Genomic DNA, 228,146 nt, shown 5'->3' with positions numbered 1-228,146 from the left:
TTGCTCGCCATCGACCAGCAGTAGGCACCGGTCGCGGCGACCGCGAGCAGGTCGCCGGGCTGCACGTCGGCGGGCAGCCACAGGTCGCGGACCAGCACGTCGCCGCTCTCGCAGTGCTTGCCGACGACCCGGCACAGCGCGGGCGGGGCGTCGGAGGTCCGGTTGGCCAGCACGCAGGTGTAGGAGGCGTCGTAGAGCGCGGTGCGGATGTTGTCACTCATCCCACCGTCGACCGAGACGTAGTTGCGCACCTGCGGGGCGCCGTGCCCGCCGCTGCCGAGGCGCACCGGCTTGATGGTGCCGATCTCGTACAGCGTCACGGTGCCGGGGCCGGCGATGGCCCGCCCGGGCTCGACGGCCAGCCGGGGCACCGGCAGGTCCAGCGCCGCGCACTCGGCGGCCACGACGGCCCCCAGCCGCCGGGCGACGTCGTCGGGGCCGACCGGGTCGTCGTCGGGCAGGTAGGCGATGCCGAAGCCGCCGCCGAGGTTTAGCTCCCCCAGCACCTCGCCGGTGGCCTGCCGCACCTGCCCGAGCAGGCCGACCACCCGGTGCGCAGCCGCCTCGAACCCGGCGGTGTCGAAGATCTGCGAGCCGATGTGGCTGTGCAGGCCGGTCAGCCGCAGCGCCGGCTCCCGGATGACCCGGACCGCGGCGGTCAGCGCGTCGCCGGTGGCCAGCGAGAAGCCGAACTTCTGGTCCTCGTGGGCGGTGGCGATGAACTCGTGGGTGTGCGCCTCGATGCCGACCGTGGTCCGGACCAGCACCGGCACCGGCGCGCCGCCTGCGGCCACCCGGGCGGCAGCCATCGGCACCAGCCGGTCGATCTCGTCGAAGGAGTCGAGGACGACGTGGCCGATGCCGGAGTCGACGGCCAGCTGCAGCTCGACGAGGGACTTGTTGTTGCCGTGCAGCGCGATCCGGTCGGCCGGGAAGCCGGCGGCCAGGGCCAGGGCCAGCTCGTTGCCCGAGCAGGCATCCAGGTGCAGACCGTCGTCGGCGATCCAGCGGGCGACCTGCCCGCAGAGGAACGCCTTGGACGCGTAGTGCACGTCGGCGTCCGCGAAAGCGGCCGCGAAGTCGGCGGCCCGGCCGCGGAAGTCCGCCTCGTCGAGCACGAACAGCGGGGTACCGTGCGCCCGCGCCAGCTCGGTGACCGGTCGGCCGCCCAGGTGCAGCTCGCCGTCGACGCGCCGCGCCGAGCGCGGCCAGACCTGCGGGTCGAGGACGCCGAGGTCGGCCGGCGGAAGGCCGACCGACGGCGGCGGGGTCATGCCCCCGTGCAGCGGGCCGGCGGGGTGCGCTCTCACTGTCGCTCCCGGGTGTCGGGTCGGGGGTGGCCGGGTCGCGGCGATCCCGCGGAGTGCGTGCTCACATCCGCTCCGGGGCGCTGACGCCGAGCACGCCGAGGCCGTTGCGCAGCACCACGGCGGTCGCCGCGCACAGCCACAGCCGGGCGGTGGTCAGCGGGGTCGCCGACTCGTCGCCCCGCGGCAGCACGCGGCAGGAGTCGTAGAAGCGGTGGTAGGTGCCGGCCAGCTCCTCGAGGTAGCGGGCCACCCGGTGCGGGGCGCGCAGCTCGGCGGCCGAGGTGAGCACCCGCGGGAACTCGCCGATCGCGCGGAGCAGGTCGTTCTCCCGCTCGTGGGTCAGCTCGGCGACGTCGACGTCCCCCGGCTCGCCGAGCGCGACCCCGAGGTCGGCGGCGTTGCGCAGCACGGAGGAGATCCGGGCGTGCGCGTACTGCACGTAGAAGACCGGGTTGTCGTTGGTCTGCCGGCTCCACAGGTCGAGGTCGAGGTCGATCTGCTGGTCGACCGAGGCACGCGCCAGGGCGTAGCGGGCGGCGTCGGCCCCGACGGCCTCCATGAGGTCCTCGAGCAGGACGACGGTGCCGGCCCGCTTGCTCATCCGCACCGGCGCGCCGTCGCGGACCAGGTTGACCAGCTGGCCGAGCAGGATCTCCAGGTTCGCCTCGGGGTCGTCGCCGACCGCCGCGACGAGCGCCTTGTACCGGCCGACGTACCCGGCGTGGTCCGCGCCGAGCATGATCACGACCTTGTCGAAGCCGCGGGAGCGCTTGTCCAGGTAGTAGGCGCAGTCGGCGGCGAAGTAGGTCGGGTCGCCGTCGCTCTTGACCAGCGGGCGGTCCTTGTCGTCGCCGAAGTCGGTGGTCCGCAGCCAGGTGGCGCCGTCGGCCTCGTAGACGTGGCCGTTCTCCCGCAGCCGCGCGATCGCCTTCTCCAGGGCACCGGTCTCGTGCAGCGTGCGCTCGCTGAAGTAGACGTCGAACCGGACGCCGAACGCGGCGAGCGTCCGCTTGATCTCGGCGAACATCAGCTCGACGCCGCGCTCGCGGAAGCGCTCCTGCTGCTGCTCGTCGGGCAGCTCGAGCACGCCGGGCTCGGCGGCAACGACCTGGGCGGCGATCTCGTGGATGTAGTCGCCCGCGTAGCCGTCCTCGGGCACCGGCCGGCCGGCTGCCGCGGCCATCAGGCTGCGGGCGAACCGGTCGATCTGCGCGCCGGCGTCGTTGAAGTAGTACTCCCGCGTCACCGTGGCACCGCTGGCCTCCAGCAGCCGGCCGAGCGCGTCGCCGACCGCGGCCCACCGGGTGCCGCCGATGTGCACCGGCCCGGTCGGGTTGGCCGAGACGAACTCCAGGTTCAGCCGCTGCCCGGCCAGGGCGTCGGTGTGCCCGTAGGCGGGGCCCGCGGTGACCGCGTCGACCGCGATCCTCCCCAGCGCGCCCTGCGCCAGGGTGATGTTGAGGAAGCCGGGGCCCGCGACGTCGACGGAGGCGGTGCCCGGGTGCGCCCGCAGCTCCGCGGCGAGCAGCTCGGCCACCTCGCGCGGCGGCCGGCCGGCCGGCTTGGCCAGCCGCAGCGCCACGTTCGTGGCGTAGTCGCCGTGCTCGGGGTTCTTCGGCCGCTCGACCACGACCTCGGCGGGCACCTCGACGGACAGCGCGCCACGCTCGACGACCGCGCCCACGGCGGTGCGGACGACGGCCTGCAGCTGCTCGGGTGTCACCGCACGAGCGTACTGACCGGCCTCCTGCGTCCCGTGCGGGCTTCCTCACCTCAGGAACCCCGCGCGCCGAGGGGCCGTTCACCTTCCGGACCTAGACTCGGTCGCCGGACAGCCGCGCCGGAGTCGCCGCGCTGCCCGGCCGGACCCACGCGGGCACGCGGCCGGAGACCACTGTTCCCCACCGAGCACCCAGGAGAGGCCTTGGCCAAGGACCGCAAGCCCGAGCCCGGCCGCACGCGCGGCGGAGCCAGCAGGGCCGGCGCGGCAGGCGGGAAGGGCGGGCGCACGCGCCCGCCGGTGACCAACGTCGTCGCGCCGCAGCGGCCGTGGGGGCTGATCGCCGCCGCGGTCGCCGTCCTGGTGTTCGCCGCCGCCGTCCTGACGTACGCGGTGCTGCAGGTCAACGAGTCCGAGGCCAACCGGGTCGACGCCGTCGACGAGATCGAGGGCGTGCAGACCTTCGACTACGCCGCCGGCCAGGAGCACGTGACCACCCCGGTCACCTACGAGCAGTCCCCGCCGGTGGGCGGGCCGCACGACGGCGAGTGGGCCGACTGCACCGGCACCGTCTACGACGTGCAGATTCGGCTGGAGAACGCCGTCCACAGCATGGAGCACGGCGCCGTGTGGATCACCTACGACCCCGAGGTCGTCACCGGGGACCCGCTGCAGACGCTCACCGACGTGACCAGCGAGTCCGGCCGGATGCTCTCCCCCAACCCCGGGCAGGACTCCCCGGTCAGCCTGCAGTCCTGGAACCACCAGCTGAAGGTCGACTCGGCCGACGACCCGCGGATCGAGCAGTTCGCCGACTTCCTGACCTACAACCAGGAGTTCTTCCCCGAGCCGGGCGCCAGCTGCGAGAACCCGCAGTTCACCAGCGACCCGCTGGTCGTGGGCGACGGCAGCCGCGGCGCCGCGTCGATGACGACCGACGCCCCGACCTCGACCGGGGCCGAGACCGGCGCCCCGTGACCGCCGCGCGCAGCCCGCTCCGGGTCCTGCTGCTGGCGGTCGTCGCCGTCGGGCTGGTCCTGATCGGCGGGGGCGCCGCGGTGGCCCTGGGCATCGGCCGCGCGGACCCGGCGCCGGCCGCGGACTCGGTGGCGGCCGGCTTCGCCCGCGACATGTCCCGGCACCACCTGCAGGGCGTGGAGATGGCGAACCTGGTGCCGGAGCGCAGCACCGACCCGGAGGTCCGCCGGCTGGCGTTCGACATCGCCGAGACCCAGCAGAACCAGGTCGGGCGGATGCAGGGCTGGCTGGCGCTGTGGGGCCTGCCGCCGACCGGCGGGGACACGATGGCGTGGATGGCCTCGGACGGCGGTCACGGCGGGCACGACCCCTCGGCCGCGCACGGCGGCCTGATGCCGGGGATGGCCACCGAGTCCGAGCTGACGCGGCTGCGCTCCCTGTCGGGCACGGAGTTCGACGTCGAGTTCCTGCGGCTGATGATCCGGCACCACCAGGGCGGCTTCGAGATGGCGCGGTACGCCGCCGAGCACGCCGCCGTCCCCGCCGTCGCCGGCCTGGCCGGCACGATCGCCGAGACCCAGACGGCGGAGGTCACGACGATGGAGCGGATGCTCGCCGCGCGCGGGAGCACCCCGCTGCCCGCGCCCTGACGCACCGCTCTCAGGACGCCGCGGTGGGGCTGGTAGGTTCTACGACGCCCCACCGCAGAGCCCCCGTAGCTCAGGGGATAGAGCACCGCCCTCCGGAGGCGGGTGCGCAGGTTCGAATCCTGCCGGGGGCACCCAGCACCGAGAGGCCCCGCCGTCCCCGGCGGGGCCTCTCGCGTATCCGGGCTGGCGGCGACACCGATCCAGCCGTGATCATCGGCGGGTGGCTGCTCCCACCGGCGAGTCGGGCAGCCGAACGCCGATGATCGCGAGCACCGCGGGCCGTGGAGCTCAGCTCGTCAGCAGGCCACCCTCGACCGGCAGCGTCGTCCCCGTGACGTAACCGCCGGCGTCGCTGACCAGGAAGACCAGCGCCGCCGCCAGCTCCATCGGGTCGCCCTTGCGGCCGGCCAGCACCCGGGACAGCTGGCCCTCGATGTAGCCCTCCGGGTACATGTCGGTCATCTCCGACTCGAAGAAGCCGGGCGCCAGCGCATTGACCCGGATGCCCTTGCGGCCGGTCCACTGCTGCGCCAGGTCGCGGGTGAGCCCGATCAGCCCGGCCTTGCTCGCGGCGTAGGCGGCCTGGGGCAGCCCCGCGGTGGTCAGCCCGAGGATGCTGGAGATGTTCACGATCGAGCTGCCCGGCTGCATCACCCGCGCGCAGGCCTGCGCCATCCAGTAGCAGCCGTTGAGGTTCACGTCGATCACCGAGCGGAACTGCTCCGGGGTCTCCCGGGTGGCCGGCACGGCGGTTCCGACGCCGGCGTTGTTGACCAGGACGTCGACCTTCCCGAACTCGGCCATGGTGGCGTCCACGAGCCCCTGGCAGTCCTCGGGCCGGGCGACGTCGGTGCGCACCGTGATCGCCCGCCGGCCGGCCGCCTCGACCGCCGCCCGGGTCTCGCCCAGCCGGTCCTCGCGGCGGGCGCCGAGCGCGACGTCGGCGCCGGCCTGGGCCAGGGCGCGGGCGAAGACCGCGCCGAGGCCGGAGGACGCCCCCGTCACGATCGCCACCCGACCGTCGAGCCGGAACATGTCCAGGACCGAGCTGTCCGTCACGTGCGCTCCCGTCGTCGTCGGTGGGCCCTGAGCCTGTCGCCCCGGCGGCCGACCCGCCACCGCGGCCCCGACGGACGTGTGGGGTAGACCACAGCTGCGACGGGTAGGGGCCGGACCCGTTCCCGATCCCGTGCGGAGGACCCGTGGCCAACCTGGCACAGCACCTGCTCGACACGGCGGCGCAGCACGGCGACCGTCCGGCGCTCCGCATGGACGACGCCGTCCTGACGTACGACGGCTTCCGGGAGACCGCCGCCGGCGTGGCCGCGGGCCTGCGGTCGCGCGGGGTGCGGCCCGGCGACCGGGTGGGGATGGTCCTGCCGAACGTGCTGAGCTTCCCGGTGGTCTTCTACGGCGCGCTGATGGCCGGCGCCGCCGTCGTCCCGATGAACCCGCTGCTCAAGGCGCGCGAGGTCGAGTACTACCTGCGCGACTCCGGCGCCCGCCTGGTGGTGGCGCTGGACGCCATCGCTGACGCGGCCACCGAGGCCGCAGCGGCCGTGGGCGTCGACTCGGCGACCGTCGACCCGGTCGACGCCGGCGCGACGCTGGGCGGGTCCGGCAACGGGGACCTCGAGCCGCGGGACGACCAGGACGCGGCCGTCATCCTCTACACCTCGGGGACCACCGGCCCGCCCAAGGGCGCCGAGCTGACCCACGCCAACCTGAGCGGCAACGCCCGCACCACGCAGGAGACCCTGCTGGAGGGCACGCCGGACGACGTGATCATGGGGTGCCTGCCGCTGTTCCACGTCTTCGGGCTGACCTGCGCGCTCAACGCCGGCGTCCTGGCCGGGGCCTGCCTGACCCTGCTCCCCCGCTTCGACGGTGCGAAGGCGCTGTCGATCATCGCGCGCGACCGGGTGACCGTCTTCGAGGGCGTGCCGACGATGTTCTCGGCGATGCTGCACCAGGCCGACCGGGACCGCTACGACGTCTCCAGCCTGCGGCTGTGCGTCTCCGGCGGCTCGGCCATGCCGGTCGAGGTCATGCGGGGCTTCGAGGAGGCCTTCGGCTGCATCGTGCTGGAGGGCTACGGCCTCTCCGAGACCTCTCCGGTCGCCTCGTTCAACCACCCGCACGCCGAGCGCAAGCCGGGCACGATCGGCACCCCGATCCGCGGCGTGGAGATGCGGCTGGTGGACGACGAGGGCCGCGACGTCCGGCCCGGCGACGTCGGAGAGATCGCCATTCGCGGCGAGAACGTCATGAAGGGCTACTGGGGCAAGCCGGAGGAGACGGCCAAGGCCATCCCGGACGGCTGGTTCCGCACCGGTGACCTGGCCCGGCAGGACGAGGACGGCTACTTCGCCATCGTCGACCGCAAGAAGGAGATGATCATCCGCGGCGGCTACAACGTGTACCCGCGGGAGATCGAGGAGGCGCTCTACGAGCACCCCGCGGTCGCCGAGGCCGCCTGCATCGGCGTCCCGCACCCGGAGCTCGGCGAGGAGGTCGCCGCCGCGGTGGCCCTCAAGCCCGGGCAGCAGGCCGACCCCGACGAGCTGCGCGCCTGGGTCAGGGAGCGGGTGGCCGCCTACAAGTACCCGCGGCACGTCTGGCTGGTCGAGTCCCTGCCCAAGGGCCCGACGGGGAAGATCCTGCGCCGCGCCGTCGAGCTCCCCGCGGAGGTGCGGACGTGAGCGGGCCCGCGAGCTCACGGGCGGGCACGGCAGCCGCGGTCGGGCGACCGACGAGCGCCGGCGAGGAGGGCGCATGACCGAGCCGCCGCTGTGGCGACAGGCCTTCGACGCCGTCGAGCGCCGGGTGACGCCGCGGGCCGAGGAGCTGGTCCGCACCGAGGCCTTCACCGTCGGCGCCGCCTTGACCCGCCGGGCGGTCACCCTGGCCCGCAGCACGACACGAGGGGCCACGACCCGCTTCTGGCACCTGCTGGACCTGCCGGCCGGGACCGACGTCAGCCGGCTGCGCGCCCAGGTCGGCGCCCTCGACCGCGAGGTCCGCCGGCTCACCCTGCAGCTCGAGGCCGCGCAACGAGGGACGGAGCGCCGCCACACCCCCGAGGAGACCGATGCCGACAGTGCCCAGTCCCCAGACGGTCCTCGACCGCGTCCGGCGCGACGTCGAGCGCAACGCCCTGCGCGCCCGTAACGGTCTCCGGCTGGTCAGCGGCGTCGCCCGGCCCGACGTCGGGCGGACGCCCAAGGACGTCGTCTGGCAGCGCGGCCGGACCCAGTTGTGGCACTACCGCAACGACCCCGAGACCCACGGCGGCGTGACGTACTCCCCACCGCTGCTCGTCGTGTTCAGCCTGGTCAGCCGCAGCTACATCCTCGACCTGGCGCCCGGCAACAGCTTCGTCGAGCAGCTGCTGAAGGCCGGCTTCGACGTCTACCTGCTCGACTGGGGGGAGCCCGACGAGCGGGACGCGGCCAACACCCTCGAGGACTACGTCGACGACTACATCCCGGCCGGCGTCGAGCGGGTGCTGGAGGTCTCCGGGGCCGACGAGGTCACCCTGGTCGGCTACTGCTTCGGCGGCGACCTCGCCCTCCTCTACGCGGCCCACCACCCCGACGCGCCCGTCCGCAGCCTCACCGTGTTGGCCACGCCGGTGGACTTCCGGCACATGGGCCCGCTGGCCGACCTCTTCCGGGTCGGCGGCCTGGAGGTCTCCGACGTGCTGGACGCCGACGGCAACGTGCCGCCGCGGGTGGTCCTGCAGGGCTTCAAGACGCTGACCCCCACCGCGGAGGTGACCCGCTACGTGACGCTGTGGGAGCGCCTCTGGAACGACGAGTACGTCGCCGGCTACCAGGCCATGACCGGCTGGTCGGACGACCACGTGCCGTTCCCCGGCGCCGCCGCGGAGGAGACGGTGCGGATGCTCGTGCGGGACAACGGGATGGTCACCGACCGGCTGACGGTGGGCGGCGACCGCGTGCACCTCTCCGACATCCGGTGGCCGTTCCTGACCGTCCGGGCCGACCGCGACCACATCGTCCCGCCCGAGGCGAGTGCGCCCCTGATCGACCTGGTCGGCTCCTCCGACAAGCACGAGCTGCGGCTCCCGGCCGGGCACATGGGCCTGGTGGTGGGCCGGACGGCGGCCCGGACGACGGTGCCGACGATCATCGACTTCCTCCGGCGGCGCAGCGAGCCGCTGGCGGCCGAGGAGGTCACCCGGTGACCGCCGTGGTCCCGCTGACCGAGGCGCACTGCGAGGCCCTGGTGCGCTTCTTCGCCGACCTGCCCGAGGGCGACCGGACCTTCATCCGCGAGGACGTCACCGACCCCGACGTCGTGCGCGGCTGGGCGGCCGGCTCGCCCGGGGTGGACCGCTGGGTGGCGGTGGACGGCGGCGACCGGGTGCTCGGCTACGTCGCCGTCCTCCGGCTGCCCGGCTGGTCCGACCACGTGGGCGAGGTGCGGCTGGTGGTCGCGCCCGCCGGCCGTGGCGCCGGGCTGGGCCGGGAACTGGCCCGGCACGCCGTGGTGCAGGCCCTCGAGGCGGGCCTGACCAAGCTCGTCGTCGAGGTCGTCGCCGACCAGGGCCCGGCCCTGGCGCTGTTCACCGGTCTCGGGTTCACCGGGGAGGCGCTGCTCGCGGACCACATCCGCGACCGCGACGGGCAGCTGCGCGACCTCATGGTGCTGGCCCACCACGTCGGCGAGACCTGGGCCGGAATGGCCGCGGTCGGCCTCCCGGAGGCGCTCGACACGCCTTCCTGACACCCGGCACGCGATCGTCCCGCGACCGTCCCGTCGGGGTCCCCCGGACGTTCCCGGCGCGACACCTCCGCCCGCGACGCTCGTGGTGCGAGCGGGCCCGCACCGGGTCCGCCAGGCGTCCCGGGAGGCACCGTGACCGCTGCGACCTCGTCCCACTGGCTGCGCGTCGGCGCCACCGTCGCCGCCGGCCGGCTCCGTCCGCCCGTGGGCAGCAGCCGGCGCCGCAGCGTCTGCGGCGCCGCCCGCGTGCTGACCGGCCTGGGCGTGCGCGTCGAGGTCCACGTGCCGGCCACGGCCTGGCCGCGCACCGGCACCGGGCCGCTGCTGGTCTCGAACACGGCGACCGCCCTGGACCCGCTGGCACTGCTCACCGTCGTCCCCGGCGCCGCGCTCGCCGGGGTCCCCGACCGGCTCGCGGGCGTGCCGGTGCCGACGGTCCCCGCGATCTCCGCGCGGGTCGCCACCCAGCTGCGCATGGGGACGCCGGTCAGCATTCGCCCCGAGGAGGGCGTGTGGAGTGGCCAAGGTCTGGGCCGCTTCTCCCCCGCTCTGCTGGCCGCCGCGGTGGACACCGGCGCCGCGGTGTGCCCGGTCGCCGTCCGCTGGCGCGGCGCGGCGTCCCCGCCTCCCGGCGGACGCTCGACCATGGCGGCGATGCGCTGGCTGGCTGCCTCCCCGGGCACCGTCGTGGAGGTGCACCTGCTGCCCGCGCTGTCCTCCGCCGGGGCGACGCCGCAGGAGCTGGCGACGACGGCCGAGTACGCGGTGGCCGCGGCTCTGGAGGCCGGCCTCGCTGCAGCAGAAGGACCCCGTCCTCCCCGCCCTTCGCCAGCTCAGGGCGGTGCCGTGAACGGGGCCCAGGGCGAGGGGCAGCGAGGTCCGCTCACTCGATGACCCGGCCGTCCTCGACGGTGACCCGGCGGGTGGTGTCGACGGCGGCGAGCATCCGGCGGTCGTGGGTGACCAGCAGCAGCGTGCCGCGGTAGCCCGCCAGCGCCTGCTCCAGCTGCTCGATGGCCGGCAGGTCGAGATGGTTGGTCGGCTCGTCGAGGACCAGCACGTTGACCCCGCGGGCCTGCAGCAGCGCCAGCCCGGCCCGGGTCCGCTCGCCCGGCGAGAGCGTGTCGGCCGCGCGCAGCACGTGCTCGGCGGTGAGCCCGAACTTGGCCAGGAGAGTGCGCACGTCGGCCGTGGACCGGTCGGGCACCTCCGCGACGAAGGCCTCCAGCAGCGGCTCGGCGCCGAGGAACGCGCCGCGGGCCTGGTCGATCTCGCCGATCCGCACCGACGGACCCAGCCCGCCGCGGCCCTCGTCCAACGGCACCCGACCCAGCAGCGCCGCGAGCAGCGTGGACTTCCCGCTGCCGTTGGGGCCGGTGATGACCACGCGGTCGCCCCAGTCCAGCTGCAGGTCGACCGGGCCGAGGGTGAAGTCACCGCGGCGCACGACCGCGCCGGCGAGCGTGGCGACGACCGCGCCGGCGCGCGGCGCGGCGGCGATCTCCATCCGCAGCTCCCACTCCTTGCGCGGCTCCTCGACCACCTCCAGCCGCTCGATCATCCGCTCGGTCTGCTTGGCCTTGGCACCTTGCTTCTCCGCCGTCGCCCGGTTGTGGGCCTTGATGAACTTGTCCGGGTCCTTCTGCTTCTTCACCGCGTCCCGCACGCCCTTGGCCAGCCAGTTGCGCTGCATGCGGGCCCGCGCCTCCAACCCGGCCCTCGTCTCCGCGTACTCCTCGTACTCCTCGCGGGCGTGCCGCCGGGCCACCTCGCGCTCGACGAGGTAGGCCTCGTAGCCGCCGTCGTGCACCCGCACCAGCTGCTGGGCCAGGTCCAGCTCGACCACGCGGGTGACCGTGCGGGCGAGGAACTCCCGGTCGTGGCTGACGACGACGATGCCGCTGCGCGCCCCGGTGACGAAGCGCTCCAGCTGTTCGAGACCGGCCAGGTCCAGGTCGTTGGTCGGCTCGTCGAGCAGCAGGACGTCGTAGCGCGAGAGCAGCAGCCCGGCCAGCCCGAGCCGCGCGGCCTGCCCCCCGGAGAGGCCGGTGGTCGGCGCGTCGAGGGCCACCCCGGGCGCCACCTCGCCGACGACCTGAGCCGCGCGCTCGTCGAGGTCGGCCCCGCCGAGGGCCAGCCAGCGCTCCAGCGCCTCGGTGTAGGCGTCGTCCGCGCCGTCGGCGCCCTCGGTCAGCGCCGTCGTGGCGGTGTCGAGCGCGGCCTGCGCGGCGGCGACCCCGGTCCGGCGGGCCAGTGCCTGGCGCACCGTCTCCCCCGGCCGGCGCTCGTGCTCCTGCGGCAGGTACCCGAGGGTCGCCGTCGGCGGGCTGACGGTCACGCTGCCCGACTCGGCCGGCAGCTCACCGGCCAGGGTGCGCAGCAGGGTGGACTTGCCCGCGCCGTTGACCCCGACCAGCCCGACGACGTCGCCGGGGGCGACGACGAGGTCGAGGTCGGAGAAGAGGACGCGGGCACCGTGACCGGCGGCCAGGCCGCGGGCGACGAGCGTGGCACTCACGGGACACCAGGGTGCCAAGCCGAACGGCGGCAGCGCGAACCGGTAGGAGGACCCGCTCCGGCCGGCCCCGTCCAGAGGCTCGCCGCGAGGCCCCGTCCCGGGTCCCGCCCCGAGCTCGCGGAGGGTGGGGAGGACTGGGTCCTCCGGAAGGCCGAGGAGCCGGGCCCCTCACTCCCCGGGGTCGTCCTCGTCGAGGACCTCGTCGGCCATCTCGTCGAGCATGATCTCCAGCGCCAGGTCGGCCTGGCCCGGCGGACGGCGCTCCACCCGCCAGGGCTGCAGGTCGTCGTAGCCGCGCACCGACACCCGGCGCAGCGGCCGCACCCGGTAGCGGGGCAGACCGCGCAGCCGGCGGGCGAGGTCGCGGTCGACCAGCAGCGTGCCGGGCCGGGCGATCGAGGTGAGCCGGCTGGCCAGGTTCACCACCGGCGAGTACACGTCGCCGAGGTGGGTGAGCACCGTGCCGTACGCGGCGCCGACCCGCAGCGGCGGGCGGTCCTCGGCCTCCCAGGCCTCGGGCAGCTCCAGCCCGATCTCCACGGCGTCGATCGCCGAGGCGGCGGTGTAGAGGACGCCGTCGCCCACCGTCTTGACCACCCGGCCGTGGTGACGCGCGATGACCTCGCTGGCGGTGCTCTCGAAGTCCTCGACCATGGCGCCGAGCTCCCGCCCGCCCATGCCACGGCTGCGGGTGGTGTAGCCGACCAGGTCGGCGAAGCCGACGGCGAGCTCCCGGCGGTCCCCGCCGCCGCTGTCCAGCAGTCGCCCCGCGTTGGCGGCCAGGTGGCGCCGCCACACGTAGTCCTGCAGCGCCCGCAGCAGCGGCAACAGCCGGCGGGTGCCCTCGACCGCCCGCTCCGGGTCGCTGGGGGCCGCCCCCGTCTCGTCCCCCCGGCTGAGCACGTCGGCGAGCATGTCGGTCTGCCAGTCGGCCAGCCGGGAGAGCGACTGCGCCATCGCCCGGACGATCGAGGCCTCGGAGTCCTCGTCGACGAAGCCGGTGTCGATGAGCACCGAGAGCAGGGCCAGCGCCTGGATGTCGGCGTCGGTGAAGACCGGGTCGTCGTCGGCGGCGTCGGGGAAGCCGAGCGCCCGCCACAGCCGCCGGGTGCGCTCGGACGGCATGTTGGCCATGCTGCCGACCTGCAGCCGCGTGTACCGCCGCGGTCCGCCGAGCAGGAGGCGCTCCAGGACCTCCCGGGCGTCCTGTGCGTCCGGGAGGTCGTCGGGTCCGGTGGGCGGCAGGGCCGTCAGCCCGTCGTGTGGACGACCAGGACGTCGACCGACGAGCGGCGGGTAACGTCGGCCGGCACCGACCCGATCAGCCGGCCCTTGAGGCTGCTGAGCCCGCGGTTGCCGACGACGAGCAGGTCCGCCTGCGCGCGGGTGACGACGTCGAGCAGGGTCTCCACCGGTGAGCCGACGACGGCCATCTCCTCGACCTCCCCTGCGCCGGCCGCGACGGCCTCCTCCGCGGCCTGCCGCACGGTGTCGTCCGCCGGCGCGGACCCGACCACCTGGTACCCGTCCTCGCCGGGCTGGTCCTGGGCACGGCGCGCCTCGCGCTCGTCCGCCCGCGACGGCAGGTAGGCGCACACGATCACCAGCCGCGCGCCGCACGCCCCGGCGAGGGCCCCGGCACGGCGCACCGCCCGCAGCGAGGACTCCGACCCGTCGGTCCCGACGACCACCGTGCGGTAGGCGCTCACGGACCCTCCTCGATGGCCTTCCCGGGCCGCCTCGAGCGGCGCTGCTCCGGCCGGCCGGGAGGCGGCTCACCCGCCCGACCGGGCAACCTACCGAACGCGCCGATCAGGAGGTGTGCGCGGGGTCACGCCGGGACACGCGCGGGACCGGACCGGAGGGTGCCGGCGGAGACGCCCGGTGCGCTTGGATGGAGGACGTCGCCCGGCCGATGCGAGGAGAGCGCCATCCACCCCGGCAACAGCCGCCACCGCGATCCCGTGCGGGTCGAGGTCCGCGGCCTCAGCAAGAGCTTCGGCGCCGTCCGCGCCGTCGACGACCTCAGCTTCACCGTCGAGCCGGGGTCCATCACCGGCTTCCTCGGCCCCAACGGCGCGGGCAAGACCACCACGCTGCGCATGGCCTTGGGCCTGGAGCAGCCCGACGCGGGGACGGCGACCTTCGACGGCGTCGCCTACGCCGACCTCCTCTCGCCCGTGCGCACGGTCGGCGCGGTGCTGGAGACCGCGTTCCACCCCGCCCGGTCCGGGCGCAACCACCTGCGGGTCTACTGCCGGGCAGCCGGGTTGCCGGTCTCGCGCGCCGACGAGGTGCTCGCCCAGGTCGGTCTGGCCGACGCCGGCCGGCGCCGCGCGGGCGGCTACTCGCTGGGGATGCGGCAGCGGCTGGCGCTGGCCACCGCACTGCTGGGCGACCCGGCGGTGCTGGTGCTCGACGAGCCGGCCAACGGGCTGGACCCCGAGGGCATCCAGTGGCTGCGTGGCTTCCTGCGCCACCTCGCGCACACCGAGGGGCGCACGGTGCTGGTCTCCAGCCACCTGCTGGCCGAGATGGAGCAGACCGCCGACCGTGTGGTGATCGTGGGCGCCGGGCGGCTGGTCCGCGAGGGCTCGATCGCCGAGCTGCGCTCCGGCACGCAGGGCAGCGGGGCGGTGCTGGTGCGCAGTCCCGAGGCCGGCCGGCTCGCCGAGGTCCTCCGCGTCGCCGGGCTGAGCGTCGGTCCCGCTGAGGACGGCCGAGTCACGGTAACCGGGACGACGCCGGCCACGGTGGGGGCGCACGCCTTCCGGGCCGGTGTCGAGCTGCACGAGCTGCGCGCGGAGACCAGCGGCCTGGAGGAGCTGTACTTCCGGCTCACCGCCGGCCAGGAGCAGTTCGCCGCATCCCAGGGGGCCGCCCGATGACCGCGCTTGTCCGTGCCGAGTGGACCAAGCTGTTCACGACCCGGGTGTGGATCGGCCTGCTGGCCGGCGCCTGTGTCCTGGTGGCCGGCTTCGTGGTGCTGTTCACCTCGTTCGCCGGAGACACCCCGGGCAGCGCCCAGGGCGGCCCCCCGGGCGGGCTCCCGCCCGTCGGCACCGAACAGTTCGAGCAGCTCGTGCTGGCCATCGGCGCCAACGTCACCGTGCTGTTCCTGATCCTCGGCATCATCGGGATGACCCAGGAGTACCGGCACCGCACGGCCACGCCGACGTTCCTCACCACGCCCCGGCGCGGCCGGGTCGTCGTCGCCAAGCTCACCGCCTACGCGCTGGTCGCGGTGCCCTTCGCGCTCGTCGTGGTGGCCGTCAACTACGGCGTGGTGGCGGTGGCCGCCGGCGCCCGGGGTGCGGTGCCGGAACTGACCGGCGACAACCTGAGGGTGCTCGCCAGCAGCGGACTCGCCCTGGTCATCTACACCGTCATCGGCGTCGGCCTCGGCGCTCTGGTGCGCAACCAGGTGGGCGCAATCGTGGGCGGGCTCGTATACCTGTTCGTCGTCGAGGCGATCGTCCGACAGATCAGCGCGATCGCCGGGGCCTACAAGTGGTTGCCCGGCGGTGCACTGGAGGCGCTGACGGCGACCCTCGACGGCCCGGACCTCCTCGAACCGTGGCAGGGCGGTCTGTTGCTGCTCGGCTACGGTCTGGTGGCAGCACTGCTCGGCACTCTGCTCGCCGTCCGCCGCGACGTCGTCTGAAAGAGGACCCCGTCCTCTCCACCCTCCGCAGGCTCAGGGCGGGACCCGGGACGGGGCCACGGCAGGGCCTGCAGGGGACCGAGGGCCTGACCGCACCGAGCACCGCACCCGATCGGAACGGGGATCCCCCGCATGACCACGTCCACCACCACGCGCATGACCGCCCCGCGGCTCGGCCGGCTGATCGCCGACGGCGACCTCGAGGCCGTCCGCGCCGCCGTCCAGGACTCCCCCCGCCTGCTCGGCAGCACCGTGGAGCGCGACGGCCAGGGCGGCTGGACGCCGCTGCACGTGGCCGTCGCGGAGGGGCAGGGCGAGGTGGTGCGGCTGCTCGTCGAAGCGGGGGCCTACCTCTCCGCCCGCACCGAGCACGGCCGGGACCCGCTGCACACCGCACTGGAGTCGGCACCCGCCCTCGTCCCCCTGCTGCGCGAGCTGGGCGCACCGGTGGACGCGGCCAGCGCCGCCTACCTCGACGACGCGGAGCGACTGCGGACCGAGCTGGACGACGGCGCGCCGCTGGCCGACCCGGTGACCGGCGTGGACCTGCTGACCCTCGCCACGGCCGGTGGCGCCGCGGCCAGCGCCCGGACGCTGCTGGACCGGGGCGCGGACGCCGATCGCGGCGCGCTGCACGCCGCCGCGGGCCGCACGCGGCTGGAGCTGGTCCGCCTGCTGCTGGCCGCCGGTGCCGACGTCAACCGGCGCGAGCCCGACACCGGCCGCTCCCCGCTGCACGCCGCCGTGGCCGCCGGTCCCGGGCACGACGCGCCCGAGGTGGTCCGCGAACTGCTGGACGCGGGAGCCGACGTCAACGCCACCACCGCCGACGGCGCCAGCGCCCTCGACATCAGCCGGGTCGCCGCGGCCCGCAACCGCCGGGACGACGCAGCTCAGGCGACCGTGCACGACGCCCTGGCCGACCTGCTCGTGGCCCGCGGCGCCATGGACTGACGCCATCGTGCCCCGGAGCCCCGCGTCGAGCCGCCCCGGGTCCACCGGCCGCCGAACGGCTGGTCCGGGGCCACCGCGGGCGTAGACTCCAGCCCCGGTCCCGAGACGTGCACCGACGACGAAGAAGGCACTCGACCCCGTGTCAAGCGTGAGCTCATCCAGGCCGTCCTCCACCCCCAACTCCTCGGCGGTGGCGGGATTCGGTACCAACGAGTGGCTGGTCGAGGAGATGTACCAGCAGTACCTCGCCGATCCCTCCAGCGTGGACCAGGCGTGGCACGAGTTCTTCGCCGACTACCGGCCGGGCAGCCCGGTGTCCGCGAGCGACGACCGGGAGGCACCGGCCGCCCCGGCCGCCGAGCCCGCGTCGTCCGCCCCGGCCGCCGACTCGGCCCCGGCGGCCGCGCCCACCACCCGGCAGCCGGCCCCCGTCCCCCAGCAGCAGCCGACCCCCGACGAGCAGCCCCCCACTGGTGACGGCGGCCCCTCCCGGGCCACCCGCGTCCAGGCGCAGACCGAGGACACCGTGGTGAACCGGGCCGCCGACCGGACGGCGCAGCAGCAGCCGGCCGCCAAGGCCGCGCCACCGGCCAAGCCGGCACCGACAGCCAAGCCCGCCGCCAAGACCGACCAGCCCGCCGGCGAGGGTCCGAAGCGCGTCCCGCTGCGCGGGGCGGCGGCCAGCGTGGTCAAGAACATGAACGCCTCGCTGACCGTGCCGACGGCGACCAGCGTGCGTGCGGTGCCGGCCAAGCTGCTGGCCGACAACCGGATCGTCATCAACAACCACCTGGCGCGCTCGCGCGGCGGGAAGGTCTCGTTCACCCACCTGATCGGCTACGCGCTGGTCCGGGCGCTCGACGACTTCCCGAACATGAACAGCGCCTTCGCCGAGGTCGACGGCAAGCCGACCCTGGTGCAGCCGGAGCACGTCAACTTCGGCCTGGCCATCGACCTGCCCAAGGCCGACGGCTCCCGCTCCCTCGTCGTGGCCTCCATCAAGGCCGCCGAGGAGATGGACTTCGCCCGGTTCTGGGGCGCCTACGAGGACGTCATCCGCCGCGCCCGCGCCGGCAAGCTGACGCTCGAGGACTTCTCCGGCACCACGATCAGCCTGACCAACCCGGGCACGATCGGCACCGTCCACTCGGTGCCGCGGCTGACCGCCGGCCAGGGCGCGATCGTCGGCGTCGGCGCCATGGAGTACCCGGCGGAGTTCCAGGGGATGAGCTCGGAGGCGCTGACCGACCTCGGCATCTCCAAGATCATCACGCTGACCTCGACGTACGACCACCGGATCATCCAGGGTGCCGAGTCGGGCGACTTCCTCCGCCGCCTGCACCAGCTGCTGCTGGGTGCGGACGGCTTCTACGACGACGTCTTCCGCTCACTGCGGATCCCGTACGCCCCGGTGCGCTGGATGCCCGACGTGCGGGTCAGCCACGAGGGCGAGATCGACAAGGAAGCCCGGGTCATCGAGGTCATCGAGGCCTACCGGCGCAACGGCCACCTCATGGCCGACACCGACCCGCTGGAGTACCGGGTCCGCAGCCACCCCGACCTCGACATCCTCGAGCACAGCCTGACGCTGTGGGATCTCGACCGCCAGTTCCCGGTCGGCGGCTTCGCCGGCGAGCGGATGATGGCGCTGCGCGACATCCTGGGCGTGCTGCGCAACTCCTACTGCCGCACCGTCGGCGTGGAGTACATGCACATCACCGACCCCGAGGAGCGCGAGTGGCTCCAGAAGCGGGTCGAGGTCAAGGCCGATCAGCCCGACCGGGAGAAGCAGAAGCACATCCTCGGCCGACTCAACGCCGCTGAGGCCTTCGAGACCTTCCTGCAGACGAAGTACGTCGGCCAGAAGCGGTTCAGCCTCGAGGGCGGGGAGTCGGTCATCCCGATCCTCGACGAGGTGCTCATCGCCGGCACCGAGCACGGCCTCGACGAGGTCGCCATCGGCATGGCCCACCGCGGCCGGCTCAACGTGCTGGCCAACGTGCTCGGCAAGAGTTACAGCAAGATCTTCGGCGAGTTCGAGGGCAACATCGACCCGGGCACCGTCCAAGGCTCCGGCGACGTGAAGTACCACCTGGGCGCCGAGGGCACCTTCACGAACCCGTTCAAGGACGGCGCCGAGATCGCCGTCACGCTGGCCAGCAACCCCTCGCACCTGGAGACGGTCAACCCCGTCCTCGAGGGCGTCGTCCGCGCCAAGCAGGACATGATCGACAAGGGCGAGCAGGGCTTCACCGTCCTGTCGGTGCTGCTCCACGGCGACGCGGCCTTCGCCGGCCAGGGCGTCGTCGCGGAGACGCTGAACCTCTCGCAGCTGCGCGGCTACCGCACCGGCGGCACGGTGCACGTGGTGATCAACAACCAGGTCGGATTCACCACGAGCCCGGCGCAGTCCCGCTCGAGCCTGTACTCGACGGACGTCGCGCGGATGGTCAACGCGCCGATCTTCCACGTGAACGGTGACGACCCCGAGGCCTGCGTCCGGGTCGCCCGGCTGGCGGTCGAGTACCGGCAGGCGTTCAAGAAGGACGTCGTCATCGACATGATCTGCTACCGCCGGCGCGGCCACAACGAGGGCGACGACCCGTCGATGACCCAGCCGCTGATGTACGACATCATCGACCGCAAGCGCTCGGTCCGGAAGCTGTACACCGAGGCGCTCATCGGCCGCGGCGACATCACCCTGGCCGAGGCCGAGGAGGCGCTCAAGGACTACCGCGACCAGCTGGAGCGGGCCTTCGCCGAGACGCACGACGCGCAGGAGACCTCGAAGCCGCGGCCGGTCATGGACCAGCCCGCGCAGGAGCAGCCGGTCGCCACGGCGATCACCACCGAGGTGCTCAAGGCGATCGGCGACGCGCACGTGTCCTTCCCCGAGCACTTCACCCCGCACCCGAAGCTCCAGCGGATGCTGGAGCGGCGCGCGGCGATGGTCAGCGAGGGCGGCATCGACTGGGCGATGGGCGAGCTGCTGGCCTTCGGGTCCCTGCTCATGCAGGGCGTCCCGGTGCGGCTGGCCGGTCAGGACTCCCGCCGCGGCACCTTCGTCCAGCGTCACTCGGTGCTCATCGACCGGGAGTCCGCCGTGGAGTACACGCCGCTGGCGAACCTGTCGCCGGACCAGGCGAAGTTCTTCGTCTACGACTCGCTGCTCTCGGAGTACGCGGCACTGGGCTTCGAGTACGGCTACTCGGTGGCCAACCCCAAGGCCCTGGTGTTGTGGGAGGCGCAGTTCGGCGACTTCGTCAACGGCGCCCAGATGGTCATCGACGAGTTCATCAGCTCCGGCGAGGCGAAGTGGGGCCAGCGCTCCGGCGTCACCCTGCTGCTGCCGCACGGCCTCGAGGGGCAGGGGCCGGACCACTCCAGCGGCCGCATCGAGCGGTTCCTGCAGCTGTCGGCGGAGAACAACATGACCGTCGCCAACTGCTCGACGCCGGGCAACTACTTCCACCTGCTCCGTCGCCAGGCGCTCTCGGACCTGCACCGGCCGCTGGTCGTCTTCACGCCCAAGTCGCTGCTGCGGGCCAAGGCCGCCGTCAGCCCGGTCCCGGACTTCACCGACGAGACCTTCCGGCCGGTGCTGCCCGACCCGGGTGTGGGGGGCGAGCCGCTGGACGGCGGCGCCGTGCGGAGGGTGCTCCTGTGCAGCGGCAAGGTCGCCTACGACCTGTTGGCCCAGCGGGAGGCCACCGGCACCGCAGACACCGCGGTGCTGCGCGTCGAGCAGCTCTACCCGCTGCCGGCCGAGCAGATCCGGCAGGCGCTGGAGCGCTACCCGAACGCGCAGGACGTCGTCTGGGTGCAGGAGGAGCCGGCGAACATGGGTGCCTGGCAGTTCATGGCCGTGAATTTGCCCGAGCACCTGTCGGACGGCCGCCGGCTGCGCCGCGTCAGCCGCCCCGCCGCGGCCAGCCCGGCCGTCGGCTCGGCGAAGGTCCACGAGGTGGAGCAGAAGCGGCTCGCGGCCGAGGCCTTCGCCGACTAGCGCACCGCCGACCGTGTACTTCACCGACCGTGGTCTGGAGGAGCTGGCCGACCGGCGGGGCGAGGAGCAGGTGACCCTCGCCTGGCTGGCCGACCAGCTGCAGGCGTTCGTCGACCAGCACCCCGACTTCGAGGTGCCCGTCGAGCGGCTGGCCACCTGGCTGGCCCGCGGCGGCACCGAGGACGACGACGTGGATGGCTGACACGGCCGCGGACGCCTCCGTCGAGCAGGCGAGGGAGGCGTCCGGCAACCGTGATCGGATGGGTCGCGCCCTGCTGTGGCTGCTCGGGGCGGTGGCGTCCACTGTCTCCGCCCTCTCGTCCGTCGTGGCCGCGGACGACCCGACCAGGGTCGTCGAGCTCTGGCGGATGTAGGGCCTGGCCGTGTTCGCCGGCCTGTTCACGCTGCTGGCACTCCGTCCACGGCAGTACGCGGCGTGTGGGAACTGGTCATCGCCAACAAGCTCGCGTTGACCGTGACCGGGGTGGCCCTGGTCGCAGGGGACGGTGCGAGGGATGCGAGCTCACTCGTCGTGTGGGACGGCACCCTCAGCCTCGTGCTGATCGCCGCGTACGTCACTTGTCGAGCCTGGGACGCGTCCCCTCCCCTGCACCGCCACCGTCCCTCCGGCGGCTGAGGGCTCCCGGGGGACACGCCGGGATGTCGCAGCCTCGACCCGAGGTGTGCCACACAACGGCAGGCTGTGTCGGTGCTCGGTCACTCGCACGCGCTCTCCGGCCTCGCCGCCGGCGCCGCGACGCTGCCGTGGGCCCCGGTCGGGGGCACCATCGGTCAGGTCGCCTGGATCGCCGCCGTCGGCGGGATGGCGATGCTGCCCGACCTCGACCACAGCGGCTCGACGGTCTCGGACATGTGGGGACCGGCCACCGACGTCCCCTCGGGCGCCATCGGGCGGCTGGCGCAGGGCCACCGCTGGGGCACCCACGACGCCGTCCTCGCGCCGCTGGCCTTCGGCGGCCTGGCGCTGGCCGCGGCCCACGCGTTCTGGTCCAGCCTGCTGCTCATGGCCCTGGCCATCGGGCTGGCGCTCCGGGCCCTGCACTTCGTCATCCCCGGGCGGGCCGAGAACACCGTCGTCGGCAACCTGGTGCTGTCCTGGAGCGGCGCCTGGCTGCTCCTCGAGCACTCCCCCAGCCCGGCCTGGCTGCCCTGGGCGGTCGCGCTGGGCGTGCTGACCCACATCGCCGGGGACGCGCTCACCACGCAGGGTGTGCCCGTCCCCGTGCTGTGGCTGCTGCGCCGGTCCCGGCTCGCGCTCACCCCGCTGCGCACCGGGACGGCGCTCGAGAAGGTCGTCCTGGTGCCGGCGTTCGTGCTCGCGACGCTGTACTGCGTGTACCTCAACACCGACGTCCGCGCCGCCGTCGACCCGCTGCTGCAGGACCTGCCCGGCCTCGGCTGAGGGTAGCCCTCCCGCAGGCCGGAGGCCCCCGTCCTCCTCACCCCTCGCACGCTCGGGGCGGGACCCGGGACGGGGCCCGGCACGAGGATGCGAGTGGCGGGGCAGGGGGTCCTCTCAGCGGGTGACGCCCTGCTCCTGGGCGCAGGCGGCGACCGCGGCCGCGACGGCGTCGGCCACCCGGCGGTCCAGCGGGCTGGGCACCACGTAGTCGGCCCGCACCTCGTCCCCGACGACGTCGGCGATCGCCATGGCCGCGGCCAGCTTCATCTGCTCGGTGATGCCGGTGGCGCCGGCGTCGATCGCACCGCGGAAGACACCGGGGAACGCCAGCACGTTGTTGATCTGGTTGGGCTCCCCGCTGCGTCCGGTGGCGACCACCGCGGCGTGGCGGGCCGCCATCTCCGGGTCCACCTCGGGGATCGGGTTGGCCAGCGAGAACACGATGCAGTCCGGCGCCATCGACGCGATCACCGACTCGGGCACCGAGCCGCCGGAGAGGCCCAGGTAGACGTCGGCACCCTCGAGTGCGCCGGCCATCGTGCCCGCGTAGCCGGCCCGGTTGGTGTGCTCCGCGATCCAGCGCTTGATCGGCGTGAGGTCGTCGCGGCCGGTGTGCAGCACGCCGCGGGAGTCGGCCACGGCGATGTCGCCGACCCCGGCCTCGAGCAGGATCTTGGTGCAGGCGACCCCGGCCGCGCCGGCGCCGGAGACGACCGCCCGCAGCGAGCCCAGCTCCCGGCCGACCACCCGCGCGGCGTTGCGCAGCGCGGCCAGGACGACGATCGCCGTCCCGTGCTGGTCGTCGTGCATGACCGGGATGTCCAGCCGCGCGCGCAGCCGCTCCTCGATCTCGAAGCAGCGCGGCGCGCTGATGTCCTCGAGGTTGATGCCGCCGAAGGACGGCGCGATCGCCACCACCGTCTCCACGATCGCGTCCACGTCGGTCGTCGAGAGGACGACCGGCACCGACGACAGGCCGGCGAACTCGCTGAACAGGCAGGCCTTGCCCTCCATGACCGGCAGGGCCGCGGCCGGGCCGATGTCCCCGAGCCCCAGGACAGCGGTGCCGTCGGAGACGACCGCGACCACGCGCGGCGCCCAGGTGTACCGGTCGGCCAGGGCCGGCTCGGCGGCGATCGCGCTGGAGACCCGGGCGACGCCGGGCGTGTAGGTGAGCGCGAGGTCCGCGGTCGTCTCGATCGGGCGGGTCGGGCGTACGACGAGCTTGCCGCCCTCGTGCACCGCGAACGCCGGGTCGGCGGCGAAGCGATCGGCAGTCCTGTCCTGCTGCTGCGCGCTCATGGACCCGGGAGCGTAATCCCCCTCCCCGTGCGCCGTCCCGCCGTACGGGGGACACGGGCCGCGCCGCGGACTCCGCTGTCCGGCCTCCCGCACCGGGCTGGCTACCGTCCAGGAGTGCAGATCCGCCAGCTCGCCGTCGGCGACGCCTACGTCCTCGACCTCGTGCCGCACGGCGACGCCCGCGGCCGGTTCACCGAGTGGTACCGCGCCGACGTGCTCGCCGACGCCGTCGGCCACGGCCTGCCGCTGGCCCAGGCCAACCACAGCGTCTCCGCACGCGGCGTGCTGCGCGGCGTCCACTTCGCGCTCGTCCCGCCCGGTCAGGCCAAGTACGTCTACTGCCCGGCCGGCCGGGTGCTCGACGTCGTGGTCGACGTCCGGGTGGACTCCCCCACCTTCGGCGGGCACGACGCCGTCGTCCTCGACAGTGCGCAGCCGCGCGCGGTGTACCTGGCCGAGGGGCTCGGGCACGCCTTCCTGTCGCTGGCCGACGGCAGCTCGGTCACCTACCTGGTCTCCAGCGGCTACGACCCGACCCGGGAGTTCGGCGTCTCGCCGATGGACCCCGAGCTGGACCTGCCGTGGCCCGACGACGTGGCGTTCGAGCTCTCGGCCAAGGACCAGCAGGCGCCCACGCTGGCCGAGGCGCGCGAGCAGGGCCTGCTCCCGACGATCGACGAGTGCCGGTCCCGCTACGCGCAGCTGCGCACGGCCGGCTAGGTACAGTTAGGCAGGGCGGCAAGGCAGCCGGCCGGGCCGCGGCCAGAGCCGGCCCACGACCCGGCCGACGACCACCGCCGGACCGAACGCGCGGCTGTCGTCGGTGACGAAGGGGTTGTCCCCCTCCACCCAGTGCCCGCCCGGGACTGCACCGCGCACCCGCTTGACCACCAGCAGCCCCGGCCGGGCCGGGAAGCGGGCGAGGACGACGGCGCCGTCCCGGACCGCCGTGCCCGCGGCGACCCGGCGCGCCAGCAGCCGGTCACCGGAGCGCACCGTGGGCGTCATCGACGGGCCCGCCACGCGGGCCACCACCCAGGGCGTGACCAGCGCCTCGACCCCCGCCGTCCGCCCCGTTCCGGACGTGTCCCCGCTGCTCACCGGGAGTAGGGTCGCAGACGAACCGACCCCACAGAACCGGAGGCTACGTCCATGCGTTTCCGCATGTTCTCCGCCGTGGAGGCCACCGCTCACTGCGACCTCCCCTGCGGCGTGTACGACCCGGCCCAGGCCCGCATCGAGGCGGAGTCCGTCAAGGCCATCCAGGAGAAGTACCAGGCCAACGAGGACCCGGCGTTCCGCACCCGCGCGATCCTGATCAAGGAGCAGCGGTCGGACCTGGTCAAGCACCACCTGTGGGTGCTCTGGACCGACTACTTCAAGCCGCCGCACTTCGAGAAGTACCCGCAGCTGCACGAGCTGTTCAACAAGGCGACCAAGCAGGCCGGTGCCGCCGGCGGCAAGGGCAGCATGGACCCGGCCGAGGGCCAGAAGCTGCTCGACTACATCGCCGAGATCGACAAGATCTTCTGGGAGACGAAGGCCGCCGCCTGAGAGAGGACCTCCCTGCCCCCCACCACTCGTGAGTGGACCCCGTCCTCCCCGCCCCTCGCAGGCTCGTGGCGGGACTCGGGACGGGGTCTGCGGGTCCCTGCAGGGAGGCCGCCCACGCAGCACCGGCACCGGCCGGCGAGCACTCCGCTCGCCGGCCGGTGCCGTTCGCTGGTGTCCCCGCCGGCCGATGAGTTCCGCGGCTGACCGGGGTCCTTTCCCCGCCCCCCACCCGGACGCCGTCCGGACGACCTCAGGAGCCCCGATGGCCGCCCGTCTGAACCCGTACCTCCACTTCGCCGGCAACGCCCGCGAGGCGATGGACTTCTACCGCTCCGTCCTCGGCGGCCGGCTGGACGTCATGACCTTCGGTGACGTCGGCGGCGGCGGCGAGGAGTACCCCGACGACGGCGTCATGCACGCCTTCCTGCGCACCGACGACGGACTCGAGCTGATGGCCTCCGACGGCCACGACCCGGACGCCGCCGGTCCCGACCGGGTCTCGCTGTCCCTGTCCGGGGACGACGCGGCGACCCTGAGCCGCTGGTTCGAGGCGCTGGCCGAGGGCGGCGAGGTCGACGTGCCGCTGGAGAAGCAGGTCTGGGGCGACACCTTCGGTCAGGTGACCGACCGCTACGGCCTGCGCTGGCTGGTGAACATCGGGTCCGCGCCGGCCTGAGCAGGAGCGTCCGGTCGCCGTCCGTGGGGGCGGCGACCGGTCGTAGCGGGTGACTGCTCCCCGGTACCGTCTGACCTCGATGCGTATCGACCCGGCCGGGTGGCCGTTCATCACCGGGCCCCTGGCACCCGCCGCCGTCCTCACCGCGGCCGGGAGGGCCGGGGACCGTCGCGGCCTCCGGCTCGCCGCCTGGCCGTTCGCCCTGCTGTCGGCCTACATGGCGCTCTTCTTCCGCGACCCCGACCGGCACTGCGACGCCGAGCCGCCGGCCCCCGACGACGTCCTGTCCCCCGCCGACGGCGTGGTGATGGTCGCGGGCGAGCCGCAGGAGGGGGTGGCCCCCGAGGGCGACTGGCAGCAGGTCAGCGTGTTCCTGTCCGTCGTCGACGTGCACGTCAACCGCTCGCCGTACCACGGTGAGGTCGTGGAGAGCTCCTACCGCAGGGGCAGTTTCCTGGCCGCCTACCGCAGGGAGTCGGCGCACCGCAACGAGCGCAGCGAGCTGTGGCTGCGCGACGGCGACCGCACGGTGGTGTTCCGGCAGATCGTCGGCGTGCTCGCCCGCCGCATCGTCACCCGCACCGGCGTCGGCCGGCGGCTGGCGACCGGTGAGCGGATGGGCCTGATGAAGTTCGGGTCCCGCATGGACGTCTTCGTCCCCCGGGACTGCGCGGTGCTCGTCCGGGTGGGACAGCGGGTGCGCGGCGGCGAGACCGTCATCGCCCGCTGGTCCGGCGCTCGCTGAGGGAGGCCCCGGTGCCCAGCTCCGCGTCCGGTGCCCGCCTCCCGCAGACCCGGCGGACGGCGACCGTCGAGTTCGTCCGCGGGTCGGTGCGCGGCACCCGGCGACGGGCCCTGGCGACGCTGCCCAGCCTGTTCACGCTGGCCAACATGATGTGCGGCTTCGTCGCGATCCTGGTCTCCATCCGGGGCCAGTACACGCTGGCCGCCGTCCTGGTCGGGCTGTCCGTGGTGTTCGACATCGCCGACGGCGCCGTGGCGCGGCTGGTCGGCGCGGTGACGCCCTTCGGCCTGCAGTTCGACTCGCTGGCCGACCTGGTGTCCTTCGGGCTGGCCCCGGCGCTGGTGGCCTTCACGCTGTTCTCCGAGGGCCGCGACGCCTGGGACCCCCTGGGCTGGGTCGTCTGCGGGCTGTGGGTGGCGTGCGCGGCCATCCGGCTGGCGCGGTTCAACACCACCATCGACCCCACCGCCGACAAGCGGTACTTCACCGGCATGCCGAGCCCCGGTGCGGCCAGCGTCGTGCTCGCCTCGGTCTTCGCCTTCGGCGACCAGATGCAGGGCCGAGAGCGGCTGTGGGTACTGCTCATCGTCGCGGTCCCGGCGCTGCTGATGGTCAGCACGATCCGCTTCCGCTCGTTCCGCTCGCTGGTCAGCCCGAAGAGCGGCCGCCCCTACGGGCTGGTCGCCGCGGCGCTGGCCGTCGTCGTCGGCTTCACGTTCGTGCCAGTGGTGACCGGGTGCGCGCTGGCCTACGGCTACCTGCTGGCACCGGTCCTCGTGCCGGTCGTCTCCCCCCTCGGCCGGCTGGTGCCGGCCCGTCTCAAGGAGCTGCTGACGTGAGCGGGCGTGCGAGCTCACGCAGGGAGGAGGAACCGTGACCGTGCGGCCCATCCGGCCCGACGACGTCCCCGCCGTGGTGGGTCTGGTTCGCGAGCTGGCCGAGTACGAGGAGGCGCCGCAGGAGGCCCGGATGACGGAGGCGCAGCTGTCCACCGCGCTCTTCGGCGACTCGCCCCGACTCTTCGGCCACGTCGCGGTGGCCGACGGCGACGTCGTCGGGATGGCGCTGTGGTTCCTCAACTTCTCCACCTGGCGCGGCACCCACGGCGTCTACCTCGAGGACCTCTACGTCCGGCCCGGGCACCGCGGCAACGGGCTGGGCCGGGAGCTGCTGCGCACGCTGGCCGACCTGTGCGTTCAGCGCGGGTACGGCCGGCTCGAGTGGTCGGTGCTGGACTGGAACACCCCGTCGATCGAGTTCTACCGGGCGGCGGGGGCCGTGCCGATGGACGAGTGGACGGTCTTCCGGCTCACCCACGACGCCCTGACCGCCTTCGCGGGCGACCGCCGGGGCTGATCCGGCGACGGACGTCGTCCTGGGCCCGGGCACTGCGGCGTCGGCGGCCCTCGCGCGGAGCCGGCCGTCGCGGCTGCACGGCCACCCGGCAGCCGACGCCGGCGAGCCGCCATGATGGGCACACCGCTGCCGGCCGCCGGCCGCCACCGTCCCCGAGCCCCAGGGAGACCCCTCGTGACGACCGAGCGCAAGCAGCCCGAGTGCTGGCTGACCGACATGGACGGCGTCCTGGTGCACGAGGGCCAGGCGCTGCCCGGCGCCGCGGACTTCCTCGACCGGCTGGTCTCCGCCGGCCGGCGCTTCCTGGTCCTCACCAACAACTCGATCTTCACGCCGCGGGACCTCTCCGCCCGCCTGGCGCGGTCGGGCCTGCAGGTACCCGAGGCGTCGATCTGGACCTCGGCGCTGGCGACCGCGGACTTCCTGTCCACCCAGCTGCCGGGCGGCTCGGCCTACGTCATCGGCGAGGCGGGCCTGACCACCGCGCTGTACGAGGCCGGCTACACGCTCACCGACACCGACCCGGACTACGTCGTCCTCGGGGAGACCCGCACGTACTCCTTCGAGGCCATCACCCGGGCCATCCGGCTGATCGGCGCCGGGGCCCGCTTCATCGCGACCAACCCCGACGTCACGGGGCCCTCCCCGGAGGGCCCGCTGCCGGCCACCGGCTCGGTCGCGGCGCTGATCACCCGCGCGACCGACTCGGAGCCGTACTTCGTGGGCAAGCCCAACCCGATGATGTTCCGCAGCGCCATGAACCGGATCGAGGCGCACTCGGAGTCCACGGTCATGATCGGCGACCGGATGGACACCGACGTCGTCGCGGGCATCGAGGCCGGCCTGGGCACCATCCTGGTGCTCACCGGGTCGACGCAGGCCGCCGACGTGGCGCGCTTCCCGTTCCGGCCAGGCCGGGTGCTGGACTCGATCGCCGACGTTGTCGACCTGGTCTGAAGAAGGACCACCCTTCCCCCCACGCCTCGCGAGCTCGGCGCGGGCCCCTGCAGGGTGGCCGTTTCATCACCTCACCGCGTCAACGGTCCTCGAACGCGAGCCGGGCCTCGGGCGTCGCCAGCAGGTAGAGCTCGGTCGCCACCAGCGCCAGGAGCGGGACGCCGACCCAGGCGCCACCCCACTCGAAGGCGGAGAACCAGCCGAAGAGCCCGAGCAGCAGCTGCAGGAAGACGACCAGCCCGCGCGACCACGGCGAGACCCGCCACAGCCCCACGGTCGCGGCACCCAGCGCGACGGCGAAGATGCCGACGTAGACGACCTCGGCCACGGCCCGCCCGACGCTGTCGGCGGTCGAGGTGAACGTGAGGATCAGCAGCCAGAGGGCGACCGCGGCCAGGGCCGCCGCCTCCACGCCGGCGACCAGGGCCGCTCGGCGCACCGCGGGCGGAGCCACCGGCCGCTCCCGCTCCGGCCGCCGCGCCGACGGCTCGGCCGTACCGCCGAGCAGCCGCTCCGCCCGCCGGCGGTCCCGCGGCGGCCTGGCTCCGGACTGCTCGGTCACGACCGGAGGATACGCGCCGGCACACCCCCGGCCGGTCCGCCCGCCGGACCCCGTCCCACGCCAGCACCGGGGCGGACCGGGTCGCTGGCTAGCCTGGCTGGCATGCGCGCACTCGTGGTGGCCAACCCCGCGGCCACGACGACCAGCCGCGGCGTGCGCGACCGGGTGCTCACCACCCTCACCGACGAGCTGCAGGTGGAGCTGGCCGAGACCACCCATCGCGGCCACGGCAGCGAGCTGGCCCGCAAGGCCTGCGCGGACGGCGTCGACGTCGTCCTCGCCCTCGGTGGCGACGGCACGGTCAACGAGGTGGTCAACGGCCTGCTGCACGACGGCCCCGGCGGGCACGTGCCGCCGCTCGCCGTGGTGCCCGGCGGCTCCACGAACGTCTTCTCCCGCGCGCTGGGCCGGTCACGGGACCCGCTGGCCGCGACGCGGGAGGTCCTCGACTCGCTGCGCGCCGGACGCACCCGGCGCATCTCACTGGGGACGGCCAGCGTCCGCGGCGCCAGCACGGCACCGGCCCGGCTGTCCGACCCGGTGCTGGCGCAGGCCGCCGCCGACGCCGGGGCCGCCGCCCACCCGGGGTGGAGTGAGCCGCGCTGGTTCGCCTTCTCGGCCGGGCTGGGCTTCGACGCCGACGTCATCGGCCGGGTGGAGGCCCACCGCGCGCGCGGCTTCCGCTCCACCGGGCTGCTCTACGTGGTCGAGGCGACCAGCGCCTTCGTGCTCGGCCGGGAGCGCCGGGACCCGGCGATCTCCGCACACCTGCCCGGGAGCCCGCCCCTCGACGGGCTGTTCCTGTGCCTGGTCTCGAACGTCTCGCCGTGGACCTACCTGGGGGCCCACGCGGTGAACCCCACGCCCGACGCCACCTTCGACAGCGGCCTGGACGTCTTCGCCCTCGGCCGCACCGGCGTCCTGCGGATGCTGCACCACGTGCGCGAGGTGTTCGCCGCGCGGCCCGACGTCCGCGGCGACGGCGTGCACCGCTGGCACGACCTCGACGAGCTGACCCTGACCGCGCGCCGGCCGCAGGGCTGGCAGCTCGACGGCGACCACCTCGGCACGGCGACCGGCCTGCGGGTGCGCAACGTCCCCTCGGCCCTGACCGTCGTCGCCTGAAGGAGGCGCGCACCGCTGCCGGGCGCCCGGAGCGCCCCAGCGGCGCGGGGTGGCGGTCGCGCCCGGCGGGCCGGGCCTCGGAGACCGCCGGGTTCCGCTGTCGCGCCCGCGACCTGCGGTTTCACCCACGGGCAGGAGCACGTGTCAACGCAGCGCGCGGGGGGTTCGACTGGTCGAGTGGCGGGTCCTACCATGCCCGTGGTGAGCTTGCTCACGAGGGGTCGACCGATGCCCTCGTTCTGCTTGACAGGCGTCCTCTGCGTGAAAACATCGCGGGAGGAAAGCAACCTGTCGGTAACACCTGCATGAAGTCGCTGTGCCATGGCGCTGGCCACCCCGGCGCCGGCCTGCGGATCGGTCCGAGGCCGGCGACCACTGCACCACACCGTAGACGACATCGAGGAGAACACGGCCATGGACTGGCGCCACCGCGCGCTCTGCCGCGACGAGGACCCGGAGCTGTTCTTCCCCATCGGGACGACCGGCCCCGCCCTCGTGCAGATCGAGCAGGCCAAGGGTGTGTGCCGCCGCTGCCCCGTCACCGAGTCGTGCCTGGACTGGGCACTGCGCTCGGGGCAGGACTCCGGCGTCTGGGGCGGGCTCTCGGAGGACGAGCGGCGCGCCCTCAAGCGGCGTCAGGCCCGCACCCGCGTCCGCACCGCCTGAGCACACCCGCACCACCGGCACCGGGCCTCGCGCCCGGCGCCACACACGGCACCACTCCAGAGGCCGGTCCGGGATCCCCGGACCGGCCTCTGTGTCGTCTGTCGCCCTACCGGGCGCCCACCGCGGCCAGGTGCCGTACCCGGCCGTCGTCGAGCCCCTGCCCGTGTCCCGATCGGGAGACCCTCCGGGCCCCCGCGGATCGGTCCACCCCGGCCAGGTGCCGTACCCGGCCGTCGTCGAGCCCCTGCCCCGATCGCCGCTGGAGTCGGCAGCACCGCTCCCTACCTCCGGGGCCTCCCAGCCCCAGGGAGGGTGAGCACCACCTCGGTGCCGGTGCGGCCGTACCCGGGGTGCGAGGGCGGGCTGGTCATGGCCAGGCTGCCGCCCAGCTCGCTGGCGACGAGGGTGCGCACGATCTGCAGCCCCAGGCCGTCGCTGGCTGCCGGGTCGAAGCCCTCGGGCAGCCCCCGCCCGTCGTCCACCACCCGGACGACGAGGTCGTCGCCGTCCCGCTCCGCCACCAGCTCGATGCTGCCCGGGCTGCCGTCCGGGAACGCGTGCTCGGCGGCGTTGTGCAGCAGCTCGGTGACCACCAGCACCAGCGGGGTCGCGGCGACCGCGGGCAGCTCCCCGAACTGGCCGACCCGCCGCGTCCGCGCGGCCGGGCCCACCGAGGTCAGGTCGCCCAGCATCGGTAGCACCCGGTCGAGCACCTCGTCGACGTCCACGACGTCCTCGCGGCTGCCGGCCAGGGTCTCGTGCACCACGGCGATGGACGACACCCGGCGCACCGACTCCTCCAGCGCCTCACGGGCCGCCGGCTCGGTCATCCGCCGGGCCTGCAGCCGCAGGAGGGCGGCGACCGTCTGCAGGTTGTTCTTCACCCGGTGGTGGATCTCCCGGATGGTGGCGTCCTTGGTCAGCAGCGCGCGGTCCCGCCGGCGGACGTCGGTCACGTCGCGCACCAGCACCAGCGCGCCCTCCTCCGCGCCGGGCGCCTGCAGCGGCAGTGCGCGGACCAGCAGCGTCGCCGACACGCTCTCGACGTCCATCGGGTCGGGGAACCGCCCGGTCACCGCGGCCCGGATGCCGGCCGCGACGGACTCCCCGGCCACCCGGTCGACCGCGGCGTCCCCGGTGAGGCGGGCGAGGTCCGAGCCGACGACGTCCCCCGTGACCCCCAGCCGGCGGTAGGCCGACAGCGCGTTCGGGCTGGCGTAGGCCGCCCGGCCACCGGCGTCCAGCCGCAGCAGCCCGTCCCCCACGCGCGGGCTCAGCTCGGCGTCCAGCGGCTTCTGCGGCGGGAAGGTGCCGGCCGAGACCATGAGGCAGAGGTCGGCGGCGATGTCGAGGTAGGTCAGCTCGAGGGTGGACGGCGACCGGGTCACCGCCAGGTTGGTGTCGCGCGCCAGGACGGCGACCACCACGCCGTCGTGGCGCACCGGCACGACCTCACGCCGGCGCGGCGTGCTGCCCGACCAGTCGGGCTCCCCCTCGGTCACCGGGCGGCCCTCCCGGTGCGCCACCACGAACGGCTCGGCGGCCGGGCCCTCGACCTCCGACCCCACGAGGTCATCGGGCTGGCTGGTGGGAGCGGTCAGCGGCCGCACCTGCGCCACGCACCACCACGCGCCGGTGTGCAGCGGCACCCACAGCGTCAGGTCGGCGAACGACAGGTCGGCCAGCAGCTGCCAGTCGGCGACCAGCCGGCGGGCGTGGTCGACCTGCGCCGGCGCGGAGGCCGACCCGCGGGTGAGGCGATCGGAGAGGCTGGTCATGGTGGCTCCGAGGGTATGAGGAAGGACCCTCCTGCCCTCCACCACTCGGAGCAGGACCCCGTTCCTCCCACCCCTCGCCCGCTCGGGCCGAGCCTCCGGACGGGGCCTGCGGGCCCCTGCAGGAGGGCCCCTCGGACGAGCGGGCGGGAGGAGGGGTCCTCTTAAGCTCGTCGTCGTGTCCTCGTCCCCCGACGCACCGGCCCTGACCGTCGACTCCGCCCGCCCTGACGACTTCGCGCGGATCGGGGAGCTCACGCACGAGGTGTACGTGGGCGGCGGGCTGGCCTCCCCGGAGTACGGCGTGCAGCTGCGCGACGTCGCCGGGCGGTCCGGCCGGGCCGAGCTGCTCGTCGTCCGGGACGACGGGGGCCGCGTGGCCGGCAGCGTCGCGCTGGTGCTCTCGGGGGACTTCGGCGAGATCACCGAGTCCGACGACGAGGCGGCGTTCCGGATGCTCGTCGTCGACCCGGCCGTGCAGGGCCGCGGGATCGGCGAGCTGCTGGTGAACGCCTGCCTCGACCGGGCGCGTGCGGCCGGCAAGCGGCGCGTGGTGCTGTCGACGGACCGGCGTATGACGGCGGCGCAGCGCCTCTACGAGCGGCTGGGCTTCACCCGGCTGCCGGAGCGTGACTGGCACCCGGTGCCCGGCGTGGAGCTGTTGGTCTACGCCCTCGACCTCTGAGCCGGCCCCCTGCAGGGTCCCACCGTGAGCCCGCGAGCGGTGGGGGCAGGGGGTCCTCCCTCAACCGACGACGGTGGCGATTAGGTCGCCCTCCTGCAGCACCTCGCCCTCGACGACGTGCAGCTCGCGGACCGTGCCGGCCCGCTCGGTGAGGACGGGGATCTCCATCTTCATCGACTCGAGGATCACCAGGGTGTCACCGGCCGCCACCTCGGTGCCGGGCTGCACGAGCACCTTCCACACGCTCGACACCATCTCGGCGTGGACTTCCTCGACCGCCACCGGCACCTCCCTGAGCTCGCCGTCGGCCCATCCTGGCACGCGCCCGGCGCGGCTCACCCGATGCGGCCGGACGCCAGCCGCTCGAGCACCGCGCACACCTCGGGCCCGTCGTGGGGCACGCCGACCTCCGGCACCGCGTCGAGCACGTCGCTCACCGCGCGTGCGGCGGTCGCGGTGTCCCGGGCGCCGGCGCTGACGGTCGCCAGCAGCGCGTCGTACCAGCGGTCCAGCCGGTCGTCGGGGTCGTAGCCGCTCACCGCCACCACCTCGGCGCCGCGCGCGGCCGCAGTGTCCCGGCCCGTGCGGGGCAGCCGGCCGGTGACCCGCCCGCCCTGGCCCGGCGGCAGGGTGGACCGCAGCTGGACGGTGACTGCCCGCCGCGGCGGCACACCCGCACCCGACTCGGCGGCCGGATCCCCCGCGGCGCTGCGCAGCGCCAGGTCGACGGCGTCCACGCCGTGCGCCCGCTCCAGCACCGTCGTGTCCAGGGAGAAGCCGGCCGCCACCTCCGCCAGCTCGCCGTCCGGGGCGATCCCGACGGTGACCAGGCCGCGCCAGCCCACCTCGGGCAGCCGTTTGGCCGCCGGCGGCAGCTCGGAGGGCTCGTCGGGCGTCCAGGAGACGCGTGCGATGCCCGCGGCGCGGTCGCGCGACACCGGCGTCGTGCAGCGCAGCCCGCCGTCGGTGACCAGCGCCAGGAAGCCGCGCTCGCTGGCCGGCTCGACGCCGTCCCCACCGAGCCGCTCGAGCACCGCGGCGGAGGGGCCCACCCAGGTGAGCCCGGCGGCCACCACGGCACCGGCGAGCCGGGCGTTGCCGGCCAGGGCCGGGGGCACCGGGAGCACCGCCCGGGCACCGCTGCGGCGGGCGGCCTCCACGATCCGGTCCACGGCGAGGTAGGACTCCGCGGCCGGCGCGGGACCCAGCAGGATCGCGTCGTCGGCCAGCCGGACGTGCCTGGCGTTGCGGTCGGCCTCCGAGTGGACGGCGATCGTCTTCACGTCCAGGCGGGAGCAGGCCGCCACCACCGCGCACGCCGCCGGCCCACGACCGGCCACCAGCACGCTCTCGATCCCGACGTGTGCCACGTCCCGAACCGCCTTCCACCGACCCCTGGCGTCGTCCTGCCTCCCAGCCTCGCGCCCCGGCCCGCCGGACCGCCACAGGGGGGCGGTGCCGCGGACGCTCGTGAGAGGCTGGGGGTCCAGCCTGACGGGTACCCCCGGTGTCGCGCCGTACCACGCGGCCCGGGTCACCCAGAGGTGCCCAGGGGCCCGGCACCGGGCCCGCACCAGCGACGAGGGAAGGAGGGCAGCGATGTCCAAGCGTGGACGCAAGCGGCGCTCCCGCAAGGGGAACAAGGCCAACCACGGCAAGCGCCCCAACGCCTGAAGGAGGACCCGTCCTCCTCACCGCTCGCGAGCTCGCGGCGAGCCTCTGGACGGGGCCGCCGGAACGCGACGGGGACGAACGCGAGAGGCCCAGGACCCGGCGGGGTTCTGGGCCTCTGGCGGTCAGGCCGCCCGTCAGGCGGTGGGGCGCTCCTGGGTGTGCTCCACGCTGATCCGCTCGACGCTGACCTGCGTGCCGTCCTCCTCGAAGGAGACGGTGGTCAGCTGGAGCTTGATCCGGTCCCGCAGACCGGGCGGCGGGGCGTCGCCTCCGCACCGGCGGCGAACCAGGGCCTTGAACTCCTGCTCGATGCCGAACTCGCGCAGGCACGAGGAGCAGTCCTCGAGGTGCTCGGCGATGAGGGCGCGCCGCTCGTCGCCGGTCTCGTGGTCGAGGAACTCGAACACGTGGGAGAGGACGTCGTCGCAGGAGTGGATCTCGATCGGCTCGCCTGCGCCACGGTCGTCGGTCATGACTGGCTCGCCTCCTCCCCGGCACCGGCGCGGACGAAGCCGCGCTCGCGGGCGTAGTCGGCCAGCAGCTTCTGCAGCCCGCGTCGGCCGCGGTGCAGCCGGGACATCACCGTGCCGATGGGCGTGCCCATGATCTCGGCGATCTCCTTGTAGGCGAACCCCTCGACGTCGGCGAGGTAGACCGCCAGCCGGAAGTCCTCCGGCAGCTGCTGGAGGGCCTCCTTGATGTCGGAGTCCGGCAGGTGGTCCAGCGCCTCGATCTCCGCCGACCGCAGGCCGCTGGAGCTGTGCTCCTCGGCGGCGTACAGCTGCCAGTCCTGCACCTGGTCGGTGGGGTACTGCTGCGGCTGCCGCTGCTTCTTGCGGTAGCTGTTGATGTAGGTGTTGGTCAGGATCCGGTACAGCCAGGCCTTGAGGTTGGTGCCCTCGGCGAACTGGTGGAAAGCCGAGTAGGCCTTCACGAACGTCTCCTGGACCAGGTCCTCGGCGTCGGCCGGGTTGCGGGTCATCCGCAGCGCCGCCGGGTACAGCTGGTCGAGGTAGGGCAGCGCGTCCCGCTCGAAACGGGCGTCACGCTCGGCACGGGTCTCGTCGACCTCCGTGCGGCTGCCGCCCTCGCGCGCCTCCGGCACCTCGACGGGCGCGGTCGCCTCGACGGGATCGGCGGGCGTGGTCTCGGGCGTGCGGTCCGCGGACTCCTCAGGCACCGACCGTCCTCTCTGCGGCGCCCGGACGCGGGTCACCACCTCCGACGATCCTAGCCGCGCGGCACCGGGCCGGCCCGGGGGCCGCCGGAGCGCAGGGCGCTGGCGTGCGCTGGTGGAGAGGGTGCTGCTCACGGTGCGTCCAACCGCGGCGGCCGGGCTCCCCATTCCCCGCGACCGCGGGTGCGACCGTCCCCACTAGGCTGCGGCGCCGTGGCGGCGACCCCCGCGGTGCGGGCTCTCGAGCGGGCCCGGGCGGCCCACACCCTGCACGCCTACGACCCGGAGCACGCCGAGGGCCACGGGTACGGGGAGGCCGCGGTGGCCGCACTCGGCCAGGACCCGCGGCAGGTGTTCAAGACGCTGGTCGCCCGGGTGGACGGCGCGCTGACCGTCGCCGTCGTCCCGGTGGCCGGGAGCCTGGACCTCAAGGCACTCGCGGCGGCGGCCGGCGGGCGCAGGGCGGTGATGGCGGACCCCGCCGACGCCGAGCGCACGACCGGGTACGTGCTCGGCGGCATCAGCCCGCTGGGGCAGCGCAAGGCGCTGCCGACGGTGGTCGACGAGTCTGCACTGGACTTCCCGACGGTCATGGTCAGCGCCGGACGGCGGGGCCTGCAGGTGGAGCTGGCGCCGGCGGACCTGGTGCGGCTGGCCCGCGCGCGCACCGCACCGATCACCCGTTGAGGAAGGACCCCTCGCTCCCCACCGCTCGCAGGCTCGCGGCGGGCCCCTGCGAGGGGCCGATCCCCGCAGGCTCAGTGCGGGGCCGGACTCAGGAGGCCGGGACGGCGTAGGGGGTGAGCAGCTGGTCGACCGGCGCGTGGTCGTCGGTGAGCACCTCGGCGTCCCCGACGAACGCCGCGAGCTCCGCACGCGAGGCCACCCGCCAGTCGAGGTCCCGGTCGCGCAACGCGGTGCCGACCGCGTCGAGCGGCAGCGGCCGCTGCGAGGCCAGGACGACGACGTTCCCGCCCTCCTCCCCCGCGAGGACGGCGTCGGGGGCGAGCAGCGCGACGTGCGGGAAGACCGCGCGGAGCGTGGCGAGCTCGGCGCGGACGAAGCCCAGCGGCGGGTGGTCGATGAGGTTGGCGACGTAGACGCCGTCGTCGGTCAGCGCGCGGTCGACCAGGCCCATCGCCTCGACGGTGGTCAGCTGCCAGGGCACCGACAGCCCGCCGAAGGCGTCGCCAACCACGAGGTCGCGCTGCCCCGCCGGCTCCTGCTCGAGCCCGACGCGGGCGTCGGCCACGTGAACGCGCAGCCCGTCGGCCTCGGTCAGCCCGAGCTGCTCGCGGTCCATCTCGACCACCCCGGGGTCGACCTCGATCACCAGGCTCTCGGTGCCCGGCCGGACCGCGGCGAGGTAGCGCGGCACCGTCGCCCCGCCACCGCCGAGGTGCAGCGCCGAGAGCGGCTCCCCCGCGGGTGCCGTGGCGTCGGTGACCGCGGCGATCGCCCGGACGTAGGCGAACTCCAGGTACGTCGGGTCGGCGAGGTCGACGTAGGAGTGCCGCAGCGTGTCGAGGACCAGCACCCGGCCGCTGTCGCGCTCGGGGTCGGCGACCACCCGCGCGCAGTGGTAGGCGGTCTCGGCCTGGCAGCGGCTCGGGGCCACCGCGGCGAGCAGCGAGCCGACCACGGCCAGCAGGAGCAGCGCCGCCGGAACCCTCCCGGCCGCACCGCCGGTCCGCCGCCGCAGCAGCACCCCGACCGCGATCCCCGTCAGCACGGTGACCAGCCCGGTGCCGACGAGGATGCCGCTGGTGGGGAAGACCGCGACCAGCAGGAAGCCGGTGAGGAAGGTGGCGGCGATCCCGCCGAGGGTGCCGATGCCCGACAGCCGGCCCACCACCGAGCCGGTCTCGGCGAGGCTGGCCAGCTGCAGCTTCACCACCATCGGCGGCACCGCCGACAGCAGCGCCGCCGGGACGACGACGGCGACCGCGGCCAGCAGCAGCACGCTGCCGGCGTCCGCCCCTGTGAGCAGCGACCCGGCGAAGCGCACCAACGGCAGGACGGCGACCACGAGCGCGCCGCCGGCGACCAGCAGCGGCGAGATCAGCCGGCGGGGGTCGGTGCGGTCGGCGAGCGCGCCGCCCATCCACGCCCCGACCGCGATGGCGGCCAGCGCGAAGCCGATCACGGCGGTGTTGGTCTGCAGCGTGATCCCGACGTAGGGCGCGATCAGCCGCAGCCCGGCGATCTCGAGCACCAGCACGGCGCCGGAGGAGAGGAAGGTGACGACGGCGGCCACCCAGTCGGGCAGCGCGTCGGGGCGGGCGAGGTCCGCGGTCTCGGGCAGGGCCTGCTCGGTGCCGGCCACCTCAGAAGAGCGCGGGCTGGTCGGCCGGGGCGGCGACCGACTCGACGCGCGCGGTCAGCACGGCGCCGTTGTTCTTCACGCTGTTGACCGCGGGGCTCACCGGCCGCAGCTCCAGGCCCTCCACCAGCTCCGGCGGGGTCGGCGCGGCCAGCTCCGCGACGTCCTCGCGCGCCGGGTCCAGCCAGTCGGCCCACCGATCCCGCGGCAGCACCAGGGGCATCCGGTCGTGGATCTCGGTGAGCGCGCCGACGGCGGGCTCGGTGATCACCGTGCAGGTGTAGAGCCGGTCCTCGCCCTCGCCCCAGACCTCCCAGAGTCCGCCGAAGGCCAGCACCGAGCCGTCGCGCGGGGTCATGTAGTACGGCTGCTTGCCGGGGCCGTCGAGCTTCTTCGCCCACTCGTACCAGCCGTCGGCGGGCACCAGGCAGCGGCGCGAGCGGGCGGCCCGGCGGAAGGCCGGCTTCTCGGTGAGCGACTCGACCCGGGCATTGAGCATCCGGTTGCCGACCGAGGCGTCCTTGGCCCACGAGGGCACCAGGCCCCAGCGCACGGTGCGCAGCTCACGGTGCGTGGCACCGGTGGGCGCCCCCTCCGGGTCGCGCTCCCGCTTGGTGCGCACGACGTAGACGTCCTTGGTCGGGGCGACGTTGTAGTCGGCCGGCAGCGGGGACTGCCCCTCGGCCGGGACCGCCTCGAACTCCAGGACGAGGTCCTCGGGACGGCGGCTGGCGGCGTAGCGGCCACACACGGTGGTACCTCCCGGTCGGGCCGGCGGATGCGGTCACCTGCGACTGTAGGCCCGGAGGCGGACGGTTCCCGGCGACCGGCGACGGGCCGGGTGGGGATCGACGTCCCGGCCCCCGGGAGACGAGGATCACCCTCGTGACCACGACGCAGAGCCCGAACCCGGAGCAGCCGAAGACCGCCAGCGACGCCGGGGCCCGCCCTTACGCGACGGTGAACCCCTACACCGGGGAGGCCGAGGAGGAGTTCCCCTTCCTCCCGACCGAGGAGGTCGACGGCGTCGTCGACAAGGCGCACGCGGCCTTCCTCGAATGGCGCCGCCGCAGCCCCGAGGAGCGCGCCGCCGTCGTCCGCCGGGCGGCCGAGCTGATGCGTGAGCGCGGCGACGAGCTGGCCGCGCTGGTCACCCGGGAGATGGGCAAGCGGATCAAGGAGGCCGCCGGCGAGGTCGAGCTGGCCGCCAGCATCCTCGACTACTACGCCGAGAAGGGGCCCGGCTTCATCAGGCCCCGGCCGATCGACGTCATGCAGGGCGAGGCCGTCGTCCTCAACGAACCCGTCGGCGTGCTGCTGGCCATCGAGCCGTGGAACTACCCGCTGTACCAGGTGGTGCGGGTGGCCGGCCCGAACCTGGTGCTCGGCAACACCATCGTGCTCAAGCACGCCGAGCTCAACCCGCAGTGCGCGCTCGCGCTCGAGCAGCTGTTCCGGGACGCCGGCGCGCCCGAGGGCGTCTACACCAACGTGTTCCTGCGGATCGCCGACGTCGAGCGGGTCATCGCCCACCGGCACGTGCAGGGCGTCACCCTCACCGGCAGCGAGCGGGCCGGCAGCAGCGTGGCCGCCCTCGCCGGCAAGCACCTCAAGAAGTCGGTCCTGGAGCTCGGCGGCAGCGACCCGTTCATCGTGCTCGACGCCCCCGACCTGGGCCGGACCGTCAAGGCCGCGACCATGGGCCGGATGGCCAACACCGGCCAGGCCTGCATCGCGGCCAAGCGGATCATCGTGCTCGACGAGGTCTACGACGACTTCGTCGCCGGCCTGCAGCAGTCGTTCTCGACCTTCACCCCCGGCGACCCGGCCGACCCGGCGACGACGATGGGGCCGCTGTCCTCCGAACGCGCCGCCGCCGACCTCGCCGAGCAGATCCAGGACGCCGTCGACAAGGGCGCCACCGTGCTCGCCGGTGGTGGCCGCCCCGAGCGCCCGGGCGCCTTCGTCGAGGCCACCCTGCTCGCCGACGTCACCCCGGAGATGCGCGCCTACCGGGAGGAGCTGTTCGGTCCGGCCGCGGTCGTGTACCGGGTCCGGGACGAGGAGGAGGCCATCGCGCTGGCCAACGACAGCGACTTCGGGCTGTCCGCCGTCGTCTACTCCGGCGACCTGAACCGGGCGCGCTCGGTCGGTGAGCGGCTGGAGTCCGGGATGGTGTGGGTCAACCAGCCCTCGGGCACCTCCGCCGAGCTGCCCTTCGGCGGCGTGAAGCGCTCCGGCTACGGGCGCGAGCTGTCCGAGCTCGGCATGTTCGAGTTCGCCAACCGTCGACTGGTCCGCGTGATGCCCGCGAAGAAGGCCACCAAGCCGGCGGGCGGCTGACAAAGGACCCCACCCTCCTCACCGCTCGCACGCTCGCGGCGAGCCTCTGGGTGGGGCCGTTCCAGCACGTCACCAGTCCGGACCGGGCAGGATGGGCGCATGAGCTCGGTCTGGACGACGCCGCACCACGCCGCGCCGGTGGACGCCGTCGTGGCGCTGCCCGGGTCGAAGTCCCTGACCGCCCGGGCGCTGGTCCTGGCCGCGCTCGCCGACGGTCCGGGGCGGCTGGTCCGGCCGCTGCGCGCCCGGGACACCGACCTGATGGCGGCCGGGCTGCGGGCCCTCGGCGTGCGGGTCGACGAGGACGGCGAGGACTGGGTCGTCGTTCCGGGTGCCCTGCGCGGCCCGGCCGAGGTGGATGCCGGTCTGGCCGGCACCGTGCTGCGCTTCCTGCCGCCGGTGGCGGCGCTGGCCGACGGCCCGGTGCGGCTGGACGGCGACCCGCGGCTGCACGAGCGCCCCAACGCCGGGCTGATCGCGGCGCTGCGCGACCTCGGCGTCCGGGTGGACGACGGCGGCCGCGGCCGGGCGCCGTTCACCGTGCACGGCACCGGACGGGTGCGCGGCGGCGCGGTGACCGTGGACGCGAGCGAGTCCTCGCAGATCGTCTCCGGGCTGCTGCTGGCCGCGGCCCGCTTCGACGAGGGCGTCCACCTCGCGCTCGCCGGCGGGGTGCCGTCGATGCCGCACGTGGAGATGACCGTGGAGTCGCTCCGCGAGCGCGGCGTCGACGTCGTCCGCACCGAGCGGGGCTGGCGGGTGACCCCCGGTCCCGTCGCCGCCCGCGACGAGGTGCTCGAGCCCGACCTGTCCAACGCGGCTCCGTTCCTCGCGGCCGCCCTGGTGACCGGCGGGCGGGTGACGGTGCGTGACTGGCCCGCGGCGACGACCCAGCCCGGCGGCCGGCTCGACGCGCTGCTCGGCGCGATGGGCGCCGACGTGGAGCGGACCGACGAGGGCCTCCGGGTGACCGGCACCGGGACGGTCCGGCCGCTGGTCGCCGACCTCGGCGAGGTGGGCGAGCTGACGCCCGTGCTGGCCGCCGTCTGCGCGCTGGCCGACGGGACCTCCCGGCTGACCGGCGTCGCGCACCTGCGCGGCCACGAGACCGACCGGCTGCAGGCCCTTGACGAGGTGCTCACGGCCGTCGGCGGCCGCGTCGAGCAGCTGCCCGACGGCCTGGTGATCGAGCCGGGGCCGCACCGGGCGGCGCGCCTGGACAGCTACGCCGACCACCGGATGGTGCACGCCGCGGCCGTCCTCGGGCTCGCCGTCGAGGGCGTCGAGGTGCGCGACCCGGACGCGGTGAGCAAGACGCTGCCGGACTTCGTCGCGCGGTGGGACGGGATGCTGGCGACGCCCGCGGGAGCCCTGCTCTGAGTCCCCGCCGGCACGACGCCCGGTCCGACGAGGACGACGTCCGGGTCCGGCCCAGCCGGCGCGGCTCGCGGCCGCGCACCCGCACCCGGCCGAGCCACGCCGACGCCGTCCCGGGCCTGGTGGTCGCCGTCGACCGGGGCCGGATGACCGTGCGGGTCGAGGGTCCCGACGGGAGGCCGGTCGAGGTCACCGCGATGCGCGCCCGCGAGCTGGGCCGGCACGGCGTCGTCGTCGGCGACCGGGTGCGGCTGGTCGGCGACGCCACCGGGCGGCCGGACACCCTCGCCCGCATCGTCGTCATCGAGGAGCGGACGACGTCGTTGCGCCGCACCGCCGACGACACCGACCCCACCGAGCGGGTCGTGGTAGCCAACGCCGACCAGCTCGTCATCGTCACCGCGGTCGCCGACCCCGACCCCGCGCTGGGCTTCCTCGACCGCTGCGTGGTGGCCGCCTACGCCGGTGGCCTGGAACCGCTGCTCTGTCTCACCAAGACCGACCTGGCCAGCCCGCAGCCGTTGCTCGACCGCTACGCCGGCCTGGACGTCGACGCCGTCCCGATGTCTCGGGAGGCCCCGCTGGACCCGCTGCTGGACCGGCTGGACGGGCGGATGAGCGTGCTGGTCGGGCAGTCCGGCGTCGGCAAGTCCACGCTGGTCAACCGGCTGGTGCCCGACGCCGACCGGGCCACCGGCGAGGTCACCAAGGTGGGCAAGGGCCGGCACACGTCGTCCTCGGCGGTGCTGCTCGACCTGCCCGGTGGCGGCTCGGTCATCGACACCCCCGGCATCCGCTCGTTCGGCCTGGCGCACGTGACCGCCGAGGACGTCGTCGCCGCGTTCGACGACGTCGCCGAGGCCGCGGTCGACTGCCCACCCGGCTGCGGGCACACCGCCGAGGACCCCGACTGCGTGCTGGACGCCTGGGCCGACGCCGGCCCGACCGCCCGCCGGGAGCGGCTGGAGAGCCTGCGCCGCCTGCTCGACGCCGTCGGCCAGCTCGGCCCCGGCTACTAGTAGTGCTTCGTTAGGTCGGTGCTCGAGCGTGGCCGGTGATGCGTTGTCCGCAGACGGTGCAGGTGCCGGTCCAGGTCGCCAGCAGGGCCTGCAGGTCGCGCAGGACCGCGTAGAGACTCAGGCCGGCGCAGCCGCTTTTGGGTCGCTGCGCAGTCCGGTGAGGAACAGCTGGGCGGCGGTGACCAGGGTGACGTGGCGGTGCCAGCCCGACCAGGTGCGGCCCTCAAAGTGGTCCAGGCCCAGGGCAGTCTTCAGGTCGCGGTAGTCGTGCTCGATCCGCCAGCGGATCTTGGCCAGCCGGACCAGCTCGGCCAACTCGGTGCCCTCCGGCAGAGTCGAGAGCCAGTAGTCGGTGGGCTCGGCGGCCTCGGTCGGCCACTCGGCCAGCAGCCACACCGCCGTCAGCCACACCGCCGGCAGGGAGCCGTCGGCGGCCAGCCGCCCGGTCGGGCGGCGCCCGGCGGGGCGGACCCGCAACGCCACGAAAGTCGAGGTCATCGGGCCGCGGGAGCCCTCCCGCCAGGTGACCTCGACGGCGGCGCCGTGGCCGGCGGCCAGGACGTGGTTGCGCAGGCCGACCGGGCGGCTGCGGTAGCCCGGCTTGGGGTGCGGGCCCAGCCCGGAGAACCCGACCAGCTCGGGCACCGCGTCGAGCGGGTGGGCCGTCAGGTCGCCGGTGACCTGGCAGACGTAGGGCCAGCCGTGGGCGGTGAGCTGCTCGCGGAAGGCGGCGTTGGTGCCGTAACCGGCGTCGGCCACCACCACCGGCGGGATGAGCCCCCAGTCGGCCAGCTCGGCGAGCATGGCCAGCGCCAGCCGCCACTTGGGCCGGTGCCGCTGATCATCGGGAATGCCGGCGCGGGCCCGCCGCGCCCGGATCACGGCGGCCGCTTCCTCATCGGCCGCCTCGGTGTCGTCCCAGCCCGGCGGCAGGAACAACCGCCAGGACAGCGGGCAGGAGGCGGTGTCGGTCACCGCGCAGACGCTGACCGCGACCTGGCAGTTGCCGACCTTGCCCAGCGTGCCGGAGTACTGCCGGGCCACTCCCGGGGAGGCGGTGCCGTCCTTGGGAAAGCCGGTGTCGTCGAGGACCCACGCATCCGGGTCGATCACCGTCACCGCCCGGCGGGCCAGCCGCTGGCGCACCGGCTCGACCGCCCAGGTCGAGGAGGAGACGAACTGCTGCAGGCCCTGATGATCCACGCCGAGCCGGTCGGCCATCGGCTGCATCGACTTGCGCCGCCCGTCCAGCAGCAGCCCGCGCACGTAGGCCACGCCCTTGTCCCGCTGATCACGGCGGGCCAGCGGCGCGAACACCTCAGCCGCGAACTCCTCCAACCGCCCGCGAACGGCGGCCAGCTCCCCCGGAGTCATGCCCCCATGGCAGCGCGCGGACGCAGGTCAGACAAGACCTAACGAAGTACTACTAGGGCGTGTCCTGCGGATCTTGCGCGCCCCGTCCCTGAAGGCGACTCTTGGGACAGTCTGTTCTGCACCTAGCCGGCGCAACTTCGTTGTTGAGTCACAGGGACCGGCTGGACCTGACTGGCCCCGCCAGCTTGCCAGGGTGGGTCGTAAAGTGAGGCACTTGGCGGGCCGCAGCGCCCTTGATCGCTGCGGGTCTCTCCGCGTCCAATGTGCTGCGAGAATGACGCCTGTGCGCCGGTACCAGGGGACTGTCTACGACAGCAACCGTTGGGACGGCTTCCAGCTCCGCCCCGGCGACATCATCATCGCTTCTTCGCCAAAGTGTGGGACCACGTGGACGCAGATGATCTGCGCGCTGCTCATCCTGCAGGAACCGGAACTCCCGCTCCCGTTGGACAGGCTCTCGCCGTGGATCGACATGGAGACCCGCGCTCGGACGGAGGTGTTCGCAGACCTCCAAGCCCAAACGCACCGGCGGTTCATCAAGACCCACACGCCGCTCGACGGGTTACCCCACGATCCGAGGGTCACCTACATCTGCGTCGGGCGTGACCCCCGTGACGTTGCCTTGTCGATCGACCGCCACATCGACAACATGAACATCGGCGCGTGGCTCAAGGCCCGCGAGCACGCGGCCGCGATCGACGGTGTCGAGCTCGGACCGTTGCGAGTACAGACGCCGCGACCCGACGGTGAGCGGGACCGCTTCTGGCAGTGGGTCGACGACGAAACACCGTCCACGCAGATCGGGTCGTCGCTACGGCGCACCATGGAGCACCTGCAGACGTTCCGCGACGCCCCCAACGAGCTCGACGTCGTATCCCTGCACTACGACGACCTGAAGGCGGACCTGAAGGGACAGATGCGGCAGCTGGCCGTCCGCCTCGGCATCCACGTCGACGAACACCTGTGGCCACGTCTGGTCCAAGCGGCGACGTTCGGGGCGATGCGCCGCAGGGCCGACACGATCGTTCCCGGCGGTGGCCCGGAACATTGGATCGACCCCGCCGCGTTCTTCAGTCGCGGCACGAGCGGCCAGTGGTGCAACCTCCTCGACGACTCCGACCTCGCCCGATACGCCGCCCGCGTACGAGCCCTCGCCGCCGCCGATCTCGTCGACTGGGTGCACAGCACACCGATCGACATAAGTGGGCCGATCGGGGACACCAGCAGCATCTACGGGGCACATGATCCGCAGGACAGGCCCTAGAAGGACCCTCCTGCCCCCCACCACTCGCGAGCTCGCGGCGGGGCCCTGCAGGAGGGCCACCCACGGAGGTCACCACGCTCGTCGCGGGACCCTGAAGGGTGGCCGTTCCAGTACGTCACCACGCTCGCGGCGGGATGCGGGACGGGGCCACCCACGGAGGTCACCATGGAACAGCAGGTCCACGTCATCACCCTGGCCACCGCCGACCTCGACGCGGCGCGGCGCTTCTACGTCGACGGGCTGGGCTGGGGCCCGCTGCTGGACGTCCCCGGCGAGATCGTCTTCTTCCAGATCGCCCCGGGCACGGTGCTGGCCTTCTTCGAGACGGGCAAGTTCGCGCAGGACCTCGGCCGCGGTCCCGACCGGCCGACGGTCTCCGGCGTGACGCTGGCGCACAACGTCGCCGACCGGGCCGCCGTCCACATGGTCGTCGACGCCATGACCGCGGCCGGGGGGACGGTGCTCACCGCGCCGGAGGAGGGCGCCTTCGGCGGCGTGTTCCACGCGCTGGTGGCCGACCCGAACGGCGTCGTGTGGAGGTCGCGCACAACCCGGGCTGGTCGGTCGACCCCGACGGCACCGTCCGCCTCGGCTGACCCCGCCCACCGGGTGGTCCGAGCCTCGGGCGTCGAGATGCGGACGGTCGGCTGTCTCCGGCGGGGTCGGGACGACCGTCGTCCGCATCTCAACGCGGTCGCACCTGCCTCGGCCGACCCGCTCACCGAGTGGTGGGTCGCCGTCGTCTCAGCGGCCGGGAGACCACGACGACCCGCCACTCGGCGCAGGGCCGCGGGGGACGCTAGACGTCGACCCACCCGCCGCTGCGCCAGTAGAGACCGGCCTCGCGGGTGAGCAGGCCCTCGTCGACCAGGTAGCGGCGCAGCGCGGCGGTGTCGGGGTGCCACACCGCCAGCAGCGCGTTCACCTCGCGCTCGGGGTAGCGGATACCGACGTCGAACACGCGGACCAGGTGCTCGAGCACGATCCGCCGCTTGGTCTGCTGCGCGGGGATGGACACCAGCCGGCCGTCGCGGACGAACGCGGACAGGACGGCGTCCTCGGCGGGGTCGTCGGACAGCGGCTCGGGTGGCGGGGCGGCCTCGGCAGCGGCGCGTGCCGCGGCGCCGAAGCGGTCGGTCAGCAGCTCGAGCTCGTGCCGGTCGCGCCGGACGAGGCCGGCCCGGCCCAGCCGGCGCGCGGCCAGGGCGACGTCCCGCAGCGGCAGCCCGGTGGCCTCGGCGACCTCCTCGAGCGTGCCGGCACCCAGCGCCAGGGCGGCGACGACCTTGAGCCGGGTCGGGTCGGCCAGCAGGCCGGCGATGGTCGCGGCACGCACTCCCCGACCGTATCCGCGCATCGGCCGTGGTGGACGGGGGTAGCCGGGGGTCATGGTGAGCCCCATCGACATCCAGAAGGCCCTCAAGGGCATGGACTACCCGGCCACGAAGGAGCAGATCCTCGAGCACGCCAAGGGCGGCGACAAGGACGTGCTGGACGCGCTGCAGAAGATCGACGACCGGGAGTACGAGGGACCCAGCGGGGTCAGTGCCGCGGTCTTCGACTGACCGCCCGCTAGGTTCGGTGCCCATGACACCGGGCCGGGACTACACGGGGGACATGCACCTGGCGCACGTGCTGGCCGACCAGGCGGACTCAATCAGCCTGGACCGCTTCCGCGCGCTGGACCTGCAGGTAGACACGAAGCCGGACCTCACGCCGGTCACCGACGCCGACCGGGCCGTGGAGGAGCAGCTGCGCATCATGCTCGCCCGCGCGCGGACCCGCGACGCTGTGCTCGGCGAGGAGATGGGCGCGACCGGCCACGGTCCGCGGCGGTGGGTGCTCGACCCGATCGACGGGACGAAGAACTTCGTGCGCGGCGTGCCCGTGTGGGCCACGCTGATCGCGCTGTTCGACGGAGACGAGCCAGTCGTCGGCCTGGTCTCCGCGCCAGCGCTCAACCGCCGCTGGTGGGCGGCGAAGGGCGTGGGCGCCTGGACCGGCCGCCGGCTGGAGTCGGCGGCCCGCTGCACGGTGTCTGGCGTCGGGCGGCTGGCCGACGCGAGCCTGTCCTACTCGAGCCTCGCCGGCTGGGAGGAGCGCGGGCAGCTCGGCGGCTTCCTCGACCTGACCCGGGCGGTGTGGCGGACCCGCGCGTACGGCGACTTCTGGAGCTACGTGCTGCTGGCCGAGGGCGCGGTGGACGTCGCCTGCGAGCCGGAGGTGTCGGTGTGGGACCTCGCCGCCCTCGACGTGATCGTGCGCGAGGCCGGCGGCGCGTTCACCGACCTCCGCGGCGTCCCCGGCCCGGCCGGCGGCAGCGCACTGGCCACCAACGGCCGGCTGCACGACGCCGCGTTGGGCGTGCTGCACCAGCCGGACTCGGCCGCCTGAGACGAGGACCGGCCCCACCCCGCGATCGGGGTGGGGCCGGTCCTCGTCTGCTCAGCGCCCGGTGCCGCGGCCGCCCTGGAAGCGGCGGCGGGCGTCGTCGATCTTCGCCCGCGTCTTCGGGTCCTTGGCCAGCTGCTGGGCCTTCTCGGTGGCCTGCGCGATGACCTGGCGGCCCTTCGGCGTGTTCGCGAACTGGGTCAGCTTGCTGAACAGCGACGCCATCCCTGGTCCTCCTCCGCGTCCTCCGGGCGGCCGTTCCGCCCTCCTGTGCCGGTCAACGCGGCAGCCCCGGCCTCCGTTCCGCACGCCACCGGTCGAGCGCCGCCACCAGCCCCGGATCGCGCCGGGGCTCGACGGGGTGTCCCGGCGGCCGGCCCGCCACGAGCTCGGTGCCGGTGCCACGGGCGGCCAGCAGCGCCGCGCCGACCGCCGAGGCGCTGCGGATCGGCAGGTACCGCACGGGGACGCCGAGGACGTCGGCGAGCAGCTGCTGGACGACGTCCGGGCGCCCGCCGCCCCCGGTGAGGACGACCGGCCCCGTCCCCCCGAGCAGGCCCGCGGCCGCCGCCACCGCGAACACGACGCCCTCCACCGCGGCGCGGGCCAGCTCGGGGCGGGTCGTGCCGGCGGACAGCCCCGTCCACCCGCCGCGGTCGTCCGGGCCCGCCACGCCCCCGCGCTCGCCGGTCAGGAACGGTCGGAACACCACGCCCCCGGCACCGGGCGGCACCGACGCCGCGGTGCCGAACAGCTCGGCGGGCGTCATCCCGAGCACCCCGCACACCCAGGTCCACGCCAGGCCGCCGTTCTGCAGCGCGGCCATCGCGTACCAGCCGCCCTCGACGTCGGCGTAGCCGTGCACCGGCGGGTCGTCGGCGGGCACCGGCGCCCACCCGGGCAGCAGCACCTGCGCGCCGGTGCCCAGGTTGACCTGCCGGCCGGCGCGCGTGCCCGCGGCGAGCAGCGCCAGCGGGGTGTCCCCGCCGCCGACGACCACGGGCACCTCGCCGAGCGGCAGCGCGGCGGCGCCCACGACCTCCGCCGAGGGCCGCACCGCGGGCAGCAGCCCGGGGTCCACACCCGCGGCCGCGGTGGCCGCGGCCGACCAGCCGTCGGCGACGACGTCCCACAGCAGGGTCGCCGAGGCGTCGCTGCGGTCGGTGACCCGCGGGTCGGCGTCCGGCACGAGCGAGGCGCGCAGCGCGTCCTTGGGCAGCAGCACCGCGGCCGCCCGCCGCAGCACCGCGGGCTCGTGCGCGGCCAGCCAGGCCAGCACCGGGCCGGTCATCCCCGGCACCAGCGGGTTGGCGAGCGCGGCGCGGGCGGCGGGGGGCAGGGTGCGCCAGCGATCGACCTCGGCGGCCGCCCGGCCGTCCGGCCAGAGCACCGCGGGCGCCACCGGCACACCGGCGGCGTCGACGAGCACGGTGCCGTGCATCTGGCCGGAGAGGCCGAGCCCGGCCACCCGGCGTCCGGCCAGGGCGGGCGTCACCTGCGCCAGCGCGTCATCGAGGGCCGCCCGCCACACGGCGGGGTCGGTCTGCGCCCAGCCGGGCCGCGGCCGGTCCACGTCGTAGCCGGACTCCGCCTCGACGACGACCGTCCCGGCCCCGTCGAGCGCGACCAGCTTCAGCCCGCTGGTGCCGACGTCGGCGCCGAGCAGGACGTCGATCACCGCGACCCGTGCGCGAAGCCGCCCGCGCGGCCGTTGCGGTCGGCGAGCAGCCCGGCCAGCGTGCTCAGCGCGATCTCGGCCGGGGCCCGGGAGCCGATGTCCAGGCCGATCGGCCGGTGCACGCGGGCGACCTCCTCCGGCGGCACACCGAGCGCGGCCAGCGCCGCCACATGCGGTCCCTCGTGCCGGGGGTTGCCCATCACGCCGACCCAGCGCACCGGGCGGACCAGTGCGTCGCGCAGCACCGCGCCGAGCTCCGGCCGGTGGTGGTCGGTGACGACGACGTCGGCGTCGGCGAGGTCGTCCAGGTCCGCGAGGCCGGTCGCGTCGGCCCCGCGCGCGGGGTCGGGGTCGAGCAGGACCGTGCGGAAGCCCAGCTCCGGTGCCCAGCGCAGCAGCACCTCGGCCACGGGCGACGCGAACACGGCGACCAGCACCCGCCCGGCGATCTTGGGGGCGGGGGAACCGTGCGCGACGCCGCAGGCCGGGTCGGTCACGGCTCCCCCAGGAAGCCGGCGAGCGCCGCGGCGAAGGCCGGCGCCCGGAGCGCGGTCGTGTGGTCGCCGGGGACGACGGTCACCCGGGCGCCGGGGATGGCGGCGGCGAGCACCTCCGGGCGGACCGCCAGGGGGTCGGCGTCGCCGGCGAGGACGAGCGTGGCCGCGGTGATGGCCGCCAGGTCGGCACCCGTGGCGTGCACCGCACGGGCGTGCGCGGCCAGGGCGCGCCGGTCGGCGCCCAAGGCGTCGGCGATCCGGCGGAAGTGGGCGGTGGTGGGGTTCCGCACGTCGGCGACGTCGGCCGCCTCGAGCGCGGCGGCCAGCTCCGCCATCAGGACGGCGCGGCGCGCGGCGCCGTCGCGCTCGACGAACGCGGCGCCGGCGCCGCCGACCACCAGCCGGCGCACCCGCCGGTCGGCGACCGCCACCAGCATCGCGACGGTCGCGCCCATCGAGTAGCCGGCCAGGTCGAACGCGTCGTGGCCGAGGGCGTCGGCCACCCGCCGCAGGTCGTCGGCCATCCGGAGCTCGCCGTAGGCACCGGGGTCGTGCGGCTTGTCCGACCTCCCGTGCCCGCGGGCGTCGACCCCGACGACCTCCCGCCCGGCCGAGAGGAGGACCCCGACCGCCCCGGTGCCGACCCAGTTGAGCCGGGTGTCGGCGACGAAACCGTGCTGCAGGTAGACCGGCGGGAGCTCGCCCGGGGACCCCCACCGGTGGACCGCGACCGCGATCCCGTCGGCGCCGGGCACCCGCAGGGGTCTCGTGGTCGTGACCGCGCTCACGCCACCTGCTCCGGGCTGTCGCCGTACGCGTAGGAGGAGTCGACGTAGCGCCCGCCCTGCGCCACCCCGGGCGGGGCGATCTCGCCCAGCCGCGCCAGGTCGTCGTCCGACAGCTCGACGGCGGCGGCGCCGACGTTCTCCTCCAGGTAGCTGCGCCGCTTGGTGCCGGGGATGGGCACGACGTCGTCCCCCTGCGCGAGGACCCAGGCCAGCGTCAGCTGCCCGGGCGTGCACTCCTTCCCCTCCGCCATCGCCCGGACGGCGTCGACCAGCCGCAGGTTGGCCGCGAACGCCTCGCCGGTGAAGCGCGGGTGGCCGCGGCGCCAGTCGTCCTCGGCGAAGTCCTCCGGGCTGCGGATCGCCCCGGTGAGGAAGCCCCGGCCCAGCGGGCTGAACGGCACGATGCCGATGCTCTGCTCGCGGGCCACGCCCAGCACCTCGGCCTCGAGGTCCCGGGTCCACAGCGACCACTCGCTCTGCAGCGCGGCGATCGGGTGGACGGCGGCGGCGCGGCGGATCGAGGTGGCCGACGCCTCCGACAGCCCGAGGTACCTGACCTTGCCCTCCTGCACCAGCTCGGCCATCGCGCCGACGGTGTCCTCGATCGGCACCCGCGGGTCGACCCGGTGCTGGTAGTAGAGGTCGATGACGTCGACCCGCAGCCGGCGCAGGCTGGCCTCGGCGCGGGCCCGCACGTTCTCGGGACGGCCGTCGATGTCCATGCCGCCGCGGTCGTTGTGCGACAGCGAGAACTTCGTGGCCAGCTGCACCTCGTCGCGCCGTCCGGCGATGGCCTCCCCCACCAGCTCCTCGTTGTGCCCGTCGCCGTAGACGTCGGAGGTGTCGAGGAAGGTCACGCCGAGGTCGAGCGCCCGGTGGATCGTCGCGATCGACTCGCCGCGGTCGGCCGCGCCGTACATCTGGCTCATGCCCATGCAGCCGAGGCCCAGGGCGGAGACGGTCAGGCCGTCGCGGCCGAGCGTGCGGGCACCGACGGGAGCGGGAGAGGTCACCCCGGCATCCTCGCCCCGCCCCGCCCGGGCCCGCCACCGCCCGCCTACCGGGAGGCACCCTCCGCAGCAGCCGGGGGCCGGAGCACCACGGGCAGCGCCTCCAGGGCGTGCACGATGACGCTGCGGCGGTGGCGCAGTCCCTCCGGCGGCACGGCCAGGCGCAGGCCGGGGAAGCGGTCGAGCAGCGACCGCAGGGCCACCTCCCCCTCGAGACGCGCCAGGGGTGCGCCCAGGCAGAAGTGGATGCCGTGACCGAAGGCCAGGTGCCCACCGGTGTCGCGGTCGGGGTCGAGCAGCTCGGGCCGGTCGAAGCGCCCCGGGTCGCGGTTGGCCGCGCCCACGGAGAGCGTCACCACCGACCCCGCCGGGATGGTGGTGCCCGAGTACTCGACGTCCTCGGCGGCGAAGCGCATCGGGGCGTTGTGCACGGGGCCGTCCCAGCGCAGGAACTCCTCGACCGCCGCCGGGATCCGCTGCGGGTCGGCCAGCAGGTGTCCGCGCAGCGCGGCGTCGGTGGCCACGCCCAGCACCGCGTTGCCGATGAGGTTGGCCGTGGTCTCGTGGCCGGCGATGAGCAGCAGCACGCCCATCGCGACGACCTCCTCGGTGCTGAGCTGGTCACCGGCATCCGAGACCTCGACCAGTGCCGAGACCAGGGCGCCGTCCGGCGTGCGCCGCTTGGTCTTGACGAGGGCGTACAGGTACTCCGCCAGCCCCGTGGTGGCCTGCTGCTGATCGACGTCGTCGTGGTCGTCGACGAGCGCGCGCGACCAGGTGCCGAAGGCGTCGCGGTCGGTGTCGGGCACCCCGAGCAGCTCGCAGATGACCGCCATAGGCAACGGCACCGCGTAGCCGGCCAGCAGGTCGACGGGCTCGGTCGCGGGCAGGGCGTCGAGCAGGCCGGCGGCCAGCACCTCGATGCGGGGGCGCAGCTCGGCGGTGCGCCGCGCGGTGAAGGCCCGGGAGACCAGCCGGCGCAGCCGGGTGTGGTCGGGCGGGTCGAGCAGCACCATCATCGAGCCGAAGGGCCCCGGCAGGCGCGGGGCCTGCTCGCGGAGCTCCGGCGGCAGGGTGGCGCGGTGGTCCTTGACCAGGCGGGGGTCGGTGAAGGCCGCGCGCACGTCGTCGTAGCGGGTGACCAGCCACGTGGTGCCGCCGCGCGGCAGCGCCACCTCGCGCACCGGGGCCTGCGTGCGCAGCCGCTCGTAGGCGGGATAGGGGTCGCGCCAGAAGGAGCCCTCGAAGACCGACGCGTCGACCGCGGTCACCTCAGGGACCCCTTGCCCAGCCGCCTCATCGACCCAGCCTCGGGGCCGGGGGCGCAGGCGGCAAGGCGGACGGCGTGTCACCGGCGTCCTCCGCCGCGCTCAGACCTCTGCCAGGCCGTCGATCCGGGCGACCTCGTCGTCGTTGAGCGAGAACCCGCCGATCGCCAGGTTGGCCCGGATCCGCTCCGGGGTGGCCGACTTGGGGATGACGACGACGCCGTGCTCGACGTGCCAGCGCAGCACCACCTGCGCCGGGGTGACGCCGTGCGCGTCGGCGACCTCGCGCAGCACCGGGTCGCCGAGGTCGGTGTTCTTGAACGGGCTGTAGCCCTCGAGGACGACGCCGCGCTCCCGGAGCCCGGCCTCGACAGCCGCGTCGTACAGCGACGGGGCCCAGCTGACCTGGTTGACCTGCGGTGTCACGCCGGTCGCGCCGGTCAGCTCGTCGACCTGCTCCAGCGAGTAGTTGCTCACGCCGATCGCCCGCGCGCGGCCGGCCTCGCGGGCTGCGACGAAGCGCTCCCAGACGTCCGGCCTGGCACCGCCGGGCGGCCAGTGGACGAGCCACAGGTCGACCGCGTCGACGCCGAGCGCGTCGAGGGACGCCGCCAGCACCTGGTCGGCCTGGTCGGCTCGTGGCGGCGGCAGCTTGGTCGTGACGAAGACCTCGTCCCGGTCGACGCCGGAGTCGCGCAGCGCCCGTCCGACCTCGGCCTCGTTGCGGTACATCGCCGCGGTGTCGAGATGCCGGTAGCCGGCGTCCAGGGCGATGCGGACGGCCTCGTAGCACTCGGAGCCGTTCATCAGCCAGGTCCCGAAGCCGAGGAGCGGCATGCCGGGGGCACCGTCGAGCGGCACGGTGGGGAAGCTCTCGGTCATGCCGCATCGTCTCGGTTGACCGGCCCGGCCGACAACACCCGGGGATCCGGTCAGCCGAGGAAGCCGTCGACGACCCCGGCGAGCTCGGGGCTCGAGAACACGTCGTAGTGGGTGCGTCCGGGCAGGACGGCCAGCCGGGACGCCGACCGACCGGAGCCGTCCCACCCGGCGTCGCGCAGGCCGCCGCCGAGCAGCGCGTAGAACTCGGCGGCGTGCGCGGGCGGGACGCTGTCGGCGTCGCCGTAGGCCAGCAGCACCGGCGCGGTGATCCCCCGGACCTCCTCGGTCCAGTCGTAGGGGGTCCGCAGCAGCGCGCCGGTCTTGTCCATGAGCACGGGGAACCCGTCGGGGTCCGGCGCGACGGCTGCGTAGGCCGCGTACATGGGCGTCTGCCGCATCATCTCGAACCCCGCGCTGCCCACCTGCCCCATGCCGGCCAGGACCTCGGGGAACCAGCCGTCGCGTCGGCACGGCGCGGAGACGACGACGAGTCGCCGCACCACCTCGGGGTGCCGGATCGCAGCGCGCAGGCAGACCCCATCGCCGAGCGAGTGGCCCATGAGGTCCGCGGCTCCCAGGTCGAGGGAGCGCACGAGCGCGGCCACGTCGTCGGCCAGGACGTCCCAGGAGAAGAGCCGGTCGACGTCGGCGGTACGCCCGTGGCCCTGCAGCTCGACGGCCACCACGCGCCGCCCGGTGGCCAGCCGGTCGAGGACGTCGCCGAACGCCTCCACCACACCGAAGCCACCGTGGACCACCACCAGGGGGGTACCGCCCTCCCCCAGGCTCCGCCAGTACACCTGCACCCCGCCGGTCCCCGGCGCGTACCCCTCGTCGACCCGCAGGTCCGTCGTCGTCATGGCAGGTGCGACGTCCCTGGAGCCCGGGACTCATCGCGGTGGTGGGATGGTCGTCAGGCACCCGCCGGGGGCGCCTGCGGAGGAGGTCCCGAGTGCAGTACGCCGAGAACGTCATCGAACTGGTCGGGCACACCCCGCTGGTCCGGCTGACGTCGGTCACCCGTGAGCTCGGGCCGGATGCCCCCCTGGTGCTGGCCAAGGTCGAGTACCTGAACCCCGGTGGCTCGGTGAAGGACCGCATCGCCGTGCGGATGGTCGACGCCGCCGAAGCCAGCGGCGCGCTCCGGCCGGGCGGCACCATCGTCGAGCCGACCAGCGGCAACACCGGCATCGGCCTGGCGCTGGTCGCCCAGCAGCGCGGCTACCGGTGCGTCTTCGTGTGCCCCGACAAGGTGGGCAAGGAGAAGATCGACGTGCTCAAGGCGTACGGCGCCGAGGTGCACGTCTGTCCCACCGCCGTCGACCCGGCCGACCCGCGCTCCTACTACTCCGTCTCCGACCGGCTGGCCCGCGAGACCCCCGGCGGCTGGAAGCCCGACCAGTACGCGAACCCGGCCAACCCGCAGTCGCACTACGAGTCGACCGGCCCGGAGATCTGGTCGCAGACCGACGGGCGGGTGACGTGCTTCGTCACCGGCGTCGGCACCGGCGGGACGATCAGCGGCACCGGCCGTTACCTCAAGGAGGTCTCCGGCGGGCGGGTCCGGGTGGTCGGGGTCGACCCGGAGGGCTCGGTGTACTCGGGCGGCACCGGCCGCCCCTACCTGGTCGAGGGCGTGGGCGAGGACTTCTGGCCCGACGCCTACGACCGCAGCATCGCCGACGACATCGTCGCCGTCAGCGACGGCGACTCGTTTGGCATGACCCGCCGGCTGGCCCGCGAGGAGGGGTTGCTGGTCGGCGGCTCGTGCGGCATGGCGGTGGTCGGCGCGCTGCGTGCCGCCGAGCGGCTGACGGCGGACGACGTCGTGGTGGTGCTGCTGCCCGACGGGGGCCGCGGCTACCTCGGCAAGATCTACAACGACGACTGGATGGCCGACTACGGCTTCCTGGAGCAGGCCACGCAGGGCACCGTCGGCGAGCTGCTCGCCGGCAAGGGCGGGGCGACGCCGGAGCTGGTGCACACCCACCCCAACGAGACGGTGCGGGACGCCATCGACATCCTCCGCGAGTACGGCGTCAGCCAGCTGCCCGTGGTGCGCGCCGAGCCCCCGGTGACCGCCGGCGAGGTGGTCGGGTCGGTCGAGGAGAAGACGCTGCTCGACGCGCTCTTCGCCGGACGGGCCAACCTCTCCGACCGCGTGGAACGGCACATGTCCCCGCCCCTGCCGATCATCGGCTCCGGCGAGCCGGTCAGCGCGGCGGTCGCGGCCCTGGGGACGGCCGACGCCCTGCTGGTGCACGAGGAGGGCAAGCCGGCCGGCGTCGTCACCCGGCAGGACGTGCTGGGGCACCTCGCCGGGCTGGCTCCTACGGTCGGGGCATGAACCGCTCGCCGGAGCTCCCCGGCTTCAACACCCGCGCCATCCACGCCGGCCAGGACCCCGACCCGGCCACCGGCGACGTCGTCGTCCCGCTGCACCTGGCGACCACCTTCAAGCAGGACGGCGTCGGCGGGCTGCGGTCGGGCTACGAGTACGCCCGCAGCGCCAACCCCACCCGGACGGCGTTGCAGGAGGCCCTGGCCGCGCTCGAGCGGGGCCGCAGCGCCCTCGCCTTCGCCTCCGGCCTGGCCGCCGAGGACACCCTGCTGCGCGCCGTCTGCGAGCCCGGCAGCCACGTCGTCCTCGGCGGGGACGCCTACGGCGGCACGTTCCGGCTGATCTCCAAGGTCGCCGCCCGCTGGGGCGTCGAGCACACGCCGGCGGACCTGAACGACGTGGACGCGCTGCGGGCGGCGATCCGGCCGACCACGCGGGTCGTCTGGTGCGAGACGCCGACCAACCCGCTGCTCAACGTCGCCGACATCGCCCTGACCGCCGAGGTCGCGCACGACGCCGGTGCGCTGCTCGTCGTCGACAACACCTTTGCCTCGCCCTACCTGCAGCAGCCGCTGACGCTGGGCGCCGACGTCGTCGTCCACTCGACGACGAAGTACCTGGGCGGCCACTCGGACGTCGTCGGCGGCGCCTTGATCATCGGAGAGGGCGCCTCCGGTGACGACGCCGACCTGGCCGAGCGGCTCGCCTTCCACCAGAACGCCATGGGCGCGGTCTCCGGCCCGCTGGCCGACTGGCTGGTGCTGCGCGGCATCAAGACCCTCGGCGTCCGGATGGACCGGCACCAGGCCAACGCCGCCCGGGTCGCGGAATTCCTGCTCGGCCACCCCGCCGTCGCGTCCGTGCGCTACCCGGGGCTGCCCGACCACCCCGGGCACGACATCGCCGCGAAGCAGATGTCCGGCTTCGGCGGGATGCTCTCGTTCCGGCTCACGGGCGGGGAGGACGCCGCGCTGCGGGTGTGCGAGCGGGCGCAGGTGTTCACCCTCGCGGAGTCCCTGGGCGGGGTGGAGTCGCTGATCGAGCACCCGGCGCGGATGACCCACGCCAGCGCGGCCGGCTCGCCCTTGGAGGTACCGGGCGACCTGGTGCGGCTCTCGGTCGGCATCGAGGACGTCGAGGACCTGGTCGCCGACCTGGACCAGGCGCTCAGCTGACCCGGGACCCGGCGGAGTGGTGACGGGCTGGCAGCATCCACCCGTGACGACGCGGTACACGGTCCGCCCCGTGCGGGCGCACGAGTGGCGCGAGATCCGGACCCTGCGCCTGCGGGCCCTGTCGGACGAGGCCGCACCGATGGCGTTCGTCGAGTCCCACGGCGACGCCGCGGCCCGTCCCGACGGCTTCTGGCAGGGGCGGGCCCAGGCCTCCTCGCTCGAGGCTGGCCCACGTGCCGGCGCCCGCCAGTTCGTCGCGGTCACCGACGACGGCACCTGGGTGGGGACTGCGGCGGTGCTGATCGAGGAGGCCGGTGACGCGGACTTCGAGGGCCGGGTCGTCGAGGAGGCCGGGGGTCATGTGGTCGGCGTCTTCCTCCACCCAGAGCACCGCGGCCGGGGGGTCATGGACAGCGTGCTCCAGGCGGCCACCGACTGGCTGCGAGAGCGGGGATCGTCCCGCGCGCGGCTCTACGTCCATGCGGACAACGCCCGGGCACAGCGCTGCTACGAGAGGTCCGGGTTCCGGCCGACCGGGGCACGGTTCACCGGCACGATGGGGCCCGAGATCGAGATGACCCGCGCTCTCTGACGCCTATCCCACGTGGTGGTCAGCGCGGCAGCGTGAGGATGCGGGGGCCGTCGTGGGTGACCGCCACCGTGTGCTCGACGTGCGCCGCGCGGCTGCCGTCGGCGCTGTACAGCGTCCAGCCGTCGGCGGCGACCCGGTAGTCGTCGCTGCCGCCGGCGAGGAACCACGGCTCGATGGCGATCACCAGCCCGGCGCGCAGCGGCAGCCCCCGGCCGGGGCGGCCCTCGTTCGGGACGGACGGCGGCTCGTGCATCGAGCGGCCGACGCCGTGGCCGCCCTGGTCGGTGTTGATGCCGCACCCGCCGGCCCGGCCCACGGCGCCGATCGCGGCGGAGACGTCGCCCACCCGGTTACCGACGACGGCCGCGGCGATCCCGGCCGCCAGCGCGCGCTCGGTGGTCGAGACCAGCTCCTGGTCGTCGGGCCGGGGCGTGCCCACCGGGAAGGTGATCGCGGCATCGCCCACCCAGCCGTCGAGGGTGGCCCCGGCGTCGACGCTGAGCAGGTCGCCGTCCTCCAGCTCCTGCGGGGTCGGGATGCCGTGCAGCGCGACGTCGTTGACCGACAGGCAGACCACGCCGGGGAACGGCGGCGTGGTGGTCAGCGGCGCGTAGCCGAGGAACGGGGAGGTGGCGCCGGCGTCGGCGAGGACGGCGCGGGCCACCTCGTCGAGCTCGGTGAGCCGGACGCCCGGGGCCGCGGCGGCCCGGACGGCGGCCAGCATGTCGGCCACGACGGCCCCGGCGGCGCGCATCGCGTCCAGCTCGCCCGGCGTGCGCAACTCGATCAACGGTCCTCCTCGGGCGGCGAGATCGCCGATCTCGCACGGGTACGGGCCTCCAAGCGTGCGAGATCGCCGATCTCGCCGGGAACTCGGGGTCTAGCTCGCCAGCTGCTCCTCGAACCAGACCCGCGCCCGGGCGTTGCCCTCCTGCCCCCGCTCCCCCGCCGCGCGCACCCGCTCGGCCAGCTCGCCGGACAGGCAGCGCGCCAGGGCGGCGTCGAGCGCTTCGGCGGTGAGCTCCTCGACGGGGACGACGAGCGGCCAGTCCAGCGCCACGGCCTGGCTGGTGACCTTGGCCCCGCCGGCGATCGGGTCGCAGGCGACCACCGGCCGGCCGTGCATGAGGCCGAGCACCAGCGCGTGCAGCCGCATGCTCACCACCACGTCCGCCCGCCGCACCAGCGCCTCGACCTGGGCCGGACGGCGGGCGTGCGGCTTCCCGTAGAGGTCCATGTCGAGCTCGAACCAGGGCAGCGCGCGGTCGGCCAGCCACTCCTCGATGGCACCGCGGACCCGCTCGGCCTGGCTGCGCTCGCCGTACTCGCCCTGCACCGGCGTGAACGCCACCGCGAGCACGGGCACCTCCGGCTCGGGACCCTCGACGGCGAGGTCGGGACGCGCCAGGTCAGGGGCGTCGCGTTCCCAGACCCGGTCGAACAGCCCCCGTGCCGACTCCTCCACCACCGACACGTTGACCGCCCAGCGCTCGGCGCCGGCGAAGGCCTCGGCGAGCTCCCGAAGCAGCGGCCGGTCGGCCAGCGGGCCGCTGACGAAGACCAGGTGCGTGTAGTCGGCCGGGTCCACGTCCCGCCAGTCCACGCCGCGCTCCAGGTACGGCGCCCAGGCGACGTCGTGGTCGACGCCCAGGTCGGTGAGCCACCGGACCACCACGTCGGCGCCCAGCTCGTCGCCGACGGTGGCGATCACCTCGTCGAAGGAGAACCACCCGGCGACGAGGACACGCATGGTCACCAGCCTTGCACCCACGGGTGACGGGAACCCCTCGGGGGAACGAGATCCTGGTCGCAGTGGTTGTCCCGACCGTCGAGCGACCCGAGGAGAGCCCGTGAGCGACACCGCCAGCGACCTGGACCTGTCCGCCATCGAGCGGGAGCGCACCCGGATCCGGGAGGCGCACCTCAGACCTGCCGGGGAGCGGCCGGCGTCGACTGCCCGCGGTCTGCACCACACCGCGCTGATCAGCAGCGACGTCGAGCGGACGGTCCGCTTCTACCAGGACGTGCTGGGCTTCCCGCTGACCGAGCTGATCGAGAACCGCGACTACCCAGGCTCGTCGCACTTCTTCTTCGACATCGGCAACGGCAACCTCGTCGCCTTCTTCGACTTCCCCGGCCTGGACGTCGGCCCCTACGCCGAGGTCCTCGGCGGGCTGCACCACATGGCCATCAGCGTCAACCCCGAGCGCTGGAACGAGCTGGTGCAGCGGCTCACCGACGCCGGTGTGCCGCACGAGGTGCACAGCGGCGTCTCGGTCTACTTCCGCGACCCCGACGGCGCACGCATCGAGCTGATCGCCGACCCGCTCGGCGAGATGTACGGCCACCAGGTCCTCTGAAGGAGGCCCCGTCCTCCTCACCCTTCGCAGGCTTAGGGCGGGACCCGGGACGGGGCCGCTCCGCTAGGCCGAGGTGTCGACCAGGTCGGCGTAGTCCGGGTGCCGTTCGATCCAGGCACGGACGAACGGGCAGCGGGGCACCACCCGCCGCCCGTGCGCCCGGACGTCGTCCAGGGCGCCGCGCACGAGCGTGCTGCCCACGCCGCTGCCCCCGGCGTCGGGGTCGACCTCGGTGTGGGTGAACACCACCCGGTCGCCGTGGCGCCGATAGGCCGCCAGGCCCAGCACGCGGTCGGCGGCCCGCGCCTCGTACCGGCCGGCCTCGGGGACGTCGGTGACGGTGAGCTCCATGACTCCTCCCTACCCCGCGGGTGGCGAGCGTGCTGCCCGGACGCCACGAGGGCCCGGTCACCGTGGTGACCGGGCCCTCGTGTGCCAGTAGCGGGGACAGGATTCGAACCTGTGACCTCTGGGTTATGAGCCCAGCGAGCTACCGAGCTGCTCCACCCCGCGTCGGTGAGACCACCATACACACGCTCCCGCCGGGGCCGGGTCAGAGGGTGCCGGTGTAGACCACCTGTTCGGCCACCTGCGCCAGCCGGACGTTCTGGCGCATGCTCTCCCGCCGGAGGACGTCGAAGGCCTGCTCCTCGGTGACGCGCAGCCGCTCGAGCAGGATGCCGATCGCCATGCCGATGCGGCGGTTGGTCAGGAGTGCGCGCTCGAGGTTGTCGGCCCGGTCCTCGGCGGCCTCCGCCCGGGTGCGCAGCGCGGCCAGCTCGACCGCCGCCGGCCCGCCGGCCCGCTGCCGGGTGCCGACGGCGGTCTCTGCGTCGCGGCTGGGGCCCGGCGCGGCCTGCCGGTCCGCGGCGGTCGGGTCGGGGACGGTCGGCCGCTCCCCGGTCACGGTGCTGTCGTCGGTCATCGATGGTGCCGTCGGCTCTCCACGACGAGCGCCGGGGGCTCGTGGGCGTGAACCGCCGGCTGTAGTGACTCCAGTATGACCGGCGGCCCACCCCCCTGACAGTCGCCGGGGGGTGGCAGGCGTCAGGCGGGCTGCCGCTCGCCGACCGAGGCCGGCTCCCTCGCCGCCGTCGCCGCACCGGACGGGACCCGGCGGCCGCGGGCCCGCACCAGTCGCGACAGCGCCGTGGGGTGGCCGAAGGCCGCCGTCAGCCGGTCGAGGAAGACGGCCAGCAGGACGACGGCGAGACCACCCTCGAACCCGGAACCGACGTCGAGCTGAGTGACCGCCCGCACGACGACGGCGCCGAGCCCGGCGGCGCCGAGCAGGCCGGCGGTGACCACCATGGACAACGCCAACATGATCACCTGGTTGACACCGGCCATGATCGACGGCAGGGCGAGCGGCAGCTGCACCTCCCGCAGGACCTGCCCGGGCCGGGCACCGAACGCCTGGGCCGCCTCGACAACCTCGCGGTCGACCTGCCGGATGCCGAGCTCGGTCAGCCGCACGCCGGGCGGGATGGCGAAGAGGATCGTCGCGACCACCCCGGGCACGACGCCGACACCGAAGAAGAAGACGGCGGGGATCAGGTAGACGAACACCGGCGTCGTCTGCATGAAGTCGAGCACCGGCCGGACGATGACGCTGACCGCACGGTGCCGGGCCGCCAGGATGCCGATCGGCACCGCCACCGCCGTGGCGATGACCGCCGCCACGAGGACCAGCGCCAGGGTCTGCATCGTCTCGACCCACAGCTCCAGCGAGACCACGAGCAGGAACGCCAGGACCGTGTACAGCGCCAGCCACGGCCCCCGCAGCAGTAGGGCGAGCGCGGCGAACACCACGATCCAGAGGACCGGCGGCGGCGAGACCAACGCGTCGGTCAGCCCGTTCACGAGCACCTGCATGACCGCGGAGACGGCGTCGAAGAGCCACGGCACCGTGTCGAGCAGCCAGTCGATGAGGTCGGAGACCCACTGGCCGAGGGGGATGTGCGGGATCACGAGCGCCTCCCACGGACAGGGACGGCCGACAGTGCGTCGAGCACCGCCGCCCGGGGGACGACGCCCAGGAGCCGCCCGTCGTCGTCGACCACCCCGAGCGGCACGGCGTGCCGCCCGACCAGGTGCACGAACTCGACGACCGGCCGGTCGGCCCCGATGGTCGCGTAGTCGGGGACCAGCTCGCGCGGACCGAGTGCGGACCGGCCCTCCTGCAGCGCGCGGGCCAGCAGGTCGTCGCGGGCGACGCCGGCGACCCGCCCGTCCTCACCGAGGACGTAGGCGCCGTTGGCCTCGGCCACGCCCAGCGCCCGGAGCACGTCGCCGGGCGCATCGCCGAGCCGGGCGGTCAGCCGTGGCTCGCGCAGCAGGTCACCGGCGGTGAGCACCCGGGTCCGGTCGACGTCCGAGGTGAAGTCGGCGACGTAGTCGTCGGCCGGTGCCGAGATGATCTCCGGGCCGGTACCCAGCTGGACCGGCCGGCCGTCCTTGAGCATGAGGATCCGGTCGCCCAGCCGCATGGCCTCGTTGAGGTCGTGGGTGATGAACACGATCGTCTTCGACAGCTCCGACTGCAGCTGCTCGAGCAGGTCCTGCATGTCGCGGCGGATCAACGGGTCCAGCGCGGAGAACGGCTCGTCCATGAGCAGGACCTCCGAGTCCGCGGCCAGCGCGCGGGCCAGGCCCACGCGCTGGCGCATGCCACCGGAGAGCTCGGCCGGTCGCGCGCCGGCGCGTTCGAGCAGTCCGACCGTCTCCAGCGCCCAGTCCGCCCGCTCCCGCTGCTCGGCTGCACTCGCGCCGCGGACCTTGAGCGCGTAGGCCGCGTTCTCCCGCACCGTGCGGTGCGGCATCAGCGCGAAGTGCTGGAAGACCATGCTGATCTTCTCGTTGCGGACCGCGCGCAGCTGCGCGTCGTCGAGCGCCCGCAGGTCCCGGCCCTCGACCTCGACGGTGCCGGCGCTGGGCTCGATGAGCCGGTTGAGCAGCCGGACGAGGGTGGACTTGCCCGAGCCCGACAGCCCCATGACGACGAAGAGCTCACCACGCTCGACGGCGAAGCTGACGTCGTGGACCGCGAGCGTGGCGCCGGTCCGGCGGAGGATCTCGTCGCGCCCGAGCCCCTCGCCGGCCAGCCGCAGGGCCTCCTGTTCGCGCGCCCCGAAGACCTTGGTCAGGCCCGAGACGCCCAGCACCGGCGGCACGGTCAGCCGATCCACTGGTCGATCTGGTCGGCGTGCTCGTCGACCCACTGCCGGGCGACCGTCGCGACGTCCTCACCGTCGACGTCGACCTGCTTCTGCATCTGCTCCATCTCCTCCACCGAGATGCGCAGGTCGGTGAGCAGGTCGACGAAGGCCGGGGCCTGCTCCCGCAGCTCCGTGCTGGCGGCGATGTTGGCGCTGTACGACGGCATCGCGCAGGCGCCGTCGCCGGTGGTCAGGCAGCCCTCGGTGTAGGGCGTCGGCTCCTCGAGCTGGACCATGTCGTACTGCGCGAACACCGCGTGCGGGTGGTACAGGTACAGCACGATCGGCTCCTGGCGGGTGTAGCTGTTCTCCAGCTGGGCGAGCTCGGCCGCCTCGCTGGAGACGACGTGCTCCAGAGTGATCCCGTAGCCCTCGAGCCGCTTGGCGTTCTGCTCGGTGGTGATGTAGCCCGGGTCCGCGTCGTAGAACTTGTTACCCAGCGCGTCGGCGTAGTCGTTGAGCTGCGTGACGCTGGTCAGCCCCTCCAGCGGGCCGCCCGGCTCGACGGCGTAGGCGGGCACGAACCAGCCCTGCGCGGCGTCCCCGTAGGTCTCGGACACGATCTCGACCCGGTCGGCGGCCCCGTCGGCGAGCTGCTGCTGGTTCGGCAGCGCGACCTCGGTGAGCAGGTCGATGTCCCCGCGCTGCGCCCCCGTCCAGGCCGCGGCCGGGTCGAGCTGGGTGGTGGCCAGCGAGGAGACCCCGAGGTCGGCGTGGTCGGCAGCGATCTCGCTGAGGATCGAGTTGGTCAGGCCGGCGGCGGTCCAGCTGAACTGGGCGGCCTGGACCGTGACGCCGCTCCCCCCGCCGGTGGCGCTCTCGGCGCCCTCCTCGGCGCTGCACCCGGTGGCGGTCGCGGCGAGCAGGGCGGCCAGCGCCACTGCGGAGGCACGGGGACGGATCGAGGTGCGCAGCATGGGGTCTCATCTCGTGGAGGCGCCGGGCCGGACCATCCGGCGGAGGGGGTCGTGCGGCGAGGCGCAGGTCCCCTGGGAGGGACCTGCGCCTCGCCGTGCGGTCAGTTCTCCGGACGAGCGTCGTACACGTTCCTGCTCAGGCGCCACCCGGGCCGACCGGTTGGTCCCCCCGGAGCGTGATGCGGTGCATGACGCGCCGCTGGTCGCCGTAGTCGCGGTTGGCGTAGTGGACGGTCGAGCGGTTGTCCCACATCACGACGTCGCCGACCGACCAGCGGTGCCGGACGATGTGCTCGGGCTTGGTGATGTGCGCGTAGAACAGGTCGAGCAGGGAGCGGCTCTCGGCGTCGGAGACGTCCGCGAGGTGGGACACGAAGCCGGGGTTGACGAACAGGCTCCGGCGGCCGGTCTCCGGGTGCACGCGGACGACCGGGTGCTCGATCGGGACGAGGGCGCGGAACTCCTCGCCCTCCCACTTCGTCCGCTCCTCGCGCTGGGCGAGGTAGTAGCCGAACTCTCGCGTGCCGTCGTGCACCGCGACCAGCTGGTCGGCCAGCCGCCGGACCGGCTCGCTGAGCGACTCGTAGGCCAGCTCGAGGTCTGCCCACTGGGTGTCCCCACCCGTGAGCGGCAGGACGACGGCCCGGAGGACCGACCCCAGCGGCGGACGGCGCACGAAGGTGACGTCGGTGTGCCAGACGTCGGCGAACCCGCCGGTGGAACTGTCGAGCGCGTAGATCTCCGGGTGCTGGTCGTCGACGCCGGGCACCACCGGGTGGGACTCGGTGACCTCGCCGAGGCGGTGGCCCAGCGCGATCTGGCGGTCGGGGTGCAGGTCGTGCTGGTCGGCGAAGAACAGCACCTTGTACTCGGCGAGGGCGGTCCGGATGGCGCGGACCTCGTCGTCGGTGACGTGACTGAGGTCGACGCCGTGGATGCGGGCGCCGATGGACGGCTCGAGGCGCTCGACCTCGAGGACGCCGCTCTCGGCGGCGGGCGTGGTCGTGGGGACGGCGAGCAGGGTCATGCGAAGGACTCCGGTGGCGAGGGATGAAGGGTGGCTCGGACGGCGTCAGGCCGGACAGAGCGCGCTCGCGCACCGCAGCAGGTCGACGTGCCGGCGCTCGACGAGCGCAAACCGCACAATCCCGACCGACTGCATGCGGATTACCGTAGCGGGTGTTCCCGCCACCGCGTCGAAGGGGTGTCCTCGTGTCCCTGCCGGGCTCGCTGTTCATCGACGGGACGTGGCAGGACGCCCGATCCGGGCGCCTGCTGCACGTCCTGGACCCCGCCGACGGGTCGCTCGTCGTCGCGCACGAGGCAGCCGCGGCCTCCGACGTCGACCGAGCCGTCGCCGCGGCCCGGGCCGCTTTCGAGGCCGGCAAGTGGTCGGGCGCGCCTGCGGAGGAGCGGGCCGGAGTGCTGCGGCGCACTGCGGACCTGCTGGTGCGCGACCGGGAGCACGTCGCGCTGCTCGAGACCCAGGACACCGGCAAGCCGCTGCGGGAGAGCCGCGTCGACGTCGACGACGTCGTGGCCGTGCTGCGCTACTACGCCGGCCTGGCGCTCGACGACGTCGCCCATCGGGTCGACGCCGGCCCGGACGTCGACAGCCGCGTCGTGGCCGAGCCGGCGGGCGTCTGCGCGCTGGTCACGCCGTGGAACTACCCCCTGCTGTCGGTGGCGTGGAAGCTCGCGCCGGCGCTGGCGGCCGGCTGCACCGCGGTCGTCAAGCCCAGCGAGCTCACCCCGCTGACCACGGCGCACCTGGTGGCACTGCTCGCCGAGGCCGGCGCGCCCTCGGGGGTGGTGGGCCTGGTGCTCGGGGACGGGGAGGCCGGCGCCGCGCTCGTCGCGCACCCCGACGTCGACCTGGTCAGCTTCACCGGCGGGACCGCCACCGGCCGCGCGGTGCTGCGGGCGGCCGCGGCGACGGTGAAGCGGGTGCACTGCGAGCTCGGCGGCAAGAACCCGAACGTGGTCTTCGCCGACGTCGACGTGGACGTGGTGGTCGACAACGCGCTGCACGCCGCCTTCCTGCACGCGGGGCAGGTCTGCTCGGCGGGCTCCCGCCTGCTGGTCCACGCCGACGTGCACGACGCCGTGGTCACGGGCCTGACCGCCGGCGCGGAGGCCATCCGGCTCGGCGACGGACGCGACGAGCGCACCCAGTCCGGCCCGATGATCTCCGGGGCGCAGCGGGCCCGCACCGAGGCGGCGGTCGCCGGAGCGCTCGCGGAGGGAGCGGTCCTGGCGGCGGGCGGGCGCCGACCCGACGACCCCGCGCTCGCGGACGGCTTCTTCCACCGGCCCACCGTGCTCACCGGCTGCTCACGCAACATGGCCGTCGTCCGCGAGGAGGTCTTCGGCCCGGTGCTGACGGTGGAGGCCTTCACCGACGAGCAGGAGGCGGTCGCGCTGGCCAACGACACCGTGTACGGGCTCGCGGGCGCGGTGTGGACCGCCGACCTCGACCGCGCCGACCGGGTGGCCGCGGCGCTGCGCTGCGGGACCGTCTGGGTGAACGACTTCCACCCCTACGTGCCCGGGGCGGAGTGGGGCGGGCGGAAGCAGTCCGGGGTGGGCCGGGAGCTCGGGCCCACGGGGCTCGCGGAGTACCGCGAGCTCAAGCACGTGTGGCGCCGGCGGACGCCGGGTCGCAGCGGCTGGCTCGGCTGACGGCGCCCCCACCCGCCGGAGACGCGCAGGGGGGCCACGGCGCACCCGCGCCGTGGCCCCCCGCCGTCGTTCAGAGCGCGCGGACGTTCTCCGCCTGCGGGCCCTTCTGGCCCTGCGTGACGTCGAACTCGACCTGCTGCCCCTCGTCCAGCGACCGGTAGCCGCTGCCGCTGATGGCGGAGTAGTGGCAGAAGACGTCAGCGCCGCCGTCGGCCTGCTCGATGAAGCCGAAGCCCTTCTCCGCGTTGAACCACTTCACAGTGCCCTGAGCCAATGTCGTTCTCTCTCCGTGCTGGGGGTGTCAGGACCGACAGCCGTCGGGTCCTGGGGCGCCGCACCGACCGGCAGGACCGAGAGGAACGTCAGGCAGAGACGACTGCGGACGTCCGGGAACGAAGCAGAAGCACGACGGCGACCGTCTGGGATTGTACGCGGGGATCGACCGCGACCGGTGGAGGAGGCTGGCCACATGGACGTCACGACGGTCAACGACCGCCACCTGTACCGCGCGACGGTGGTGCTGCGCGATGCGCACGACCCGACGGGACAGGTCGAGTTGCCGGGCCTCGTGGTGCGGTTCGGTCCGCCCGGCTGGCTCACCGTCGTCCACGGCGTCGCCGGCACCGGCGTGATCGCTCTGTACCCCACCGACCGGGTGCTGGAGGTCTCCGACCTCGGCGAGGCCGGCCCCTCGGCGCACGGCCCTGCGGGCGACTGAGGTGTGCTCCCGCACGAACGCCGAGGGCCCACGGCTTTCGGTGAAGGCCCTCGGTCCTCGGCAGACGAGGGACCGCCCGGACCCCGACCCCCGTGATCGGCGTCGCCTGTTCCCACAGCCATGACGTGACGGCGCGGTCAGACGTCCGCCGGGTCCCCGAGCGCCGTGGCCGCCAGCGCGTGCACCTCGCGGTCACCGGCCGTGTCGGCGGCGTCGCGGATGGCCTGCAGCTCCTCCCGGGCGCCGGGTTCGCCGTCCTCGGCGCGCACGGTGGCCCGCAGGCAAGCGGCCAGCGCGGCCCCCTCGCCGGCGCCGGACTCCGCGTACCAGCGGCAGGCGGCCTCCAGCAGGTCCCGTGCCCCGGGTCGGTCGCCGGCGCAGCGGAGGACCTCCGCCTGGGCCACCTGGGCCAGCGCGAGCAGCCGCCGGTCTCCGGCGAGCTGGGCGCCGGCGACGGCCCGTCGCAGCGTGTCCGCCGCGCCCGGGTCGCCCGCCTGGTGCTGGGCGCGTCCCAGGTGCACGCGGTGCAGCGCGGCCGCCCCGCCGAAGCCGAGCCGGTCCGCGGCCTCCGCGGCGTACCCGTGGTGCCGTGCGGCGTCCGCATGTCGCTCCTCGGCGTGCGCGATCCTCCCGAGCGCGCCCTCGGCGTGCAGCAGCGCCCACGCGTCCCCGATCGGCCGCAGGATGCCGATCGCCTCCTCGCACGCTGCACGGCCCCCGGCCGGGTCACCGAGCGCCAGCGAGGCGAACGCCGCCAGCAGACAGCTGCCTCCCTCCTCCCACGAGGCGCCGCCGGCGGCGTAGGCATCCCGGCAGCGCGCCAGGTCGGCCAGGGCCTCACCCGCCCGCCCCTCCTGGGGCAGAACGAAGCCGCCGTACCAACGCGCCAGGACGGCCAGTGACGCGTCTCCCCCGGCGAGGGCGGTGGCCCGGTCGAGGAGGGTGCGGGCCGCCGTGAGGTCTCCCGACATCGCCTCGAGCCAGCTCTCCAGCAGGAGCGCCCTCACCTCGAGGTCTCGGGGCGGGTCGTCGACGGCGAGGCGGGCGGCGCGCAGCCGGCCGGCGGCGGCCGCGTCGTCGAGCAGCACCCACGCCCAGCCGAGGTCGACGGCGATCCGCAGTCCGGTGACCGGTTCGGTGGCGCGGGCCCGGGCCAGGGCGGCGTCGATCGTGGCCCGCTCGGCCGCGGTGACGGCGACCTGCGCGGCCTGGTCCGGACCGCGGACCGTCCCGGCAACGGTGGCCGCCATCTGCGCCGTCCAGGCCACGAGGGCGTCGGCCGCGGCACCGGCCGCGCCGGCCTCGGCCGCCCGGTCGGCGCTGAACACCCGGACGCTCTCCAGCAGGCGGTAGCGGGTGGCTCCGGCCGCGTCGGCGTCCGCGGTGACCAGCGAGCGGTCGACCAGGCGGTCGACGACGTCGAGGGCGGAGCCGGGAGGGACGCCGAGTCCGCCCAGGACGTGCTCGAGCGCCGGCATGGTGGCCCCGCCGGGGAACTGGGCGAGCGCCCAGAGGCCGCGCTGGTCGTCGGGGAACAGCAGGTCGTAGCTCCAGGACAGGGCCGCGGCGAGGGTGCGCCGGCGCTCCGGGCGGGTCGACGTCGGGTCGGCGAGCAGCGTGAACCGGTCGTCGAGCCGCCGGGCGATCTCGGGCACCGTCATGATGCGCGTCCGCGCCGCGGCGAGCTCGATCGCCAGCGGCAGGCAGTCCAGGGCGCGGCACAGCTGCGCCACGGCCGGCGCGGTCTCGCCGGTGAGCGCGAAGGACGCCCGCCGCTCGGCGGCCCGCTGGGCGAACAGCGCGACGGCATCGGCCTCCGGCAGCGGGTCGAGCTGGTGCACCAGCTCCCCGTCGAGCCCGAGCGGCCGCTGGCTGGTGGCCAGCACGCGCACCCGCGGGGCGGCCCCGAGCACGGCCGCGACCAGCGGTGCGACACCGTCCGCGAGGTGCTCGCAGTTGTCCAGCAGCAGGAGCAGATCGGCTCCGCGCAGGTCCGTGGCGACGTCCCCGCGGGAGCCGTCGACTCCCGGGACGGCGTCCGCGATCGCGAGGGGCACCTCGTCGGCGGTGCGGACGCCCTCCAACCGGACCAGCCACGCGCCCTCGGGGGCGGCCTCCCGGCGGGCGGCTTCCACTGCCAGCCGGGTCTTGCCCACGCCGGCGGGACCCACGACCGTGACCAGGCGGTTGCCCTCCAGGGCCGCCAGCAGCGCAGCCAGCTCATCGACGCGGCCGGCGAGCGGGGTCGCCGGCACCGGGGTGTTCCCGCGGCGGCGCCCGACGGGCGCGGACGCGACACCTGGCGTGAGCGCCGGGTCGTGCGCCAGCACCCCTCGCTCGAGGGCCGCCAGCTCTGGACCCGGGTCCACGCCGAGCTCGTCGGCCAGGACCCGGGCCACCCGCCGGGAGGCCGCCAGCGCATCCGCCTGACGGCCGGCCCGGTAGAGCGCGGTGATCAGCAGCGCCCACAACCGCTCGCGCAGCGGGTGGACGGCGACCAGGGACTCCAGCTCACCCACGAGTTCCCCCGTGGCCCCGAGAGCGAGGCGCGCAGCGAGCTCGTCCTCGAGCAGCCGCAGCCGGGTCTCCTCCAGGCGCACCCGGTGCGGGAGGACCCAGCCCGCTCCGCCCGCCGCGGGCAGCACCTCGGCGCCGAACAGGGCCAGCCCCTCGTGGCAGATGACCGCAGAGGCAGCGGGGTCCCCCGCAGCCAGCAGCGCGGCGCCCTCGTCCGCCAGCCGGAGCGCGCGCACCGCGTCGACCCGGCCCGGGTCAACGGCGAGCGTGTAGCCATCGGAGGCGCCGATCAGCGCGGCCGGATCGCCGAGTGCCCGGCGCAGCTGCGACACCTTCGCCTGCAACGTGTTGAGCCGGGTTCCCGTCGTGCCGGGCCACAGCTCCTCCACCAGCCGCTCGGCGCGGACCGGACGGCCGGCGTCCAGCGCCAGCCGCACCAGCAGTTCCGTGGTCAGGCCGCTGGGAACGGGTGCCGGCACCCCGTCGCGCCGCACCTCCACCCGGCTCAGCACCGCGACGGTGAGCACCCGGCGAGCCTAGGGCCGTCAGCCCGTCGTCAGTGCGTCGTCAGCCCGCCGCTCCAGGCTCCGCACATGGCACCCACCACCGATCCGCACCAGCTGGTCAGGGGATTCATCGCGGACACCGCCGGCACGACCGACGCGCTCGTCGAGGCCGCCTGCACGAGCCGCGACCCGGCTCTGCTCGTCGCCGCCGCCCTGGTTCCCCCGGGCCGGCCGGAGCTGCTCGTCCGGGCGGCTGCCGCCGCCCTCTGCACCCGCGACCGCCAGCTGGTCGCCGTCGCATCGGCGCACCTGCGCGGTGACCACGACCGGGCCCTGCTGCTGGCCCGGGACCACCTCGCCGACCACCCCGACGCCGTGCTGGTCGCCCACATCGCCGCACTGTCCACCCGGCGCTGACCCACCCGCCCACCCACGTCCCAGGAGCGCGCCATGACACCCCGCCGCACCGCCGTCCTGATGGTCACCGCCGCCGTCCTGCTCAACGTGGCCTTCACCGGCCTGGGCAGCGTCTTCGACTACCCCGACGTGCTCGAGCAGCCCGCCGAGGACGTGCTCGCCTCCTTCCGCGAGTCGCAGGCAGCCGTCAGCGCCTGGTTCCTCACCCTCGCCCTGGCCGCGGCCCTGCTCGCTCCCGTCGCCGTGGGCGTGGGCCGGCTGTCGGCCGCCCGGCCCATGCGCTGGGCGGTTCCCATCGGCATCGCCGCCGCCGTGGTGCAGGTGGTCGGCCTGCTGCGCTGGCCGCTCCTGGTGCCCGGCTGGGCCGCCACCGCCGCGGGCAGCGACCCGGACGCGGCCGCCGACGCCCGCTCGGCGTTCGGCACGGCCAACCGCGTCCTGGGCGACCTGGTCGGCGAGACCGGCGGCTACCTGCTCACCGCCGCCTGGACGCTGCTCGTCCTCGCCGCCCTCGGATCCGGGTTCGCCGGGCGCTGGTTCCTCGCGCTGGGATCGGTCTCGGCGGCCCTGGTCCTCGCCGGCGTGCTCTCGCCCCTGGACCTCCCGCTCGTCGACACCGCCAACTTCGCCGGCTACGTCCTGTGGAGCCTGTGGCTGGTCCTCTTCGCCGCCGTCCTCGTCCTGCGGCAACGCCGCCGGGCCTCCGTCCCCGTCTCACCGGCCACTGCCGACGTCAGGAGCTGACCCCATGACCACCACCGGATCGTCCCGAGCACCCCGTGTCCGCACCTGGCTGACCTGGACCGCCGGGTTCCTCGCCTTCCCCCTCGCCGGCCTGGCCGGCACCGCGGTCGCCGGCCGGGTCGACGGCCCGATCGCGGCACTGCTCGGCGGAGCCGTGGCCGGAGCCGCCATCGGTGCCGGCCAGACGCTGGCCAGCCGGGGACGGCTCGACCTCCGCAGATGGATTCCCGCCACCGCGATCGGCATGGCGGTGGGACTGCTCCTCGGCGCCGTCGCCGTCGGCTACCGCACCTCGTTGGCCGACCTGGCCCTGATGGGTGCGCTCACCGGGCTCGTCCTCGGACCCGCACAGGCACTGGCGCTGCCCCGTGCCACCCGCCTGCGCTGGATCTGGGCCGCCGCACTGCCCGCCCTGTGGGCGCTGGGCTGGACCGTCACCACCCTCGGGGGGATCGCCGTCGACGAACAGTTCACCGTCTTCGGTGCCTACGGCGCTATCACCTTCTCCGCCCTGTCCGGGCTGCTCCTCGCCGTCCTCCTGCCCTCCCGTCCCGCGGCCGGCCCCGCCGCGGACCCGATCCCGACCGCGGCACCCGCATGACCACCCCCACGCCCCGGCGCAGGCCGACCTCGACGCGCTGCGCCGCCGCGGCGAGACCGCGCGTGCCCGTCAACCGGTCCGGCCGCGCCATCCGTGCATCGGCCGGCTGCGCCGCCCTGCACGTCCGGCACCGCGGACACGACGAGCAGAGCGACTCCCACCCCACCGGCCGAGCTGCCGAGCGTGCGGACCGCCGTCAGCCGCCGCGCCGGGCCCGAGTACGGGTCTCGCACCCATCCGCTCTGGACCCTGCCCTCAGCAGCCACCGGACCCGTCCCTTCTCCGTGCGGGGGTGGGGTCCGGTGCGGTGCGCGCCGTCGACGGGGGCGGAGTTCATCGACACCCACCAGCCCGTGCTGACACGATGCGTGTCCGGGAGCCCACCGTCGTGTTCGCGAGCAGCGCGCGCCGGGACGGCGGCAGGTGAACACCGGCCGCTCGCGGGAGGTGGTCAGGGTGGGCCCACTGCTCGAGACGAAGCTCCATGTGCCCCGGCGGCACCGTGGTCTGGTCGCCCGTCCCCGGCTGCTCGAGCGCCTGGACCGCGGGACGGAGGCGGCGCTCACGCTGGTCTCGGCCCCGGCCGGGTTCGGGAAGACCACCGTCCTGACCGACTGGCTGACCTCCGTCGCCGCGGGGCAGCGGTCGGTGGCCTGGCTCTCGCTCGACCAGCGGGACAACGACCCGGCGGTGTTCTGGACCTACCTCGTCGCCGCGCTGCGGACGGCGGCGCCGGAGGTGGGCGCGGGCGCGCTCGCCCTCCTGCAGTCGCCCCGGGCATCGACCGAGGCGGTCCTCGCGACGCTGGTCAACGACCTCTCCGCCCTCCCGGACGACGTCGTGCTCGTGCTCGACGACTACCACGTCGTCGACGCACCCGAGGTGCAGGACGGGATGTCGTTCCTGGTGGAGCACCTGCCCGCGCAGGTCCACCTGGTGGCCGCCGGCCGTGCCGACCCGGCGCTGCCGCTGGCGCGGCTGCGTGCGCGGGGTGACCTCGTCGAGCTGCGCGCCGCCGATCTGCGCTTCACGGCGGACGAGGCCGCGGCGTACCTCACCGTCGCGATGGGACTGGCGCTGACGGCAGAGGACGTCGCGACCCTGGAGCAGCGGACCGAGGGCTGGATCGCGGCGCTGCAGCTGGCGGCGCTGTCGATGCAGGGCCGCGACGACGTTCCCGGCTTCATCGCCGGCTTCGCGGGGGACGACCGCTACGTCGTCGACTTCCTGGTCGAGGAGGTCCTGCAGCGCCAGCCCGGGCACGTGCGGACCTTCCTGCTGCAGACCTCGGTCCTCAGCCGGCTGACCGGCCCGCTCTGCGACGCCGTCACCGGCCAGGACGGCGGCAAGGCGATGCTGGAGGCGCTCGACCGCGCGAACCTCTTCCTGGTGCCGCTCGACGGCCGACGCCGGTGGTACCGCTACCACCACCTGTTCGCCGACGTCCTCCGGATGCGCCTGCAGGACGAGCGACCCGACGTCGTCTGCGGCCTGCACCGCCGGGCCACCGAGTGGTACGAGCGCAGCGGGGACCGGGCCGAGGCGGTCCACCACGCGCTGGCCGGCGGGGACACCGCCCGTGCGGCGGACCTGGTCGAGCTGGCGCTGCCGGCGCTGCAGAAGGGCCGGCAGGAGGCCACCATGCGGCGCTGGCTGGAGGCGCTGCCGGACGAGGTGATCCGGGTCCGGCCCGTGCTCAGCGTCGGCTACGCCGCGGCGCTCATGGTCAGCGGGCAGGTCGAGGGCGTCGAGGCACGCCTGCGTGACGCCGAACAGTGGCTGACCGCGACCCCGGACCGCGGGCACGACCCCCCGGCGCCGGCGACGGAGATGGTGGTCGCGGACGACGCGGGGTTCCACCGGCTGCCCAGCGCGATCTCGATGTACCGCGCCGGGCAGGCCCTGCTCTCCGGCAACGTGGCCGGCACCGTGGCGCACGCCCGGAGGGCGCTCGACCTGGCCGGTGCCGAGGACCACCTGGGGCGCGGCGGGGCAGCCGGGCTCCTCGGCCTGGCCCACTGGAGCAGCGGGGACCTGGACACCGGGCACCGGTGGTACGCCGATGCCGCGACCAGCCTGGAGAAGGCCGGGCACGTGTCGGACGTGACCGGCTGCGCGATCGCGCTGGCCGACATCCGCGTCGGGCAGGGCCGGCTCGGCGAGGCGATGACGACCTACGAGCGGGCGCTGCAGCTCGTGACGCCCGACACCGGGCCGGTGCTGCGGGGCGCGGCGGACATGCACGTGGGCATCGCCGGCGTCCACACCGAACACGGTGATCTCGACGCGGCCCGGCGACACCTCGCGGCGAGCAGGGACCTGGGCGAACACCTCGGCCTGCCGCAGAACCCGTACCGCTGGCGGGTCGTGATGGCCCGCATCCGCGAGGCCGAGGGAGACGTCGCCGCGGCACTCGGCCTCCTGGAGGAGGCGCAGCGCCGCTACGTCGGTGACTACTTCCCCGAGGTGCGGCCGGTCCCGGCGCTGCGGGCGCGCGTGCTCGCCCGGCACGGCCGGTGGGCCGACGCGCTCGCCTGGGCGCAGGAGCGGGGGTTGTCGGTCGACGACGACCCGGACTACCTGCGCGAGTTCGAGCACCTCACCCTGGCCCGGGCGCTCGCGGCGCGCTCCGCGGCCGAGGGCCGTGCACGGTCGGTCTCCGGGGCCGTGCGGCTGCTGGACCGACTGCTGCGCGCGGCGGAGGAGGGCGGCAGGACAGGCAGCGTCATCGACGTGCTGGTGGTGCAGGCGATCTCCGAGCAGGCGCGCGGCGACCTGCCCGCAGCACTCGCGGCGCTGCGCCGCGCGCTGGCGCTGGCCGAACCGCGAGGCCACGTCCGGGTCTTCACCGACGAGGGACCACGCGTGGGCACTCTGCTGCGAGCGGTCGCGGCGGAGGGCGCCGCCGCGGGTTACGCCCGCCGGCTCATGGCAGCCCTGGGCAACGGCGAGGACGGCGCGCCGGTCGCGGAGCACCTGGTGGACCCGCTCAGCGCGCGCGAGCTGGACGTGCTGCGGCTGCTCGGCAGCGACCTCGACGGCCCGGACATCGCCCGCCAGCTCTTCGTGTCGGTCAACACCGTCCGGACCCACACCAAGAACATCTACGCCAAGCTCGGCGTGACCAACCGCCGCGCTGCCGTCCGCCGGGGCGAGGAGCTCGACCTCATGCCGCGGTATCGCGACCACCCCGGCCGCGCCGCCGTCTCCGACCGGTAGGCACGGGCGTCCGTCCGGCTCGCTGGCGAGGCAGCTTCCGGCCGCTCACCGCGTCGCCCTTGGTTGCGGATCACCACCCGGATCACCAGACATGGTGATCCGCTCTCACCACCCCCCTCCCTACGTTCCTCCACAGCGGCGCACGCCGGACCTCCGGCTATCACGACCGGGGCGCCCGGCGGCGACCGGCCCCACACCCCACGGGGACCAGCACCTGCCGTATGAGGAGGAGACGTGACGGAGAACCGAACGCCCTACCCGGTCCGCGTCGACGCGTCGGAGGACGCGCCGTCCCGGGGACTGTGGCTGGTGAAGTGGCTGCTGCTCATCCCGCACGTCGTGGTGCTGGCCTTCCTGTGGCTGGCGTTCTCCGTGGTCGGCGTGATCGCGTTCTTCGCCATCCTGTTCACCGCCCGCTATCCGCGGGCACTGTTCGACTTCAACGTCGGCGTGCTGCGATGGAGCTGGCGGGTGCACTACTACGGATACTGGGCGCTGGGCACCGACCGCTATCCGCCGTTCACCCTCGCCGACGTGCCGGACTACCCCGCCCACCTCGACGTCGCCTACCCCGAGCGGCTCTCCCGCGGTCTGGTGCTGATCAAGTGGTGGCTGCTGGCCATCCCGCACTACCTGATCGTGTCGGTCTTCGTCGGTGGCGGGATCTGGCTGGCCACCCGGACCGGTGACGCCGGTAGCGGCTGGGAGGCCGGCGTCAGCCTGCTGTCCCTGCTGGTCTGCTTCGCCGCGATCGTGCTGCTGTTCACCGGCCGCTACCCCAAGCCGCTGTACGACCTCATCCTGGGCGTGGACCGCTGGGTGCTGCGGGTGGCCGCCTACACCGCGCTGATGACCGACCGCTATCCGCCGTTCCGGCTCGACCAGGGCGGCACCGACCCCGGCTCGCTGCCCGCCGACCCCCTGCCGCCCGCCCCCGGCGGCGTGCCGGCGACCACGCCTCCGGCCCCGACCGCGCCGGTGCGGTGACCACGCGCCGTCCCGGCCCGAGGACGCCGGGACGGCCCGGACAGCCGACGCAGGCAGTCCGGCCGGCGCACCGTCGGCGCACAGCACCAGAGGCGGCCCGGTCACGGCATGCCCTCGACCGTCGTCCTCCGGCCACCACCCCGGTCGACACCGGACAGGGGAACTCGATGACGAGTCACACCACCGGCCGCTCGTCCGACTCGAGCCGCTACGAGATCCGCCTCGGGGGCCACCTCGAGCCCCGATGGGCCGCCTGGTTCGACGGGATGACCCTCACCCACGCCGACGACGGCAGCACCGTGCTCACCGGTTCGGCGCTCGACCAGGCGGCACTGCACGGGGTTCTGAGCAAGGTGCGGGACCTGGGCCTGCCACTGCTCGCCGTCGCGCAGCTCGACCCCTGACCAACCGCCCACCTCCACCAATCGCACCCCGCTGGACCCGGGAGGGACCCGACATGAGCACCACCGTGGACGCACCCGCGGCGACACGACCGCCGATGGACCGGATGCGCCGGACCTCCCTGGCCGCCGGCATCCTCTACCTCGTCACGTTCGTGTCCATTCCCACCCTGGCGCTGTACCAGGACGTGCGGGGGAAGACCGACTTCGTCCTGGGCGCCGGCAGCGACACCGGCGTGCTCGTGGCGGCCTCCTCCGAGGTCGTCGTCGCCCTGGCCGGCATCGGCACCGCCGTGGTGCTGTTCCCGGTGGCGAAGCGGGTGAGCGAGACGGCCGCCCTCGGCTTCGTCGCCTCCCGGGTCGTCGAGGGCGCCCTGATCATCGTCGGCGTCGTCAGCGTGCTGACGCTGCTCACCCTCCGCACCGACGTCGCCGGCACCGCGGGCGCGGACCCCGCCTCGCTGCTCACGGCCGGCCACACCCTGGCCGCGGCCTACGACTGGACGTTCCTGCTCTCGCAGAGCCTCATGCCCGTCTTCAACGCGCTGTGCCTCGGTTACGTCCTCTACCGGTCCCGCCTGGTGCCGCGCGTCCTGCCCACCCTGGGGCTGATCGGCGCCCCGCTGCTGCTCGCCTCCGACACCGCGATCCTCTTCGGCCTCTACGACCGCGCGGCCCCGATCGCCGTCCTCGCCGCGCTCCCGATCGCCGTGTGGGAGTTCTCGCTGGGTGTCTACCTGACCGTCAAGGGCTTCCGGCCGTCCGCCGTGGCCGCGCTCACGCCCGGCGCCGCGAACCGGACCTCCCGACCGTCACCGGCTTGAGCGGCTAACGTCCTCGACCCCCGCCTCCCGACTGAGGTGCGGCCCGGACGAACGCCGAGGGCCCCCACAGTGTCCTGTGAGGGCCCTCGGTCCTGAGTAGCGGGGGCAGGATTCGAACCTGCGACCTCTGGGTTATGAGCCCAGCGAGCTACCGAGCTGCTCCACCCCGCGTCGGTGAGACCACCATACCCCCGTCCGGCCGGAGCGCGCAGGACCGGCCGGCGTGGGCCGCACCACAGCGGGTGGACCCACGCCGGCCCGCGCTCACCCGCCCGGCGTCCCGGCCGCCTCGGCAGCCCGGCCCTGCGCGGTCTGGTAGGCCGTGACGGCCTCCTGCAGGTCCTCGAGGGCCTGCCCCTGACCGGCGAAGTCGCCGTTGCGCTGCGCGGTCTCCAGCGCCGCCAGGGCGCTGTTGATGGCCTCGACGGCCTGCTGCATCTCCGGCGTGCTCGGGGTGGGCGTCCCGCCGTCCACCGGCGGGACCGGGGTCTCCGGCGTGTCCGGCTGGTCCGGCTGGTCCGGCGACGCGGGGGTGTCGCCGCTGTCGACGGCGGCCTCCCCCGCGCCCGCACCGAACACCTGGTCGAGGGCCTGGGCGAGGGTGTCGGCGTACCCGACCCGGTCGCCGTAGTTCACCAGGACCTTCTGCAGCAGCGGGAAGGAGTTCTCCCCCGTGCCCTCGACGTACAGCGGCTCGACGTAGAGCAGGCCGTTGTCGCCGATGGGCAGGGTGAGCAGGTTGCCGAACACCGCCCGCGACTCGGCGCTGTTGAATAGCGTGAGGTCCGGCCGCACCTGGTTGTTGGTGATGAACGACTGCTGCACCTGCTGCGGACCCCGGAAGGGCGTGTTCCCCGGCAGGGTCAGCACCTGCATCTGCCCGTAGGTATCCGGCGCGCTGGAGGCCGACACGAACGCCGACAGGTTCTCCCGGCGGAACGCGTTGAGCGCGCTGGTGAGCTGGAAGCTCGCCTGCGGGTCACCCGGCCGCTGGGCCAGGATGTAGTACGGCGGCTGCGGCTCCTGGGTGTCCTGCGTCGGGTCGGCCGGCACCGCCCAGCGGTCGTTCTGGCTGTAGAAGTCGCCCGGGTCGCTGACGTGGTAGCGGGTCAGGATGTCCCGCTGCACCTTGAACAGGTCCTCCGGGTAGCGCACGTGGCTGACCAACTCGGTCGACATTTCGTCGCGCGACTCCACCAGGCCCGGGAACGCCTTCATGTAGGTCTCGAGGACCGGGTCCTCGGTGTCCCACTCGTAGAGGGTCACCGTGCCGTCGTAGGCGTCGACGGTCGCCTTCACGGAGTTGCGGATGTAGTTGAACGTCTCGTTCGGCAGCGCCGTCGTCCCGGTGCCGGTCAGCGCGTCGGTGGCCGCCTCGCCCAACTCCATCTGCTCGGAGTAGGGGTAGGAGCCCGAGGTGGTGTAACCGTCGAGGATCCACACGACGCGGCCGTCGATGACCGCGGGGTACGGGTCGCCGTCCACCGTGAGGAACGGCGCCGCCTTCTCCACCCGGTCCATCGGGTCGCGCACGTAGAGCACCTTGGACGCGTCGTTGACGGCGCTGGAGAGCAGGAAGTTCCGCTCCCGGTAGAAGATCGCGTAGGTCAGCTGCCGGAAGAAGCTGCCGATCTCGACGCCGCCCTGGCCGTCGTAGGTGTTGTTGATCTGGCCCTCGCCGTCGCTGCCCTCGGGCAGGTCGAACTCCCGCGACTCGGCCCCCTCGGGCGCACCGACGACCGAGTAGTCCTGCATCAGCTCGCCGTAGTAGATGCGCGGCTGCTCGACGGCGATGTTGCCGACCGTCGGCAGGTCCCGGGTGGTGAAGCGCGGCTCGCCGCCCTCCTGGCCGGCGACGACCTCGTTGGCTGGCGCGGCCACGAACCCGTTGCCGTGGGTGTAGACGGTGTGCCGGTTGATCCAGGTGTCCTGGTTCTCGCTGAGCCCCTCGCTGTTGAGCTCGCGGACGGCCACCACGTAGTCCTGCGTCTCGCCGCCGATGGTGTAGCGGTCGATGTCGAGCTTCTCCGGGAAGCCGTAGACGTTGCGGATCTGCTGGCGTGCGGTGAACGTCGCGGACAGCACGTTGGGGTCCAGCAGCCGGGCGTTGGGGATCGTCTCGGTGTCGTTGCGCAGCTCGGCCAGCGCGGCGGCCGGGTCGACCTCCTCGCCCGTCGCCTCCTGGGCGTACTGGACGAACTCGACCTCGGTCAGGTCGTAGGCCTCACGGGTCGACTCGATCGCGCGGGCGATGAAGTCGGCCTCGCGCTGGTCGGCACTGGGCCGCACCACGAACTGCTGCACGATCGCGGGGTAGGCCACGCCGATCACAAGGCTGGAGATGAGCAGCAGCACCAGCGCCGCGGCCGGCAGCCGGAAGTTCCGGACGACGATGTTGGCGAAGAACGCGACCGCGCAGACCGCCGCGGCGAAGACCAGGATCGTCTTGGCCGGCAGCAGCGCGTTGACGTCGGTGTAGCTGGCGCCGGTGAACAGGCCGCCGCGGTCGGAGTAGACCAGCGCGTAGCGGTCCAGCCAGTAGGCGACCGCCTTGAGCGCGACGAACAGCCCGAGCAGCACCGACAGCTGCACCATCGCCGCACCGGTCAGCTTCTGCCCCGGGGTCTGCAGCCGCAGCCCGCCGAACACGTAGTGGGTCAGCAGCGAGCCGATCAGCGCAAGGATCACGATCGCGAAGCCGAAGCCCAGCAGCAGCCGGTAGAAGGGGTAGTCGAAGACGAAGAACGAGACGTCCAGGCCGAACTGCGGGTCGACCTCGCCGAAGTCGGTGCTGTTGCGGAACTGCAGCCAGGTCTCCCAGCTGCCCTGCGCGGTGAACCCGGCGAACAGCCCCAGCACGACGGCGACCGCGGTGAGCACCAGCGCGCGGCGCGGCTCGATCGACTGCCGGTAGCGCTCCAGGTTCTGCTGCTCCAGCGACATCGGCCGGAAGGTGGGGCGGAACCGGTAGGCCAGGTAGACGGCCAGCGCGGTGAGGCCGCCGGTGGCCACCCCGGCCACGGCGAAGAGCAGGGCGCGGGTCTGCAGCTCGGTCCAGAAGACCTCGGTGAAGCCCGTCTCGTCGAACCACAGGTAGTCGACGTAGACGTTGGTGAGGGTCCCGATGGCCGTGAACAGCACCAGCAGGACGGCGATGGCCCCGATGACCACCTTCGCGCGCCGCGACAGGGTCGGCACGGACACGGGGGGCCGCATGGCCACGAGGGTCTCCTTCAGTCGCGGTCGTGACGCCGGCGCCACGGACGGCGTCGGCTCCGGACGGTCGGGCCGGCTCGGACCGGGCCCCCGGGCACCGATCCGGTCGCCCAGACCAACGCTCAGGACCGTTCCGGGTTCCCCGGCCGCGCTCCGGCTGCCAGCTTCCCCCACCGGGCGGCGCCGGTGTCGCCGGGGCGTCGTCAGCAGGTCTGCGGGGTCCGTCCGGCGCGGAACTCCTCGAGCGCCGTCAGCGCCTCGTCGAGGTCGGACACCCGGGCGAGGGTGAGCCCCGGCTGCGGGGCGGCGGCGGCGTCGGCGCAGTTGTCGGTCGGCACGAGGAACAGCTCGGCGCCGATCTCCTGGGCGGCGATCATCTTCAGCTGGATGCCCCCGATCGGGCCGACCACGCCGTCGGCGCCGATCGTCCCGGTGCCGGCCACCGTCGCCCCGCCGGTCATGTCCGTGTCGCCGACCAGGTCGAGGATGCCCAGGGTCAGCATGAGCCCGGCCGAGGGGCCGCCGACGTCCTCGACGGCGATGTCGACGTCGAAGGGCGCCGCGGGCTGCTGGCGGACCAGCACGCCCAGCAGCGAGCCCGCCTCGTCCTCCGCGGCCCGCGTGGTGACCGTCGCAGTCCCCGGCGCGCCCAGGCGGGTGTAGGCGACCGGCACCGTCGTGCCGCCCGGGATCGAGGCCAGGACGGCGTCCAGCGTGGCGAGGTCCGGCGTCGGCCGGCCGTCGACGCTCTCGATGGCGTCGCCCTCCTGCAGCTGCCCCTCGGCCGGCGAGGCGTCGGTCAACCCGCGCACGACGACCTTCACCGGGTAGCCGAGCTCGGCCAGCGCCGCGACCTCGGCCGCCTCCTCCGAGGTCAGGAAGGCCTGGCGGTTGGCGTCGCGGGTCTCCTCCTCGCTGCGCCCCGGCGGGTAGACCGTCTCCGTGGGCACGACGCTGACCTCGCTGTCGAACCAGCCCTGCACCGCCTCGACCAGGCTGAGCCCCGCCCGGCTGACGCCGACGGTGGTGAGGGTCAGCTCGCCCTCGGTCTCGTTCCGCTCGCGGCCCTCGACGCTGATGATCGGCTCGCCGTCGATCTCGCCCAGGGTGTTGAAGGTCGGCCCGGGGACCTGCGCCACGTAGGGCACCGGCACCGCCGCGCCGAGCACGCCGAAGACCACCAGCAGCACCACACCGACGCTGAGGACGGCCATCCGACGGGTCACGTCCGGCCAGCTTAGGAGGCCCCCGCCACTCGGAGGCTCGCGCCCGGCCCTCCAGAGGCTCGCCGCGAGCTCGCGAGCGGTGAGGAGGACGGGGTCCTCCTCCCTGCAGGGGGCCGGAGGGCCTGCCCCTCAGGGGGCCGGGGTCCGTCCGCTGCCGGCGGACAGGGGGTCCACGCAGGGGCTGCGCGTCTACCGTGGGGGCATGAGCGATGTCCCGTTCGGCTTCGGCCCCCCCGACCGCGACCCCGAGCGTCGCGACCAGTCCGGGTCCGGCGCCGGCAACGACCCCTTCGGGTTCGGTGCCCTGTTCGGCGGCGGCGCCGGTGGGGGGACGCCGGAGGAGCTGCTCGCCAAGATGCCGCTGTTCGCCGAGCTGCAGAAGCTGATGACCTGGTCCGGTGGGCCGGTCAACTGGGACCTGGCACGGCAGGGCGCGATCAGCTCGCTGGCCGCCGGCTCGCAGCCGACGTCCGACGCCGAGCGCACCGCCGTCGCCGACGCCCTGCGGCTGGCCGACCTGTGGCTCGACCAGGTGACCGAGCTGCCCTCCGGCGTGGACCGCCCGCTGGCCTGGTCGCGGGTGGAGTGGGTGGAGCAGACGCTGCCCGCCTGGAGCAGCCTGATCGACCCGCTGGCCGAGCGCGTCGTCGGCGCCATGACCAGCGCCCTCCCGGCCGAGGCCGCCGCGATGGCCGGCCCGCTCGCCGGGATCATGGGCCGGATGGGCGGCCTGATGTTCGGCGCCCAGGTCGGCCAGGCCCTCGGTCGGCTCTCCGGCGAGGTCCTCAGCAGCAGCGAGATCGGCATCCCGCTGGCCCCCTCGGGCGCCGGCGTCCTGCTGCCGCAGAACGTCGCCGAGTTCGCCGCCGGCCTCGACCGCCCCGCCGACGAGGTGCGGCTGTTCCTCGCGCTGCGCGAGGCCGCCACCCAGCGGCTGTTCGTGCACGTGCCGTGGCTGCGCCAGCAGCTGCACGACGCCGTCCACGCCTACGCGCGCGGCATCCACGTCGACCGCGAGGCCATCCAGCGGGGCATCGACGAGGCGATGGGCTCGATGGGCGGCATCGACCCGACCAACCCCGAGGGCATCCAGGCGCTGCTGGGCAGCGGGCTGCTCGAGCCGGAGGAGACCCCCGAGCAGCAGGCGGCCCTACGTCGGCTGGAGACGCTGCTGGCCCTGGTCGAGGGCTGGGTCGACAGCGTCGTGGCGCAGGCCGCCGGCGACCGGCTGCCCGGGCACGGCGCCCTGGCCGAGACGATGCGCCGCCGCCGCGCCTCCGGGGGCCCGGCCGAGCAGACCTTCGCCACCCTGGTGGGCCTGGAGCTGCGGCCGCGGCGGCTGCGCGATGCGGCCACCGTGTGGGGCGCGATGGCCCAGCAGCACGGCAACGCCGAGCGCGACCGGCTGTGGTCGCACCCCGACCTGCTGCCGACGTCGGAAGACCTGGACGAGCCGCTGGACTTCGTCGCCCACCAGGGTGCCGACGACGAGCTGCGCAGCCTCACCGCCGACGATGCCAAGAAGCCGGAGACGAAGGACGACGGCGACGACACGGGGTCCTGAGCGCGAGGGCGGGTCCTGGGGGAGACATCCGACGCCGGGCCGGCCGAGGCCGGGGACGGCAGACAGCTGGGGTGGACCGAGCGCGGGAGCCTGAGGCGTTCCCGATCGGGACACCGGCAGCGGCCCCCCGGTGGCTGGGGGCCGGCACCTGGCCGGGTGTCGGCCGGTAGGCCGACGGTGTCATCGCGGTGCGGTCCGGAGGACCGCAGTGTCGTCGCTCAGTCGACGAGGTCCTCGGCGTGGGTGCCCGCCGGCGCACCGCTGGTCGCGGCGCCCAGCTCGACGCCCTCGAGGAAGCCGCGGGCCCGCTCGGCGCGTGGGTAGCGCGCCACCAGCGACCAGAAGCGGGCGTCGTGGCTGGGCTCGACCAGGTGGACCAGCTCGTGCACCAGCACGTAGTCGACGACGTACTCGGGCATCGCGCGCAGCCGGCTGGACAGCCGGATGGTGCGGTCGGCCGGCGTGCACGACCCCCAGCGGCGGTTCTGGTTGTCCACCCACCGGACGCCGGCCGGCTGCGGCACCCCGTCGAGGTGCGCCGCCGACAATGCCCGCGCGCGGGCCATCAGTTCGTCGTCCCCACCCAGGGACCGGCGCCGCCGCTCCTCGCGGGTCTGCAGCTTGGCGACCATCTGCGCCACCCAGCGCTGCTCCTCGGCCGGGCTGAACGCCGCCGGGATCAGCACGACCGTGCGCCCGGACTCCTGGTAGGCGGTCACCGTCCGCCGCCGCCGGCTGCTGCGCCGGACCTCCACGGCGCCCTCCGGCACCGCGACGCCCGCCGTCCGCACCGACCGGTCGGCGGGGACGGCCCGGGCGCCCCGCACCTCCTCGCGCGCCGAGGGGCCGGTGACGGGGCGACGCTGGGTGTCGGGAGGTGTTCCGGGCACGGGGGCACCGTAGCCACCGCGTCCGCGGTGTGCTCCGGCAGCCGCACCGTCGCGGGACGCATGTCGCACGGACGGTGGACACCGGCCCGCCCGGTCCGGGGACGGGGGCTCCGGAGCCGCCGTCCACAGGGTCGCGACGGCCGTTCTCGCAGGTCGGACGGCGCGTCGGCGGTCGCCGCACCGAGAACGCCCGGGCGGCTGTCCCCCGGGCGCGCACAGCGACACGCCGCCGGTTCCCCACGCGCTCCACAGCTCTGTCCACAGGGTGTGGGCAGTGGCGCGGCCCGGCGCCGCGGTCGGGCCGGCGGCCGCCGGGCAGCCGGGTAGCGTTCCCGGGGACGGCGCCCGCGCGGGGACGCCGAGCGGACCGGAGACGAGGAGGCACCGTGGCGGAGAGCTACAACGGCTACTGCGTGAAGTGCAAGGAGAAGCGCGACTTCGACGGTGAGGTCAAGGTCAGCGAGTCCGGCCGCCGCATGGCGCAGGGCACCTGCCCCGTCTGCGGCACCAAGATGAACCGGATCCTCGGCAAGGCCTGAAGAAGGACCACCCTTCCCCCCACGCCTCGCACGCTCGGCGCGGGGCCCTGAAGGGTGGCCGTTCCGCGACGGCGGTGCCCGCACGGCGGGCGCCGCCGTTCGTCGCGTCCGGGGCCTGTGGACGGTCCGAGCGCGCCGGGCCGGTGCGCTGGCACCCTGCGCCGGTGGCCGACACCGCGCACCCCCTGCTGCCCCCGAGCGTCCCGCTGTTGCGGCTCGCCGGGCCCGACGGCGCCGAGGACGTCCAGGTCGGTGGCGCCGACTCCACCGACGGGCTGCTGGTCTCCCCCGGCGCGGCCGGGCTGACCGGCCTGCTCCGCGGTCTCGACGGGCACCGCACGCAGCGCGCCGTCGTCACCGAGGCCGCCGTCGCCGGCCACGACCCGGCGGCGCTGACCGCCGTGCTCGACGGGCTGCGCGCCACCGGGCTGCTCGTCGACCTCGACCCCGCCGACCTGCTGGCGGCGGCCGCCGGGCCGGCCGCCGCCGCCCGCACGCGGACCGAGCTGCCCACCGCCACCAACCGGGCCTCCGGCTCGCGCTGGCGGACCCGGCGGGCCGCGACGGTCCTGGTCGACGGCGCGACGCGGGTCGGCGTGCCGCTCGCCGCCGTGCTGGCCGCGAGCGGGGTCGGCCGGGTGAGCGTCCGGGACGACGGTCTGGCCACGGCCGCGGACGCCGTGGTGGGCGGGCTCGGCGCCGACGACGAGGGCCGCCCGCGTGCGCTGGCCGCCGCCGACGCGGTGCGCCGCGCCAGTCCGCTCACCGACCTGCGCCCCCTCCCGCCCGGCGCTCCGGTCGACCTCGTGGTGCTCACGCGGCCCTGGGCGGCGTCGGATCCACTCGCGGCCGACCTGCAGCGGCGCGGGGTGGCGCACCTGGTGGCGACCGTCCGCGGGGAGACCGGCGTGGTGGGCCCGCTCGTCGTGCCCGGCGCGACCGGGTGCCTGCGCTGCGCGGACCTGCACCGCCGGGATGCCGACCCGCGCTGGCCGGCGCTCGCCGCGCAGCTCACCGCGGGCGAGACACCGCCGGGAGGGGCCACGGTGACCTGCCTGGCGACCGTGGTGACGGCGACCGTTCAGGTCCTCGCGCTGCTCGACGGCGGCGGCGCGCCGCTGACCCTCGGGACGACGCTCGAGCTGCGCCCACCGGACCTGCTCCCGCGCACCCGCCGGTGGCCGGCCCACCCCGAGTGCGGGTGCGTCCACGCAGGTGCGGAGGGGCCTGACGCTCCGTCAGCGGCGCACTCCTCCTTCGGGGGACAATGGTCGGCGAGTGCGCCTCCGGGCCCGGACGGGGCCGGTGCCGCCGCGACCGCGGACCACTGACCGAGGAGGAGCCCGTGAGCCAGCTCGCGAGCTTCCGCACGAGCAGGGCCGTGGTGCACACGCGGCCGACCAGAGCCAGCGAGGAGGCTGCGTGACCGAGCCTGACAGGGGCATCCCACGAGGCTCGGTCTCCCGGACCGCACGCCTGGCGTCGTTGCCGCTGGGCGCAGCCGGCCGGGCCACCCTGGGCATCGGCAAGCGGCTGTCGGGTCGCTCCGCCGACGCGGTGAACGCGGAGCTGCAGCAGCGCACCGCCGAGCAGCTGTTCGCCGTCCTGGGCCAGCTTAAGGGCGGCGCGATGAAGCTCGGGCAGACCCTCTCGGTGTTCGAGGCGGCCGTGCCCGAGGAGGTCGCGGCCCCGTACCGGGAGGCGCTGGTCAAGCTGCAGGAGGAGGCGCCGCCGATGCCGGTGCGCACCGTCCACGCGGTGCTCGCCCAGCAGCTCGGCGGCTCGTGGCGCACGCGGTTCAAGGAGTTCGACGACGCCCCCGCAGCCGCGGCCAGCATCGGGCAGGTGCACCGGGCGACCTGGCGGGACGGCCGGGACGTCGCCGTCAAGATCCAGTACCCGGGCGCGGCCACCGCGCTGATGGCCGACCTGAACCAGCTGGCCCGCTTTGCCCGGCTGTTCGCGGCGCTGTTCCCCGGCCTGGACGTCAAGCCGCTCATCTCCGAGCTCAAGGCCCGGGTGGTCGAGGAGCTCGACTACGGCCTGGAGGCCGACGCGCAGCGGACCTTCGCCGCCGCGTACGCCGACGACCCCGAGATCGTCGTCCCCCGGGTGGTGGCCAGCGCGCCGAAGGTGATCGTGTCGGAGTGGCTCGAGGGGACGCCACTGTCCCGGATCATCGCCACCGGGACCCGTGCGCAGCGGGACCGGGCCGGCCACCTCATGGCGGTGCTCAACTTCTCCGGACCGCAGCGCGCCCGGCTGCTGCACGCCGACCCGCACCCGGGCAACTTCCGGCTCCTGGAGGACGGTCGGCTCGGCGTCATCGACTTCGGCGCGACCGCGCGCCTGCCCGACGGCCTCCCCGAGCCGATCGGGCGGCTGGTGCGCTGGGCGCTGGAGGGCCGGGCGGAGGACGTGCTCGCCGACCTGCGGACCGAGGGCTTCGTCCGGCCCGGCGTCCAGGTGGACGCCCACGGTGTCCTCGACTACCTGTTGCCCCTGCTGGAGCCGATCCAGAGCCGCTACTTCCGCTTCACCCGCGCGTGGATGCAGGAGCAGGCCACCCGCATCGCCGACCCGCGGACGGAGGCCAACCGGCTGGGCCGGATGCTCAACCTGCCGCCGGCCTACCTGCTCATCCACCGGGTGACCATCGGGTCGATCGGGGTGCTCTGCCAGCTCGACGCGGGCGACGACTACCGCAGCGTGCTCGAGGAGTGGCTGCCCGGCTTCACGGAGTAGGGCCCGCCGCTCACAGGCTCCCGGCGGGGTCGGGGACGACAGGAGACCGGGTCCGGACGCACCGGGAGCGCCCGGACCCGGCCTCGACCGGGATGACCTCGTCCCGCGGCTCGCCGGCCCCCTGCAGGGTCCCGCCGCGAGCCTGCGCGTAGCGGGGGGCAGGGGGTCCTCTCACGAGTCGCGGGGGGTAAGGGGGTCCTCTCTCAGCGGACGGCGGCGCTGGCCCGTGCCGCACGCCGGGTGGCGTACTCGGCACGGCGGGCCCAGCGGCGGGCGGCCCGCAACCGGCGGGCGCGCGCCGCGGCGTCGGCCTCGGCGCGCAGGTCGCGCAGCCGGTCGACGGCCAGGTCGTACTCGATGCTGTACACGTCAGGTCCTCACGTCGTCGTGGGTGGCCCGCTCTGCAGCGGACCCGTGCTGATGGGCTCGCACGGCCCCGTCCCGTCCCGCCCCGCCCGTGCGGGGGCGGGGCGGACGGGGTCCTCCTACGCCACCTTGCGGGGGCGACCCCGCGGGCGCTTGCGCGGGATGACCACACCCCGTTCGAAGATCTCCCCGCCCCAGACGCCCCAGGGCTCGCCGCGGCGGAGCGCCCCGGCGAGGCAGGCGTCGCGGACCGGGCACTCCGTGCAGCGGACCTTGGCCTCCTCCAGCCCCGCCGGGGTGTCGGCGAACCAGAGGTCCGGGTCGGTCCGGCACGGCAGGGGACGCCGCACCGGCGCCGGCGCCACCGGGGGCGCCGGCCGTCGGGGGAGGGAGCCGCCGGTCCGGGGGAGCCCGGTTCGGCGGTGGGACGTCGGACGGTCGGCCGTCGACTGCACTGCCGCTTCTCCTCGTACTCGTCGTCTGCGACCGGCGGGGACCCGCCGACCGGGAGTCGGGGCGGGTGCCGCGGCGGAGATGAGAGAGGCCGCGGAACCCGGTTCGGGTTCCGCGGCCTCGAGGAGGTCCTGTCGAGCGCTAGCTCGAGGGTCTCCCCGAGGAGTGGATCCCGAGGGTGGTGCCGTTGTGCTCGGTGGTGGTGCGCTCGTCGACCTGCTGCGCGTAGCCGGTGGTGCCGAACGCGCCGATCGCCGGAGCGCCGGGGACGTCGATGCAGAAGACGTCGGTGCCGAGGCCGGAGATACCGAGGCCGGGCAGACGGGTGGTGAGGCGCTGGGCCGCGGGGGTCGCCGGGACGGCACGCAGCCGCTCGGCGACGGGCGGCACGACGACGCAGGCAGCCGTGCGCACGGCGAGGCCCGCCGGGCCACGAGCCCCGGCGGGGGCGAGGGTCCACATGGTGCTGATCACGTCGCCCACCTCCTCCGGGGGTCGGATCGCGGCCGCGCGGCCGGTCTCGGGATCTGGCGCGCTCGAGGTGCTCCCCGGGCGTGATCAGGACAGTAGGGGGCCGCCGCGGAGGGGGTCAACGCAATTAACCGGCCCGGGTTCCGCTGGTCTGTAGCGACCGATCGCCGTGACCGCGCGTGGGGGCTCAGGAGCCGAGGGTGCTCAGCACGTCCTCGCCGTAGAGCTCGAGCTTGCGGGCGCCGATCCCCGGCAACGCGGCCAGCTCGCGCAGCGAGGCCGGCCGGCTCTCCGCGATGGCCTGCAGCGTCGCGTCGCTGAAGACGACGTAGGCGGGGACGGACGCGGACGCCGCCGTCTCGCTGCGCCAGGCCCGCAGCCGCTCGAACAGCTCGCCCGCCTCACCCTCGAGGACGACCTTGGCGCGCTTCTGCCGGCGCTGCGGAGGCGCCGCCGTGGGCGTGGAGCCGGGGACCAGCCCGTCGAGGAACCGGCTGCGCGGGCGGGTGCGTCGTCCGCCCGGGTTGCGGACCAGCGACCACGACAGCGTCAGCTGCTCGCGGGCCCGGGTGACGGCGACGTACAGCAGCCGCCGCTCCTCCTCCACCGCCTCCGGCCGGGACAACGACTGCGAGATCGGCAGCACCCCGTCGACCAGGCCGACGACGAACACGGCGTCCCACTCCAGGCCCTTGGCCGCGTGCATCGACGCCAGCGTGACGCCCTGCACGGTGGGCGCGTGCTGGGCGTCGGCACGGGCGGCCAGGTGCGACACGAAGCCCGCGAGGTCCATCGTGGCGTCCTCGGCGACCAGGTCGACGGCGAGGTCGACGAGCGCGGCGAGGGACTGCCAGCGGTCCCGGGCCGCTCCCCCGGGCGGCGGGCGGTGCTCCACCCAGCCGGTCGAGGCCAGCACGTCGCGCACGGTGGGCACCAGCGCGCCCGGCTCGGTGCCGCCGGCGGCGGCGCCGCGCAGCAGCAGGATCGCCTCGCGCACCTCGGGGCGCTCGAAGAAGCGCTCGCCGCCACGCAGCACGTAGGGCACGCCCACGGCGGCGAGGGCGTTCTCGTAGACCTCGGACTGGGCGTTGATCCGGAACAGGACGGCGATCTCCGCGGCCGGCGTCCCCGCCTCGACGAGGGCGCGGCAGGCCTGGGCGACCGCCGCGGCCTCGGTGGGCTCGTCGGGGTGCTCGAAGAAGCGGGGCGCGGGGCCCTCGGCGCGCTGCCCCAGCAGCCGCAGCCCCGGCAGCCCCTTCCGCGGCGGCGCTTGCCCGATCAGCTTGTTGGCCAGAGCGACGACCTGCGGCGTGGAGCGGTAGTCGCGCTCCAGCTTGACGACCTCGGCGTCCGGGTAGCGGTCGGCGAAGCCGAGCAGGTAGTCGGGGTCGGCGCCGGTGAACGAGTAGATGGTCTGGTTGGGGTCGCCGACCACGCAGACGTCGGCGCGGCCCCCCAGCCAGGCGTCGAGCAGCCGCTGCTGCAGCGGGTTGACGTCCTGGTACTCGTCGACCACGAAGTACCGGTACTGCCCGCGCACCTGGCGGGCGACGTCCGGGTGCTCCTCGAGGGCGAAGGCGGTGACCAGCAGCAGGTCCTCGAAGTCCAGCGCGCCGTCGCGCTGCTTGGCCGACTCGTAGCTCGCGTAGACCCGCGCCACCGCCGCGGGCTCGAACGGGGGCTCGCGGCCGGCGGCCCGCGCCCGGACCGGGTAGTCGTCGGGCGTGGCCAGCGTGGTCTTGGCCCACTCGATCTCGCTGGCCAGGTCGCGCAGGCTGGTGCGATCGGTGGACAACCGGGACCGGGAGGCGGCCGCCGCCACCAGCCGCAGCTTGTTCTCGACCAGCTCCGGCATCGGCCCGCCGAGCACCCGGGGCGCGAAGTAGCGCAGCTGGCGCATGGCCGCGGCGTGGAAGGTCCGGGCCTGGACGCCGCCCACCGCCAGCCCGGCCAGCCGGGTCCGCAGCTCGCCCGCGGCCCGGGCGGTGAAGGTGACGGCGAGGACCTGCTCGGGCACGAAGGCCCCGGTGTGCACGCCGTAGGCGATCCGGTGGGTGATCGTGCGGGTCTTGCCGGTGCCCGCACCGGCGAGGATGCAGACCGGCCCGGACACCGCCTGCGCGGCGGCGCGCTGCTCGTCGTCCAGCTGCGCGAGCACCGCCTCGGCGCCCTCCACCCGGACACCGCCCGGCGCACCGGCGATCTGCGACATCGGCCTCCCCGTCTCGTCGATGGCCGGGCCCCATCCTCCCAGCCGCCACCGACGGACGGGGGAAGCATCCCCGGGAGCGGGGCGTTGTGGCCCCGTGACGGCCGGGCACCCGGTCCCCGCACCCCCGACCGACCAGGAGGAACGCCTCGATGACCGCTCCCGCCACCGTGACCATGTACACCACCACCTGGTGCGGGTACTGCGTGCGGCTCAAGAAGCTGATGCAGCGCGAGGGCATCGAGTACGCCGAGGTCGACATCGAGCGGGACCCGGCCGCGGCCGACGTGGTCATGCAGGCGAACGGGGGCAACCGCACCGTTCCCACGCTGCTCTTCCCAGACGGCAGCGCACTGACCAACCCCAGCATCGACCAGGTGAAGGCCCAGCTGGCGGAGTCCGCCGGGGCATGACGGCGGGTGGTCCCTCGGCGGCACCTCGCGAGCAGGCATAGTCGTCCGGGACGGATCGTCACCGTCCGCCGTCCCGACCCGGCTGCCCGCCGGGCCCAGCCTCGCGGAGGTCGCCCAGTGAGTGAGCGCACCACCCCAGCGGAGTGCCCGCCGACGTCCGGTGCCCGGGAGGTCCGGTGAGTCCCGGGCTGCAGCACGGGACGGCGGCCGAGAACGACCTCGGCACGGAGCAGCCGACCGTGGTGGTGGCCCGCACCGGCCGCGGCTGGTCGGTGTTCGCGCCCGGCCGGGCCGAGGACGTGGACGACCTGGTCGAGGGCATGACCCTCGCCGACCTGGTCAGCGAGGAGCTGGGCGCGCAGGTCGAACCGGACCGCGGCACCCGCCGGGCCGCCCGTGGTGGCGCCGGGGACGCCGGTCCGGACGCCGACCCGCGGGACGCCCGCCTGGCCGCGCTCGAGCGCACCGTCGCCCAGCTCGAGCACGCCCTGGCCGCACGGGTCTCCACCGAGCGGGCCATCGGCGTGCTTGCCGAACGGCACGGCGCGACCCCGCAGGCGGCCTTCGACCAGCTGCGGCGCGACGCCCGCTCGCAGGGGCGGCCGGTGCCCGAGCTGGCCCGCGAGGTGCTCGACGACCTGGTCCTCCGGTCCCCGCCGGCGGAGACCGCGGTCGCGCTGGCGCCGGCGCCGCGCCTCTCCGCGCGGGAGGCCGGCCGGGCGCCCCGGACGCGGAGCCGGGCCGGGCGGGGGCCCGCCGAGGGCCGGTCCTGACCCGACCGGAACCGCTGACCCCCGGGGCGCTGGCCGACCGGCTGGCCGCCCTGCTCGCCGACACCGATCCCGAGCGCGGGGCCACCGCCCTGCGGGTGGCGGTGGACGGGCCGGACGTCGCGGTACCCGCCGACCTCGCGGCCGCGGTCGCCGAGCGACTCCCCCCGCTGGGTCGGCCGGCCGTCGTCGTCCCCGCCGACGGCTTCCTGCGCCCGGCGTCGCTGCGGTTCGAGCACGGCCGCACCGACCCCGACGCCCGCTACACCGACTGGCTGGACGTCGGCGCGCTGTCCCGCGAGGTGCTCGACCCGGTCGGTCCGGGCGGCTCCGGGGAGTACCTGCCGGTGCTGTGGGACGTCGACCGCGACCGGGCCGCCCGCGCCCTCCCCCGGCCGATGCCGCCGCGGGGCGTGCTGCTGGTCCCGGGCGCGCTGCTGCAGGGGGTCGGGCTGGCCTTCGACGTCGTCGTCCACCTGCGGGTGGCCCCGGCGGCCCGGCGGCGGCGGACGCCCACCGAGCAGGCGTGGGAGCTGCCCGCCCTCGACCGCTACGACGACGAGGTCGACCCGATGACGCTGGCCGACGCCGTGGTGCTGGCCGACTCCCCGGACCACCCCGCGCTGGTGCTTCAGGGCCGGTTCAGCTAGCGCTCAGCCCAACTCGCCGTCGACCCAGCGGTCGATGATGTGCCGGGCGATCGAGACCGCCGGCGGCAGTGCCCGCGGGCCGGCGCCGGAGCGCAACTCGTCGCGGGTGAACCAGCGGGCCTCCTCGATCTCGGTGGGGTCCAGCCGCAGCGTCGGGTCGCCCTCGACGCGGGCGGTGTAGCCGAGCATCAGCGACTGCGGGAACGGCCACGGCTGGCTGCCCGCGTAGCGGATGTCGGTGACCCGCACGCCGACCTCCTCGGCCACCTCGCGCGCCACCGCGCCCTCGGCGGACTCCCCCGGCTCGACGAAGCCGGCGAGGATCGAGAAGCGCCCCGGGGGCCACACCGCCTGGCGGCCCAGAACGCACCGGTCGCCGCCGTCGTGGACCAGCATGATCACGGCCGGGTCGGTGCGCGGGAACAGCTCCGCGCCGGTGTCCGGGTCGCGTTGCACCCAGCCGGCCCGCTCGATCGTCGTCCGCGCGCCCGACAGCGGGCTGAACCGGTGCCGCTCGTGCCACTCGACCATGGCGACCGCCTCGGCGAGCAGGCCGGCGTCGAGGTCGTCGAGGTCGGCACCGAGGTCGCGCAGGCCGGCCCAGGTGTCCGCAGGGCGGCCGCCTACGGCCAGCCGACGGTCACCGCGGACGGCGGCGTAGGGCACGCCGTCGGCCTCACCGAGGTAGATCGCGCCCTCGGGCAGGCCAGTCCGCTCCTCCCACAGCAGCCGCGGCCGGTCCCCGTCCTCCTCGACCGGGACGGTGCGCCGCTCGTCGACCGTGAGCACCCGCACCGGGCGGCCGCCGGTCGGGTCGGGCAGCGACCGGGCCAGGTGGCTGCGGTCGTGCGCGGAGCGGGACAGCACCGGGACCGCGCCGGCCGGCGAGGGACTGCTCTCCGGCCACGAGACGCCGTCGCCGGACGGCGGCGGGTTGTCCGCCGGGGTGCTGCCGCCGTCGGGGACGCTCATGCCGGGTCCGCCGACGGGACGACCTCGACCGGGCCGAACGCGCGCAGCGGGTCGGCGACCCGGTCGGCGTCGCCCACGACGACGGCGGTGAGCCCGCTGGGCTGCAGGAACCGGCGGGCGGCCTCCTGGACCTCCTCGACGGTGACCCGGGCCAGCGCCTGCTGGTGCTCGGCCAGCCACTGCGGCGGCAGGCCCGAGCCCGCGAGCGCCGACAGCGTGCTGGCCAGTCCGGCGTGGGTGGCGGTGGACAGCGCCATGCTGCCGAGCACGTAGCGCCGGGCGGCGTCGAGCTCCTCGCCGGTGACCGGCGTGAGCGCCATGCGGCCGAGCTCGTACCAGGTCTCGAGGAACGCCGGCCCGGTGACCTCGGTGGCGACGTCGGCCTCGACGAGGAACGAGGAGGCGGCGGCGAGGTGGTCGACCGAGCTGCGCGGGCTGTAGGTGTAGCCGCGCCGCTCGCGGATGTTCTCCACCAGCCGGGAGGAGAAGTAGCCGCCGTAGACCATGTTGGCCAGCCGGACCGCGGGCAGGTCGGGGTCGGTGCGGCCGGGCGCGGGACCACCCAGCCGCAGGTTGGACTGCACCGCCCCGGGCCGGTCGACCACCTGGAGCGCGCCGGGCGGCTGCTGCGGCACCGGCGGGGCGGCGACCGCCGTCCCCTCGCCGGTCCAGCCGGCCAGGGCGGAACCGGCGGCATCGACGGCGGCGGCCGGATCGAGGTCGCCGACCAGCACCAGGGTGCTGCCGGCGGGCAGCACACGTTCGCGGTGCAGCTTGCGCAGCGCCTGGCTGCGGACCGCGATGACCACCTCGGTGGCGGGCAGCTGCTCGGCGTACGGGTGGGCGCCGTAGCGGCGGGCGGCCAGCGCGGTGCGGGCGATGATGCCGGGCTGGGAGCGCGCGATGGAGATCCGCTCGGCGACCCGCGCCCGCTCGGCCTCCACCTGGTCGGCCGGGTAGCCGGCGTCGGTGAGCACCTCGGCCAGCACGCCGAGCACGGGTGCGAGCCCCTCCGCGAGCAGCGTGGTGGCGAACAGCAGCCGGTCGGGGTCGGTGGAGACCGACAGCTCCCCGCCGTGGGTCTGCAGCGCCTCGGCGATGCCGGTGGCGTCGCGCGCGCCGGTGCCGAGGAGCACGGCGCCGGAGAGCACCGAGGCGCGGGCGGTGTGCTGCGCGGCGGCGCGCGCGGTCGCGGCGGCGAAGGGCACCCGCAGCCGCAGCTCGACCAGCGGGACGCCGGGCCGCGGGACGACGACCAGCCGGAGCCCGTTGGGCAGCGTCTCCTCGGTGACGGCCAGCTCGGGCTGGGGCCGCGGCTCGCCCAGCGGCGGGATCAGCACGGGCGCGGTCACCGACGTCCCCCCGTGGCGCGCAGCTCGAGGACCGCGACGGTGCCGGGATCCAGGCCCCGGGCGGCGGCCTGCACCTGCTCGGGGCTCACCGCGGCGAGCCGGGCGGCGAGCTCGCCGGCCAGCTCGGCGCGGCCGTGGATGAGCTCGGCGTTGGCGAAGGCCAGCGTGCGGCCGAGCACCGAGTCGGCCTGGCGCAGCAGCTGGGCCTCGGTGCGGGCCTGCACGCGGGCGAGCTCGTCGGCGCCGACGCCGTCCTGGGCGATCCGGCCGACCTCCTCGTGGACCGCGGTGACCACCTTCTCCGTCGGGACCGACGCCGGGTGGTGCACCTGCGTGGTGAGCAGCGTGGCGTCGCGGACGTCGAACGGGTCGCCGAACAGGCCCACGTAGCTGCTCTGCGCGACGGCGAGCTGGTCGTCGTGCACCAGCCGGCGCTCCAGGCGGGAGGCGTCGCCCTCGCTGAGCAGCTCGGCGAGCAGCACCGTGCCGAGGTAGGTGTCGAGGTCGCCGACCGGGTCGGGCACCCGCCAGCCGAGGGCGACCGCCGGTGCGGGGGCGAGCCGGTCCTCGACCACGTCAGAGCGGACGGTGGTCGGCGAGGGCTCGCCGGTGGGCGGCGTCGGCGGGACCTCGCGGGCGGCGACGGGCTCGAACCAGCGGCGCACCAGCTGCTCGGTCTCCGCCACGTCCAGGTCGCCGCCGAGGCACAGGACGGCGTTGCCCGGCGCGTAGTAGCGGTGGAAGAAGTCCGCGGCGTCGTCGACGGTCGAGGACTCCAGGTCGACGAAGGAGCCGTAGCCGTCGTGGGTGTTGGCGAAGCTCTCGAAGGCGATCCCGGGCAGCTGCAGCCACGGGAAGGCGCCGTAGGGACGGTTGAGCACGTTGACCCGGATCTCCTCCTTCACCACGTCGATCTGGTTGCGGAGGTTCTCCTCGGTGATGGCCGGCGCCGCCATGCGGTCGGCTTCGAGGAACAGCGCCCGTTCGAGGGCCTCGGCGGGGAGGGCCTCGTAGTAGTTCGTGTAGTCCTGGTGGGTCGAGCCGTTGAAGGTGCCGCCCGCGGCCTGGACCAGCCGGGCGTGCTCCATCTTCGGGACGTTGGCCGAGCCCTGGAACATCAGGTGCTCGAAGAGGTGGGCGAACCCGGTGCGGCCCTGGGGCTCGTTGCGCATCCCGACGTCGTAGGAGACGGTCACGGCGACCACCGGGACGCTGCGGTCGGGCGCCAGGACGACGCGCAGCCCGTTCTCGAGTCGGAAGCGCTCCACCGGGTGCCGGAGGGTGAGGTCGGCACCGGCTGCAGTCACGTGCCCGACACTAACCGCGCCCCGTCGGCCCCGCCCCGGGCGGCCGGGAGACGATCATGGTGCTGCGGTGGCGACCCGCGGGCCCGTCGCCGACTCCCACGCCGTCGCACCCGCTCCCGCGCCGTTGCACCCGCGCGAACGCGAGGGCAACCGCGCGAGAGTCACGGTGGAGGGCGGGGGACGGCACGTGACCGCGGTGTCGTGCCCGAGTGGGGGCGGGAGGCTCCTGCGAGGGGTGCGACGACCGGGCTCAGCTCAGGCGGGGGACGGCACGTGACCGCGGCGCGGTCCGGAGGACCGCGGTGTCACAGCACCTCGACGCCGTCGACGACGCGGTCGATGACCCCGTACAGCTCCGCGTGGGTGTTGGGGATGGAGAGGTAGAGCAGCGCCGGGGCGGACCGCCCGACGTCGACGAGCAGCAGCGCGGCCCGCTCCCCCGTCGCCTCGTAGCCCTGGGCGTCCCAGGTGAGGTCGAACTCGAGCAGGTGCGCGGGGGCGCCGTCGACGGTGCGGGGCTCGTCGCGCACCACCTCCTGCTCGTTGGGGAGCGGGTAGTGGTTGAGCCGCACGCTGTCGGCGACCTGGGCGAGGGTCGGCTGCAGGCTGCCCGCACCGGCCTGGGTGAACATCGGCGACAGCGGCCCGGAGGTGCACTGGGCGATGAACGGCCCGCCGTCGGGCGTGATCTCCTGGGTGACCAGGTACTGCCCGGCCACCGAGGTGGTCTCGGGGACGTCCCGCAGGTCGTACTCGAGCCACCCCTGGCCGAGGTAGGGGTAGGCGATGCCGGCGGCCTCGTCGACGATCCGGATCGTGCCGGGCGGGAAGGCCGACTCGCTGGGCGGCGGCAGCGCGGCCGGGCCCGCGTCGTCGTCGGGACCGCTGGGCCGGCCGACGAGGAGACCGATGAGGACGACGAGCACCAGCCCGAGGACCGACAGCCCCACCACCCATCCGGTGCGCCGCGGCGGCCGTCCGGGGTCCGGCGGCGGGGTCTGCGCGGGCGCCTCGAGCGCCGCGGTCGGCTGTGCGGGCGGCGGCACGGCCGGCTGCGCGGGCGGCGCCTGCACGGCCACCCCGGGCCCGACGGGGGTGGTGACGTCGGACCAGCCCGCGCCGTTCCACCAGCGCACCATCCCGGGGGTGCCGTCCGGGTCGGGGTACCACCCCGGCGGCGCGCTCGACGTACCGGTCACGGCGCCACCCTAGGTGCGCCGGCGGGCGGGTCAGGTCAGCGCCGGTCGGCGTCGTCGTCCCACCACGACACCAGTTCCCGCAACCCGTCGGTCCCGCCGCCGCGCACCTCGGCGACGGCGAGGGTGCCCGTGTCGTCCCAGGTCCAGCGCAGCTGCGCGTCGCCCTGCGCGTCGAGGGAGCAGGCCAGCCGGCCGACCGCCCGGTCGTCGGAGTCGCGCAGCAACAGCCAGCCCTGCGGGTCCTCCTCGCGGCCGCACTCGTACTCGCTGCCGAGCTCGCGCAGCCCCTCGGCCTCGACGTGGGCGGCGAGCGCCGTGACCGCGCCGTCTCCGGCGTGGAGGGTGTGGGTGGTCGCCGGGGCGCCGTTCTCGTCGGGGTCCCCGGCGGGGCAGTCGAGCCGGGCCAGCGCCGTGCCCTCGCCGGGTGCGGCGGTGCAGTCGGCGGGGTCGACCTCCTCGGGCAGGGCCATGGCCAGCAGCCGCTCGGCGACGCCGGAGACGTCGGCGGCGGCCCCGTCGGCCCGGCGGTCGGCGGCGACGAGCAGCCCGGCGAGCACCAGCGCCGCGACCGTCGCGGCGGCGGCCAGCACCCAGGGCAGCCAGCGGCGTCGGTGCCGGGGCCCGCCGGCGGGCGGGGCGCCGACGAGGGTCGGCGCGGTAGGCACCGGGGCGGCGGCCGGCACGACCCGGGTGGGAGGGCGACCGCCGTCGCTCGGCAGGGGTCCGACGGCGGTCGCGGCGTCGTCCGGGGACGGCACCGAGACGCCGCTGCCGGTCAGCGCCGCCCGCGCGGCGTCGGCGAGGTCGCCGGCCCGCTGCCAGCGCCGGTCGGGGTCCTTGGCCAGGCCGCGCAGCACGGCGTCGTCGAGGGCAGCGGGCAGCCCCGGCCGCAGGGACGACGGCGCCGGCGGGGGCTCGTGCAGGTGCGCGGCCATCATCCGCGCCGGGTCGCCCGGCGGGAACGGGCGGCGGCCGGTCAGCAGCTCGAACAGCAGGCAGGCCAGCGAGTAGACGTCGGCGCGGGCGTCCGGCGGCGTCGGACCGAACCGCTCGGGCGCCATGTACTCGGCGCTGCCGACCGCGGTGCCGACGGCGGTCAGCGCCGGGCCGGGCCCGTCGGCGGCGCCGCGCGCGACGCCGAAGTCGGCGAGGTAGGCGAAGTCCTCGCCGGCGGCCGAGGTGGCCAGGTCGCGCCCGTCGGCGCGGCCGACCAGCAGCACGTTGGAGGGCTTGACGTCCCGGTGTACCAGGCCCCCGGCGTGCGCGGCGTCGAGCGCGCGGGCGACCTGGCCGACCAGGTCGACGGCGCGGACGGGGTCCATCGGGCCGGTGCGCCGCAGCAGCGAGTCGAGGTCCTCGCCGTCCACCAGGCGCATGTCGAGGAACAGCTGCCCGTCGATCTCCCCGTACCGGTGGATGGGGATGACGTGCGGCTCGGTGAGCCGGGCGGCGGTGCGGGCCTCGCGCCGGAAGCGGTCGCGGTACCCCTCGTGCTGGGCCCACTGCGGGTGCAGCACCTTCAGGGCGACGTCCCGTTCGTGCACGTCGTCGTGCGCCCGCAGCACCTGCCCCATGCCGCCGCGGCCGAGGACGCCGAGGATTCGGTACGGGCCGAACCGCCTCCCGGCCGGCGACCCGGTCACCGGAGGGGCAGCGGCACGCTCGCGAGCTCCCGCCAGAGGTGTGCGACCGCCTCGGCGCCCCGGTACAGCATCGGCAGCAGCACCCGCTCGTTCGGCGAGTGGATGCGGTCGGTCGGCAGCCCGGCGCCGAGGAAGACCAGGGGCGCCCCCAGCACGTCGACCAGGTCGGCCTCCGGACCGCTGCCGCCCTCGCGGGTGAACAGGACGTCGGCGGGGTCGCGGTCGTTGGCCTGGCCGATGGCGGCCAGCAGGGCGGCCATCGCCGGGGAGTCGAGGTCGCTGGCGCACGGCGAGACGCCACCGGCGGGCACGTGCACGTCGGCCTGGATGCCCGCGGGCAGGTTGGCCGCCACCCAGCCGCGCACCTGGTCGGCGAGGTCGGCGGGCCGCTGGTCGGCGACGAGCCGAAAGGTGATCTTGGCGTGCGCCTCGGCCGGGATGATCGTCTTGTGGCCGGGGCCGGTGTACCCGCCCCACATGCCGTTGACCTCGGCGGTCGGGCGGGCGCCGATCCGCTCCAGGGTGCTGTAACCCTCCTCCCCGGTGGCCAGGCGGGAGGCGGCCGGGCCGGCCAGCCACGCGGCCTCGTCGAAGGGCACCCGGGCCATGAGCGCGCGCTCCCGGTCGGTGAGCTGCCGCACCCGGTCGTAGAAGCCGGGCAGGGTGACCCGCCCGTGCTCGTCGTGCAGGCTCGCCAGCAGGGTCGCCATCGCGTGCAGCGGGTTGGGGACGCCGCCGCCGAAGGAGCCCGAGTGCAGGTCGACGGCCGGCCCGCGCAGGGTGATCTCGGCGTCGGCCAGCCCGCGCATGGCGACCACGGCGCTGGGCACGTCCGGGGCGGCCATCCCGGTGTCGCTGACGACGACGACGTCGCAGCGCAACCGGTCGGCCCGCTCGCGCAGCAGCGCGGCGAAGTGCGGCGACCCGGACTCCTCCTCGCCCTCGACGAGGACCTTCACGATGACCGCGGGGGTGTCGCGGCCGGTGGCGGCCAGATGTGCGCGCATCCCGAGCAGGTGCATCGCGACGTTGCCCTTGTCGTCGATGGCGCCGCGCGCGTGCAGCTCGGGGCCGTCGGCGCCCTCGACGCGGGCCGGCTCGAACGGCGGGTGCTCCCACAGCTCCAGCGGGTCGACCGGCTGCACGTCGTGGTGGCCGTAGACGAGGGCCACCGGCGCACCGTCGTCCGCCGAGGACCACTCGGCGTAGACCGCGGGCGCCCCGGCGGTCTCCCAGACCTCGACGACGGGGAAGCCGGTGCGGCGCAGCGCGGCGGCCAGCCACTCGGCGCTCGCGGCGACGTCGGGGGCGTGCGCGGGGTCGGCGGAGATCGACGGGATCCGCAACCACGCGTCGAGGTCGGCGTGCAGGTCGTCGAGGTGCGCGCTGACGAAGTCGCGTTCCGGGCTGCTCACGACTGCCGACGGTAGCGTCGCGGGCATGGCGGGACAGCTGCTGAGGGTGGACGTCGGCGACCTCACGTTCGACGTCCGGGCCGACGGGCCCGACGACGGCCGCCCGGTGCTGCTGCTCCACGGTTTCCCGGAGACGTCGGCGTCGTGGGCCGCCGTGACGCCCCGGCTGACCGAGGCGGGGCTGCGCAGCTACGCCGTCGACCAGCTCGGCTACTCCCCCGGCGCCCGGCCGCTCGACGTCGACTCCTACGCCCTGACCAACCTCGCGCAGGTCACGGCCGACCTGATGACGGCGATGGACGTGCCGGTGGCCGACGTCGTCGGGCACGACTGGGGCGCCAACGTCGCCTGGACGCTGGCCGCGTGGCACGAGGACCGGGTGCGCTCGCTGACCGCCGTCTCGGTGCCGCACCCCACGGCGTTCACCACGGCCTTCCGCTCCGACCCCGAGCAGATGGAGCGCTCGGCCTACATCCGGCTGTTCTGGCAGCCGGGCAAGGCCGAGGAGGTGCTGCTGGCCGACGACGCCCGGCGGCTGCGGCGGATGTTCGGGGACGCCGTCCCGGCCGAGGCCGTCGACGAGTACGTGGCCGTGCTGTCGGCGCCGGGCGCGCTGACCGCGGCGCTCAACTGGTACCGCGCGATGAGCTCGGCCACCCCGGTCGACGACGTGACCGTGCCGACTACCTACGTCTGGAGCGACGGCGACGTCGCGATCGGCCGGCGGGCCGCGGAGGGCTGCGCCGAGCACGTCGCCGGCGACTATCGCTTCGTCGAGCTGGCGGGGGTCTCGCACTGGGTGCCCGAGCAGGCCCCGGAACAGCTGGCCGTGGCGATCCTGGACCGCATCGCCTCGACCTGAGAGAGGACCCCGTCCTCCTCGAGAAGGACCCCGTCCTCCTCACCGCTCGCAGGCTCGCGGCGAGCCTCTGGACGGGGCCGGTCGGCTCGCGGCGAGCCTCTGGACGGGGCCGGTCGGCTCGCGGCGAGCCTCTGGACGGGGCCGGTCAGGCTCGGGGCGAGCCTCGGGACGGGGCCGCACCGCGCGGGTCAGTACCCCTCCGGCTCCCCTTCAGTGGTTCCGGTGACCAGCGCCAGCAGGCCGGCCTCGTCGAGCAGGTCGACCGGGCGCACGGTGACGGCGGCCGCGACGTGGTGGAACCCGGCGCTGACCCGCTCGACCGGGACGCCGGTCAGCCGTGACCAGCCCAGCCGGTAGGCGGCCAGCTGCACCGCCGCGGCCGCGAGCTCCGCGCCCGACGGCGGGGGGCCGGTCTTCCAATCGACCACCTCGAAGCCGCCACTCCCGTCGTCGAAGATCGCGTCGATGCGGCCGCGCAGGGTGAGCGGGCCCAGGGGCGTCTCGAACGGCACCTCCACCTCGACCGGCTGCCGGTCGGCCCACGGGCCGGCGAGGAACGCCTCCTGCAGCGCGGCGAGCGCGCCGTCGGGGGCGGCGGACTCGTCGCCGGAGCCGGGCAGCTCGTCGAGGTCGAGCAACCGGGCGGCGCCGAAGCGCTCCTCCAGCCAGGCGTGGAAGGCGGTGCCGCGACGGGCCAGCGGCGCAGGCGCGGCGGGCATCGGCCGGCGCAGCCGCCGGGCCAGCTCGGCCGGGTCGCGGCGCAGCGCGACCAGCTCGGACACCGACAGGTGGCTGGGCAGCGGCACCTCGACGGTCGGGCGGGCGGTGCGCCGCCGTTCGCGCAGGAGCAGGTCGGCGTCGCGCACCCACCGCTCCACCTCGGGGTCGGCGCTGCCGAGGGCGGCGTCCGGGTCCAGCGGGTGCGGGGCGGCGCCGGCCACCAGCTCGGCCGCGGCGGTGAGCGCCCGGCGGCGCGGCGGGGAGAGCGGGTCAGCGGGCCAGACGCCGACCGGCCACTCGTCGAGCGCCGGGTTGGTGGCGCCCTCATCGGGTCGCTCGGTCCACGCGACGACGACGCCGGCGCCGGCGGTGCACGCGCGGCGGACCGTGTCGAGCAGCACCGACGGGCCGTTCGGCTTCACGCCCTCGCGCCACCAGCTGCCCGAGCACACCAGCAGGTGCTTGGCGCGGGTCACGACGACGTAGCCGAGCCGGATCTCCTCGGCCTCGCCGAAGCGCTTCCACTCCTCGACGTAGTCCTCGAGCGCGGCGCGCACCGCGGCCTGGTCGCCGGAGCCGGGCACCGGCAGCCGCAGCTGCGGCAGCTCCTCGCGGTCGGTGGTGCGCAGGTCGACCGGGACCGCGCCCGGGTCCTTGACCCAGGAGTCGCTGGTGTCGGTGCGGGAAGGGAACTGGTCGGCGGTCATGCCCGGCACGGCGACGACGTCCCACTCGAGGCCCTTGGCCGAGTGGCCGGTGAGCAGCTGGATCGACTCGGGGTCGACCGCGACCTCGCCGGGCTCGAGGCCGCGCTCGCGCTCCTCGGCGTCGCCGAGGTAGCCGAGGAAGGCCGGCAGCGAGGGCAGCTCGGCCAGCTCGGTGAACTCGGCGGCGACCGCGTGCAGCGCGTCGAGGTGCGCCCGCGCCGAGCCGGGACTGACGCCCGGCGCGCTGGCCAGCTCGGTCTCCAGGCCCAGCACCCGGGCGACGTCGTCGACCAGGTCGGGCAGCGACTCCCCCAGCCGGCCGCGCAGGTGGGCCAGCTCCGCAGCCAGCCGGCGCAGCCGCCGGTACGCGGCGGGCGAGTAGGCGGCGGGGTCCCCGAGGTCGTCGAGCGCCTCGACGATGCTGCCGCGCTCGGACGGGCGAGGGTCGTCACCGTCCTCGCGATCCGGCTTCCGGGAGTGCACCAGCGCGCGGGCCCGGGCCTCCAGCGCGGCGAGGTCGCGCGGGCCGATCCGCCAGCGGGCGCCGGTCAGCAGCCGGCCCATCGCGTCGCCGGCGCTGGGGTCGACCAGGACGGTCAGCGTCGCGACGACGTCCGAGACCTCGGGCACCTCCAGGAGCCCGCCCAGGCCGACGACCGTCACCGGCAGGCCCCGGGCGCGCAGCGCGGCGGCGATGCCGGGCAGCTGCTTGCGGGTGCGCACCAGCACCGCCGTCGTCGGGGGCCGGCCGTCGGCGCGCGCCGGCAGCGCGGGGTCCGCGCCGCGCCAGCAGGCGGCCAGCCGGTCGGCGAGCGCCTCGGTCTCCTCCGCCACGGTGGTGTAGAGGCCGGCGGTGACCAGCCCGTGCCCGGCGGTGGGAGCCGGGGCGAGGTCGGGCAGCGGCACGTCGGGCGCCGGCAGCAGCCCCGCGACGGCGTTGGCGACGGCGAGCACCGCGCCGTCGTTCCGCCAGCTGGTGGCCAGGGTGAGCCGCTGGGCGTCCGTCCCGCGGACGCCGGGGAAGGTGCGGGCGAAGCGCTCGATCGTGCCGGCCGACGCGCCACGCCAGCCGTAGATCGACTGCCGGGGGTCCCCGACGGCGAGCACCGCGTGCCCGGAGGTGCGGCCGAACAGCGCCTCGAGCATCCGCAGCTGTCCGACGCTGGTGTCCTGGTACTCGTCGAGCAGCACGATCCGCCAGCGGGCCCGCTCGCGGCGACCCACCTCGGGCGCGGAGACGGCGACCCGCGCGGCCAGCGCCACCTGGTCGGAGTGGTCGATCGCCCCGGCCGCCCGCTTGCGCGCCTCGAACGCCTCGACCAGCGGCAGCAGCGCCACGCGGGCGCGCTGGCGGGCCAGCATGTCGAGCACCGGCTTGTAGGGGCCCCGCTTGCCCTTCGCATCGGGGTAGCCGGCGACCCGCCGCTCCAGCTGCGCGGTCCAGGCGCGCAGCCGGTCGGCGGGGATGTCGTGCTCGCCCAGCTCGCCGGCCAGCGCCAGCACGTCCTCGACGGTGGTCAGCGGCGTGAGCTGGACGTCGTCCATGTCGCCGGTCCAGCCGGACACGACGGACGCCGCCTGCCCCCAGCACATCGCCGGGCCGAGCACCCCGGCGCCGGGCTCGACGCCGATCCGGAGCCCGTGCTCGCTGACCAGCGACGCCGCGTAGCCGTGGTAGGTCGACACCGTCGGCATCGCGACGGCCAGCCGCTCCCGGAGCTCCGGGTCGGTCTCCGGGTGCCGGGACAGCGCGCCCAGCCGGATCCGGATGCGCTCGTTGAGCTCGCTGGCCGCCTTGCGCGTGAACGTCAGCCCGAGGATCGCGTCGGGGCCTACCAGCTCGTTGGCCACCAGCCAGCAGACGCGGGCGGCCATCGTCTCGGTCTTGCCCGACCCGGCACCGGCGACGACGACCAGCGGCCGGTCGGCCGGCGCCGACACCACCCGCGCCTGCTCGTCCGAGGGCGCGTAGGTCAGGCCGCAGCGCGCGGCGACCTCGGCGGGGGTGAGCGTCCGGCGCTCCCGCACCGGCTCGGGGGCAGCACCGAACAGGGCGTCGTCGAAGGAGAGCTGCGCCTCCGCGGTGGGCGTCCGCCGACTCACGCGTCCTCCTCGCTGGCGCTCGTCGGCCGCGTTCGCCGGACTGCTGTGCCCATGCGTGGGCTCGCGAGCTCGCTCACGACGTGACCTGCCGGCCGCGCTCGTGCAGCGGGCAGCTGCGCCGGGCCGGGCACCGGGAGCAGTGGCTGCCGGTGCGCACCTCGAAGGTGGCCGCGCCCATGCCGTCGCCGACCTGCGCCACCAGCTCCCCGGCCCAGGTCTCGGTCACCGGGACTTCGGCGGGCAACGGGTCCTGCGCCTGCTCCTTGGCCCTCGTCCCGGAGCCGACCTGCAACAGCGCCGCCCCGCCGGGCGCGTCGCCGTGCGCGCCGAACGCGCCGGCCGCGACGGCCACCTGGTAGGCGGCCAGCTGCCCGTGGGTGTCGATGTCGCGGGCGGCGGTGCGGCCGGTCTTGAGGTCGACGACGACCAGCCGGCCGTCCCCGTCGCGCTCGAGCCGGTCGACCTGGCCGCGGATGCGCGCCCGGCCGACGGTGACGTCGAAGTCGGTCTCGGCGCCCACCAGCTCGCGGACGTTGCCGACGTGCCAGCGCAGGAACCGGTCGAGCATGTCCCGGGCGGCGGTCCGCTGCCGCTGGTCGGCCCAGCCGGGACCGAGGTCGAGCTGGTCGAGCTCCTCGGCCAGCGCGGCCGGCGCCTCGGCGGCGGGCAGCCCCTCGGCCACCTTCTGGGCGACGGCGTGCACCGCCGAGCCGACGGTGCGGGTGGCGTCGGGCGAGGCCTCGGCGCCGACCGCGCCGAGCACCCACTTCAGCGGACAGCGCTGGAAGGTCTCGATCGCCGACGGGCGCACCCGCACCGGCTCGCCGTCGGGCACCAGCGGGGCGTCGTCGGACAGCGGCGCCAGCCCCCACCAGTCGGCCGGGGAGGCGCCGGGCACGTCCTCGTCGGCCAGCCGGCGCAGCACCGCGGCGGCGGCCGACCGGCGGGCCGGCTCGGTCTGCGGGTCGCTGACCGCCCGCCGCAGCTCGGCGACCAGCGCGGGCAGCGTGAGCGAGCGCGGCAGCGGAGTCAGCGGTCGGCCGTCGTCGGGCGGGGCGACGACGAGGTCGAGGAATCGGGAGGCGGTCGCGCCGGCGTCCGGACCGTCCAGGGCACCCTCGACGGCGGTGACCACCAGCCGGCGGCGGGCGCGGGTGCAGGCGACGTAGAACAGCCGCCGCTCCTCGGCCAGCATGTGCACGCGCCGGTCGATCACGGCGCCGTCGATGCCCGCCACCCGCTCCACCAGCAGCTCGGTGCCCAGCAGCGTGCCGCGGTCGCGGAGGTCGGGCCAGATGCCGTCCTGCACGCCGGCCACGCAGACGACGTCCCACTCCAGGCCCTTGGACGCGTGCGCGGTGAGCAGCCGGACGGCGTCGGCCGCCGACTCCCGGCCCGCGCCGGCGACCCCGGGCAGCTGCTGGGCCGACAGGTGCTCGACGAAGGCGCCCACGGTCGCCGAGGGCAGCCGGTCGACGAAGCCCGCCGCGGCGTCGAACAGCGCAACGACGGCGTCGAGGTCGCGGTCGGCGACCGCCCCGGCCGCTCCACCGGCGGCGCTGGCCCGCGCCCACCGGCCGGCCAGCCCGCTGCGCTGCCAGATCGCCCAGAGCACGTCCTCGGCGGAGCCGTCGCGGGCCAGTGCCACCCGGCCGGCGGCCAGCACGTCGGCGACCCGACGGGCGGGACGGGCGACGGCCTCGGGCAGCTCCACCAGCAGCGCCTCGTCGGTGAGCGCGGTGGCCAGCGGCGCGCCCCGCTCGTCGGCGTCGACCCCGCGCCGGGCCTGCGCGATCCGCACCGCGCGGCGCAGGCGGCGCAGGTCCAGCACCGTCGCGCCGCCCAGCGGGGAGGTCAGCAGCGCCTCGGCGCCGATCTCGTCGAGGGCGAGCGCGCCCGGCTCGACGCCCGGCTGCGGCAGCAGGGCGGTGAGCGCGGCGAGCAGCGGTGCGACGGCCGGCTGGGCGGCCAGCGGCAGGTCGTCGGTGCCGACCTCGACGGGGACGCCGGCCGAGGTCAGCGCCCGCCGCAGCGGCCCGACGGCGAGCGCCGTGCGGACGACGACGGCCATCTCCGACCACGGGACGCCGTCGACCAGGTGTGCGCGGCGCAGGGTGTCGGCGACGTAGGCGGCCTCGACCGACGCCGCGCCGAAGACGTGCACCTCCGCGGCACCCTCCGCGGCACCCTCGACCGCGGCCAGCCGGCGGTGCTCCCACGGGCCGGGCAGCGCCTCGGCGACCCGCCGGCTGACCGCCAGCAGCGCCGGGCCCGAGCGCCGGCAGACGCCCAGCGACAGCCGCGGTGCGGGCCGGCCGGTGGCGGTGCGGAACCGCTCCGGGAACTCGACGATGCCGCGCGGCTCGGCACCACGGAAGGCGTAGATGGCCTGGTCGGGGTCGCCGACGACGACCAGGTCGCCCCCACCACCGGCGAGCAGCTGCAGCAGTTCCACCTGTGCCGGGTCGGTGTCCTGGTACTCGTCGACGAACAGCCAGCGGGCCCGCTCGCGCTCCGCGCGCAGCAGTGCCGGGTCGTCCTCGAGCTCGGCGATCGCGGCCCGGACCAGCTCGGCGGGGTCGTAGCCCGACGCGTCACCGCCACCGGCGGTGGAGAAGGCGGTGACCGCCTCGTACTGCTCCTGGAAGGCCGCGGCGTGCAGCCACGCCTCGGTGCCGGTCTCGCGGCTCCAGGCGGCCAGCACCTCGGGGCCGACGCCGCGCTCGGTGGCCCGCAGCAGCAGGTCGCGCAGCTCGCCGCGGAACCCGGCGGTGGTCAGCGCCGGCAGCAGCGACTCCGGCCAGCGCACCGCACCCTCCCCGGCCAGGTCACCGCGGAGCAGCTCGGCGACGACAGCGTCCTGCTCGGCGGCGGTGAGCAGCCGCGGGGGCGCCTCCCCGCGCAGCAGCGCCGCGCGTCGCAGCACGCCGTAGGCGTAGGAGTGGAAGGTGCGGGCCAGCGGCTCCCGGATGGTGCGCGCCACTCGCGCGGTGACGCGGTCGCGCAGCTCCGCGGCGGCCCGGCGGCTGAAGGTCAGGACGAGGATCTGCTCGGGGTCGACGCCGCGGTCGATCCGCGCGGCGACCGCCTCGACGATGGTCGTCGTCTTGCCCGTGCCGGGGCCGGCCAGCACCAGCAGCGGCCCGCCCGGGTGGTCGACGACGGCCTGCTGGGTGGGGTCGAGCCGGGGTCTGCGCACCGGCGCGACGGCCGGCTGCACGAGGCGGTAGACCGGCGTCGACTCGTCCCCCCGCAGTGCCACCCCCCGATGACACCACGAGCGGCCGACGATCCCGGGAGGGACGGGCTCCCCCGGCGCGGCAGTGCCCCCTCGGGGGTCGGTGCCGTCATCGCCGTCCACAGCCTCTCGATCGGCGTGGAACACCGGGACGGCGTTGTGCGCGTCCGCGGCCTACTGCGTACGCGCGTCGTGCCAAGGGCCAGCATCGAGGGGATCACGGGCCTTCCCGCTCTTCGTTGGCGCGACGGTGAGGGCGGGAGAGGGTGGATCCCGATCATGTTCCTGGGCGACAGCCCGCGTGCCACCAGCCACCTCCGACGGCACGACGCTGCGGAGCTGGACCGCCTGCGCAGGTGGATCCTTCGGCCACGTGCCTGACGCTGCCCTCCGTCCCACGGCGGCCCACCACGGGACACCGAGGGCTTCGCTCCACAGGTCCCTCGTGCGTCGTCCCGACCGACCCCTCACGGTCGTGGACGAGATCGTCCGAGCTGGCCGGCATCGACCGGCAGGGGGTAGATGGGCCGCCCCCTCCTGTCACGAGGAGCTCGGCGTGCACGACCATCAACTGCGTCTCGCACTGTTCCTCGGTCGCTGCCGAACGACCCTCCACGACGGGACTACGCGATCCACGTCGACAGCTGGCTGTGGAGTCGCACGATCCGCTCAGTCCGGCGGAACAGGATCGGTCGACGGGGAGCGGACGTCAGCGCGGTACCTCGCGACCAATGGCCGCCAGTCACCTGGGAACGGGCGGCCCAGGTGTCCTCGAGGCGGCGCACTGAGGGGCCAGTGGGTTCAGCGCCGCAGACAGCGGCACGCCCGTGACCGATCTGTTGACCCGGGGCCGCCTCGAGGGCTGCCGCCACATCGAGAAGCGGGATGACCAGCCGGCCGGGCGGCAGGCGCTTCGGCCTGTAGGCGTGGCCGAGCGGTCCACGCAGGGTTGACGCGCGGAGGATTGCGCGCCGAAGATCGAGCGTCCCGAGTGCCCTCACGTCCCTGGACGGTGCCGGTGCCGATCGAGCGTGATCCTGTGGGACTGGGCGGCTGTGATCCTCCCCCATGACGAGGCCGGCAGTGGGCCGGCCGTCGTACTGATCCACGCCGGTATCGCCGACCGCACGATGTGGTCGGAGTACGTGGAGCGCCTGGCCGACGCCGGCTACCGGGCGGTGGCCGTGGATCTCCCCGGCTTCGGCGAGGCGCGGGTCGCATCCGGCGAGCAGGCTCCGTGGGCGGATGTCCTGCGCACGATGGACGGGCTGGCCATCGTGCGTGCCGCGCTCGTCGGCAGTTCCTTCGGGGGCGCGGTGGCGCTCCGGGCGGCGTTGGTTGCGCCCGACCGGGTGTCGGCGCTCGCGCTCATCTCGGCTCCACCGCCCGCGCTGGAGCCTTCTCCCGAGCTGAAGGCCGCCTGGGAAGCGGAGGAAGCGGCACTGCAGCGCGGAGACATCGAGGCCGCCGTCGAGGCCGTCGTCCACGCGTGGACACTGCCCGACGCGTCGCCGGAGCTGCGTGAGCGGGTGGCCGCGATGCAGCGGCGTGCGTTCGCGCTGCAGGCCGAGGCCCCGCCGACGACGGAGGCCCCCGACCCCGTCGAGCAGCGCCCCGACGCCCTCGCCCGGCTGAGCGTCCCCACGCTCGTGGCGGCGGGCGAGCTGGACAAGCGCGACTTCCGCCAAGGAGCGGAGGCGATGGCCCGAGCACTGCCCCGTGCGCGCCACGCCGTCATCGAAGGCGCCGGTCACCTGCCGCCGCTCGAGACGCCGGAGACCTTCTGGGAGCTGATGCTGGCCTGCTTGTGACGGTCTCCCTCGAGCCTGCGGCCAGCAACGTGGCGATCACCAGGTGACGCCACGCTGCGCCAGGGCCGCCTCCATCTCCAGACGCTGCACCCCGTCGAACGGGGGGCGCCCCGACCATGGGATCTCGAGGGCCGTGAGGCACGCGCACAGGGTGTCGTCGTAGGCCAGGCTCACGCTGTGCAGTCGCGCTGCGCGGCACGGCAGATCGGAGTGCTCGATTCGGCAGTAGTCGCGCTCGAGCCGACGCAGATCGTCCACGAGTCGGTCGATCTCCGGGCTCGGGGATTCGGCGCCTGATCGGGTGGCGCCATTTCCGCGGGTCCACCACTCGAGCGCCTTGGCCATGGCGATGAAGGATCCGGCAGGCGCGAACGTGAGGACGGCGTAGAGGAGGAGGTTCATCGGTCAGGCACCTCCCAGGATGTGTCCTGTACCGAGACAGAGCGCGTCCCAGCTCCGGGAGATACGGCCCACGGCGAGGACACCGGGTCGGGATCGTGGGTTCCTGTGGCTGCAGCGCAGCGCGCGTTCGGCCGGGACTCGGAGCACCGACCGTGCTGGAGACCATGCTGGACGGCCGGCGATCTCACCGGGTCCTCGCACGACCGGCTGCGCCGGGACGCGTCGACGTCGGCGGACGCGCCCCGTGCACCTGTCCCTGCGGCCGCCCCTGAGGTGAGCCGGCGGTGGTGCGCTCAGGCGGCCCGCTGGGGGGCACGGTCGGTCCAGGGACGTCGCCGGAAGCGCCTCCAGGGCGCCGGGTGCCACGAGAGCACCGCGCTGGACTCCACCTCACCAGGTGTATCTGGCTGCTCTCAGGGCCAGGCGACGGCGGCCAGGTCGACCCGGCCGGACCGCACCGGCACCCCCTCGGCGGCGAGCAGCCCGAGCTGCTCGACCCGCACCGGCTCGGCGACCGACCCGTCGGCGCGGACCACCCGGTGCCAGGGCACCGCGCCCCCGCCCTGCGAGAGCGCGCGGGCGACGCGCCGCGGCCCGACGCCCACCAGCCGGCCGATCGCGCCGTAGGTGCTCACCCGCCCGGGCGGGATGCGCTCCACGACGTCGAACACCGCCTCGTCGACGTCCAGCGGGGAGGCACCCGGGGGTCGTGGTCCGCCGGGCGCCCCCCGGCTCACAGCACGTAGTCGCTGTTCGTCGTCCACCAGTCGTAGAGCGCGCCGAGGTCGGCCTGGGTGCTGCCGGAGCCCACGACGATGCCCTCGGTGAGCGCGACGCGGTCGGTCCAGTACAGCCACGTCCGGCCGTCGATGAGCGCGCACGCGAAGAGTCCGGTGCTGCCGCTGCTCGACCACTCGCCGGAGCCCTGCCCATTGGCGCAGTCCGGGTCGCCGGGGAACGCGGCGATGCCGCGCGACTCGACGTCCTGGGTGAACACCTGGTCGAGCGTCTCCACGTCCTCGTAGAGGTGGAACTGGGCCTCCTGCGGACCGGGCTGGGTGAGCGCCGGACCGCACCGGGCCGCGGCGATGTCGCCGTCGCCGTGCAGCTCGATGGGCTGGCAGCCGGTCAGGTCGGTCGGGAGGGTGGCGACGAAGTCCTGCTCGGGCGCCGCCGGGGCGCTCGACGACGGTGCCGCGCTGCTCGACGACGGCGAGGAGCGGGTGGTCGACTCGCTCGACGACGTGGCGCTGGAGGAGCTCGCGGCCGGGGCCGGGTCGTCCCGCATCGTGAACAGCAGGACGGCGCCGAGAGCGACCACCAGGACCACCGCGGCCACGAGCCCGATCACCAGCCCCCGCCGGCCGCCGCCCTGGCCGGGGCCGCCGGGCCCGCCGGGTGGCCCGTAGGCGGGCTGGCCGTACTGCGCGAAGGGGCCCTGCTGGCCGTACTGCCCGGGCTGGCCGTAGGAGCCCGGTTGCCCGTACTGCCCGGGCTGGCCGCAGGAGCTCTGCTGTCCGGGCGGACCGTAGGAGGTCGGCGGCTGGTAGGGACCGGCCTGCCCGTACTGACCCGGCTGGCCACCGCCAGGCTGCTGCCCGGGCGGTGTGCCGCCCGGGCCTCCGGGTGGCTGCGGTGCGTTCCAGGGGCCCTGACCGGGTGCCGGCTGGTCGGGTCGGCCCGGCTCGCCGGACGAGCCGTGGGAGGACGGACCCGAGGGCGGCTGACTCATGTGGCACACCTCCCGCTGGTCGAGCGCGAGGCAGCTTAGAGGCGAGGGGACCGCGTGGTGTGCCTCCGTCGCGCGGCGGCCGAGATCAGCTGCGGCGGCCGTACCTGCCGAGCAGCCGAACCTGCGGCGGGGCGGTGCGCGGCACGTCCAGCGGCGGGTCGAACAGGCCCCGGACGCCGTCGGCGGGGAGCCGGTCGGCGACCACCAGAGCCGCCGTGACCAGTGCCGGGTCGAGCTCGGTGTCGCCGTCGGTGGCGCTGGCGAGGTCCCAGGAGTGCACGGTGAGGTCGGCGGTCAGCTCCTCGAGGTACTCCGCCGCCGAGGTCGGGCCGCGCTGCAGGTGGACGGTGTGCAGCAGCGCGCGGTCCTGCGCGAACGCGGCCAGCGCACCGTCGGCGGCGGACTCCCAGCCGGTCAGGGGGTCGTCGCCGAGCAGGTCGCTCGTCTCGTCGGGGAAGCGGCCGTCGATCAGGTCGAACGGCTCCCCGGCCAGCAGCGGCGGCGCCCAGAGGGACTCGGACACCAGGTGCGCCACGAGGTCGGCGACCGTCCACCCCGGCAGCGCCCCGTCGTCCCACTGCCCGGGTCCCACCGCGTCGACGCGGTCGGTGAACGAGGCCTGGGCGCGCTGGAACAGCGACAGCAGCTCGGCGGGGGCGAATTCGGCCATGCAGGAAGTAGACAGCGCGAGCGCCCGGCCCGCCCCGTGCGGGACGAACCGGCGAAGGACCACCCTGCCCCCACCGTGGAAGGACCCCGTCCTCCCCACCCCTTGCTCCGCTCGGGGCGGTGCCGTGGACGGGGCCGGCGGCGGGACCCTGCAGGGCGGCCGGGGGCGAGGAGGTCCTTCCTTAGTAGGTGGGCAGCGCCTTGTCGATGCGCGTCGCCCAGGCGGTCACGCCGCCCTGCACGTGGACGGCGTCGGAGAAGCCGGCGTTCTTGACCGCGGCGAGCACCTCGGCCGAGCGGACACCGGTCTTGCAGTGCAGCACGATCGGCCTGTCCTGCGGCAGCTGCGCCAGCGCGCGGCCGGAGAGGATCTCGTCCTTGGGGATGAGCTTCGCGCCGGGGATCGACACGATCTCGTACTCGTTGGGCTCCCGGACGTCGATCAGCTCGAAGTCCTTGCCGGCGTCCATCATGTCCTTGAGCTCGTCGACGGTGATCGTCGAGCCCGCGGCCGCCTGCTGGGCCTCGTCGGAGACGACGCCGCAGAAGGTCTCGTAGTCGATGAGCCCGGTGATCGGCTCGGCCTCCGGGTCCTTGCGCACCTTGATGGTGCGGAAGGTCATCTCCAGGGCGTCGTAGACCATCAGCCGCCCGAGCAGGGTCTCGCCGATGCCGGTGATCAGCTTGACCGCCTCGGTGGCCTGGATGGCGCCGATGGTCGCGCACAGCACGCCGAGCACGCCGCCCTCAGCGCAGCTGGGCACCATGCCGGGCGGCGGCGGCACCGGGTACAGGTCGCGGTAGTTCGGCCCGTGCTCGTCCCAGAAGACCGACACCTGGCCGTCGAAGCGGTAGATCGAGCCCCACACGTACGGCTTGCCCAGCAGCACGCAGGCGTCGTTGACCAGGTAGCGCGTGGCGAAGTTGTCGGTGCCGTCGACGATGAGGTCGTACTGGCCGAAAATCTCCATCACGTTGTCGCTGTCCAGCCGCGTCTCGTGCAGGCGGACGTCGACGAACGGGTTGATCTCCGTGATCGAGTCGCGCGCGCTCTCGGCCTTGGACCGGCCCACGTCGGACCTGCCGTGGATGATCTGGCGCTGCAGGTTCGACTCGTCGACGACGTCGAACTCGACGATGCCCAGCGTGCCGACCCCGGCCGCGGCCAGGTACATGAGCACCGGGGAGCCCAGGCCACCGGCACCGACGGCGAGCACCTTGGCGTTCTTCAGCCGCTTCTGCCCGTCCATCCCGACGTCCGGGATGATCAGGTGGCGGCTGTACCGGCGCACCTCGTCGATCGACAGGTCGGCGGCGGGCTCGACCAGGGGTGGCAGGGACACGAGTGCGCTCCTCATACTCGACAGCGGCCCAGCGCAGGCCGGCGTTCGTGCGCACAACAGCGTGGCCGGCCGCGCCATTCCCCTAGCTCCGGAGGTCCCGGCGCGCGTAGCCGGCGATCCCGGCCGCGCCCAGGACGACGGCCACGAGGAGCAACCCCACGGCGCCGCCGACGTCCACCGGCTCGGCCGGGACGGCCGCGAGGTGGGCGAACGGCGAGAGCTCGCGCACCCACGACGGCCAGCGGAAGCTGTCGGCGAGGACGAGCAGCAGGTACCCGCCGGCGGCGGGCAGCACGCCGACCGCCAGCACCGCCGAGGGCAGCCACCCGAGGGCGAACAGCGCCGCACCGAGGCAGAGCAGCGCCACCGGGACGACGGAGAGCGCGCCCCGCAGCGCCTCCCCGGGCCCGAGACCGGCGTCGACCCAGGTCGCCCCCGCCCACGTGGCGACCCCCGCCGCCGCGGCGACCACGACGGCCCCCACCGCGACGACCGCGGTCTCCCAGGCCAACCAGCGCACCCGCCCGACGGGACGGGAGTAGAGCAGCGTCAGCCGCGACGCCGTCTCGTCCGCCGCGACCGCCGCCACCCGGCCGGCGGCGTAGGCGCCCACGGGCACGGCGAGCAGCGAGAACAGCGAGGCGGCGTAGCCCTGCACGGAGGCCAGCCGGGCGAACCCTGCGGCGGCCGCGAGCTGCGCGAAGACCGGGTTGTCCCGCAGGAAGTCCAGCATCGCCGTGGCCAGCAGCCCGATGAGCAGGAAGTAGGCGGCCACGCCCAGCGACCAGGTCAGGGTGGGTCGCCGGGTGCGGTGCACGGCCAGGCCGGGCAGGGACCGCAGCAGCCGGCTGGGCGCCCGGCCGCGGTCCCGGCCGCGCCAGTGCCCGGTGCCGACGTCCCGCGACCCGGCCAGCACCAGCGCGACGGCGGCCAGGACGGCGACCTGGCCGGCCAGCACGAGCAGCGGCGTCCACCGGTCGTCGGCGTAGGGCGCCACGCGCGTCCCCAGCCCGAAGGGGCCGGCCCAGTGCAGCCACGCCAGCGCCGGGACGCCGTCGCCCACCATGCGGGCGAGCAGGCCGGCGAGGAGGAGCCCGACGGCGAGTCCCGAGGCGGCGCGCCGCTCGGTCAGCAGCTGCCCCGCCAGGACGCCCAGCGCGCCGCCGGCCGCCGCCGTCCCGCCCGTGACCGCCCCGAAGAGGACCGCACCGGTCGGCGCGGTGCCGACCACCAGCATGCCGACGGCCACCGCGGCGCCCACGACCGCGCCGGCGCCCAGGAGCACCGCCAGCGCCCGCCGCACCAGCAAGGTGAGCCGCACCCGCCCGGCGAGCAGCAGCTCGGCCCGCCCGGCCTCCTCCTCGCCGCGGGTGACGCGGGTTCCGGCCAGCGCCGCCCAGACCCCCACGAGGACGGCGAGCACCGTGCCGGTCCGCCAGACGGTGAACCCGCCCGGGTCGTCGAGCGCCACGGGCGGGCCGAACAGCGTGCGGATCGCCGGGTTCTCCGCCAGCGCGGTCAGCGAGTCGACGCCGACGGCGCCGCTGAAGGTGCGCTCGTACTCGGCGGCCACGAACGCGGGCAGGACGGCGCAGACCCCCGCGACGACCGCCGTCCCCCGGCGCAGCTGCCGGACCAGGGCCCGGGTGACGGCGGCGCCCGCACGAGGCGGCTCCCCCGGCCGCGTCGCGACCGCCGTGGCTCGCGGCGGCGTCCGCGTGGTCACGCCGCCGCCTGCCCGTAGTAGTCGAGGAAGATCTCCTCGAGGCTCGGCTCGCGCACGTCGAGCCGCACCACGTCGGCGTCCCCGAGGGCGCGCAGCACCGGGCCGGGCGGGCCGGTGAGGGCGAGGGTCAGCTCCAGCGGCGACGTCCAGCGGACGTCGGCCACGCCCGGCAGGCCGGCCAGGGCGTCGAGCGCCGGCTGCGGCCGGGCGAGCTCCACCGCGACCTCCGAGCGGCGCAGCCGGCGCAGCTCCGCGAGCCCGGCGACCTCGACGAGGCGACCGGCCCGGAGGATCCCGACGCGGGTGCACACGGCCTCGACCTCGGCGAGCTGGTGCGAGCTGAGGAAGACCGTCTGGCCGCGTCCGGTGGCCTCGGCGATGCAGCGCCGGAACTCGCGCTCCATCAGCGGGTCCAGGCCGCTCGTGGGCTCGTCGAGCACGAGCAGCGGCGCCCGGGTGGCGAAGGCGGCGACCAGCGCGACCTTCTGCCGGTTGCCGGTGGAGTACGCCCGGGCCCGCTTGCCCGGGTCGAGGCCGAACCGCTCGACCAGCTCGGCGCGGTAGACCAGGTCGGTCCCGGGGCCCACGCCGGCGAGCAGGTCGAGGCACTCCTGGCCGGTGAACGACGGCCACAGGGCGACGTCCGCGGGCACGTGCGCCAGGTACCGGTGCGCGCGCTCGACGTCGGCGGCCGGCGCGTCGAACACCCACGCCGTACCGGCGGTGGGGCGCAGCAGCCCGAGCAGCACGCGGATGGTCGTGGACTTCCCCGCGCCGTTCGGACCGAGGAACCCGAACACCTCGCCGGCGGCCACCTCGAGGGTGAGGTCCTCGACGGCGTGCGTGCGGCCGAAGTGCTTGGTCAGGTGCTCCGCGCGCAGGGCGGGGGCGGCGGTGGGGCTCGCCATGTCGGCGCTCCGATCGACGTCGAGGACACGACTGCCGACCAGACTTCCCGGCGCACCGGTGCACAGAGTAGGACCGCTGGGCCGCCGGGGACAGGGACCTCGGACACGCCCTAGGGATACGGCCAGGCGTTCTTGGCGCAGCCCTCGAGCCCGAGCGTCTGCTGCTGCATCACCGGAGCGGGCCGGCCGGGGCCGGGACACTCCTCGTGGCCGTTGCCGAGCGCGTGCCCGACCTCGTGGTTGACCACGTAGTGCCGGTAGGTGGGGATGTCGCCCTCGTAGTCCGGGACGGCGGTCGCCCAGCGGGCCAGGTTGATCACGGCGCGGTCGCCGTACCGGCAGGAGGTGTAGCCGCCGGTGCCCACGCCGGGGCAGTACCGCTCCATGTTGCCGGGGCTGATCAGGGTCACCTTGAACGCGTAGTCGCCGGCTGCGGCCTCGGCCTCGCCGACCCGCTGGAACGACATCCGCCCGCCGTTGCCCCACGAGCGCGGGTCGCCCAGCGTCCCCTCGACCGCAGCGGCGAACGCCGCCCCGTCGACCTCGATGCCGTCCTCGACCTCGACGACGAAGCGCTGCAGCGGCCCGGTGCCGGAGACCGGCGAGGTGCCGGGGACGACGGTCACGGTGCCCGCGCCCTGCTGGACGAAGCCGGGGGCGCCCGCGGCGGTCTCCGGCGCCTCGGCCGGTGCGGCGTCGACCTCGACCGGGGCCGTGGGGGTCGCCGACGGGTCCGGCGCGGTCGCGGGGGTGGAGGGCGCCACGGCCGCGGCGGACCGCTCCGGGGGGGCGGCGGCCGGCGCCGTCGTGCCGGTGCCCGTGCCGATGACCAGCAGGTCGACGATCGTGACCACGGTCGCGAGCGCGAGCAGCGGGATCGCGTAGGCCCGCCACCCCCAGCGGGTCACGAACCGACGGAACCGGCCGCCTCCGCCGCCGGGGGGTGCCGACCGCGGACCACCGGGGACGACGACGCGGGTCCCGCCGGCGCGGAGCTGCTCCGGCGCCCGCCCGGCCGGTGCCCCGGTCGGGGTGGGACGACGGACCCGGGGACGCTCGGTGCGGCCGGCGACCCCCTCCCGGATCGCGACCGGGTTGGTGTCGGCGAACCGGGGGGACTCGTGCGGCTGGGTGCGGCGGGCCGCGGGCGGCGGCACGCGCGGCAGTCCGCGCACGGGCTCCTCGGCGCGTGCCGGGCGACCGGGCGGGCCGGCGTCCGGCGCCGGTCGCGTGCGCCCGTTCGGCCCGCGGCCGGGGGAGGCGTCCGCGGGACTCACCTCGCCAGACTCTCACGGCCCGGCGGTCCCGGTGGAGACCGCGCGGCGACGGCGTGTGGGCCGGTGGGGCCTACGAGGCCCGCGCCTCGTCGTCCGCCGTGACCGGGCCGGCGGCGTCCTCGGCCAGCGCCAGCACCGCCCGGGCCACCGGCTCGGCAGCCTCGAGCATGGCGACGTGCCCGACGCCCTCGAGGACCTGCAGCCGCGCGCCGGGGACGGCCGCGGCCAGCCGCGACGCGAGCGCGGGATCGACCAGCCGGTCGCGGTCGCCCCAGACCACCAGGGTCGGGAGCCGCAGCGACCGGGCCAGCCGCCAGGCGTTGCGCGGGCCCACCCGGAGGTATGAGGAGATCAGGCCACGCATGCTGCGGGTCAGCGCCTGCGTGGCCCACGGCTGCTCGGCGCGCTCGCGCATCTCCGCCAGCGCCTGCTCCAACCGCGCCCTCGGCACTCGGCGCGGGTCCCCGAAGCACATCTGCACCATGCCGCGGACCTGCTGCTCGGGCGTCACGCCGGAGAGCCGGCGCTCGGCCAGGGCGGGGATCCCGGGCAGCAGCAGGAGCAGCAGCGTGCGACTGAAGGCGCGGGGCACCCGGTAGACCGGCATCGCCGGCGACACCAGCGTCAGGGTGGCGACCAGGTCGGGGCGGCTCGCGGCGACGAACAGCGAGACGAGGCCGCCGAGCGAGTTGCCCAGCAGGTGCACCGGCCGGCCGGCGCCCTCGCCCGGCTCGGCGACGATCCGCTCCAGGACGTCGACGACCGCCGCCACGTGCCCGCGCACCGAGTACGAGGTGCGCGCCGGTGGCCGCGAGCGGCCGAAGCCGGGGAGGTCCAGCGCCCAGCCGTCGAAGCGGACGGCGAGCAGCGCGGCGAGGTCGGTCCAGTTGGTCGAGGCGCCACCCAGCCCGTGTACGTAGAGCGCCCGCTCCCGTGGCGCGCCGGCCGCGACGCCGTCCACCGGGCCGGTCCACGGCGTCCGGCGGACGAAGACCGCTCCCCCGCGGACGGCGACCTGCTCCCCGAGCCACGGCGGCGGGAGGGTGCCGCTGCTGGTCAGCGCGGCCGTCGACAGCCGGGCCGGACGGCGCTCCGCGCCAGTGGGGGTTGCGGGACCGTCGGGCACCCGACCGACGGTAGGTCAGCGCGGGAGGTGGCACGGGATCGGGTGACCGGCCGGTAACATCCCTCCGCCATGCACGCACCCCGCCCAGCTCCCGCGCCCGTCCGCCGTTCGTCTCGCCTGCCGCGGGGCGCCCGCCGGGCCCAGCTGCTGCAGGCCGCGCAGGAGGTGTTCGTCGCCCAGGGCTTCCACGCCGCGGCGATGGACGAGATCGCCGACCGGGCCGGGGTCAGCAAGCCGGTGCTCTACCAGCACTTCCCGGGCAAGCGGGAGCTGTACCTGGCGCTGCTCGAGCAGCAGGTCACCGCGCTCACCGACCGGGTGCGCGAGGCGATGGAGGGCACCGACGACAACCGCACCCGCGTGAACGGGGCGGTCGGTGCGTACTTCGACTTCATCAACGCCGACGGCGCCGCGTTCCGCCTGGTGTTCGAGTCCGACCTGAACAACGACGACGACGTCCGGGGGCTCGCCGACCGCGGTCACCGGGCCTGCGTTGAGGCGATCGGCGAGGTCATCGCCGCCGACACCGGCCTGGACCGCGAGCGGGCGCTGCTGCTGGCCTCGGGCCTGACCGGGCTGTCGGAGACCAGCGCCCGGTGGTGGCTGCCCCGCAAGGGCACCGTCTCCCGCGACGAGGCGGTGGCCCTGCTGACCGCGCTGGCCTGGCGCGGCATCTCCGGCTTCCCGCGGGTCGAGTCCGGCGAGGGCACGCCCCGCTGAAGGAGGACCCCGCCGCCCCACCGTGGAGGACCCCGTCCTCCCCACCCCTGGCCCGCTCGGGGCGGTGCCCTGGGCGGGGCCGGCGGCGGGGTCACGTTCGCTGACGGCGCACCTCCACCGCAGGTCGGCCGCTCGGGCGCTGCACTAGCGTGGGGAACAGCCGCGCAACTCGAGGAGGCATCCCACGTGGAAGTCAAGATCGGTGTCCAACACTCCCCCCGGGAGCTGGTCATCGACAGCCCCAACTCCCCCGACGAGATCGCTTCGGAGGTGGCCAAGGCCATGTCCGGCGCGACCAAGGACGGCCTGCTGACCCTGGTCGACGAGCGTGGTCGCCGGGTGCTCGTGCCTGTCGACCGCATCGCCTACGTGGAGATCGCGCAGGCCGACCAGCGGCGCGTGGGCTTCATCGCCGGCGCCTAGGAACTGGACGGCCCCGGTGCAGGGGCCCGCCGGCCCCCTGCAGGGTCCCGCCGCGAGCTCGCGAGTGGCGGGGGGTCTTTCCACGAGGCGTGGGGGGCACCGGGGTCCTTCAGGGGGCCGTTTCCGCGACCGCGGAGGCGCCCCGTCGTCGTGTCGGGGCGCCCGGCCCGTCGCCGCACACACGTCAGGCACCCTCTCAGCAGTCGGGAGGGGGCGCCTGACGCGTGTGCGCCCGGTCGGGAGGACGGCACGTGGCCGCCCGACGTGGGGTGTGCGCGACCGGACGGTCCGTCCGAAGTCGTCCTCGCCCTGAGGTCAACACCACATCGCAGCGGCCGATGGAGACGGTGTCAGCCCCTCGCCGTCCTCGCGCCCGGAGTGCCCTGTGAGCGTCAAGACCCGCCTCGTCGTGAGCACCCTGGCCGTCCTGGCCGTCGTCCTGGCCGGGCTGGCCACCGTGGTGACCATGCTGACGACGGCGCAGGCCCGCGAGGACGGGCTGCGCTACGCGCAGAACCTGGCCACCGCGCAGGCCGAGGAGGTGCAGGTCGGCCTCACCCGCCAGCTCGGGACGGCGCAGGTCCTCGCCGGCAGCCTGTCGGCGATGGTGGCCACCGGGAAGGCCGATCGCGCACTGGCCGACGCCATGGAACGACGGCTGCTCGAGGACGACCCGACGCTGCTCGGCACGTGGTCGGTGTTCGAGCCGAACGCCTTCGACCGCGCCGACGCCGTCCACGCCGGTCTGGCGCCCAGCGACGCCAGCGGCCGCTACCTCTCCTACTGGTACCGCGACGGCGACAGCATGGCGGTGACCCCCATCGTCGGGTACACCGAGCCGGGCACCGGCGACTTCTACCTGCTCGCCCGGGACCGCGGCGTCGACGTGACCACCGAGCCCTATGTGTACGAGGTGGCCGGCGAGGAGGTCCTGATGACCTCGCTGACCTCGCCGGTCCAGCTCGGCGGCGCGGTCGTGGGCGTGGCGGGCGTCGACGTGTCGCTGTCCACCGTGCAGGAGCAGATCGCCGGCGTCCGGCCGTACGAGGTCGGCCGGGCGGCGCTGGTCTCCACCGCCGGCACGGTGGTCGCCAGCAACCGCGACGGCGACGTGGTCGGCGAGGCGCCGCAGGGCGGGGCCGGCGCGGCGGCCACCGAGGCCATCAGCGCGGACTCGACGGTGCAGCGCACCGTCGACGGGCGCGTGGTCGTGGCGACGCCCTTCCCCGTGGCCGACGGTCAGCAGTGGGCCCTGGTGGTCGAGATCCCCGAGGACGCGATCCTCGCCGACGCCGCCGACCTCCGGACCACCATCCTGGCGGGCGCGCTCGTGACCATGCTGGTCGCCGGCCTGGCGGTGCTGGCTGTCGCCCGCCGCGTCGTGCGCCCCCTCGACGCCCTGCGCGCCCGCATGGAGGAGATCGCCGACGGCGACGGCGACCTGACCGCGCGGGTCGACGAGTCGCGGAAGGACGAGATCGGCCGGCTGGGCGCGGCGTTCAACCGGTTCGTCGTCAAGGTCGCCGACACCGTCATCGGCATCGGCCGGGCGTCGGGGTCGCTGGTGGAGCTCTCCTCGGGGATGTCCGGTGTGTCCGGCCGGCTGGCCGAGTCGGTGGAGCAGACCAGCGCGCGCACGCAGGAGGTGTCCGCCGTCGCCGAGCAGGTCTCGCGCAACGTGCAGACGGTCGCCGCCGGCGCGGAGGAGATGGGCGCGAGCATCCGCGAGATCGCCACGAACGCGTCCGAGGCGGCGCGGATCGCCGGGGAGGCGGTCAGTGTCGCCCAGGCGACGAAGCAGACCGTGGCGAAGCTCGGCGACTCGTCGAAGGCCATCGAGGACGTGCTGCGGGTCATCACCGGGATCGCCGAGCAGACCAACCTGCTGGCGCTCAACGCCACGATCGAGGCGGCCCGCGCCGGGGAGGCCGGCAAGGGCTTCGCTGTGGTGGCCACCGAGGTGAAGGACCTGGCCCAGGAGACCGCGAAGGCCACCGAGGACATCGCCCGCCGGATCGAGGCCATCCAGAGCGACACCACCAGCGCCGTGGCCGCCATCGCCCGCATCGACGCGGTGGTGTCCCAGATCAGCGACTACCAGACCACCATCGCCAGCGCGGTCGAGGAGCAGACGGCGACGACCAGCGAGATGTCGCGCGGGGTCACCGAGGCGGCGCAGGGCACCGGGTCGATCGCCTCGGCCGTGGTGACCGTCTCGACGGTCAGCAGCGAGACCGAGCACGAGGCGTCACAGGCCCGCTCGGCGGCGGAGGGACTGGCGGAGATCACCGCGGAGCTGTCCCGCCTGGTCTCCCAGTTCCGCGTGTAGAGCCGGAACGGCCCCGGTGCACGGGCCCGCAGGCCCCCTGCAGGGTCCCGCCGCGAGCTCGCGAGTGGCGGGGGGCAGGGGGTCCTTCCACGAGGCGTGGGGGGCCTGGAGGTGCTGGAACGGCCCCGGTGCAGGGGCCCACCGGCCCCCTGCAGGGTCCCGCCGCGAGCTCGCGAGTGGCGGGGGGCAGGGGGTCCTTCCGCGAGGCGTGGGGGGCACCGGGGTCCTTCTCCTAGGGGTTCAGGCCGAGGGTCCTCATCCGCTCGGTGTGCGCGGTGGTGATGCGCTCGACCAGCCGCCCGATCCCCGACACGTCGCCGGTGCCCTCGAGGATCAGCTCGGCCAGCTGGTCGCGCTCGGCGATGATCGCCTGCGACTGCCGCATGGCCTCGCCGACCAGCCGTCGTCCCCACAGCGCCAGCCGCCCGGAGAGCGTGCGGTCGGTCGCGAGCGCCGCCCGCACCTCGCGGACGGCGAAGTCGGCGTGCCCGGTGTCGGCGAGCACCTCCAGGATGAGTGCCCGGTCCGGGTCGGGCAGGAAGCCGGCGATCTCCCGGTAGAAGTCCGAGGCCAGGCCGTCCCCGACGTAGGCCTTCACCAACCCCTCCAGCCAGGTGCGCGGCCGGGTGCTGTCGTGGAAGGCGTCGAGCGCGGGGACGAACGGGGTCATCGCCGCGGTCGGGTCGGCGCCGAGCTCGGTGAGGCGGGCGGTGAGCCGGCAGTGGTGGCCGATCTCCGCGGCCGCCATCTGCGCCAGCGCCGCCCGGCCGTCCAGGGTGGGTGCCAGGCGGGCGTCCTCGGCCAGCCGGTCGAAGGCGGTCAGCTCGGCGTAGGACAGCACGCCCAGCAGGTCGACGACGGCCCGCTCGTCGACGGTGTCCACTGGCAGCTCCCGGGGTCGGTGGGACGGTGGGCGACTGCCCCGGACGGGTGGCTCGGGGGTCCGGACAGCGCGGCGGAGGGAGGCTAACCGCCGCGCACGCTAGACTGGGAATCGGCGAGCCCTTCGGTTCGCTGGTGTATCTGTGCGCTGACGACCGCTGGAGACGACGCCCCGAGGGGCTCCCTCCCGGGCCGACACCATGTGCGGCCCGGTTTCTGCTGGCCGCGTCGGCGCTGGAACTGATCCCGCGACACCCGACCGGGACCGGTGCGACAGCGGCGCGAGCGCGCCCGGGAGCCGGTCCCCCAGCAGACCAGAGGCGAGAGCACTGACCTCCACCGAGAACACCCCCACCACGCCCGACATCGACCACGCCGAGACCGGCGCGCCGGCTCCCGAGCAGGTCGAGCAGACCGTCGAGGCCCTCGGCGGCGCCCCCGTCGAGGAGACCGCGCCGCTGTTCAGCGACTTCGACGTCCACCCCGACGTCATCGCGGCCCTGGCCGAGGTCGGCATCACCCGGACCTTCGCCATCCAGGAGCTCACCCTCCCCCTCGCGCTGGCCGGCAACGACCTCATCGGCCAGGCGCGCACCGGCACCGGCAAGACCCTCGGCTTCGGCGTCCCGCTGCTGCAGCGCGTCGTCCCGGCCGCGGAGGGCGGCGACGGCGTCCCGCAGGCGCTGGTCGTCGTCCCCACTCGTGAGCTGTGCGTGCAGGTCGCCCGCGACCTGGGCACCGCCGGCGCCAGGCGCGGCATCCGCGTGCAGGCCATCTACGGCGGCCGGGCCTTCGAGCCGCAGGTCGCCGCGCTGCAGAGCGGTGTCGAGGTCGTCGTCGGCACCCCGGGCCGGCTGCTGGACCTGGCGCAGCAGGGCCACCTGATCCTGGGCAAGGTCCGGGTGCTGGTCCTCGACGAGGCCGACGAGATGCTCGACCTGGGCTTCCTGCCCGACATCGAGCGGATCCTCGCGATGGTCCCGGAGAAGCGGCAGACGATGCTGTTCTCCGCGACGATGCCCGGCCCGATCGTGACGCTGTCGCGGTCGTTCATGACCCAGCCGACGCACATCCGGGCGCACGGCAACGACGAGGGCTCGACGGTCCCGCAGACCACGCAGTTCGTGTACCGGGCGCACAACCTGGACAAGCCCGAGCTGCTCTCCCGCGTGCTCCAGTCCCGCGACCGCAGCCTGGTGATGGTCTTCTGCCGCACCAAGCGCACCGCGCAGAAGGTCGCCGACGAGCTGGTGGAGCGCGGGTTCGCCGCGGCCGCCGTGCACGGCGACCTCGGCCAGGGCGCCCGCGAGCAGGCGCTGCGCGCCTTCCGCAGCGGCAAGGTCGACGTCCTGGTCGCCACCGACGTCGCCGCCCGCGGCATCGACGTCACCGGCGTCAGCCACGTCGTGAACTACCAGTGCCCCGAGGACGAGAAGACCTACGTGCACCGGATCGGCCGGACCGGCCGCGCCGGCAGCACCGGCGTCGCGGTCACGCTCGTCGACTGGGACGACATCCCCCGGTGGCAGCTGATCAACAAGGCGCTGGACCTGGAGTTCACCGACCCGCCGGAGACCTACTCGACCTCGCCGTGGGTCTACAGCGACCTGGACGTGCCCGAGGGCGCCAGCGGCCGGCTGCCCCGCTCGCAGCGCACCCGCGAGGGTCTGGACGCCGAGACCCTCGAGGACCTCGGCGAGACCGGCAAGCGCACCCGCTCCGGCGGCGGCCAGGGTCCCGCCCGGGACGACGCCGAGCCGGCGGGCGCCCGCAAGAGCCGCCCGCGCCGACGCACGCGGGGTGGCGGTGCGGCCGCGGCCGGTGCCGCCGCCGCGATGGACGCGCCGGCCGAGGCCTCGTCCGGCGAGGCCGCCGCCTCCGGTGAGGCCGCCCGCAAGCGCCGCCGGCGTCGCCGCGGCGGGGCCGGCCGCGGCTCGGCCGAGCCCGCCGCCTGATGGAGGACCCGCCTTCCCCCCACCCCTCGCTCCGCTCGGGGCGGGCCCCTGAAGGCGGGCCGTTCCAGCACGTCACCACGCCCGCGGCGGGACCCTGCGAGGGGGCCGCCCTCCCCTCTCGCGCGAGGCCAGCCGGCCGATGAAGCGTCCGCCGCTGCGGGTATGGGTGTGGACGGCGGCCGTCCTCGCGCTGGTCGTCGTCGCCGCCCTGCTCTGGCGGGGCTCGGACGCGGCGGCCACCGACAGCACCACCGCCGCACCGGCCGACGTCCCCGACGGGACGCCGGCCGGTGCCGTCTCCGCCGTCTGGACCGCACCCACGACGGCGTCCGGCGGCGCGGCCCGGGCGACCGTGGACGGCGGCCGGGTCGTCGTCGCCGACGAGCACGGGGTCCGCGCGCTGGACGTCGGCACCGGCACCGAGGCCTGGCGCTACACCCGCGCCAACGCCCGGTTGTGCGACTGGACCCTCGTCGGCGGCCGCGTCGTCGCGGTCTCCGGCACCGAGGACCGGTGCGACGAGGCGGTCGCGCTCTCGGTCGACACCGGCGTCCGGCTCTGGACCCGCAACCTCGACCTGCGCCCCGACGCGGTGCTCACCAGCACCGAGGGCATCGTGCTGGCCACCAGCCCGACCGGCGTGCTGACCCTCGACCCCGTCGGCGACAGCATCCGCTGGCGGGCCGACCCCGAGGAGGGCTGCACCGTCGCCGACGGCGACGTCGGCGGGGCCGGGGTCGCCGTGCTCGAGGACTGCGCCGGGTCGACGCGGGTGCGGCTGCTCGACGGCTACGACGGCACCCCGCTGTGGACCCGCGACGTGGCCGGGGGGACGACGCTGAGCGGCGTCGAGCAGGCCGTGGCCGTCGCCGGGGACGACGGCGTGCGGCTGCTCGCCGGTCCCGACGGGGCGCCGCTGGACGAACCCGTCGCCGACGCCGCCGGCGAGGTGCTCGTCACCTCCGTCGGCACCGCCGCGCTGGTGTGGGCCGACGGCACGCTGACGGTCGCCGACCAGGGGACCGGCGCGGTGTCCTGGCGTACCCCGGCCACCGGCCTGCCCGCCGGCCCCGTCGACCGGGCGCTGCTCGCCGCGGGGACGTCGGTGCCGGTGCCCGAGGGCGACGCCGTCGTCCTCCGCGACCTCGCGACCGGCGAGGAGCTGCAGCGCGCCGGCACCCCCGGTCTGCGGGCCGGCGGGCTGCTGACCGTGACCGGCCCGGTCGTCGTCCACCAGCTGCCCGACCGCGTCCTCGCCTACACCTGACCCACCGGCACGGCAGGGTCGCGCCGGGCGATGTTCACTGGTGGGCATGGTGATGCCCGGCGGCCCCGACGACGGCGCCCCTCTCCCCATCGCGCCCGACGACCTCCGCCAGCTCGCCGACCACGACGCGCGGCACCGCACGTTCGACGGCGGCGCCGGCCCCCTGACGGCCCTGGACACCGGGGGCGACGGCGAGCGCGGCACCGTCCTGCTGGTCGCGGGCTTCACCGGCAGCAAGGAGGACTTCGCGCCCCTGCTGCGCCCGCTGTGCACTGCCGGGTACCGGGTCGTCGCGCTCGACCAGCGGGGCCAGTTCGAGTCCCCCGGCCCGGACGACCCGGCGCGCTACTCGGTCGAGGAGCTGGGCGGGGACCTGGTGGCCGTCGCGCGGCAGCTGCGCGCCGAGGGGGCCGGCGCGCCGCACCTGGTCGGGCACTCCTTCGGCGGGCTGGTCGGCCGGGCCGCCGTCCTGGCCGACCCGGCGGCCTTCACCAGCCTCACCCTGCTCGGCTCCGGCCCGTCCCGGTTGGTCGGCGACCGGGTCGAGCTGCTCGAGCACCTCACCCCCCTGCTTGACGCCGGCGGCGTGCCGCTGGTGCACGAGACGCTCGAGCAGCTGGCCATGACCGACCCGACGGCGCAGCAGGTGCCCGAGCCCACCCGCGCCTTCCTGTCCAAGCGGTTCCTCGCCAACAGCGCGGCCGGCCTGCGCGGCATGGCCGACGCGATGACCCGCGAGCCCGACCGGGTCGCCGAGCTCGTGGCCACCGGCGTCCCCGTGCTGGTGGCCCACGGGGCCGCCGACGACGCCTGGACGCCGGCGGCGCAGGAGGACATGGCGCGCCGGCTCGGCGCCCGGCACGAGGTCATCCCCGGCGCGATCCACTCTCCCGCCATCGAGAACCCGCCCCGCACGCTGGCGGTCCTGCTGGACTTCTGGGCCGCCGTCGCCACCGCCGGTCGCTCCGCCGAGGACGCGGGGGCGCTGCGGTGAACCGGCCGTCGATCCGCGACTTCACCGCCGAGGAGGACCTGCTCGGCTTCTTCGGCCCCGACAGCGTCAGCTGGCGGGTCCACGCCGACCCGGCCTTCTCCGTCGGCGGCATCCGGGCACTGCTGCTGCAGGCGCTGCACCCGGTCGCGATGGACGGCGTCGCCCGCTTCTCCACCGCCTTCTCGACCGACCCGTGGGCGCGGCTGACCCGCACCGCGGAGTACGTGGCCACGCTGACCTTCGGCACCCGCCGGGACGCGCTGCGGTCGGTGCGCCGGGTCCGGGGCATGCACCGCGGCAACACCGCGGTCGAGGAGACCACCGGCCGCCGCTACGCCGTCGACGACCCCGACCTGCTGCTGTGGGTGCACTGCTGCGAGGTCGACTCGCTGCTGTCGGTCGCCCGCCGGGCGGGGGTTCCGCTGACCGACGAGGACGCCGACCGCTACGTGGCCGAGCAGGTGACCGCCGCGGAGCTGATCGGCTGCGTGGCCGGCGACGTCCCGGCGAGCGCGGCCGAGCTCGGCGGCTACCTCGAGCGGACCCGCCCCCAGCTGACGGTCACCCCGGCGGCGCGGGACGCCTCCCGGTTCGTCCTGCTGCCCCCGATGCCCGGGTGGGTGCAGCTGCTGACCCCCGCGCGGCCCGCGTGGAGCACGCTGGCCGCCCTGGGCGCCGCGACGCTGCCGCAGTGGGCGCGCCGGCTGTACGGGCTGCCGGGCTACGGCCTGACCGACACCGCCGCGACCGCCGGCGTCCGGGCGTTCCGCCGGGCGGCGCTTGCGGTGCCGGCGCAGGTGCGGGAGTCGCCGATCGTCCGGGCGGCCCGCGAGCGCGTCGCGTCGGCCGAGCCGCTCACGGCCTGAGAGAGGACCCCGCTACCCCCCACCGTGGAGGGACCCCGTCCTCCCCACCCCTCGCACGCTCCGGGCGGGACCCGGGACGGGGCCGCGGCGGGACCCTGCAGCGGGGGCGAACGCGGGGTCAGGCCGGAGGCGTCCGCACGACCTCCTCCTCCGCGAGGAAGCTCCACGTCTCCCGCGGTGGGGTGGCCGCCTGGCCGACCGCGCAGCTGGGCCGGAAGTCGCACCAGCCGCACTGCCGGCCGGGCGCCGGGGGGAACGCGACGTCCGGGTCCTCCCCCGCGTCGACGGCCGCGGTCGCGGCGGCGATGTCGGCGGCGACGTCCTCGGCCCGCCGGACGTGGTTGGCCAGCGACCGGTCGGTGTGCTCGAAGGCGGCCACCGTGCCCGAGGGCAGGTGGTGCAGCTCGACCCGGCTGCACGGCCGGCGCAGCGTGCGGCGGACGCCGAGCACGTAGGCGGCCAGCGCGGCCGAGCCGCGGGCCTCGTCGTCGGTGGAGACCGAGCGGCCGGTCTTGTAGTCCACGACGACCAGCTCGTCGCCCCGCTGGTCGATCCGGTCCACCCGGCCCGACAGCGCCAGCCGCTCAGTGGTCGCGGCTACGTGCCGCTCGGTGCCGACCGGCTCGTCGGTCGGGTCGAGGCCGGTCACGTAGTCGGTGAGCCAGCCCGCGGCCCGGGCACGCCACCGCTCGGACTGCGCGGCGTCGCGGAAGCCGGCGGCCGACCAGACGCCGTACAGCAGCTGGCGCGCAGCGGCCGGGGTGCGCTTGGGCAGCGGCAGCTCCCACCACGAGCGCAGCGCGGCGTGCACCGCCGCGCCCACGCTGTTGTGCGCCCAGGCCGGGCCCTTGGCCGGGGTGGGTCGGTCGACATAGGCGTACCGGTAGCGGCGCGGGCAGTCGCTGAACGTGGCGAGCTTGCTGGGCGTGGCCGGGAACAGCCGCCGCGGCATCCCGGGCATCTCCAGCTGCTCGCCTGCCATGCCGGCCACGCTAACCGCCCGGACCGACCGGCCCGGGGAACGGCGTGGCGCCGGTGCCGGCGGCCAGCAGCGCCTCGTACTGGTCCCGCGCGGTGGTGCAGGCGGCGATCGGCGTCGTCTTGTTGCTGCCGTGGTAGTCGCTCGAGCCGGTGACCAGCAGCCCGAGCTCCCCGGCCAGTCCCCGCATGTGGGCGCGCTCGTCCGTGTCGTGGTCGGGGTGGTCGACCTCCAGGCCGACCAGCCCGGCCTCGGCCATCGTCGCGATCGCCTCGTCGCCGACCACCCGGCCGCGCCGGGTGGCCAGGCCGTGGGCGAACACCGGCACCCCGCCGGCCGCGCGCACCAGCGCGATGCCGGCGAGCACGTCGGTGTCGGCCTTGGCGACGTAGAAGGGGCTGCGGTGGTGCAGCAGCGTGGCGAAGGCGTGGTCGACCGAGTCGACGACGCCGGCCTCCACCAGGGCACGGGCCACGTGCGGCCGGCCCACCACCCCGCCGCCGGCGCGCTCGACGATCTCGTCCCAGACCACCGGGTGGCCGGCGTCGGCGAGCGCCGCGACGATCCGCTCGCCGCGGCCGAGCCGCTCCTCGCGCAGCCGCGCCCGCTCGGCGGCCAGGGCCGGGTGCTCGGGGTCGAAGAGGTAGGCCAGCAGGTGCACGCTGATCGGCGGCGCCTGCGCCGGGAACCAGCGGCAGGACAGCTCCATCCCCGGGACGACGGTCAGCCCGTCCGGCCGGGCCGCCGCCGCCTCGGCCCAGCCCGCCGTGGTGTCGTGGTCGGTGAGCGCCACGACGTCCAGGCCCGCGGCCCGGGCCGCGGCGACCAGCTCGGCGGGGCTGTCGGTGCCGTCGGACACCGACGAGTGGGTGTGCAGGTCGATCCGCATCAGCGCCCAGACTGCCGCACCCGCCGGCCGGCCACCCGCGGGGAGCGCGCACGCCGCGGCGGCAGCGGCGGGATCGGCTGGGTGTCCCGTCGTCCGTCGCCCGCGGCGTCCGGTCGGGGGCGGTCCGCCGACCGGCGGGGCTGCTGCGGCGACGGTTCGGCCTCGCCCTCGTCGTCCCCGCCCCCGGCGCCGTTGCCGCCGAACAGCAGGTCGCTCACGTCGCGGTAGAGGACGTCGGCCCGCGGCAGGTAGGTGATCTCCGAGAGCGCCTGCTGCTGCCCGGCGGACTCGAAGCGGAACGTGCCGTAGCCGAGCAGTTGGCCGAGCAGCGTCTCCTTGTACGTCAGGTCGGTGATCCGGCGCAGCGGCAGCAGCGCCACGGTGCGGACGATGATCCCGCTGGTCAGGAGCACGCGGCGGTTGGTGACGATGAAGTGCCGCATCCACCACTCACCGACCCGCAGGGCGAGGTAGCCCAGCGCCCCTACGAGCACGAGGAGGCCGACGCTGGCCGTCACCCCGTTGTCGGGGTCGAGCATGAGCAGCCAGCTGCCGACGACCAGCGCCGGCAGCGACTTGGCCACCGGGACGACGAGCACCGCCCAGTGCCGGCGGGTGGCGATGACGGGCGGCTGCTCGTGCGGGAGCAGGTACTTCTCGGCGTCCTTGCTCCACCGCGGCCGGCGGCCGTCGGGAGCAGGCGCCGCCGGGCCGCCCACGCCGGCCTAGGCGAGGGAGTCGAAGAACGCGGCCAGCGAGGACGCCGCGTCACCCAGCGCGTGGCCGGCGGTGCGGACGAAGTCGGCCGAGCTCTCGGGCGCCGAGATGACGTAGAAGACGACGAAGGCGAGTGCCAGCCAGGTGAGGACCTTCTTCACCGTCACCTCCGCGGTGGCTGTCGGGTGGGCGCGCGGACGGAGCTCGCCCGCACGGCGAACCCCATGGGTAACACACGCCGCAGGGCCCCCACCCGGGGACACGCCGCCGGGGATGCGGTCCGGTCCGGTCCGGTCCGTCACGGTCCCGGGAGCAGGTGCTCGCTGGGCGGGCCCAGGGGCAGGTCGGGGTAGAGGCGCTCGCGCAGGTCGAGCAGCTGCAGCCGCTCGGCCAGCAGCCACGCGGCCGACATCGGCCACATGACCAGCCACAACCAGACGCCGTAGGCCTCCCCCACGAAGGCGGCCCGGTCGTCGGAGGTGGGCACCGCCCACAGCGGCGCGCGCTGCCCGGCGGCCTCGACGTCGGCCGACGAGGGGCCGGAGATGACGTCGCCGGGGTCGAGACCGGGCAGCCCGGCGTAGCCGCAGCCGACGCCGGTGCCCGGCTCCTCGGCGACCAGCACGAGCTCGGCCGAGCCGCCGAGCGGGGCCGGGCCGGCGCAGTCGACGACGATCGCCCGCGCGCCGGGCTCCCCGCCCCAGGCCAGGCCGGTGACCGTCCAGCCCGACGGCATGGGGTCGGGCACCCACGCGGGCACCCGGGCGTCGGCGGTCACCGCCCCGATGGCGTCGTGCGCCACCAGCAGCGTGTGGTGCAGCGGCGTCACCGCGCCGTGCACGTGGCACCAGGCCTGCGCGGAGTTCCCGGGCCGGACGACCACGCGTTGGCCGCAGCGGGGACAGACCGTCGTGGCAGACATCGGGCATCACCGTCCTGGGACCTGACGGGTTCGTCAAGCGCGGGCCGCTGCGAGGTGCGTGCGTACCGTTCGGGGCGTGCCGCCCGCCGCCGATCCCGCCCTGCCGGTGGTCGCCTGCGTCGGCGCCGTGGTGCTGGACGCCCGCGGCCGGCTGCTGCTGATCCGCCGGGGCCACGAGCCCTCGCGCGGGCTGTGGTCGGTGCCCGGCGGCCGCGTCGAGGCCGGGGAGTCGGTGTCCGCGGCGGTCGAGCGCGAGGTCCTCGAGGAGACCGGCCTGGCGGTGCGTGCCGGTGCCGAGGTGGGCCGGGTGCGGATCCCCGGCCCTGGCGCCGTCTACGACGTCGTGGACCTGGCCTGCACGCTGCTGGACCCCGCGGCCGTCCCGGTCGCCGGCGACGACGCGGACGACGTCACCTTCGCCGACGCCGCCGACCTCGAGCGGCTGACCTGCACGCCGCGGCTGCTGGAGACGCTGCGCGGCTGGGGCGTGCTCCCGGGCTGAGCGGCCCGGCCGCGCGCCCGCCGGTCAGCCGCGCGGCGTCGGCTCGGGCCGACCGGGCTGCTCGCCGCCGCGAGCCTCGCCGTAGGAGCGCTTGGGCACCATGACCTTGCGCCGGAAGACGCACACGACGGTGCCGTCCTGCTTGTAGCCGATCGTCTCGACGTGGACGACGCCGCGGTCGTCCCTCGACCGCGACTCGGCCTTGTCCAGGACCGTGGTCTCGCCGTAGACGGTGTCGCCGTGGAAGGTCGGCGCCACGTGCCGCAGCGACTCGATCTCCAGGTTGGCGATGGCCTTGCCCGACACGTCCGGGACGCTCATGCCGAGCAGCAGCGAGTAGACGTAGTTGCCGACGACGACGTTCCTGCCGAAGTCGGTGCTCTCGGCCGCGTAGTGGCTGTCCAGGTGCAACGGGTGGTGGTTCATCGTGATGAGGCAGAACAGGTGGTCGTCGTACTCGGTCACGGTCTTGCCCGGCCAGTGCTTGTACACCGCACCGACCTCGAACTCCTCGTAGTACCGACCGAACTGCACGTGCTGCCTCCGCGGTGTCGACGCCGACGTCGAGGCACCGGACGGCGGAGCGCACGGGCCCACCACGCCCGGCGGGCCAGGTGCCCACCACGCGTCGGTGAACCATCTGGACGGCCGCCGATCCTACGATGCGCCCGTGGTACCGGCTCCTCCCGTTCCGGACACCGGGGAGCCCGGTGTCCTGACGCTCTCCCCCACCGGCCGCCGGGTCCGGCTCGCCGCGACCGCCGTGGTCCTGGCACTGCTGCTGGGCGGCACGCTGTGGGGCAACGACTCGGAGTTCCCGTTCGGCCCGTTCCGGATGTACTCCACCCGCGCGGACCCCGACCGTCCCGTGGTCTCCACCAGCGTGGTGGGCGTGACCGCCGACGGCGACGAGGTGCGGTTGTCCGGCGGCGAGGTGGGCCTGCGCCGGGCCGAGTTCGAGGGGCAGCTGGCCCGCCTGGTCGAGGAGCCGGAACTGCTGGGCCTGCTGGCCGGCTCCTACGCCGACCGCCACCCGGACGCCGAGCCGCTGGTGGTAGTGCGGGTGGTGCAGCGCCGGCACGCGCTCGACGACGGCCGGCGCACCGGCGCGGTCACCGAGAGCGTGCTCGTCGACCACCCCGTGTCCGCGACCGCCCAGGAGGGCAGCCCGTGAGCGCCGCCCCGTCCTCCGGAGCCGGCGCGACCGCCGCTGCGCCGTCGTCCCCCGGCCGCCGGGGGTGGTCGGGCTGGTGGTTCCGGCCCGTCCCGCTGGCGCGCATCGCGGTGTTCCGCACCATCGCCTACCTGTTCGTGCCGGTCGACGTCTTCCTGACCACGGCCTGGGTCCGGGCGCACGCCCACGTCCCGACCGAGTGGTACGCGCCGCTGACGGTCGGCCGGCTGCTGCCACTCCCCACGCCCACCCCGGCGGTCGTGCTCGCCGTGCAGTGGGCGCTCGTCGGGACAGCCCTGGTGGCGGCCATCGGGCGAGCGCCCCGGCTGCTCGGCACCGCGGTGTTCCTCCTCTACTTCGAGTGGATGGTCGTCGCGATGAGCTACGGGAAGGTGGACCACGACCGGATCGCCTACCTCGTCGCGCTGGCGGTGCTGCCCACCATCGGCCGGGTGCGGTGGCGGGACAAGCGCTCCTCCGAGGCGGCCGGCTGGGCCATGGCCGCGGTCTTCGTCACCGTCATGCTCACCTACTTCCTGGCCGCCTGGGCGAAGATGCGCTTCGGCGGCTGGGACTGGGCGACGGGCTCCACCCTGACCCGGGCGATCGTGCGGCGCGGCACCATGCTGTCGGACTGGACCCTCGAGACGCCCGGCCTCCTCGTGGGCGCCCAGTGGGCGATGCTGGCGCTCGAGTTCGCCGCACCGCTCATGCTGCTCGTCTGGTCGGCCCGCGCCCGGGTGGCACTGGTGCTCTTCCTCCTCGGCTTCCACGTGGCCGTCTACGCCAGCGTGGCGATCATCTTCCTGCCGCACTGCGTCGCGATCCTGTCGATCCTGCCGTGGGAGCGGCTGCCCGGAGCCGCCCGCCGGCTGCGCGCCGGGACCGTGGGCGGGCGCCCGGCCGAGGTGCTCCCGGCCGGGGCCGCGCCTCCGGGATGAGCCGACACCCGGGCGCGTGCCTTCAGATCAGCGCACCGATGCGGGCCGCCATGTCCGCCTCGTGCTGCTGGTAGGACGCCGCCACGCTGGTGAGCAGACCGCCCATGCCGGTGAGCGCGTCGCTGACCCCCTGGGCGCTGAGCCGCCACTGCTCGTAGAGCTCGGTGAACCGGGCGGCGGCCTGGCTGTCGGTCCACCCCTCGAGCACCGAGGCGTCCACGGTGCTCGACAGGGTGGCGTGCCGGGCGGTGGTCTCCGCGGCCTCGGCGCGGCACTGCCCGGCCAGTGACTGCAGGGTGGCGATCTCGACCTTCACGTGTCCTCCTCGTGGTCCGGGTCCCTCCCGGTGGAGGCGGACGGTAGGCGTCCGGATCCGCGCGCCGGCCACCGTCGCCCACAGCCCCGTCCGCCGTCCACAGACGGCGGTGCGGGCCGCCCGAGACGCGTCCGGGTAGCCAGGGTCGGCACGTGCCCGCCCGCTCCCCCACCACCCGCTGCTGGACCCTCGTCGCAGCCGGCGGCGTCGTCGACGTCGCGGTGACCGCCTGCGACGACGACCGGCTCGGCGCGGTCCTGCCCCCGCTGGCCGCCGCGCTCGGCCTCCCGTCCGCCGGGCTCTGGTCCGGCAGCACCCGGCTCGGCCCCGACCTGCCGTTGACCGACCCGGCGCTGCTGCACGGCGCCGTGCTCGGCCTCGGCCGGCCCGGCCCACGGCCGGCGACCGCCGCAGGGTCGAGCGCCCTGGAGCTGCACGTCGTGGGCGGCCCGGACGCCGGGACGACGCTGCCCCTGGACCGCGGACGGCACGTCGTCGGGCGCGGCGGCGACGCCACCGTCCGGCTCACCGACCCCGACGTCTCCCGCCGGCACGTGCTGGTCGAGGTCGGCGCCGGGGACCTCACCGTCCGCGAGCTCGGTTCCAGCAACGGCACCCGGCTCGACGGCGCCCTGCTCGACGGCGAGCCGCGGCCCTGGCCGACGGCAGCACCACTCCGGCTGGGTTCCAGCACGCTGCGGACGGCCGGGCCGGGCAGTGCCCGCGCCGCTCTCGGGCCCCGGGACGGCGGACGTCTGCAACTACGTCCGCACCAGCGTCTGCACCGGGCACGCGAGGAGGTCGAGATCGTCCTCCCGGCCGTCCCCGCCCCGGCACCACCCCGGCGGCTGGCGTGGGTGGCCGTGGCCCTCCCCGCGGTGGGCGGCGTGGGGCTGGCCTGGGTCCTCGACGCTCCCCACTTCCTCCTCTTCGCGCTGCTGAGCCCGGTGGTGGCGGTCGGTACGTGGCTGTCCGACCGGTGGTCGGGCCGGCGCAGCGCGCGACGTGCGCGCGCGGTCCACGCGGCCGAGCTGGCGGAGGTGGAGGAGCGGCTGACCGCAGCCGTCCGCGCCGACGAGCGCGCCGCCGAGGCCGCCTCCCCCGACCTGGCCGCGCTGGCGGCGGCCGCCCGCCGCCGGTCCACCGACCTGTGGCCGCGACGCCGGGAGGACGCCGACGCGCTGGCCGTGCGCATCGGCACCGGCCTCGGGGAGACCCGGGTGGTGCGGGTGGCGGCCGACGGCTCGCGGGTGCGCGAGCCGTCGGACCGGCTTCCCGTCGTCGTCGGGCTGGGCGCCACCGGCGGGTTGAGCGTCGCCGGTCCGCGCGGGCCGGCGGTGGGCGTCCTCGCCGGCGTCTTGGCCCAGCTGGCTGCACTGCACGCACCCGGCGAGGTGGGGCTGGCCCTGCTGACCACACCCGACCGGCTGGCCGACTGGGCGTGGTCGCGGTGGCTGCCGCACCTCGCCGCCGAGTCGGTGCACGTCCGCACCGCTCACCCCGGCGACGCCTCCGACGAGGAGACCCTCCGGTGGCTCGCCGCCCTGGTGTCCCGGCGGGCGGCGGCCGGGGACGGTGCACCCGGCTGGCTCGCCGTGCTCGTCGACCGGCCGGTCGGCCCCCGGGTGCTGGCCACCCTGCGCCGCGCGCACGCCGCCCGTGTCGTCGTCCTCGGTTGCGGGTCCTCGGCGGCGGACCTCCCCGGACTCGGGGACGCGGTCCTCCTGCTCGGCGGCGAGACCGGCGAGCGGGCGACGCTGCTGCGGTCCGGTGCCGGCGAGCGACCGGTGGCAGCGGTCGACCGGCTGCCGCGCCGCGTGGCCGCCCAGCTGGCGCGCCACCTGGCCGCGCTGGCGCCCGCCGCCTCCGACGCCGGCCTCCCCCGGCAGGTGCGGCTGCTGGACCTGCCAGTGGGCGCGGTCGGCGGTTGGTCCCGGACCCGCGATTCGCTCGTCGCGACGCTGGGCCGCACCGCGACCGGGGACCTGGCGGTCGACCTGTGCCGGCACGGGCCGCACGCGCTGGTGGCCGGGACCACGGGCTCGGGCAAGTCCGAGCTGCTGCAGACGCTCATCGCCGGCCTGGCCCTGGCCCACCCGCCCGACAGGTGCTCGTTCCTGCTCGTCGACTACAAGGGCGGGGCAGCGTTCGCGGAGGCGGCCGAGCTGCCGCACACCGTGGGCCTGCTGACCGACCTCGACGGCGCAGCGACGGCCCGGGCGCTGCGGTCGCTCACCGCCGAGCTCACCCGCCGCGAGGCCCTGCTCGCCGCCCACGGCGTCGCGGACCTGGCCGCCCTGCCCGACACGGTCGAGCTCGCCCGCCTGGTGATCGTCGTGGACGAGTTCGCCGGGTTGGCCGAGGAGCTGCCCACCTTCCTGTCGGGGCTCGTCGGCATCGCGCAACGGGGTCGATCGCTGGGTGTGCACCTGGTGCTCGCGACACAGCGTCCCGGGGGCGTCGTCTCCCCCGAGATCCGGTCCAACTGCACGCTGCGCATCTGCCTGCGGACGACCGACGAGGCCGACTCCCGGGACGTGCTCGGGTTGGGACAGGCCGCCGTCCTGCCGGTGGACGCCCCCGGCCGCGGGTATCTGCGGGCCGGCGGGGGCACGCCCGTGCTGTTCCAGGCAGCACGGGTGAGCACCGGGCCGCCCGGCGTCGGCAACGGCCCGCAGGTGACCCCGTGGCGCTGGCCGGCCCCGGCTGTGCCGGCGCCGGACGAGGTGCCGGCCGGGACCAGCGACCTGGCCCGGCTCACCGGATCCCTCCGCCGACGGGCCGCCGAGGCGGACCTGCGGCAGCCGCACCGGCCGTGGCGGCCCGCCCTGCCGGACCACCTCTCCTCCGCGGACCTGCGGGACCTGGCGGGGGACGGTGCCGGCTCCCGGCTCCGGCTCGGCCTGCTGGACCGCCCCGAGACCCAGACGCAGGAGCCGCTGGACCTGGACCTGACCCGGGGCGGCGGCTGGCTCGCCGTGGGCGGGCCCCGCAGCGGGCGGACGACGTTCCTGCGGTCCGCGCTCGCCGAGGCGGTGACCGCGTTCGGACCCGACCGGCTGCACGTGCACGTGCTGGACCACGGCGGCGGCAGGCTGGCCGCCGCAGCGGCCGGCCTGCCGCACGCCGGCACCGCGGTCGGCGCGGACGACGCCCTGCGGACGGTGCGGCTGCTGGACCGGCTGGCGCAGGAGGTCACGGCCCGGCGCGCCGCGCCGCTTGGCGGTCCGCGCCCGTACCTGCTGCTGCTCGTCGACGGGGTCGAGTCGGTCGGGACCCAGCTGGACGAGGCCGATCCCGGCCGCGGGTCGGGGACGCTGCTGCGCCTCGTCCGGGACGGCGGGGCGGCCGGGCTGACGTGCCTGCTCACCGCCGACCGTGCCGTCCCCGGCGGCCGGTTGGCCAACGCCGTCGGCACCCGGCTGGTGCTGCCGCTGCCCGACCGCGCCGACTACGCCGTCGCCGGCATCCCGGTCCGCGACGTGCCCGGGCACCGGCCGCCCGGTCGGGCGCTGGTCGGCGAGGAAGGCAGGGAGTGCCAGCTGGTCCTGCCTCGTGCCCTGCCCACCACCTGGCCGGACGGGGCGGCCGGCCACAGCCGGGCGCTCACCATCCCCGAGCTGCCTGCTGCGCCGGTGCTGTCCCTGCCAGCTCCTCCCGGCGACGGTCACCCGCTGCGGCTGCCGGTCGGTCCGGGTGGTGACGAGGGCGGCGTGCTGATCGTGGACCTGTCGCGCACCGGGGGCCTCCTGGTCGCCGGCCCGCCCGGCAGCGGACGGAGCACGGCACTGGAGTGCTTCGCCCGCCACCTCGCGGCCGCGGGAGCCACGGTCCTGCAGGTCGCCCAGGACGGAGAGCGGGCGGACACGGCGACCCGATCCGCACCGCGCCGGCTGGACGCCACGGACGTCGCCGGCTGGCAGACGTGGCTCGCCGGGCTGCGCGGCGCCCCCGGGGCCGTGGTCGTCGACGACCTCGCCGACCTGGCCGACTCCGCCGTGCTCGGTGCGCTCACCGCGGCCGGGTCCTCCCCGGGCGTCGTCCTCCTCGTGGCAGGGACCGCCGCCGAGCTGGCCACGGCCTTCCGCGGCCCGGTGCCGGCGTTGCGCCGCCGGCGCAGCGGCCTGCTGCTGACGCCGGGGGCCGGGGACGCCGACCTGCTCGGCATCCGGCTCCCCCGCACGCCCGTGCCCTCGCGCCCCGGCTCGGGCTGGCTGGTGTCGGCGGGGACGGCCCGGCGTGTGCAGGTCGCCCGCCGGGACCCGTCCCCGGAGCCGGTCCCGTCGACCGCGGGCGCCGGGACGTGCAGTGCAGCGTGGTGACGGGGAGAGGGCACGTGCTCGCCGGAGCGGGCCGCCGGGCGCTCACCGATGGAGGGAGGACCCGGAGTGCTCCGCGCGGCCGCGGAGGTCGGCCGGCCGCGACGTCGCCCGGCGGGACGATGGTGTCACAGCAGCTCGAGCAGCGTCCCGATCTCCTGGGTGGCGTACCACGCGAGCTCGTGCCCCTCGGCCTGGTCGACGACGAACTGGGCGTCCTCGCTGCCGAGGTCGGCCTCGAGCACGACACCGACAGCCGCCCGGACGTCGTCCTCGGCCTCGGCGCCGTCGACGTGTGCGCTGGCGACGTCGCGCAGGGCGACCTCGCCGGCGAGGCGGACGGCGCCGCGGTCCGCGTCCGGGTCCTCGACCTCGGTGAGCGCGGCGTCGGGCACGTCGGCGGCCAGCACGACCCGGCGGCGGGCGGCCGAGGGGTCGACGTCGACGAGCCGGAGGCTGGCCCGCGCCGCTGCCAGGAGTGCGGCGTACTCGAGCTCCTCCTCGTCGGCTCCGGCGTCACTGAGGGCGTAGAACGCACGCAGGCTCGGCGTGACCGCGAAGGCGGTGAGCGGCCCCGCCAGGCGCCCGTCGTCCACGAGCGTCCGCAGGACGTTCGTGGTGGCCGGCAGGTACACACGCACCGGGCTGACTCCTCCGTGCCGCAGGGACGCCCGACGGTATCCCGGCGCCGGTCCGGACCTGCGCGCCGCGGGTCAGCCGGCGGTCTCGACCAGGACGGCCAGTTCCTGCTCGACGAGGTCGGCGAGCACGTCGACGTCGCCGACGCCGTCACGGTCGGCGTTCAGCCCGAAGTAGACGTGACCGTCGTAGCTGGTGATGCCGACCGACAGTCCCTGGCCCGGGGCCAGCGGGACCACCGGGAAGACCTCGAGCATCCGGGCGCCGGCGGCGTACAGCGGGACCTGCGGCCCCGGCACGTTGGTGACCACCAGGTTGGCCATCCGGCGGGACAGGCCGCGAGCCGCCCGGGCGCCGAGGGCGTGCAGGGTCGGCGGGGCGAACCCGGTGAGCGCGATGAGCGTGTCCGCCCCGACCGAGCGGCCGTGCTGGCTCACGCCGCGCATCGCGTAGCTCAGCCGCGCCAGCCGCACGCGCGGGTTGGGCTCGCCGACGGGGAGGTCGACCAGGTAGCTCGACACCCGGTTGCCCGGTGCCTCCTCCTCGTCGCCCTGAACCGAGACCGGCACCAGCGCCCGCACCGAGGTGGAGCCGAGGACCGCCTCGCCGCGGGACAGCAGCCAGTCCCGCAGCGCGCCGGTCACCACGGTCAGCAGCACGTCGTTCACCGTGCCGCCGTGCGCCTTGCGGACCCGCTTGACGTCGTCGAGCTCGCCCCGCGCCACCGCCACCCGGCGCTGACTGCCGCTGACCGCGTCGAGAGGGGTGTGCGGGGCGGGGAACACCGCCGACCGCGCCGCGCGGAGGGCGCCCCCGGCCACGCCGGTCAGCCGCGCCCCGGTGGCGCGCACGTCGGTGATGGCCTGCCGGGCGGCCTCCGCGGCCACCGTCGGGCGGGCCACGTACTCCGCCACGGCCTCGCTGACCAGGTGGAACGCGCCGGGCAGCCGGCGGGGGCGCCAGGTGGCGGGCGCGGGCGCCGCGGCGTCCGGCGAGTCGTCGAGCAGCACCTGGGCGATGTCGACCGCGCCCAGCCCGTCGACCAGCGCCGGGTGGGTCTTCGTGATGACGGCGACCCGCCCCGCGGCCAGGCCCTCGACGAGGTAGACCTCCCACAGCGGCCGTCCCCGGTCCAGGGGGCGCGCGACGACCCGGGACACGAGGTCGAGCAACTGGGCCTGCGTCCCCGGTCGGGGCACCGCGGACCGGCGGACGTGGTACTCGACGTCGAAGTCCGGGTCGTCGGCCCACACCGGGTTGGCCAGGTGCCCCGGCACCTCGAGGACCCGCTGCCGGTACCGCGGGACGAGCGGCAGGCGCCCCTCGACCAGCGCGGCGATCGCGTCGAGGCCGCCCACCGGCGGCTCGAGCACGAGCACGCCGGCCACGTGCATCGGGTTGTCCGGCCGCTCGAGGTAGAGGAACGACGCGTCCAGGGTGGTCAGGCGCTCCACCGTCGGTCTCCTCCCGGTCGGGGTGCTCACGCTACGACGCGGCACCACCGGGCGGACAGCCCAGGCGTGGTGGCGCACATCGCCTCGGCCGGCGCGTCGGCCGTGCCGGCGCGTCGACCGTGCCGGCACGTCGCCTCAGCCGGCGCGCCGGCCCAGTCGCGGCCGTCCGCGCCCGGCCCCGGGGATCGGCACACCGGTGAGCGCGGCGGCCATCTCCCGCAGTTCGGTGCGCAGCGGGGAGGACGGCGCCACCTCGGCCAGGGTGCGCCCCTCGGCCAGGGCCGCGTCGGTGGCACGTCGGTCGGCGGGCAGGAAGAAGCCCACCTGGCGGCCGGCGAAGCGCTCCAGCGCGTCGCCGATCTCGCGACGGGGGTCGCCGGGCACCGGCCCCCGCCGCACCTGGTTGACGACGACGACCGGTTCGACGTCCGGCAGCACGTCGCGCAGCTCGCCGAGGGCGCGGATGCTCCGCTGCAGCGCCACCGGATCCGCGCCGCTGACGCAGAGCACGGTGTCCGCGGCCTCCAGGACGGTGAGGGTCACCCCGTTGCGCCGCGGGGCCGCGGTGTCGAAGGACAGCTCCTCGTCCTCCTCGATGCTGAACCCGCAGTCGACGACGGTGAGCTCGGCGCTGCGGCGCACCTCCTCGAGGACGGCGCCGACGGCGTGCGGTCGCAGCTCGGGCCACCGATCCGCGCGCGCCAGCCCGGTGAGGACGCCCAGCCGCGGGCGCACCGCCCAGGCCAGCCGGTCGAGCGCCGCCTGGTCGAGGGTGCCGGCGGCCGCCTGCCGGGCCGCACCCGCCAAGCCGGGCGACTCGTCGAGCAGGCCGAGCACCTGCGCCACCACGCCGCCGTAGACGTCGGCGTCGACCAGCAACGTGGGCACGTCGAGCCGGGCGGCCTCGTCGGCGAGCCCCACGGCGACGGTGGTGCGGCCAGGGGCGCCCGTCGGCCCCCAGACCGCGACCACGCGGCCGCGGCCGGCCGGCCGGTCCGGTCCCGGCTCGGGCGTCCCGTGGGCGGGCAGCGCCGCGCGCGGGTCGGCGATGTCCCGGCCGGCCGGGAGGCCGCCCGCCACCGCCTCGTGCAGCGCCCGGGCGATCTCCTCCGGCTCGGCGTCGGCGGGCAGCACTCGGCCGACCCCCAGGGCGTGCAGCCGGTCGGCGGCGCGCTCGTCACCCGGGTCCACCAGCCCCACGACGGCCACGCCGGCCGCCGCGAGCCGGGCGACGGCGTCCCCGTCGAGGCGGCGCAGGTCCGCCGACAGCAGCGCCGCCTGCGCGGTCCCGGTGGCAGCGGCGGCCAGCAGCTCGGACACGTCCACGCACCGACGGACGACGGTGACGCCGTGGTCGGCTCGGTCGAGGGCGCCGACCAGCGCGGACTCCCACCCGGCGCCGGTGACGGCGGTGAAGACCTGCACCGCCATCAGGGCGTCCCGGTCGCCGGGGTGCGGGACGTGGCGGCTCCCGCCTGCGGCGCTGGCGCCGCGCCGGGCGCGCTCACGTCCGGAGCCGGCGCGGCAGGCGGAACGGGGGCCACGGGCGCCGAGGTCGACGGCGCGGTGGGCGACGGCGCGGTGGGCGACGGCACCGCGGACGACGGCACCGCGGACGACGGCACCGCGGACGACGGCACCGCGGACGACGGCACCGATGGCGCTGCGCCGGTGGCGTCCACCGACCCGTGCACGACGACGACCAGCGGCCGGCCACCGATCGCGCCGAGCACCGCCGGCGCCTGGCCGGCCGGGACCGAGACGACGACCTGGACGGTGGTCGTGGCCGTCGACAGCACGCCCTCGGTGCGCCCGGAGATCGCCTGCACCGGGGCCGCCGCGACGACGAGGGTCACGCTCCCGCTCCCCGCCCCGGTGGCGCCGACCGCGGGGTCGGCCACGGCGTACACGTCGACGACCTGCCCGCGGTCCAGCCCCGGCGGCACGTAGCCGGCCTGCACCGGGAGCGCCAGCTGCACCAGCTCGGCCGGCTCCTCGAGCGCCGTCCGGGGCAGCAGCTCCCCGCCGCGCACGGCACGGGCGAGGGTCCGGCCCTCCGGTCGCGTGCTCGTCGCGAGGTAGGCGCCGGCGATGTCGTCGAGCCGGACGTCCACCGCCACGAGGTCCCCCGTGGTCAGCACGGTGCCGGCCGCGAGGTCACCGGCGGCAGACCACACCGGCACCGTCGCGTCGGCTGCGGCGACCACGCGGGCACCCAGCAGGACCGAGCCGAGCACCAGCAGGACGCCCAGCACCAGCCGCAGGTCCAGCCAGCGCGGCGGCCGGACCCGTCGCGGTGCCGACCCCGACACGGAAGCACCAGGGGTGCCCGGCCCCGGGGCGGTGGGCACGGTGCGCGTGGCACTCACAGCCAGCGGTTCCTCCCTCTGCACGGACGCCGCGGACGGCCCCCGGTGGGCCACGGCCGGACGGAGATGATGAGGCAGGGACCCCGGTGCGTGCAGGCGCTGTCCACACGTTCGGGGTTGTGGACGGCGCGCATGCCACCCGGACGGGGCTGCCAAACTGTCCGGGACCGGACGGAGACCTGATGCCCACACCGCGGTTCCTGACCCTCGACGACGTCGCCGAGATCCTCAACGTCTCGTGGTCGCAGGCCTACGCGCTGGTGCGGCGCAAGGAGCTCATCGCCATCCAGATCGGCGGCCGCGGCCAGTGGCGGGTCGAGAACGAGGAGCTCGAGCGCTTCATCGCACGGAAGTACGCCGAGGCCCGGGCCGGCACGGTGCCCGCGGAGTCCCCCGTCGAGGAGCAGACCGAGCCGGACGACGCGCCGGCCGGCCCCGGAGGACGCCGCCGCAGCTGACCCCGGCCGGGTCCCCACGGACCCTCGCACCCGGGCCGCGGGAGGCCCGGCCGGGCTGACCAGACCGACCGCGCCGACGGGCCGACCGGTCAGTCCAGCCCGGGGGTCAGCGTCCGCACCACCGCGACCGCCGGCAGGGCGATCGCCCGCACACCCCGCACCGCCGCCGCCCGCCGCGGCTGGTCCGCCGCGTGCTCGGCCAGCTCGACGTGGTCGGCGCCGACGCCGTCGACGGTGCCCACGTACACCGCCCCGTCGTCCAGGACGACCTGCACGACGCTGCGGTCGCGGGCCAGCCCGCGCAGCGCCCACCGCAGGTCCAGCCGGGCGCGCACCGGCCCGGGGTCCTCGGCCGGGGCCGTCGCCCGCCCCAGCCCGGCGACCGTCCGCACCTTCGCCGTCGCCACCAGCACCTCCCGGCGGCCCTCGCCGGTCAGCAGCAGCCAGTCGGCGCCCACCTCGACGAGCTCCCCGGACACGTCACCGGCACCGGAGCACCGCAGCACCACCGTCCCGCCGAGCGCGCCGGCCAGCCGGTCCACCAGCCGGACGGCACCGGTCTCCACCCGCCGGCGGGTGGCGTCCTCCGCACGCGCGGCCGCGGCCTCCGCCTCGTCGAACTCCGCCTGCAGGTCGGCGAAGAGCCGTTGCCACCGCATCCGCCACCTCCTCGGTTCCACCCTAGTGGCCCACAGTTCTTGCGTTTGCGTGCATTTGCTTGCTTTAGTCACACCGCAACGTCGACCAGTCGAGGAGGGGACATGTCGATCCGGCGCCTGCTGGGGACCACGGCGGCGATGGCCGCTGCCGCCGCCGGCCTCCGCGCGGTCACCCCCGACCTCGGCGCGGTCGCCGCTCCCGGCCTCGACCTGCAGCGCGCCGTCGACACCGCCGGCGCCGAGGCGGTCCTGCTCGCCGGCGTCGCCGCGCTGGCCTGGGTCGTCTGGCTGTGGGGCGCCCTCGGCCTGACCCTCACCGCGCTGTCGGCCCTGCCCGGGCTCGCCGGCACGCTGGCAGGCGCGCTCACCCGGTGCATGCTGCCCGCCGGTGCACGGCGGGCCGCGGCCCTCGCCCTCGGCGTCGGACTGGTCACCGGCGGCCCGCTGCTGACGGGGTGCGCCGTTCCCCCGAGCGCACCTCCCCCGACCGTCGCCGTCGCCGCCGCCCAGGCCCCCGCCGCGCCGCCGTCCGGTCCGGTCGCCGACTGGCCGGCGCCGCCTCCCGCACCCCGGGATCCCGCACCGGTGCCCGACTGGCCGGCCGCGGTCGACGACGCGCACGTCGTCCTGCGCGGTGAGTGCCTGTGGGACATCGCCGCTGCCGACCTCGTCCGGAGGTCCGGCGCACCCCCGACCGACGGCGAGGTGGCCGCCGCGGCCGACGCCTGGTGGTACGCGAACGCCGACGTGGTCGGACCCGACCCCGACCTCCTGCTGCCGGGCCAGGTACTGCGCCCGCCCCCGGCGTCCTGACCGCCCCGCCCCCCGACCACACCGCACCCCGGAGCTCCCGATGACCGCGCCCGCCACCCCCGCCGGACCCGCCGACCCCACGACCGGGACCGGCCCGCAGCCGCTGCGTGCGGCCACCCTGCGGCTCACCGTCGTCCCGACGCCGCAACCGCCCCTGGACCCGCAGCCGGTGCTGCGGCTGGTCCTGCCCGGTGTCGCCGTCCCGCGGGCACCGCACCGGCCGGGCCCGCGGCCTCGCCCGGAGGAGCCGCTCGCGGGGTTCGTGCCGGGCTCGGAGCCGACCTGGTCGGCGCGGGCGGACCTCCCCGACCCGCGCGTCGCCGGACGCCGGCTGCTCCTGCTCACCCTCGAGGGGCTGGCCGGCCGGCGCCCGCTGAGCCAGGTGCAGCCGCTCACCGCCCTGGGCGTCTACGCGGCGCTCACCAGCGGCCGCCGGCCCCAGTGGTGCGCCGGCGGGACCGCGCCGGTGCTGCTGGGCCCGGTGCACGTCTGCGAGCCGGTCGACGGCGTCGCCGAGGTCAGCGCGGTGGCCCGCCGGTCGGGCCGGGCGCACGCGGTCGCCGCCCGGCTCGAGGGCATCGACGGCCGGTGGCGGTGCACCGCCCTGCAGATCGGGTGAACGACCTCCCCGCCCCCCGCCATCGAAGGCCCTCCTGCCCCCCACCGTTCGCACGCTCACGGCGGGGCCCTGCAGGAGGGCCGGCGGCGGGACCCTGCAGGGGGCCGACGGGACGGGGCCGCACCCGCTGGTCCTCAAGCGCGCGACGGCGCCCCGTGGCAGACCTTGTACTTCTTGCCCGACCCGCACGGGCAGGGGGCGTTGCGCGACGGCTCCTTGGTGCCGGTCACGGTCGCCGTCTTGGCCGCCTTGACCCGGCCGCTCTCCTTGGCCGAGGCGTCCAGGCCGGGGGCGGAGTAGCTGAGCTGGTCGCTGCGGTGCGGGTCGTCAAGGCCCCTGACCGACAGCTCCGGCCCGGTGCCCGAGGACACCGGCTCCGCGGCCTCGGGCGCCGCTGCGACGTCCTCCGGAGCGGCGTGCCGGCCGCGCCGGGCCGTCCCCGTCCGGCGGGCCGCCGTGGCGGGAGCGGGAGCGGGGGTTGCGGCGGCGGGAGCGGGGCTCGCAGGAGCCGGCGCGGCCGGAGCGGAGGGCGCCGGAGCCGAGGGCGCCGGCGCAGGAGCCGCGGGAACCGACTGCACCGGAGCCGAGGGCGCCGGTGCCGGGGCCGGCGGCGCCGCCGCGGCCTGCGCGGCCGCCTTCCGGGCCAGCACCCGGGCCGTCCCCTGCTGCGCCGCCGCCAGCGCCTTGGCCTCGGCCTCGGCCTGCTTGGCCTGAGCCTCGGCGTCCTGCTGCTCCTTGCTCTTGACCTCCAGGTTGAACAGGAAGCCGACCGACTCCTCCTTGATGCCGTCGAGCATCGTCATGAACATGTCGTAGCCCTCGCGCTGGTACTCCACGACCGGGTCGCGGTTGGCCATCGCGCGCAGGTGGATGCCGGCCCGCAGGTAGTCCATCTCGTAGAGGTGCTCGCGCCACTTGCGGTCGAGCACCGAGAGCAGCACCCGCCGCTCCAGCTCGCGCATGACCTCCGCGCCGAGGGCCGCCTCGCGCTCCTCGTAGGCGCGGTGCACGTCGTCGAGCAGCTCGCGCTTGAGGACGTCGGCGGACAGCCCCGCCTGGTCGCCGTCGGCGACGCGGTCGATGAGCTCGTCGCGGTCCAGGCCCACCGGGTAGAGGGCCTTGAGGCCGGTCCACAGCTGCTCGAGGTCCCAGTCCTCGGCGTAGCCCATCTCGGTGGCGCCGTCGACGTAGGCGCTGACGACCTCGTCGACCATCGACCGGACCTGCACGTGCAGGTCCTGCCCGTCGAGCACCTTGCGCCGCTCGGCGTAGATGACGGTGCGCTGCCGGTTGAGCACCTCGTCGTACTTCAGGACGTCCTTGCGGACCTCGAAGTTCTGCTGCTCGACCTGGGTCTGCGCCGACAGGATCGCCCGGCTGACCATCTTCGACTCGATCGGCTGGTCGTCGGGGACCCGCAGCGTGGTCATCATCGACTCGAGCATCGGGCCGTTGAAGCGCCGCATGAGGTCGTCGCCCAGCGACAGGTAGAACCGCGACTCGCCCGGGTCGCCCTGCCGGCCGGAGCGGCCGCGCAGCTGGTTGTCGATGCGCCGGCTCTCGTGCCGCTCGGTGCCCAGCACGTACAGGCCGCCGGCCTCGGTGACCTCCTCGTGCTCGGCCCGGACCTGCTCCTTGGCCTTCTCCAGCGCGCTGTCCCAGGCCGCCTCGTACTCCTCCGGCGTCTCCGCCGGCGACAGCCCGCGGGCGCGCAGCTGCTCGTCGGCGATGAAGTCCGGGCTGCCGCCGAGCTGGATGTCGGTGCCGCGGCCGGCCATGTTGGTGGCCACGGTGACCGCGCCGAGCCGGCCGGCCTGGGCGACGATGTGCGCCTCCCGCGCGTGGTTCTTGGCGTTGAGCACCTCGTGCTTGATCCCGCGCTGCAGCAGCAGCTTGGACAGCACCTCGGACTTCTCGACGCTGGCCGTGCCGACCAGCATCGGCTGGCCGGCCTCGTGCCGGTCGGCGATGTCGTCGATGACGGCCTCGAACTTCGCCTTCTCCGTCTTGTAGATGACGTCGGACCGGTCCTCGCGCACCATCGGCCGGTTTGTCGGGATCGGCACGACGCCCAGCCCGTAGGTCTGGGAGAGCTCGGCCGCCTCGGTCTGGGCGGTGCCGGTCATCCCGGAGAGCCGCTCGTAGAGCCGGAAGTAGTTCTGCAGGGTGATCGTGGCGAGCGTCTGGTTCTCGTCCTTGATCTGCACCCGCTCCTTGGCCTCGATGGCCTGGTGCATGCCCTCGTTGTAGCGCCGGCCCGACAGCACGCGGCCGGTGAACTCGTCGACGATGAGCACCTCGCCGTTGCTGACGATGTACTGCTGGTCGCGGTGGTAGAGCTCCTTGGCCTTCAGCGCGTTGTTGAGGAAGCTGATCAGCGGGGTGTTGGCCGCCTCGTAGAGGTTCTCGATGCCGATCTGGTCCTCGACGAACTCGACGCCCTCCTCGGTGATGGCGACCGTGCGCTTGGCCTCCTCCACCTCGTAGTGGACGTCGCGCTGCATCAGCGGGGCCAGCCGGGCGAACTCGGTGTACCAGCGGTGCATGGCCGGGTCGCCGGCCGGGCCGCTGATGATCAGCGGGGTGCGGGCCTCGTCGATGAGGATGGAGTCGACCTCGTCCACGACGGCGAAGTGGTGCCCGCGCTGCACGAGGTCGGCCTTGCTCCAGGCCATGTTGTCGCGCAGGTAGTCGAAGCCGAACTCGTTGTTCGTGCCGTAGGTGATGTCGCAGGCGTACTGCTCGCGGCGGTGCGCCGGGCGCTCGCCGGACAGGATCACGCCGACCGACAGGCCGAGGAAGCGGTGCACCCGGCCCATCCACTCGGCGTCGCGCTTGGCCAGGTAGTCGTTGACGGTGACCATGTGCACGCCCTGGCCGGCGAGCGCGTTGAGGTACGCCGGCAGGACGCCGGTCAGCGTCTTGCCCTCACCGGTGCGCATCTCGGCGATGTTGCCCAGGTGCAGCGCGGCGCCGCCCATGACCTGCACGCGGAAGTGCCGCTGGCCGAGCGTGCGGGTGGCCGCCTCGCGGACGACGGCGAAGGCCTCCGGGAGGAGCTGGTCGAGGGTCTCCCCCTCCTCCAGGCGCTCCTTGAACTCGTCGGTCTTCGCCCGCAGCTCCGCGTCGGTGAGGTCGGCGACGTCGTCCGCCAGCGACTCGACCGCGTCGGCGATCTTGTTCAGTCGCCGGAGGGTCTTGCCCTCACCGGCACGGAGGATCTTCTGGAACACCACGTCCCCAGCGTAGGCGGCCCGCCCTCCGACCCGGGGCTGTCGGCCGGGAACCGCCGTCAGCGACGCACCAGCCGTCCCTCCCGCTGGTCGAGCACGACCTCCCGGCCGCCCGCCCGGAGCCCGTCGAGCACCGCTGCGACCAGCTCGGCCCGGTCGTGTCCGGGCGGCAGCCGCGGCGGCTCCCCGGCGAGGGCACGGTGCACCAGGCCGGTGTCGATGTGCGGCGGCCGGACGTCGAGCACGGTGATCGCGCGGCGGCGCAGCTCGCGGCGCAGCACCCCGGCCCAGGCCGACAGGGCCGCCTTGCTCGCCGAGTACTCGGCCATGTCCAGCGTCGGGGCGTCGGCCACGATCGCCGACAGCAGCACGACCGCGCCGCCGTCCGGGAGGTGCGGCAGGGCCGCCCGGACCAGGCTCATGGGGCCCAGCGTGTTGACCGCGAACAGCTCCTCGGTGACCGCGTCGTCGGCGTCGGCAGCTGGGCCGAAGGCCACCACGCCCCAGGCCACCACCACGGCGTCCAGCCCGCCGAGCCCGGCCACGGCGGACTCCACCGCCCCGCGCACCGCCCCGACGTCGACGGCGTCGGCCACCGCGGCCGGCGCGCCGCCCAGGTCCCCGGCCAGCGTCCGCAGGGCGGCGCCGTCCCGGCCGGTCAGCGCCACCCGCGCGCCCGCGCCGTGCAGCGCCCGCGCCAGTTCCCCGCCCAGCACCCCGGTCGCCCCGGCGACCAGGACCCTCGCACCTGCGAGCTCCATGGCGTCGGCTTGCCCCGGTCGTGCGCTACCTAATCTCGCACCCGTGGCACACGACCTCGACGCCCTGCCGGACGGCCTGCTCGCCCTGCTCACCGAGCGGCACCTGGCCACGCTGACCACGCTGCGCGCCGACGGGAGCCCGCATGTCGTCCCGGTGGGCGTCACCTACGACGCGGCCACCCGCACCGCCCGGGTGATCACCTCCGGGACGTCGGCCAAGGCCCGGCACGTGCGCGCCGGCCGCTCCCGGGTCGCGGTGTGCACGGTCGACGGCCGCCGCTGGGTCACCCTCGAGGGGACGGCGGTGCTGCGCGACGACCGTGCCGCGGTCGCCGACGCCGAGGCCCGCTACGCCCGGCGCTACCGGACGCCCCGGGAGAACCCGGCGCGGGTCGTCCTGGAGATCTCGGTCGACCGGGTGCTGGGCCACGCCGGACCATGACCGGGTGAGCCGAGAACCGAGAGCCCTGGACCTCTCCGGGACCGACCTGACCACCGCGGTGGTCCGCACCGCGCGGCTGGTGCTGCGCCCGTTCCGCGCGGACGACGTCGACGCAGTGTTCCGCAGCTGCCAGGACCCCGAGACCAGGCGCTGGCTGGCCAACCTCCCCGACCCGTACACGCGGGCCGACGCCGAGCGGTTCGTCACCGACGTCGCCGTCCGCGGGCGGGCCGAGGGCCGGGAGCTGACCTGCGCGGTCGAGGCCGACGGGGAGCTGGTCGCCTCCTGCGGCCTGCACCACCTGCGGGACGGCGCGCGGCTCGGGCCCGAGGTCGGCTACTGGACCGCGCCCTGGGCCCGCGGTCGGGGCCACGCCGCCGAGGCCGCCCGCGGGCTCGCGGACTGGGCGTTCGCCCACGGCGCGTTCCGGGTCCACCTGTTCACCGACGTGGCGAACACCGCATCGCAGCGGGTCGCGGAGCGGGCCGGGTTCCGCCGCGAGGGCGTCGTCCGCCGGTGCCTGGACCAGCGGGACGGGAGCTGGACCGACGCGGTGCTCTTCGGGCGGGTGCCCGGGGACTGAGCGGGCGGGGGTGCGGGGTCGCCGCACCCCCGCCCGGCGTCAGGCGGGGGGCGCCGCGGCCGTCGCCGACTGCCGCGTGGCGGCGCCGTCCATCGGCGCGTCGACGAGCCGGATGAGGCCGTAGTCGTAGGCGTGCCGGCGGTAGACGACCGTCGGGTGCCCGGTGTCGGCGCACATGAAGAGGAAGAAGTCGTGGCCGACCAGCTCCATCTCGTGGAGGGCCTGGTCGACGTGCATCGGGGTGGCCGGGTGGTGCTTCTCGCGCACGATCTGGCCGGGGAGGTGCTCGTCGAGGTCGGTGACGTGCGGACCCTCCGCGAGCTCGCGGTCGCGGTCGAGGGCCTCGATGACGTCGGTGTCGGGGGCGCCACCGCCCACCCGCACGCTGGCCGGGGTGCGGCGTCCGTGGTGGACGCGACGGCGGTCGGCGGCCTTGCGCAACCGGTGGTCGAGCTTGCCGGCGGCCAGGTCCAGCGCCGCGTAGAAATCGGGCGCGGCGGCCTCGGCCCGGACGACCGGGCCCTTGCCGCGGAGCGTGATCTCGACGCGCTGGCACTTGCCGGACTGACGAGGGTTCTTCTCGTGGAAGAGCTCCACGTCGATGCGCAGCATCTTCAGCTTGCCGTCGAAGCGCTCGAGACTGCCGACCTTGTCCTCGACGTGCTGTCGGTAGTGCTCGGGGACCTCGACGTTGCGGCCACGGACCACGATCTCCATGAGACCTCCCGGTCGTCGGGTTGTGATCGAACCCACGCTAGTCCCGCTCGCCGGGTCCCGACAGTCGATCTGCCGAACCCCCGAGCGGGCGCTCCCGGCTCCGCCGGACGGCGCGACGAGGGGTCGCCGCGACCACCGCGGCGAGCACCGGAGGCCCCTCGCGGCCGGTTGCCGGCGCCAGCACGGCGGCCGCCTCGGTGAGCGTCGCGCCGCTGGTCACGACGTCGTCGACGACCACGAGCACCGCCCCCGCCGGCAACTCGGACGGGCCGGCACGCAGCGCGAAGGTGCCTGCCAGGTTGGCCCGCCGCTGCGCCGCCGAGAGGCCCGCGGAGTCCGCGGCACGTCCGGTGCGTCGCAGCAGCCGCGTCTCGGCGGCCGGCACCCCGGCCGCCCGCAGCTCCGCGATCGCACGACCGGTCAGCTCCCGGACGTGGTCGCGGCCGCGGGCGCGCAGCGCGGCGGCCCCGCTGGGCACCGGGACCAGCCGGACCGGCCCCGGCCGCGGCGAGGTCCCGGCGAGCACGCCGGCGACCGCGAGCGCGAGCGCGGCGCCCAGCGGGCGGGCCAACTCGGCGCGGCCGCGTTCCTTGAAGGCGTTGACCGCCGGGCGCACCGGCCCCTCGTAGGCACCGGCGGCCACCGTCGGCGGGAAGCCGGCCGGGAAGCGCCGCGGCTGCGCCAGGTGCGGGACGGCGAGCAGCGCGGCGCACCGCCGGCAGAGGACGGCGCCGGGCACACCGCACCCGGCGCACTCGCGCGGCAGCAGCAGGTCGGCCAGCGCCGCCAGCACCCCGCCGTCCACTCCCCCAGCCTCCCGCCCTGCGGCCACCAGGCCCAGGGTCGGCGGGGACCTGTGGACGGGCAGCCCGCTCCCGCGGTCCCGACGCGCCCCGCCGGCCCCGTCCCGGCCGCCTCCCGGGTCCCGCCGCGAGCTCGCGAGTGGTGGGGAGGAGGTGGTCCTTCTGCCGAGCCTGCGAGGGACAAGGAGGACGGGGTCCTTCCACGGTGCGGAGGCCGGGGTCCTCCTCCGAGGGTTCGGGGGACGCGGGGTCCTCCCTCAGACCGGGTAGAACGGCTCGGTGCCCGGCTGTGGCTGCTGGCCGCGCACCAGCGTCACCCACGTCCCCCCGGCGACCTGCCACTCCCAGATCGTGCCGCCGGCGCTGACCAGCGGCGGGCGCCCGGGCGCGGCGGCGACCTCGGTGGCCTGGCTGGGCAGCCCGGCGGTGGGCACCGGCGAGAGGTCCCAGCCGTCGATGCCGACCGTGTACGGCACGGTGCGGTCCTCACCGCCGTCGCCGGCCAGCACCAGCAGGCTGCCGGAGGTCCGCCACGCGACGTCGACCACCTGGCCCAGCGCCGGGGCGACCTCGCGCCAGTCGCGCAGCGCCACCGGGCCGTCGTCGGAGCGGACGACGGTGCCGACGTGCAGGCTCTGCCGCTGGCCGTCCTCCACCACGACGGCCGCGCGGACGCCGTCGGGCGACAGCTGTAGCGCAGTGGCCCGTCCCAGGCCCGGCAGCGTGACGGCGTTGACCGCCTGCGGAGGGCCGCCGGCGGTCACCCGCACCACCGTGGAGCCGTCGCGGACCAGCCAGAACTCCTGCCGGGCGGGCGCTACCGTCGGCACGCTCAGGGAGCTGCTGGGCAGCACCGGGGTGAGCTCGCCGCCGTAGCCGCCGGTGAGCAGGGTCGCCTGGCCGTCCCGCTCGGTCACCCCGACCATCTGCGTCAGCTGCCCGGTGCTGGGGTCGGTCGCGACCGCGGCGCTGGTCAGCCCGTAGGCGCCGTCGCCGGCCGGTCCGGGCGCCGGTGCCGGGGCCTCGGTGGCGGTCCACAGCGCGCCGTCGACGAGGTAGTGGCCGACCGCGTCCACCGGGGCGGCGTCCGGGTCGAGAGCGGTCCAGGTGTCGACGGTCTGCACCGCGGGGACGCCGTCGAGGACCAGCGGGTCGCCGTCGACCAGCACCTCCACCGAGCGCACCGACGGCAGCTGGCCCAACGTGCAGACCAGCTGGGCGGAGAGCCCCGCGAGCCGGGACGGCGGCGCGTCGGCGACGCCGGTCAGGTCGACGGTGACCGCCTGTGCGGAGACCGTCAGCGTGCTGCCCAGCGCGGCGCCCGCGAGCTCGTTGACGACGCCGGCGGCCAGCACCGCCGAGGGCCCCTCGAGCAGCCGCTCGACCAGCACCGTCGGCTGCGACTCGCCGCTGATCAGGTAGCGCGGGTCGGGGACGATGCGCTGGCCGGTCGGGTCGAGGAAGTAGAGGTCGCGCCGCTCGTAGAGCCGTTCGAAGTCCGGCTCGAGCATGAGCAGCCCGTCGGGCGGATCGCTGATCCGCCACTCGCCGTCGACCTGCTCGAGCCGGAACTCCCGCGAGTAGACCTCCTGGCCGCCCACGGCGAACCCGCCGCGCCGGTCGATCGTGCCGACCAGCTCGCCGGTCACGAGGACGGTGCCGGCGTCGGTGGTGACGGTGGCGTAGTCGGCGCCGAGCAGGGTGATGCCGGCGTCGTCCGACCACGACCCCTGCGGCTCGGGGGCCAGGTGCTCGCGCGCCACCGGGTGCCCGCGCACCGTGCTGGCGGCGGCGTCGAGGAAGCCGCGGACGACCTCCTCCGGGGTGGCGCCGGCCTGCGGCGACAGCGGCTCGATGCCGACCGGGGTCTCCGCGCGCTGCGGGGCCTGGGTGATCTGCACGGACGACGAGGACGTCGGGACCGTCGAGCAGCCGGTCAGCAGCGCCAGCAGGGCCGCGGCGAGCACGGCGGTGCCGCGGCTCACCGCGCACCCCCGGGACGGCGCAGCGCCGCGGGTCGCAGCGGCAGCGGCGAGCTGGTGAGGTCGGCACCGGCGGCCAGCGGCAGCGTCAGCCGGAACTGCGCGCCGACCCCCGGCGCCCCCCACACCTGCAGCCAGCCGCCGTGCAGCCGCGCGTCCTCCAGGCTGATCGACAGCCCCAGCCCGCTGCCGCCCACGGTGCGCACCCGCGAGGGGTCGGCGCGCCAGAAGCGGTCGAACACGTGCTGCGCCTCGGCCGAGGAGAGCCCGACCCCGTGGTCGCGCACGGTCACCGCCGCCGCCGTCCGGTTGGCCGCCCAGGTGATCTCCACCGGCCGGCCGGTGCCGTGCTCGATGGCGTTGCCGACGAGGTTGCGCAGGATGCGCTCCACCCGCCGGGCGTCGACCTCGGCGATGACGTCCTGGCCGGGCCCCGAGACCGTCAGCTCGCAGCCGTGCCGCTCGGCCAGCGCGGACATCCCGGCCGCCACCCGGCGCACCAGCGCGCCGAGGTCGGTGGGCTCCCAGTCGAGGACGGCGGCCCCGGCGTCGTAGCGGCTGATCTCCAGCAGGTCGGTGAGCAGCACCTCGAAGCGGTCGAGCTCGGTGTGCATCAGCTCCGCGGAGCGGGCCACGTGCGGCGGGAAGTCGGCGCGGGACTCGTAGAGCACCTCGGCGGCCATCTGCACCGTGGTCAGCGGCGTGCGCAGCTCGTGCGAGACGTCGGAGGTGAAGCGCTGCTGGAGCTGGGACAGCGACTCGAGCTGGGTGATCTGCCGCTGCAGGCTGTCGGCCATCGCGTTGAAGCTGGTCGCCAGCCGGGCGAGGTCGTCCTCGCCGCGCACGGCCATCCGCTCCTGGAGCTGCCCCTCGGCCAGCCGCTGCGCGATCCCCGCGGCCCGGCGCACCGGGTCGACGACCAGCCGGGTCACCAGGAGGGCGATCCCGACGACGAAGAGGGTGAGGGCGATGCCGCTGATGACCACCGTGCTGCGGAACAGCGACAGGCTCTCGGCCTCCTGGTCGAGCGGGAAGGCGTAGTACAGCTCGATCTGCTCGGCGCTGCCCGCGCCGGTCGGCACGGGCGCGCCGACGAGGTAGGTGGGCCGGGGCCGCCCACTGCCGTCGGGGACCATCGCGTACTGCGCGTACTGGCCACCGGAGGCGACGTCGGCCCGCAGCTCGGGGGGGATGGCCGGGTAGATGCCGCGCTGGCTGACCGCGGGGGGGCGCTCGGAGTCGCCGGTCCGGTAGACCATGACGACCTCGAAGTCACCGGCCGGGCTGCCGCGCTCCTTGAGCTGCTTGACCGTCCGGTCCAGCGTCGCCCGGACGCTCGCGCCGTCGCCGGCGGCGATGCCCGCGACCTCGTTCTGCGCGTAGACGACCCCGGTCTGCACCTGGTCGATGGCCGCCTGCTCCTTGACCGAGAGCAGCTGCTCGCGGATCTGGCTGAACAGCACCAGGCTCACGATGACCACCACCGTGCCGGCGACCAGCATGGTGATCGTCCCGATCCGGACGTGCAGCGACGAGCGCCAGGCAGCTGCGGCCCGCGCGGCCAGCTGCTGCGTCAGCCGCCGCGTCCGGGCGGCCCGCCGGCGCAGCGCACCGAGGTCGGCCGGCAGCGGCCGGCGCGGCTCCGGTGCCGCCGCGACGGCACCGGAGGACGGCGACGCCCCGGTCGCGGAGGGCGCGGGCCGCGTCGTGCTCACGGCCGGGTCAGGGAGCACACAGGTCCGCTCCTGCGGCCCGCTCCGCTCCTAGCTCGTTCCTCGAGGCGATGCTCACGGGCCTGTCCGCTCACGGGTCGCATCGGTTCGCTCCCGCGGCCCGCTCCGCTCCTCGCTCGTTCCTCGAGGCGATGTTCACGGGCCTGTCCGCTCACGGTGGGCCGGCCTTGTAGCCGACCCCTCGCACCGTCAGCACGATCTCCGGCTTCTCCGGGTCCCGCTCGATCTTGGCCCGCAGCCGCTGCACGTGGACGTTGACCAGCCGAGTGTCCGCGGCGTGCCGGTAGCCCCACACCTGCTCGAGCAGCAGCTCCCGGGTGAACACCTGGCGCGGCTTGCGGGCCAGCGCGACGAGCAGGTCGAACTCCAGCGGGGTCAGCGCGATCGGGACGCCGTCCCGCGTGACCTGGTGCGCCGGGACGTCGATCTGCACGTCGCCGATGCTCAGGTTCTCGGCCTGCCCGGTCTCACCGCGCCGCAGCTGCGCGCGCACGCGGGCCACCAGCTCCACCGGCTTGAAGGGCTTGGTGACGTAGTCGTCGGCGCCGGCCTCGAGCCCCTGGACGACGTCGAGGGTGTCGCCCTTGGCGGTGAGCATCACGATCGGGACGGTCGACTGGGTGCGGATGTCCTGGCAGATCTGCAGGCCGTTGCGGCCGGGCAGCATCAGGTCCAGCAGCACGATGTCCGGTCGGGTCTGCTGGAAGACGCCCACCGCGCGGTTGCCGTCGGAGACGAACGCCGGTTCGTAGCCCTCGCGGCGGAGCACGATGCCGAGCATCTCGGCGAGGGCGGCGTCGTCGTCGACGACCAGGACTCGGCCGCGGGAGGGCCCGTTCTGGGCAGCGGTGGGTGGCACGGCGACCATTCTGCGCTGAACGCGGACGGAAGCGGGGACACCCGCCCGGAGTGCTCCGGACGGGTGTCCCCCGTGCCCCGTTCGCGTGGCCCGCGGCCCCGCCGCGAGCCCGGTGACGTCCGGGAACAGCCCCGCCGCAGCGTCCCGCCGGTCGTGCGCGGAGCGCTCGCGAGCCCGGGGCGGCACTGGAACGGCCCCGCTGCAGGGTCCCCGGTGACGTGCTGGAACGGCCCCGCCGCAGGGGCCCGCCGCGAGCTCGCGAGCGGCGGGGGGCAGCGGGGTCCTTTCAGTAGCGGTAGTGCTCCGACTTGTACGGGCCCTCGACCGGGACGCCGATGTAGTCGGCCTGCACCTTGGAGAGCTCGGTGAGCTTCACGCCGAGGGCGTCGAGGTGCAGCCGGGCCACGTGCTCGTCGAGCTTCTTGGGCAGCACCGTGACGCCGGGCGCCTGGCCCTCGTAGGCGGCCCGGTTGGTCCACAGCTCGATCTGGGCGAGCACCTGGTTGGAGAACGAGGCGCTCATGACGAAGCTGGGGTGACCGGTGGCGTTGCCGAGGTTCAGCAGCCGGCCCTCGGAGAGCAGGATGATCGTGTGGCCGTCGGCGAACCGCCACTCGTCGACCTGCGGCTTGATCGTCGTCCGGGTGACCCCAGGGGTGCGGGCCAGACCGGCGACGTCGATCTCGTTGTCGAAGTGGCCGATGTTGCCGACGATCGCCTGGTGCTTGGTCCGCCCGAGCTGCTCGGCGGAGATGATGTCGCGGTTGCCGGTGGCCGTGATGATGATGTCGGCCCGGCCGATCACGTCGTCGAGCGTGGTGACCTCGTAGCCGTGCATCGCCGCCTGCAGGGCGTTGATCGGGTCGATCTCGGTGACGATGACGCGGGCGCCCTGGCCGCGCAGCGACTCCGCGCAGCCCTTGCCGACGTCGCCGTAGCCGCAGACCACGGCCACCTTGCCGCCGATCATCACGTCGGTGGCGCGGTTGAGGCCGTCGATGAGCGAGTGCCGGCAGCCGTAGAGGTTGTCGAACTTGCTCTTCGTGACCGAGTCGTTGACGTTGATCGCCGGGAACAGCAGCCGGCCGTCGCGGGCGAGCTCGTAGAGCCGCATGACGCCGGTGGTGGTCTCCTCGGTCACGCCGGCGATGCCCTGGCCGATGCGGGTCCAGTACCGGCCGTCCTGCGCCAGCGTGCCGCGCAGCACGTCGAGGATGACGCCGTACTCCTCGGAGTCGGCCTCGGTGGTGTCGGGGACGGCGCCGTCGGCCTCGAAGCGGGTGCCCAGGTGCACCAGGAGGGTGGCGTCGCCGCCGTCGTCGAGCAGCGTGTTCGGCCCCACGACCGCACCGGACTCGTCGCGGAACTCGAACAGCCGCTGGGTGCACCACCAGTACTCCTCCAGCGTCTCGCCCTTCCAGGCGAACACCGGGACACCGGCGGGCTGCTCGGGGGTGCCCTCGCCGACGACGATCGCCGCGGCGGCGTGGTCCTGCGTGGAGAAGATGTTGCAGCTGACCCAGCGGACGTCGGCGCCGAGCGCCGTGAGGGTCTCGATGAGGACGGCGGTCTGCACCGTCATGTGCAGGGAGCCGGCGATGCGGGCGCCGGCCAGCGGCTGCGCGTCGCCGTACTCGGCGCGCAGCGCCATCAGGCCGGGCATCTCGTGCTCGGCGAGCCGGATCTCCTTGCGGCCGAAGCCTGCGAGGGAGAGGTCGGCGACCTTGAAGTCACCGTCGGTCAGTACACGGGTGGCGGTCGTGGCGGTCATGTCGCTCCAGGAATCGCCCGGCCGCGCTCGGCCGGGTCTCGCGTCGGTCGCTGTCGGAGCAGCCTCGACGGTGCTGCCGACGGGCGCGTCGGCGGGGAGGCTGCAGAAGCGAGCGTGCCGAGGCCTCGGCGGGGCTCGTAGCCGCTGTCCACGATACGCGGCGGGCCTACTCGCAGCCGATCCCGTCACCGTCTCCGTCGAAGGCGTCGGTCCACCCCGGCGCGCCCCGCCGGATGGGAGCCGCCCCCGCGGCACGGACCGCGTCGCAGTCGGCGTAGCCGGTGCCCGCGGGCGCAGGCGACGCCTGGACCGAGGCCGCCTCCTCCGCCGGGTCGCCAGGCAGCGGCTCCTGCGGGCAGTCCGCGAGCACGGTCGCGGCAGCGTTCCACTCGGCGCGGGTGGCCCACAGCCCGTAGCCGGTCTTCACCGCCACCTGCCGCGCGACGTAGGCGCACCGGTAGGCGGTGTTCGGCGGCAGCCAGGTCGCGGCGTCGCCGTCCCCCTTCTGCATGTTCAGGGGCCCGTCGACGGCGAGCAGGTTGAGCGGGTCGTTGGCGAAGGCGGTCCGCCGGTCGGCGTCCCAGGACTGCGCACCCTTCTGCCAGGCGTCGGACAGTGCGACCACGTGGTCGATCTGCACGTCGTCGCTGGTGTCCTCGCCGCGGCGGAACTCGATGGTGCGCCCGGAGTAGGGGTCGGCGAGGGTGCCCGAAACGACGACGCAGTCGTTGGTCCCGGGCCGGGACGTCTCGCCGGTCAGGTCCCGGGCGAGCACGTCGTTGCGGGTGTCGCAGCCGTTGCGGTCGGTGTCGACCCAGCCGTCGCCGAACTGCTCGCGCTCGTAGCCGGTCTGGGGGGCCCGGCCCCGCACCTGGAGGTCGGCCAGCGCGGCCAGCGCCGAGCCCGGCGGCGCGGTCGCGGACGCCTCCTCGGCGTCCGCGTCGTCCAGCACGCCGGTCAGCGGGCCACCCGCGGTCGCGCTCAGCAGGTCGCAGCCCGGGAGGCCGCCCAGCAGGACCAGCAGGGCGCTGCCGGCCAGCACGCCGCGGCGGAGCCGGGACGGGACGACGGGCGGGCAGGGGGGCACGGGCCTCCTCCGACGCGGGACGGGCGGGTCCGACCCTAGGCGCCCGCCCGCGGGACGGGCGGGAACACGCCGGGTCAGCCGCCGCTGGACGTCCCGGCGTCGAGCACCCGGGCCACGACCTGCTCGTCGTTCGACGTGTAGGCCTCGTAGGCGACGCGGGTGCCGGTGCGCCCGAGGTGTTCCTGCCAGGCGCGGAACTCGTGCTGCTCCCAGCCGGGGAAGTTGAAGAACTCGTCGAAGACGACCACCGACCCGGGCACCAGCCGGGGCCCCACGTGCTCGAGCACGGTCACCGCCGAGGAGTACAGGTCGCCGTCGACGTGCAGCAGCGAGACCGGGCCCGAGTGCTCGGCGAGGAAACCGGGGAGGGTGTCCTGGAACCAGCCGACCACGAGTTCGGCGCCGTCGACCTCGGGCAGCGCGGACGTGGCGAAGGCACCGGCGCGCACGTGCGGGCGGTAGTCCTCCGGCAACCCCTGGAAGGAGTCGAAGCCGTAGACGTCCCGGCGGCCCCGCCCCTCGGCGATGACCTCCAGCGAGCGCCCCTGAAAGACGCCGAACTCCAGCGCCAGCCCGCCGGCGGGCGCGATCCCGACGGCGTACCGCAGCGTGCTCAGCGGGTCGTGGAACGCCCGTGCGGTCGGCATCTCCCGTGCCGCGAACCGGGCCGAGGCCACGGCCGCGTCCCGCTCGCCGGCCGCGAGCAGGTCGCGCCGGCTGCGGAACTCCACGTCGTGCACGGCCCGGATCGCCCGGTCGGTCTCGGCCCGCGCGCTCGCCTCCAGTCGCTCGGTCTGCGCCCGCACGGTCTCCTCCACCAGGCGGGTGAGCCGGGCCTCGAACGGTGCCACCGCCGTCCGGACCACCCATCGCCGCGCAACCGCACGCAGCCGTCCCCTTGCCACTGACATCGCGGAGCTCCTCGTCCGTACAAGGCTCCGGCCCCCTGCGAGCGGCCGGTCCGTACCCACCCGGCCCCACCGGCTGTCGGGACAACCGCGTCCAGGTCTCTCGCGGGTCAGCTCGGGCAGCCGCTCACGCCGCAGGTCACGGGCCTGCGTGCGCTCCCGTCCGAGGTGATCGCTCGACGGAGCGTAACCGGGGCCGCGCTTCGCGCCCGGTTGTATCGTCGCGATGACCCCATCCACCGGCCCGAGTGAAGCGGGAGGCGACGGATGGCCCCGGTCACGTCCACTCGCCGCCTCCTGGCGGGCTGGGGGCAGACCTCCCCCACCGTCGCGGAGTTCGTCGCGGCCACCAGCGAATCCGACGTCCGCGCCACGGTGGAGGACGCCGGTCCCCGTGGCGTCCTGGCTCGCGGCCTCGGCCGGAGCTACGGCGACTCCGCGCAGAACGGCGGCGGCACGGTCCTCGACATGACGGGCCTGTCCCGCATCCTGTCGATCGACGCCACCACCGGTGAGGTGACCGCCGAGGCCGGGGTCTCCCTGGACACCCTGGTACGGGTGCTGCTGCCGCTCGGGCTGTTCGTGCCCGTCCTCCCGGGCACCCGGCAGGTCACCCTCGGGGGTGCGATCGCCGCGGACATCCACGGCAAGAACCACCACGTCGAGGGCAGTTTCGGCAACCACGTCGCAGCGATGGACCTGCTACTCGCCGACGGTAGCGTGCGCAGCTTGACGCCCCAGACGGAGCCGGAGCTGTTCTGGGCCACGGTCGGCGGCATGGGCCTGACCGGTGTCGTCCTGCGCGCCACCCTCGTGGCCAAGCCGGTGGAGAGCGCCTACTTCCTCGTCGACACCGAGCGCACCCGCGACCTCGACGACCTCATGGCCCGGCTGCAGGCGAACGACGACGAGTACACGTACTCCGTTGCCTGGATCGACCTGGTCGCGCGCGGTGCGTCGACCGGCCGCGCGGTGCTCACCCGAGGCTGGTCGGCCCGCGCCGACCAGCTCCCCCGGCGGTTGCGTTCCCGACCGCTGCACTTCGCGCCGCGGACTCGACTCACCGCCCCGGCCCTCTTCCCCTCCGGGTTGCTCAACAAGGCGACGATCGCCGCCTTCAACGAGGCCTTCTACCGCCGGGCACCCCGGGAGGAGCGCGGCGCCGTCCAGGGCATCGGGCAGTTCTTCCACCCGCTCGACGCCGTCGCGAACTGGAACCGGGTCTACGGCCCCCGGGGCTTCCTCCAGTACCAGTTCGTGATGCCGTTCGGCGCCGAGGACGCCATGCGGACGGCCGTGGAGCGGCTGTCCGCCGCCGGCACCGCGTCCTTCCTCGCGGTGCTCAAGCGCTTCGGTCCCGGCAACCCGGGTCTGCTGTCCTTCCCCACCCCGGGATGGACCCTGGCCCTGGACATCCCCGTGACGCCCGAGCTCGGCCGCCTGCTCGACGACCTCGACGACCTCGTGCTGTCCGCCGGGGGCCGGCTCTACCTGGCCAAGGACTCCCGCACCACCGCCGAGGCGCTGCACCGCATGTACCCGCGCATCGACGAGTGGCGCCGGGTCCGCGACCGGGTCGACCCCCACCGCGTGTTCACCTCCGACCAGGCGAAGAGGCTGTCCCTGTGATGGATGCTGTCGGCGACGTGCAACGGGTGCTCGTCCTGGGCGGCACGTCGGAGATCGGTCTGGCGGTCCTGCGGCGGCTGGCCGGACGGCGGCGACCGGCCGCTGTCCTGGCCGGCCGCCCGACCGACCGGCTCGACGCCGTCGCGGCGGAGCTGCGCGCCGAGGGCCACGACGTCGACCTGGTGCACTTCGACGCCGAGGACCGCCGGACCTGGGCGCCGGCCGTGGAGAAGGCCTTCGCCGGGGGGGACGTCGACGTCGTGGTCGTCGCCTTCGGGATCCTGGGCGACGCCGAGCGCGCCTGGCAGGACCCGGACGACGCTGCGGCGCTGGCGACCGTGAACTACACCGCCCCGGTGACGATGGGGGTGGACGTCGCCGCCCGGTTGCGGACCCAGGGCCACGGCGCGTTGGTCGTCCTGTCCAGTGTCGCCGGGCAGCGGCCCCGCCGGAGCAACTTCGCCTACGGGTCGACCAAGGCGGGTCTGGACGCCTTCTACACCGGCCTGCGGGAAGCGCTGCGTCCCGAGGGCATCCGGGTCGTGGTCGTCCGCCCCGGGTTCGTCCGGACGAAGATGACCCAGGGGATGCCCGCCGCCCCGCTGGCCGTCGACGCCGACCGGGTCGCCGAGGCCGCGGTCAGCGGTCTGCGGTCAGGGCGGGAGGTCGTCTGGGCGCCACCGCCCATGCGCTACGTGGCCTTCGTGCTGCGGTTGCTGCCGGCTCCCCTCTTCCGTCGCCTGCCCGTCTGACCCGCGTCCCCGGCGCGCTCGGCCGGGCTGGCGGCCGCGTCGGGCGGGAAGACGTAGGTGCGGAAGGTCCAGAAGCGGAACGCCGTCGCCAGGGCCATGCCCGCCACGTTGGCCGACAGGTTGTCCGCGAGCGGGCTGGTCCACCCGATGACGTGGTGGGTCAGCACCAGACACAGGAACTGGATGCCGGCGGCGAGCAGGCTGAAGACGACGAAGAGGGTGTACTCGCGTCCCACCCGGTCGCTGCGCCGTTCCCGCCAGGTGAACCACCGGCTCCCGGCGAACGCCACACCGATGGCCACCGCGCTCGAGATGATCTTCGACCAGCTCGCACCCAGCGCAGTGCCCAGGAGCAACGCGTTGAAGACCAGCAGGTCGGCCAGGTAGGCCGCACCCCCGGTCGCCGTGAAGCGCGCCAGCTCGACGACCCGGCTGGGCCCCTCGGCAGGATGGTCCGGGCTCACCGGCTCACAGGTAGACCGCGGCCGCGAAGAGGACCGCCCACAACAGGCCGAGCGCCAGGAGTACCCGGTCGTGGACCACGATCTCGTCGGGCTCCTCGGCCGTCCCTGCGTCGACGTTGATGCCGAACCGCAGGATCGCCAGCGTGAACGGCACCACGGAGACGGCGCTGAAGACCGATTCGGTCCGTTGCGAGACCTCGAAGGACCACAGGGAGTAGGTCAGGACCACGACCGTCGCCGAGAGCGTCCACACGAACCGCAGGAAGGTCATGGTGTAGCGCTGGACCACGCGGCGAACCCGGGCGCCCGTACGCTCGCCCATCCGCGCCTCCCCGTACCGCTTGCCCGCCGCCATGTAGAGCGAGCCGAACGCCGCGGTGAGCAGGAACCAGGACGACAGCGGGATGTCGACCGCCACGCCCCCCGCCAGTGCTCGCAGCATGAACCCGGACGCCACGCAGGCCAACTCCAGCACCGGCTCGTGCTTGAGCCCGAAGCAGTACGCCAGCTGGATGCCGTAGTAGGTGGCGACGGTGACCAACAGCGGGACGTTCACCGCGGCCGAGAGGGCGAAGGCGGCGGCGGCGAGTACGACGGCGGCCACCACGGCCAAGGGGATGGGTACGACACCCGCGGCCAGCGGTCGGTACCGCTTGACCGGGTGCGCACGGTCGGACTCCACGTCCCGCGCGTCGTTGACCAGGTAGACGCTGGAGCTGATCAGGCAGAAGGCCGCGAACGCCAGGAGGACGTCGAGCGGGTCGACCTGGCGCAGCGCCGACCCTGCGGGCAGCAGAGGGACCAGCACCAGGAGGTTCTTCGTCCAGTGACGCGGCCGCATGGCGCGCAGCAGGCCGGTCACCGCTCCGGCCGACGTCTGCCGGGGAGCCCGCTCCTCCGCGACCGCGCTCACCGGTCCCGCACCGCCTGCCGGCGCCGCTCGCTCGCCGCGCCGGCGACCCCGCCCAACGCCATCCCGGCCAGTACGTCCGTCGGGTAGTGCACGCCGAGGGCCATCCGCGACCACGCCATCGCCGGTGGAAGCAGCAGCACCGACCGGCCCAAGAGCGGGGCGAACACCACCGCCGCCGCCGTGGTGGACGCGGCGTGCGAGGACGGGAAGCTCCAGCGGCTCGGCATGGCGACGTGCGTGATCAGGCTCGCGTGCGACGGCCGGACCCGGCGCGCAACCCGCTTGACCACGACGCTGGCAGCGTGGGCGGCGAGAACGGCGGCACCCGCCCGCACCCAGTCCGCCTGCCGGCGTGCGTCGACGCAGGCGCCGAGTGCAGCCGTGGCGAGCCAGGCGGCGGCGTGCGCACCGGCTCGGTCCAGGCCGCGCGCCACGACGAGGGGCACCGGCCGAGCTGTCACCCTCTGCAATCCGACGAGGATCCTGGCTTCCGCGCTCAACGACCCCCCGACTCCGCGATCCTCGCGCCTCGCCGCGTGCGCAGCACCCGGTCCGGTCGCACCGGAACGGCCGGCGCCCGACCCTACGTGCACTGCGGCCTCCTCACCTGAGCTCTTCGCGCGCGAGCGCGATGGGGATGCCCGCGCAGCCAGAGCGACCGTATGGTCGGAGCGGAGTGCGCCAGCCTCCCACGTCGCCCCGTCCCACGTCACCCGAGGTGAGGAGCCCGTTTTCGTTGGCCACCGTAGAAGCGCTGGACCCCTCCTCCCCCACCGTCGCCGCCGTCGGCCGCCGCCGGCGGAGGAGTGAGGACCTGTGCTGGGGCTTGGTGGGGGCCGTGGTCGGCGGGCTCGTCATGTGGGTCGCTCACGCGGGGTTCATCGACGACGCCTACATCACCCTGAGCTACGTCCAGAACCTCTCCTCTGATCTGCACTGGGGCATCATCCCCACGGAGACGGCGAACACCGCGACCTCGCCGCTCAACGTCCTGCTGCTGACGCTGGCCACGTGGCTGGCGGCGCTGGTGACCGGCGAGCTCCGGCCGACGGTGGGCCTGAACGTCTTGACCGTCGTCCTCTCCGCCGCGATGGCCGTGTGGGCGGCCCGGACCGCCCGCGGGCTCGGCATCCCCTCGATGTGGTCACTACCGGTGCTGGCGCTGGTGTTCGCCAACCCGTTCGTCAACTCGTCCCTGGGCCTTGAGGTGGTGCTGACCGCCGCCCTCCTGACCGGGCTCACCGCCGAGGCGGTGCGGGGCCGCCGTGTCGTGTTCGGCGTGCTCGCCGGGCTCCTGGTCCTCACCCGACTCGACCTCGGTGTCGTCGTGGCGGCGGTGTACCTGCTCAGTCCCGCCCTCCGCCGCCGGCCGTGGGTGTCCCCGCTGGTGGGCCTCGCCGTGGCCCTGCCCTGGTTCGTGTTCAGCTGGTGGACCCTGGGCTCCGCCATCCCGACCACCTTCGTGATCAAGACGCTCCAACGCTCCTTCGGCGAGTTCACCTTCGCCAACGGCTGGTGGATGTCCTGGACCAACGGCTACGAGACGCTGGTCATGTCACTGGCCATCGTCCCCGCGCTGCTCGGCGTGGTCGTCACCGTGGCCGTGCTGGTGGTCGGCGCGCGCCGCCGGCTCCCCACGCACCTGTGGCCGCTGGCCGGGCTGGGGATCGGTGGACTGGCCCACTTCGGGGCGTACTGCCTGCTGCAGGTGCCGCCCTACCACTGGTACTACGTGCCGACGACGGTGGCCCTCGGACTGGTCGCCCTCCTCGGCTCGGGCGTCCTCCTGCGCCAGGTGCTGGGCGACCGCCGGTCGCGCCTGCCCGGGACGGCCGTCCCGGTGGGTACGGCTGCGCTGCTCACCGGCCTCGCCCTCCTCGCCGTCGCCGTCGCCGGACGGGACTTGCCGTGGGATCGTCCGATCATCTACGGCAACTGGGCCCTCCCCCCCGACTACCTGGAGATCGGTGCCGACGTCAGCGACCTGGTCGGGGACGCCACGGTGGCATCGACGCCGGAGATCGGCGCCGTGGCCTACGCCTGCAACTGCTCCATGGTGGACCCCTTCGCCGACCCGGGCCGGACACTGCCGCTGATCGACGAACGGCTCGCGCAGGCCGGGCCGGTGACCCGCTTCATCCTCGAGGCCAACTTCACCCGCCTCGACCGGGACCAGCGCCCGCGCCCACTCGACTACCGCCTGGTGTGGCAGCCCGGGGTGGCCGAGGTGCCGCCCGGACTCCCCTCCTGGCGCACCTCCGCACCGAACTACGGACCGGGGACCGTCTGGCTCGAACCCGTCTCCTGACCGCGCAACCGGCCACGCGTGGCCGCCCGGACGGAACCGCCTGGTCAGCGTAGGTTCGTCGTGGTCCGGTAGAGCAGCGCGGGGCCGCGGGCGGTGACCGGCTCCCCCGCCGGGACGAAGGCCGACTGCCCCTTCTCCAGGACCAGCTCGCCGTCGGCCGCCGCCAGCACGGCGCGGCCCTCGGTGCACAGCAGCACCTGGGGCCCGGCGGTGGTCAGCGTCCCGCTCCGCTCGTCGAGCTGCACGTGCGTGAGGTCGAAGTCCTCGACCGGCACGGGGTAGCGCAGTCCGCCGGGCCCGAGCACGGGGTGGATCACCGGGATCCGGCCGTCGGTGAAGTCGACCACCTCGATGAGCGCCGCCAGATCGACGTGCTTGCTGGTCAGGCCGCCGCGCAGCACGTTGTCCGAGCTGGCCATGACCTCGACCCCGGCGCCGCTGAGGTAGGCGTGCAGGTTGCCGGCCGGGAGGAACACCGCCTCGCCGGGGGCGAGCTTGAGGTGGTTGCACATCAGCGAGATCACGACACCGGGGTCACCCGGATAGGCCTCGGCGAGCGTGGCCGCCCAGCGGTAGGTGTTGATGAACTCGGGGTCGTGCGCGGCGACGAAGGAGGCCGCGCGCTCCGCGACGGCCGCCATCAGGGACGTTCGCCGCCGGCCGGAGAGCGCGATGAGCTGCGGGATGGCCGCGCGCAGCCCGCGGCGGGCGAGAGCGGCGATGGTCGGCTTGAGCTCGGGCAGCTGCAGCTTGGCCAGGCAGTGCAGCGACTCCTCGACCGGCCGGAAGCCGCACAGTGCCTCGAAGGTGGTCAGCGCCAGCAGCAGCTCGGGCTTGTGCCACGGGTCCTTGAACGTCCGCGCCGGGTCGTCCCTGGGGATGCCCGCGACCTCCTCGGCGGCGAAGCCGGCAGCCGCCTGCTCCATCGTCGGGTGTGCCTGCAGCGACAGCGGCCGGTCGGCGGCCAGCACCTTCATGAGGAACGGCAGCCGCGGCCCGAAGCGGCACACGGTCGGTGCGCCCAGCAGCCGCTCGGGCTCCTCGGTGATGGCCCGGTCGAGCGGACGGCCGTCGGCCAGCAGGCTCGGCTCGTCGGGGTGCGCACCCATCCACAGCTCCGCGTGCGGCTGCGGGGCCGGGCTGGGTCGCCCGAGCAGTTCGGGGATCACCGTCCGGCTCCCCCACGGGTAGAAGCGGACGGCACTCGTGAGGGGCCACATCGCCGTAGAGGCTACTGGCCGTTCCCCCTCCGTGGGCACGGTCCCGTGCGCGCCGGTGGCCGCGCCACCGGACCGGGTCAGCCGGCCGACGCGACCTCCCGGGCGGCCCGGGCCGCGTCCCAGCCGAGCGGTCCGGCCACGAGCGCCGCCACCTCCGCGGGGTCCGCACCGGACAGCGGGGTGCGGCGGGCGAGGACGTCGTCGAGGGACAGCGCCCCCTCGGCGGTCACGGCGTGCACGACCTCCGCGGCCAGCCACCCCGGCGCCCCGGACAGCGGCCGGCCCAGCCGCGGGTCGGCGCGCACCAGGTCGAGCACGTCGGCCACCCGGTCGCCGTGCCGCTGCAGCAGCCGGCCGACGGCGGCGAGGGGCAGCTCCGCGTCGGCGGCCAGCTGCGGCGCCCGGTCCCGGACGTCGGCCCAGCGGTGCGCGCCCACCAGCGGCAGGTGCGCGGTGCGGGACGGCGGCACGCCCGGCAGGTTCGCGGTCGCCGCGTCGACGGCGTCGGCGGCCCTCCCCCGGGCGGTCGCCGGCCCCCCGGCGAGGACCACCAGACCGGGCGCGCGCGTGGATACGCCGTCCCCGCGGGGCAGCCGGTCGACCCGGGCGGCGACGACGGCCGACGCCGGCACCGGGCGGACGAGCGCCCGCTCCAGCGCGCCGAGCAGGGCGGGCAGGTCCGGGCCGGGGTGCGAGACGACCCACCGCTCGCCCGCCGGGACGACGGTCAGCGCGCCACCGGCGACCGGCAGCACCAGCCCGTCGTCCCGGCCATCGACCGCCGACCGCGGCAGCACCACCTGCACGACCGGGTGGGCGGGGACTGCACCGGACAGCCCGCCGCCGTCCGCGCCGATGGCCAGCACGACGCTGCGCGCCCGCACAGGGAGCGCCGACCCGTCGGTGCGGTCGGCGACCTGCGCACCGATGACGGCGTCCCCGGCGCGCAGCAGCCCGGTCACCCGGGCGCGGGTGAGGACGCGGGCCCCGTAGCCGGCCGCCGTCCGGACGACGGCGAGGGTGAGCCGGGCGCCGTCGACCTGCGCGTCCCAGCGGCGCAGCGCGCCGGCTGCCAGGCCGGGGCGCAGGGCCGGGACGGCGGCGAGCGCTGCCCGGCGGGACAGCGGGCGGGGCGGCGGCAGGCCACGGGCGAGGACGTCGGAGAGCGCCGGCGTGGGCCGCGGGCACACCAGCGGCACCGGCCGGACCAGGTGGGGCGCGGCCGTCCGCAGCAGCCGGCTCCGCTCGCGCAGCGCCGTCCGGACCGGCGTCCCCGCCCGCGAGAGGAGCACGGCCGGCCGCCCGGAGGAGCCGGCGGCCCAGTCGTGCGCCTCCAGCAGGCCGACCGCGAGCCCCCGGACGGCCGCGTCCAGGGCCACCCAGGCGCCGGAGAGCCCGCCGCCGACGACGAGGACGTCGACGACCTCGTCGGCCAGCCGGGCCCGGTCGGCCGCCCGCCGGGCGGGCGAGAGCCGGGTGTCGCCCACGCCTCGGCCGTGCCCCGGGTCAGCCCTGGACTGCGGGGCCCGCGCCGGCGCTCGCGGCGTCGGGGGCGCGGCGCGGCCCGGGCCTCATGCGCTCGCGGACCGCTCAGTGTCCAGCGCGAGGGCCAGGTAGACGGCCGTGAAGTCGGCGACCGCCAGCTGGCGGGCCAGCCGGGGCAGCCGGCCGAACCGCTCCGGTTCCCCGTGCTCGGCCAGCGCGCTCACCGGGACGTTGGCCGTCGCCGCACTGCGCAGCGCCTCGTCCAACGCCTCCCGGGCCGACCGCGGCTCGCGCTCCCCCGCACCGTCGTGCTCGCCGGCGTCGGCGTCGCGGACCGTGAGCAGCCGCAGCCGCCGGCCGGCGTCCTCGGCGCGGTCCCGGAAGAAGTCGTCCTCACCGCCCTCCGGCGCCAGCGGGCCGCGCAGCACCGCGCAGGCGGCGACCCGCTGATCGGGCATCCGGAAGGTGGTGACCGGCAGCCCGGCCAGCGTCGCGAGCTGGTCGGCGATCCGGGTCGCGGCGGTGCCCGCCAGGGGCCCCTCGGCGGCGATCACCGGCAGCGCGTCGAGCAGCTCGAGGGCGAGCGTCTTGGCCGGGTTGACGAAGGACTCCCGCGCCGGCCCGCACTCCATCGCGACCTCGTCGAGTGCCGCGGCGATCGCCTCCAGGTCGGCCGCGCCCTCCGAGACCAGGTCCAGGCCGACGGCCAGCTGCAGCATCGGCGTGAGCAGCGACCACAGCGTGGTGTGCCGCACCCGGGACCGCGGCAGCGGCACGTAGGGCGCCCGGGCGGTGGAGCAGGCCGCCCGCAGCGGGGCGTCCTCCGCGCCGATGCCCAGCAGCGTCACGCCGCGGCGGGCGGCCTCGTAGGCCGGGGTGACCGCGTAGCGGCCGGCACCGGTGCGGGTGGCGACGACGGCGATGTCGCTGGGGCCGGTCCACACGGGCAGCTCCGGGCCGGGGACGACGTCCACGGTGACCGGGCTGGCCGGCCCGAGCAGCGCGCGCAGCACCTGGGCGGCCACCGCCCCCTCCCGGCGGGCGACGATGACCAGCCCGCGCGGCCGGCCCCCGGTGGTGACCCGCTCGAGGCCGGCCTCCCCGGTCAGCCGGGCGGTCTCCCGGACCTGTGCGCCGGCCCCGGCGACCGCGGGCAGCAGGCCGCGCGGGTCGCGGGCGCGCAGCACGTCCAGGTCGTCGAGGACCTCCTCGGCCAGCTCCGGGGACGTCATGAGCGCTGCCGGGCCTCGTCGAGGAGCAGCACGGGGATGCCGTCGCGCACCGGGAACGCCCGGTCGCAGGTCGGACAGACCAGCTCGCTCGCCGGCTCGTCCACCGTCAGCGGGCTGTGGTGGGTGTCGGGGCAGGCGAGGATCTCCAGCAGGGCCGGGTCCAGCCCCAGGGGGCCGGTCGCGTCGGCGGACGGACTCGTGGTCATGCGCGCACCATCTCCAGCACTCGGTCCCGCAGCTCGGTCATCCGCGCCTCGTCGGGCGCCTCGACGTTGAGCCGCAGCAGCGGCTCGGTGTTGCTGGCCCGCAGGTTGAACCACGAGCCGTCGGGCAGGTCCACGGTCAGCCCGTCGAACTCGTCGACGGTGACGCCCTCCTGCTGCTCGAAGGCCTCCCGCACCGCCCGGGTCCGGCCGGCGGCGTCGGCCACGGTGGAGTTGACCTCGCCGGAGGCGGCATACCTGGAGTACCCGGCGGTCAGCTCCGACAGCGGCCGGCTCTGCTCCCCCAGCGCGGCGAGGACGTGCATGGCGGCGAGCATCCCCGTGTCGGCCCGCCAGAAGTCGCGGAAGTAGTAGTGCGCGGAGTGCTCCCCGCCGAAGACGGCGTCCGTGCGGGCCATCTCGGCCTTGACGAACGAGTGGCCGACACGGGTGCGCACCGGCTCGCCGCCGTGCTCCCGGACGATCTCGGGGACCGCGCGCGAGGTGATCAGGTTGTGGATGACCGTCGTCCCCCGGCCCTCGGCCAGTTCCCGGACGGCGACCAGCGCGGTGATCGCCGAGGGGCTGACCGGCTCGCCGCGCTCGTCGACGACGAACACCCGGTCGGCGTCGCCGTCGAAGGCCAGCCCGATGTCGGCACCGGTGCGGCGGACCTCCGCCTGCAGGTCCACCAGGTTGGCCGGGTCCAGCGGGTTGGCCTCGTGGTGGGGGAAGGAGCCGTCGAGCTCGAAGTACAGCGGCAGCACCTCCAGCGGGAGGCCGGCGAGCACCACCGGGACGGTGTGCCCGCCCATGCCGTTGCCGGCGTCGACGACGACCCGCAGCGGCCGGATGATGGAAAGGTCGACCAGCGAGCGCAGGTGCGCGGCGTACCCGGCGAGCAGGTCGCGCTGGTCGATCGACGCCGTCCGCCCGGGGACCCGGTCGTAGGAGTCGCGCTCGGCCCACTCCCGGAGGGTGGCCAGGCCCGAGTCCTGCCCGACCGGGGAGGCGCCGGCGCGGCAGAGCTTGATGCCGTTGTACTGCGCGGGGTTGTGGCTCGCGGTGAACATCGCGCCGGGCACGCCGAGCGAGCCGGAGGCGTAGTAGAGCACGTCGGTGGACCCGAGGCCGGCCTCGACGACGTCGACGCCGCGGGCGAGCACGCCCTCGGCGAAGGCGCGGGAGAGGGGCACCGAGGAGTCGCGCATGTCGTGCGCGGTCACGACCGCGGTCGCGCCGCTCTCCTGCCACACCAGCTCGGCGAAGGCCGCACCGATCCGGCGGGCGACGTCCTCGTCCCACTCGTCGGGGACGACGCCGCGGACGTCGTAGGCCTTGATGATCGTGGACAGGTCCCGCACGCGGGCGACCCTATAAGGACCCCGCTACCCCCTACCGGACGAGGGCCCCGTCCTCCTCACCCCTCGCAGGCTCGGGGCGAGCCTCGGGACGGGGCCGGCGGCGGGACCCTGCAGCGGGGGCATGGCGTGGGGAGAGGGTGGTCCCTCTTCAGGTGATGTCGGGGAGGACCCGCAGGTGGCCGCGGCGGGTGCCGCTGCCGTCGTCGGCGGGGGCGCGCGGGGGCTCGGGCCGGGCGGCCTCGCGGACGGCGTCGGCCAGGGCCAGCAGGTCGTCGCCGGTCGGGCCGGAGTCCTCGACGTCGATCTCGTGCCGGACGACCTCCCAGCCGCGCGGCACGGTGAGCCGCTCGGCGTGGAACTCGCAGAGGTCGTAGCTGTGCGGCTCCGAGAACGTCGCCAACGGGCCGACGACAGCGGTCGACTCCGCGTACACGTAGGTCAAGGTCGCTGCCGCCGGTTGCGCGCAGCCGCTGCGCGAGCAGCGACGTGACTGCCTCACCACCGGTTCCTCACGCACCGCACAGTAGACGCGTACCCGGGTGGTTGGCATCAAGGCACACCGACGTGCGTCGCCCGGGAGGGAGCAGCAGTCCCATCCTCCACGATGTCCCCGTGGGCCCCGGCGCCGGTCCGGCCCGGTCCCCGGAGTCGGCCGCTCTCCCGTTCGGGACGTCGGGCCGGGAGTCGGAGCCGTACGCTCGCACCCGTCATGAGCCGATCCGCCCGATCCCGCCGCGACCGGCACGGCCGTGGGCTGCGCGGGCGCCTGGTGCCCGAGGGCGTCCCCCTGGGCCGCAGCCGCGCCGAGCAGTTCGACGACCTCGTCCTCGACGCGGTCGAGGACCTCGAGCGCCGGTGGGAGAAGGAGCTGGCCGGGGTCGAGTTCGCCGTCGAGGACGTGCCCTGGGTGGAGCACACCAGCCCCGACGAGGTCGTGCTGGACGCCGACGTCCTCGACGACGGGAGCGTGCCGCTGGCCCGCGTCCTGCCCGCGCACCGGGACGGCGCCCGGGAGGTGCCGCCGCGGATCATCGTCTACCGGCGGCCGCTGGAGCTGCGCGCGCACGACCGCGACGACCTCGCCGACCTGGTGCGCGACGTCGTCGTCGACCAGGTCGCCGTGCTGCTGGGGCGCGACCCGGAGGAGATCGACCCCACCGGCTGAGGCGGGGCGCACGGCAGCGGCTGGGATGCTCTGTCGCGATGGAGTCCTCCGCGTCGGCCGCCGTCCCGTGGATCGTGCTGGTCCTGGCGCTGCTCGCGCTCGCCGGCCTGGCCGCGGTCGCACCGAGCCGTCCGCGGCCCCCCGTCGCGCCTGGCGACCCGGCGCCCGCACGCCCCCCACGCCCGGCGCCACGCTGGCCGGACGACGACCTGCCCGGCTTCCTCGCCTCCCCTCCCGGCACGCCCGCCCCGCCGCCCGCGCCGGTCGCCGCCCCTCCGGAGGAGGAGGACGCGGGCTCCGCCCGCCCGGACGGCAGTGGCCGCGCCGTGGCCGCGATGGCCGCCGCGGCGCTGCTGCTCGTCGCCGCGCTGGCCGGGGTCGCCGGTGCCACCCGCGCCGGCGGCGACCCGGCGCCGGTGTCCGCGCCCGGACCGGGGGCGCCGTCCCCGCGGGACACGCCGACGCCGACCCCCGCGCCGCCGTCGCTGCCCGCCGTGCCGGTGGACCCGCTGCCGGGCGAGGGGGGCGCGGGCGCGCTGGCCGCCCGTTCGGTGCCGCTGGGCGAGGACGGCGTGGTGGCCCGGCTGGCTTTCGGGGGCCTCGTCGTCGAGCGGCAGGCGGTGGGGACGACGGTGGGCTACCCGAGCGTGAGCGTCACGACCGACGGGGACGGCGCGACGGCGCTGGCACACGTGCGGCTGCCGACCTGGAACTGCCTGGCCGCGGAGCCGCCCGAGGACCCCGCGGCCGCGGGCTGCGTGCGGTCCCGCACCGAGGACGCGGACCTGCCGACCCCGGCCCTGACCGTGACCCGGGACGGCGACGACCTGCGACTGACCGGCCGCTTCCCCACCTACACCCGGCCCATCGGCACGGCACCGGCCTACACGGGACGGGTGTACGACCTGGCGGTCACCGTCTCCCCCGCCGGGCCGGTGCGCGAGGGTGCGGCGACCGCCCAGGGCACCGTGTTCCTCGGCACCGACCGCGCGGAGAGCATCGACGAGCCGCGGCTCAACGTCGTCCGGTACGCCGGCTGAACGAGGACCCCCTTTCCCACGTCTCGCACGCTCGGCGCGGGACCCTGAAGGACGGCCGTTCCCGTAGTCACCAGGCTCTGGGCGGGGCCAGGAGGGGCCGTAGCCAGCGCGGATCGGCGACAGCTGGTCGGGCGCCCGTGCAGCCTGCCTCGGGCTCCTCCCGGTAGGAGTTCGGACACCGGGGGTCGGGGCACGCCCAGGACCCGGCCGATCGCGGCAGGGGGACCACTGGGGTCGTGGGGGGCAGCGCATCCTCGGGCGATGGCTCATTACGTCCTCGTGCACGGCGCCTGGGGCGGTGGCTGGGTGTGGGACGACGTCGCCCGCCGCCTGGAGGGCCTCGGCCACCGGGTGACGGTGGTCGACCAGCTGCCCAGCGCCAGGACCGATCCCGGCGCGTTGGGCGATCTCCGCTCCGACGCCGCACGCGTCCGGCAGGTCCTCGCTGGGATCGACGAGCCGGTCGTGCTGGTCGGGAACTCCTACGGCGGCATGGTCATCACGGAGTTGGCCGACGACCCGCGGGTACGCCACAGCGTCTATGTCGCCGCTTTCTGGCCGCAGCGCGGCCAGTCGCTGCTGGATCTCGCAGGCGGGGACTCGCTCCCCGCCTGGGTCGAGCCGCGAGATGACGGTTCCCTGGCGGTCAGCCGCGACCCGGAAACGGTCCGGGAGGCGCTGTGCGCCGACCTGTCCCGTGAGCAGGCGGCTGCCTTCCGCGACCGGCTCGTCCTGCAGTCCGTCGCAGCGTTCACGACGCCGAGCACCGCCCCCGAGCGCAGGCACCCGACGACGTACGTGGTGTGCACCCAGGAGTCGGACAGCAGCATCCCGGTCCCGGCACAGGAGGCGATGGCCACCCCGGCCGAGCGGCTGGTGCGATTGTCCTCGGCGCACATGGCCCCGTTGTCCGTTCCGGACGAGCTGGCTCGAGCCCTCGCCGACGTCGCAGAGCTGACCGGCGTCCGCGCCTGAGACGGACCTCCGAGACCACCTGCTCCCAGGCCGGGTCACCGCTCAGCAACAGCTCGACGGATCCGTCTGTCACCCTCGTCTGCCGTAGTCACCGCCGGTTGAGCAGCGCCGCCGGGCCGCCGCCGCGCAGCGTCAGCGAGATCAGGGGCGCGCCCATCTCGGTGCGCCAAGCCGCACCGGGGGTGCCCCACCACGCCCGCCGGTCGGCGCCGTCGACGAGGGTCAGCAGGCCCCGGTCACCGTCGGCCCCCGTGGCCAGCTCGACCTGACCGATGGCGGCGTGCAGCCGGGCGGTGACGCGCAGGGCGGTGCGGGTGCGCCGGTCGGGCTCGCCGGCCAGCAGCCTGGGCAGCCGGCGGTCGAGTTCGGCGGGGTCCAGGGTGCGGTCCACCGGGCCGGCCCCGTCGAGGTCGTCGACCAGGCGGGAGCTGCGGGCACTGGCGAACGCCGCCTCGGGCCGCAGCCGGCCGATCGCGCGCAGGGTGGGGTCGCCCAGCGGCAGGCCGGCCAGCCGCAGCGTCCAGGGACGGCGCACCCGGTCGAGCAGGCCCAGCACGCCGGCGGCCAGCTGCTCGGCGGTGTCGTCGTCCCGGGCCGGGAGGCGGGCGGGGGCCGCCCCGGCGGGCACCGGCAAACCGTCGCCGAGCAGCGTGACCGTGAGCCGCGGGCCACGCCGCAGGGCCAGGGTCACCAGCCCCCGCGGCGCTCCCCTGCCGTCGGGCGGGGCGACCACGACGGCCACTGGCCGGGGGCCGGCCCGCCGGACGTCGTCCAGGGTCAGAGCGGCGGTCAGCCAGGGGGCGCGGGCGGTCACCGGCGCACGCAGCGCCGCGAGCAGCGGTCCCGCCGCGCGGAGCTCCCGCACCACACCGGCCCGACCGACCACCACGCGCGTCGTCATGGCCCGAACGACACCACAGCCGCCGACGGGGTCCGTCGGCGGCTGTGGGGACGACTCGGGGCTGGTGTCAGTGGAGGACCCCCTGCCCCCCACCGCTCGCGAGCTCGCGGCGGGACCCTGCTGGGAGCCGGGACGAAGCCACTCGAGCGTCGCGCGGGGAGGACCGGAAGGCGTCTCTCACACGGCGCGGCGACGCAGCCGACGGCGCTCCCGCTCGGAGAGCCCGCCCCAGATGCCGAAGCGCTCGTCGTTGGCCAGCGCGTACTCCAGGCACTCGGCCTTGACCTCGCAGCCGGTGCAGATCTTCTTGGCCTCGCGGGTGGAGCCGCCCTTCTCGGGGAAGAACGCCTCCGGGTCGGTCTCGGCGCACAGCGCGCGCTCCTGCCAGGACTGCACCTCGGCCTCCAGGCCCATGCTCCACAGCCCGGCGAAGCCCTGGGCCCGGCCCGTGGTGCCGTGCTCCCGCTCGGCGGCGTGCACGTAGTCGCTCAACCACGAGACCTCTGCCATGACGATGCGTCCCCTCTCGCTGCCGTCCCGATGTGCGTTCCACGGGACGTTCCCGGGCCGCTCGGCACTCGTTGACACCGCCGGAATTACACGCGTGTCGTTGTGGGGCCGTCAACTCCGCCCGGTGTAAGCGTCCAGCCCCACGCGCCACTCGCGTCACACAGCGTTCGTCACTTCTCGCTGCGCACCCCGACACGCCCGCCGAACAGTGGACAAGTGCCCATCGGGCACGATGAGTTTCGTGCACATCGTCGTCCTCGCCGGAGGGGTCGGCGGGGCCCGGTTCCTGGCCGGCCTCCGCTCGGCCGTGCCCGACGCGCGGCTCACCGCGGTCGTCAACACCGGGGACGACGTGACGCTGCACGGGCTGCGGATCTGCCCGGACCTCGACACCGTCATGTACACCCTCGGCGGCGGCATCGACCCCGAGCGTGGGTGGGGTCGGGCCGGGGAGAGCTGGACGGTCAGGGCGGAGCTGGCCGCCTACGGGGCCGAGCCGACGTGGTTCGGCCTGGGCGACCGCGACCTGGCCACCCACCTCGTCCGCACCCGGATGTTGGACGCCGGCTACCCGCTGTCCCAGGTGACCGCGGCGCTCGCCGACCGCTGGCAACCCGGCGTCGAGCTGCTCCCGATGACCGACCAGCGCGTGGAGACCCACGTGGTGGTCGCCGACCCGGCGACCGGGCGGCAGCAGGCGGTGCACTTCCAGGAGTGGTGGGTGCGGCACCGCGCCGAGCCCGAGGCCCGGGCCTTCGTCCAGGTGGGGGTGGACGCCGCGAAGCCGGCACCCGGCGTGGCCGAGGCGTTCGCCGCCGCCGACGCGGTGCTGCTGGCGCCGTCGAACCCGGTGGTGTCGGTGGGCACGATCCTGGGCGTCCCCGGGCTGCGGGAGGCCCTGCTGGCCACGCCGGGCCGGGTCGTGGGGGTCTCGCCGATCGTGTCCGGCGCGGTGGTGCGCGGGATGGCCGACCGCTGCCTGCCGGTCCTCGGCGTGGAGGTCAGCGCCGAGGGGGTGGGGCGGCACTACGGCGCCCGCTCCGCGGGCGGGCTGCTCGACGCCTGGCTGGTGCACACGGGCGACGCCGCCGACGTCCCGGCTGTCGCCGTCCGCGCCGTCCCGCTGCTGATGTCCTCCCCCGAGGCGACCGCGGCCCTGGCCCGGGCGACACTGGACGCCGCCGTAGGAGGACCCCTGTGCCCCCCACCACTCGCAGGCTCGCGGCGGGACCCTGAAGAGCGGCCTGATGACTGAGCCGGCAGCGGGGATCTCGGTCCACCCGGTCGCCGGGCTGCCGGAGTTCTCGCCCGGCGACGACCTGGCCGCGGCGCTGGCGGGTGCGGCGCCGTGGCTGGCCGACGGGGACGTCGTCGTCGTCACCTCCAAGGTCGTGTCCAAGGTCGAGGGCCGGCTGGTGCCCGTCGCGCCCGGTGAGGACCGGGAGGCCGCGCGGCAGCGGGCCATCGACGCCCAGACGGTCCGCGTGGTCGCCCGGCGCGGCCCGCTGAAGATCGTCGAGACGCCGCAGGGCTGGGTGGTCGCCGCAGCCGGGATCGACGCCTCCAACGTGTCCGGTGACGCGCTCGTGCTGTTACCGGAGGACGCCGACGCCTCCGCCCGGGCGCTGCGCGGCCGGCTGCGCGAGCTGCTGGGGATCGAGGTCGCCGTCATCGTCAGTGACACCTTCGGCCGGACCTGGCGGGACGGGCTGACCGACGTCGCCGTCGGCTCGGCGGGGATCCCCGCGCTGGTCGACCACCGCGGCCTGGTCGACGCCCACGGCAACCGGCTGGAGACCACCCAGGTCGCGCTCGTCGACGAGCTGGCGGCCGCCGCGGACCTGGTGAAGGGCAAGCTGGCCGGCATCCCGGTGGCCATCGTCCGCGGCCTGCCGTTCGACCCGCCGGAGGACGACGCCGGCACCCGTCCGCTGGTCCGGCTCGGCCCCGGCGACCTGTTCCCCTACGGCAGCCGCGACCTGGTGGCGACCCGGGTGCCCGGCGGCGACCTGGTCCCCCGGCCCGGCGAGCTCGACGCGGTCGCTGCGGCGTTCCGGGTGGCGGCGGCGGCGCTGCCGGAGTTCCCCGTCGTGGTCCGCTACGGCGGCGAGGGCGACGGGGTCGTCGACGTCCACCTGCCGGAGCGGGCCACCACGACGGCGGCGGTCAACCTCGGGGCGCTCGTCGGCGCGGTCGTGGTCCAGCTGCACGCGGAGGGCTGGACCACCCGTTGGGAGCCGGTGGGCACCCCGGGCGGCAGCTCACTCGTCGGGAGGTTGTGGCTCGGGTCGCCCGCCTCCTGAGCCGGGACACGCCGGTAGCGTCGCCGGGCATGCGGGGGATCATCCTGGCCGGGGGCACCGGCAGCCGCCTGTTCCCGATCACGCAGGCGGTCAGCAAGCAGCTCATGCCGGTCTACGACAAGCCGATGGTCTACTACCCGCTCTCGACGCTGATGATGGCCGGCGTCCGCGAGGTCCTGGTGATCACCACGCCCGCCGACCAGGAGGCGTTCCGCGCGCTGCTCGGCGACGGCCGGCGGCTGGGCATGCGCATCGAGTACGCCGTCCAGCCGCGGCCGGAGGGGCTGGCCCAGGCCTTCCTGATCGGCGCCGACTTCGTCGGCGACGAGTCGGTGGCCCTCGTGCTGGGCGACAACATCTTCTACGGCGCCGGCCTGGGCACGGCCCTGGGCCGGCTGCCCGACCCCGACGGCGGGCACGTCTTCGCCTACCACGTGGCCAACCCGCAGGAGTACGGCGTCGTGGAGTTCGACGCCGACCGCCGGGTGCTGTCCATCGAGGAGAAGCCGGCGGCGCCCAAGAGCTCCTACGCCGTCCCCGGGCTGTACTTCTACGAGTCGTCGGTGGTCGACGTGGCGCGCGGCATCCGCCCCAGCGCCCGCGGCGAGCTGGAGATCACCGCGGTCAACGAGCACTACCTGCAACAGGGCCGGCTCACCGTAACCGTCCTCGACCGCGGCACCGCGTGGCTGGACACCGGCACCTTCGCCTCACTGCGCCAGGCCACCGAGTTCGTCTCCGTGGTCGAGGAGCGGCAGGGCCTCAAGATCGGGTGCATCGAGGAGGTCGCGTGGCGGCAGGGCTGGCTCGACGACGACGGCCTGCGCCGCGCCGCCGAGCCGCTGGGCAAGAGCGGCTACGGCGACTACCTGCTGCGCCTGCTCGACGACCCGGTGATCTGAGCGGCCCTCGCCGGATGATCAGCTGGCCTGATCGTCGTGGGTCCTGGCTCACCACCGACCCTGAGCCAGGACCCACGACCGTGAGCTCAGCTGATCGTCGGCAGACGGTCGCCGTGGTCCGCGGGGTCAGGCCGCGGCTGCTGCCGTCGCGGGAGCAGGCTTCGGCCGGGTCGACCGCTCGGCCATCGCCCACGCCGTGAGCACGAACGCGACGGGCATCGTCACCGCGACCGCCACGGGCGGGGCGAGCTGCTCGGGGAGCGACAGCGGCGTGACCAGCAGCCAGACCACCGCCGTCCGCACCAGGATTGTCGTCCCGTTGGCGACGAGGTAGCGCAGCAGCGACCCGCGCGACGGAGCCACCGCGAAGGCCCAGCGGGCGTTCGCGACGTAGGCCGCCAGCACCGCCACGACGAGCGCGACGGTGTTGGCCACCAGGTACGGGGTGACCAGCAGCAGGAGCAGATACAGCCCCCAGTACAGGCCGGTGTTGAGGACGTTGACCAGCACGAACCGGCCGAGGACGGCGACCCGCTCGCGGCTCACCCCGGCGTCCCGGGCGCGTCGTACCGCCCCAGCGCCGCCCGCAGCAGGATCTCCACCAGCGCGAACTGCGCACGCCGGCCGTGGATCTTCGTGGGCACCGCGCCGGCGTCGGGGTAGGCGCGGGTGACCGGCACCTCGGTGCACCGGTAGCCCAGGCGCGCGGCCCGGATGGGCAGGTAGGCCAGCAGCTCGTAGGTGTCGAAGACCTCGCGCATCGGCGCGACCCGCGGGTCCAGCAGCAGCGCCCGTGCGTGGCCGCGGAAGCCGTTGGTCGTGTCGGTGTACCGGGTGCGGGCGGCCAGCGACGTCACCGGGGCGTGGAAGAGCTTGATCGCCAGGTGCCGCTCGCGCGGGGTGTTGACCGCCCTGCCGCCCGGGACGTACCGGGAGCCCTGGACGAAGCCGGCGCCCGCGTCCAGCGCCGCGACGAAGCGGGGCAGCGCCGAGACGTCGTCCTTGCCGTTGCCGTCGACGGTGATGACGCCCTCGTAGCCCTCGGTGAGGGCGAAGGCGAAGCCCATGCGCAGCTGGGCGCTGAGCTTGCCGCGGTCGCCCTTCACCAGCAGGGCCCGGACGCCGAGCCCGCGGAGCAGGTCCGGGTCGTTGGAGCCGTCGGTGCTCCCGCCGTCGGCGACGACGACGTCGAGGCCCGAGCCGAGCTCTCGCAGGCGGCGCAGCTGCCCGAGCAGGCGCTCGCCCTCGTTGATCACCGGGATGAGGACGCAGTAGCGGCTCGTCCGGGGGCCCAGGATGTGCACGTCGCCGCGGGGCACGGCCCAGCCGGTGGGATCGGGGGCAGCCTGCAGGTCGCTGGTCACGAGTAGGTATTCCTCACGAAGTCGGCGGTGCGCCGGACGGCGCCGGTCAGGTCGTCCTCGCCGGGCGGCAGCATCTCCACGGAGACGTGCCCGTCGTAGTCCGCGGCGCGCAGCGCGCCCGCCACCGCCTCGTGGTCGACCGGGCCGTCGGGCCCGACCGGGCCCAGCTGCGGGGCGCTGGCGTGCACGTGCGCCAGGACGTCGGCGCCGGCGCGGACCCGCTCGACGGCGTCGTCCCCGGCCAGCGCCATGCACGCGGTGTCCAGATGCAGTCGCACGCCGGGCGAGTCGACGGCGCGGACGAACGCGGTGGACGCGACCGCGTCGGTCAGCCAGTCGCACCCGTAGTCGGTCGGGTTGGCCTCGATGCAGAAGCAGACGCCGAGGTCGGCGGCGCGCGCGCCGAGGACGGCGAACACCTCGGCGGCGATCTCGTCGGCGTGCGCCGCGGGCAGGTCGCCGCGGCGCCGGTTCCCCGGTGAGCCGAACACGAGGCGGGTCGCGCCCAGACCGGCGGCCAGCCCGGCCATCCCGGCCAGGTGGTCGGCGAGGCCCCGGCGCGCCTCGGCGTCCCCGAACAGCCTGAGTTGCGGGCGGCCGAACAGCAGGGACTGCAGCGCGACGACGCGCAGGCCCCGCGCCTCGACCGCGGCGCGGGCCGCGGCGACCTCGTCGGCGTCCTGGGCCAGCGGGTCGGCCCACAGCCGGGTGGGCGCCACCTCGAGGGAGCCGAAGCCCCACCCGGGCAGCTCGGGCAGCACGGCGGCGTCGAGGTCGGCCGGCCAGGCGAGGTTGGAGAAGGCCAGCCTCATGCCCGCGCCCCCACCGGCCGGGCACCCCAGGCGCGGATGCCGGTCAGCACCTCGTCGGCCGTGCGCAGGTAGGGGCCCTCGCGGCCGGCGAGCGCGGCGGCGTGGGCGGTGCGCAGGTCGTAGGCCACCTGCGGCCGGTCGTCGCAGCGGTAGTCCACCCCGAAGCACTCGCGGGCGACCTGCGCCGACGTGACCGGATCGGTGGCGAGGTTGACCACCGACAGCCCGGCGTCGCGGGCGAGCAGCACGTGGCCCCACAGGTCACGCACGTCGTAGAACTGGAAGCTCGAGTCCTGGTGGGCGAAGCGCGCCTCGGGCTGGTGGACGAGGTCGTACACGAGGTTCTTCTTCAGCCCGGGCCCGTACATCCCCGGCAGCCGGACGACGAGGACGTCGTCGAACCGCCGGCGGACGAACTCCTCGAGCTCTGCCCGGTGCCGCCCGTAGGCCTGCTCCTGGGTGGTGTCGGGGGCCGTGCTCTCGTCCACCCCGCGGGAGTCGGCGAAGACGTCGACCGTCGACACCAGGACGCAGGAGCCGGCCCGGCTGCGGTCCAGCGCGTCCACGAGCCGGCGGATCCCCGCCCGGTCGGCCTCCGGCTCGGCGTTGGCGCGCCACTTCTCCGCCGGCGCGCCGGCGCAGACGACCTCGTCGACGTCGGCGGCGGGCAGCCGGTCGACGTCGGTGCTCCGGAACCGGGCGACCGGGGCGATCCGCGCGTCCAGGGAACCGCCGACGAACCCGCTCCAGCCGACCAGCGCCCGGCGGACGCGGGCGGTCACGGCCGGACCCCGTCGTCGACCACCTGCACGGCGCCGGCCTCGGCGTCGACGTTGAGCGCGTCGCGGGCGGCCAGCACCGGGCTCGTCGCCTCGAAGGCGACCCGGTAGATGGGCCGCTCGTTGGCGGTCTCGTTCGACTGGAACATGAACTCGGCCATGATCGCGATGACCACGCTGAGCATGAAGAACATGAAGCTCATCTGCAGGCTCATCGACGTCCAGCCCTCGACGGCCCCCCGGAACAGCCCGACGGCCACCACGTACAGGGCGTAGAGCATGTTGACCAGGCTGGTGAGCAGCGCGAGGCCCACCGCGACCCGCAGCGGCCGGCCGCTGGCGTAGAAGATCGAGCGCACCACCTGCCGGAGGCTGCTGGCCGGTCGCGGGTGCTGGCGCTCCCCCGACTCGTAGGGCACGACCGCCCACGGGTAGCCCGAGATCGACGGCAGCATGCGCAGCACCCGGTCCCGGTCCCGGCGGGGCAGCCACGCGTCGAGGGCCGGCCGGCTGTAGCCGCGCAGCCCCAGGCTGACGGTGGCGATCTCCTCGCCCAGGCTCCGGCTGGCCAGCGCGCGGCTCAACCGCAGGGCGACCCGCCGGCCGGCCGGGGCGCGCCGGTCCACGCCGACGACCACGGCCGTCTCGTCGTTGACCATGCCCGCGCAGCGGAGGACGTCCTCGGGGGCGTCCACGCCGAGGCGTGCGGTGACGACGACGTCGCCCAGGGCACCGTCGAGACCCGCGGTGAAGGCCACCTCGTCGCGGACCGGCTGCACGAGGCCGAGCACCTGGAGGTTCGGCTGCCGCTCGGCGAGCGCGCGGGCCCAGGCCAGCCGGCCGCGGGACCCGGAGAGGACGAGCACCACCTCGTGCACCGGGTAGGCGCGGGCGACGGCGGCGTCGAGGGCGGCGAGGTCCCGCTCGATCCCCTCGGCGGACCCGTCGGCGACCAGGACCACGCTGAGGAAGGTGCCGCCCCGCGCCGCCGGCGCCGGCGTGCGGACGACGACGTCGGCCCGCGGCCCCCCGACCTCGCTCCCCCCGGGGCGGAAGGTCTCAAACTCAAACAGTGTCACGGAGGTGCTCCTCAGCCACTCGGAGTGCGTCACCGATGTTGTCGATCTTGCTGCCCAGGAGGGACAGCACGCGGCCGCCGTCGGACCGGCGCAGCACGATGGGCCGGGCGTCGTCGCCGTCGCGCCGCGCCGGCACGGTCTTCACGCCCCACAGCGACTCCCGGTGGACCGCGCCGGTCAGGGCGGGCACGTAGCGCGCGGCGTCCCGGATCATCCAGTCCGCCCGGGTGGTCAGCCCCGCGCGCAGCGCAGCCACGGCCTGCTCGTACGTCGGGTACGAGCCGTGCGGCGTGTACCGGACGTGGCTGAGCGTGTGGTACGGCGTCGACGGGAAGGGCATCAGCGAGAAGTAGGGACCGTCCATCACGGTGACGCCCTTCCCGCGCAGCGGCTCGGGCAGGTCCACCAGCGCCATCTCGCACGGCTCGCAGTGCAGGCCGGCGTAGCCGACACCACGCGGCAGATCGTCGATCCCCTCGCCGTAGGTGCACACGAGCACCCAGTCGCCGGCCAGGACCTCGCCCGTCTCCAGGGCGACGAGGGCGCCGGACGCGGTCTCCGTCACACCCGCGACCGGGGCCCCGAGCCGCACGGTCACCCCGGCGTCGGCCATCTCCTCGCGGACCAGCCGACGCAACCGGACGGCGTCGAAGACCGCCTCCCGCGTCACCCACGAGGCCTCGACGGTGGCCGGGTTGAACAGCCGGCGCACCGAGGCGGGCGCATCCATCAGCGGCGCGCCGATGTGCTCGCAGACGCGACGGAACCTGCGGGCGTTGGTCAGCGAGCCGCGGGCCACCGCGTAGACACACAGGAAGTCGTCGACGACGCAGGCGGCGTAGCGCGCGGTGAAGGACGCGTAGGAGGCCTGGCTGCGGCCGGCGGTCCGCAGCGAGCGCGGGTAGTGGTACCCCCCGTGCACGCGGGCCTGGTTGAAGTAGCTGGCCCCGCCGAGGAGGTCCGCCCGGGCCTCGAGCACGGTCACCTGGGCACCCCGGCGGGCCAGGTGGGTCGCCAGCGAGCAGCCGTAGAAGCCCCCGCCCACGACGAGGACGACGCCGTGAGGACCCTCACCGCGGGCCGTGCGGTCCGCGCGGGACGGTCGGGACACTCGGCGTCTTCCTGCTCGTCGGTGCCCGCACACACCGCGAGCTCCCTGGAGAGTACGCGCGCCACCACGTTCGGTCACGTCGACATGTCGACACGGCACCGCACGCGGCACGTGCGGCCACACCTGTCACGGGGCTCGCACGCGGGGCACCCGCGGGGGCTCAGCCGCCCTCGGCCGGCGCGACCGAGGCGAGCAGGCGACCGTAGACGGCCGCGGTGTCGGCACCCGCGGGGAAGGTGATGGCGAACGCCGAGCAGGACTCCAGCGTGGTCAGCGGCCCGTCGTCCACGGGGACGTCGCGGGTGGCGAGCACGGTGGTCCCCGACCCCGGGTCGCGCACCGCCACCGGGAAGCGCTGCTCGTGGGCGCCGGGGTCCAGGGCCACGAAGCCGTCGGCGTCCTCGGCGACGTTGACGGAGTTCTGCACCATCGTGAAGGCGCGCGCGCCACGCCCGGGCCCCTCGTACCGCAGCGCGACCTCGTAGAGGCCGGCCGCTAGTGCCTCGACGACGACCCGCGACCCCTCGGTGCGGCAGGGGACCTCCGCCCAGGTGGCCGGTCCGGCCGGCGTCCAGCTCAGGGTGATCGGGGAGGTCCGGACCGGCGCGTAGCCCCGGAACAGGTCCCGGTAGAACCACCAGTTGGCGCTGAGGTTCCAGGTCACCCAGTCGGTGGCCTCCGGCGCCGTCGTCACCACCAGCCCCGGCCGGTCGGCCAGGCGCGCCCCGAAGGCCTCCCGTTGCCGGCCGAGGGCGGCGATCACCGAGTCCACCGAGTCGGACTGCGGGCCGTCGACCACACCGGACAGCCCGAGGTACTCCTCGACCACCGGCGCCTCGCGCTCCCGCGCCGCCCGCACCTGGTCGGCGAAGGCGACGTCGAGGAAACCGCCCAGCCCCTCGTCGTGGACGTAGCGGGGGTCCGCCGCGAGCACCCCACCGGCCTGCCGGGCGTCCTGCACCGCAACTGCTGCGGCCGGCACCAGGACGGCGACCGTCCCCGCGGCAACGGCCAGCCGCAGCGCCGGTCCCCGGACCGCCGGCGCGGGCAGCCGGTGGGCCGCGAGCGTCCCCACGCGGACCATGCCGACGGCCGTGACGGCCTACCCCCACCACACGAACGCCCAGAAGTACGCGAACGCGTGGCCCCCGACGGTCGCCGTCACTCCGCCGAGCAGGGTGGCCGCGCCGAGGTAGGTGACCAGCAGCGAGCCCAGCCCGCGGCGGACGAGGGCGTACGCCGCGACGCCCACGAGGAGAGCGAGCGGGTAGAGCGCCCGCTCCCCGGCCATGATGCGCAGCAGGTCACCGGCCGAGAAGACCCGGGTCGGCTCGCCCCAGGGGCCGAAGTACCAGAACTGGTCGGCGCGGACGTCGAGGAAGTTGTAGGCCAGCAGCGTAGCCAGGTGCCCCGCCGTCGCCGCGAGGCCCGCGACCAGGTAGCCGGCAGCGGCGGCGCCCCAGAGGACCGCCAGCCCGCGCAGCCGCGGCACCCACCCCCGGCGCAGCACCTGGTACGTCACCACCCCCAGGAGCAGGGCTCCCGACACCGGCCCGTAGTCGTTGGACCAGAGCACCGCCACCGCGCCGGCGCTCGCACCGACCACCGCGGCGCGCCGGACGGTCCACCCGCCGCGCAGCGCCGCGTAGGCGACCGCCGCCAGCAGGTAGGGGGCGGACGCCCGGATGGGGCGCAGGCTGTTGCCGGGGACGGCCGCGGCCTCGAGCACGCCGTCGGCGGCGGTCCAGAGTCCGGGCCACACGGTGTCGGCGGCGACGACCAGCAGGGCGGCGGCGGCCGCACCCCACGCCAGCGCGCGCAGCGGGCGGCGACCGCTGAGGAGCACCGCGACGACCCCGACGCCGGCCTCGAGCGTCAGCAGCGCCACGAACCGGGCGGCGAAGACCGTGTCCGTGAGCTCCCCGCCGAGGAGGGTGACCAGCGGGAGGAGGAGCAGCACCGGCGCGATGCCGAGGTAGGGGAAGAAGTCCCGCCCCGGCAGCTGCCCGTCGGCCAGCCGGAAGAGTCCGCTGGCGGTCTGGAAGGCGCCGTCCATGTGCCAGGTCGGGACCTCGTGCGACCAGCGCCGGGCCTGCGCGACGGCGACCACGAGGGCGAACAGCAGCAGCACGGCCGGCAGGGCGGCGAGCAGCCGGGACGCGATCCCGGTGGCTTCCGCGCGCGCACCCGGGCCCGCCGGTCCGGGTGCCGGCCGGGGAGAGGCAGAGGTCATCGCCGGGGCGCGCCTCAGATCCGGCGGTAGTTGGTGGGGGGGTTGCGAGGGCCGCGCCGGGGCGGACGGCTGCCGCCGATGCCCAGCAGCCGGACGACCCGCTGCCGCTGCCCGCGCCAGGGCTCGAGCAGCTCCATCATCCCGTCGTCGTCGGTCTTCTTGCCGGCCAGCGACCAGCCGACCAGGTTCTTCAGGTGGTAGTCGCCGTAGCTGACCGTGTCCGGGCAGCCGAAGGCCCGCTGCACCACCTCGGCCGCCGTCCAGACGCCGATGCCCGGCACCGTCTGCAGCCGGCGCTGAAGGTCGGCGCAGTCCACGGCCTCCTCCGGCTCCAGCCGGGCGGCGACGCTGGCCACGGCCCGCAGCGCCCGGCGGCGGGCGCCGTCCAGACCGCAGCGGTGCCACTCCCAGTCGGTCACCGCCAGCACCCGCTGCGGGGTGGGCACCACGCGCATGTCCTCGGGGGCGGGGCCCGGTGCCGGCTCGCCGGCCAGCCGCAGCAGCGCCCGCCACACGCGGTGCGCCTCGACGACGGTCACCTTCTGCTCGAGGACGGCGGGCACCAGCGCGTCCCAGGTGCGCCCGGTGCGCCCCAGCCGCAGCCACGGCGAGGCGCGGTGCACGCGGGTGAGCAGCGGGTGCCCGCGGGGCTCGAACTCCTCCGGCCGGTCCTGCGCGCCCAGCCACGCGGGCACCGCCGACCCGGCCCGCTCGGCGCCGGGCCCCCACGCCGCCACCCGCACCTCGCCGACCCGGACGGTCAGGTACACGGTCGCCGGCCCGTCGGGCGTGCTCACCGTCCGCCAGCAGCCCGCGTCGTCGTGGCGCAGGGCCGGGTCGCCCGCGCTGCGCTGGTGCGGGTAGAGGGTGCGCCGGACGTCGAGCGGCCAGTCCGGCCGCCAGACGTCCGCGAACGGCGGGGCCGCGAGGGTGGTGCTGCTCAGGACGTGCTCCCTGGGGAAGAGGGCCGCGCGGGCGCCACCCGCGCTGCGGCGAGGGTAGGCCCCGGACCCTCGCCCGACCGTGCCGAGGGCGCCCGGTGCTGAGGAACCGGCCCGGTGACCGGGCCCAGGTCCAGCGGCGCGGTCGCGTCGGGCACCGGCGGCTCGCCGGTGACCTCCGGCTCAGCAGCGACCGCCGCGCCGGGGTCCGCGCTGGCCGCCGCCGCCCGCCGGTCCAGCAGCAGCAGGACTCCGGCCACGCTCACCGCGATGGCCGGCCAGTAGACGTACCGGTAGTCGTAGCCGATCACCATCGGCAGGTAGGTCACGACGTAGAGGACCGAGGACGCCGCCAGGGCCAGCACGACGCCGGCGTGCTCCGCCGACCCCCGCCTCCGCCAGCCCACCCCGAGCACGACGAGCGCCGCCAGCAGCCAGGCCCAGGGCATGAAGACGACGCCGAAGTCGCGCGCCGTGACGCCCAGGTAGGTCTCCAGCGCCCGTGACGCCGGGTTCGGGTCGAACACCAGGCCGTACGGGTTCGGGCCGATGGTGGACCAGGTGACGAACACCTCCTCCGGTGGCGTGTGGAGGAACTCGCCGAAGACGCGGAGGCGGAAGGCGGCGTAGTCCAGCGGGTGCTCGGCGATGCCGCGCAGGTAGAGGCCCTGCAGCTCCTCGGCGTGGGACAGGAAGACCGCCGGGATGGTCCCGGTCGTGTTGGCGCACCGCCACGTGTAGTTGACGTCGCGGGTCTCCGGCGGGCAGGTGGTGGCGAGTGTGACCAGGTAGTCGCGCAGCGGCGGGCTGACGTCGGCCGCCCGGAGCTCGTCGACGGTGTACAGGTGCAGGACGTCGTCGAGCATCACGCCGGCGGCCGGGTGCGTCTCCTGCACCGGGCGCACGGCGTCGATGACCGGCGTCGCTCCCAGCGCCCCGACGACGGCGGCGCCGGCGAGCGCGATCCGGTACCGCCGGGCCCGCCGCGTCCCGGGCCAGGTCAGGAGGAACAGCAGCGGGATGATCGCCGGGAGCGCGTTGTAGCGGACCGCGCCGGCGTAGGCGACCAGCAGGACGGCGACGGCCACGTCGGTCCAGCGCAGCCAGGCGCGGTCGACCCCGCGGCGGACGAACAGCAGCAGGACGACGGCGCCGAGCAGCGCGAAGGCGAGCTGGCCGTCCTTCCAGATCACCGCGGACGTGCTGGCGACGTGCGGCAGCACCCCGAGCAGCAGCGGCAGCAGGGAGAGCAGGCGGAGCCCGCTGCGCCGGTACACGTACACCGCCAGCAGCGTGAGGCCGGCCCAGAGCAGGCCCAGCTGCGCGACCAGCATGCTGCCGACGCTGCCGCCGGTCAGGGCCATTAGCAGCCACCACAGCGCCGTCATGACCGGCGGGTGCCAGTCGGCCAGCGTCGACGGGTCCAGCGCCTGCCCCAGCTGCATGACGGAGTCGAAGGACATGAAGCCCGGGTAGAGGGGCAGCGCGTTGCCGACCCAGAGCACTCCGCCGAGGACGAGCAGGGTCGGCGTCCAGTGCCGCGCCGGCCAGGACCGCGCGAGCCGGGCCCGCACCGCCCGGCGCCGGTCGGGCGCCTGTCCCGGTGCGGGATCGGTCGCCGTGGTGGTGTTCGCCATGCGTCTCCGAACCGCTCCCTGTGGTGGACGGCGCCGCGGCCACCACCTCCGGGCGCCGCTCCTCAGCGGGCCCGGGAAGCGACTGTAGGTGGGGCCGGCGGCGCCGCGGCGGGTCCTCCCCCGTGTCCGCACCACCCGCCCCACGGGGCCCGTGCGTGCACCGGCGGGCGGGTCAGCGCGGCGCCATCCGCAAGGCGCCGTCCATCCGGATGACCTCGCCGTTGAGGTAGCCGTGCTCGAGGATGTCCAGGGCGAGCTGGGCGAAGTCCGCCGGCCGGCCGAGGCGCTTGGGGAACGGGATGCCGGCGGCCAGGGCCTGCCGCGCCTCCTGCGGCAGGCTGCCCAGCAGCGGGGTGTCCACCAGGCCGGGGGCGATGGTGCAGACCCGGACGCCGACGCTCGACAGGTCCCGGGCCGCCGGCAGGGTCAGGCCGACGATGCCGCCCTTGGACGCCGCGTAGGCGACCTGCCCGATCTGCCCGTCGTAGGCGGCGATCGAGGCGGTGTTCACGACGACGCCGCGCTCGCCGTCCTCGTCCGGCTCGGTGGCGGCCATCGCGGCGGCGGCCAGCCGCAGCACGTTGAAGGTGCCGACCAGGTTGACCATGACGGTGCGGACGAACGGGTCCAGGTCGTGCGGCACGTTGCCCTTGCCCACCGTGCGCTGGGCCCAGCCGATGCCGGCGCAGTTGACCGCGACGCGCAGCGGCCGCTCGCCGCCCGCCGCCTGCTCGACCGCCGCCTGCACCGAGTCGGCGTCGGTGACGTCGGTGCGCACGAAGGTGGTCCGCCCGCCGAGCTCGGCGGCGAGCTGCTGCCCCTTCTCCTCCTGCAGGTCGAGGACTGTCACGGCCGCGCCCCGCGCGGCCAGCGCCCGGACGGTGGCCTCCCCGAGGCCGGAGGCCCCACCGGACACGACAGCGGCGACGTCGAAGCTCTTCACGTCCGGCAAGTTATCCCGGAGGCCGGCCTCCCTGCAGGGTCCCGCCGCGAGCCTGCGAGTGGCGGGGGGCAGGGAGGTCCTTCGTCAGCTGAACCGTGACCCGTGTCGCTCCTCGACCTCGGTCAGCAGCTGCTTGACCCGCTCGGCGTCGGACACCGGGCAGACCATCGTCACGTCGGCGGTGTGGACGACGACGCTGTCGCGGACGCCGACGAGGGCCACCAGGTGGTCGGGGTCGTCGCTGAAGACGATGTTGCCGGCGCTGTCGAGGGTCACCGCCAGCCCGGCGACGGCGTCCTCCCCCACCTGCTCGAGCGTCTGCGCCAGCGCCGGCCACGAGCCGACGTCGAGCCAGTCCACGTCGAGGTCGGCCACCAGCACCCGCCCCGGCTCGTTCGCCGCGGGCTCCATGACGGCGTGGTCGACGCTGATCTTGGGCAGCGTCGGGAACACCTCGGCCAGGACGGCGTCCCGCTCCGGCCCGGCCGGGACGGCGACCACCCGCGCCAGGCCCTCGGCGGTGGCGGGCAGGTGGTCGGCCAGCGCCTCGAGGACCGTCGAGGCCCGCCACACGAACATGCCCGAGTTCCAGAGGTACAGCCCCGAGGCGAGGTAGGTCTCGGCGGTGCCGAGGTCGGGTTTCTCGCGGAACGAGGCCGCCTCGGCGACGCCGGGCACCCCGGTCGGCGCGCCGCGCTGCACGTACCCGAAGCCGGTGGCCGGCGCGGTGGGGCGGATGCCCAGGGTCACCAGCGAGTGGGGCCGCGCGGCGAGGGCGTCGAAGGCTGTGGTCAGCGCCGCGGCGAACCGCTCGACCGGGCGGATGACGTGGTCGGCGCTGACCACGGCGAGCTCGGCGTCGGGGTCGACGTCGGCGACCAGGGCCGCGGCCAGGCCGACGGCGTTGGCGGTGTCCCGGGCGACCGGCTCGAGCACCAGCCGGTCCGGGCGCAGCCGCGGCAGGGCGGCGCGCACCTGCTCGCCGTAGCGGGCGGCGGTGCACACCCAGATCCGGTCGGCCGGCAGCACCGTCTCCAGCCGCGCGAAGGCCTCGGCGAGCAGGCTGTGGGCCCCGCCGTCCCTGTCGGCGACCACGTCGAGCAGCTGCTTGGGCCGCCCGCCGCGGGACAGCGGCCACAGCCGCGTGCCCGAGCCGCCGGCCATGACGACCGCGTGCCGCACCTCAGCCCCTCCCGAGGCGGCGCGCCGCCCGGCCCACGCCCTCCGCGCGGCGCTGGAAGCGGGCACCGGCTGCCACCCGGCCGCTCACGTAGGACACCAGCATCCGGCCGCCCAGCCCGGCCCGCAGCGCCAGCCGCAGCGGCGCGTGCCGGCGCAGCGGGTAGTGGCCGGAGAGGTAGCGCAGGGCGCTGGTGTGGTGCACCCGCTGCATGCGGTGCGGCTGGCGGCGGGTGGCGTGCCCGCCCTCGTGCTCCACGACCGCCGACGGGGCGTAGACGTGCAGCCAGCCGCGGCGGGAGAGCCGCTCGGCGAGGTCGACGTCCTCGAAGTACATGAAGTAGCCCGGGTCGAAGCCACCGACCGACCAGAAGGCCGCGACGTCGACCAGCAGGCACGAGCCCGACAGCCATCCGGCCGGGCGCTCCCGTGGCGCCTCGCGCTCGCGCCGGTAGCGCGCCGTCCACGGGTTGCCCGGCCAGGCCCAGCCCAGCAGCGCGTGACCGGCGCCCGTGGACAGCCGCGGCAGGTCTCGCGCGGAGGGGTACAGCTCGCCCTCCGGCGTGCGGATTGCGGGGCCGACGGTGGCCGCGCGCGGCCAGCGGGCCGCCACCGCCAGCAGCTCGTCGACCGAACCGGGGTCGAAGCGGACGTCGGGGTTGGCGACGACGGCGTACCCCTCGGTCAGCCCGGCCATCCCGGCGTTCACCGCGGCGCCGTAGCCGACGTTGCCGCCGGTGCGCAGCAGCCGCACGTGCGGGTGGCGGGCCGCGGCGCGCTCCGGGACGCCGTCGGTGGAGCCGTTGTCGGCGAGGACCACCTCCACCGGCCGCTTGGTGGCCTCGGCCAACGACTCGACGAAGCCCTCGAGGGCCGCGCCCGGGGAGTACGTCACCGCGACCACGCGGAGGGGGACGTCCGGCCGTGGTGCACTCACGCGGGGAACCCTACGAGGCCCGCCGGAGCGTCGCCGGGCGCACCCGGGAGCCCGCGACGGCGGGCCGCGTGGGGCTGCAGGGAACCGATGTGACGAGGGGGACGGGCCCGTCACACCGGTCCCCGTTTCGCCCCGGTCGGACCGTTCCGCGCCGGTACAGTCGCCAAGCGTGACTCAAGCCAGTCCTGATCTCGTCGTCGTCGGCTCCGGGTTCTTCGGCCTCACGGTCGCCGAGCGGGTCGCCACCCAGCTGGACAAGCGCGTGCTGGTCCTCGACCGCCGTAGCCACATCGGGGGCAACGCCTACTCCGAGCCCGAGCCCGAGACCGGCATCGAGGTGCACGTCTACGGCGCCCACCTGTTCCACACGTCCAACGAGCGGGTCTGGCAGTACGTCAACCAGTTCACCGAGTTCACGAACTACCAGCACAAGGTCTACTCGATCTACCAGGGGCAGACCTACTCCCTGCCGATGAACCTGGCCACGCTGTGCCAGTTCTTCGGCCGCAGCTTCTCCCCCTCCGAGGCCCGGGCGCTGGTCGCCGAGCAGGCCGGCGAGATCGACACCGCCGAGGCCGCCAACCTCGAGGAGAAGGCGATCTCGCTGATCGGCCGCCCGCTGTACGAGGCCTTCATCCGCGGCTACACGAAGAAGCAGTGGCAGACCGACCCCACCGAGCTGCCGGCCGCGGTCATCGCCCGCCTCCCGGTGCGGTACACGTTCGACAACCGGTACTTCAACGACACCTACGAGGGCCTGCCCAAGGACGGCTACACCGCCTGGCTGAAGCGGATGGCCGACCACCCGAACATCGAGGTGCGGCTGGACACCGACTACTTCGACGTCCGCGGCGAGCTCCCCCAGGACGTGCCGACGGTCTTCACCGGCCCCATCGACAAGTACTTCGACTACGAGGCCGGCGAGCTCGGCTGGCGCACGCTGGACTTCGAGACCGAGGTCCTGCCGGTCGGCGACTTCCAGGGCACCTCGGTCATGAACTACGCCGACGAGGACGTGCCCTTCACCCGGATCCACGAGTTCCGGCACTTCCACCCCGAGCGCGACTACCCGACCGACAGGACCGTCGTCGTCCGCGAGTACTCCCGTTCCGCGCAGACCGGCGACGAGCCGTACTACCCGATCAACACCCCCGAGGACCGGGCCAAGCTCGAGCGCTACCGCGAGCTGGCCGCCAAGGAGGCCGCCGAGAAGCGGGTCCTCTTCGGCGGGCGCCTCGGCACCTACAAGTACCTCGACATGCACATGGCGATCGGCTCGGCGCTGACCATGTACGAGAACCGCATCCGCCCGTTCTTCGCCGAGGGCGGCGCCCTCGACGGCCGCCTGGAGGACTGAACCCGATGACGACCACCGAGGTGTCCCCCGACGTCGTGGCCGACCTCGCCGCCGAGGACCTGGCTCCGGGCCGGGCGGTCACGCTGCTCCAGCGCGTCCTCATGCCGCGGGTCGCCGACCCGCGCAAGGTGCGCTCCCTGTACCTCGACGAGGTCCGGTCCGAGCGGGTGCACGTCACCTCCCGGTCGACCGGGCACCTCTCGGCCGGTGACGAGGTCTCCTTCGCCACCTACTTCAACGCCTTCCCGGCGGGCTACTGGCGGCGCTGGACCTCGCTGACCAGCGTCACCCTGCAGCTGCGCGTCTCGGGTACCTGCCGCATCGACGTCTACCGCACCAAGGGCAACGGCGACGTGCTGCACTCCCTGGGCACCACCGTCGAGGGCACCGGCCGGACGGTCGAGCTCGACCTGGACCTCACCCCCTTCGTCGAGGGCGGCTGGTACTGGTTCGACGTCACCGCCGACGAGGACACGATCATCGAGGACGCCGGCTGGTACGCCGACCGGGAGCCGCTGCGCCCGGGCCGGCTGGCCGTCGGCATCTGCACCTTCAACCGCCCGGTCGACTGCGTCGCCGCGCTGCACACCGTCGCCGCGGACCCGGTCCTCGACGGCGAGCTCGCCGCGGTCGTCGTCGCCGACCAGGGCAACCTCAAGGTGCGCGACGACGCCTCGTTCCCGGAGGTGGCCGCCCGCCTCGGCGACCGCCTGCACCTGGTGGAACAGGGCAACCTCGGCGGCAGCGGCGGCTTCGCCCGCGCCATGCACGAGACGCTCACCACCACCGACGCCACGCACCTGGTGTTCCTCGACGACGACGTCCAGCTCGAGGCCGACAGCCTGCACCGAGCGCTCGTCTTCGCCCGGTTCACCGACGAGCCGACCCTCGTCGGCGGGCAGATGCTCACCCTGCAGGACCGCTCGGTGCTGCACACCATGGGTGAGAGCGTCGACCGCCGGCTGATGCGGTACCGCCCGGCGCCGTACGCCGCTGTGGGCCACGACTTCGCGCACTGGTCGCTGCGCGACGCCCGGCACCTGCACCGCCGGGTGGACGTCGACTACAACGCCTGGTGGATGTGCCTGATCCCCCGCGAGGTGGCCGAGGAGATCGGGCTGCCGCTCCCGCTGTTCATCAAGTGGGACGACGCCGAGTACGGCATGCGGGCCGGCGCTGCCGGATACCGCACGGTCACCCTCCCCGGCGCGGCGATCTGGCACCTGTCCTGGACCGACAAGGACGACTCGACCGACTGGCAGGCGTACTTCCACGCGCGCAACCAGCTCGTGGTCGCCGCCCTGCACAGCCCGCTCAAGCGCGCCGAGGACATCGTCAAGGAGAACATCCGCGCCGACATCCGGCACCTGTTCCGGCTCGAGTACTCCGCGGTCGCACTGCACCTGAAGGCCTACCGCGACTTCCTCGCCGGCCCGCAGAACCTCTTCCCGCAGCTGCCCGGCGTGCTGGCCGAGGTCCGTGCGGAGCGGGCGCGGTACTCCGACGGTCAGGTCATCACCGAGCGGTCGCGCATCCCGCTGCCGCACATGGGCCAGGACGCGACCGAGGGCATGGTGCACCCGCCGGTGGCCAAGCGCGCGATCGCGCGGGCGGCGCTGCAGGCGCTGCGCAACAACATCCGGCCGGTCCAGGACGGTGGCGACCGGCCGCAGGTGGAGCTCCCGGCCCGGGACGCGCAGTGGTTCGTGCTCGCCCAGCTCGACAGCGCCTCGGTGGCCACCGCGGACGGTCGCGGCGTCACGGTCCGCCGCCGCGACCCGGCGACGTTCTGGCGCCTGGCCCGCGAGTCGGTGCGGTTGAACCTGGAGATCGCCCGGCGCTTCCCCCGCGCCAAGCAGCAGTACCGCGACTCCTACGCCGACCTGACCTCGGCGGCGAACTGGGAGAAGGTCTTCACCTCCTGAGGACCGGCCCGGCAGCGGGCGCGCAACCCCCCGGACGGCCCGGGTCCCCTCCGCGGAGGGGACCCGGGCCGTCCGTCGTCCGGGGGCCGGTGGGCGCACCACGACGACGAGACGGCGGGGCAGCTCCCTCGCAGGTGGGTGCCCCGCCGTCTCGTCGGGTCGGGCGGTGCGCCGTCAGGCGGCGCGACTGAACCGCACCGTCAGGCGACGGGGGTGAACCGTTCCCGGCGACCGGCGCGCACCAGGCGCAGCCACTCGCGGTACCCGGGCACGTCGCGGCGGGTCACCAGGAAGAACCAGGAGAAGCGGACCAGCTCGAGCGGGAAGAGCCAGCGCATCCCGGGCTGGCGCATCAGGTACCCGCGGTTGCGGTAGGTGTAGTAGCGCTTCCACGCCGCCTCGGGGTACTGCGCGGACAGCCGCCCGCCGAGGATCGGCTTGAACTCGTCCCGGCCGTTCGGGTGCAGGTAGGTGGCGTCGAGCGCCGTGCCGAAGGGCAGCCCCGCCCGCACCAGCCGGCGGTGGATCTCGGTCTCGTCGCCGCGGGCGAACAGCCGCAGGTCGGGCACGCCGGTCTGCGCCAGGGTGGACGCGGCGAACAGCGCGCCGTTGAAGAGGGAGGCGTAGCCGGGCAGGAAGTCCTGGCCGCCGAGGCGGTCGCGCTCGCCCTTCCAGCGCAGCCCGGTGCGCACCGGGAAGGCGAAGCTCTCGGGTGCGTCGATGTCGGCGACGGCGGGTGAGACCTCGGCCAGCCCGCGCTCCCGCGCCACCGACAGCAGGGTCGCCAGCACGTGCTCGTCGGCGGGCCGGCCGTCGTCGTCGGCGCACCAGACCCAGTCCGCGCCCTCGGCCAGGGCGGTGAGCATCCCCAGGGCGAAGCCCCCGGCGCCGCCGAGATTGGCCTGCGAGAGCAGGTAGGTGTGCGGCAGCCCGCTGGCCCGCACGACCTCCTCGGCCGGCTGCTCGGGCCCGTTGTCGACGACGACGACGGAGTCGACCGGGCGGGTCTGCACCGCGAGCGCCTTGAGCGCCTGGGCGAGGGACTCCGGCCGGTGCCGGGTCACGATGACCGCGACGACGCGCTCGTCGTCCGGGCGGGCGGGGGTCTGCGGTGCCGCCTCGGACACTCAGCCCCCCGAGGCCGCGTGCTCGCGGCCCTTGTACGCGTCGAGGACCTCCTCGAGCGGGCCCTGCTGCCTGATGGTGCCGTGCTCCATCCAGAGCGCCGAGGTGCACAGCTGCTTGAGCAGGTCGTTGGAGTGGGAGGCGAAGACCAGCAGGCCCGCGCGGTCCACGAGGTCCTTGAGCCGCCCCTTCGCGCGCTCGAGGAACGCCGCGTCCACCGCGCCGATGCCCTCGTCGAGCAGCAGGATCTCGGGGTCGATGCTGGTGACGACGCCCAGCGCCAGCCGCACGCGCATGCCGGTGGAGTAGGTGCGCAGCGGCATCTGCAGGAAGTTGCCGAGCTCGGTGAACTCGGCGATGTCGTCGACCCGCGCCTCCATCTGCTTGCGGCTCATCCCGAGGAACAGGCCGCGTACGAGGATGTTCTCCAGGCCGGAGATCTCCGGGTCCATGCCGACGCCGAGGTCGAAGACCGGCGCGACCCGCCCGTTGACCAGCGCCTGACCGCTCGTGGGCTCGTAGATGCCCGACAGCAGCCGCAGCAGGGTGGACTTGCCGGCGCCGTTGTGGCCGACCAGCGCCAGCCGGTCGCCCTCGGAGACGTGCAGGTCGATGTTGCGCAGCGCCTCGATGACGACGACCTTGCGCTCGTTGGCCGCCACGTTGCCGCCGACCACGCCGAGCACGGTGTGCTTCAGGGACCGGGACTTGGCGTCGAAGATCGGGAAGTCCACGCTCGCGCCGCGGACGTCGATGCTCACCATGGTGGCGTCCTCCTCAGACCCAGTACGCCACGCGGCTGCGGTAGCGGCGCATGACCAGCAGCGTCAGGGCCCAGCCCACCAGGGCGATCCCGATGACGATGAACCAGGTGTGCCACTCCTGGTCCTGGCCCAGCATCGGCCGGCGGATGAGCTCCACGAAGTGGAACAGCGGGTTGAGCTCGACCCACCGCGCCCGCTCGGCGACGGCCGGGTTGTCCCGCAGGACGTCGTACATCCAGACGATCGGCGTCAGGAAGAACAGCAACTGGACGAGGCTCTGCGTCACCGGCGGCAGGTCGCGGAACCGGGTGCTGATGATCCCGATGAGCAGCGCCACCCACATGCCGTTGACGACCAGCAGGCCGAACGCCAGGAAGGCCGACAGGTCGGTCCACCGCAACGGCTGCGGGAAGAAGACGAGCATGACGGCGTAGACGATCAGGTTGTGACCGAAGAACAGCGTCTGGCGCCACACCAGCCGGTACACGTGGATGCTGATCGGCGCCGGCAGGTGGGTGATCAACCCCGAGTTCGAGACGAACACCTCCGAGCCCTCGCTGATGCAGCCGGAGATGAACGTCCACACGATCATCCCGACGAGGACGTGCGGCAGCAGCGTCGCCAGCTCGAGGCCGAACAGCGCGGAGTACAGGATCCCGAGCGCGATGGCGGTGACCGCCATGCTGATGGTGATCCAGATCGGGCCGAGGACCGAGCGCCGGTAGCGCTGGCGGATGTCCTGCCAGCCCAGCTGCAGCCACAGCTCCCGCTGTCCCCAGCCGCGGCTCAGGTCGCGGAAGGCGGAGCGGAAGTCACGCCCCGGCGGCCGCACGTGCGGCGGGATGTCGGGCGCGGTGGGCGCGGTGGTGCTGCTCGTCGACACGCCGGGCCTACTCGGTCCCGGCGCCGAAGAGGCGCCGCCAGTTCTCGCGGCTGGTCAGCTGCGGCAGCGCGTCGCGGTACTGCTGCGCGGCCGCCGGACCCCGGCGGGCCAGCCGGTAGCAGGCCGCAGCGCTCTCGCGCAGCAGCGTGACGGCCTGGTCGCGGTCGAGGTCGCGGACCCGCACGCCTTCCTGGGACGCGTCGGTGACGATCGCGCGGCGGTACCGGGAGACGTGCCACCACTGCGCGTCGTCCGCGGTGATCGCGACCGAGCCGGCGGTGCGCCCGGTGAGCTGCCACAGCAGCCGCTTGGCGAGCACCGCACGGAACTGCGACGGGTCGGGCAGCGCGCGCTCGATCGTCTCACCCCGCAGCGGCACGCCGGGGATCGCCGCGGCGTCGTGCTTCACCGTCTCCGGGTAGGCCTTGCGCAGCTCGCGGACCTCGCCGAGGACCCGCTGGCCGCCGTCGGCCAGGATCTCCGGGCCCTGGAGGAAGTCGTCGATGCCCTTGATGACGGTGGCGGCCAGCCCGTACTGCAGCCCGGCGATGTAGGCCAGCAGCCGGCCGAACAGCGTGACCGCGATGGATCGGCTGTCGAAGTCGCTGTGCAGCGCCGAGGTGATCAGGCTGTTGCGGATGCTGAAGTACCGCGACCAGTCGTCCTGGTCCTTCCACATGAAGTCGGCGTGCCAGACGCCGGCCCCGGGGAGGGTGACGGTGGTGAACCCGTTCTCCCGCGCGCGGTAGCCGTACTCGATGTCGTCCCACTGGAAGAAGACCGGCAGCGGGTAGCCGGTCGCCGAGACGATCTCCGAGGGCAGCAGCGCGCTCCACCAGGCGTTGTAGTCGGCGTCGACCCGCAGCTCCTGGTTCTCCTCGGTGAGGTCGGTGTTCCACAGGGCGCCGGGCACGACCTTGCCGGCCTGCAGCTTCACCAGGTCGGCGAACTCCGCGCCGGTGTGCAGCCGCTTCGGGTGCAGCGCGTACAGCATCTGCGCGCCGACGATCACCGGCTCGCGCGCCGAGTTGGCGAACGCGGTCATCCGGATGATCGTGTCGGGCTCGAGCAGGATGTCGTCGTCCATGAACAGCACGTTGGCGTGGTGCTCGGCCTCGACCTCGGTGATCTCGTACATGCCGCGGGTGAACCCGCCGGCGCCGCCGAGGTTCGCCTGGTTGATGTAGCGCAGCCGGCCGGCGAGCGCGGTGGAGACCTGCTCGAAGTCCGGGTGCGCCGAGACCCGCTTGTCGCCCTGGTCGACGACGTACACGGTGTCGAGCTCGTCGAGCGCCGGCAGGTCGGCGGCCAGGGTCTGCAGCGTCTTAGCGCAGTCCGCGGGCCGGTTGTGCGTGCAGATGACGACGGCGGTCTTCCGCTGCCGCGGGGGGTGCGGGATCGTCCATCGGCCCCCGGAGACCGCCAGCGGGGCGTCGGCGCTGGTGAACTCGGCCCAGACGGCACCGCCGTCGACGAACTTGTCGAGGGCCACGGTGAGCGACACCGTGCCGGAGCCGGACAGGTCGACCCCGGTGAGCACGCGCTCCTCGCCGGTGGGGTCGCTGGCGAGGAGCTCGACCCGGCCCACGCCCGAGGTCTCGGCCTCGAAGGTCATCTCCCGGACGGCGGTCCAGCGCTGCCAGTAGGAGGCGGGCACCCGGCCGAAGTAGGTGTTGGTGGACAGCGCGGAGTGGGGAGCGAGCGTGAAGGACGTGCGCTCCAGGTCCGCGTGGCCCTCCACGGTCTTGGCGTACAGCTCGCCCGGCAGACCCGGCGCGGGAGGCAGGGTGAGGAGCCGCTGCGCCAGGCCGGCGACGTCGCGCGTCGCCTCGGTCTGGGCGACGGGCGGCTCGGCGGAGGTGGTGGTCATAGGCTTCTGCAGTCCTCGGGACGACGGCATGACGGGTCCAGGTCGCACGGCGGTCGACCGGGCGTGGACCACCCACCGGTCACGGCGGCGACACGGGTCCCTCGACCGGCTTCGATGACGGCAGCATAACCGCGTCGCGCCCTGGCGGCCCGAGGTCCGGCGGAACGGGACCCCATCCGTCACAGTGCTCCCAGGAGGGCCGGACCACCCCAGGAGGACGAGTCCGTCCCGCCCTGCTTGCTACCGTCGCGGCGATGGCAGTCGCAGACCCCCAGGTCGGGGCGCCGACCCCCGTGACGAACGGGCTGGAGGTCGTCGCCGGACTGGTCGACGCCTACGCCGCGCGCACCCCCGTGACGTCGGTCGCGGTCGTCGGCAACGCCCCGGTGCCCCCCGACCCCGAGCGGGCCGCGGCGATCGACGCCGCCGACCTGGTGGTGCGGGTGAACGGCTTCGCCCTCGACGGGCCGCAGCACCCCCGGGGGCTGGGCACCCGCGCCGACGTCGTCGTCACGCAGTGGGCCCTCGAGGCCACGCCCTGGGTGTTCGCCGACTACCGCTCCCGGCTGTACCTCTACAACGAGCCCGGGATGATGTACGCCGACGTCGAGCGGCTGCCCACGTGGTGGCCGCCGGACCTCGGCCTGGTGCCGATCCCCAACCGGGAGGTCAACCAGCCGCTGTCCCGGGCGCTCGGCTTCGACCCGGCGCAGCCGCGGTGGGCGACGACGGGCACGGTCGCGGCCTGGCTGGTGCGCACCCTCTACCCCGACGCGCGGCTGCTGCTCGCCGGGTTCTCCTTCATCTGGACCCCGGTGCAGTCCACCTGGGACCACGCCTACGGCGGGGCCTCGGTCCTGACGGGCGACCACGAGCTCATCGCGGAGGCCACCATGCTGCGCAGCTGGATCGAGGACGGCACGGCGGAGTACCTGTCGTGAGCGGCGGGCCGGTGCGTCGGCTCGCGCTCGCGCTGCGGGGCAACACGGTGTGGGCGGTGGTGCAGCGCAAGCTCGACGCGGTCGTCGCCGTCCGCACCGAGCCGGGGCTGCGGGGGGTGCGCGAGCGGGTCGAGCACGTCGACGCCGACGTGCGCGCGCAGCTGCGAGCCGAGCTCGACGGCCTCCGCAGCCACGTCGACGAGCGCTGCGACGCGCTCGCCGGCGAGGTCCGGCGGGTCGAGGACGAGCTGCGGCGCCTCTCCGACGGGCTGGCCGAGCTGCGCGAGCAGCACGGCCGGGTCTCCTTCGACGTGGACCGGCTGGGGCCGCACGTGGCCGCCCTGGAGGTCCGGATCGCCGATCGGGAGCACGCGGGGGGTCCGGTGGAGGTCGGCACCCCCGAGGACGTCCCCGAGGCGCGCCGCCTGCTCGACGAGGTGGTGCGCGAGCACGAGCGGATCCGGGTCCGGTTCAGCGGCATCGCCCGCTACGAGGAGCGGCTGCGCAAGCTGGAGGCCGCCCGCCGGCCCGGCCCGGCGAACGGCACGAACGGCACGAGCAGCGCGGACGGCGCCGGCACCGCCTGACCGACCGCGCAGACGACGGCGGCCGCCGGCTCCCCGCAGTGGGAGCCGGCGGCCGCCGTCGTCCTCCCGGTCAGAGCCGGTGGGCGCTGGCCACCTGCTGGTCGGTCACGTCGATGACGCCGTGCTCGAACTCGGTGCGGGTGCCGGTGGGCGTCTCGACGGTGTCCGCGGTCGGGTAGCCGAGCCAGGACGTCGTCTCGCCCAGCTCGACGTAGTGGCGGGCGGCCTCGCCCGCCACCACGTGGGCGCCGGTCGTCGCCGACCAGTAGACGGCGCCGCGCTGCAGCTCGACCTCGGCGCCGCCACCGGGTGTGGGGCCGTCGTCGGTCGTCGGGTAGCCGAGCTGCTGCGGGCCGCCGGCGGCGAGGTACCGCTCCAGCAGGACACCGCGCACCACCTTCGCGCCGGTGGACGGCGACCAGAACACGGTGCCGCCGCGGAAGGTGGTCAGGTACCCGCCGTCGGGCGAGGCCGTGTCGTCGCCGGTGGGGTAGCCCAGCGCGCCGGACTCCGCGCCCCACTGCCGCCACCTCGCGAGGATCTCGCCGCGGACGACGCGCGCCCCGGTCGCCGAGGACCAGTAGACCGCCCCGCCCTGCAGCTCGACCTTCGCGCCGCCGCCGGCCGCCGCGACGTCGTCGGTGCTCGGGTAGCCCAGCTCCTGCGGGCCGCCCGCGGTCACGTATCGCTGCAGGATGGCGCCGCGCACCACCTTCGCGCCGGTGGACGGCGACCACCAGACGGTGCCGCCGCGGAACGTCGTGAGGTACCCGCCGTTCGGCCCGGCCGCGTCGTCCCCGGTGGGGTAGCCCAGCGCGCCGGACTCGGCCCCCCACTGCCGCCACTTGGCCAGGATGTCGCCGCGGACGACGCGGGCCCCGGTCGCCGAGGACCAGTACACCGCCCCGCCCTGCAGGTCGGCCTTCGCGCCACCACCGGCGGCCGCGACGTCGTCGGTCGTCGGGTAGCCCAGGACGCGCGGCCCGCCGTGGGCCACGTAGCGGTCCAGGATGGCGCCGCGCAGCACCCTGGCGCCGGTGGACGGCGACCACCAGACGGTGCCGCCGCGGAAGGTGGTCAGGTACCCGCCGTTCGGCCCGGCCGCGTCGTCCCCGGTGGGGTAGCCCAGCGCGCCGGACTCGGCCCCCCACTGCCGCCACTTGGCCAGGATGTCGCCGCGGACGACGCGGGCCCCGGTCGCCGAGGACCAGTACACCGCCCCGCCCTGCAGGTCGGCCTTCGCGCCACCACCGGCGGCCGCGACGTCGTCCGTGGTCGGGAAGCCCAGCGCCGGCGCGCCGCCGAGGGCGAGGTAGCGGTCCAGGATCGCCCCGCGCAGCACGTGCGCCCCGGTCGGCGCCGACCAGTAGACGTGCCCGCCCTGGAAGGTGGTCCGGAAGCCGGCGGCGTACGCCTGGTCGTCCCCGGTCGGGTAGCCCAGCGCCCCGGACTCCGCGCCCCAGCGCCGCCAGGTCGCGAGGATCTCCCCGCGGACGACCCGCGCGCCGGTCGCCGAGTTCCAGTAGACGGCCCCGCCGGTCAGATCGACGGCCGCGCCGCCCCGCGCGGCGGCGCGCTCGTCGGCGACCGGGAACCCGATTCCGCGCGGGCCGCCGGCGGCCTCGTAGCGCGCCAGCAGCGCGCCGCGGATCATCCGGGCGCCGGTGCCCTGCGACCAGTAGAGCGTGCCGCCCTGGAAGCGGCTGCGGAAGCCCCCGGGCACCGCCTCGTCGCCGCCGACCGGGTAGCCGAGCACGCCCGCCTGGGCGCCCTTGGCCCGCCACGCCTCGAGCAGGTTGCCGCGCACCTCCCGGGCGCCGGTGGCCTGCGACCAGTAGATCGACCCGCCCTGGAAGTCGGTGTAGTAGCCGGGGTTCACCGCCGCGGCGCTGTCGTCGCCGGTCGGGTAGCCGAGCCAGGGCACCCCGCCCAGGGCGAGGAAGTGCTGGAGGATCGCGCCGCGGACGACGTGGGCGCCGGTGTACTGCGACCAGAAGATGGTGCCGTGCTGCCAGCTCCCCCGACAGCCGCCGTTGGGCAGGTCGCAGACCACCGGCGAGGTGGCCGCGCCCAGGTCCACCCCGGACGCCTTGAGCAGCGTGTACTTCTCGGTGACCGACGAGGCCCCGGACTGGGCGTTGCCGAACCAGTCGGTGTAGTAGAGGAAGAAGTTCCGGTTGCCGTACGTGGAGCAGCGGTCGCCGGTGCCGGGCGCGGCGTCCAGCGCGGCCCGGTTCGGCACGTAGGGCGTGTAGTTGTAGAGCCCCGCGGTGGCCTGGTTGCGGATGTAGACCCGGAGCTTGCCGCAGTCGCGGCTCTGGTAGTTGAAGTCCTCGGGCCTGACGCCCTCCGGGTAGTACCGGATGTCCACGGTCATCCCCGGGCGGTGCGCGTAGCTCGTGGGGTTCTTCGCGTAGACCTGGAACCGCCGGGCGGCGCTGTAGACCTGGTTGGCGAACCCGTTGTACGCCGGGTTGCAGCTGCCGTTGTCGGGGCAGGCGTAGCCCATCGCCTCGCGGTAGCGCCGGGCGTAGAGGGCGTCGCCGCCCCGGGTGGTGACCAGGGACTGCTCCTTCTGCAGGATCACCAGCAGCACCTTCTGGCTGATCCCGCAGGCCTGCCCGGCCTTGGTGATGATGTCGGCCGCGGTCTCCTGGGGGCGGCCGGCGTAGGGGCCGCAGTACTGGTCCCCCGCCCGGTCGGTCGTGTCCTGCCAGTAGTTCTTCAGGCAGGGGGTGCCGTCGGTCCCGGTCCGGCAGTTCACGCCCATGGCGTCGAGGAACGCCTGGACCTCGCCGGGGTTCATGGCCGAACCGTTGAAGAACAGGTCGTCGCTGATGATGCTGCTCGGGTCGAACAGGTGCGCGTCGGCCGACTCGTGCAGGCCCGTGGGTTGCGGCGAGGAGCCGGCGAGGAAGGCCAGCGCCAGCCCGAGGGCGACCAGGGCAGGCGCGAGCAGGCGGACGCGGGGCCTCACGGGACCACGACCTCGCCGACCGCGGACTCCCCGGCCGACCGGTCCGACGTGTAGCTGAGCACCGCCTCCCAGGTCCCGGGGGTCAGCGCGTCGCCGCCGACCCGGACCTCGCCGCAGTCGGTGGTGGTCACGTTGGGCGTGCCGAGCGACTCGCCGCGCAGTTCCACGCCGCCGCGGCGGAGGACCAGGGTGCAGGTGGCGTCCTCCTCCACGACGCCGTCGGCGTACCCGCCGGCGACCACGGCCGCGGCCGCGGTGTCGTAGCCGGTGTAGCTCAGCGAGACGGTGACCGCGGTGAGCCCGCCGGCGTCCGCCTCGTCCTCGTCCTCGTCCTCGGGCTCCGGCGCGGCGGGAGTCGCGGTCGGCCGCGACGTCGCCTCCTCGCCGTCGTCCTCCGGCTCGGCGTCGGACGCGTCCGCCGATCCCGCGCCCGAGGAGTCGGCCGACGCCGACGGCGCGGCGGCCGACATCGTCGGCGTGGGCGACCCGACCGCGGCCGGGGCGGGGTCGCCGGACCGGGTCCAGAACAGGAACGCCCCGCCGGCCAGGAGCAGGGTCACGAGGACCAGCAGGGGACGACGGCGGCTACGGCGGGTCCTGCGGGACATCGGCACTCCCAGTCGACCCACGGCAGGGGTCGGTCATCGGCGTCCGGGCGGGGGACGTCGCTGTCCGCTCGCGCGGTAGTCGTGGTCGCAGGTGTGCGACCGTGCCGGAGAGGCTACTGCCAGTGACGACCCACGGCGTGGAGCGACGCGGGTCCGGCTCCGACCGTGGTCACTGGGAGATCGCGACGGCCCCGCTGGTGGCGTTCCACGTCATCGAGCCGCGCTCGAAGTCGGTGCGCATCCCGCCGGAGACCGGGTAGCTGGACCGCGTCGGGAAGCCCAGCGTCGAGGAGCTGCCGCCCCGCTGCCAGTAGGTCTTCGCCATCGCGCCGGACACCACCTGCGTGCCGGTCGCGGGCGACCAGTAGACGTCCCCGCCGGTGAAGCGGACGACGTAGCCGCGGCCGTCGGCGGTCTTGGCGTCGCTGGTCGTCGGGAAGCCCAGCGGGCCGGTCGCCCCGCCCGCCGCCAGCCAGGTGGACAGGATCGACCCGCGCACCACCTGCGTCCCCGTCGCCGGCGACCAGAAGACCTCGCCGCCCTGGAACCGCACGAAGTAGCCGCGGCCGTCCGCGGTCGCCGCGTCGCTGGTCGTCGGGAAGCCCAGCGGGCCGGTCGCCCCGCCCGCCGCCAGCCAGGTGGACAGGATCGACCCGCGCACGATGTGGGTGCCGGTGGCGGCCGACCAGTACACGTCGCCGCCCTGGAACCGCACGAAGTAGCCGCGGCCGTCGGCGGTCGCCGCGTCGCTGGTCGTCGGGAAGCCGAGGTAGCCGGTCGCCCCGCCGGTGGCCAGCCAGGCGTTGAGGATCTCGCCCCGCACGATCCGGGTGCCGGTCGCCGACGACCAGTAGACGTCGCCGCCCTGGAACCGGACGTAGGCTCCCCTGCCGGGGACGGGCGTGTCGCTGGTCGTCGGGAACCCGAGGTAGCCCCCGGAGCCGCCGGCGGCCAGCCAGGTGTCCCGGATCGAGCCGACGACGGTGCGGGCCCCCGTCGTGGCCGACCAGTAGATGTCGCCGCCGGTGAACCGCACGAAGTAGCCGCGGCCGTCCGGCGTGGGCGCGTCGCTGGTCGTCGGGAAGCCCAGCCCGCCGGTGGGCCCGCCGGCGGCGCGGTAGGCGTCGAGGATGTTGCCGCGCACGATCCGGGTCCCCGTCGTCGGCGACCACAGCACCTCGCCGCCCTGGAAGCGGACGTGGGCACCCGTGCCGGCGGGCGTGTCGCTCGTCGTCGGGAAGCCGAGGAAGCCCGTCGGCCCGCCCGCGGCCAGCCAGGTGTCCCGGATCGAGCCGAGGACGGTGCGCGCCCCGGTCGCGGCCGACCAGTAGACGTCGCCGCGCTCGAAGCGGACGAAGTAGCCGCCGCCCCCCGGCGTGGCCGCGTCGCTCGTCCTCGGGAAGCCCAGCCCCCCGGTGACGCCGCCGGCGGCCAGCCAGGCGGCCAGGATGTCGCCGCGGACCAGCTGTGAGCCGGTCGCCGGGGACCAGTAGACGTCGCCGTGCTGGAAGCGCACGAAGGCGCCGCGACCGCCGGGCGTGGCCGCGTCGTCGGTGATCGGCGGGCCGAGGACGGCCGGCCCGCCGGCGGCGAGGTAGCGGTCGAGGATGCCGCCGAGGACCAGCCGGACGCCGCCCAGCGGGGAGGAGTACAGCCGCGCGCCGTTGGCGTAGACCTGCCAGGTGACGCCGGCGGCCGACTGCTCGCCGCCCACGGGCGCGCCGAGCCAGGCCCGCAGGCCGGCGTCGGACTCGTACCGGGTGACGATCGGGGACTTGGTGTTCGCCATCCGGGCGGCGACCTTGTCGCGGATCTCACCCAGCCGCGCGTAGCCGTAGCGCCCGGGGCACGCGGTGCTCTTGGTGTCGATGTGCCCGAAGATCGTCGGGAGGGTCGGCCGGGAGCCCGCCGGCCACTTGTTCGTGCCGCCCGAGGTGAGCGTCGTCGTCCCCTTGGGGTTGACGCCGTAGAGGGAGAACTTCCAGGCGGTGATCGCCGCGACGGAGTCGACCATCACCTGGGGCGTGTCGACGACGTCGTAGTTGCCCATCATCGAGACGCCGAAGGTCCCGGTGTTGAAGCCACCGGCGTGCGCCCCGACCACCGTGCTGGCCAGGCCGCCGGCCCGGCCCTCCCAGATCCGGCCGTACTTGTCGACCAGGACGTTGTAGCCGATGTCGCCCCAGCCCAGGCTCTGCGCGTGGTACGTGTACGTCGAGCGCAGGATCCCGGGCACCTGCTCGGGGGTGTAGTTGTTCGACCCGGCGGTGTGGTGCAGCGTCGCGGCCTTGATGGTGCTGGCGTACTGCGGGGTCCACTTCATCATGTTCTCGTCGGCGCCCCACTGGGCCCGGGAGAAGACCGGGGGCATCGCGACGGCGGCGTCGGCGGTCTCGGTGATGTCGGGCTCGCCGAGGTCGGCGTCCGCCGCGCTCTCGCCCGGGTCGACCAGGTCCAGCCGGACGTCGGTGGGCTGGGCGCCCGCACGGGTGACCAGCTCGGCCTCCACCGCGGTACCCGGGCCGGTCCACAGCGGCGAGGTCCCGCCCCGGACGGGGGTGCCGGTCTGCGCGTCCTCGGCCTGCTCGATGCCCTCCGCGCCGACCTCGGTCCACGCGCCCCAGGTGCCGGCGAGGTCGCGCACCCGGACCTGAACCACCGTGTCGGTGACCCCCGGGTCGAACGCCCAGGTGATGCCGACCAGCGAGAACTCGGCCACGTCGGTGGCGCTCACCGACAGCGTCGGGACGGTGTCGGGCACGCCGGCGACGGGGTCGGTGGTGCCCTCCTGCACCTGCGCCTCGGGCGCGGGGGCGCTGAACGACCCCATCGCCACCGCCTCGACCGACGTCTCGACGGGCACGGCCTGGGGGGCCGGCTCGGAGTAGACGGGCAGCACCAGGACGACCCCGGTGAGGGCGACGAAGGCGGTGGTTCCGGCGAGCAGGCGGCGACGCACGGGGTGGTCCTCCGGTGGAGCGTGGCGGCTGCACCCTGCACGAGGGCGCATCGGTCCACGGACACCATCGGTCCGACCACGACCGGTGTTGAGCCGACGCGGCCGACGATCTCGGGAGATCGGGCGCGTCCCGACCCACTGGTCACTCCCGTCCCACGGACCCCACGGCTCAGCGGGCCGGCCACTCCCGGAGCGCGAGGTGCAGCGCGGTCCGCCACGGCCGGGGCGCCGGCAGGCCGGCGGCCAGCCACGCGCTGCCGTCGAGCACCGACCACGCCGGGCGGGGTGCCGGCCGCGGGAACGCCTCGGTCGTCGTGGGGGTGACCAGCGCGGGGTCGGCGCCGACCTCCTCGTAGACGGCGCGGGCCAGGCCGTACCAGCTGACCGTGCCGGCGTCGGTGCGGTGCAGCACCGGCGGCACGGGGCCCGGCCGGGCGCCGAGCGCCACGAGCCCTGTGGCCAGGTCGGCCGCCCACGTCGGCGAGCCGACCTGGTCATCGACCACCGAGGACGGGGCGCCGTCGAGGGCGCGGCCGGCCATGGTGCGCACGAAGTTGGCGCCGTGCGCGCCGTACACCCACGCGGTGCGGACGACGGTGGCGTCGCCCCCGGCGGCCGCGACCGCGCGCTCCCCCGCCGCCTTGGTCCGGCCGTAGGCCGAGCGCGGCGCGACCGGGGCGTCCACCGGATAGGGCTCGGTGGCCGCGCCGTCGAAGACGTAGTCGGTGGAGACGTGCACCAGCCGCCCGCGCCCGGCGAGCTCCTCGGCCAGCCAGCCGGGGGCACGGCCGTTGACCAGCAGCGCGGTGTCCTCGTCGGTCTCCGCGGCGTCGACGGCGGTGTAGGCCGCGGCGTTGAGCACGACGGGACGGGCCCCGCCGACGCCGGCCAGCCACCGGCGGACGACGTCGCGCACCCGGCGCTCCTCGGTCAGGTCGAGCTCGGCGCGCCCCACCGCGGTGACGGGGTCCCCCGGCCGGCCGGCCAGGACGGCGAGCAGGTCGCTGCCGAGCTGCCCGCGGGCGCCGGTGACCAGCCAGGCGATCGGGGCGGCGTCCGGCGGGACGGCCCCGCTCATGCCCGGGCGGTGGCCGCCGCGGCCTTGAGCGGCTCCCACCAGGCCCGGTTGTCGCGGTACCACTGCACCGTGAGGGCGAGCCCGTCTTCGAACGTCATCCGCGGCGCGTAGCCGAGCGCGGCGGTCTTCGAGTAGTCCACCGAGTAGCGCAGGTCGTGGCCCCCGCCGCGCGGGTCGACGATGTGCTCCACGGAGCTCCAGTCGCGGCCGGTGGCCTCGAGCAGCTTCTCGGTCAGCTCCCGGTTGGACAGCTCCCGGCCGCCGCCGATGTTGTAGAACTCGCCGGGCAGCCCCTTCTCCACGACCAGCTGGATGCCGCGGCAGTGGTCGTCGACGAACAGCCAGTCGCGCACGTTGGCCCCCTCGCCGTACAGCGGCACCTTGTGCCCGTCGAGGAGGTTGGTGACGAACAGCGGGATGACCTTCTCGGGGAAGTGGTAGGGCCCGTAGTTGTTGCTGCACCGGGTGATCGAGATGTCCAGGCCGTAGGTCTTCGCGTACGCCCGGGCGATCAGGTCGCCGCCGGCCTTGGCCGCGGAGTACGGGGAGTTGGGCTCCAGGATGTGGTCCTCGGTCCACGAGCCCTCGTCGATCGAGCCGTAGACCTCGTCGGTGGAAACGTGCACCACCCGGCGGACGCCGTGCCGCAGGCAGGCCTCGAACACCTGCTGGGCGCCGAGCACGTTGGTCAGCACGAACTCCGACGCGCCGGTGATCGAGCGGTCGACGTGCGACTCGGCGGCGAAGTTGACGACCACGTCGTGCCCGGGCAGCGCCGCGTCGAGGTCGGCGGCGCTGCAGATGTCGCCGCGGACGAAGCGGTGGCGCGGGGAGTCGGCCACCGGCGCGAGGTTGGCGAGGTTGCCGGCGTAGGTGAGCTTGTCGAAGACGGTCACCTCGACGTCCTCGAAGCCCGGGTAGCCGCCGGTGAGCAGGGTCCGGACGTAGTGCGAGCCGATGAAGCCCGCTCCCCCGGTGACGAGCACGCGCATGCGGCGATCCTCCCGCGCCGCGGGAGCGGGGTCATCCTCCGGCGGGGTGAGGCGTGTCGCGCGGCGCTGTTAGCGTCGCCGGCGTGCCGGCTCCGGGGAACGCACCGCGGGTGGTCGGCGTCGTCCCGGCGCGGGCCGGCTCGCAGGGGCTGCCGGGCAAGAACCTCGCCCGGATCGGCGGGCTCTCCCTGGTCGGCCACGCCGTGCGCGCCGCGCGGGACGCCGGCGTCGGGGAGGTCGTCGTCACCACTGATGGCGCCGACATCGCGGCCGAGGCCCGGGCACTGGGGTGCACCGTCGTCCACCGGCCGGCCGAGCTGGCCACGGGGGCCAGCCGGACGGTGGACGCCGTCCTGCACGCCGTCCGCTCGCTGGCACTGGCCGACGACACCCTCGTGCTGCTGCTGCAGCCCACCTCTCCGCTGCGCACCGGGGACGACGTGCGCGCCGTCCTGGCCCGGCACGCGGCCGGGGACGTGGGCAGCACGCTCACCGGGTGCGCGGTCGGCCACCACCCGCTCAAGCAGCTGCTCGTCGACGACGCCGGGACGGCCTCCCCGGTGCGCGCCTGGGCCGACCTCGAGGCGCCGCGCCAGCAGCTGCCCCGCGCGCTGCGTCCGAACGGCGCGGTCTACGTGACCGCCGCCGGCGCCATAGCCGCGGCCGGCGCGGTCCTGGTGCCGCCGCTGGCGGTGGTCGAGATGCCCGAGGAGCGCAGCCTCGACGTCGACACCGCCGAGGACCTCGCCGCCGCCCGGGCGCTCCTGGAGGGTCGGGGGGCCTAGACGCCCTCGGCCAGCGGCCGGTCGACGAAGCGCTTCTGCAGCCCGAGGGTCCACACGTCGTCCCCGCAGACGGCCTCGACGATCCGCCCCGCGGCGCCGACGGAGCCGAAGTGCTCCTCCGGCCGGCTGCGGCCCGCGGCCCGGGCGGCCCGGATCGCGCCGGTCACCTCCGCGGCGACCGCCGGCACGTGCCGCACGGACGCCGCCGGCGAGCGGTCGGTCTGCCGCGACCCGACGTCGACCGACGGCGTCCCCAGCACCGGCGCCTCGCGGACGCCGCTGCTGGAGTTGCCGACGACGACCTCGGCGTGGCGGACGAGGGTGAGGTAGGCGGGGAAGCGCATCGACGGCAGCCGGACGACGTCCGGCTGGCCGTCGAGCCGCTCGAGGGCGGCCCGCACGTCGTGGGTGCCCTCGTCGTTGTTGGGGTCGATGACCACCCACGAGCCCCCGGCGGCGAGCACGCCGTCGACGACGGCCTCGGCGTGCCGTCGGTTGAGCTCGAGCTCGGTGGTCACCGGGTGCAGCGCCAGGACGCCGTAGGGCGGGGCCGGGGTGCCGTAGTGCGCGCGCACCGGGGCCAGGTCCGACTCGGCCGCGACCGCGAGCGCGTCGGCCTCCGGGCTGCCGACGACGAGCACCCGGTCGGCCTCCTCGCCCAGCTGCAGCAGCCGGGCGCGGGCGTGCTCGTTGGCGACGAAGTGCACGTGCGCGTGCTTGCTCAGCGAGTGCCGGATGGCGTCGTCGATAGTCCCGGAGACCTCGCCGCCCTCGATGTGCGCGACGCGGGTGTTGGTCAGGCTGCCGGCCAGCGCCCCGGCCAGGGCCTCGACCCGGTCGCCGTGCACCAGCACCATGTCCGCCGCCTCCGAGAGCAGCAGCCGGGCGATGGAGTTGATGCTGTTGGCCAGCACCAGCGCCATCGGCTCGTCCTCGACCTGGTTGGGCACGTGGTGCAGGTGCCGCAGGCCCGCCCGCTCGATCTCGCGCAGCGTGTACCCGTAGCGGTGCAGCAGGTGCATGCCGGTGACGACAAGGGAGAACTCGATGCCCGGGGCCCCCTGCAGCCCCAGGTAGACGTCACGCATCTTGCCGAAGTCCGCGCGCGTGCCGGTCAGGCCGACGACGCGGCGGGGCCGTTCCGTGTCGGTCACGCCGGGGCCAGGTCGGCCCACGCCACCTGCACGTCGGCGGGCAGGTCGCGGCCGGCCCGCCGGCCCAGCAGGTCGTCGTAGTGCTTGGCGACGACCTCGCCGGTGCCGGGGCGCTTGACCCACAGGTTGTCGACGGTGAACTCCTCACCGGCGCCGACCGGCTTGGTGGTCACGACGCAGGCGTAGGCGAAGTCGATGGTGGGCTGCTCCTCCGGGAGGATCTCCTTGCGCCCGCCGCGGGCCAGGCCGAGCACGTCGGCGCCCTCGATGAGCCGGGCGAACTCCTCGAGCGTGCTGGAGATCGGGATGTCCGGGCCGCTCCAGCTCGTGTCGGAGGTGAAGTGCCGCTCGAGCACCGCGGCGCCGACCGCGACCGCGCCGAGGCAGGCGTAGATCGAGGTGGTGTGGTCCGACAGGCCCAGGACGGCGTCGGGGAAGGCGTCCCCCAGCTCGGTGATGCCGCCGAGGCGGACCTTCTCCGGCGGGGTCGGGTACATGCTCGTGCAGTGCATCAGCGCGAACGGGACCCCGCTGGCGCGCAACAGCTCCACCGAGGGCCGGATGGTGCTGACGTCGTTCATGCCGGTGCTCAGCAGCACCGGCTTGCCGAACGAGGCGATGTGCCGGACCAGCGGGTAGTTGTTGCACTCCCCCGAGCCGATCTTGAACGCCGGGACGTCGAGCTCGGCCAGCCGGTCGGCCGCGGCCCGGCTGAACGGCGTGGACAGCGCGAGCATGCCGCGCTCGTGGGCGTGGGCGAACACCTCCCGCTCCTCGGTCGCCGAGAGCGCGCAGCGTTGCATCATCCCGTAGATCGACTCGTCGGCGTTCCCGGGGACGACGTCGTTGGGGATCATCTCGTCCTCGACGACGTGCGACTGGAACTTGACGCACTCCACCCCCGCGTCGGCGGCGTCGTCGATCATGCGGTGCATCCGGTCGAGGTCGCCGTCGTGGTTGATGCCCAGCTCGGCGATCACCAGCGGCCGCTCGCCGGGACCGACCCGGCGGGCGCCGACGGACAGGGTCCCCGGGGTGTTCGTCATGCCGCCACGGTACGAGCCGACCCCCCACCGTCCGCGACCGCTGCGTCGCCCCAGCACCGCTCGTCACACCCGTCCCGTTTCGCCACGTGACGTCAGCCGGGCGCGACTCCCCGGCACCTAGCATCGCCCCCAGCCTCCGGGTCGACGTCGCCTCCTCCGGCGGCCGCACCCAGCCCGGCCCCGGTCACGACGGATCGGCGTCGTGTCCGCGCGGACCAGCACGAGGAAGGACCCCTTGTGAGACGAGAGAACCTCGGGCCCTCCGGAGCGGGGAGCGACCGGCCGCTGCCGGCGCGGCTGGACCCGCGCGCCGGCCGCCCCGGCACCGGGCGCGCCCGCTCCCGCCACCAGGCTGCCGACGCGCCCGCCGAGGCCCGGCCGGAGCCCCCGGAGCCCCGCCGGCGCACCGGCCGGGCCGCCACCGCGGCCCGCGCCGTCGCTGCGGTGCTGGCGGTCGTGCTCCTCGCCGGGTCCGGCTGGGGCTGGTATCTCAGTCAGGTCGCCGAGGCGACGGTCAACCGCACCGACGCCATCCCGACCGACGGCAACGAGGGCACCGGCGACGCGCCCGAGGCGATGAACCTGCTGCTGGTCGGCAACGACAGCCGGGCCAACCTCACCGAGGAGCAGCTGGCCAGCCTCAACGCCGGCACCGACTCGGGCATCAACACCGACACCATGATCCTGGTGCACATCCCGGCCGACGGGTCGCGCGCCTCCTTCGTCTCCTTCCCCCGCGACTCCTACGTGGCGATCCCCGGCTACGGGATGGAGAAGCTCAACGCCGCCTACGCCTACGGCTACGCCGAGACCCCGGAGACCGCCTCCGACGAGGTCCGCCAGGCCGGCGGGGCCCAGCTGCTGGTGCAGACGATCAGCGGGCTGACCGGCCTGCAGATCGACCACTACGCCGAGGTCGACCTGCTCGGCTTCTTCGAACTCAGCTCCGTCGTCGGCGGCGTCGAGGTCAACCTGTGCGAGGCCGTCGACGACTCCGAGTGGTCCGGCGCCGTGTTCGACGCCGGCGTGCAGACGATCAGCGGCGCCGACGCGCTCGAGTTCGTCCGCCAGCGGCACGGCCTGCCCCGCGGCGACTTCGACCGGATCGTCCGACAGCAGGTCTTCATCGCCGGCGTCCTCCGCAAGATGCTCTCGGACGAGGTCATGCTGAACCTGGGCAAGCAGCGCGAGCTCGTCGAGGCGGCGTCCCAGTCGCTGACCATCGACGAGGGCCTGGACCTGTTCCGGCTGGCCGAGCAGATGCAGTCGGTCACCGCCGGCAGCATCGAGTTCCAGACGATCCCCCACGTCGGCACCGACCGGGACGAGCAGGACCGCTCCATCATCCGGCTGGAGGACGAGGACACCCTGCACCGGTTCTTCGCCGAGCTGTCGGCCGAGCCCGAGGCGCCCGCCGAGGCCGCGCCCGCCGCGCCGGAGACCGTCGCGCCCGCCGCGGTGACCGTCGACGTCCTCAACGGCTCGGGCACCTCCGGGCTGGCCGCCGAGGCCGCCGCGTCGCTGCAGACCGCCGGCTTCGCCGTCGGCACGACCGGCAACGCCGACTCGTCCGACCACGACACCACCGTCGTCCGGTACGCCGCCGGCGACGAGGCCCTGGCCGCGACGCTGGCCGCCGCCGTCCCCGGTGCGGTCCTGGAGGAGAGCGGGGACGCGACCTCCGGCACGGTGCAGCTGGTGCTCGGCTCGGACTTCAACGCGGTCGGCGAGGCCGTCGACGCGGCCGCTCCGGCGGCCGAGGTCGAGGGCGAGGACGCCCGCACCGCGGCGGACACCAGCTGCATCTACTGAAGAAGGACCCTCCTGCCCCCCTTCAAGGACCCCCTTGCCCCCCGCCACTCGCAGGCTCGTGGCGGGACCCTGCAAGGGGGCCGTCAGAGCTCGCGGCGGGCCCCTGCAGGAGGGCCGCCACCTGGGAAGCTCGGGGCATGACCCCCGCCGACCTGCTCGCCGCGACGCTGCGCCGCGCACCCGCCGCGCCGATGCTGACGTCCTACGACGACCTCGGCGGGGGGCGGGTCGAGCTGTCGGCGGCCACCCTGGCCAACTGGGTGGCCAAGACGGCGAACCTGCTGCAGGACGAGTTCGACGTCACCGGCGGGAGCACGGTCGCCGTCGCGCTGCCGGTGCACTGGCAGAGCGCGGCGGTGCTGCTGGGGGTGTGGAGCTGCGGGGCCACGGTGCTCGACACCGCGGCCGAGGACGACGGCCGGCTCGACGACGCCGACGTCGTCCTGGCCGCGCAGGACCGGCTGCCGCCGCTCGAGGAGCAGGGGCCGGCCGAGCTGCTGGGGCTCTCGCTGCACCCGCTCGGGATGGGCATGACCGGGTACGCCGGCCCGGCCCGCGACTTCGCCCTCGAGGTCCGCGGGCACGGCGACGTCTTCACCCCGTGGCAGCGGCCCGACCCCGCCGCGCCCGGCCTGCTGCTGGGCGGCCTGGAGCTGACCCTGGGCGGCCTCGTGGACACCGCGCGCGAGCTCGCCGGCCGGCTCGGCCTGGTCGAGGGCGACCGGGTGCTGGTCGACGACCGCACCGCCGCCGAGGCCGGCCCGGTCGCGTGGCTGCTCGCCCCGCTGGCCGCCGGTGCCTCCATCGTGCTGATCCGCTCCCCCGACCCCTCGCTGCTGCCCGGGCGCGCCTCGGCCGAGAGGGTCACCGCTACGCTCGGCCGGACGATCGACGGCATCCGCGAGCTGGGCCGTCCTGCCTGACGCAGCCGCCCAGCCGCCCGGACGGACGGACGGTGTTCGGCATGGACAAGGTGGTCGGCAGCGCCGCTGAGGCGGTCGCGGACATCGGGGACGGCGCGACGCTCGCCGTCGGTGGGTTCGGATTGTGCGGGGTGCCGATCAAGCTGATCGACGCGCTGCTGGAGCAGGGCGCGTCCGGGCTGACGACGATCAGCAACAACTGCGGCGTCGACGACCAGGCCCTGGGCGTGCTGCTCTACGCCGGGCGGATCACCCGGACGATCAGCTCGTTCGTGGGCGGCAACAAGGAGCTGGCCCGCCTCTACCTGTCCGGCCAGCTGTCGGTCGAGCTGACCCCGCAGGGCACGCTGGCCGAGCGGCTGCGCGCCGGCGGCACCGGCATCCCCGCCTTCTACACCCCGACCGGGGTGGGCACGATGGTCGCCGACGGCGGCATCCCGGTGCACTACGACGCCGACGGCACCGTCGTGGAGACCTCCCGCCCCAAGGAGATCCGCGAGTTCGACGGCCGGCAGTACGTGCTGGAGACCGCGCTGACGGCCGACTTCGGCCTGGTCCGCGCCGCAGTCGGCGACCGACACGGCAACCTGGTGTTCCACGAGTCCGCGCGCAACTTCAACCCGCTGGCCGGCATGGCCGGGCGGATCACCATCGCCGAGGTCGAGACCCTGGTCGAGCCCGGTGAGATCACTCCCGAGGACGTGCACCTGCCCGGGGTCTTCGTCAACCGGGTGGTCGTCGTCGGCCCGGAGGGCAAGGGGATCGAGAGCCGCACCACCCGCCCGCGCACCGACCGCTCCGCCGCACCGGCCGCCGCCGGCGACGAGGCCACCGAAGGGGATGCCCGATGAGCCTGACCCGCGACCAGCTCGCCGCCCGGGTCGCCCTCGAGCTCGAGGACGGCCAGTACGTCAACCTGGGCATCGGCATGCCGACCCTGGTGCCCAACTTCGTGCCCGACGACGTGCACGTGGTGCTGCACTCGGAGAACGGCATCCTCGGGGTGGGCCCCTATCCGTTCGAGGGTGAGGAGGACCCGGACCTGATCAACGCCGGCAAGGAGACGGTGACGATCCTGCCCGGTGCCTCGTTCTTCGACTCCTCGCTGAGCTTCGGCATGATCCGCGGCCAGCACCTCGACGTGGCCGTGCTCGGCGCGATGCAGGTCAACCCCCGCGGCGACCTGGCCAACTGGCTGATCCCGGGCAAGATGGTCAACGGCATGGGCGGCGCGATGGACCTCGTCCACGGCGCCCGCAAGGTGATCATCATGATGGAGCACGTCGCCCGCGACGGGTCACCCAAGCTGGTCGAGGAGTGCACCCTCCCGCTGACCGGCAAGGCCTGCGTGGACCGGGTCGTCACCGACCTCGCCGTCGTCGACGTCACCCCCGGCGGCTTCGTGCTGCGCGAGACCGCACCCGGCGTCAGCGTCGAGGACGTCCAGGCGGCCACCGGCGCCCCGCTCAGCCCTGCCGACGACGTCCGTGAGATGCCGCTCCCGGCTGCTGTGTGACCTTCTCGGTCGTCGCCCGGGACCCGGGCACCGGCGAGCTGGGCATCGCCGTGTCGTCGTGCATCCTCGCCGTCGGCCGCGCGGTGCCCAGCGCCCGGCCGGGGGTGGGCGTGGTCGCCGTCCAGGCCCGCAGCCGGCGCGGCCTGGGCCCGTCGCTGCTGGCCGGCCTCGCCGACGGCGCCGACCCGGGCGACCTGGTCCGGGCGGCGGCGCACGCGGCCGAGGACGTCGACCGGCAGATCGCCGTCCTGGACGCCACCGGCCGGGTAGCGGCCGACACCGGGCGCGGCTCGTTCCCGGTGAGCGGCCACCTGGTCGGCGAACAGATGAGCGTGCAGGGCAACATGCTCGCCTCGCCGGAGGTGCTGCCGGCGATGGCGCAGGCCTGGACCGCCGCCCGCGGCGACCTGCCCGACCGGCTGCTGGCCGCGCTCACCGCCGGGCAGGACGCCGGCGGGGACGTCCGCGGCCGGCAGTCCGCCGCGCTGCTGGTGGTCAGCGGGACGCCGGTCACCGACGAGGACGACGGCGTGCGGATGGACCTGCGGGTCGACGACTCCGGCGACCCGGTCGCGCAGCTGCGGATGCTGCGCAACCTGCAGCGCGCCTACGACGAGCGCGACTACGAGACCCTCGCGCTGTTCGCGCCCGAGGGGGCCCGCGACCTCTACGCCGCGCTGGCCGCCTCGCAGCGCGGGGACCGCGACGCGGCGCGGACGGCGCTGGAGGCGATGCGGGCCCGCCCGGGCTGGTCGGTGTGGCTGGCCGCGATGGCCGGCGACGCCCGGCTGTCCGGGGTCTCGCGGCTGCTGGGGTGATCAGGGGAGCTGCCGCACCCGGGCGGCTCCCGCGCCGGTCAGGCCGGCTCGACGCCGAAGGTCTGCGCCAGCCGCTCGATCTTGCGGGCCCGCCCCAGCCGCGGCTTGTCGCTGCCGTCGCGGATGACCCGGCCCCGGGCCTCGAAGTCGGCCAGGAAGTCCCGGGCCCACGCGACGTCGGACGGCGTCGGGCTGATGACCTCGTTGATCACTGGCGTCTGCTCGGGGTCCAGGCAGAGCTTGCCGGTGAGCCCCAGGGAGACGGTGACGGCGGTCTGCTCGCGCAGCACGGGGTGGCTGCTGCTCACCGTCGGGCCGTCGATGGGCCCGGGGAGGCCGCCGATCCGGCTGGCCAGGACCAGGCGGGAGCGCGGGTAGGCCATGGCCAGGTCGTCGGCGCCGGTGCCGGTGTCGCGGCGGTAGTCCCCACTGCCGAAGGCCAGCCGGAAGGCGCCGCGGGCCCGGGCGATGGAGACGGCCTCCTCGATGCCCAGCGCCGACTCGACCAGCGCCAGGACGGGCGTCGAACCGCCGAGCCGGTCGGCGGTCTCGGTGACCTGCTCCCCCGCCTCGGTCTTGGCCAGCATCACGCCGAGCAGGCCGGGCACCCCGGCGAGCTTGGCGACGTCGTCGTCCCAGGAGTCCGTCGAGCGGTCGTTGATCCGCACCCAGGCCGGGCGACCGCCGTTCGACAGCCACTCGATCACGCCGGCACGGGCCTCGTCCTTGTTCGCGGGGTCGACCGCGTCCTCGATGTCGAGCACGATCTGGTCGGCCCGCGACTCCGCGGCCCGGTCGAACAGGTCGGTGCGGGCGCCGTTGACCAGCAACCAGGAGCGCGCGTCCTCGGTGCCCACCGTGCGTCTTCTCATTGCGTGCCCATCCTCGTACGCGCGCCGGAGCCGCCTGCGACCGGGCGGGACGACCGGGGATCGGGGGCGACGACGGCTCCTGCGGGGGACACTCCGGGAGCGGGGTCAGGCCGCCGAGCCGCCGCCGACCGGCGCACACGACGGACAGCCGGCCGGTTCCGGGGTGAGAGCGGCCGGGGCGGGGAGTGGGCGGGATGGACGTGCAGGCGACGGACGCGCACGCGTGGCGGCGACCACCGGGCCCGAGGGGCTGTCCGCGGCCGAGGTCGCGTCCCGGCGCCGGCGCGGCGAGGCGAACGCCGCCGTCAGCCGGTCCTCGCGCAGCTACGCGCTGATCCTGCGCACCAACGTCTTCTCCTTGTTCAACCTGGTCCTCGACCTGTTCGCGGGGGCCGGTCCACCCCGACGCTGAGCCGACGGGGTGGATCGGCCGGGTCCCCCGCCGGGCCCGTCCAGCAGGCTCCCAGCCGCCGCGCTACGACCGGGGGGACACCAGCTCGGCCAGCAGCGCGCGAACCCGGACGTCGAGGTCGTCGACGATGCGCCGCACCGTGTCGAGGTCCTGGCCCTTCGGGTCGTCGACCGGCCAGTCCTCGTACCGCTTGCCGGGCACGTACGGGCAGGTCTCGCCGCAGCTCATGGTGACCACGACGTCGGCGGCCTCGACCAGGTCGTACCGCAGCTTGGTGGGTGTGTGGTCGCCGACCGGCAGGCCGCGCTCGGCGAGCACCTGCGCGACGACCGGGTTCACCTCGGTGCCGGGCTGGGAGCCGGCGCTGCGGACGTCGACGCGGTCGCCGCCGTGATGGCGCAGCAGCGCGGCGGCGGCGACCGACCGGCCGGCGTTGTGCACGCAGCTGAACAGCACGGACGGCTTGGTGGTCATGGCGTTCCTCCCGAGGGGTGGCGGGGGCGGGGTGGCGGTGGGGCCGGTCGCGCTGAGCCCGCCGGCGGACGTGTCGGACGACGTGCGGGAGACGGGTCGAGCGCCGCGGACACCGTGCCGAGCGCCTCGGCCGGCGCCTCACGTGCCACCGCTGAGGCCACCGCGGTCAGCGGGTCGCCAGCGCGGCGCGCAGCGCCTCCAGGGCACCCGGGACGACGGCGTACCAGACGTTGCGGCCGCGCTTCTCGCTGGTGGCCAGCCCGCTCTCGACCAGGACCCGCAGGTGGTGGCTCACCGTGCCCTGGGTCCGGCCGACCGGCTCGGTCAGGTCGCACACGCAGATCGCGCCACCCTCGGCGGTGGCCAGCAGGGACAGCAGCTGCAGACGCACGGGGTCGCCCAGCGCGGCGAACTGCCGCGCCAGGACCTTCGCGCCGGGCGCAGCGAGCACCTCGGCGGCCAGCGGCGCGCAGCAGGCGACCACCTCGGGCTGGTTGAGCACCGGCAGCTCGCGCACGGTCATCGGGTCGGTCTCCTCGTCGTCGTGATCGCCCCCGCGTACCCATTGACAGCCATCGATGATAGCGGCACAGTTTCCTATCAACAACCATCAATGGTTTTGATCAGGAGGTCACCCGTGTCCCGCATCCAGCTCGCCCTCGACGTCGACGACGTCGAGGCCGCGACGGCCTTCTACGCCAAGCTGTTCGGGACCGAGCCGGTCAAGACCCGGCCCGGGTACGCGAACTTCGCGATCGCCGACCCGCCACTGAAGCTGGTGCTGCTGGAGAACCCGGGCTCCGGCGGCACCCTGAACCACCTCGGTGTCGAGGTGGCATCGGTCGACGAGGTCGACGCCGAGCAGACCCGCCTCGCCGCGGTCGGCCTCGCGTCGACCGAGGAGCGCGACTCGACCTGCTGCTACGCCAAGCAGACGAAGTTCTGGGTGGAGAGCACCCCCGGCGGCGAGCGGTGGGAGGTCTACACCGTGCTCGCCGACAGTCCCACCTTCTCCGGCGACGCCGTCCCCGCGGCCAGCGAGCCCGTCGGCGAGACCGCCGCCGCGCCGGTCTGCTGCACTCCGCCCAGCCAGCGAGCTCCCCACTGACGACGCCGGAGGGAGGTGACCGCTGTGACCGACGAGTGCTGCGACGACTGCACCACCCAGGAGTGCAGCGCCGGCTGCTGCTGACGCCGGACGACGACGGCCCCTGGCTCCGGCGGGAGTCAGGGGCCGTCGTCGCGCGTGGTGCCGGCTCCCCTACTTCAGGAGGCTCCGAACGATCACCATGCGCTGGACCTGGTTGGTGCCCTCGTAGATCTGCGTGATCTTGGCGTCGCGCATCATCCGCTCGACCGGGAAGTCCTGGGTGTAGCCGGCGCCGCCGAACAGCTGGACGGCGTCGGTGGTGACCTGCATGGCGACGTCGGAGGCGAACGCCTTGGCGGAGGCGGAGACGCGGGCGACGTCGGGGCGGCCCTGCTCACCGGCGGCCGCGGCGACGTAGACCAGGTGGCGGGCCGCCTGGATCCGCATGTCCATGTCGGCGAGCATGAACTGCACGCCCTGGAACTCCGAGATGGCCTTCCCGAACTGCCGGCGCTCCTTGACGTAGGCGACCGCGGCGTCCAGAGCGCCCTGCGCGATGCCCACGGCCTGCGCGCCGATGGTCGGGCGGGTGAAGTCCAGCGTCCGCAGCGCGGTCTTGAAGCCGGTGCCCGGCTCGCCGACGACCCGGTCGGCCGGGATGGTGCAGTCGGTGAGGTAGAGCTCGCAGGTGGGCGACCCCTTGATGCCCATCTTGCGCTCCTTGGGGCCGACCGCGAAGCCGGGGTCGTCCCGGTGGACGACGAACGCGGAGATGCCGTTGGCGCCCTTCTCCGGATCGGTGACGGCCATGACCGTGTACCACTCGGAGACGCCGGAGTTAGTGATCCAGGCCTTGGTGCCGTTGAGCACCCAGCTGTCGCCGTCGAGCCGGGCGCGGGTCCGCATCGCAGCGGCGTCGGAGCCGGCCTCGCGCTCGGAGAGGCCGTAACTGATCATCGCCTCGCCGGCGGCGATCGGCCGCAGCACCCGCTGCTTGAGGTCCTCGCTGCCGGCCAGGATGACCGGCATCGAGCCGAGCTTGTTGACCGCCGGGATCAGCGACGCGGACGCGTCGACGCGGGCGACCTCCTCGATGACGATGCAGGTCGCGATCGCGTCGGCGCCCTCCCCGCCGTAGGCCTCGGGGATGTGGGTGGCGTGGAAGCCGGCAGCGGTGAGCGCCTTCTGCGCCTCGGCCGGGAAGCGCGAGTCGGCGTCCACCTCGGCGGCGTGGGGGGCGATCTCCCGCTCGGCGATGTCGCGGACCGCCTCGCGGATCGCCTCGTGCTCCTCGGTCAGGGCGTAGAGCCCGGCAGCGTTGTTACCCACGAGTACAGATCGTAGGACGTCCTACTGTCAGGAGGAAGCGACGCGCTCCTGCAGCGTGGCGTCCCGGGCGAGGACGGACTCCGCCAGATCGGCCTGGAACCGCTCGACGGCGGACCGCAGCTCCGGGTCGGAGGCGGCCAGGATGCGCACGGCGAGCAGGCCGGCGTTGCGGCCGCCTCCGATGGAGACCGTCGCGACCGGCACCCCGGCGGGCATCTGCACGATCGACAGCAGGCTGTCCAGCCCGTCGAGGCGGTCCAGCGGCCGGGGGACGCCGATCACCGGCAGCGGCGTGGCCGCGGCGACCATCCCGGGCAGGTGCGCCGCTCCCCCGGCGCCGGCGATGACCACCCGCAGCCCGCGGCCCGCGGCGGTCTCGGCGTACTCGAGCATCCGGCGGGGGGTGCGGTGCGCGGAGACGACGTGCGCCTCGTACGGGACGCCGAACTCGGTCAGCGCCGCTGCGGCGGGCTCCATCACCGGCCAGTCGGAGTCGCTGCCCATGACGATGCCGACGATCGGGTCCACGCGGGCTCCTCGCTGCTCGGTCGGTCTCGGTGCTCGGTCGGTCTCAGTGCTCGGTCGGGAAGGCGAACGCCGGGTCGACCTCACCGTCGGCCAGGTAGCGGGCGGCGGCGGTGGCCCGGGCGCGCACCTCGTCGAGGTCGGTGCCCAGCGCCGTCACGTGGCCGAGCTTGCGCCCGGGTCGCTGCCCCTTGCCGTACCAGTGCAGCTTCACGTCGGGCCAGTGCGCCATCAGGTGGTGCACCCGCTCGTCGAGGCCGGGGCCGCCCCAGCCCTCCTCGGAGGCGCGCCCGCCGAGCACGTTGGCCATCACCACGACCGGTGCGGCCATCGCCGTGGCGCCCAGCGGGTAGTCCAGGACGGCGCGCAGGTGCTGCTCGAACTGGCTGGTGCGCGAGCCCTCGATCGTCCAGTGCCCGGAGTTGTGCGGTCGCATGGCCAGCTCGTTGACCAGGACGCCGTCGGCGGTCTGGAACAGCTCGACGGCCATGACGCCGACGACGCCGACCCGGTCGGCCACCCGCACGGCGAGCTTCTGCGCGGCGGTCGCGGTGGCCTCGTCCAGCCCGGGCGCCGGCGCGAGCACCTCGGTGTTGATGCCGTCGCGCTGCACGGTCTCGACCACGGGCCAGACGGCGACCTGGCCGAAGGGCGAGCGGGCCACCAGCGCGGAGAGCTCCCGGACCATCGGGACCTGCTGCTCGGCCAGCAGCGCGTCGTACCGGTCGAAGAGCTCCCGGACCCCGTCCGGGCCGTCGACGACGAACACGCCGCGCCCGTCGTAGCCGCCGCGGGGCGTCTTGACGACCACCGGCCAGCCGTGCCGGTCCCCGAAGGCGGCGACCTCCTCGAGGGAGGCGACCTCGGCCCAGGGCGGCTGCGGCTCGCCCGCCGCGGCCAGCGCCCGGCGCAGCACCAGCTTGTCCTGGGCGTGCACCAGCGCGTCGGGTCCGGGCGCGACCCGGTGGCCGGCCGCCTCCAGCGCGCGCAGGTGCTCGGTGGGCACGTGCTCGTGGTCGAAGGTGACCACGGTGGCGCCCTCGGCGAGCGCGAGCAGGGCGTCGAGGTCGCGGTGGTCGCCGAGGCGGACGTCCGCGGCCACGAGGGCGGCCGACTCGTCGGGGCCGGTGGAGAGGACCCGCAGCGACTGGCCGAGCGCGACGGCGGCCTGGTGCGTCATCCGGGCCAGCTGACCGCCGCCGACCATGGCGACGACGGGCAGTCCGGTGCGCGGGTCGACGGGAGTGGCCACGGGTGCCCAGCCTAGGGCGTGTCGCGGTGGCGGCCCGCCGGGCTCAGCCGAGCGCGGCCAGCGAGCGGCCGATCCGGTCCCCCGCGGCGGCGGCCACGGCCGGCGTCGGGTGCACGCCGTCCGGCGACGCGCCGGGGGTGAAGGCGCCGCCCGCGTCGACCTCGGTCCAGGGGTCGAGGTAGGTCCACCCGTTGCGGCCGGCCAGCTCGGCGAGCGCGGCGTTGAAGCCGTTGCGGGCCGCGGGGCGGGTGTCGTTGGGCGCGATGGCGACGACCACGGCGGCCGGCGCACCGGCCGCCGCGACGACGCCCTCGATGGCGGCGGCCGACTCCTGCCACGGCACTCCGCGGGCCAGGTCGTTGGTGCCGGCCATGACGACGACCACGTCGGCGGTCCAGTCGGTGGGCTCGACCCCGGCCAGCATGTCCGCGGTCGTGGCCCCGGGGACCGCCCAGCCGGCCACGAGGTCCACGCCGCTCGCCTGCTCCGCGGCCGGCAGCCAGGAGGCGTCGCCCTGGACCCGGTCCTCGACGAGGGGCTGCGACACGTCCGTGGCGCCCGCGGTGATCGAGTCGCCGACCGCGACGAAGGTGCGCGGGGGGGCCGGGGCGGCCGTCGTCGGGGCCGGGCTGCTGGACGTGGCGGACGTCGCGGGCGCCCCCGTCCCGGGCCGGCTGTCGTCCGCCGCCAGGCCGCAGCCGGCGACGGCGGCCAGCAGGACGGCGGCCACCGCCGTCCGCACGGGAGCCCGTCGAGGGAGGACACACGCCACGGGGCGAGTCTGGAGCACCGGGCTGGGAGGTCCGGGGAGGCGGCTCGAGGCCGCCGATGCTCCTATGGATCGTCAAGAGGCTCGGGCCGGTGGCGATGCGGTGAGCAGGTAGTAGAGCTCTCGAGCGATGAGTCGCTTCAGGCAGCGG

The 228,146-nt window shown here is 75.2% G+C and carries 219 protein-coding genes and 3 tRNA genes (1 of these 222 running past the window's edge); 94 read left to right on the top strand and 128 right to left on the bottom strand.

From position 1 onward, the window contains the following. Positions 1-1,310, bottom strand: the 5' portion of a protein-coding gene (gene lysA, locus BLW63_RS06415; RefSeq protein WP_091152676.1) for a diaminopimelate decarboxylase. It extends 214 nt beyond the left edge of the window; 1,310 of the gene's 1,524 nt are visible here — the first part of the coding sequence; it begins with the start codon at positions 1,308-1,310; its stop codon lies beyond the left edge, outside the window. Positions 1,311-1,371: 61 nt separating this feature from the next. Beyond that, complete coding sequence (argS, locus tag BLW63_RS06410; protein WP_091152674.1) at positions 1,372-3,033, bottom strand: arginine--tRNA ligase; 1,662 nt, start codon at positions 3,031-3,033, stop codon at positions 1,372-1,374. Between the two features lie 201 nt (positions 3,034-3,234). Here argS and BLW63_RS06405 point away from each other — a divergent pair, with 201 nt between their 5' ends. The 3 genes from BLW63_RS06405 to BLW63_RS06395 all read left to right on the top strand — a co-directional run bounded on the left by BLW63_RS06405 (position 3,235) and on the right by BLW63_RS06395 (position 4,789). Next, entirely contained in the window at positions 3,235-4,008 is a 774-nt protein-coding gene (locus BLW63_RS06405) for a thioredoxin-like domain-containing protein (RefSeq protein WP_091152672.1), read from the top strand. Next, entirely contained in the window at positions 4,005-4,658 is a 654-nt protein-coding gene (locus tag BLW63_RS06400; protein WP_091152670.1) for a DUF305 domain-containing protein, read from the top strand. The genes BLW63_RS06405 and BLW63_RS06400 overlap by 4 nt, the downstream gene beginning before the upstream one ends. 59 nt (positions 4,659-4,717) lie before the next feature. Then, positions 4,718-4,789: transfer RNA gene (locus BLW63_RS06395), tRNA-Arg, on the top strand. Between the two features lie 157 nt (positions 4,790-4,946). Here BLW63_RS06395 and BLW63_RS06390 read toward each other — a convergent pair. Beyond that, positions 4,947-5,717 carry an SDR family NAD(P)-dependent oxidoreductase gene (locus BLW63_RS06390; RefSeq protein WP_211517032.1) on the bottom strand — a complete coding sequence of 257 codons (771 nt, stop codon included), beginning with the start codon at positions 5,715-5,717 and terminating at the stop codon, positions 4,947-4,949. A 143-nt stretch (positions 5,718-5,860) separates the two neighbouring features. Between BLW63_RS06390 and BLW63_RS06385 the strand changes: the two genes are divergently transcribed. The 5 genes from BLW63_RS06385 to BLW63_RS06365 all read left to right on the top strand — a co-directional run bounded on the left by BLW63_RS06385 (position 5,861) and on the right by BLW63_RS06365 (position 10,304). Then, on the top strand, positions 5,861-7,360 hold the full coding sequence (locus BLW63_RS06385; protein WP_091152667.1) for a long-chain-fatty-acid--CoA ligase: 1,500 nt from the start codon (positions 5,861-5,863) through the stop codon (positions 7,358-7,360). Between the two features lie 73 nt (positions 7,361-7,433). Continuing rightward, on the top strand, positions 7,434-7,829 hold the full coding sequence (locus BLW63_RS06380) for a hypothetical protein (RefSeq protein ID WP_091152665.1): 396 nt from the start codon (positions 7,434-7,436) through the stop codon (positions 7,827-7,829). Next, positions 7,750-8,868: an alpha/beta fold hydrolase gene (locus BLW63_RS06375; RefSeq protein WP_091152663.1), complete on the top strand. Its 1,119-nt coding sequence runs from the start codon at positions 7,750-7,752 to the stop codon at positions 8,866-8,868. Before BLW63_RS06380 ends, BLW63_RS06375 begins: the two co-directional genes overlap by 80 nt. Beyond that, on the top strand, positions 8,865-9,410 hold the full coding sequence (locus BLW63_RS06370; protein ID WP_091152661.1) for a GNAT family N-acetyltransferase: 546 nt from the start codon (positions 8,865-8,867) through the stop codon (positions 9,408-9,410). Before BLW63_RS06375 ends, BLW63_RS06370 begins: the two co-directional genes overlap by 4 nt. 132 nt (positions 9,411-9,542) lie before the next feature. Further along, the gene (locus BLW63_RS06365) at positions 9,543-10,304 is read left to right on the top strand and encodes a lysophospholipid acyltransferase family protein (protein ID WP_091152659.1); all 762 of its coding nucleotides are present in this window, start codon (positions 9,543-9,545) and stop codon (positions 10,302-10,304) included. Here BLW63_RS06365 and BLW63_RS06360 read toward each other — a convergent pair. The 3 genes from BLW63_RS06360 to BLW63_RS06350 form a co-directional block, all read right to left on the bottom strand. Then, positions 10,294-11,928, bottom strand: coding sequence for an ABC-F family ATP-binding cassette domain-containing protein (locus BLW63_RS06360; RefSeq protein WP_091152657.1), 1,635 nt, complete (start codon positions 11,926-11,928; stop codon positions 10,294-10,296). The genes BLW63_RS06365 and BLW63_RS06360 overlap by 11 nt on opposite strands. A 168-nt stretch (positions 11,929-12,096) precedes the next feature. Next, positions 12,097-13,062: an adenylate/guanylate cyclase domain-containing protein gene (locus tag BLW63_RS06355; protein WP_244522402.1), complete on the bottom strand. Its 966-nt coding sequence runs from the start codon at positions 13,060-13,062 to the stop codon at positions 12,097-12,099. A gap of 116 nt (positions 13,063-13,178) precedes the next feature. Beyond that, the gene (locus tag BLW63_RS06350) at positions 13,179-13,637 is read right to left on the bottom strand and encodes a universal stress protein (protein WP_091152655.1); all 459 of its coding nucleotides are present in this window, start codon (positions 13,635-13,637) and stop codon (positions 13,179-13,181) included. Between the two features lie 255 nt (positions 13,638-13,892). On the opposite strand from BLW63_RS06350, the gene BLW63_RS06345 reads away from it, so the two are divergent. The 8 genes from BLW63_RS06345 to BLW63_RS06310 all read left to right on the top strand — a co-directional run bounded on the left by BLW63_RS06345 (position 13,893) and on the right by BLW63_RS06310 (position 21,975). After that, positions 13,893-14,816 carry an ABC transporter ATP-binding protein gene (locus BLW63_RS06345; protein WP_091152653.1) on the top strand — a complete coding sequence of 308 codons (924 nt, stop codon included), beginning with the start codon at positions 13,893-13,895 and terminating at the stop codon, positions 14,814-14,816. Then, complete coding sequence (locus tag BLW63_RS06340) at positions 14,813-15,592, top strand: ABC transporter permease (protein WP_091152651.1); 780 nt, start codon at positions 14,813-14,815, stop codon at positions 15,590-15,592. The genes BLW63_RS06345 and BLW63_RS06340 overlap by 4 nt, the downstream gene beginning before the upstream one ends. Before the next feature lie 132 nt (positions 15,593-15,724). Further along, positions 15,725-16,546 carry an ankyrin repeat domain-containing protein gene (locus BLW63_RS06335; protein WP_091152650.1) on the top strand — a complete coding sequence of 274 codons (822 nt, stop codon included), beginning with the start codon at positions 15,725-15,727 and terminating at the stop codon, positions 16,544-16,546. A 148-nt stretch (positions 16,547-16,694) separates the two neighbouring features. Continuing rightward, positions 16,695-20,552: a multifunctional oxoglutarate decarboxylase/oxoglutarate dehydrogenase thiamine pyrophosphate-binding subunit/dihydrolipoyllysine-residue succinyltransferase subunit gene (locus BLW63_RS06330; protein ID WP_244522401.1), complete on the top strand. Its 3,858-nt coding sequence runs from the start codon at positions 16,695-16,697 to the stop codon at positions 20,550-20,552. Between the two features lie 13 nt (positions 20,553-20,565). Next, positions 20,566-20,754, top strand: a complete 189-nt coding sequence (locus BLW63_RS06325; protein ID WP_091152646.1) for a DUF6104 family protein — start codon at positions 20,566-20,568, stop codon at positions 20,752-20,754. Beyond that, entirely contained in the window at positions 20,747-20,926 is a 180-nt protein-coding gene (locus BLW63_RS06320; protein WP_091152644.1) for a hypothetical protein, read from the top strand. The genes BLW63_RS06325 and BLW63_RS06320 overlap by 8 nt, the downstream gene beginning before the upstream one ends. A gap of 62 nt (positions 20,927-20,988) precedes the next feature. Next, entirely contained in the window at positions 20,989-21,189 is a 201-nt protein-coding gene (locus BLW63_RS06315; RefSeq protein WP_091152642.1) for a hypothetical protein, read from the top strand. 72 nt (positions 21,190-21,261) lie between these two features. Next, positions 21,262-21,975 (top strand): metal-dependent hydrolase, encoded by a 714-nt coding sequence (locus tag BLW63_RS06310; protein WP_091153170.1) that lies wholly within the window; start codon positions 21,262-21,264, stop codon positions 21,973-21,975. A 114-nt stretch (positions 21,976-22,089) separates the two neighbouring features. Here BLW63_RS06310 and BLW63_RS06305 read toward each other — a convergent pair whose 3' ends face one another. Then, positions 22,090-23,277: an NAD(P)-dependent malic enzyme gene (locus BLW63_RS06305; protein ID WP_091152640.1), complete on the bottom strand. Its 1,188-nt coding sequence runs from the start codon at positions 23,275-23,277 to the stop codon at positions 22,090-22,092. A gap of 114 nt (positions 23,278-23,391) precedes the next feature. Between BLW63_RS06305 and BLW63_RS06300 the strand changes: the two genes are divergently transcribed. Next, the gene (locus BLW63_RS06300; protein WP_091152638.1) at positions 23,392-23,997 is read left to right on the top strand and encodes a dTDP-4-dehydrorhamnose 3,5-epimerase family protein; all 606 of its coding nucleotides are present in this window, start codon (positions 23,392-23,394) and stop codon (positions 23,995-23,997) included. Positions 23,998-24,003: 6 nt separating this feature from the next. On the opposite strand, the gene BLW63_RS06295 is transcribed toward BLW63_RS06300, so the two are convergent. Beyond that, entirely contained in the window at positions 24,004-24,378 is a 375-nt protein-coding gene (locus tag BLW63_RS06295) for a S26 family signal peptidase (protein WP_244522400.1), read from the bottom strand. A 51-nt stretch (positions 24,379-24,429) separates the two neighbouring features. Here BLW63_RS06295 and sodN point away from each other — a divergent pair, with 51 nt between their 5' ends. The 6 genes from sodN (at position 24,430) to BLW63_RS06265 (ending at position 28,565) form a co-directional block, all read left to right on the top strand. After that, a complete protein-coding gene (gene sodN, locus BLW63_RS06290; RefSeq protein ID WP_072918931.1) occupies positions 24,430-24,831 on the top strand; it encodes a superoxide dismutase, Ni in 402 nt (133 codons plus the stop codon). A gap of 262 nt (positions 24,832-25,093) precedes the next feature. Beyond that, a complete protein-coding gene (locus BLW63_RS06285; protein ID WP_091152634.1) occupies positions 25,094-25,507 on the top strand; it encodes a VOC family protein in 414 nt (137 codons plus the stop codon). A 79-nt stretch (positions 25,508-25,586) separates the two neighbouring features. Next, on the top strand, positions 25,587-26,252 hold the full coding sequence (locus BLW63_RS06280) for a phosphatidylserine decarboxylase (protein WP_091152632.1): 666 nt from the start codon (positions 25,587-25,589) through the stop codon (positions 26,250-26,252). A gap of 11 nt (positions 26,253-26,263) precedes the next feature. After that, positions 26,264-27,091, top strand: a complete 828-nt coding sequence (gene pssA / locus BLW63_RS06275) for a CDP-diacylglycerol--serine O-phosphatidyltransferase (RefSeq protein ID WP_091152630.1) — start codon at positions 26,264-26,266, stop codon at positions 27,089-27,091. Between the two features lie 34 nt (positions 27,092-27,125). Beyond that, positions 27,126-27,608, top strand: coding sequence for a GNAT family N-acetyltransferase (locus BLW63_RS06270; protein WP_091152628.1), 483 nt, complete (start codon positions 27,126-27,128; stop codon positions 27,606-27,608). A 174-nt stretch (positions 27,609-27,782) separates the two neighbouring features. Then, positions 27,783-28,565, top strand: coding sequence for an HAD-IIA family hydrolase (locus tag BLW63_RS06265; protein ID WP_211517031.1), 783 nt, complete (start codon positions 27,783-27,785; stop codon positions 28,563-28,565). A gap of 79 nt (positions 28,566-28,644) precedes the next feature. Here BLW63_RS06265 and BLW63_RS06260 read toward each other — a convergent pair whose 3' ends face one another. Next, complete coding sequence (locus BLW63_RS06260; protein ID WP_091152627.1) at positions 28,645-29,127, bottom strand: hypothetical protein; 483 nt, start codon at positions 29,125-29,127, stop codon at positions 28,645-28,647. Between the two features lie 102 nt (positions 29,128-29,229). Here BLW63_RS06260 and BLW63_RS06255 point away from each other — a divergent pair, with 102 nt between their 5' ends. Both BLW63_RS06255 and BLW63_RS06250 read left to right on the top strand, forming a co-directional pair. Continuing rightward, on the top strand, positions 29,230-30,252 hold the full coding sequence (locus BLW63_RS06255) for a diacylglycerol/lipid kinase family protein (protein WP_091152624.1): 1,023 nt from the start codon (positions 29,230-29,232) through the stop codon (positions 30,250-30,252). A 414-nt stretch (positions 30,253-30,666) separates the two neighbouring features. After that, the gene (locus tag BLW63_RS06250; RefSeq protein ID WP_072918112.1) at positions 30,667-30,918 is read left to right on the top strand and encodes a WhiB family transcriptional regulator; all 252 of its coding nucleotides are present in this window, start codon (positions 30,667-30,669) and stop codon (positions 30,916-30,918) included. 281 nt (positions 30,919-31,199) lie between these two features. Here BLW63_RS06250 and BLW63_RS06245 read toward each other — a convergent pair whose 3' ends face one another. Next, positions 31,200-32,696, bottom strand: coding sequence for a sensor histidine kinase (locus tag BLW63_RS06245; RefSeq protein ID WP_091152622.1), 1,497 nt, complete (start codon positions 32,694-32,696; stop codon positions 31,200-31,202). A gap of 175 nt (positions 32,697-32,871) precedes the next feature. On the opposite strand from BLW63_RS06245, the gene BLW63_RS06240 reads away from it, so the two are divergent. Next, on the top strand, positions 32,872-33,378 hold the full coding sequence (locus tag BLW63_RS06240) for a GNAT family N-acetyltransferase (RefSeq protein ID WP_091152620.1): 507 nt from the start codon (positions 32,872-32,874) through the stop codon (positions 33,376-33,378). A 60-nt stretch (positions 33,379-33,438) separates the two neighbouring features. Here BLW63_RS06240 and BLW63_RS06235 read toward each other — a convergent pair whose 3' ends face one another. Both BLW63_RS06235 and BLW63_RS06230 read right to left on the bottom strand, forming a co-directional pair. Then, complete coding sequence (locus BLW63_RS06235; RefSeq protein ID WP_091153166.1) at positions 33,439-33,660, bottom strand: biotin/lipoyl-binding carrier protein; 222 nt, start codon at positions 33,658-33,660, stop codon at positions 33,439-33,441. A 53-nt stretch (positions 33,661-33,713) separates the two neighbouring features. Beyond that, complete coding sequence (locus BLW63_RS06230; RefSeq protein WP_091152618.1) at positions 33,714-34,748, bottom strand: biotin carboxylase N-terminal domain-containing protein; 1,035 nt, start codon at positions 34,746-34,748, stop codon at positions 33,714-33,716. 229 nt (positions 34,749-34,977) lie between these two features. Here BLW63_RS06230 and BLW63_RS28910 point away from each other — a divergent pair, with 229 nt between their 5' ends. Next, the gene (locus BLW63_RS28910) at positions 34,978-35,052 is read left to right on the top strand and encodes a 50S ribosomal protein bL37 (RefSeq protein ID WP_014377707.1); all 75 of its coding nucleotides are present in this window, start codon (positions 34,978-34,980) and stop codon (positions 35,050-35,052) included. A 134-nt stretch (positions 35,053-35,186) separates the two neighbouring features. On the opposite strand, the gene rsrA is transcribed toward BLW63_RS28910, so the two are convergent. Then, complete coding sequence (gene rsrA, locus BLW63_RS06220) at positions 35,187-35,525, bottom strand: mycothiol system anti-sigma-R factor (RefSeq protein WP_091152614.1); 339 nt, start codon at positions 35,523-35,525, stop codon at positions 35,187-35,189. Continuing rightward, the gene (locus tag BLW63_RS06215; RefSeq protein WP_280140494.1) at positions 35,522-36,232 is read right to left on the bottom strand and encodes a sigma-70 family RNA polymerase sigma factor; all 711 of its coding nucleotides are present in this window, start codon (positions 36,230-36,232) and stop codon (positions 35,522-35,524) included. Before BLW63_RS06215 ends, rsrA begins: the two co-directional genes overlap by 4 nt. Before the next feature lie 210 nt (positions 36,233-36,442). Here BLW63_RS06215 and ybaK point away from each other — a divergent pair, with 210 nt between their 5' ends. Continuing rightward, positions 36,443-36,916, top strand: a complete 474-nt coding sequence (ybaK, locus tag BLW63_RS06210; protein WP_091152611.1) for a Cys-tRNA(Pro) deacylase — start codon at positions 36,443-36,445, stop codon at positions 36,914-36,916. A gap of 88 nt (positions 36,917-37,004) precedes the next feature. Here ybaK and BLW63_RS06205 read toward each other — a convergent pair whose 3' ends face one another. Together BLW63_RS06205 and BLW63_RS06200 are read right to left on the bottom strand one after the other, a co-directional pair. Next, complete coding sequence (locus BLW63_RS06205; protein ID WP_091152609.1) at positions 37,005-38,555, bottom strand: fused MFS/spermidine synthase; 1,551 nt, start codon at positions 38,553-38,555, stop codon at positions 37,005-37,007. A gap of 1 nt (position 38,556) precedes the next feature. Further along, the gene (locus tag BLW63_RS06200) at positions 38,557-39,303 is read right to left on the bottom strand and encodes an SOS response-associated peptidase (protein WP_091152608.1); all 747 of its coding nucleotides are present in this window, start codon (positions 39,301-39,303) and stop codon (positions 38,557-38,559) included. A 134-nt stretch (positions 39,304-39,437) separates the two neighbouring features. Between BLW63_RS06200 and BLW63_RS06195 the strand changes: the two genes are divergently transcribed. The 3 genes from BLW63_RS06195 (at position 39,438) to rsgA (ending at position 43,291) form a co-directional block, all read left to right on the top strand. Further along, positions 39,438-40,895, top strand: coding sequence for an NAD-dependent succinate-semialdehyde dehydrogenase (locus BLW63_RS06195; RefSeq protein WP_091152606.1), 1,458 nt, complete (start codon positions 39,438-39,440; stop codon positions 40,893-40,895). A 99-nt stretch (positions 40,896-40,994) separates the two neighbouring features. Beyond that, a complete protein-coding gene (gene aroA, locus BLW63_RS06190) occupies positions 40,995-42,275 on the top strand; it encodes a 3-phosphoshikimate 1-carboxyvinyltransferase (RefSeq protein WP_091152603.1) in 1,281 nt (426 codons plus the stop codon). Continuing rightward, positions 42,233-43,291, top strand: a complete 1,059-nt coding sequence (gene rsgA / locus BLW63_RS06185; protein WP_170856672.1) for a ribosome small subunit-dependent GTPase A — start codon at positions 42,233-42,235, stop codon at positions 43,289-43,291. Before aroA ends, rsgA begins: the two co-directional genes overlap by 43 nt. A 117-nt stretch (positions 43,292-43,408) precedes the next feature. Here rsgA and BLW63_RS06175 read toward each other — a convergent pair whose 3' ends face one another. Further along, the gene (locus tag BLW63_RS06175) at positions 43,409-44,665 is read right to left on the bottom strand and encodes an IS701 family transposase (RefSeq protein ID WP_091152601.1); all 1,257 of its coding nucleotides are present in this window, start codon (positions 44,663-44,665) and stop codon (positions 43,409-43,411) included. A gap of 283 nt (positions 44,666-44,948) precedes the next feature. Between BLW63_RS06175 and BLW63_RS06170 the strand changes: the two genes are divergently transcribed. Together BLW63_RS06170 and BLW63_RS27295 are read left to right on the top strand one after the other, a co-directional pair. Further along, a complete protein-coding gene (locus BLW63_RS06170) occupies positions 44,949-45,929 on the top strand; it encodes a sulfotransferase domain-containing protein (protein ID WP_211517030.1) in 981 nt (326 codons plus the stop codon). Positions 45,930-46,094: 165 nt separating this feature from the next. Further along, positions 46,095-46,781, top strand: coding sequence for a VOC family protein (locus tag BLW63_RS27295; protein WP_211517029.1), 687 nt, complete (start codon positions 46,095-46,097; stop codon positions 46,779-46,781). Here the strand turns inward: BLW63_RS27295 and BLW63_RS06160 are convergent. Then, positions 46,729-47,265: a DUF2087 domain-containing protein gene (locus tag BLW63_RS06160; protein WP_091152597.1), complete on the bottom strand. Its 537-nt coding sequence runs from the start codon at positions 47,263-47,265 to the stop codon at positions 46,729-46,731. The two genes, BLW63_RS27295 and BLW63_RS06160, sit on opposite strands and share 53 nt — an antisense overlap. Before the next feature lie 52 nt (positions 47,266-47,317). On the opposite strand from BLW63_RS06160, the gene BLW63_RS06155 reads away from it, so the two are divergent. Both BLW63_RS06155 and hisN read left to right on the top strand, forming a co-directional pair. Next, entirely contained in the window at positions 47,318-47,494 is a 177-nt protein-coding gene (locus BLW63_RS06155; protein ID WP_091152595.1) for a DUF2795 domain-containing protein, read from the top strand. Between the two features lie 22 nt (positions 47,495-47,516). Continuing rightward, a complete protein-coding gene (hisN, locus tag BLW63_RS06150) occupies positions 47,517-48,323 on the top strand; it encodes a histidinol-phosphatase (protein ID WP_091152593.1) in 807 nt (268 codons plus the stop codon). Between the two features lie 51 nt (positions 48,324-48,374). Here the strand turns inward: hisN and BLW63_RS26715 are convergent, their stop codons facing one another. The 8 genes from BLW63_RS26715 to BLW63_RS06115 form a co-directional block, all read right to left on the bottom strand. After that, a complete protein-coding gene (locus BLW63_RS26715) occupies positions 48,375-48,545 on the bottom strand; it encodes a hypothetical protein (protein ID WP_170856671.1) in 171 nt (56 codons plus the stop codon). 52 nt (positions 48,546-48,597) lie between these two features. Next, positions 48,598-49,998: an FGGY family carbohydrate kinase gene (locus BLW63_RS06145; RefSeq protein ID WP_091152591.1), complete on the bottom strand. Its 1,401-nt coding sequence runs from the start codon at positions 49,996-49,998 to the stop codon at positions 48,598-48,600. Next, entirely contained in the window at positions 49,995-50,495 is a 501-nt protein-coding gene (locus tag BLW63_RS06140) for an XdhC family protein (RefSeq protein ID WP_091152588.1), read from the bottom strand. Before BLW63_RS06140 ends, BLW63_RS06145 begins: the two co-directional genes overlap by 4 nt. Continuing rightward, positions 50,492-51,283, bottom strand: coding sequence for an alpha/beta fold hydrolase (locus BLW63_RS06135; protein ID WP_091152586.1), 792 nt, complete (start codon positions 51,281-51,283; stop codon positions 50,492-50,494). Before BLW63_RS06135 ends, BLW63_RS06140 begins: the two co-directional genes overlap by 4 nt. Continuing rightward, the gene (locus tag BLW63_RS06130) at positions 51,280-52,296 is read right to left on the bottom strand and encodes an aldo/keto reductase (RefSeq protein ID WP_091152584.1); all 1,017 of its coding nucleotides are present in this window, start codon (positions 52,294-52,296) and stop codon (positions 51,280-51,282) included. Before BLW63_RS06130 ends, BLW63_RS06135 begins: the two co-directional genes overlap by 4 nt. 44 nt (positions 52,297-52,340) lie before the next feature. Beyond that, positions 52,341-53,564, bottom strand: coding sequence for a cytochrome P450 family protein (locus BLW63_RS06125; RefSeq protein WP_091152581.1), 1,224 nt, complete (start codon positions 53,562-53,564; stop codon positions 52,341-52,343). A 99-nt stretch (positions 53,565-53,663) separates the two neighbouring features. Then, on the bottom strand, positions 53,664-54,443 hold the full coding sequence (locus BLW63_RS06120) for an aldo/keto reductase (protein WP_091152580.1): 780 nt from the start codon (positions 54,441-54,443) through the stop codon (positions 53,664-53,666). A gap of 50 nt (positions 54,444-54,493) precedes the next feature. Then, positions 54,494-55,303, bottom strand: coding sequence for an alpha/beta fold hydrolase (locus tag BLW63_RS06115; protein ID WP_091152577.1), 810 nt, complete (start codon positions 55,301-55,303; stop codon positions 54,494-54,496). 92 nt (positions 55,304-55,395) lie between these two features. Between BLW63_RS06115 and BLW63_RS06110 the strand changes: the two genes are divergently transcribed. From BLW63_RS06110 to BLW63_RS06100, 3 genes are read left to right on the top strand one after another with little or no spacing between them, the layout of a single operon-like run. Then, positions 55,396-56,790 (top strand): cystathionine beta-synthase, encoded by a 1,395-nt coding sequence (locus BLW63_RS06110; protein ID WP_091152575.1) that lies wholly within the window; start codon positions 55,396-55,398, stop codon positions 56,788-56,790. Continuing rightward, positions 56,787-57,959, top strand: coding sequence for a cystathionine gamma-synthase (locus tag BLW63_RS06105; protein WP_091152572.1), 1,173 nt, complete (start codon positions 56,787-56,789; stop codon positions 57,957-57,959). Before BLW63_RS06110 ends, BLW63_RS06105 begins: the two co-directional genes overlap by 4 nt. A gap of 43 nt (positions 57,960-58,002) precedes the next feature. Then, complete coding sequence (locus BLW63_RS06100) at positions 58,003-58,551, top strand: GNAT family N-acetyltransferase (RefSeq protein WP_091152570.1); 549 nt, start codon at positions 58,003-58,005, stop codon at positions 58,549-58,551. A gap of 19 nt (positions 58,552-58,570) precedes the next feature. On the opposite strand, the gene map is transcribed toward BLW63_RS06100, so the two are convergent. Beyond that, positions 58,571-59,341, bottom strand: a complete 771-nt coding sequence (gene map / locus BLW63_RS06095; protein WP_091152568.1) for a type I methionyl aminopeptidase — start codon at positions 59,339-59,341, stop codon at positions 58,571-58,573. A 90-nt stretch (positions 59,342-59,431) separates the two neighbouring features. Then, complete coding sequence (locus BLW63_RS06090; RefSeq protein ID WP_091153160.1) at positions 59,432-60,301, bottom strand: polysaccharide pyruvyl transferase family protein; 870 nt, start codon at positions 60,299-60,301, stop codon at positions 59,432-59,434. 100 nt (positions 60,302-60,401) lie between these two features. On the opposite strand from BLW63_RS06090, the gene BLW63_RS06085 reads away from it, so the two are divergent. Further along, the gene (locus tag BLW63_RS06085; protein WP_091152566.1) at positions 60,402-60,911 is read left to right on the top strand and encodes a VOC family protein; all 510 of its coding nucleotides are present in this window, start codon (positions 60,402-60,404) and stop codon (positions 60,909-60,911) included. Between the two features lie 63 nt (positions 60,912-60,974). On the opposite strand, the gene BLW63_RS06080 is transcribed toward BLW63_RS06085, so the two are convergent. The 8 genes from BLW63_RS06080 to BLW63_RS28765 form a co-directional block, all read right to left on the bottom strand. Beyond that, positions 60,975-61,262 carry a GNAT family N-acetyltransferase gene (locus BLW63_RS06080; protein WP_091152564.1) on the bottom strand — a complete coding sequence of 96 codons (288 nt, stop codon included), beginning with the start codon at positions 61,260-61,262 and terminating at the stop codon, positions 60,975-60,977. Positions 61,263-61,350: 88 nt separating this feature from the next. Beyond that, positions 61,351-61,424, bottom strand: a tRNA-Met gene (locus BLW63_RS06075). A gap of 40 nt (positions 61,425-61,464) precedes the next feature. Then, positions 61,465-61,836: an ANTAR domain-containing protein gene (locus BLW63_RS06070; RefSeq protein WP_091152562.1), complete on the bottom strand. Its 372-nt coding sequence runs from the start codon at positions 61,834-61,836 to the stop codon at positions 61,465-61,467. 122 nt (positions 61,837-61,958) lie between these two features. Continuing rightward, entirely contained in the window at positions 61,959-62,882 is a 924-nt protein-coding gene (locus BLW63_RS06065) for an ABC transporter permease (RefSeq protein WP_244522399.1), read from the bottom strand. Further along, a complete protein-coding gene (locus BLW63_RS06060; RefSeq protein ID WP_244522398.1) occupies positions 62,879-64,075 on the bottom strand; it encodes a quaternary amine ABC transporter ATP-binding protein in 1,197 nt (398 codons plus the stop codon). The genes BLW63_RS06065 and BLW63_RS06060 overlap by 4 nt, the downstream gene beginning before the upstream one ends. An 11-nt stretch (positions 64,076-64,086) precedes the next feature. After that, entirely contained in the window at positions 64,087-65,046 is a 960-nt protein-coding gene (locus BLW63_RS06055) for a glycine betaine ABC transporter substrate-binding protein (protein ID WP_091152560.1), read from the bottom strand. A 136-nt stretch (positions 65,047-65,182) separates the two neighbouring features. Further along, positions 65,183-66,073, bottom strand: coding sequence for a TauD/TfdA dioxygenase family protein (locus BLW63_RS06050; protein ID WP_091152558.1), 891 nt, complete (start codon positions 66,071-66,073; stop codon positions 65,183-65,185). Positions 66,074-66,118: 45 nt separating this feature from the next. After that, the gene (locus BLW63_RS28765; protein ID WP_342028692.1) at positions 66,119-66,208 is read right to left on the bottom strand and encodes a putative leader peptide; all 90 of its coding nucleotides are present in this window, start codon (positions 66,206-66,208) and stop codon (positions 66,119-66,121) included. 50 nt (positions 66,209-66,258) lie between these two features. Here BLW63_RS28765 and BLW63_RS06045 point away from each other — a divergent pair, with 50 nt between their 5' ends. Further along, positions 66,259-67,728, top strand: a complete 1,470-nt coding sequence (locus BLW63_RS06045) for an aldehyde dehydrogenase family protein (protein WP_244522397.1) — start codon at positions 66,259-66,261, stop codon at positions 67,726-67,728. Positions 67,729-67,798: 70 nt separating this feature from the next. Here BLW63_RS06045 and BLW63_RS06040 read toward each other — a convergent pair whose 3' ends face one another. Beyond that, positions 67,799-68,002 (bottom strand): cold-shock protein, encoded by a 204-nt coding sequence (locus BLW63_RS06040; protein WP_091152556.1) that lies wholly within the window; start codon positions 68,000-68,002, stop codon positions 67,799-67,801. Between the two features lie 195 nt (positions 68,003-68,197). Between BLW63_RS06040 and BLW63_RS06035 the strand changes: the two genes are divergently transcribed. Beyond that, positions 68,198-68,446: a hypothetical protein gene (locus tag BLW63_RS06035; protein ID WP_091152554.1), complete on the top strand. Its 249-nt coding sequence runs from the start codon at positions 68,198-68,200 to the stop codon at positions 68,444-68,446. Between the two features lie 137 nt (positions 68,447-68,583). On the opposite strand, the gene BLW63_RS06030 is transcribed toward BLW63_RS06035, so the two are convergent. Further along, positions 68,584-71,490 carry an AfsR/SARP family transcriptional regulator gene (locus BLW63_RS06030; RefSeq protein ID WP_091152552.1) on the bottom strand — a complete coding sequence of 969 codons (2,907 nt, stop codon included), beginning with the start codon at positions 71,488-71,490 and terminating at the stop codon, positions 68,584-68,586. Between the two features lie 66 nt (positions 71,491-71,556). On the opposite strand from BLW63_RS06030, the gene BLW63_RS06025 reads away from it, so the two are divergent. From BLW63_RS06025 to BLW63_RS05995, 7 genes are all read left to right on the top strand, one after another. After that, positions 71,557-71,886, top strand: coding sequence for a hypothetical protein (locus tag BLW63_RS06025; protein WP_091152549.1), 330 nt, complete (start codon positions 71,557-71,559; stop codon positions 71,884-71,886). Between the two features lie 33 nt (positions 71,887-71,919). Then, positions 71,920-72,630: a DUF4386 family protein gene (locus BLW63_RS06020; protein WP_091152546.1), complete on the top strand. Its 711-nt coding sequence runs from the start codon at positions 71,920-71,922 to the stop codon at positions 72,628-72,630. 4 nt (positions 72,631-72,634) lie between these two features. Continuing rightward, positions 72,635-73,231, top strand: a complete 597-nt coding sequence (locus BLW63_RS06015; RefSeq protein WP_091152544.1) for a hypothetical protein — start codon at positions 72,635-72,637, stop codon at positions 73,229-73,231. 456 nt (positions 73,232-73,687) lie between these two features. After that, positions 73,688-76,450 (top strand): winged helix-turn-helix domain-containing protein, encoded by a 2,763-nt coding sequence (locus BLW63_RS28495; RefSeq protein WP_211517028.1) that lies wholly within the window; start codon positions 73,688-73,690, stop codon positions 76,448-76,450. 234 nt (positions 76,451-76,684) lie between these two features. Beyond that, positions 76,685-77,437, top strand: a complete 753-nt coding sequence (locus BLW63_RS06005; protein ID WP_091152542.1) for a DUF4389 domain-containing protein — start codon at positions 76,685-76,687, stop codon at positions 77,435-77,437. A 167-nt stretch (positions 77,438-77,604) separates the two neighbouring features. Then, on the top strand, positions 77,605-77,841 hold the full coding sequence (locus tag BLW63_RS06000) for a hypothetical protein (RefSeq protein ID WP_091152539.1): 237 nt from the start codon (positions 77,605-77,607) through the stop codon (positions 77,839-77,841). A gap of 53 nt (positions 77,842-77,894) precedes the next feature. Beyond that, positions 77,895-78,662 carry a DUF4386 domain-containing protein gene (locus BLW63_RS05995; RefSeq protein WP_091152537.1) on the top strand — a complete coding sequence of 256 codons (768 nt, stop codon included), beginning with the start codon at positions 77,895-77,897 and terminating at the stop codon, positions 78,660-78,662. A 97-nt stretch (positions 78,663-78,759) separates the two neighbouring features. Here BLW63_RS05995 and BLW63_RS05990 read toward each other — a convergent pair. The 3 genes from BLW63_RS05990 to BLW63_RS05980 all read right to left on the bottom strand — a co-directional run bounded on the left by BLW63_RS05990 (position 78,760) and on the right by BLW63_RS05980 (position 83,104). Further along, a tRNA-Met gene (locus BLW63_RS05990) sits at positions 78,760-78,833 on the bottom strand. Between the two features lie 93 nt (positions 78,834-78,926). Then, on the bottom strand, positions 78,927-81,878 hold the full coding sequence (locus BLW63_RS05985; RefSeq protein WP_244522396.1) for a UPF0182 family membrane protein: 2,952 nt from the start codon (positions 81,876-81,878) through the stop codon (positions 78,927-78,929). Positions 81,879-82,081: 203 nt separating this feature from the next. Then, positions 82,082-83,104, bottom strand: coding sequence for a YlbL family protein (locus BLW63_RS05980; protein ID WP_244522395.1), 1,023 nt, complete (start codon positions 83,102-83,104; stop codon positions 82,082-82,084). A gap of 202 nt (positions 83,105-83,306) precedes the next feature. Here BLW63_RS05980 and BLW63_RS05975 point away from each other — a divergent pair, with 202 nt between their 5' ends. Beyond that, positions 83,307-84,668 carry a zinc-dependent metalloprotease gene (locus BLW63_RS05975; protein ID WP_091152531.1) on the top strand — a complete coding sequence of 454 codons (1,362 nt, stop codon included), beginning with the start codon at positions 83,307-83,309 and terminating at the stop codon, positions 84,666-84,668. 218 nt (positions 84,669-84,886) lie between these two features. On the opposite strand, the gene BLW63_RS05970 is transcribed toward BLW63_RS05975, so the two are convergent. Next, positions 84,887-85,558: a M48 metallopeptidase family protein gene (locus BLW63_RS05970; protein ID WP_244522394.1), complete on the bottom strand. Its 672-nt coding sequence runs from the start codon at positions 85,556-85,558 to the stop codon at positions 84,887-84,889. A gap of 386 nt (positions 85,559-85,944) precedes the next feature. Here BLW63_RS05970 and BLW63_RS26710 point away from each other — a divergent pair, with 386 nt between their 5' ends. From BLW63_RS26710 to BLW63_RS05960, 3 genes are all read left to right on the top strand, one after another. Then, the gene (locus BLW63_RS26710) at positions 85,945-86,097 is read left to right on the top strand and encodes a DUF5679 domain-containing protein (protein ID WP_012950213.1); all 153 of its coding nucleotides are present in this window, start codon (positions 85,945-85,947) and stop codon (positions 86,095-86,097) included. 164 nt (positions 86,098-86,261) lie between these two features. Further along, positions 86,262-87,428, top strand: a complete 1,167-nt coding sequence (locus tag BLW63_RS05965) for a ThiF family adenylyltransferase (protein WP_091153150.1) — start codon at positions 86,262-86,264, stop codon at positions 87,426-87,428. 91 nt (positions 87,429-87,519) lie between these two features. Further along, a complete protein-coding gene (locus tag BLW63_RS05960) occupies positions 87,520-88,842 on the top strand; it encodes an ABC1 kinase family protein (RefSeq protein ID WP_091152529.1) in 1,323 nt (440 codons plus the stop codon). A gap of 203 nt (positions 88,843-89,045) precedes the next feature. Here the strand turns inward: BLW63_RS05960 and BLW63_RS26705 are convergent, their stop codons facing one another. The 4 genes from BLW63_RS26705 to BLW63_RS05945 all read right to left on the bottom strand — a co-directional run bounded on the left by BLW63_RS26705 (position 89,046) and on the right by BLW63_RS05945 (position 92,344). Then, on the bottom strand, positions 89,046-89,210 hold the full coding sequence (locus tag BLW63_RS26705) for a hypothetical protein (RefSeq protein WP_170856670.1): 165 nt from the start codon (positions 89,208-89,210) through the stop codon (positions 89,046-89,048). A 117-nt stretch (positions 89,211-89,327) separates the two neighbouring features. Beyond that, positions 89,328-89,558 (bottom strand): WhiB family transcriptional regulator, encoded by a 231-nt coding sequence (locus BLW63_RS05955; RefSeq protein ID WP_280140493.1) that lies wholly within the window; start codon positions 89,556-89,558, stop codon positions 89,328-89,330. A gap of 244 nt (positions 89,559-89,802) precedes the next feature. Continuing rightward, on the bottom strand, positions 89,803-90,135 hold the full coding sequence (locus BLW63_RS05950; RefSeq protein ID WP_139263493.1) for a hypothetical protein: 333 nt from the start codon (positions 90,133-90,135) through the stop codon (positions 89,803-89,805). Positions 90,136-90,319: 184 nt separating this feature from the next. Continuing rightward, positions 90,320-92,344: an ATP-dependent helicase gene (locus BLW63_RS05945; RefSeq protein ID WP_091152523.1), complete on the bottom strand. Its 2,025-nt coding sequence runs from the start codon at positions 92,342-92,344 to the stop codon at positions 90,320-90,322. 149 nt (positions 92,345-92,493) lie between these two features. Here BLW63_RS05945 and BLW63_RS05940 point away from each other — a divergent pair, with 149 nt between their 5' ends. The 3 genes from BLW63_RS05940 to BLW63_RS05930 all read left to right on the top strand — a co-directional run bounded on the left by BLW63_RS05940 (position 92,494) and on the right by BLW63_RS05930 (position 94,174). Beyond that, positions 92,494-92,754 carry a mycoredoxin gene (locus tag BLW63_RS05940; protein ID WP_091152521.1) on the top strand — a complete coding sequence of 87 codons (261 nt, stop codon included), beginning with the start codon at positions 92,494-92,496 and terminating at the stop codon, positions 92,752-92,754. 176 nt (positions 92,755-92,930) lie between these two features. Next, on the top strand, positions 92,931-93,527 hold the full coding sequence (locus BLW63_RS05935) for an ANTAR domain-containing protein (protein ID WP_091152519.1): 597 nt from the start codon (positions 92,931-92,933) through the stop codon (positions 93,525-93,527). 95 nt (positions 93,528-93,622) lie between these two features. Further along, positions 93,623-94,174, top strand: coding sequence for a nucleoside/nucleotide kinase family protein (locus BLW63_RS05930; protein WP_244522393.1), 552 nt, complete (start codon positions 93,623-93,625; stop codon positions 94,172-94,174). A 3-nt stretch (positions 94,175-94,177) separates the two neighbouring features. Here the strand turns inward: BLW63_RS05930 and nudC are convergent, their stop codons facing one another. From nudC to BLW63_RS05900, 6 genes are all read right to left on the bottom strand, one after another. Beyond that, a complete protein-coding gene (nudC, locus tag BLW63_RS05925; protein WP_091152516.1) occupies positions 94,178-95,146 on the bottom strand; it encodes an NAD(+) diphosphatase in 969 nt (322 codons plus the stop codon). Continuing rightward, positions 95,143-96,498 carry a M16 family metallopeptidase gene (locus BLW63_RS05920; RefSeq protein WP_091152514.1) on the bottom strand — a complete coding sequence of 452 codons (1,356 nt, stop codon included), beginning with the start codon at positions 96,496-96,498 and terminating at the stop codon, positions 95,143-95,145. The genes nudC and BLW63_RS05920 overlap by 4 nt, the downstream gene beginning before the upstream one ends. Continuing rightward, positions 96,495-97,805 carry a M16 family metallopeptidase gene (locus BLW63_RS05915; RefSeq protein WP_091152512.1) on the bottom strand — a complete coding sequence of 437 codons (1,311 nt, stop codon included), beginning with the start codon at positions 97,803-97,805 and terminating at the stop codon, positions 96,495-96,497. Before BLW63_RS05915 ends, BLW63_RS05920 begins: the two co-directional genes overlap by 4 nt. Before the next feature lie 305 nt (positions 97,806-98,110). Further along, complete coding sequence (locus BLW63_RS05910) at positions 98,111-99,004, bottom strand: DUF2510 domain-containing protein (RefSeq protein WP_091152510.1); 894 nt, start codon at positions 99,002-99,004, stop codon at positions 98,111-98,113. A 35-nt stretch (positions 99,005-99,039) separates the two neighbouring features. Continuing rightward, positions 99,040-100,647: a serine/threonine-protein kinase gene (locus BLW63_RS05905; protein WP_091152508.1), complete on the bottom strand. Its 1,608-nt coding sequence runs from the start codon at positions 100,645-100,647 to the stop codon at positions 99,040-99,042. Beyond that, positions 100,644-102,062 carry a dipeptidase gene (locus BLW63_RS05900; protein WP_244522392.1) on the bottom strand — a complete coding sequence of 473 codons (1,419 nt, stop codon included), beginning with the start codon at positions 102,060-102,062 and terminating at the stop codon, positions 100,644-100,646. Before BLW63_RS05900 ends, BLW63_RS05905 begins: the two co-directional genes overlap by 4 nt. A gap of 25 nt (positions 102,063-102,087) precedes the next feature. Between BLW63_RS05900 and BLW63_RS05895 the strand changes: the two genes are divergently transcribed. Beyond that, complete coding sequence (locus tag BLW63_RS05895; protein ID WP_091152504.1) at positions 102,088-102,924, top strand: alpha/beta fold hydrolase; 837 nt, start codon at positions 102,088-102,090, stop codon at positions 102,922-102,924. 188 nt (positions 102,925-103,112) lie between these two features. On the opposite strand, the gene BLW63_RS05890 is transcribed toward BLW63_RS05895, so the two are convergent. Next, positions 103,113-106,454: an ATP-dependent helicase gene (locus BLW63_RS05890; RefSeq protein ID WP_091152501.1), complete on the bottom strand. Its 3,342-nt coding sequence runs from the start codon at positions 106,452-106,454 to the stop codon at positions 103,113-103,115. Between the two features lie 73 nt (positions 106,455-106,527). Continuing rightward, positions 106,528-109,716, bottom strand: coding sequence for an ATP-dependent helicase (locus tag BLW63_RS05885; protein WP_211517027.1), 3,189 nt, complete (start codon positions 109,714-109,716; stop codon positions 106,528-106,530). A gap of 1,007 nt (positions 109,717-110,723) precedes the next feature. Here BLW63_RS05885 and BLW63_RS05875 point away from each other — a divergent pair. Next, positions 110,724-111,503, top strand: coding sequence for an alpha/beta fold hydrolase (locus BLW63_RS05875; protein WP_091152497.1), 780 nt, complete (start codon positions 110,724-110,726; stop codon positions 111,501-111,503). A gap of 36 nt (positions 111,504-111,539) precedes the next feature. On the opposite strand, the gene BLW63_RS05870 is transcribed toward BLW63_RS05875, so the two are convergent. The 9 genes from BLW63_RS05870 to BLW63_RS05830 all read right to left on the bottom strand — a co-directional run bounded on the left by BLW63_RS05870 (position 111,540) and on the right by BLW63_RS05830 (position 120,686). After that, a complete protein-coding gene (locus BLW63_RS05870; RefSeq protein WP_091152495.1) occupies positions 111,540-111,905 on the bottom strand; it encodes a hypothetical protein in 366 nt (121 codons plus the stop codon). 413 nt (positions 111,906-112,318) lie between these two features. After that, positions 112,319-112,642 carry an MGMT family protein gene (locus BLW63_RS05865; protein WP_244522391.1) on the bottom strand — a complete coding sequence of 108 codons (324 nt, stop codon included), beginning with the start codon at positions 112,640-112,642 and terminating at the stop codon, positions 112,319-112,321. Further along, positions 112,639-113,637, bottom strand: coding sequence for a hypothetical protein (locus tag BLW63_RS05860; protein ID WP_091152493.1), 999 nt, complete (start codon positions 113,635-113,637; stop codon positions 112,639-112,641). Before BLW63_RS05860 ends, BLW63_RS05865 begins: the two co-directional genes overlap by 4 nt. Before the next feature lie 85 nt (positions 113,638-113,722). Beyond that, complete coding sequence (locus tag BLW63_RS05855) at positions 113,723-114,307, bottom strand: TIGR03086 family metal-binding protein (RefSeq protein WP_091152491.1); 585 nt, start codon at positions 114,305-114,307, stop codon at positions 113,723-113,725. Between the two features lie 181 nt (positions 114,308-114,488). Beyond that, complete coding sequence (gene moeZ, locus BLW63_RS05850; RefSeq protein ID WP_091152489.1) at positions 114,489-115,649, bottom strand: adenylyltransferase/sulfurtransferase MoeZ; 1,161 nt, start codon at positions 115,647-115,649, stop codon at positions 114,489-114,491. Between the two features lie 82 nt (positions 115,650-115,731). After that, positions 115,732-117,375: a hypothetical protein gene (locus BLW63_RS05845; RefSeq protein WP_091152487.1), complete on the bottom strand. Its 1,644-nt coding sequence runs from the start codon at positions 117,373-117,375 to the stop codon at positions 115,732-115,734. Continuing rightward, entirely contained in the window at positions 117,372-118,283 is a 912-nt protein-coding gene (locus BLW63_RS05840) for an ABC transporter ATP-binding protein (RefSeq protein WP_091152485.1), read from the bottom strand. Before BLW63_RS05840 ends, BLW63_RS05845 begins: the two co-directional genes overlap by 4 nt. Positions 118,284-118,393: 110 nt before the next feature. Further along, the gene (locus BLW63_RS05835; protein ID WP_244522390.1) at positions 118,394-119,458 is read right to left on the bottom strand and encodes a DUF3152 domain-containing protein; all 1,065 of its coding nucleotides are present in this window, start codon (positions 119,456-119,458) and stop codon (positions 118,394-118,396) included. A gap of 172 nt (positions 119,459-119,630) precedes the next feature. After that, a complete protein-coding gene (locus BLW63_RS05830; RefSeq protein WP_091152480.1) occupies positions 119,631-120,686 on the bottom strand; it encodes an alpha/beta fold hydrolase in 1,056 nt (351 codons plus the stop codon). A 69-nt stretch (positions 120,687-120,755) separates the two neighbouring features. Here BLW63_RS05830 and BLW63_RS05825 point away from each other — a divergent pair, with 69 nt between their 5' ends. The 3 genes from BLW63_RS05825 (at position 120,756) to BLW63_RS05815 (ending at position 124,158) form a co-directional block, all read left to right on the top strand. Next, the gene (locus tag BLW63_RS05825; RefSeq protein WP_091152479.1) at positions 120,756-121,406 is read left to right on the top strand and encodes a TetR/AcrR family transcriptional regulator; all 651 of its coding nucleotides are present in this window, start codon (positions 120,756-120,758) and stop codon (positions 121,404-121,406) included. 186 nt (positions 121,407-121,592) lie between these two features. Beyond that, positions 121,593-121,829, top strand: coding sequence for a DUF3107 domain-containing protein (locus tag BLW63_RS05820; protein ID WP_091152477.1), 237 nt, complete (start codon positions 121,593-121,595; stop codon positions 121,827-121,829). Positions 121,830-122,214: 385 nt separating this feature from the next. Continuing rightward, a complete protein-coding gene (locus BLW63_RS05815) occupies positions 122,215-124,158 on the top strand; it encodes a methyl-accepting chemotaxis protein (protein ID WP_091152475.1) in 1,944 nt (647 codons plus the stop codon). A gap of 232 nt (positions 124,159-124,390) precedes the next feature. Here BLW63_RS05815 and BLW63_RS05810 read toward each other — a convergent pair whose 3' ends face one another. Continuing rightward, positions 124,391-125,041, bottom strand: coding sequence for a ferritin-like fold-containing protein (locus BLW63_RS05810; RefSeq protein ID WP_091152473.1), 651 nt, complete (start codon positions 125,039-125,041; stop codon positions 124,391-124,393). A gap of 199 nt (positions 125,042-125,240) precedes the next feature. Here BLW63_RS05810 and BLW63_RS05805 point away from each other — a divergent pair, with 199 nt between their 5' ends. The 4 genes from BLW63_RS05805 (at position 125,241) to BLW63_RS05790 (ending at position 130,122) form a co-directional block, all read left to right on the top strand. Then, positions 125,241-126,995: a DEAD/DEAH box helicase gene (locus BLW63_RS05805; protein ID WP_244522389.1), complete on the top strand. Its 1,755-nt coding sequence runs from the start codon at positions 125,241-125,243 to the stop codon at positions 126,993-126,995. Between the two features lie 139 nt (positions 126,996-127,134). Beyond that, positions 127,135-128,262 carry an outer membrane protein assembly factor BamB family protein gene (locus BLW63_RS05800; protein WP_091152471.1) on the top strand — a complete coding sequence of 376 codons (1,128 nt, stop codon included), beginning with the start codon at positions 127,135-127,137 and terminating at the stop codon, positions 128,260-128,262. Between the two features lie 46 nt (positions 128,263-128,308). Next, positions 128,309-129,256: an alpha/beta fold hydrolase gene (locus BLW63_RS05795; protein ID WP_170856667.1), complete on the top strand. Its 948-nt coding sequence runs from the start codon at positions 128,309-128,311 to the stop codon at positions 129,254-129,256. Continuing rightward, positions 129,253-130,122 carry an oxygenase MpaB family protein gene (locus tag BLW63_RS05790; protein ID WP_091152468.1) on the top strand — a complete coding sequence of 290 codons (870 nt, stop codon included), beginning with the start codon at positions 129,253-129,255 and terminating at the stop codon, positions 130,120-130,122. The genes BLW63_RS05795 and BLW63_RS05790 overlap by 4 nt, the downstream gene beginning before the upstream one ends. Before the next feature lie 118 nt (positions 130,123-130,240). Here BLW63_RS05790 and BLW63_RS05785 read toward each other — a convergent pair whose 3' ends face one another. The 5 genes from BLW63_RS05785 to BLW63_RS05770 form a co-directional block, all read right to left on the bottom strand. Continuing rightward, the gene (locus BLW63_RS05785) at positions 130,241-131,104 is read right to left on the bottom strand and encodes a RecB family exonuclease (RefSeq protein WP_091153139.1); all 864 of its coding nucleotides are present in this window, start codon (positions 131,102-131,104) and stop codon (positions 130,241-130,243) included. A gap of 10 nt (positions 131,105-131,114) precedes the next feature. Further along, positions 131,115-131,990 carry a PHP domain-containing protein gene (locus BLW63_RS05780; protein WP_091152466.1) on the bottom strand — a complete coding sequence of 292 codons (876 nt, stop codon included), beginning with the start codon at positions 131,988-131,990 and terminating at the stop codon, positions 131,115-131,117. Further along, the gene (locus tag BLW63_RS05775; protein WP_091152464.1) at positions 131,990-132,709 is read right to left on the bottom strand and encodes a PH domain-containing protein; all 720 of its coding nucleotides are present in this window, start codon (positions 132,707-132,709) and stop codon (positions 131,990-131,992) included. The genes BLW63_RS05780 and BLW63_RS05775 overlap by 1 nt, the downstream gene beginning before the upstream one ends. Before the next feature lie 6 nt (positions 132,710-132,715). Further along, positions 132,716-132,868 (bottom strand): hypothetical protein, encoded by a 153-nt coding sequence (locus tag BLW63_RS26700; protein ID WP_170856666.1) that lies wholly within the window; start codon positions 132,866-132,868, stop codon positions 132,716-132,718. A 137-nt stretch (positions 132,869-133,005) separates the two neighbouring features. After that, entirely contained in the window at positions 133,006-133,629 is a 624-nt protein-coding gene (locus BLW63_RS05770; RefSeq protein WP_091152462.1) for a DUF6758 family protein, read from the bottom strand. A gap of 76 nt (positions 133,630-133,705) precedes the next feature. Between BLW63_RS05770 and BLW63_RS05765 the strand changes: the two genes are divergently transcribed. Continuing rightward, positions 133,706-134,131, top strand: a complete 426-nt coding sequence (locus BLW63_RS05765; RefSeq protein WP_244522388.1) for an NUDIX domain-containing protein — start codon at positions 133,706-133,708, stop codon at positions 134,129-134,131. 24 nt (positions 134,132-134,155) lie between these two features. Here BLW63_RS05765 and BLW63_RS05760 read toward each other — a convergent pair whose 3' ends face one another. Continuing rightward, positions 134,156-134,665, bottom strand: coding sequence for a MaoC family dehydratase (locus BLW63_RS05760; RefSeq protein ID WP_091152457.1), 510 nt, complete (start codon positions 134,663-134,665; stop codon positions 134,156-134,158). Positions 134,666-134,801: 136 nt separating this feature from the next. Here BLW63_RS05760 and BLW63_RS05755 point away from each other — a divergent pair, with 136 nt between their 5' ends. Both BLW63_RS05755 and BLW63_RS05750 read left to right on the top strand, forming a co-directional pair. Beyond that, positions 134,802-135,305 (top strand): hypothetical protein, encoded by a 504-nt coding sequence (locus BLW63_RS05755; protein ID WP_244522387.1) that lies wholly within the window; start codon positions 134,802-134,804, stop codon positions 135,303-135,305. Further along, complete coding sequence (locus BLW63_RS05750; RefSeq protein WP_091152454.1) at positions 135,302-136,246, top strand: MFS transporter permease; 945 nt, start codon at positions 135,302-135,304, stop codon at positions 136,244-136,246. The genes BLW63_RS05755 and BLW63_RS05750 overlap by 4 nt, the downstream gene beginning before the upstream one ends. A 22-nt stretch (positions 136,247-136,268) precedes the next feature. On the opposite strand, the gene BLW63_RS05745 is transcribed toward BLW63_RS05750, so the two are convergent. After that, positions 136,269-136,562, bottom strand: a complete 294-nt coding sequence (locus tag BLW63_RS05745; RefSeq protein WP_091152452.1) for a WXG100 family type VII secretion target — start codon at positions 136,560-136,562, stop codon at positions 136,269-136,271. Positions 136,563-136,714: 152 nt separating this feature from the next. On the opposite strand from BLW63_RS05745, the gene BLW63_RS05740 reads away from it, so the two are divergent. Next, positions 136,715-140,884 carry an FtsK/SpoIIIE domain-containing protein gene (locus BLW63_RS05740; protein ID WP_091152450.1) on the top strand — a complete coding sequence of 1,390 codons (4,170 nt, stop codon included), beginning with the start codon at positions 136,715-136,717 and terminating at the stop codon, positions 140,882-140,884. Positions 140,885-141,009: 125 nt separating this feature from the next. Here BLW63_RS05740 and BLW63_RS05735 read toward each other — a convergent pair whose 3' ends face one another. The 4 genes from BLW63_RS05735 to BLW63_RS05720 form a co-directional block, all read right to left on the bottom strand. Beyond that, positions 141,010-141,522, bottom strand: a complete 513-nt coding sequence (locus tag BLW63_RS05735) for a DUF6912 family protein (protein ID WP_091152448.1) — start codon at positions 141,520-141,522, stop codon at positions 141,010-141,012. Between the two features lie 72 nt (positions 141,523-141,594). Further along, positions 141,595-142,974, bottom strand: a complete 1,380-nt coding sequence (locus tag BLW63_RS05730; RefSeq protein WP_091152446.1) for a WS/DGAT/MGAT family O-acyltransferase — start codon at positions 142,972-142,974, stop codon at positions 141,595-141,597. 135 nt (positions 142,975-143,109) lie between these two features. Continuing rightward, a complete protein-coding gene (locus tag BLW63_RS05725) occupies positions 143,110-144,405 on the bottom strand; it encodes a CpaE/TadZ family protein (protein ID WP_091152444.1) in 1,296 nt (431 codons plus the stop codon). Then, positions 144,405-145,286: an SAF domain-containing protein gene (locus tag BLW63_RS05720; RefSeq protein WP_244522386.1), complete on the bottom strand. Its 882-nt coding sequence runs from the start codon at positions 145,284-145,286 to the stop codon at positions 144,405-144,407. Before BLW63_RS05720 ends, BLW63_RS05725 begins: the two co-directional genes overlap by 1 nt. Positions 145,287-145,525: 239 nt before the next feature. Between BLW63_RS05720 and BLW63_RS05715 the strand changes: the two genes are divergently transcribed. Beyond that, positions 145,526-145,801: a helix-turn-helix domain-containing protein gene (locus tag BLW63_RS05715; RefSeq protein WP_091152439.1), complete on the top strand. Its 276-nt coding sequence runs from the start codon at positions 145,526-145,528 to the stop codon at positions 145,799-145,801. 89 nt (positions 145,802-145,890) lie between these two features. On the opposite strand, the gene BLW63_RS05710 is transcribed toward BLW63_RS05715, so the two are convergent. Next, the gene (locus BLW63_RS05710) at positions 145,891-146,460 is read right to left on the bottom strand and encodes a hypothetical protein (protein WP_091152437.1); all 570 of its coding nucleotides are present in this window, start codon (positions 146,458-146,460) and stop codon (positions 145,891-145,893) included. Positions 146,461-146,562: 102 nt separating this feature from the next. Here BLW63_RS05710 and BLW63_RS05705 point away from each other — a divergent pair, with 102 nt between their 5' ends. After that, a complete protein-coding gene (locus BLW63_RS05705; protein ID WP_091152435.1) occupies positions 146,563-147,273 on the top strand; it encodes a hypothetical protein in 711 nt (236 codons plus the stop codon). 40 nt (positions 147,274-147,313) lie between these two features. Beyond that, the gene (locus tag BLW63_RS05700) at positions 147,314-147,892 is read left to right on the top strand and encodes an Rv3235 family protein (protein WP_091152433.1); all 579 of its coding nucleotides are present in this window, start codon (positions 147,314-147,316) and stop codon (positions 147,890-147,892) included. A gap of 134 nt (positions 147,893-148,026) precedes the next feature. Here BLW63_RS05700 and secA read toward each other — a convergent pair whose 3' ends face one another. Beyond that, a complete protein-coding gene (gene secA, locus BLW63_RS05695) occupies positions 148,027-151,128 on the bottom strand; it encodes a preprotein translocase subunit SecA (protein WP_091152431.1) in 3,102 nt (1,033 codons plus the stop codon). A 56-nt stretch (positions 151,129-151,184) separates the two neighbouring features. Next, a complete protein-coding gene (locus BLW63_RS05690; RefSeq protein WP_091152429.1) occupies positions 151,185-151,886 on the bottom strand; it encodes an SDR family NAD(P)-dependent oxidoreductase in 702 nt (233 codons plus the stop codon). Between the two features lie 43 nt (positions 151,887-151,929). On the opposite strand from BLW63_RS05690, the gene BLW63_RS05685 reads away from it, so the two are divergent. After that, positions 151,930-152,328, top strand: coding sequence for a pyridoxamine 5'-phosphate oxidase family protein (locus BLW63_RS05685; RefSeq protein WP_091152427.1), 399 nt, complete (start codon positions 151,930-151,932; stop codon positions 152,326-152,328). A 4-nt stretch (positions 152,329-152,332) separates the two neighbouring features. Continuing rightward, positions 152,333-152,911 carry a GNAT family N-acetyltransferase gene (locus BLW63_RS05680; RefSeq protein ID WP_170856665.1) on the top strand — a complete coding sequence of 193 codons (579 nt, stop codon included), beginning with the start codon at positions 152,333-152,335 and terminating at the stop codon, positions 152,909-152,911. A gap of 39 nt (positions 152,912-152,950) precedes the next feature. Here BLW63_RS05680 and hpf read toward each other — a convergent pair whose 3' ends face one another. The 8 genes from hpf to BLW63_RS05640 all read right to left on the bottom strand — a co-directional run bounded on the left by hpf (position 152,951) and on the right by BLW63_RS05640 (position 162,714). Further along, the gene (gene hpf / locus BLW63_RS05675; protein WP_091152424.1) at positions 152,951-153,628 is read right to left on the bottom strand and encodes a ribosome hibernation-promoting factor, HPF/YfiA family; all 678 of its coding nucleotides are present in this window, start codon (positions 153,626-153,628) and stop codon (positions 152,951-152,953) included. A gap of 37 nt (positions 153,629-153,665) precedes the next feature. Next, positions 153,666-154,460: a ComF family protein gene (locus tag BLW63_RS05670; protein WP_244522385.1), complete on the bottom strand. Its 795-nt coding sequence runs from the start codon at positions 154,458-154,460 to the stop codon at positions 153,666-153,668. Between the two features lie 228 nt (positions 154,461-154,688). After that, positions 154,689-156,416, bottom strand: coding sequence for an LpqB family beta-propeller domain-containing protein (locus BLW63_RS05665; RefSeq protein WP_091152419.1), 1,728 nt, complete (start codon positions 156,414-156,416; stop codon positions 154,689-154,691). After that, positions 156,413-158,128, bottom strand: a complete 1,716-nt coding sequence (gene mtrB / locus BLW63_RS05660; protein ID WP_091152417.1) for an MtrAB system histidine kinase MtrB — start codon at positions 158,126-158,128, stop codon at positions 156,413-156,415. The genes BLW63_RS05665 and mtrB overlap by 4 nt, the downstream gene beginning before the upstream one ends. 169 nt (positions 158,129-158,297) lie before the next feature. Further along, a complete protein-coding gene (gene mtrA, locus BLW63_RS05655) occupies positions 158,298-159,014 on the bottom strand; it encodes an MtrAB system response regulator MtrA (protein WP_091152415.1) in 717 nt (238 codons plus the stop codon). A gap of 277 nt (positions 159,015-159,291) precedes the next feature. Continuing rightward, the gene (gene ahcY / locus BLW63_RS05650; RefSeq protein WP_091152413.1) at positions 159,292-160,776 is read right to left on the bottom strand and encodes an adenosylhomocysteinase; all 1,485 of its coding nucleotides are present in this window, start codon (positions 160,774-160,776) and stop codon (positions 159,292-159,294) included. A 166-nt stretch (positions 160,777-160,942) separates the two neighbouring features. Beyond that, positions 160,943-161,863: a GmrSD restriction endonuclease domain-containing protein gene (locus BLW63_RS05645; RefSeq protein WP_211517026.1), complete on the bottom strand. Its 921-nt coding sequence runs from the start codon at positions 161,861-161,863 to the stop codon at positions 160,943-160,945. A gap of 74 nt (positions 161,864-161,937) precedes the next feature. Beyond that, entirely contained in the window at positions 161,938-162,714 is a 777-nt protein-coding gene (locus BLW63_RS05640; protein WP_244522383.1) for a class I SAM-dependent methyltransferase, read from the bottom strand. Positions 162,715-163,038: 324 nt separating this feature from the next. Between BLW63_RS05640 and dprE1 the strand changes: the two genes are divergently transcribed. Next, a complete protein-coding gene (dprE1, locus tag BLW63_RS05635; protein ID WP_091152410.1) occupies positions 163,039-164,400 on the top strand; it encodes a decaprenylphosphoryl-beta-D-ribose oxidase in 1,362 nt (453 codons plus the stop codon). After that, the gene (dprE2, locus tag BLW63_RS05630; protein WP_244522382.1) at positions 164,400-165,152 is read left to right on the top strand and encodes a decaprenylphospho-beta-D-erythro-pentofuranosid-2-ulose 2-reductase; all 753 of its coding nucleotides are present in this window, start codon (positions 164,400-164,402) and stop codon (positions 165,150-165,152) included. Before dprE1 ends, dprE2 begins: the two co-directional genes overlap by 1 nt. On the opposite strand, the gene BLW63_RS05625 is transcribed toward dprE2, so the two are convergent. Genes BLW63_RS05625 through BLW63_RS05615 form a run of 3 tightly spaced genes read right to left on the bottom strand, consistent with a single transcriptional unit; the run spans position 165,092 to position 166,975 of the window. Further along, positions 165,092-165,616, bottom strand: a complete 525-nt coding sequence (locus BLW63_RS05625; RefSeq protein ID WP_091152406.1) for a GtrA family protein — start codon at positions 165,614-165,616, stop codon at positions 165,092-165,094. The two genes, dprE2 and BLW63_RS05625, sit on opposite strands and share 61 nt — an antisense overlap. A gap of 4 nt (positions 165,617-165,620) precedes the next feature. Beyond that, positions 165,621-166,529, bottom strand: coding sequence for a decaprenyl-phosphate phosphoribosyltransferase (locus tag BLW63_RS05620; protein ID WP_091152403.1), 909 nt, complete (start codon positions 166,527-166,529; stop codon positions 165,621-165,623). Continuing rightward, on the bottom strand, positions 166,526-166,975 hold the full coding sequence (locus BLW63_RS05615; RefSeq protein ID WP_211517025.1) for a phosphatase PAP2 family protein: 450 nt from the start codon (positions 166,973-166,975) through the stop codon (positions 166,526-166,528). The genes BLW63_RS05620 and BLW63_RS05615 overlap by 4 nt, the downstream gene beginning before the upstream one ends. Before the next feature lie 290 nt (positions 166,976-167,265). Between BLW63_RS05615 and BLW63_RS05610 the strand changes: the two genes are divergently transcribed. Next, on the top strand, positions 167,266-168,837 hold the full coding sequence (locus BLW63_RS05610) for a glycosyltransferase family protein (protein ID WP_139263491.1): 1,572 nt from the start codon (positions 167,266-167,268) through the stop codon (positions 168,835-168,837). Positions 168,838-168,881: 44 nt separating this feature from the next. Here the strand turns inward: BLW63_RS05610 and manA are convergent, their stop codons facing one another. From manA to BLW63_RS05580, 6 genes are all read right to left on the bottom strand, one after another. Continuing rightward, entirely contained in the window at positions 168,882-170,057 is a 1,176-nt protein-coding gene (gene manA, locus BLW63_RS05605; RefSeq protein ID WP_091152399.1) for a mannose-6-phosphate isomerase, class I, read from the bottom strand. A gap of 77 nt (positions 170,058-170,134) precedes the next feature. Then, positions 170,135-171,544: an FAD-dependent oxidoreductase gene (locus BLW63_RS05600; protein ID WP_091152397.1), complete on the bottom strand. Its 1,410-nt coding sequence runs from the start codon at positions 171,542-171,544 to the stop codon at positions 170,135-170,137. A gap of 84 nt (positions 171,545-171,628) precedes the next feature. Further along, entirely contained in the window at positions 171,629-172,774 is a 1,146-nt protein-coding gene (locus tag BLW63_RS05595; protein WP_091152395.1) for an SIS domain-containing protein, read from the bottom strand. Next, on the bottom strand, positions 172,771-172,980 hold the full coding sequence (locus BLW63_RS05590) for a Trm112 family protein (protein ID WP_091152393.1): 210 nt from the start codon (positions 172,978-172,980) through the stop codon (positions 172,771-172,773). Before BLW63_RS05590 ends, BLW63_RS05595 begins: the two co-directional genes overlap by 4 nt. After that, complete coding sequence (locus BLW63_RS05585) at positions 172,977-174,341, bottom strand: phosphomannomutase/phosphoglucomutase (protein WP_091152391.1); 1,365 nt, start codon at positions 174,339-174,341, stop codon at positions 172,977-172,979. The genes BLW63_RS05590 and BLW63_RS05585 overlap by 4 nt, the downstream gene beginning before the upstream one ends. Positions 174,342-174,489: 148 nt before the next feature. Further along, positions 174,490-174,891 carry a DUF3499 domain-containing protein gene (locus BLW63_RS05580; protein ID WP_280140488.1) on the bottom strand — a complete coding sequence of 134 codons (402 nt, stop codon included), beginning with the start codon at positions 174,889-174,891 and terminating at the stop codon, positions 174,490-174,492. A 159-nt stretch (positions 174,892-175,050) separates the two neighbouring features. Here BLW63_RS05580 and BLW63_RS05575 point away from each other — a divergent pair, with 159 nt between their 5' ends. The 3 genes from BLW63_RS05575 (at position 175,051) to BLW63_RS05565 (ending at position 177,521) form a co-directional block, all read left to right on the top strand. Next, a complete protein-coding gene (locus BLW63_RS05575) occupies positions 175,051-175,506 on the top strand; it encodes a metallopeptidase family protein (protein ID WP_091152386.1) in 456 nt (151 codons plus the stop codon). Between the two features lie 38 nt (positions 175,507-175,544). After that, entirely contained in the window at positions 175,545-176,546 is a 1,002-nt protein-coding gene (locus tag BLW63_RS05570) for a hypothetical protein (protein WP_091152384.1), read from the top strand. A gap of 261 nt (positions 176,547-176,807) precedes the next feature. Continuing rightward, on the top strand, positions 176,808-177,521 hold the full coding sequence (locus tag BLW63_RS05565; protein ID WP_091152382.1) for an alpha/beta fold hydrolase: 714 nt from the start codon (positions 176,808-176,810) through the stop codon (positions 177,519-177,521). An 88-nt stretch (positions 177,522-177,609) separates the two neighbouring features. On the opposite strand, the gene BLW63_RS05560 is transcribed toward BLW63_RS05565, so the two are convergent. Together BLW63_RS05560 and BLW63_RS05555 are read right to left on the bottom strand one after the other, a co-directional pair. Further along, complete coding sequence (locus BLW63_RS05560) at positions 177,610-178,422, bottom strand: hypothetical protein (protein WP_244522380.1); 813 nt, start codon at positions 178,420-178,422, stop codon at positions 177,610-177,612. 177 nt (positions 178,423-178,599) lie between these two features. After that, positions 178,600-178,836: a WhiB family transcriptional regulator gene (locus BLW63_RS05555; protein WP_170856690.1), complete on the bottom strand. Its 237-nt coding sequence runs from the start codon at positions 178,834-178,836 to the stop codon at positions 178,600-178,602. A 328-nt stretch (positions 178,837-179,164) separates the two neighbouring features. On the opposite strand from BLW63_RS05555, the gene cofD reads away from it, so the two are divergent. The 3 genes from cofD to rfbA are packed head-to-tail and all read left to right on the top strand — an operon-like array spanning position 179,165 to position 182,137. Beyond that, positions 179,165-180,187, top strand: a complete 1,023-nt coding sequence (gene cofD / locus BLW63_RS05550) for a 2-phospho-L-lactate transferase (protein WP_244522379.1) — start codon at positions 179,165-179,167, stop codon at positions 180,185-180,187. Beyond that, complete coding sequence (locus BLW63_RS05545) at positions 180,180-181,235, top strand: coenzyme F420-0:L-glutamate ligase (RefSeq protein WP_091152376.1); 1,056 nt, start codon at positions 180,180-180,182, stop codon at positions 181,233-181,235. Before cofD ends, BLW63_RS05545 begins: the two co-directional genes overlap by 8 nt. A 29-nt stretch (positions 181,236-181,264) precedes the next feature. Further along, complete coding sequence (rfbA, locus tag BLW63_RS05540) at positions 181,265-182,137, top strand: glucose-1-phosphate thymidylyltransferase RfbA (RefSeq protein ID WP_091153131.1); 873 nt, start codon at positions 181,265-181,267, stop codon at positions 182,135-182,137. A gap of 126 nt (positions 182,138-182,263) precedes the next feature. Here rfbA and BLW63_RS05535 read toward each other — a convergent pair whose 3' ends face one another. The 13 genes from BLW63_RS05535 to BLW63_RS05475 all read right to left on the bottom strand — a co-directional run bounded on the left by BLW63_RS05535 (position 182,264) and on the right by BLW63_RS05475 (position 195,152). Then, the gene (locus BLW63_RS05535) at positions 182,264-182,683 is read right to left on the bottom strand and encodes a GtrA family protein (RefSeq protein WP_091152373.1); all 420 of its coding nucleotides are present in this window, start codon (positions 182,681-182,683) and stop codon (positions 182,264-182,266) included. After that, positions 182,680-183,501: a glycosyltransferase gene (locus tag BLW63_RS05530; protein ID WP_091152371.1), complete on the bottom strand. Its 822-nt coding sequence runs from the start codon at positions 183,499-183,501 to the stop codon at positions 182,680-182,682. The genes BLW63_RS05535 and BLW63_RS05530 overlap by 4 nt, the downstream gene beginning before the upstream one ends. Continuing rightward, positions 183,498-184,313 carry a sugar phosphate isomerase/epimerase family protein gene (locus BLW63_RS05525; RefSeq protein WP_091152370.1) on the bottom strand — a complete coding sequence of 272 codons (816 nt, stop codon included), beginning with the start codon at positions 184,311-184,313 and terminating at the stop codon, positions 183,498-183,500. The genes BLW63_RS05530 and BLW63_RS05525 overlap by 4 nt, the downstream gene beginning before the upstream one ends. Further along, on the bottom strand, positions 184,310-185,095 hold the full coding sequence (locus BLW63_RS05520; protein ID WP_091152368.1) for an NAD-dependent epimerase/dehydratase family protein: 786 nt from the start codon (positions 185,093-185,095) through the stop codon (positions 184,310-184,312). Before BLW63_RS05520 ends, BLW63_RS05525 begins: the two co-directional genes overlap by 4 nt. After that, positions 185,092-186,171 (bottom strand): glycosyltransferase family protein, encoded by a 1,080-nt coding sequence (locus BLW63_RS05515; protein ID WP_091152365.1) that lies wholly within the window; start codon positions 186,169-186,171, stop codon positions 185,092-185,094. Before BLW63_RS05515 ends, BLW63_RS05520 begins: the two co-directional genes overlap by 4 nt. Then, positions 186,158-187,282, bottom strand: a complete 1,125-nt coding sequence (locus BLW63_RS05510) for an FAD-dependent oxidoreductase (protein WP_170856664.1) — start codon at positions 187,280-187,282, stop codon at positions 186,158-186,160. Before BLW63_RS05510 ends, BLW63_RS05515 begins: the two co-directional genes overlap by 14 nt. A gap of 160 nt (positions 187,283-187,442) precedes the next feature. After that, positions 187,443-188,366: a hypothetical protein gene (locus tag BLW63_RS05505; RefSeq protein WP_091152361.1), complete on the bottom strand. Its 924-nt coding sequence runs from the start codon at positions 188,364-188,366 to the stop codon at positions 187,443-187,445. 18 nt (positions 188,367-188,384) lie between these two features. Beyond that, positions 188,385-189,515, bottom strand: coding sequence for a hypothetical protein (locus BLW63_RS05500; protein ID WP_091152359.1), 1,131 nt, complete (start codon positions 189,513-189,515; stop codon positions 188,385-188,387). A gap of 14 nt (positions 189,516-189,529) precedes the next feature. Continuing rightward, positions 189,530-190,312, bottom strand: coding sequence for a DNA-3-methyladenine glycosylase family protein (locus BLW63_RS05495; protein ID WP_244522378.1), 783 nt, complete (start codon positions 190,310-190,312; stop codon positions 189,530-189,532). Positions 190,313-190,455: 143 nt separating this feature from the next. Further along, positions 190,456-192,093 (bottom strand): hypothetical protein, encoded by a 1,638-nt coding sequence (locus BLW63_RS05490; protein ID WP_091152354.1) that lies wholly within the window; start codon positions 192,091-192,093, stop codon positions 190,456-190,458. Between the two features lie 172 nt (positions 192,094-192,265). Beyond that, positions 192,266-193,036, bottom strand: coding sequence for an SDR family NAD(P)-dependent oxidoreductase (locus BLW63_RS05485; protein WP_091152352.1), 771 nt, complete (start codon positions 193,034-193,036; stop codon positions 192,266-192,268). 84 nt (positions 193,037-193,120) lie between these two features. Continuing rightward, positions 193,121-194,218, bottom strand: a complete 1,098-nt coding sequence (locus BLW63_RS05480; RefSeq protein ID WP_091152350.1) for a mannose-1-phosphate guanylyltransferase — start codon at positions 194,216-194,218, stop codon at positions 193,121-193,123. Position 194,219: 1 nt separating this feature from the next. Beyond that, positions 194,220-195,152 (bottom strand): glycosyltransferase family 2 protein, encoded by a 933-nt coding sequence (locus BLW63_RS05475; protein WP_091152348.1) that lies wholly within the window; start codon positions 195,150-195,152, stop codon positions 194,220-194,222. Between the two features lie 169 nt (positions 195,153-195,321). On the opposite strand from BLW63_RS05475, the gene glf reads away from it, so the two are divergent. Beyond that, a complete protein-coding gene (glf, locus tag BLW63_RS05470) occupies positions 195,322-196,509 on the top strand; it encodes a UDP-galactopyranose mutase (RefSeq protein ID WP_091152346.1) in 1,188 nt (395 codons plus the stop codon). A 5-nt stretch (positions 196,510-196,514) separates the two neighbouring features. Then, on the top strand, positions 196,515-198,434 hold the full coding sequence (locus BLW63_RS05465; protein ID WP_091152344.1) for a glycosyltransferase: 1,920 nt from the start codon (positions 196,515-196,517) through the stop codon (positions 198,432-198,434). Positions 198,435-198,634: 200 nt separating this feature from the next. On the opposite strand, the gene glfT1 is transcribed toward BLW63_RS05465, so the two are convergent. The 4 genes from glfT1 to BLW63_RS05445 are packed head-to-tail and all read right to left on the bottom strand — an operon-like array spanning position 198,635 to position 203,076. Further along, a complete protein-coding gene (gene glfT1 / locus BLW63_RS05460) occupies positions 198,635-199,561 on the bottom strand; it encodes a galactofuranosyltransferase GlfT1 (protein WP_091152342.1) in 927 nt (308 codons plus the stop codon). Further along, complete coding sequence (wzt, locus tag BLW63_RS05455) at positions 199,562-200,323, bottom strand: galactan export ABC transporter ATP-binding subunit Wzt/RfbE (RefSeq protein ID WP_091152340.1); 762 nt, start codon at positions 200,321-200,323, stop codon at positions 199,562-199,564. Positions 200,324-200,336: 13 nt separating this feature from the next. Continuing rightward, a complete protein-coding gene (gene wzm / locus BLW63_RS05450) occupies positions 200,337-201,206 on the bottom strand; it encodes a galactan export ABC transporter permease subunit Wzm/RfbD (RefSeq protein ID WP_091152338.1) in 870 nt (289 codons plus the stop codon). A gap of 7 nt (positions 201,207-201,213) precedes the next feature. After that, positions 201,214-203,076, bottom strand: coding sequence for a glycosyltransferase (locus BLW63_RS05445; RefSeq protein ID WP_091152335.1), 1,863 nt, complete (start codon positions 203,074-203,076; stop codon positions 201,214-201,216). A gap of 254 nt (positions 203,077-203,330) precedes the next feature. Here BLW63_RS05445 and BLW63_RS05440 point away from each other — a divergent pair, with 254 nt between their 5' ends. Together BLW63_RS05440 and BLW63_RS05435 are read left to right on the top strand one after the other, a co-directional pair. Then, positions 203,331-204,017, top strand: a complete 687-nt coding sequence (locus BLW63_RS05440) for a glycosyltransferase family 29 protein (RefSeq protein WP_091152334.1) — start codon at positions 203,331-203,333, stop codon at positions 204,015-204,017. Beyond that, on the top strand, positions 204,014-204,604 hold the full coding sequence (locus BLW63_RS05435) for a hypothetical protein (RefSeq protein ID WP_091152331.1): 591 nt from the start codon (positions 204,014-204,016) through the stop codon (positions 204,602-204,604). Before BLW63_RS05440 ends, BLW63_RS05435 begins: the two co-directional genes overlap by 4 nt. Positions 204,605-204,674: 70 nt before the next feature. On the opposite strand, the gene BLW63_RS05430 is transcribed toward BLW63_RS05435, so the two are convergent. The 5 genes from BLW63_RS05430 to rfbB all read right to left on the bottom strand — a co-directional run bounded on the left by BLW63_RS05430 (position 204,675) and on the right by rfbB (position 213,218). Continuing rightward, entirely contained in the window at positions 204,675-207,581 is a 2,907-nt protein-coding gene (locus BLW63_RS05430; RefSeq protein WP_091152329.1) for a hypothetical protein, read from the bottom strand. Then, positions 207,578-208,189: a hypothetical protein gene (locus BLW63_RS05425; RefSeq protein ID WP_139263490.1), complete on the bottom strand. Its 612-nt coding sequence runs from the start codon at positions 208,187-208,189 to the stop codon at positions 207,578-207,580. Before BLW63_RS05425 ends, BLW63_RS05430 begins: the two co-directional genes overlap by 4 nt. A 169-nt stretch (positions 208,190-208,358) precedes the next feature. After that, entirely contained in the window at positions 208,359-211,148 is a 2,790-nt protein-coding gene (locus tag BLW63_RS05420) for an N-acetylmuramoyl-L-alanine amidase (RefSeq protein ID WP_244522377.1), read from the bottom strand. Positions 211,149-211,317: 169 nt separating this feature from the next. Further along, complete coding sequence (gene rfbD / locus BLW63_RS05415; protein WP_091153129.1) at positions 211,318-212,226, bottom strand: dTDP-4-dehydrorhamnose reductase; 909 nt, start codon at positions 212,224-212,226, stop codon at positions 211,318-211,320. Further along, entirely contained in the window at positions 212,223-213,218 is a 996-nt protein-coding gene (gene rfbB / locus BLW63_RS05410) for a dTDP-glucose 4,6-dehydratase (RefSeq protein WP_091152323.1), read from the bottom strand. Before rfbB ends, rfbD begins: the two co-directional genes overlap by 4 nt. Before the next feature lie 83 nt (positions 213,219-213,301). On the opposite strand from rfbB, the gene BLW63_RS05405 reads away from it, so the two are divergent. Continuing rightward, a complete protein-coding gene (locus BLW63_RS05405; protein ID WP_170856663.1) occupies positions 213,302-214,003 on the top strand; it encodes an acylneuraminate cytidylyltransferase family protein in 702 nt (233 codons plus the stop codon). Here the strand turns inward: BLW63_RS05405 and neuC are convergent. Together neuC and BLW63_RS05395 are read right to left on the bottom strand one after the other, a co-directional pair. After that, complete coding sequence (gene neuC / locus BLW63_RS05400; RefSeq protein ID WP_091153127.1) at positions 214,000-215,157, bottom strand: UDP-N-acetylglucosamine 2-epimerase; 1,158 nt, start codon at positions 215,155-215,157, stop codon at positions 214,000-214,002. The two genes, BLW63_RS05405 and neuC, sit on opposite strands and share 4 nt — an antisense overlap. Continuing rightward, positions 215,154-216,203: an N-acetylneuraminate synthase family protein gene (locus tag BLW63_RS05395; RefSeq protein ID WP_091152319.1), complete on the bottom strand. Its 1,050-nt coding sequence runs from the start codon at positions 216,201-216,203 to the stop codon at positions 215,154-215,156. The genes neuC and BLW63_RS05395 overlap by 4 nt, the downstream gene beginning before the upstream one ends. A 237-nt stretch (positions 216,204-216,440) precedes the next feature. Between BLW63_RS05395 and BLW63_RS05390 the strand changes: the two genes are divergently transcribed. The 5 genes from BLW63_RS05390 to BLW63_RS05370 all read left to right on the top strand — a co-directional run bounded on the left by BLW63_RS05390 (position 216,441) and on the right by BLW63_RS05370 (position 221,272). Then, the gene (locus BLW63_RS05390) at positions 216,441-218,015 is read left to right on the top strand and encodes an LCP family protein (protein WP_091152316.1); all 1,575 of its coding nucleotides are present in this window, start codon (positions 216,441-216,443) and stop codon (positions 218,013-218,015) included. A gap of 137 nt (positions 218,016-218,152) precedes the next feature. Next, the gene (locus BLW63_RS05385) at positions 218,153-218,938 is read left to right on the top strand and encodes a TIGR03089 family protein (protein WP_091152314.1); all 786 of its coding nucleotides are present in this window, start codon (positions 218,153-218,155) and stop codon (positions 218,936-218,938) included. A gap of 41 nt (positions 218,939-218,979) precedes the next feature. Next, a complete protein-coding gene (locus BLW63_RS05380) occupies positions 218,980-219,789 on the top strand; it encodes a CoA transferase subunit A (RefSeq protein ID WP_091153125.1) in 810 nt (269 codons plus the stop codon). Continuing rightward, complete coding sequence (locus BLW63_RS05375) at positions 219,786-220,454, top strand: CoA transferase subunit B (RefSeq protein ID WP_091152312.1); 669 nt, start codon at positions 219,786-219,788, stop codon at positions 220,452-220,454. The genes BLW63_RS05380 and BLW63_RS05375 overlap by 4 nt, the downstream gene beginning before the upstream one ends. Continuing rightward, on the top strand, positions 220,451-221,272 hold the full coding sequence (locus BLW63_RS05370) for a DUF1028 domain-containing protein (protein ID WP_091152310.1): 822 nt from the start codon (positions 220,451-220,453) through the stop codon (positions 221,270-221,272). The genes BLW63_RS05375 and BLW63_RS05370 overlap by 4 nt, the downstream gene beginning before the upstream one ends. A 38-nt stretch (positions 221,273-221,310) precedes the next feature. On the opposite strand, the gene BLW63_RS05365 is transcribed toward BLW63_RS05370, so the two are convergent. Beyond that, a complete protein-coding gene (locus BLW63_RS05365; RefSeq protein WP_091152308.1) occupies positions 221,311-222,144 on the bottom strand; it encodes an HpcH/HpaI aldolase/citrate lyase family protein in 834 nt (277 codons plus the stop codon). 223 nt (positions 222,145-222,367) lie between these two features. On the opposite strand from BLW63_RS05365, the gene BLW63_RS05360 reads away from it, so the two are divergent. Continuing rightward, positions 222,368-222,556: a hypothetical protein gene (locus BLW63_RS05360; protein WP_091152306.1), complete on the top strand. Its 189-nt coding sequence runs from the start codon at positions 222,368-222,370 to the stop codon at positions 222,554-222,556. A 63-nt stretch (positions 222,557-222,619) separates the two neighbouring features. Here BLW63_RS05360 and BLW63_RS05355 read toward each other — a convergent pair whose 3' ends face one another. Together BLW63_RS05355 and BLW63_RS05350 are read right to left on the bottom strand one after the other, a co-directional pair. Next, entirely contained in the window at positions 222,620-223,030 is a 411-nt protein-coding gene (locus BLW63_RS05355) for an arsenate-mycothiol transferase ArsC (protein ID WP_091152304.1), read from the bottom strand. Between the two features lie 166 nt (positions 223,031-223,196). Next, entirely contained in the window at positions 223,197-223,553 is a 357-nt protein-coding gene (locus tag BLW63_RS05350) for an ArsR/SmtB family transcription factor (protein ID WP_091152302.1), read from the bottom strand. A gap of 114 nt (positions 223,554-223,667) precedes the next feature. Between BLW63_RS05350 and BLW63_RS05345 the strand changes: the two genes are divergently transcribed. Beyond that, positions 223,668-224,138: an ArsI/CadI family heavy metal resistance metalloenzyme gene (locus BLW63_RS05345; protein ID WP_091152300.1), complete on the top strand. Its 471-nt coding sequence runs from the start codon at positions 223,668-223,670 to the stop codon at positions 224,136-224,138. A gap of 153 nt (positions 224,139-224,291) precedes the next feature. Here BLW63_RS05345 and BLW63_RS05340 read toward each other — a convergent pair whose 3' ends face one another. The 4 genes from BLW63_RS05340 to BLW63_RS05325 are packed head-to-tail and all read right to left on the bottom strand — an operon-like array spanning position 224,292 to position 227,956. Then, positions 224,292-225,449 (bottom strand): acyl-CoA dehydrogenase family protein, encoded by a 1,158-nt coding sequence (locus BLW63_RS05340; RefSeq protein ID WP_091152298.1) that lies wholly within the window; start codon positions 225,447-225,449, stop codon positions 224,292-224,294. A gap of 27 nt (positions 225,450-225,476) precedes the next feature. Beyond that, positions 225,477-225,977, bottom strand: coding sequence for a 5-(carboxyamino)imidazole ribonucleotide mutase (purE, locus tag BLW63_RS05335; protein WP_244522376.1), 501 nt, complete (start codon positions 225,975-225,977; stop codon positions 225,477-225,479). A 43-nt stretch (positions 225,978-226,020) separates the two neighbouring features. Continuing rightward, the gene (locus tag BLW63_RS05330) at positions 226,021-227,226 is read right to left on the bottom strand and encodes a 5-(carboxyamino)imidazole ribonucleotide synthase (protein WP_091152296.1); all 1,206 of its coding nucleotides are present in this window, start codon (positions 227,224-227,226) and stop codon (positions 226,021-226,023) included. 43 nt (positions 227,227-227,269) lie between these two features. Further along, positions 227,270-227,956, bottom strand: a complete 687-nt coding sequence (locus BLW63_RS05325; RefSeq protein ID WP_211517023.1) for an SGNH/GDSL hydrolase family protein — start codon at positions 227,954-227,956, stop codon at positions 227,270-227,272. Between the last annotated feature and the right edge of the window lie 190 nt (positions 227,957-228,146).

Source organism: Geodermatophilus africanus (assembly GCF_900107105.1).
Classification (GTDB): Bacteria; Actinomycetota; Actinomycetes; order Mycobacteriales; family Geodermatophilaceae; genus Geodermatophilus; species Geodermatophilus africanus.
Note: the sequence above shows the minus strand (reverse complement) of the source record. Positions and strands in the feature narration are given on the sequence as shown.

Bases quoted from the DNA above. Each gene is read 5' to 3' on its own strand.
- BLW63_RS06380 (WP_091152665.1), top strand. From the start codon at position 7,434: ATGACCGAGCCGCCGCTGTGGCGACAGGCCTTCGACGCCGTCGAGCGC.
- BLW63_RS06375 (WP_091152663.1), top strand. From the start codon at position 7,750: ATGCCGACAGTGCCCAGTCCCCAGACGGTCCTCGACCGCGTCCGGCGC.
- BLW63_RS06355 (WP_244522402.1), bottom strand. From the start codon at position 13,062: ATGGCCAACATGCCGTCCGAGCGCACCCGGCGGCTGTGGCGGGCGCTC.
- BLW63_RS06340 (WP_091152651.1), top strand. From the start codon at position 14,813: ATGACCGCGCTTGTCCGTGCCGAGTGGACCAAGCTGTTCACGACCCGG.
- BLW63_RS06335 (WP_091152650.1), top strand. From the start codon at position 15,725: ATGACCACGTCCACCACCACGCGCATGACCGCCCCGCGGCTCGGCCGG.
- BLW63_RS06320 (WP_091152644.1), top strand. From the start codon at position 20,747: ATGGCTGACACGGCCGCGGACGCCTCCGTCGAGCAGGCGAGGGAGGCG.
- BLW63_RS06305 (WP_091152640.1), bottom strand. From the start codon at position 23,277: ATGAGCGCGCAGCAGCAGGACAGGACTGCCGATCGCTTCGCCGCCGAC.
- sodN (WP_072918931.1), top strand. From the start codon at position 24,430: ATGCGTTTCCGCATGTTCTCCGCCGTGGAGGCCACCGCTCACTGCGAC.
- BLW63_RS06285 (WP_091152634.1), top strand. From the start codon at position 25,094: ATGGCCGCCCGTCTGAACCCGTACCTCCACTTCGCCGGCAACGCCCGC.
- BLW63_RS06280 (WP_091152632.1), top strand. From the start codon at position 25,587: ATGCGTATCGACCCGGCCGGGTGGCCGTTCATCACCGGGCCCCTGGCA.
- BLW63_RS06255 (WP_091152624.1), top strand. From the start codon at position 29,230: ATGCGCGCACTCGTGGTGGCCAACCCCGCGGCCACGACGACCAGCCGC.
- BLW63_RS06250 (WP_072918112.1), top strand. From the start codon at position 30,667: ATGGACTGGCGCCACCGCGCGCTCTGCCGCGACGAGGACCCGGAGCTG.
- BLW63_RS06245 (WP_091152622.1), bottom strand. From the start codon at position 32,696: ATGACCAGCCTCTCCGATCGCCTCACCCGCGGGTCGGCCTCCGCGCCG.
- rsrA (WP_091152614.1), bottom strand. From the start codon at position 35,525: ATGACCGACGACCGTGGCGCAGGCGAGCCGATCGAGATCCACTCCTGC.
- aroA (WP_091152603.1), top strand. From the start codon at position 40,995: ATGAGCTCGGTCTGGACGACGCCGCACCACGCCGCGCCGGTGGACGCC.
- BLW63_RS06175 (WP_091152601.1), bottom strand. From the start codon at position 44,665: ATGACTCCGGGGGAGCTGGCCGCCGTTCGCGGGCGGTTGGAGGAGTTC.
- BLW63_RS27295 (WP_211517029.1), top strand. From the start codon at position 46,095: ATGGAACAGCAGGTCCACGTCATCACCCTGGCCACCGCCGACCTCGAC.
- BLW63_RS06155 (WP_091152595.1), top strand. From the start codon at position 47,318: ATGGTGAGCCCCATCGACATCCAGAAGGCCCTCAAGGGCATGGACTAC.
- hisN (WP_091152593.1), top strand. From the start codon at position 47,517: ATGACACCGGGCCGGGACTACACGGGGGACATGCACCTGGCGCACGTG.
- BLW63_RS26715 (WP_170856671.1), bottom strand. From the start codon at position 48,545: ATGGCGTCGCTGTTCAGCAAGCTGACCCAGTTCGCGAACACGCCGAAG.
- BLW63_RS06120 (WP_091152580.1), bottom strand. From the start codon at position 54,443: ATGACCGAGAGCTTCCCCACCGTGCCGCTCGACGGTGCCCCCGGCATG.
- BLW63_RS06115 (WP_091152577.1), bottom strand. From the start codon at position 55,303: ATGACGACGACGGACCTGCGGGTCGACGAGGGGTACGCGCCGGGGACC.
- BLW63_RS06105 (WP_091152572.1), top strand. From the start codon at position 56,787: ATGAACCGCTCGCCGGAGCTCCCCGGCTTCAACACCCGCGCCATCCAC.
- BLW63_RS06090 (WP_091153160.1), bottom strand. From the start codon at position 60,301: ATGCGTGTCCTCGTCGCCGGGTGGTTCTCCTTCGACGAGGTGATCGCC.
- BLW63_RS06080 (WP_091152564.1), bottom strand. From the start codon at position 61,262: ATGGAGCTCACCGTCACCGACGTCCCCGAGGCCGGCCGGTACGAGGCG.
- BLW63_RS06070 (WP_091152562.1), bottom strand. From the start codon at position 61,836: ATGACCGACGACAGCACCGTGACCGGGGAGCGGCCGACCGTCCCCGAC.
- BLW63_RS06055 (WP_091152560.1), bottom strand. From the start codon at position 65,046: ATGCTGCGCACCTCGATCCGTCCCCGTGCCTCCGCAGTGGCGCTGGCC.
- BLW63_RS06050 (WP_091152558.1), bottom strand. From the start codon at position 66,073: ATGACCCTGCTCGCCGTCCCCACGACCACGCCCGCCGCCGAGAGCGGC.
- BLW63_RS28765 (WP_342028692.1), bottom strand. From the start codon at position 66,208: ATGCAGTCGGTCGGGATTGTGCGGTTTGCGCTCGTCGAGCGCCGGCAC.
- BLW63_RS06035 (WP_091152554.1), top strand. From the start codon at position 68,198: ATGGACGTCACGACGGTCAACGACCGCCACCTGTACCGCGCGACGGTG.
- BLW63_RS06025 (WP_091152549.1), top strand. From the start codon at position 71,557: ATGGCACCCACCACCGATCCGCACCAGCTGGTCAGGGGATTCATCGCG.
- BLW63_RS06020 (WP_091152546.1), top strand. From the start codon at position 71,920: ATGACACCCCGCCGCACCGCCGTCCTGATGGTCACCGCCGCCGTCCTG.
- BLW63_RS06015 (WP_091152544.1), top strand. From the start codon at position 72,635: ATGACCACCACCGGATCGTCCCGAGCACCCCGTGTCCGCACCTGGCTG.
- BLW63_RS06000 (WP_091152539.1), top strand. From the start codon at position 77,605: ATGACGAGTCACACCACCGGCCGCTCGTCCGACTCGAGCCGCTACGAG.
- BLW63_RS05995 (WP_091152537.1), top strand. From the start codon at position 77,895: ATGAGCACCACCGTGGACGCACCCGCGGCGACACGACCGCCGATGGAC.
- BLW63_RS05985 (WP_244522396.1), bottom strand. From the start codon at position 81,878: ATGCGGCCCCCCGTGTCCGTGCCGACCCTGTCGCGGCGCGCGAAGGTG.
- BLW63_RS05975 (WP_091152531.1), top strand. From the start codon at position 83,307: ATGAGCGATGTCCCGTTCGGCTTCGGCCCCCCCGACCGCGACCCCGAG.
- BLW63_RS05945 (WP_091152523.1), bottom strand. From the start codon at position 92,344: ATGTCGCAGATCGCCGGTGCGCCGGGCGGTGTCCGGGTGGAGGGCGCC.
- BLW63_RS05940 (WP_091152521.1), top strand. From the start codon at position 92,494: ATGACCGCTCCCGCCACCGTGACCATGTACACCACCACCTGGTGCGGG.
- nudC (WP_091152516.1), bottom strand. From the start codon at position 95,146: ATGAGCGTCCCCGACGGCGGCAGCACCCCGGCGGACAACCCGCCGCCG.
- BLW63_RS05895 (WP_091152504.1), top strand. From the start codon at position 102,088: ATGGCGGGACAGCTGCTGAGGGTGGACGTCGGCGACCTCACGTTCGAC.
- BLW63_RS05870 (WP_091152495.1), bottom strand. From the start codon at position 111,905: ATGAACCTCCTCCTCTACGCCGTCCTCACGTTCGCGCCTGCCGGATCC.
- BLW63_RS05860 (WP_091152493.1), bottom strand. From the start codon at position 113,637: ATGAGTCAGCCGCCCTCGGGTCCGTCCTCCCACGGCTCGTCCGGCGAG.
- BLW63_RS05855 (WP_091152491.1), bottom strand. From the start codon at position 114,307: ATGGCCGAATTCGCCCCCGCCGAGCTGCTGTCGCTGTTCCAGCGCGCC.
- BLW63_RS05840 (WP_091152485.1), bottom strand. From the start codon at position 118,283: ATGGCGAGCCCCACCGCCGCCCCCGCCCTGCGCGCGGAGCACCTGACC.
- BLW63_RS05825 (WP_091152479.1), top strand. From the start codon at position 120,756: ATGCACGCACCCCGCCCAGCTCCCGCGCCCGTCCGCCGTTCGTCTCGC.
- BLW63_RS05805 (WP_244522389.1), top strand. From the start codon at position 125,241: ATGTGCGGCCCGGTTTCTGCTGGCCGCGTCGGCGCTGGAACTGATCCC.
- BLW63_RS05800 (WP_091152471.1), top strand. From the start codon at position 127,135: ATGAAGCGTCCGCCGCTGCGGGTATGGGTGTGGACGGCGGCCGTCCTC.
- BLW63_RS05795 (WP_170856667.1), top strand. From the start codon at position 128,309: ATGGTGATGCCCGGCGGCCCCGACGACGGCGCCCCTCTCCCCATCGCG.
- BLW63_RS05785 (WP_091153139.1), bottom strand. From the start codon at position 131,104: ATGGCAGGCGAGCAGCTGGAGATGCCCGGGATGCCGCGGCGGCTGTTC.
- BLW63_RS05780 (WP_091152466.1), bottom strand. From the start codon at position 131,990: ATGCGGATCGACCTGCACACCCACTCGTCGGTGTCCGACGGCACCGAC.
- BLW63_RS05770 (WP_091152462.1), bottom strand. From the start codon at position 133,629: ATGTCTGCCACGACGGTCTGTCCCCGCTGCGGCCAACGCGTGGTCGTC.
- BLW63_RS05725 (WP_091152444.1), bottom strand. From the start codon at position 144,405: ATGGCGGTGCAGGTCTTCACCGCCGTCACCGGCGCCGGGTGGGAGTCC.
- BLW63_RS05715 (WP_091152439.1), top strand. From the start codon at position 145,526: ATGCCCACACCGCGGTTCCTGACCCTCGACGACGTCGCCGAGATCCTC.
- BLW63_RS05710 (WP_091152437.1), bottom strand. From the start codon at position 146,460: ATGCGGTGGCAACGGCTCTTCGCCGACCTGCAGGCGGAGTTCGACGAG.
- BLW63_RS05705 (WP_091152435.1), top strand. From the start codon at position 146,563: ATGTCGATCCGGCGCCTGCTGGGGACCACGGCGGCGATGGCCGCTGCC.
- BLW63_RS05700 (WP_091152433.1), top strand. From the start codon at position 147,314: ATGACCGCGCCCGCCACCCCCGCCGGACCCGCCGACCCCACGACCGGG.
- BLW63_RS05690 (WP_091152429.1), bottom strand. From the start codon at position 151,886: ATGGAGCTCGCAGGTGCGAGGGTCCTGGTCGCCGGGGCGACCGGGGTG.
- hpf (WP_091152424.1), bottom strand. From the start codon at position 153,628: ATGGAGATCGTGGTCCGTGGCCGCAACGTCGAGGTCCCCGAGCACTAC.
- mtrA (WP_091152415.1), bottom strand. From the start codon at position 159,014: ATGGTCGCCGTGCCACCCACCGCTGCCCAGAACGGGCCCTCCCGCGGC.
- ahcY (WP_091152413.1), bottom strand. From the start codon at position 160,776: ATGACCGCCACGACCGCCACCCGTGTACTGACCGACGGTGACTTCAAG.
- dprE1 (WP_091152410.1), top strand. From the start codon at position 163,039: ATGGCCCCGGTCACGTCCACTCGCCGCCTCCTGGCGGGCTGGGGGCAG.
- dprE2 (WP_244522382.1), top strand. From the start codon at position 164,400: ATGGATGCTGTCGGCGACGTGCAACGGGTGCTCGTCCTGGGCGGCACG.
- manA (WP_091152399.1), bottom strand. From the start codon at position 170,057: ATGTGGCCCCTCACGAGTGCCGTCCGCTTCTACCCGTGGGGGAGCCGG.
- BLW63_RS05595 (WP_091152395.1), bottom strand. From the start codon at position 172,774: ATGACGTCCCCGGAGCTGGCCGAGGAGGTCCTCGACGACCTGGACGTG.
- BLW63_RS05590 (WP_091152393.1), bottom strand. From the start codon at position 172,980: ATGACCACGAGTCCGTCCGCCGACGCGACCGGCCCCCTGGGGCTGGAC.
- BLW63_RS05580 (WP_280140488.1), bottom strand. From the start codon at position 174,891: ATGCCAACCACCCGGGTACGCGTCTACTGTGCGGTGCGTGAGGAACCG.
- BLW63_RS05575 (WP_091152386.1), top strand. From the start codon at position 175,051: ATGAGCCGATCCGCCCGATCCCGCCGCGACCGGCACGGCCGTGGGCTG.
- BLW63_RS05570 (WP_091152384.1), top strand. From the start codon at position 175,545: ATGGAGTCCTCCGCGTCGGCCGCCGTCCCGTGGATCGTGCTGGTCCTG.
- BLW63_RS05565 (WP_091152382.1), top strand. From the start codon at position 176,808: ATGGCTCATTACGTCCTCGTGCACGGCGCCTGGGGCGGTGGCTGGGTG.
- BLW63_RS05560 (WP_244522380.1), bottom strand. From the start codon at position 178,422: ATGACGACGCGCGTGGTGGTCGGTCGGGCCGGTGTGGTGCGGGAGCTC.
- BLW63_RS05555 (WP_170856690.1), bottom strand. From the start codon at position 178,836: ATGGGCCTGGAGGCCGAGGTGCAGTCCTGGCAGGAGCGCGCGCTGTGC.
- cofD (WP_244522379.1), top strand. From the start codon at position 179,165: ATGAGTTTCGTGCACATCGTCGTCCTCGCCGGAGGGGTCGGCGGGGCC.
- BLW63_RS05545 (WP_091152376.1), top strand. From the start codon at position 180,180: ATGACTGAGCCGGCAGCGGGGATCTCGGTCCACCCGGTCGCCGGGCTG.
- rfbA (WP_091153131.1), top strand. From the start codon at position 181,265: ATGCGGGGGATCATCCTGGCCGGGGGCACCGGCAGCCGCCTGTTCCCG.
- BLW63_RS05525 (WP_091152370.1), bottom strand. From the start codon at position 184,313: ATGAGGCTGGCCTTCTCCAACCTCGCCTGGCCGGCCGACCTCGACGCC.
- BLW63_RS05505 (WP_091152361.1), bottom strand. From the start codon at position 188,366: ATGGTCCGCGTGGGGACGCTCGCGGCCCACCGGCTGCCCGCGCCGGCG.
- BLW63_RS05500 (WP_091152359.1), bottom strand. From the start codon at position 189,515: ATGACCTCTGCCTCTCCCCGGCCGGCACCCGGACCGGCGGGCCCGGGT.
- BLW63_RS05490 (WP_091152354.1), bottom strand. From the start codon at position 192,093: ATGGCGAACACCACCACGGCGACCGATCCCGCACCGGGACAGGCGCCC.
- BLW63_RS05465 (WP_091152344.1), top strand. From the start codon at position 196,515: ATGACGACCACCGAGGTGTCCCCCGACGTCGTGGCCGACCTCGCCGCC.
- wzt (WP_091152340.1), bottom strand. From the start codon at position 200,323: ATGGTGAGCATCGACGTCCGCGGCGCGAGCGTGGACTTCCCGATCTTC.
- BLW63_RS05445 (WP_091152335.1), bottom strand. From the start codon at position 203,076: ATGACCACCACCTCCGCCGAGCCGCCCGTCGCCCAGACCGAGGCGACG.
- BLW63_RS05440 (WP_091152334.1), top strand. From the start codon at position 203,331: ATGGCAGTCGCAGACCCCCAGGTCGGGGCGCCGACCCCCGTGACGAAC.
- BLW63_RS05425 (WP_139263490.1), bottom strand. From the start codon at position 208,189: ATGTCCCGCAGGACCCGCCGTAGCCGCCGTCGTCCCCTGCTGGTCCTC.
- rfbD (WP_091153129.1), bottom strand. From the start codon at position 212,226: ATGAGCGGGGCCGTCCCGCCGGACGCCGCCCCGATCGCCTGGCTGGTC.
- rfbB (WP_091152323.1), bottom strand. From the start codon at position 213,218: ATGCGCGTGCTCGTCACCGGGGGAGCGGGCTTCATCGGCTCGCACTAC.
- BLW63_RS05395 (WP_091152319.1), bottom strand. From the start codon at position 216,203: ATGACGAACACCCCGGGGACCCTGTCCGTCGGCGCCCGCCGGGTCGGT.
- BLW63_RS05385 (WP_091152314.1), top strand. From the start codon at position 218,153: ATGACCCCCGCCGACCTGCTCGCCGCGACGCTGCGCCGCGCACCCGCC.
- BLW63_RS05380 (WP_091153125.1), top strand. From the start codon at position 218,980: ATGGACAAGGTGGTCGGCAGCGCCGCTGAGGCGGTCGCGGACATCGGG.
- BLW63_RS05375 (WP_091152312.1), top strand. From the start codon at position 219,786: ATGAGCCTGACCCGCGACCAGCTCGCCGCCCGGGTCGCCCTCGAGCTC.
- BLW63_RS05365 (WP_091152308.1), bottom strand. From the start codon at position 222,144: ATGAGAAGACGCACGGTGGGCACCGAGGACGCGCGCTCCTGGTTGCTG.
- BLW63_RS05355 (WP_091152304.1), bottom strand. From the start codon at position 223,030: ATGACCACCAAGCCGTCCGTGCTGTTCAGCTGCGTGCACAACGCCGGC.
- BLW63_RS05350 (WP_091152302.1), bottom strand. From the start codon at position 223,553: ATGACCGTGCGCGAGCTGCCGGTGCTCAACCAGCCCGAGGTGGTCGCC.